This window comes from Hyphomonas chukchiensis (assembly GCF_000682695.1).
In the GTDB taxonomy this organism is placed as follows: Bacteria; Pseudomonadota; Alphaproteobacteria; order Caulobacterales; family Hyphomonadaceae; genus Hyphomonas; species Hyphomonas chukchiensis.
Genome location: NZ_AWFG01000063.1, coordinates 1 through 224,056, shown reverse-complemented (window position 1 = coordinate 224,056; position 224,056 = coordinate 1). Strand labels below are relative to the sequence as shown.

Here is a 224,056-nt window from a genome sequence, read left to right as displayed (position 1 = left end):
CTTGAAGCCTCGTGTCTTCGCGGCTGTTTTCATGGCTTCAAAGTCCAGGCCGGCAGACGCAAAAAGCTTCTCGGCCATTGCGCGGGTGACCCAGCCTTCCAAGTCTGCACGGTCAGCGCCGCCATCTTCGCGAACCAGATCCGACTGGGCGCCGGACCATGAGTTCTTCACGACATCCCAGCCATAGGAGGCTGGCTCAGTTTCGTGAACAATGATCGCCGCGGTCGCGCCTTTACGGGCGGCTTCTTCATATTTGTAGGTCCAGCGGCCGTAATAGGTCATGGACTTGCCCTTGAAGAGCTCGGGATCGCCAGTGGCAAAACCTGGGTCGTTGACGAGGATCACGACTGTCTTGCCCGTGTAATCCTGGTCTCCATAGTCATCCCAGCCATATTCCGGCGCGTCGACGCCGTAGCCGACGAAGACCACGTCAGAAGGTGCGAACGAAATTGTCGTGGAGTCCTGATGCTTGGTCCAGATAACGGAATCCTGCTTCAGCACTGTCGGCATCTCGGTGCCGTCCGGCGCCGTGAAGGTCAGAAAGGACTGTTCTGGTTCGATGGTCTGGTTGACCATGGCCACCTTCTGGAAATACGTGCCGTCGTCGCCGCCCGGTTTCAGACCGATCCGGGCCATTTCAGCGCCAATCCATGTGGCGGCTTCTTCACCGATCGGGGTACCTGGGCCGCGGCCTTCGAAGGTGTCATCCGCCAGCGTCTTGATGCGCTCGGCGAGATCGCCCGCTGTGATGGCTGCCGTAGTGTCTGTGGGCAATGGCATCAGCAATGTCTGGGCGGGCGGCGTCTCGGCAACGGGCGCCTCGGCGGGAGCGGACTCCGGTTTCGGGCTGCCACATGCAGCGAGCGCCAGCAGTGACGCGGCGAGTACATAATGTTTCATCTTTGAGTGCCCCTCCAATGGGCATTTCGGCTTGCTTGGGACAGGGTCTGGCATGGGCCGCGTCAGGCTTCAAGGCACGGCTGTTGCAGTACGCATAGCAAAAAGGCGGACTCCATTGCTGGAACCCGCCTCTCAAAGGTCAATTCGACCCTGGACTATTCCTTGGCAGCTTCGGCTGCGACCTCGGCTTCTTCGGCGGCTTCTTCAGCTGCATCCGCAGCGTCTTCAGCAGCAACAGCTGTCGCGACGGCAGCCGCATCAGCGGCATCGTCAGCGGCTTCTTCCGCCATGTCGGCAGCGGCGGCAGCAACTTCCGGGTCGCTGGTCGCGTCAGCGGTTTCAGCTGCGACGGCGGCTTCAACAGCGGCGCCCTGAGCGGCTTCGGCAGCCGGGGCCGCTTCTTCCGACACATCGACAGCCTCTGCTGCTGCGTCGGCCGACACTTCAGCTGAAGCGGCGTCCAGGCTTGCGGCAGCCGATGATTCGGCTGTGGTTGGCGTGGCACAGGCGGCAAGCATGGCCATGGATGCGGCAGCACCGGCTATCAGTTTGATGTTCATTTATTCACCCTCACTTTGACTTTATTGTCTTGTATTCGGCGACCCCGGTTCCCGAAATTCGCCTGTAGCGGGCGTCTCAACCAAATGTGGCGATTTCAGGGCAGGGGTATCCATTCCACCTCGTCACCCGGCACGAGCGGGAAACGATCGGTACCATGAAGTTTTGTGGATTGTTCCCAGTCCTGCTTGGCTTTTTCGATCTTGTCCGTGTCTGACGCGACGAAGTTCCATTCGATCTTGCGGGGCCCATCCATTGTTGCGCCACCGCAGATGACGGCCTTGGTGCCAGGCAGGAATTCAACGGCAACGTCTTCGCCGGGCGCGATGACAAGCATGTGGCCTTCCTCGGCTGTTTCGTCTTCTATGCGGGCGCCTCCAGAGACAATGTAGAGGGCCCGTTCCTCAGCAAGGCTTGCCGGCAGGATCATGCCGGTACCGTCAGGGGATTCAATCGCGACATAGAGAATATCCCATGGGAACGCGACCGGTGAGGCATGGCCCCAGGCTTCACCGGCGAGCACACGGATGCTGGCGCCGTTTTTCTGGAACGATGGCAGGGAGTCTGCGGGATGATGCGTGAAGGCTGGGGCGCAGTCCTCTTCCGGCAGCGGCAGGGCCACCCATGTCTGCAGGCCGTGCATGCGTTGGCCGGCTGCGCGCTCCGGCGCCGGCGTGCGCTCGGAGTGGACGATGCCGTGCCCGGCGGTCATCCAGTTGACCGCACCCGGGCGGATGACAAGATCCGTGCCGAGGCTGTCCTGATGGCGAATGGCGCCTTCAAACAGGTAGGTGACTGTGGAGAGGCCGATATGTGGATGGGGGCGAACATCAAACCCCTCACCCGGCGCATAGTCGACGGGTCCGAAATGGTCGAAGAAGATGAAGGGGCCGACCATTTTCTGCGCATGGAAGGGCAGCACCCGGCGGACGCGGAAGCCGCCGCCCAGATCCTTGGCGCGCGGATCGATTGTTCTGACAATTGCATTCGTCATGTGCGTTGGGCCTTTTCTGCGAAATGAGAGACTTCACATATGACATCATGAGTGACGATCTCCAGCCATATCTAGATCAAATCCGCGCGTGCCAATTGTGCGCCAGTGATATGAGCCGGGCGCCACACCCGGTGCTGCAAGCCAGCGCAAGTGCCCGCATCCTTGTTGCGGGACAGGCGCCCGGAAACCTGGCCGATGTGACAGGAATTCCCTTCAATGATCCCTCGGGCAAGCGTTTACGCGAGTGGATGGGCGTGACGGATGAGGAATTCTACGACGCATCGCGCGTTGCCGTGGTTCCGATGGGCTTTTGTTTTCCCGGGTATGACTCCAGAGGGGCAGACAGGCCGCCAATGGTGAGGTGCGCCGAGACATGGCGAGCCGGGCTGTTAGAGCGTCTGCCTGACATCAGGGTGACAGTGCTTGTTGGGGCGATTGCCCAGAAATGGCATCTTGGGCCGCGTGTCGGAAAGACATTGACTGAGACGGTCGGCAAGTGGCAGGACTACACGAGTGATCAAGTGTTCACAACTCCTCACCCTAGTTGGAGAAATACGGCATGGCTGAAACGCAATCCCTGGTTCGAGGCAGAGGTGCTTCCCGAGCTGCGGCACGCCGTGCGGGCGGCCTTGGCATTGTGACACTGCTGCTTGCGGGCCTGATGGTCTCAAGCTGCGTCCATCCGGTTACGCAGGGAAAGTTGTCGATGTCGGAAGCGGTCGGACCCCATTTCGAAATAGAAAATCAGGTGTTTGTAGCGGCTGACGGCGCGCGACTGGGGCTGACCGTTTGGCCGGCTTTTGATGTGGAAGAGCCAGAATATGTTGTCGTCGGCGTTCATGGCATGAACGATTATGCCAATGCCTTCCACATGGCGGCGCCTTATTGGGCTGCCCATGGCGTGATGACCTATGCCTATGACCAGCGCGGCTTCGGCCGTTCACCAGGCCGGGGCATCTGGCCGGAAGAAGAGCTGATGCGCGAGGACTTGCGCACGGCGGTCGATGTGGCGCGAGCCAGACACCCCAAGGCCGTCATCACCGTCGTCGGCATCTCCATGGGCGGTTCAGTTGCTCTCAGCGCGTTTGGATCGGACCGGCCACCGGCGGCCGACCGTCTTATCGCCTCAGGCCCCGGACTGCGCGGCTGGGGTGCCATCAACCCGCTCTACAAGGCAAGCCTATGGTCCTCGACCCACATGCGGCCCGGCTGGATCGTGCGACCACCACGTGGTCTCGTGAAGATCGAGCCCTCGGACAATATCGAGATGTTGCGTCGAACATGGGCTGATCCGCTGATGATGCCCGAGAACCGGATAGATCAGGTCTATGGCGTCGTCAGCCTCATGGAGACGGCCCACCAGCGGGTGGCGAACTTGACCGACAAGGTGCCGACCTTGATATCCTATGGCGCCAATGACCTGGTGATCACGCCGCCGGGTGTGAAACGAACAGCCAAAAAACTCCCCACCAGTATTCACACTGTATATTATCCGAAAGGATACCATATGCTGATGCGTGACCTGCAGGCCGAAACGGTCCATGCCGATTACCTTGCCTTCATGCAGGATCCGGCTGCACCCCGGCCCAGCGGGTCGCCGGATTGGCCATGGCGCTGAAGCGGGCATTCCACAGCCCAAAGCCCCTTGCGGTCAGTCACGCGTGGACAAATATAAGGTGTTCTGCCAGTTCTGGCAGAATAGAGATTCCAGATAGCCAGCCCCGAGGCGATATTTCATGACGAGTTCTTACCAGACTGCCCTCAACCTTGTTCCCATGGTAGTGGAGCAGACAAGCCGCGGGGAGCGGGCATTTGATATCTTCTCGCGCCTGCTGAAGGAGCGAATCATCTTCGTGACGGGCGGCATCGACGATGGAATGGCGGCGCTGATTACCTCGCAGCTGCTGTTTCTTGAGTCGGAAAACCCTAAAAAAGACGTCGCGATGTATATTAACAGCCCGGGCGGCTACGTTACGTCGGGCCTCGCGATCTACGACACGATGCAATATATCCGCTGCCCGATTTCGACCGTTTGCTTCGGCCAGGCGGCCAGCATGGGTTCGCTGCTGCTTGCGGCCGGCGAGCACGGCATGCGCACATGCCTGCCAAACGCACGTGTCATGCTCCACCAGCCATCGGGCGGATACTCAGGCGTTGCTACAGATATCGAGCGCCACGCGCAGGATATTATCGATCTCAAGAAGCGGCTCAACAATATCTATGTGAAGCATACCGGCCAGGATTATGACGTGATCGAGCGCAAGCTGGACCGGGACACGTTCCTTACGGCCGAAGAGGCCGTCGAATTCGGTATCGTGGACAAGGTGTTTGAGCCTCGCGACCGCGAGGATGAAAAATAGGCGGCGACGCCCCCCATCAATTACGGCCCGCCTCTTGCAGGGAGGGCCATGACCCTTATTGTCATATTAAGAAACCGGGTGAGGGCGCTTAAAGGCCCCGTTAAACCTTACCCGGCATTGAGGACGGCATGACCAAGCAAAACGGCTCAGGCGATTCAAAGAATACGCTCTACTGTTCTTTCTGTGGAAAGAGCCAGCATGAAGTTAAGAAACTTATTGCCGGCCCCACGGTGTTCATCTGCGACGAGTGCGTCGAACTGTGCATGGACATCATCCGCGAGGAAAACAAGACGGCGATGGTGCGCTCCCGTGAGGGTGTGCCAACGCCACAGGAAATCTGCGACGTGCTGGATGATTATGTCATCGGGCAGCGCCACGCCAAGCGCATCCTGTCGGTGGCCGTGCACAATCACTACAAGCGTCTCTCGCACGCAGGCAAGGCAGACGGCGTAGAGCTGTCGAAATCCAACATCCTGCTCGTCGGCCCGACCGGTTGCGGCAAGACGCTGCTGGCTCAGACGCTGGCGCGGATCCTGGATGTGCCATTCACCATGGCTGATGCCACCACGCTGACAGAAGCCGGCTATGTCGGCGAGGATGTCGAGAATATCGTGCTGAAGCTGCTTCAGTCGGCCGACTACAATGTCGAACGCGCCCAGCGCGGCATCGTTTACATCGATGAAATCGACAAGATTTCGCGCAAGTCCGATAATCCGTCCATCACACGCGATGTGTCGGGTGAGGGAGTGCAGCAGGCGCTTCTGAAGATCATGGAAGGCACGGTTGCTGCTGTGCCGCCACAGGGCGGGCGCAAGCATCCGCAGCAGGAGTTCCTGCAGGTCGACACAACGAACATCCTGTTCATCGTTGGTGGCGCGTTTGCGGGCCTCGACAAGATCATCTCGTCGCGCGGCGACAATGCCTCGATCGGCTTTGGCGCGTCGCTGAAGGATCCAGAAGCACGCGGCGTGGGCGAAATCCTCCGCAGCACCGAGCCGGAAGATCTCCAGCGCTTCGGTCTTATCCCGGAATTCATCGGGCGCCTTCCTGTCATTGCGACCCTGGAAGACCTTGATGAGAAAGCCCTGATCGAGATCCTGACCCAGCCGAAGAATGCTCTGCTCAAGCAGTATCAGAAATTGTTCGACATGGAGAACGTGGCGCTGACCTTCACGCCGGAAGCCCTGACGAGCGTTGCGCGTCGCGCCATCGGCCGGAAAACAGGTGCACGCGGCCTGCGCTCGATCATGGAATCGATCCTGCTGGATACGATGTTCGAGCTGCCGAACCTTCGCGGTGTTGAAGAGGTCGTCATCAATGGTGAAGTGGTCGAAGGCAATGCCGAGCCGCTTTATGTCCACTCCAAGAAGAGCCAGCCTGAAGCCGGCTGACCATTGATCGAATACGAATTTATCAAAGCCCGGACCGATGGTCCGGGCTTTTCTATTTCACCGAATTTTCCGTCAGGACATAAAGAAAGGCCGGCATCCTGAGATCGATAACAAATTTGGCAGAGGCGCCCCGTCGGCTTTTGCAAGCACGAGTGATGTTTGTACGGTTGAGCTGATTTCGCGCTTGCATTACCAATGCGTCTCGTTCTGATCAGTTTCGGGTAGGTTGGGGATGAGGTACGCATACGGCGCGGCGCGCGCCATGTTGATAGCCATTATCGGTGTATTTTTTGTCGCTGAGGCTGGCGCTCAGGTTGCGTCTCATGGCGAAGGAAGATCGTGGCTTCGAGATTCTCAAATCGTATTGAAGGGCTACTTGGGATACATGGAGCCCCTCGATAGGGCTTCCCTTGCTGCCACCCGTTACCTGAATGGCGAAATCGACGAAAATGATGCTCGATATTATCTGACTATCGCTCGTGAAGAAGTGGATATGATCGACCACAATCTGAAGTGGCAGATCGATATGATGCGGCCCGTGCCCGCTCAGCCTGAGAAGACCTCCAGGCAGCTGGTTCATTTTTTGTCCAACCTGCCTGAACGGGCACAAGCTATGCGTAACGCAAGCATGCAGGTCATAGACCTTTATGAGACCTTTGTGGATGGAAGTGTGCTTGGCTACGAGGCTGGCACGCGTCAATACTTGCTCGCACTGGACGAGGTCGAATCTCTCGCCAAACCCTATTACGATATTTCTCTATTGGACTATGAGAAGGATGATGAACTGAATCGATCGTCCATCGAAATACAGAAAGCCGATGACGTCTGCTATTTTGCAGTAATGCGCCTCTATTATTCCTTACTCCTCTTTGACCGCGCCGATAGTGCTGACGCTATGAGCGCTGTCGCCGACGCAGTTTCCGATATGGAGATGGAGATCGAAGCTGGAATGAAAAGCGCGCAAGAATTTAAGGCTTTCCTTGAGTCTCCCGATGGAAAACGTCGGTATGATCGAGAAATGCAATTGAAAATGACTAATGATCAGCTTGCCTCCTACGAAAAGGAAAGCAGGGTGGCAAAGGCCTATCATAAAGTCTTAGTCGCCGCTGATGTTGCCGATACCGACCCGGGTTTGGTCGCTTCCGCAAGTTCGGAATTGTTCAATGCCAAGCAGGCAACGCTGCCTGACTGGGAGCGCGCCCGGAAGCAGCTAAGGGCCAGAGGGGGGGAGGCCGAGGCGAAAGCGCCCTCACAAAGTCTCCATGGAGATCCCGTTCAAAGCCTGCCTTCAGAGGAACATGGGTCAACAGAGCTGTAGTTCCTGATCTCAGGGAAATCCCTCTGCTGTCACTCGTCTATCGTCGCGGCATAAAAGAAAGGCCGGCATCCTAAGATGCCGGCCCGGGTCGTTAAGAGGGATCAAGCTCTTAAACTTTGTAGTACATCTCGAATTCAACCGGGTGTGGGTGAAGTTCGTAGCGCATGTTCTCTTCCATCTTCAGTTCGATATAGGCATCGATCTGATCGTCGTCGAACACGCCACCCTTGGTCAGGAACTTGCGGTCTGCATCAAGCGCCGCAAGGGCTTCGCGCAGTGAGCCGCAGACCTGAGGGATCGCATTGGCTTCTGCTGGTGGCAGATCGTAGAGGTCCTTGTCCATGGCATCGCCTGGGTGGATCTTGTTCTCGATGCCGTCGAGGCCAGCCATGAGCAGGGCTGCGAAGGCGAGATACGGGTTGGCCGCAGGATCCGGGAAACGCGTTTCGATACGCTTCGCTTTCGGGTTGGAGCCGAACGGAATACGGATCGACGCCGAACGGTTACGGGCCGAATAGGCCAGCATGACAGGTGCTTCATAGCCCGGGACAAGGCGCTTGTAGCTGTTTGTTGACGGGTTGGTGATCGCGTTGAGGGCCTTGGCGTGCTTGATGATGCCGCCGATATAGTAGAGGCACATTTCGGACAGGCCTGCATAGCCGTCGCCAGCGAAGAGTGGCTTGCCGCCGCCCCAGATCGACTGGTGGACGTGCATGCCGGAACCGTTGTCCTTGAACATTGGCTTCGGCATGAAGGTCGCCGTCTTGCCATAGGACGCCGCCACATTGTGGATGACGTACTTGTAGAGCTGGAGGCGGTCAGCCATCACGGTCAGGGTCGAGAATTTCAGACCCAGTTCGTGTTGGGCTGGCGCCACTTCGTGGTGGTGCTTTTCCGGGTCAAGACCGATGTCGAACATGACGGAAAGCATCTCGCCGCGCATGTCCTGTTCGGAATCGATTGGCGGAACAGGGAAGTAGCCGCCTTTGGGGCCAGGGCGGTGGCCCATGTTGCCCATTGGGTATTCCTTGCCGGTATTGATCGGCAGTTCCGTCGAATCGAAGCTGTAGCCCGTGTTGTGAGGCTCGATCGACCAACGCACGTCGTCGAACACGAAGAATTCGGCTTCAGGACCGAAAAACACGGTGTCGCCGACGCCGGCGGCTTTGACATAGGCTTCCGCCTTTTTGGCCGTCGTGCGCGGGTCGCGGTTGTAGGGCTGGCCAGAGATCGGGTCGAGCACATCACACATGACTGCCAGCGTCGTTTGCTGGAAGAATGGGTCGATTATGGCGCTGTCCTGATCAGGCATGAGAAGCATGTCAGACTCGTTGATCGCCTTCCAGCCAGCAACGGACGAGCCGTCAAACATCTGGCCCTCGGAGAAGAAATCATCCTCGACCATGTTCTTGTGAAACGTCACGTGCTGCATCTTGCCGCGCGGGTCGGTGAAGCGAAGGTCGACGTACTGAACGTCTTCGTCCTTCATCATTTTGATTAGTTTGTCAGCCATTGGATTTGCCCTCCAGGTTAGTGGTCTGAATGTGTCTTCGATCGGTTATGGCAGGATTAGAGCGCGGCGTCGCCCGTTTCGCCGGTCCGGATGCGAACGGCTTCCAGTACGGCGGAAACGAAGATTTTGCCATCACCAATCTTGTCTGTGTGGGCGGCCTTCTTGATTGCTTCCACGGCGCCTTCAACGGCGCTATCTGCAAGAACGATTTCGATTTTCAACTTGGGCAGGAAGTCCACGACATACTCTGCGCCGCGGTAAAGCTCGGTGTGGCCACGCTGGCGGCCAAATCCCTTGGCCTCGATCACGGTCATCCCCTGCAGACCGATTTCCTGTAGCGCTTCTTTCACGTCGTCCAATTTGAACGGCTTGATGATTGCTTCGATTTTTTTCATGGCCCATGTTCTCCCAGCCGCTGAATTGGTATTCATTTTTGGGTAGGCTCACTCGCGCTGCTAGGCGAGTACAAGATACGGAAAGGGCGGGGGGATCAAAGCTGGTGGTCGAAAAGTGGACATCGCTGCCTGCAAATTGGTCACTGGCGGGCCTAGCGCCAACGCAAAAAAGTGACGCTGGCGTCACTTTTAATATTCAGGCCACTGTGCTAGTTTGCAGGCCAACGTTGAGTGAGCGCATGAATTCATGACCCAGATTTTTGTCCATCCTGATCGTCGACCTGCGAAGTTTCGTCCTTTGAAAGCCTGGAAACACATGCAGCGGCTGATTGCCGACAAAGAGGATACCGAACAGGTATTTCACATCATCGAGGCGTTGAACGGGCGCTCGTTCGAAAAGAACTTCTATGCATTTGTCGAAAGTCCTGAAGGCCAGGCCCTCCTCGAAAAGCGGGAATATCTTCCGCCGCTCCTCGACGACCACGACTGGATTCGTGAATTGCCGGAGGGAACGGTAGGGCGCGCCTATATCGACTTCATGGAACGTGAAGGTCTCACGGCCCAAGGCCTGGTCGAGGAGAGCGAAAAATTCCGCGGCGCTGTCCGCGACTACAACGATGACATGCTCTGGTACGGTAATCGCCTTCGCGACACACACGACTTATTCCATGTGCTGTCAGGTTATGGGCGGGATGCGCTGGGGGAGGCGAGCCTGCTGGCCTTCACCTATAGCCAGACGCCCGGACTGGGTGTGATCTTCATTTCGTTTGTCGGAACGCGCCAGATCATGAAATCCGTACCGAAGGAAGCGCGGGTCATGGATTGCTTCCGGGAAGGCAAGCGCAACGGTGCTGCCGCCTCCAAGATCATCCGCGAGGACATTCGCGCCCTGATGCACGAACCCCTCAACGCCGCGCGCAAGCGCCTCAATATTGCGAGGCCGGACGCCTACCTGCACGCCCTGGATGTGTGCGCGAATCGCGGACTGGTGATTGATCAGATCGGTCTGGCACCAAACGAATTTCAGGCCGCTGCGTGATCTATCTTGTGCGTCATGGAGAGGCTGCGGCCAGCTGGGGCGATCATCCCGATCCCGGCCTGAGCGAGCTGGGGCAGAAACAGGCCGAGGCGGTCGCTGACATTCTTATTCAAGCAGGTGCCAGCGCGGCGGTTTGCAGCCCCATGTTGCGATGTCGCGAAACAGCCTTGCCATTCGAGCGTCGCATGGGCCTCGTTGCGCAGGTCGCGCCGGAAGTGTCCGAGATAGATACACCCGAGGATGTCGATGATCGTGTCACGTGGCTGCGCACACTGATGTCCGGTGATTGGGACGGCGGATCACACGATTTTACCGCGTGGCGCACGGCCATGCTGGACTTCGTGTCAGGCCTCCCGGACGAGACAGTCGTCTTTTCCCATTTCGTGGCGATCAACGCTTTGGTCGGCTTGATCGACAGGGATCCACGCGTTGTCGTCTTTCGTCCCGCGCACTGTTCGGTAACGCGGTTCGAGCGCAAAAATGGCCTGCTGTCTGTTGCTGAATATGGAAGCGAATCCGCAACACGCGTGTTATGAGGTCGCCCCATGGGCAGACCGATTATTACTCCGCAGGAAATGGTGGCCGCCGAACAGGCGGTCTTCAAGGCAGGCACCAACAGCTTTGATGTAATGACGCGGGCCGGGACGGCCGTTGCGGAATTCCTTCATGCGCGCTGGCCAGAGGGCAAGGTGCAGGTTCTCTGTGGCCCCGGCGGCAATGGCGGGGACGGATTCATTGCCGCTGCGCGTCTCGCAAAGCTGTGGCGCGATGTCGAAGTATTCTGCCTCGTGGAAAAGAGCGCGCTGACGGGCGATGCGGCTAAAGCGGCGGCGCTCTGGGAAGGGGAGGTGCAGCCATTGGAGCAGGCGCTGGAGGCCCCGCACGCCATTGTTCTGGACGCCCTGTTTGGAGGCGGCCTTTCGCGGCCGCTTGAAGGCATTGCGGCAGCGCTTGCGGAGCGCGGGGGCAGGGTTGTCTCTGTTGACGTGCCTTCGGGCATTGATGGCCTGACCGCCAAGCCGCTTGGTCCCTGCTTCCGGGCCGAAGGCACGATCACCTTTGCCGGCTTGCGCCCGGCCCATCTGCTTCAGCCGGGAGCGTCTTATTGTGGCCTCGTGGCAGCCGCTGACATTGGCATTCCCGTTCAGAGCCAGGCCTTCGAGAACAGCCCCATGCTTTGGGCAGGCGTCATGCCGCGTCCAGGAGAAGACGGTTACAAGCACCAGCGTGGCCACCTCAAAGTGGTCAGCGGTCCCGCCTCTGCGACGGGGGCTGCGCGGCTCTCCGCCACGGCGGGCCTTCGTGCGGGCGCTGGGCTGGTGACAGTCATGTCTCCGCCTGGGGCAATGACCGTGAATGCCAGCCATCTCACAGCGGTCATGCTTCAGGTCTTTGACGGGGCAGGCGATCTTGAGACGGCCGCGAAGCAGGCGCAGGTCATGGTGATCGGGCCTGCAGCGGGGATCACGCCAGCCACACGTGCCAATGTCGAGGCGCTCCTCAAATCGAATGCGCGCATACTGCTGGATGCGGATGCGCTCACCGTTTTTGACAGCGCCCCGGCCTCGCTCTTCAAGCGCCTGCGCCCGCACGACATCATGACCCCTCACATGGGCGAGTTCAAACGGCTGTTCGGCGACCTGGCTGACACGGCTGTCAACAAGATTGAGGTGGCCCGCAAGGCGGCCCAAACTGCCGGCTGTGTCGTGTTGCTGAAGGGGGCGGACACGGTCATTGCCGCGCCAGACGGACGCGCCATCGTGAACACGCACGCGACGCCTTGGCTCGCGACAGCGGGTGCGGGCGATGTGCTGGCCGGGCTCATTGCCGGCTTCATGGCGCAGGGCATGCCGACGCTGGAAGCGGCTGCGATGGGGGCCTGGGTACACGGGGAGGCCGGCAGGCGCGTTGGAGCCGGCCTGATTTCAGAAGACCTGGAGCGTCATGTGCCGGACATCCTAAGCGCCCTTCATGGCGAGATCGCTTGAAAATACATCTGCGTGGTCTTTACGGTTGATAGAGCGGCCTGCCTCGCGTAGGAAGCGCGCTGCGCGGATATGGCGGAATTGGTAGACGCACTGGATTTAGGTTCCAGCGCCGCAAGGCGTGGAGGTTCGAGTCCTCTTATCCGCACCACTCCCGACTCACTGAGCCAAACATCGGTCCTTCCTGTCGTCGGGAAGGCGCCGGCTTGAGTGCTTGGAATGGGGCTCAATTCGTATTGGTATCTTCCACGGCGAAGGGATCGTTCGAAGGATCGTCATTCCAGATATACTCTGCCGTCTTGGCGACATGGTCGGCCTTCTCGCGACCATCAATCTTGGCAACTAGCCCGAGCGCCATGTCCGTGCCGGCCGAGATGCCGGACGAGGTCATATACTTGCCGTCCTCCACCCAGCGCGCGTGGCCCTGCCAGAGCACATCCTCATCCTGGCTAGTGGCGAATTTCCATGCCATCTTGTTCGAGGTCGCCTTGTGGCCGTCCAGCAGTCCGGCCTTGGCCAGAACGGCGGATCCCGTGCATACCGATGTAGTGAACTCGGTGCCTTTATCCTGGCTGCGCAGGAAATCCAGCATGGCCGGGTTATTGACCTCGGTGCGGGTGCCCATGCCGCCAGGTATCATGATAATCTCGAACTGTGGCGCGTCCTCAAAGGAATAATTGGTAACAGTTTGAATGCCCTGAGCCGATGTAACAGACCCGCCATGTTCGGAGACCGTAACGACTTCATAGTCGTCCAGACGGCTCCACATCTCCACGGGCCCGAAAACATCAAGGGTCTCGTAGCGGGGGAACAGCACGATCGCGAGTTTCTTGGTCTTCGGTGCCTTTGCGGGCGTCGATACATTGGTGGTCGCGGTCTCCGTGGTCTGCGCGAACGCCTGCGGCGCGCCAGCGAAAAGAAGTGTCGTAGCGACCTGAACCGCAGCGAATAGGGTGACGTGTCTCATTGGGGATCTCCACTTGCCAAAAAGACCCTGCGTCCATGGCGCTCAAAACCAAAGGGCCAGGGGCCAGCGAAAGCGCCAGCAGAAGGAGTTGACCGTAATTGCGGCATAATCAGCGGCAACTGCACAGGCCCGTCATTTTCGAAATTGGTTCACATAGATAATGGGCGAGTGACATATCATCCGCCCCGTTGCCCAGCCCATGCAGGCGATCCAGCAGAGTCTGCGTGGACAGGGGCTTTCGCGTATGACATAAGCCGCGCCTTCAGACAGGTTTCTCACAGCTTTCAGCGTGCTTTTTGCCTCGCGACGCCAATAAAAACGGATGAATAAACCCATGCAAGTTACCCAGACCAAGGCAGAAGGTCTTAGCCGCACATTCGAAGTGAAGGTTCCGGCGAGCGAACTCAAGACAAAGCTTGATGAGCGGATTGAGGAAATCCGTCCAAGCATGCGCCTCAAGGGCTTCCGTCCCGGCAAGGTGCCTGCGGCCCATGTGCGCAAGATGTTCGGTCGCGACCTGATGGGCGAACTGATCAACAAACTGGTCGAAGACACCAACCAGAAGGCGCTCGAAGAGAACGAACTGCGCCCAGCCGGCCAGCCTGACGTGCATCTCGATGGCGACATGGAAGCCATCGTGAAGGGCGAAGCTGATCTTGCCTACCACATGCATATCGATGTCATGCCTGAGTTCACGCCAGCCGATATTGCCGGCCTGACGATCACGCGCCCCGTCGCGGAAGTGTCTGACGAGCAGATCGACGAGGCCCTTGGCCGTATTGCCGAGCAAAACACCCAGTTTGAACCACGCGCCAAGACTGCCAAGGCGAAAGACGGCGACGCTGTCGTCATCGACTTCGTCGGCAAAATTGACGGTGTTGCCTTTGAAGGCGGCGCAGCAGAGCAGCAATCAGTCGTTCTGGGCGCCAACCGCTTCATCCCGGGCTTCGAAGAACAGCTGCTCGGCGTGAAGACGGGCGAAGAAAAAGAACTGAACGTCACTTTCCCGGAAGACTATCCTTCAGCTGACCTGGCCGGCAAAGCCGCTGTCTTCGAAGTGACCGTGCATGAAGTGCGTGCGCCGAAGACGCCAGAACTCGACGACGACTTCGCCAAGGGCCTCGGTCTCGAAGACCTTGCCCAGCTCAAGGGCCTCGTGAAGGACCAGATCAAGGCCGAGCATGATGGCGCCTCGCGCGCCAAGGCGAAGCGTGACCTGCTCGACAAGCTCGACGAAGCCCATGATTTCGACCTGCCGCCAAACATGGTCGAGCAGGAGTTCAACCAGATCTGGCAGCAGCTGCAGACCGAAATGGACGCCGGTCGCGTGTCCGACGAGGACAAGGCCAAGTCGGAAGATGAGCTCAAGGACGAGTACCGCAAGATTTCCGAGCGCCGCGTGCGCCTCGGCCTCGTGCTTGCCGAGATCGGCCGTCTGGCCGATGTCCGCATCACCGAGCAGGAGGTTCAGCAGGCCCTGATCACCGAAGCCCGCCAATACCCTGGCCAGGAGCGTCAGGTGGTCGAGTTCTTCCAGAAGAACCCGAACGCAATGGCCCAGCTGCGCGCGCCGATCTATGAGGACAAGGTTGTCGACCACATCCTGGCCACGGCCACGGTGAATGACGAAACCGTTTCCCGCGAAGATCTCTTCAAGGAAGACGAGGACTAGCCTCCCTAAAATTCCTGCAGAAATCAAAGGCGCCGGGCTTCATTTCAGAAGTCCGGCGTTTTGCGTTCAGTGCCGCCCCTGACACGATAGTAAACGTCGTGTTAACCGCCTTCAGCGAAGTTCAAAGACATCGATTCTGAAGGAATAGGGGCCCATGAGCGTTCAGAGCATCCGACCGCAACTGACCGAGCAGGATATCGAGCGCCTGATGCGGGGCGAAACGCCCGAGCAGCGCGCCTCGGTTGCGCATAGAGTATGCCGCCGGATTGCGCTTGATGTGCTGAGCGATCGTGAAAAGGCCTTTGCCGAAGAAATCATGGCGATCCTGGCGGATGATGCCGCCGATCTGGTGCGCCGCACACTCGCCGTCACATTGCGTAATTCACCCATTCTCCCGCGCGAAATCGCGCTGAAGCTCGCGCGCGATATCGAGGCCGTCGCCATTCCTGTCCTGCAGGATTCGCCCGTCTTTACGGATGAGGACCTGATCGAACTGGTTCTGGCTGTCACGGCCGCCAAGCAGGCAGCAATCGCCAATCGCGATTCATTGTCCATCACGCTGACGGAAGTGATTTCCGAGCATGGCGCGGTCGAAGCCGTTCGGGTCATGTCGCGCAATGAAGGCGCCGAATACAGTGACAAGGCCTATGACGACACGCTCCGCCGCTTCGGGCAGGACGAAGTGGTTCAGGCCGGTCTCATAAAGCGCGATTTCATCCCGACCCATATCGCCGAGAAAATGGTCTCGCTGGTGTCGGGTCAGATGTTCGACATGCTGGTCAACAAGCATGAACTGCCGGCCCAGATGGCAATCGACCTAGCTGGCAGCGCGCGTGAGCGCGCCACGATCGATCTGGTCGAGCAGGCGGGCCGCACGCAAGACCTTGCGCGCTTCGTTTCTCAGCTGAACCTGAATGGCCGCCTGGGGCATTCCCTGATCATGCGGGCGCTCTGCTGCGGCCAGATGCCGTTCGTTGAGCATGCGCTGGCAGAGCTCTCAGGTGTCGGCCACCAGCGCGTCTGGCTGATGATTCATGATGCCGGGCCTTTGGGACTGCAGGCTGTGTTCGACCGGGCGGGTCTGCCGCGCAAGATGCTGCCGGCGTTCCGGGCTGCCGTGAACGTGTTCCATGAGACATCCCATGATGGTGGCCCGAACGATAGGGCACGCTTCAGGGCGCGCATGATCGAACGGGTTCTGACCCAGTTCCAGGCCATCCCGAAAGACGATCTGGAATACCTCCTCGACAAGCTCGACTATTATTCGGCCATGGCCGATAGCGATAAAGAAGAGAGCGAATTCGACGCGGCCTAGGCGTCGGCTTTCGGGTGGGTCGCAGCGTGTATGCCGAGGCTGGCGAAATAATCACCGTCACGCCAATGGGCATTCTCGGCAACAATGAGCACACCGGACGCATCCGCCACCTCAACGATGTCCAGAAGGTCAGGATTGGCGTCCAGCGTGCGGGCGTCGACACGGATTGTATCTATGAGCAGCCTCAGCGAATCGTTGAGCGGCGTTTGCCATGATTTGCGCATGTCGATGGCGACCCGGAAACCGTGACGACGGAGCAGGCTGACGCGGCCGACATAATCAGCGACACCGCCGGCAAACGCCGCATCGGCAAACTCAAGACATATTTCCTGTGGGCAGAGCGATGTCCGCCGGATGGCTGCGTCGCATGCGACGGCCGTGTTCGCGTGGGAGAGCGAGGCGAGGGGGGCGGGCACGAGGATCGGGCGCAGCGCCTCGGGCTGGCCATGAGTGGCCGTCGCGATACGAATCAGCTGTTCCGACAGCCACTTTGCCGGATTCGCGACTTCGTTCGGCATGGTGCGCGGGCCAAAAGCCACGCGCTCTTCGAACGCCATCGGGGATTCACAAACCTGCCCTAGCGGGTCGCCGCTCAGCAGGTGGACGACCGAGTGAAACCGGAGTGTTGGGGGAGGGGAAAGGCGGCTCTGACGGTCCAGCGGGGATTGAATGGCGCGCATGCCGGTTTCCTTTCCTGTTCTTGTCTCTTGCCTTCCCTAAGGGCCAGAGTTGAACATCACGCGCAGATAATCGTCCGCATTTTCCGGAAATTTGACCAATCGAGGTTACCTCAATGTCCCAGACCCCTGCAGAACCCCGTCTTTCGGCTACCGTCCTGATCATTCGCGATGGTAAAGCGGCGCCACAGGTCCTCATGGTAAAGCGACATTACCAGATCGATTTTGCAGCTGGCGCCCTCGTCTTTCCGGGTGGCAAAGCGAATGAAGAGGATTCCGATCCTGCCTGGGACGCCTTCACGGATGGTGATTTTGGGCCCGTTCAGCAAGATGCGCGGATCGCGGCCGTCCGCGAGGCTTTCGAGGAATCCGGTCTTTTGCTGGCGCGTCCAGCAAGCCAACGTGGGCCCGGCGCTACTCTTGTTGGCCCGGACGTGTCCGAACGCCTTGCCCCGCATCGCGGACCGGTGGACAGGCGCGAAGAGAGCTTTCTCGAATTGATCCGTGCCAACGACCTCGTGCTGGCGCTCGATAGCCTTATCCACTTTGGACACTGGATCACGCCGGACATGATGCCCAAGCGCTTCGATACCCATTTCTACATCGCGCCTGCGCCTGCCGACCAGATCGCTGCACATGACGGTCGCGAGACGACCGATGCTGTCTGGCTGGGCGCGCAGGAGGCGCTCGACATGGAGCTGGCTGGGGAGGCCACCATAATTTTCCCGACACGGATGAACCTGGTGAAGCTGGCGCGCACAACATCGGTCGCAGATGCGGCGACACGCTTTGGTTCAGAAGAAGTCGTGTCCGTCTTGCCAAAGGCTGGCAAGGACGAGTCCGGGCAGCCCTGCCTGTTCATACCGGAAGAGGCCGGCTACGGGCAGACGGTCGAACTGTTGTCCCGCGTGAATGTCTGACTATTTGTGAGCGGCCTTGGCGGCCACGCTTTGCTCCAGGGCATCGCACACGGCATCTGCCATCGACTGCGATGTGTCGCCTTTGCCCGCGCCGATGAAAGCTGCCCGGCAGGCCTCTATGTGCAGGTTTATCAGGGCAGCATTCTCGCCAGGATGGGTCTCGCTCAACAGCGTGCAGAGCGATCCGCATAGCCTGGAGATCGCAGGGTAGCCGTATGATCCGGCCGCGCCGCGGATGTTGTGGGCACACATGAAGACGGTGCGGTAGGCTTCAGGCGTGGCGCCGGGCTGCTTTGCCTCCTGCCAGGCGTCCATGAGGCGATGGAGGTCAGCCTCCATCCAGGCGTCGAACTGGGATGCCATGGCGTCCACGGCGGCTTCGGCGCGATCCGCAAGCTCGTTCGGGTCCGCTGTCTCAGGCGCAAGCTCCGGTTCGGGGGCAGGTGCCGGAATTTCCGCAGCAGTTACTGGCGGTGCGGCAGGCATCTTTATCACCCGCGAAATATCAGGCGTCGCCATCTGCTTGGTTTCCACGGACTTACCGCTCTTTGCGCCAAGCAACTTGCCAATCAGCTTTTTCATTGTCGCATCGTCCTGATCTTTGGAGCGATGCTAGGCGCCAACCCTTAAAAAACCGCTGACAAACAGGGATGTCTGACTCAGAAGGCAAATTGCTCACGCAGGATGCGCTCATCCAGCGCGTGGCCCGGATCAAACAGCATGGTGAGGCGCGTTTCCCGGCTTTCCCTGACCAGGACATGCTTGATATCGCGCACTTCCTGATTGTCGGCAGCCGCTGCAACGGGGCGGCGATCCGGAGCGATCACGTCGATATTAACCGTGGCGTCATGGCGCAAAAGGGCGCCTTTCCACCGGCGCGGGCGAAACGCGCTTACGGGCGTCAGGGCCAGAAGATTCGCCCCAATGGGCAGGATCGGGCCATGGGCAGACAGGTTGTAGGCGGTAGAGCCCGCGGGCGTCGCCACCATCACGCCGTCACAGGTCAGTTCTTCCATGCGCATGCGGTCATCGACCGTGATTTTCAGCCGTGCCGACTGGGCGGTCTGGCGCAACAGGGAGACCTCATTGATCGCAAGCGCGCTATGCTCTTCGCCGTGAATGTCCGTTGCAATCATGCGCAGGGGCACGAGGCTTGCCCGTTCTGCCGCGTTAATGCGCTCGACCAGCCCGTCGAGGCTGTAGTCATTCATCAGGAACCCCACCGTGCCACGGTGCATGCCATAGACGGGCTTGTTGTCCTGGAATCGCCGGCGCAGGGTATCCAGCATGGCGCCGTCCCCGCCAACCGCAACGATAACGTCGGCTTCGGCTTCCGGGACCTGACCGTAGCGGCGGACAAGTTCAGGAAGCGCGTCCTGTGCTTCGGGACGTTTGGAGGCGAAAAAAGAAAGGCGTAGCTGGTTCATGCCGGTCACATGTCGGCGGCGTTGGCTGCATCGTCAAGGATTTCGACGAAATGCATGTCTGATTGGCGGGGTGTTTGGGCGCGCTCAGGTGACGCCTGTGTCAGGTTTAACTGGCGTTCGCCGGGAATTTCCGATAGTTTCGCTCCAAAATATGGAGGAATGTGACATGGCCGATGGCGCCCAAGGTATCAATCTACGCGGTTCTGTGAGTGCAGAAGAGTGGAAAGCGCGGGTCGATCTCGCCGCGATGTACCGTCTTGTTGCCCTGCACGGCTGGGACGACATGATCTTCACCCACATTTCCCACCGCGTGCCCGGCCCCGATCATCATTTCCTGATCAACCCCTATGGCATGCTGTTCGAGGAAATCACCGCCTCGTCGCTCGTGAAGATCGATCTCGACGGCAACGTCATCCAGGAAACCGAATATTTCATCAATCCGGCTGGCTTCACCATCCACTCGGCAGTCCATGCCGCACGCGATGACGCGCATGTCGTCATGCACCTCCATACTGATGATGGCGTGGCTGTCTCATGCCAGAAGGACGGCCTGATGCCGCTCAGCCAGACATCCATGCTCGTGCGCCACGATCTGGCCTATCACGACTATGAAGGCGTCGCGCTGGACCTTGGCGAGCGCGAACGACTCGTTGCCGACCTTGGCACCAAGAACACGATGCTTCTGTACAACCACGGCACCATGGCCGTGGGCGGTACAGCCGCCGAAACATTCCTGCGCATGTTCTTCCTCGAGCGCGCCTGCACGATGCAGGTTCGCGCGCTGTCGGTCGGCCGTGATGGCGTCATCATGGCGTCTGAAGACGTGCAAAACGTGGTGAAAGGGCAGAGCAACCCGGAAGGCACAAAAGTGCTCGCCAATCGGCTCGCATGGCCCGCTCTGCTGCGTAAACTGGACCGCCAGTCGCCCGGATATGATTCCTAGGGGATTTCCCGTATGCGACAAATACAGCGTTTGTCGTAGTTGAGGATTATCAAACGGCGGTTGCCGGATTATCTAAACGCCAGTTCTTGTCCAAAGGCGGCCTATTGCCATGAAACACCTCAAAGCATTTGAAGACGCCCTTGGCGAAATTCATGGTGAAGGCCGTTACCGCGTTTTCATCGACCTGCAGCGGCAACGCGGCAAGTTTCCAAAAGCCATTGCGCGCTTTGAGGATGGCGAGCGTGAAGTGACCATCTGGTGCTCCAACGACTATCTGGGCATGGGGCAGGACGAAGACGTCATCAACGCGATGCACACGGCAATCGACAGCTTCGGCGCCGGTTCGGGCGGTACGCGCAATATTTCAGGTACGACTCGCTACCACGTCGACCTGGAACGGGAACTGGCTGACCTGCACCAGAAGGAAGCCGCCCTGCTGTTCACCTCTGGCTATGTGTCCAATGAGGCGACCCTGTCGACGCTCGGCAAGATCCTGCCCAACCTGATCATTTATTCGGACTCGCTCAATCATGCCTCCATGATCGAGGGCATTCGCCGGTCCGGCGCGGATCGGCGCATCTTCCGTCACAACGATGTCGACCACCTGCGTGCCTTGCTCGAACTCGATGATCCCGAGCGTCCAAAACTGATCGCATTCGAGAGCGTCTACTCGATGGATGGCGATTTCGGTCGCATGCAAGAGATCTGCGACCTGGCCGACGAATTCAACGCGCTGACCTATCTCGACGAAGTCCACGCTATGGGGCTCTACGGCGAGAACGGGGCAGGGGTAGCCGAGATGCTGAACCTTGCTGACCGGATCGACATTATCGAAGGCACGCTTGCTAAGGGCTATGGTGTCATGGGTGGCTATATTGCCGGTCATGAGACAGTGATCGATTCCATCCGCTCGATGGCGTCCGGCTTTATCTTCACGACGTCGACCTGTCCGGTCATGGCGGCTGGCGCGCTTGCCAGCGTGTCCAAACTGCGGACGGACGAAGGCCGCAGGCTGCGCAGCCTCCATCAGGAAAATGCGGCGCTTCTGAAGAAGAAGTTTGCGGATGCGGGCCTGCCTGTGATGGATTCGCCGTCCCATATCGTGCCTTTGATGGTCGGCGACCCTGAACGTTGCAAGGCGCTGTCAGACACATTGCTCTTCGATTTCGGGATCTATGTGCAGCCCATCAATTATCCCACAGTCCCGCGTGGCACGGAGCGCCTGCGCTTCACACCAAGCCCTGTGCATGATGGCGCCATGATGGACGAGCTGGTTGCGGCAATTCTTGCCGTATGGAAACAGCTGGGACTTGATAAGGCGGCGTAGGCTGCGAGTTTACTTAGACTATATTATATAATTTAAGTATTGGCCTATTTTTTCTTGCCCAGGCCGATATCCTTGGCATGTTTAGACCTTAGCTTCGCATAGTTGGGCGCCACCATCGGATAGTCGGCGGGGAGGTTCCAGCGCGATCGGTACTCTTCAGGTGTCATGTCGTAACGCGAGCGTAGGTACCGCTTAAGCATCTTCAGCTTACGACCATCTTCCAGGCAAATCAGGTATTCTGGGGTCACTGATTTCGCAATGGATACAGCAGGTTCGAGGATATCTGCAGTCTGTGCGCCGCCCGTGGAGAGATCGAGGATCGTCCCGTGAACGGTTTTGATGAGGGCGGGGAGTTCGGACGCGGCAATGGAATTATTGGCCACAAATGACGTCACGATACTCGCCGTCATGTCCAGCACATCCGTGTCGTCTATGTTGGTCATACTTGCGCCTTGCCTTATCCTGCTAAAACTCTGTTCTTAGTTGCTAAGAATATGGGTCTAGGCAAGCTGTAGTATCATATAGACTAAAGTAAACTGGCACAATATTCGTCGATTCCTTAGAGCAATCGCCATGTGAAACTGGCGTGTTCGCATCAGTTTGCCACGGTTGCAGCTGGGAGGCAGGCGGCGTAAAGACGTCCAGACCCCTGAAACAGGAGATTCTCATGGCGGATACGGCGGCTCCGGCCCAGACGGTTAAGAGCGGATTTTTTACAACGTCCCTCCCGGAAGCGGACCCTGAACTGTTTGCAGCGATCGCCGACGAGCGGTCGCGCCAGCAACATCAGATCGAGTTGATCGCGTCTGAAAATATCGTTTCTAAAGCGGTGCTTGAAGCGCAAGGTTCAATCCTCACCAACAAGTACGCCGAAGGTTATCCGGGCAAGCGCTACTATGGCGGTTGCGAATTTGTCGACGTCGCCGAGAACCTTGCAATTGATCGCGCCAAGGCGCTGTTCGGATGTGAATTTGCCAACGTCCAGCCAAATTCAGGCAGCCAGGCGAACCAGGGCGTCTTCAACGCTGTCCTCAAACCAGGCGACACCATTCTCGGCATGAGCCTGGACGCCGGTGGCCACCTCACGCATGGCGCCAAGCCAAACCAGTCGGGCAAATGGTTCAACGCCGTTCAATATGGCGTGCGCCGTGAAGACGACCGCATCGATTTCGTCGAAGTCGAACGCCTCGCCAAGGCTCACCGTCCGCAAATGATCATCGCTGGCGGTTCCGCCTATCCGCGCGAGATCGATTTCAAGCGTTTCCGCGAGATTGCCGATGAAGTCGGCGCGCTGTTCCTTGTCGACATGGCCCACTTCGCAGGACTCGTGGCGGGCGGCGTGCATCCGAACCCGCTCGACCACGCCCATATTGCGACGACGACCACGCACAAGACCCTGCGCGGCCCGCGCGGCGGCATGATCCTCACCAATGATGAGGCGCTCGCCAAGAAGATCAATTCCGCGATCTTCCCCGGCATTCAGGGCGGCCCACTGATGCACGTGATTGCTGCCAAGGCCGTTGCGTTCGGCGAGGCGCTGACGCCTGAGTTCAAGGCTTACGCCAAACAGGTCGTGGCCAACGCCCGCGCGATGGCAGCAGCTTGCAAGGCCAGCGGCCTCGATGTCGTCTCCGGTGGCACCGATACGCACCTTGCCCTGATCGACCTGCGCCCCAAAAACGTGACCGGCCGCGACGCCGAACAGGCGCTCGAGCGCTCCTTCATCACCTGCAACAAGAATGGCGTGCCGTTTGATCCCGCCAAGCCGACGGTTACCAGCGGTATCCGGGTCGGCTCGCCCGCAGGCACAACGCGCGGCTTCGGCGAAGACGAGTTCACCCAGATCGGCAACTGGATCGGTGAAGTCGTTGATGCCGTTGCAGCTGGCGACAGTTCCGCAACCGAGGACAAGGTCCGCGCCGAAGTAAAGGCGCTGACCGCGCAGTTCCCGATCTATAACGGTTTGGGAGCCTGATCCGCCTTGCGCTGTCCTTTCTGTGGTTCCGAAAATACAGCCGTAAAGGACAGCCGCTCGGCTGAAGACGACACCGCCGTGCGCCGTCGCCGTGTTTGCGAAAGCTGCGGCGCGCGCTTCACGACATTCGAGCGTGTGCAACTGCGTGAGATCGTTGTCGTCAAGCGTGACGGCAAGCGATCCCTGTTCGAGCGGGACAAGCTCTCGCGCTCCATTTCCGTCGCCGTGCGCAAACGCCCCGTCGATCGCGACCGGATCGACCAGATGGTCTCCGGCATCGTCCGCAAACTCGAAAGCGGCGGCGAATCCGAAGTCCCATCCTCCCAGCTCGGCGAGCTGGTCATGGAATCGCTGAAGCGCGTCGATCCCGTCGGCTATGTCCGCTACGCCAGCGTGTACCGCGACTTCAAGGATCCAAGCGATTTCGCCCAGTTCATCGAGAAAACGGCGCTCGAAGAAGAAGATCTCGACGAGTCATGAGCGGCGTGAGGGTCACCCTCAAGATCGCGACGTCCCTCGACGCTCGCATCGCGCTTGCCGACGGCACCAGCCAGTGGATCACGTCCAGCGACTCCCGCGCCAGGGCCCACCAGCTGCGGGCCGAGCATGACGCCGTGCTAGTCGGCATCGGCACCGTCCTCGCCGACGACCCGATGCTGACCGCCCGCACCGTGCCCATGCCGAAGAAACAGCCCGTCCGGATCGTCGCCGATTCCAGCGGCCGCACGCCCAGACACTCCCGTCTGGTCCAGTCCATTTCCAGCGGTCCTGTCGTCGTCGCAACAGCGGGCCAGCCTCAGGACATCCTCGCCGCCAGCGGCGTCGACATATGGCGCTGCGGCAACGGCACGCGCGTTGACGTCACATCGCTCGTTCGCCGCGCAGAGGCCGAGGGCATCATGTCCATACTGCTCGAAGGCGGCGGCACACTTGCGGCTTCCTTCATCCGCGCTGGCCTTATCGATGAAATTGCCTGGTTTCGCGCGCCCATCCTGATCGGCGGGGATGGCCTGCCGGCATTGGGAAGTCTCGGCCTCGACGACCTCGCCTCTGCGGCACGATGGCGACCTGTCGCGACGGAACGGATTGGAGATGACGTTCTCGATACTTATGTTCGAATTCAGCATAAGTCCCCCTAAGGATCGCACCCGCCATGTTTACAGGTCTCGTCACTGACGTCGGAACGGTCCGCAAGGCCGAGCCGCGCAACGGTCTCATCCGGTTTGAGGTCGAAAGCGGCTATCTGCTTGAAGACATCGCCATGGGCGCATCCGTTATGCATTCCGGCGTTTGCCTCACCGTTGTGGACATGGGCCAGGCCGAGCGCGGCGCCTGGTTCGCCGTCGAGGCCGTGCCTGAAACCCTTTCCAAGACGGTTCTTGGCGAATGGAAACCCGGCTCCCGCGTCAATCTCGAGCAAAGCCTCAAGCTCGGCGACGAGCTGGGCGGACATTTCGTCTTCGGCCATGTCGACGGCGTCGGCGAGGTCGTTTCCATCGAGCCCGAAGGCCAGAGCTGGCGCCTGACGATCCGTCCGCCTGCCGAAATTGCCCGTTACTTCGCCACCAAGGGCTCGGCCGCCATTAATGGTGTCTCCCTCACCGTCGCTGCGGCCTTGCCGAATGGCGACTTCCAGATCGCGATCATTCCGCACACATGGGAGGTGACGACCCTGTCGGACCTCACGCCCGGCGCACATGTGAACCTTGAGATCGACATGCTCGCGCGCTACGTGGCGCGCATGATTGGCGCCGATGCGCCGGAAGGACCCTCTACTCATGTCTGAAAGTTTCCACGACGCCATTTCCTCGATTGACGAGATCATCGAGGACGCCCGCAATGGGCGCATGTATATCCTGGTCGATGCCGAGGATCGCGAGAATGAGGGTGACCTGATCATCCCCGCAACCTTCGCGACCCCGGAGCAGGTCAATTTCATGGCCCGTCATGGCCGTGGCCTGATCTGCCTCGCCATGACGCAGGAGCGTGCCCACACGCTGCGCCTCGACATGATGACCCGCAACAACCGCGAAAGCATGCAGACCGCCTTCACGGTATCCATTGAGGCCAAGGAAGGCGTCACCACCGGCATTTCCGCACATGACCGTGCCCGCACGATTGCCGTCGCCATCGATCCGACGACAGATGACGATGATATTGTCTCGCCCGGCCACGTTTTCCCGCTGGTCGCCAAGGACGGCGGCACACTGGTCCGCGCAGGGCATACAGAGGCCGCAGTCGACATTTCGCGCATGGCTGGTCTTTATCCCGCCGGCGTGATCTGCGAGATCATGAACGAAGACGGCTCTATGGCCCGCCTGCCGGACCTTGTCGCCTTCGCCCAGCTCCACAATCTCAAGATCGGCACAATTGCTGATCTCATCGCCTGGCGGCGTCAGAATGATCGTTTCCTTGAGCGCCGCGTCGAAGCCGTATTGAACTCGACTTACGGAGACGGCTTCAAGACGGTCTGCTTCCGCAACACGCTCGACAATTCCGAACACATCGCCATCGTCCATGGCGACATCAAGCCGGACTCGACCACACTCGTCCGCGTTCACCGCACGGACGTGCTTGCTGACATTCTTGGCGAAACCGGCCCGCGTCAGGGCCTTGTCGGGAAAGCGATGCGCATCATTGCCGAAGCTGAAGAGCCCGGCGTCGTCGTTTTCGTCAATTCCATGCATCCGAACGTCATTGCAGAGCGCCTCGGCCTGAAGAGCAGCACGCCGCGCGACCCGTCGGCTCCCTTGCGGGAATATGGCGTCGGGGCCCAGATTCTGCGGGAATTGGGCGTTCGTCGCATGACTTTCCTGTCCGATACGCAGCCAACCCGCGTTGCAGGGCTTGACGGATACGGCTTGACCATAGAGGGCTGGCGCCGCTTGAACGAGGAGACGAAATAATGGCGGACCGCGTCCTTATTGCCATTTCACGCTATTACAAACACATCAGCGACGAGCTGGAGCTTGGCGCGATGGAAGTACTTGAAGCTGCCGGTGCAAAAGTCACCGTCATGGAAGTGCCAGGCGCTTTCGAGCTGCCAGGCCTCATCGCCATGGCAGCTGACAGCGGCCGCTTTGATGGCGCTGTCGCATTGGGCTGCGTCATTCGCGGCGAAACCTCGCATTATGACTATGTCTGCGGTGAAAGCGCCCGTGGCCTTATGGACCTCATCGTCCAGCGCCGTCAGGCCATCGGTTACGGCATCCTGACCGTCGAGAATGGCGATCAGGCCTGGGTCCGCGCCGACCGCAAGCAGAAGAACAAGGGTAAGGACGCCGCAGAAGCCTGCCTGTCCATGATCAAGTTCCGCAAGGAACTCATTCGTTGAGCCAGCAGAAAGTCCCTTTCGAGGTCATCCGCGCGCGCCGTGCTGGCGCCCGGTTGGCGGCTGTCCAGGCCCTCTATGAAATGGAGCAGACGGAAAAGTCAGCCAAGGCCACGATCCGCGCCTTCATGGAAGATCGTCTCGGCATCGGCCCGGACGAGCGACCGGTCGAGGAAGCAGACCCTGACCTTTTCAAGTCCATACTGAATGCTGTGGTCGCCCATCAGGTCGCCATTGATACGGCCATTCTCGCCCGCCTCGCGGATGGGTGGAAACTGACCCGTCTCGACTCCACCACACGTGCCATCCTGCGTGCAGGCGCCGCTGAGTTCATCGCGCATCAGGAATTGTCCAGCGCGGTCATCCTGGATGAGTATGTCTCGCTGGCCTATGACTTCTTCGACGAGACCGAAGCGAAGTTCGTCAATGCAGTGCTTCAGAATGTCGGTCAGGACCTTCGGGCAGGCTCAGCCGCCTAGTCCGCGCTCTTCGCCCAGGCCCGCACTTCCTCCACGAACAGGTCAGGTGCTTCCATGGCCGCAAAGTGCCCGCCATGGCTCATCTCGTTCCAATGGGTGATGTTGTAGGCCCGCTCTGCCCAGCTGCGCGGCGGCGCCGAGTAGATTGTCTCGCCGGGGAAATTGGCAAAGCCGGTCGGCGTCTCACAGCGCTTGCTATCCGGCAGGCCAACGCCGCCTTCCTGGAAGAGGGCGTTGTAATACCAGATGCTCGTCGCAATGGCGTCGTTCACGAGGTAGATCATCACATTCGTCAGCAACTGGTCCTTGGAATAGACACTGAACAGGTCGCCATCCTTCAGGTCTGACCAGCCATGGAACTTCTCGAGGATCCACGCGGCCGTGCCCATGGGAGAATCCATCAGCGCCATGGCCAGCGTCTGCGGCTTGGTCGCCTGTTCCATCAAATAGGCCCCCTCGCGCTGCATCGCGGCCTGCGACGCATTCAGCCAGTCGGTCTCTTCCTGCGATTGCGGCGTGGCCGGGTTTGGCCGGAACCCCATCATGTTCAGGTGGATCGCCTTGCAGCCGCCCTTCTTGTCGTGCGCGCCATGATCATAACCGAGCCACGACGTCACAAGCCCGCCCCAGTCGCCGCCCTGCGCCAGATAGGTCTCATAGCCGAGCACATCCTGCATCAGCGTGTTCCATAGCTTCGCGGTCGCGCGCTGGCCGAGGGGCGATTTGGGTTTCTCGGAAAAGCCGTAGCCGGGCAGGGACGGGATCACGATGTCGAAGGCGTCCTCGGCCTTGCCGCCATGCTTCGACGGATAGGCGAGGGGGCCGATGGCCTCCCAGAACTCGAAAAACGAGCCCGGCCAGCCATGCGTCAGCAGCAATGGTCGAGCCCCGCCCCCTTCGCCGATAACGTGCACGAAGTGAATGTCCAGGCCGTCGACATCGGCCATGTAGCTTGGATAGCGGTTCAGGTCCGTCTCCGCCGCGCGCCAGTCATAGCCGGCCAGCCAGTAGCGCTGCAGGTCCTTCATCACGGGGGTCGACATGCCATAGGCAAAGCCCTGCTCGTTCGCGGGGGCAGGGAACCAATGGTAGTTCTTCACCCGCTCCATGATCGCCTCGATCTTCTTGTCGGGCACATCAATCCGGAATGGCTTTGGTCTGGTCATGCTGTCGTCCTCCTGAACAGGAGCATACGCGCAATGACATGTCCGTGCGAGCCGGACGCAGGGTCAGGTCAGATCGAGAAACTGGTCCCGCAACCGCAGGCCGCTGTCGCATTCGGGTTCTTGATCTTGAAAGCCGCGCCGATCAGTTCGGTCGAGAAGTCGATCTCGGCGCCGTGCAGGAATTCGAGGCTCATTTCGTCGATCAGTACATGCGCGCCATCGCGCTCGACCACCAGGTCGTCGGCATTGGCCGCATCGGCAAAGTCGAACTTGTAGGAAAAGCCCGAACATCCGCCGCCTTCGACAGACACGCGCAGGAAGGCTGCGCCGTCCTGTTTGGCCAGAATCGCATTAATCCGCTTGGCAGCGGAGGCGGACAGGGTCACATCAGGGGCTGTTACGGTGCTCATCCACACAAGATAGGGACGAATTGGCCAATGGAAAAGAGAGCAGTGTTTGCGACACGTCACGAAGACAGCCGCGGGCGCTATCATGAGGAGGCCCCGTCAGCGACCCGAACGCCGTTCCAGCGTGACCGCGACAGGATCGTCCACTCCACCGCTTTCCGCCGCCTGAAGCAGAAAACACAGGTTTTCGTGGCCCATGAGGGCGACCATTACCGCACGCGCCTCACGCATTCCCTCGAAGTCGCCCAGATCGCCCGCAGCATCGCCCGCACGCTTGGCCTTGATGAAGACCTCGCCGAGGCCCTCTCGCTCGCCCATGATCTCGGCCATCCACCCTTCGGTCATGCCGGCGAGGACCAGCTCGACGCGTGCATGACGGACTATGAGGGCTTCGATCACAACGCCCAGACCCTGCGCATTGTCACCAAGCTGGAGGTCCGCTACCCCAATTTCGACGGCCTGAACCTCAGTTGGGAAATGCTGGAAGGCCTCGTCAAGCACAATGGCCCCGTCACCGGCCCCGATACGCCGATCAGCAGCCTGCCCGCCGCCTTCCGCAACTTCCACCAGCTTGCCGACCTCGAGCCCGACCAGTTCGCCGGCCCGGAAGCCCAGGTCGCTGCCCTGTCCGACGACATCGCCTACAATAATCACGACATCGACGACGGCATCGCCTCCGGCCTGTTCACCATCGACGACCTGAAGGATATCCCAGTCGTCGGCGATGCCTTCCGGGGCGTGCGTATCGAATACCCCCACCTCAGCGACCGCATGGTCACCTACGAGGCCGTCCGGCGCCTCATCGGCATCTGGATCAATGACGTGACCGACGAAACCCGCCGCCGCATCGCCCTCCACCAGCCCCAAAGCGCCGCTGCCGTCCGCGCCATGGATGTGCCCCTCGTCGCTTTCTCCGATGCGCTAGCCGAGCGCCAGCGTCCCCTGCGGGCTTTTCTCTACGAGCGCATGTACAAGCATTACAAGGTCAACCGCATGCGCAGCCAGGCCAAGCGCCTCCTGGCCGACCTGTTCGACATCTTCCTCGCCGAGCCCGAAACCCTGCCGCCGCCCTGGCGCCATGATGCGGCCCAGGTCACCGAAGGCCGCCGTGCCCGCATTGTCTGCGACTATATCGCCGGCATGACCGATACCTTCGCCATGGAAGAGCACCGCCGCCTGTTTGACCCCAGCGGCATGCGCTGATTTGCGAATGAATACAGCGCGCCCGGGGCAAATCCCATGAATGTTCAAGCGTCATTAACGAAACGGCCCCTAATATTAACCTCAGCAAATTGTTCTGAAGGAAGTATTCCATGGGCAGATCACGCAACGGGGGCGATTATTCGCCCTTCGAGGATGACTACCGGGGATTCGAAATCCGCGATGATGAGACCGCCCGTGGGCCGCTGATACTGGCGCTCGCCATCGGCGTCCTGCTCGTTTTCGGCGCCGTCGTCTGGAACACCTACCGGCAGGGCGTCCGTGCCAATGGCGCCGGGATCCCAAGTGTTATCGCCGATTCCCAGCCCTACAAGCGCACCCCGGAAGACCGCGGCGGCGTTGCCGTGCCCGACACCGACAAGCGTTTCTACGACCAGATGGACGCCTCTGACCGCCCCGCCGCGCAGGATGCCGAACTGGCCGATGAAGAGCGCAGCACTGAATTCCTGCAGGGTGGTCCCCCGATAGAGCTCCGGCCGGGAATCGAATCAGCCAGCGCTGACGAGACAGACCCCGAAAACGGCATGCCAAATGCCGTTGCGGATCAGGTGAAGGCGCTCGCCGACCTTGATTCCCGCCCTGCCGAATCGGACGAAGACCTTGAAGTCGCTGCCGTGAACCCGGTTCCGATGCCGATGGCGGCCCAGCCCATGCCCCGGCAACAGGCCATGTCCGAGTTCGAATTCGCGGCCGATGGCGCCTTTATGGTCCAAGTCGCCGCTTTCCGCTCCGAAGAGGCCGCCGAAGCCGCCTGGCGCAAGGCGTCCAGCTCCCGCCCGGATATCTATCAGGGCGCCTCAAAGCAGATCCAGCGCGCCGATCTCGGCGCCAAGGGTGTGTTTTACCGCTTGCGCGTCGGCACCTTTGCCGAAAGATCGGAAGCGGCTGCCTTCTGCGATGCGCTGAAGGCAGCTGGCGAAAACTGCATTGTGGTGACTGGATAGTGAATAAGGCTTGCATCCTCAGCGTCTCTGGCGCGCAACTGACTTCGGGGGAAAAGACCCTCTTCGCCACGCAAAATCCGTGGGGCGTCATCCTGATGGGCCGCTCCTGCGTGTCGAAAACGCAGATCCGCCAGCTGGTCAGCGACATCTGGGATGCCACGGGCCGCGAGACCCTCATCTTCATCGATCAGGAAGGGGGCCGCGTCGCCCGCCTCAAGGCGCCGGAATGGCCGCTTTTCCCGCGCGGTGAAGACTATGCGCTGCTCTACAAGACAGACCCTGAACGTGGCCGTGAAGCCGCATGGCTGGGCCACCGCCTCATCGCCGCCGAACTCGCCTCCATGTCCATCCATGCCGACTGTGCGCCCGTGGTAGATCTGCCGGTGCCCGGCGCGCATGACGTGATCGGCGACCGGGCCTTCGGCACAGAGCCGGAACAGGTGGCAGACCTTGCCCGCGCCGCGCTCAAAGGCCTTGCCGATGGTGGCGTCGCGGGCGTGGTGAAACATATCCCCGGCCATGGCCGGTCGATGTCGGACAGCCACCTCGAACTGCCCCGCGTCACAGCCAGTGAGCAGGAACTGGCCAAGGATTTCGACGCCTTTGCACGACTCGCCGACGCGCCAATGGCAATGACGGCCCATATTGCCTATGACGCCATCGATCCAGGCGTTGCGGCCACCCTGTCGCAAAAGCTGATTCAAGGCATCATTCGCGAGCGAATCGGGTTTGATGGCCTGCTGATGAGCGATGATCTGGGGATGAGGGCGCTGGGCGGCAGCCTGACGACGCGTGCAGACGGGGCAATTGCCGCCGGCTGTGACATGCTGCTGCACTGTTCCGGCTTCCTGAAGGACGACGAAGCGATCCTCGCCGAGATGACCGAAGTGGCCGAAGCCTCGCCGCTTCTGGCCGGTAAGGCGCTCCAGCGCGCTGACCGTGCCGAAGCCATGGCAGCGAATGAACAACCTTTTGACGGTCAGGCCGGATGGGCCCGTTTCCACGAACTCTTTCCTGAATTCAAGGCGATGGCATGAGCGTTGACGCCATCTCCATCGATGCGCTGTCGGCAGACGCGCAGGACGCCGAAGCGGGGGATGTCTTCCGCGTCGATGTCGATGGCTATGAAGGCCCGCTCCACCTCCTGCTGGAACTGGCCCGCCGCCAGAAGGTAGACCTGCTCCACCTGTCCATCCTCGACCTGGCCGTCCAGTATCTCGGCTTCATTGAAGACGCGAAGTCGAAGCGTATGGATCTCGCAGCAGACTATCTGCTGATGGCCTCATGGCTTGCCTATATGAAGTCGCGTCTCCTTCTGCCCAAGCCCGAAAAGCTGGATGAGGACGAGCCGAGCGGCGAGGAAATGGCCGAACGGCTGGCCTTCCGGCTGAAACGTCTCGATGCCATGCGCACCGCCGTTGAAGAACTGGAAGCAGGGCCTGTCCTCAACAATGTCATCTTCCTGCGCGGCCGGCCCGAGCAGCCAGTCGTCGTCAAGCATACCGAGTTCAAGGCGTCGCTCTACGAGCTGACGCAAGCCTTTGGCGCCATTCGTGAGCGCAAGGAAAAGGAAGCGCCTCACAAGATTGAGCAGCAATTCGTCTTGCCGCTGGAACTGGCGCGCACCACACTGCGCGCACTACGCAGCCAGCTCACCCAGTGGTCAACGCTCGACGAGATCCGGACAACGATGACGGATGTCGACCCGGATCTGCCGCCAAGGTCCGTTACCGCCAGCGTCTTTTCGGCGGCGCTCGAACTCGCCCGTGACGGGGAAGTCGACGTGCGCCAGGACGCCCACTTTGCGCCACTATACCTGCGTAATGCAACAACCAACCCCGGGGAGGGCAGGGATGCAACCGCTTGAGAAGTTTGAAATGATGGATGATTCACAGGAAGAGACGCGGGATCCCATGGCCCAGCTGTCCTTCGCCTACAAGCGCTCCGAAGCGGCGCTGGAAGGCGGAATGCAGGAGGCCTTGTCGGAAGGAATCCGTCGCGCGGAGGCCATCCTGTTTGCCGCTGGCGAGCCTCTCTCGGCTGACCAGATTGCCGAAATCCTGCCGCATGGCGTCGAGTCGGCCGAGGTGCTGATGTCGCTGCGCGCGATGTATGCCAATCGCGGCGTGAACCTCGTTGAGGTCGCCGGTAAATGGCGCTTCCAGACCGCTCAGGACCTTTCCTACCTTTTTGTCGAAGAGCGTCAGGTCCAGAAGAAGCTGGGTCAGGCTGCGCTTGAGACGCTCGCGATCATCGCCTATGGCCAGCCTGTCACGCGCGCCGAAATCGAGGCCGTGCGCGGCGTCGCCGTCGCCAAGACGACCATCGACTCGCTGATGGAAGCCGGCTGGGTCAAGATCAAGGGGCGCCGCAAGACGCCCGGCCAGCCGATGACCTATGGCACCACCGATGCCTTCCTTGAGCATTTCGGCCTTGAAAGCCTCGACACCTTGCCGGGCAAGGCAGATCTCGAAGCTGAAGGCCTCTTGTCCGATGTTATCCCATCCGGCTTCCAGATGCCGGACGAGGAAGCCCTCAACGAAGAAGACGTCCTGATCGAAGATCGCCACGAGGCCGAAACCGTCGACGCCTTCGTCACCGATTACATGGATATCGAGGATGCGGACGAGCCCGCCGAGAACGCTGAAGCGGGCGTATCCGACGAGACACAAACAGACGATACCGAATTGGAACTGACTGAAGATGCCATGGCTGGCGAGGCAGAAGACGATGAATCTGACGACAGCTCTGTCAGCGTTTTCACCTACCTGAAGCCGCGCCCGACCACGCCTGAGGAAGACGAGGATTTCGACCGTGCAGCGGTCAAGGCCGCCGTCATTCAGCTCGCCTCCAATCCGCGTGAGCCGGAACGCCCGATGAGCGACTGGGACGACGAGGAATAGGTCACACGCCCGGCGGTTCGAACCGGAACCGCCTTTCCTCATCGAACAGGCCGAGGATGTCGTCCTCAGCCGTGCCTGCGCCGATATTGTGAAGCACATAATGATGCCCCATGGCTGTCACCCGGTCTGAGACGATCCCGATGTGCGGCAGGTTGCCATTCAGGCGCATCGTGTAGAGGTCGCCGGGTTGCCAGTCCGTCAGTGAGGCGGGAGTGGGCAAGGCCTCTCCATGCCGCCGGAAATAGGTCTCAAGGTTCGGCACCCGGCGATGGTCGATATTCCGATCCGTCCGCGTCAGGCCCCAGGTCTTCGGATAGACACTGAACGCCGCCTTCATGTCCTCATGCACGGCTGATTGCAGGTCGAAGTCGAACGCGTCCCGATAGGCCCGGATCACGACATCCGTACACACGCCCTGTTCTCGTGGAACATCGCCGTTCGGATAGTCCAGGCTGACATAGGCCGGGTCATAGCTCACCGTGACGCCGATCTGGCGACGCGCGGCGAGGATAAGCCGCGTCTCCCAGGGCACCAGCCGCTCACCCGTGACGCTCGGGATGAGAGGGAGGGCCACAAGGCCGGACAGGGCAGCACGACGCGTGATCATGGCCCTAGAAAGCACTGCCATGGGGCAGGATTAGGTCGCAAATGGGCCGGGAATGGTCCGGGAATGGACTCGGAAGTCCCCGTTAAGACCCGGGAACGGACTCCTAAAACCCCTTGAGCTCCGCAATTTCGTCCAGATCGGCCCGTTCAGCGCGCAGCGAATTGACCTTGTGATCGGGATCCGGAACGCCAACAGCCATCGCGCACCAGACCATTTCGGTCTCGCCAAGCCCGAAGTGTTCCTTCAGCATCGGCCGCAAAATGCCCCAGCATTCCTGCATGCATGTCCCCCATCCGCGCTCCTCTGCGAGCAGGGCCAAAGTCTGCATGTACATGCCGGTATGGCCCCACTGGCCGTGGCCCATGCGCTCGTCAATCACAATGAATACTGCAGCAGGCGCGCCGAAGAAGCGGTAATTGTTGGCAAACCAGGCGAGCTTCGCGGCACGGTCGCTGCGCGGGATTTCCAGCGCTTCGTACATCATCTCTCCCACACGCCGGCGGCGCGCTTCGTGGGGTTCCCACAGGTCCTTGGGATAGATCGCCCGGTCCGTCGGCTGGCCCGCCGGACTGTCCTTCAGCACCTCAGCCGCCTTGGCGATCACCGCATCCTTCGCATCCCCCGAAACCACAATCACCCGCCAAGGCTGCACATTCCCCCCCGAAGGCGCCCGCTGCGCAGCGGTCAGCCATTCACGTACATCGGCTTCGGAAAGCGCGTCAGGCTTGAAGGCGCGCGTTGAAATGCGCTGGGCGACAGCGGTGGATACGTCCATGAAAAAACCTCCCATCAGGATCTGATGGGAGGCTTATCAGGCTTTGCGCGGCGTCAGCCAACACGCTTATTTCGGATGGCAGATCACCGGCATCCAGGTGTAGCCCTTCACGAAGGCGCCGGACGTCAGCGATGGCTCGTCCAGCACTTCGATATGGCTGAAGCGTTCCATGATCTCCTGCCACAGGATCTGCAGCTGCAGCTCCGCAAGGCGGTTGCCGACGCAGCGGTGGATGCCGAAGCCGAACGAGATGTGGCGGCGGGCATTCGGGCGGTCGATGATATAATCGTTCGGGCGGTCCCAGAAGCGTTCGTCGCGGTTGCCGGAGACATACCACATGGCGACCTGGTCGCCTTTGTGGATGGTTTTACCGCCCATCTCGACATCTTCCAGCGCTGTACGGCGCATGAAGGCCAGTGGCGTTTGCCAGCGGATCGTCTCGGATACCATGTTCGGGATCAGCGAATGATCAGCTTTCAGCTTCTCGTATTCAGACGGGAACTTGTTCAGGGCGTAGACCGAACCCGTCATCGAGTTGCGGGTCGTGTCATTGCCGCCCACGATGAGCAGGATGACGTTACCCAGCAGCTCCATCGGCGTCATGTTGCGGGTCTTTTCGCCATGCGCCAGCAGGCTGATGAGATCGTTCTTCTCATCCATGGCGCCGCGTTCCTGGAACAGGCCCATGAACGTCGTGAGGCAGGTCATCATCTCCTGTTTCCACTGTTCTTCCCCACCGGGGCAGATGTCAGGATTGTTCATGTTGGTCGCGACGTCCGACCAGCGGGTCAGGTCGCGCCGGCGCTCAAACGGATAGTCGAAGAGCGTCGCCAGCATCATGGTGGTCAGTTCGACCGAGACGGTATCGACCCAGTCAAAAGGTTCTCCGACCGGCAGGCTGTCGAGAAGGCCCTGCGTCCGCGAACGGATAAGGGATTCATACTCCTTGAGCATGTTCGGCGCGACGGCCGGCTGGACTGTCTTGCGCTGCTCGGAGTGGCGGGGCTCATCCATCGCGATGAACATCGGCATTTCGAAATCTTCAAGCGGCTCGCCCAACGTGATGCCACCATGCTCCCAGCTTGAGGAGAAGCGCTTGTGGTCCGTATCGATGGCCATGATGTCTTCATAGCGCGTGATGGACCAGTAGGGGCCGACAAAGCTGTCAGGCGTGAAATGGATGGGGTCTTCGTTGCGCAGGCGCTCGAGCAGCTCCCAATATTTTCCCTGACGCCAGATTTCCGGATCAACAATGTCGACGGTCTTGATGTCGACGCTGGAGGCCGGTGGCACTTCCTCGCCAACGCGCAGGTAGCCGGGATGCAAGGGTTCACGGTCCGAAACCTTGGGACGCTTCAGTGCGGGATGTTCAATGCTCTGTGCAGTATCTGCAGCCATTTCTTTTCCTCCGGAGCATCCTTCAACCGGATGCCAGTTTTGATGTCTGGAAGAATTTAACATACCCCGGATAAAAAAACCATGACGCAGGCGTCATTTATTTTTGGTAACCCGAATTCAGGCCAGATACCGTTCACTACGGGCGCGGATAAGCGCTGCCCGGACAGCGAGCAATAGCGATTTGCGCTCCGGCAGCGTCAGGAAGCGACCGATCACATAGGCTGTCCGCCCGTGCTCGATTCGCAGCCAGCTGGTCGATTCGACCGGCTCATCCAACTCAACCCTGGCAAAGGCTGAAGGCAGCTCAACGTGTCTCTCGGAGCCGTCGGCCTTGCGATGAAACAGACGCACCGACTTCGCGGTAATCGTTATGCGGGTCTCTTCACGCTGACGCCGGAAGGACCATCGAAAGGCCAGATAGATCGCCAGGGCATCCAGCCCGAAGAATCCAACGACGGGGAAGGCGCCCATCGAGAGAAAAGCCATGCCGCTGATGAAACTCGCCACGCCGACGACACTCATGATGATGGCAAAGCCGCGCGGGCTGAGTGACCGGTTCGGGGTCAGGACCGCATCCAGATAAACGACTTCTTCGATCTCGCTCATGCAGGAATATCTAGCACGGCCTTGCATGCTGCAAAGTGCGACTTAGACAGTCCTGCATGCCAAATGACGCACCCTCAAAGCCCAAGCCCCGGAAAAAGCGGGCTCCCCGTACGTTCGGACGGGAAAAGGCGCATGCACTGTATGCGGCGCTCGCTGAAGACCGGCCGGAACCGCGCACGGAACTGAACTTCACAAGCCCCTATACACTGGTTGTCGCCGTCGCTCTGTCTGCACAGGCGACCGATGTCGGCGTAAACAAGGCCACAGCCAAGCTTTTCGCTGTGGCCGATACGCCCGAAAAGATGCTGGCTCTGGGCGAAGAGGGTGTGGCGGAATATATTCGTACCATCGGGCTTTGGCGCAACAAAGCCAAGAATGTCATCGCGCTGAGCCAGATGCTGCTGGATGGATATGGCGGTGTAGTGCCCGATACGCGCGATGAGCTGGAGCGCTTGCCGGGGGTGGGGCGCAAGACGGCCAATGTGGTCTTGAACGAGGCCTTTGGCGTGCCGACGATTGCCGTGGATACGCATGTCTTTCGTGTGGCCAACAGAACGGGTCTCGCGCCCGGCAAGACGCCTGAGCAGGTGGAGGCCGGCCTGGAACGCGCCACACCGGATGAGTACAAGCACGGAGCCCATCACTGGCTCATTCTGCACGGGCGATATGTCTGCAAGGCGCAAACGCCAGAATGCTGGCACTGCGCGATTGCGGATCTGTGTCGGCACAAGCCCAAAACGCCCGACCCTGCGACTGTCTCCCGCCTTGGTCCGCGTCGTTAAATGCCGCCTGTTTAGGCAGGGTTGTCGCAGATTATTCTGAAGGTATACGCGCCATGAAGTGGCCATTGTTCCGTGAGTCGATGGTCTGAATTTGCCGCCAGAACTGATCCGATCAATCCAGGAGTCCTCGCAATGCGTCCACTGAAACAGTCCTCATTCATCCTTGCTTCTGTCGGCGCTGCCCTCGTGGCCGTTGCGCCGGCTCACGCACAGGAAAAAGATGGCTGGAGTGGGGAGGGTGCCTTCAATGCGGGCTATACGACCGGCAATACGGAAACGACCGACCTGGGCCTGGGTATTGATGTCGCGCGCAAGGCAGGTTTGTGGAAGGTCGAACTGGTCGCGGACGGTGAATATGGCGAGCAGGATGGCGTCGAAAGCCGCAATCGTTACTTCTTCTCAGGCGATGTCGATCGTCTGCTTAACGAAAAACTGTTCAGCTTCGGTCGCGCCTCTTATGAAGTCGATCAGTTCACCGGCTTCGATAGCCGCACCTTCGTTGGTGGCGGTCTTGGCTACCACATTCTGGACGGTGAGAAGAGAAGCTGGACCGTGCGCGGGGGTCCGGGTGTCAAGATTGACGAGATCAAGCGCACTGTTGTGACGGACTCAACCGGGGCGATCAGCGTTACGCCAGCAGAAACCGTTACGTCCGTGGGCGCTGTGGCGCGCTCCGAATTCGGCTACCAGTTCAACGAAAATGTGAAACTCGCAGACGAGACTGACATCTTGTACGGCGAGACCTCTACCCAGATCGAGAACAGCATTGCACTGACGGCTTCGGTTTCCAAATCCTTCTCCGCGCGCATGTCCTTCAATGTGCGTTACGACACGAATCCGGCTGATGGATTTGAGGATACCGACACGGCCTTGAAAGTGGCGCTCGTCTACGGCTTCGGGAAGTAGGGGCCTGTATTAGAAGTCCGGGCGCCAGCGTAACGACACGAAGAAATTGTAGCTCCGATTGATTCCGTCGATGTCGCCAATATTGGATTCCACGGCCTGGTCGGTAAACGAAAAATACTCGAAACCGCCTCCGAACCGCAGTTGTGAATTGATGTGGTAGGTCGAGCCTAGGAAGACGTTGCCGTAGGTGCTGATGTTCGTGTCGTTTCCGACGACGATGAAGTCGGGATTGATATCGGCAGGACCTTTGAAGTCGAAGTCGAGAATACCGCCACCAACCCCGACGCCGACAAAGGGCCTGAGCTTCTTGCCAGGCCGAAAGTCACGAAACAGATGCAGGCCGAGCGTGTGGGCATCAAAGTCTCCCCGGACCGTTTTGGCCCCGTTCAGGCCCTGTATCTTGGCCCATCGGCGCGAGTATTCAGTCTCCACACGCCAGACGTCGGAAAACCGGTATCCGACCGAGGCACCAAATTCGCGACTGGCGGCGAAGATGAGATTGTTCTGATCGCTGATTGCGCCATAGCCGCGAAATCCCAGATAGAGGCCGTCCTCACTTTCGATCTGAGCTGAACATGTGCCGGCGAGAAGCGATGCGGCTGTTGCTGACAAGGCAAATCTGATCATGGCTCATTGTGTCCCCGGCGCAAAATTGCACGCTGCGCGGCGTGCCCTTATCATCGGGCACAGCACATCACTTGGATCTTATGAGGCGATTTGCAGTTGCCGTGCAACCGCCGCCGCCATTCGCTTGCCGAGTTCAGGGCCTTCAATGGGGTAGAGATAGGGCTCGATCAGTTCCAGCTCCATGAGAAGCAGTTGGCCATCTTCCGCGCGCAGCATATCGACACGGCCGTAGAGGGGCGCCTGGTCAAGCGTGCCCATTATGGCCTGTGCGGCCGCCAGGTCCTGCAGGGATGGGACAATCGGTTCTTCCCGGCCGCCGTATTCGGATTGGATCCTGTAGTCACCATTGGCCGCACGCTTGATGAGTGCATGACTGAAATCACCGTCGATGAAGATGAAGCTGATCTCGCCTTCGACCTGGATCATGTTCAGGAAAGGCTGGACCATCATCGGGTGTGAAACCGCCGGAATTGCCTCGCCGCGCTTCAGCCGGAACTGGTCCCGGGCCCCGGCGCCGATCTGGCGCTTGAAGACGAGGTCGTCACTGCCAAGCGCGTCAAACGCACTGGACGCAGCTTCAGGCGTTACCCTCTCCATCCAGAGGGTGGGGATAAGGCGCGCGCCTTTCGATTCGAGGTCCTTCAGATAGGTCTTGCGGCTGTTCCAGCGCACCATGTCTGCCGAGTTGAACAGGCGTGTGCGCTTTCCAATGGCCTCGAGGGTGTCGAGGAACGCATCGATCCGGTCCCAATAGTCCCACGTCGTGCCGATGATGGCAGCGCCGAAAGACCCCCAGTCGGCTTCCGGATCGTCCCAGGCGACATCGACAACGGACATGCCCTTTTCGGCGAAAGCCGGCACGAGCGAACGCATCATGTAGTCATGCTCGAACGCATCAGTACGACGAACGGGCGAGTCTGGAAGGGTGACCTGCGAGGCAATGTAAGCGATTTTCATGGCGAGCGGTTTAGCATGGCGCGCAGTTGCGTCCAGCGCGCATGTCTGGCAATCGGCGGACTGGTTTTCAAGGCTATGTACATATGACTTCCACCCGTTTTGATGTTGTCGGTCTCGGCAATGCGATCGTTGATGTCCTTTCCAGCGCAGATGACGCGTTCTTGGAATCCTGGGGCATCCAGAAAGATGCCATGACGCTGATCGAGGAGCCTCGCGCAGAGGAACTTACGGTACAAGCGAGGAACCCGATCATCACGTCAGGTGGTAGCGGCGCGAACACGATAGCGGGCGTATCAAGCTTCGGCGGCAGCGCTGCCTATATCGGCAAGACAGCCAATGATGATCTGGGCCGGCAGTTCCGCGAAGAAATGACCCGGACGGGCGTGCCTTTTGCCACACATCCCCTCGAGAGCGGCCCGGCAACGGCTCGGTGTATCATCTTCGTCACCGAAGACGGCGCGCGCAGCATGAACACATTCCTTGGCGCTTCGGTTCTCTTCTCCAAAGAGGATGTCGATGAAGAGGTTGTTCGCCAGGGCCGCATTCTCTATCTCGAAGGCTATCTGTTCGATAAGGACGATGCCAAGGCGGCCTTCATCCATGCGTCCGAAATCGCCAAGTCCGCGGGCCGCCTCGTCGCCCTGACGCTTTCAGACAGCTTTTGCGTTGACCGCCATCGCGAAAGCTTCCTGCATCTGGTCCAGGGACATGTCGACATCCTCTTCGCCAATGAGGAAGAGCTTCTGTCGCTTTACCAGACGCGCGACTTCGATGAGGCGATTGCGCGACTTCAAGCGGATACGGCGATCGCCGCCGTGACGCGCAGCGAAAAAGGCTCCGTTGTGATCGGTGAAGGCGAGCCGCTCGCGGTTGCAGCTGAACCTGTCGCGAAAGTGGTCGATACAACAGGGGCCGGTGACCAGTACGCGGCGGGGTTCCTGTTCGGCTATGCCCGAGGCCTGCCCTTGGCGACGTGCGCAAGGCTTGGCCACATAGCTGCCGCTGAAGTCATCAGCCACTTCGGCCCGCGCCCGGAAGTTCCGCTTGCGGGTCTCGCTGAAGCAGCAGGTATCAAGCTTTAGGTCGAAACGAGAGCCCGTTACATCCCGAAGCCCAGCCATAACGAATCAGCTTATAGTGCTGTTTCGGAACTTGCTAGGAAACGGCACGGGGTATCCCGCATGAAATGGTCTGAGCTCTCTGATAACTGGTGCCCGGTCGCACGGACTCTATCGGTGCTGGGCGACCGTTGGACGCTTCTCATTTTGAGGGACTGCCTCCTTGGCCTCTCGCGGTTCGAACAGTTTGCGGAATCAAGCGGGATGACCCGGCATATATTGGCCGACCGGCTGAAGCGCCTTGTGGAAGCGGGCATTCTTGTTCGCAATCCGTATTCAGAGGCGCCCAAGCGTTACGACTATATTCTCACCGAGAAGGGGCAGGAGCTTGCCCCGGCGCTGATGACATTGCGCGACTGGGGCAAGAAGCATTTGCCTGTGCGGCGGGCCAGCACGAGCTGATCGCCTCTTTTACAGAATGAACTTGGAGAGGTCAGCATTGCCTGCGAGGCTGGCGACGCGTTCGTTCACATAGTCCGCCGTGATCGTGATGGTTTCGCCGGACTTGTCAGGTGCGTCGAAACTGATCTCATCAAGAAGCCGCTCCAGCACTGTCTGCAGGCGTCGGGCACCGATATTCTCAACCGTGCTGTTCACGGCCTCCGCCAGATCCGCAAGACGGTCAATCGCGGCGTCCTCAAAAACAAGAGTCACATTCTCCGCTGCCATGAGCGCTTCATACTGGCGCACAAGGCTCGCCTCGGGCTCGACCAGGATGCGCCGCAGGTCGTTGCGGGAGAGCGGTTCCAGTTCCACGCGAATGGGCAGACGGCCCTGCAATTCCGGCAGCAGGTCTGATGGCTTGGAGACATGGAAAGCCCCCGACGCAATGAAAAGGATATGGTCTGTCTTCACTGCGCCACGCTTGGTGGAGACGGTCGTGCCTTCGATCAGCGGAAGGAGGTCGCGTTGGACGCCTTCACGGCTAACGTCGGCGCCGCCCCGGTCCTTGCGGGCAGCCACCTTGTCAATTTCATCGAGGAAAACGATGCCATCTTCTTCAACGGCTTTCACAGCCTCGCGGATGATGGCGTCTTCGTCGAGCAAACGGTCGGCTTCTTCCTCCAGAAGGGGCTGGTGGGCCTCCTTCACGGTCGTGCGAACGCGCTTGGTCCGGCCGCCACCCATGGCCTTGCCCAGCATGTCCGACAGGTTGATCATGCCCATGGAGCCGCCTTGCCCCGGAATATCCAGCATCTGCATGGCGTTGCCGGAATCGGTGAAGTCGATGTCCACTGGCTTGTCGTCGAGTTCACCAGCCCGCAGCTTGCGACGGAAGGCTTCGCGCGTGGACGCCTGGGATTCGGCGCCCACAAGGGCGTCCAGAAGCCGTTCCTCCGCGGCATCTTTGGCCTGTTGCGCAACGCCAGCCCGTTTCTGTTCGCGAATCATGCCGATGGAGGCCTCGACTAGGTCGCGTATGATCTGTTCGACATCCCGCCCGACATAACCGACTTCGGTGAACTTGGTCGCTTCGACCTTCAGGAATGGGGCATTGGCCAGCTTGGCCAGGCGACGTGAGACTTCAGTCTTGCCCACGCCGGTGGGACCAATCATCAGGATATTCTTGGGTGTGATCTCGTTTCGCAGCGCTTCAGGCGCCTGCTTGCGGCGCCAGCGGTTGCGCAGGGCAATCGCCACGGCGCGTTTGGCGCCAGTCTGGCCAACAATGTGCCGGTCAAGCTCGGCAACGATTTCACGAGGTGTCAGGTTTTGCATTTGGAGATTCCGGAACTGCTTTGCCATCAGGCCTGCATCAGACGAGAAGGGAAGGCGATTAAAGGTCGAGCGTTTCGAGCGTGAAATTGGCGTTTGTGTAGACGCAAATATCAGCGGCGATCTGCATGGCCTTGCGACCGATGACTTCGGCATCCTCTTCATAATCATACAGGCCGCGCGCGGCGGCCAATGCATAATTCCCCCCGGACCCGACGGCGACGACATTATGCTCGGGCTCGAGCACATCGCCAGCTCCGGTGATCACGAGCGTGACCTCCTTGTCGGCCACGATCAGCAGGGCTTCAAGTTTTTGTAGGTATTTTTCGGTTCGCCAGTCCTTCGCAAGTTCGACGGCCGCCCTTTGGAGTTGGCCAGGGTGGCGTTCCAGCTTCGCCTCAAGCCTTTCGAAAAGCGTGAAGGCATCTGCCGTGGCGCCCGCAAAGCCGGCGAGAATGTCGCCGCCTGCGATGCGTCTCACTTTACGTGCATTTCCCTTCATAATGGTTTGACCCATTGAGACTTGTCCGTCGCTCAGCATGGCGAGCTTGCCGGATTTTCGAACGGCGAGGATCGTTGTCCCATGCCATATCGCTTCAGATTCAGTGCGCTGTTTCATGGTCCCAGATGTGGCCGATCAGGCCGGTAGGTGCAAGAGATGTGCGGTCATCTGTCATGCCTGTCACAATTGTCACATAACTGTCGCGGAGCAGCATTAAGGGAAGCCATATCAACGGGGAATCCGGACTCGATGGTTCAACAGCTCGGTCACTTGCCAATGGGTTGGCTTTTGCTTGCACTGCTTGCAATGCTGGCATCGGGCGGCTTTTTCGTCGGCCGTGTTCAGGCAGAAAGATTCAATGGCGCTGCGGGCTCTGTCCGCGTTCATTCCCGGCCCAATTATCACGGTTATTATGTGGCGATGTGGACCTTCGTCCCGGCGCTGGTCGTTGCGCTGGCCTATGCCATGCTGGGCGACGGGATAGTCCGGTCTTTGCTTGCGGGTGAGCTGCCAGCCAATTTCCAGAACATGCCATCTGTCGAGTTGGACGTTTATCTCGACTCAATCGCGCGCGCGGCATTCGACCACGGCTATGGCGGCGCAGACCGCGTGTTTTCGGCCATCGCCAACCGATTCCTTGAATTGCAGGGCATGGTGAAGGCTTCAGCCATCGCCCTGGCGCTTGCCAGCGCAGCGTGCGGCTTTTTTCTGGCGCGCCGAAAGGTGGCCCCCGGCTTCCGCGCACGCAATCGGGTGGAAGGCGGTATAGAACTCTTTCTGTTCCTGTGTGCCGCCATCGCTATCGCCACAACTGTCGGCATTGTGGCCTCGCTGCTTTACGAAAGCTTGCGCTTCTTCTCGGAGATCCCGTTCTGGGACTTCCTTTTTGGCACGCGCTGGAACGCGCAGACAAGTGCAGAGTTTGGCGCCCTGCCGCTGTTCTACGGCACGTTCATGATCGCCTTGATCGCCATGCTCATCGCGGCGCCTGTCGGCCTGTTCGCGGCGATCTACCTTTCAGAATATGCCGGGCCAACCGTTCGGGCCTGGGTGAAGCCTGTCCTTGAGGTGCTCGCCGGTATCCCGACGGTTGTATACGGGTTCTTCGCTCTGCTTGTGGTCGCGCCAGCGATCCGGGCGGTCGCTGTCTGGATCAACATGACACTGATGTCTGCCGGCATTACGGCAGAGCCGCTTCTGGCGGCACAGCCTACCAGTGCGCTGGCGGCGGGGCTCGTCATGGGCATCATGGTCATCCCCTTTGTTTCATCGCTCTCTGACGATGTGATCAATGCTGTTCCGCAGACGCTGCGCGATGCTGCGTACGCCATGGGCGCCACGAAATCAGAGACGGTAAAGCATGTCGTCCTGCCGGCGGCTTTGCCGGGCATTATTGCGTCCCTTCTGCTGGCTGTCTCGCGTGCAATCGGTGAGACCATGATTGTGGTGATGGCGGCGGGACAGCGGGCGCGCATCTCGCCCGACCCGACCGCTGACCTGACGACGATTACAGTCCAGATCGTCTCACTGCTGACCGGCGAGACAGAGTTTGACAGCCCGAAGACGCTGTCCGCCTTTGCCCTTGGGCTCGTCCTGTTCGTGATTACCCTCTTCTTCAACCTTATCGCCCTTCGGGTCGTTCAGAAGTATCGTGAAAAATATGACTGACGCCGCCCCAGCCCCCTTCCGGAATGAAAAGGCGTTGAAGCGCCTGAAGAAGCGTCGGGCAGCCGATACGCGTTTCAGATTCTATGGCATGTCTGCGATTGCCTTCGCTTTGGCCGCTCTTTCGCTGCTTATCGTTTCGATCCTGTCGCAGGCGATATCTGCGGCGACCTATCATGTCGTGCGCTATGACGTTGTCCTTGACCCAGCCGTGATCGCGCCTGCCGGCAAGGACAAGCCAGCGGATGTGGCGCGCAATATCGACGGTTTCTACAACCTGCTGCGGTCCAACCTGTTGCAAACGTTTCCGGATGTGCAGGGCAACCGGCTTGAAACGCGTGAGCTCGGCGATCTTCTGACACGGCTGGCGGTGCTGCCTGTGGCGAAATCCGTCGCGGCAAATCCGACACAAATCGGTCAGGAGATGACCATCAAGGTGCCGCTCAATGACGATCTGGACCTGTATCTCAAAGGTGCAGTGTCGCCCGAAGCACGGCTCAAGCTGGGCACTGTCGAGCAGGGGACCGAGACGGCACCGGGACGGGTAACGCTTTCAGGGCCAAATGCTTTCAAAGGCCTGCAATCGCTTATCTCTGCCCAGCGCGCAGAAGTGGGCGATGCGGTAGATGCCCGCTCCATTCTTGTCACGTCAGGTCCCGCGACCGGCCGCGTTGTGAGCATGAGCGCCAACAGCTTGGAAATGGATCTGCTCACCGGAAGCGCCGCGGATTACCAAGGCGCCCGTCCCTTGGCGCGTGTCATCGCCTTGCCGGAAGCGCAGCGCAATGTCTCAGACGACCAGATAGCCTGGACGCTGGCTCTGAAGGACATGGGGCGTATTTCACGCGTTCCTCACTTCAGCCTCCTTACCCATACGGACAGCACCTACCCGGAACTTGCAGGGGCACTGGCGGCCATTGTGGGGTCACTCCTGACCATGCTCGTCACGGCATTCATCGCCATTCCCGTGGGCATTTTCGCATCGGTCTACTTGGAAGAATTTGCGCCGCGAAACCGGCTCACCGAAATCATTGAGGTCAACATCAACAATCTGGCCGCCGTGCCATCTATTGTCTTCGGCCTGTTGGGCGCCGCCGTGTTCCTGGGCTTTTTCGGATTGCCCCGCTCAGCGCCGCTTGTTGGCGGTCTCGTGCTGGCGCTGCTGACCCTGCCAACGATCATCATCGCATCGCGCGCCGCGCTCAAATCGGTGCCGCCGTCCATTCGGGCGGCTGCTCTGGGGGTAGGGGCCTCCAAGATGCAATCGGTTTTCCACCATGTGCTGCCTGTCGCCGGGCCTGGTATTTTTACGGGCGCCATTCTCGGCATGGCGCGGGCGCTGGGCGAGACCGCGCCCTTGCTGCTCATCGGCATGGTGGCGTTCGTGGCGGATGTGCCCGGCGGCCCAACCGATGAATCGACGGCCCTACCGGTTTTGGTATATAGCTGGGCGACGCATGCAGAGCGCGCCTGGGAGCCCATGACGGCAGCGGTGATCGTCATCCTCCTCATGTTCCTAATCACGATGAATGGTATTGTCGTATTCCTGCGACGCCGGTTCGAGCGGAGATGGTAATGGAAACCACAATCACTGAAAGCCGCGAAACACTGACGGCAGGGACAAGCATGGACGAGACACAGGGCCTCACTTATCCGCGGATCGAGTGCAAGAACATCAATGTCTCCTACGGCGACAAGCAGGCCATCTTCGATATTTCCCTGCCCATTCCAGACCGTTCGGTGACCGCTTTGATCGGCCCGTCTGGCTGTGGCAAGTCCACCTTCCTGCGATGCCTGAACCGCATGAATGACACGATCGAGTCCTGCAAGGTGACGGGCGAGATCATCATGGACGGCGAGAACATCAACGACCCGGATATCGACCCTGTGCTTCTGCGTTCCCGCGTCGGCATGGTGTTCCAGAAGCCCAATCCGTTTCCGAAGTCGATCTTCGACAATATCGCTTACGGTCCGCGCATTCACGGCCTCGCCGAAACGCGGGAAGACCTGGATGAAATGGTCGAGAAAAGCCTTCGGCGCGCCGGCCTCTGGGAAGAAGTCAAAGACCGGCTCTCTTCGCCTGGCAACAGTCTCTCCGGCGGACAGCAGCAGCGCCTGTGTATCGCCCGCGCGATTGCCGTTCGCCCTGAAGTCATCCTGATGGACGAGCCCTGTTCCGCTCTGGATCCGGTCGCCACGGCACGTATCGAGGAACTGATCGACGAGCTGCGCAAGCGCTACTGCATCGTCATCGTCACGCACTCCATGCAGCAGGCAGCGCGCGTCTCCCAACGTACCGCTTTCTTCCATCTCGGTGAACTCGTCGAAATGGGTGAGACTGACCAGATTTTCACCAATCCTCGCGAGCGTCGCACCGAGGACTATATCACCGGCAGGTTCGGTTAGGATTTGAATCATGTCTGATCATATTGTTTCCGCCTTCACGGACGAACTCGACAAGCTTGCTGCAGACATCCTGCGCATGGGCGGCATCGTCGAGACAATGATCCTCGATGCGTGTTCAGCCGTGAACAAGAATGACGTCGAACTTGCCCGTGAAGTTGTCGCGCGCGACCCGCAGGTCGACAAGCTGGAAGCGGATGTCGAGCGTCAGATCGTCAGTCTTATCGCCCGTCGCCAGCCCATGGCGCACGACCTGAGGGCCGTCTTCTCGGCGCTCAAGGTGGTTGGCGAACTGGAACGCGTGGGCGACCTGTCCAAGAACATCGCCAAGCGCGCCCAGCGGCTTGATGAGAACGTTGGCCCGTCCATGCGCAAGGGCATCTACCGGATGGCGAGCCCCGTATCGCGCCAGCTGAACATGGTGCTGGACGCCTATGCGACCGGCAATGCCTCAGCCGCCAAGGCGGTCTGGGAAGGCGATGACGATATCGACCAGCACTATAATTCCCTGTTCCGGGAAATGCTGACTTACATGATTGAAGACCCACGCACGATCGGGGCAGGGGCGCACATGTTGTTCATGGCAAAGAACCTTGAGCGCATCGGCGACCACTGCACCAATATTGCCGAGTTTGTATATTTCCAGGCGACGGGAGAATACCTTCTGTCAACGGACAGACCCAAAACACCCCAGATAGACGGCTGATGCCGCTAACGAGGACGACAACATGAAACCCTTTGTGCTCATCGCAGAAGACGAGAGCGCCGTCTCTGAACTGCTGCTCTATAACCTCAAGAAAGAGGATTATGATGTCGCCGTCGCCGCCGACGGGGAAGAGGCGCTGATGATGATCGACGAGCGCGCGCCGGACCTGATCCTGCTTGACTGGATGCTGCCCAAGGTCAGTGGCATTGAAGTGTGCCGCCGCATCCGCAATGGCGGCGCAAATCCGAATATGCCCATCATCATGCTGACGGCGCGCGGTGAAGAGAGCGACCGAATTCGCGGTCTCGATACGGGTGCGGATGATTACGTCACCAAGCCCTTCTCGACGACCGAGCTGATGGCGCGCGTGCGGGCGGTCCTGCGCCGCATCCGTCCGGGTCTCAAGGAAGACAAGATCACCGTCGGCGACATCATCATTGATCGCGTCGCTCACCGCGTCATGCGCAATGAAGGCGAAATCCATCTCGGCCCAACGGAATTCCGCCTGCTTGATTATTTCATGCAGCATCCCGGACGCGTCTTCTCACGCGAACAGCTGCTCGATACGGTCTGGGGCTCTGACGTCTATGTTGAAGCGCGCACGGTCGACGTTCACGTCGGCCGCCTGCGCAAGGCGCTCCGCCAGGGCGGCGGCGAGGATCCTATCCGCACCGTCCGCTCTGCCGGCTATGCCCTCCGCGGCGACTAGAAGAGTTCAGCCAGAAAATCCTCAAGATGCTCAAAGCTGCGCCGGTCGGCGTCGGCATTGTAGACCGTGCCCATGTCGGGATTGTTCGCGCCCTGTGTGGTAAAGGCATGCATGGAGTTCCCGTGCGCGTGCAGCTGCCAGTCAGCGCCCGCTTCGGTCATCTCCTTGGCGATGGCGAGCACATCATCCGGCTTTGCCATCGGGTCCTGCCAGCCATGCTCGATCAGCACCTTGGCCGAGATCTTCGGCGAAGAGATGTTGTCCGGTGCGCCCAGCAGGCCGTGGAAGGAACACACGCCAAGGACGTCCATGCCGGCCCGCGCCATGTCCAGCACGGAGAGGCCGCCAAAACAGTAACCGATGGCGGCTGCCTTGCTGGCATCGACGCCTTCCTGCTGCTTCGCAGCGGCCAATCCACCCGCGAGCCGCTTTTGAAGCTCGGCGCGATTACCGGCTAGCGGGTTCATAAGCGCCTGGTTTTCCTCAATCGTCGTGCCGCGCTTCCCCTTGCCGTAGACATCCATGGCAAAGGCGGCATAGCCGAGCTTGTCGACAACGAGCTGCGCCTTCTGGCGCTCGTTTTCCGCGAGGCCCGCCCAGGCGTGCGCGATGACAACGACCGGGACATTCGACTTGCCTGCTGGTTTCAGAAAGAAGCCCTCATAGGGTTTGCCATCAATGCTGTAATCAACTGCGCTCATATCCATGTTCCTCTCGTGGTTTCTACGGGCAGATACACGCTATTCACCGACGGGTTTCAACCCCGGCAGCGATTAGTATGCGCTTTCTAGACTTCTTCCCTATTTCTGGTCCCATCAGATAACCCGAAGGAGCCAAACCATGGCAAAGTCGAAATCCAAAGAGAAATCCAAGTCTCGCACAAAAGCCGAAAAGATCGGCAAGAACATCGAAGCGAACTCCGTCGACATGGCGCACAAGATATGGCTTGCGGGCGTTGGCGCCTATGGCAAAGCCTATGACAGCGCGCTGGCTGGTGCGAATGTCCTGAACACGCAATCGGCTGAGGTTTTCGAAGACCTCGTCAAGCGCGGCACGGAAATCGAAAGCGATGTGCGTGCCCGCCTCAGCGGTGACGAGCGTGTGCTCAAGGCCGGCCAGCAAATGGCCAAGGCTGCGGCAACGGCCCGTGAATTCCAGGTGCAGGCGCGCGACCAGTTCGAAGCCCGCATGGACCGCATGCGCGATCTGCTCGGCGTCAAGGGCCTCGGCACGAAGGGCGAGAAGATCCACAAGAAGCTGGACAAGCTTGAGGACGAAGTTTCCGACCTGACCTCCAAAGCGAAGTCGGCTGCGAGCGATGCAAACCTCAAGGCCCGCCTTGCCCGCCTGACCGCAGAGATCGAGGCTGTTGCCGGCGAAACCGGTGCCGAAGTCGCAAAGACAGCAAAGAAAGCGGCCAAAAAGACCACTGCGGCCGTGAAGGAAGCGATGTCGACGAAAGAGGCTGCACCTAAAGCCGCCAAACCAAAGGCCGAAGCCAAACCAATCGGTTCCGATGACCTGTCGAAAATCACGGGTGTCGGTCCGGCTCTTTTGAAGAAGCTGGCAAAGGAAGGGATCACGTCCTTCGCCCAGATTGCTGCGCTTACGAAAGCTGAAGTCCCCGCGCTCGATGAAAAGATCGGTGCGCGTGGCCGCATTACCCGTGACAACTGGGTGAAGCAGGCAAAGGCCCTGAAGAAGTAGGGCTGACGATACGGAGGGCGATCTCAGAAGGAGGTCGCTCTTCAATCAGTCGATCACTGCCTCATAATGGTCTATCATGCGCGTCAGCGCGCTGAAGCCTGCCTCTCCCATATAGGGCACGATAAGGCACATGACCTGGAACACGGTTTTGTGGATCAGCGCGGGGCCATCATGGTGCGTGTTGCCAATGCTGTCATTTGCCAGCCAGAACGTCACCGTCATCATGATCTGGTCTGTCAGTGCGGTCTTGAGGCGTGGATCCAGCCGAAGAATATCACCCTCTGCCAAGGCTTCCAGCACATGGGTGATGGTCTGACGCTTCTCACTGACAAGCGCCCTGAAACGTACCGCAAGATCCGGGTAGCGTTCCAGAAGCAGGCCAAGGTCGCGATAAAAGAAGCGGAAATCGTAGATCTCTTCGAGGATGATGTAGAGATAGACCCAATTGTCCTCAATCGAGTTTACGCCGCCTTTTGAGCCGCGCAGGATGACCCGCATCTCGTCCTCAAAGGCACCGAACAGGGCACGGATAATCGCGTCCTTGCCCTTGAAATGATAGTAAAGATTGCCTGGACTAATATCGAGTGCATTTGAAATATCGACGGCCGTTTGCGGCGCTTCTCCTTCCTCGTTGAAGAGGAGGAGGCTCACTTGAAGGATACGATCGCGTGTTTTCATGGTCCAACTTGGAGTTTGACACGCAATTATCACTATGGAACGAATTTTCTTTCAAACTTTACAAGTCTATCTTTGCACAATCGCAAGAGAAACAAATTAAGCTGGCGCCGTAGATCCTCGTGTCTGCGGAAGACCGGCACATACGGGGAGACAAGCAATGCCGACACCACAGGAAGAAATTGCCCGGAATGCCGCCGAGAGCACGACGGCGCTTAATCCGCTGACTGGCGGCTTCAACCGGCAGGAACTGCTGGGCGCTGTTGCCATGATGCTGCGCTCCACGATGACCAATCCCGTCACAACGGCCAAGACCGCCGGCAAGATCACCGCCGAGAACGCCAAGATTCTCATGGGCAAGTCGGAGCGCAAATCCGACCGCAAGGATCGCCGCTTCCAGGATCCGGCTTGGGAGCACAACCCGTTCTACAAGCGGGGCATGCAGGCCTATCTCGCGACCCAGGAACATCTCAATGACTGGGTCGGCGAACTCAAGATGACCGAACTTGAGCATGCGCGCGCCAAGTTCGTCATGGGAATGATCACGGATGCACTCGCGCCGACCAATACGCTGCTGGGCAATCCGGCGGCTACGAAGCGTGTCGTCGATTCCGGTGGCCTTTCCCTGCTCAAGGGTATGCAGCACCTCTACACGGACCTGACGAAGAATGGAGGCATGCCGTCCCAGGTGGACAAGCGCCCCTTCAAGGTCGGCGAGAATCTTGCAACGTCGAAAGGGTCGATTGTCTGGAAGAACGAGATGCTGGAGCTGATCCAGTACGCTCCGACTACAGAGAAGGTTCACAAGACCCCAATCCTCATCATTCCGCCGCAGATCAACAAGTTCTACGCCAATGACCTGACCCCGATGACTTCCATCGTACAGTTCCTGCTGGCGATGGAGCTGCAACCCTTTATCGTGTCATGGCGCAATCCGACCAAGAAGCACGCCCACTGGGGCTTGTCGGACTATGTCGACAGTCTCGTTCAGGCAAGCGAAGTCATCCGGAAGATCACGAAGTCGCCCAAGATCAATGTCGGGGGTGCCTGTTCCGGCGGAATCACGACGGCGACCTTCGCCAGTCTGCTGGCCGCGGCCGATGACAAGCGCATAAACGCACTGACCTTCATGGTCTGTGTGCTGAACCCCCAGAGGGATGACAGCGACCTTGGCCAGATCGTCTCGGATGGCAGTCTCGAGATCGCGCGCAAATACTCCAAACGCAAGGGCATCCTGAAGGGTGAAGACCTTGCCCGCATGTTCGCGTGGATGCGTCCGAATGACCTGATCTGGAATTATGTCGTCAATAATTACCTCATGGGCGAGGATCCACCGCCCTATAACGTGCTCTTCTGGAACAATGACACAACCAACCTGCCGGCCCAGCTCCATTCGGACTATCTGGACCTCGGCCTGACCCAGCCCTTCGACCATCCGGGCGAAATCGATGTTGCCGGCCACAAGGCAGACCTATCCAAGGTCAAATGCGATGCTTTCGTCGTGGCTGGCCTCACCGACCATATTACGCCCTGGAAAGCCTGCTACCGCACGCCCGCCTTGCTGGGCTCGGAAAATGTCGAGTTCGTGCTTTCCTCCAGCGGTCACCTTCAGTCCCTGATCAACCCGCCGGGAAATCCCAAAGCCAAGTATTTCCGCAATGCCGAGATCAAGCCAACCGCCGACGAGTGGGCCGCGACCGCTGAGGAGCATGCTGGCTCATGGTGGCCGCTATGGGGCACATGGTTGAAAGAGCGCTCCGGCGCTCTCAAGACTGCGCCAAAAGCTTGCGGCAACGAAGCCTTCCCACCACTTTATGCGGCACCGGGCAAATACGTCTTTGACGAATAAGACGCGCCTATCGCTAGACGACCAAGGAAAACACCCATGCCCGCAACGGAACCACGTCCGAGAATAACCATGCAGGACGTCGATGGCGTGATCCTGCGCACGGCGTTCTGGGCCGCAAAAAACGATGTTGGCAACCGCCCGCTTCTGTTTTTCAACGGCATCGGTGCCAACCTTGAGCTGACTCACGCCCTTGGCGACATGTTCCCGGATCGGGATATCATTACGTTTGACGTCCCGGGCGTCGGCAAAAGCCCGGTTACGCAATGGCCCTATCGTCCCTGGATGCTGGCCCGCTGGGCCCGCAAGCTGCTGGACCAGTTCCATATTGATGAAGTCGACGTCATGGGCGTCTCATGGGGTGGCGCGCTCGCCCAGCAGTTTGCCTTCCAGTATCGCAACCGCGTCGGCAAGCTCATCCTGTGCGCCACAACCGCCGGCATGACGATGATCCCGGGCAAACCAGCCTCGCTGTCCAAGATGGTGGACGCCCGCCGCTATACGGACCCGAACTATATGCGGGACAATTTCGCGACGCTGTATGGCGACGTGGCCGATGGTGCCGCCGATGGCCACATCCACAACCTCATGCCGCCCGAGCCAAAGGGGTATATCTACCAGCTGCTCGCCTTCATCGGCTGGTCGAGCCTGCCCTTCATCCGCTTCCTGCGGATGCCGACACTGGTCATGATGGGTGACAAGGACTCAATCGTACCACTCGCGAACGGGCATATCCTGAAGGTGGCGCTGCCAAATTCCCGGCTTCATGTTGTCGAAGGCGGCGGTCACCTTTTCCTCGTTACGCGGGCCAAAGAGACAGCGGACGTGATCCAGGCGTTCCTTGCCGAGCCGGAAGAGATCGAAAGCCGCGCAGCCGCCTGAGGCCTAGATGGCCATCAGGTCGTCAGCCTGCTTCTGTACGGCGGCATAATCGATCTTGCCCGTTCCCAGGACGGCTATGTCCTTCACATGGAATACACGCCGCGGCACCGCGAAATCCGGTACGCCGTGGTTCTTCGCCCAGGCCATGATGTCTTCGCGGTTGCAGGCTTCGGCATCGCTGAGCAGGATGATCTGTTCGCCCTTCCGCGGATCCGGCATCGTCACCGCCGCATGCAGATTGTCAGGCCATACGGCGCTGGCACAGTTCTCGACCACCGCAAGCGAAACCATCTCGCCGCCGATCTTCGCGAAACGTTTCACGCGCCCCATGATGCGAATGAAGCCTTCCTCATCGATCGAGACGACGTCGCCCGTATCGTGCCAGCCTCCATCGGGGCGCTCCAGCACACCGGGGCGAGACGGCCGCAAATAGCCCAGCATGATATTCGGTCCACGGATCTGCAGCCGGCCGCCATCGGCAATGCCGTCCACAGGCACCAGCTTTGACTCCATGTTGGCCATAAGCTGTCCGACGGTGCCGGGCTTGTTGTTTTCCCACTGGTTGGCCGCAACGACGGGCGACGCCTCGGTTGCGCCATAGCCTTCCAGGATTTCAATCTCGAACTTCCGGCGCACGAGCGCGCGTGTCTCGTCCTTCACGCGCTCAGCGCCGCAGACAGCGAGGCGCACCGAGTCCATGTCGCCCTCAGCGCCAATGCGCGCGTATTGAGAAATGAATGTATCCGTCGCCAGCAGGATGGTGGAGCCGTTGCTACGGATGCGCTTGACGATCTCGCGCGGCTGCAGCGGGGAAGGGTGGAACATGACCTGTATGCCCGCCACGATCGGCAGGATTGCCCCGACTGTCAGACCGAAACAGTGAAAGGTCGGCAGGGGATTGAAGAGTTTGTCCGTATCGGGACTGAGGCCAATATGCGCGCGCACCTGCTCGACATTCGCCATCACATTTTCATGGCTGAGGACAACGCCCTTCGGTTCGCCTTCAGTGCCGGACGTGAAAAGGATAACGCCCGGCGATTTGTAGGCTGCCTTTGACCGGAACAGGGCAGGGACAATCGGACCGACAGCGGCGGCGATCTTGTCGGCCAGCGAGAGCGATTCCCGCACATCTTCCAGGTAGACAATCTCGACAACCTTGCCGAGTTCGGCGATCAGCGCTTCCAGCCCGCCCAGCTCGACAAATTTATGCGCCGTGACGATCCGTTTGACTCCTGCGGCCTTCATGGCCGCTTTGAGGTTGGCCGACCCCGCTGTGAAGTTCAGCATGGCCGGCGTGCGGCCATAGGCGGTCAGGGCGTAGAAGGCGACAACGGCGCCTGCGCCTGTCGGCAGCATGACGCCAACAGCTTCGCCTCGCGACGTGCCCTTCTTGAGGGCAGCGCCGAGGCCGAAGGCACCCCGAACGATCTCTTTATAGGTCAATTCCCGGTCGTCGCCGTCGACCACGATGACCTTGTCAGCGCCAAATTCGCTTTTGGCGCGCAGCAATGCCGAGAAAAGGTCGATTCGTGTACGGGATGGCCGATAGCTGATTGGCGAAGGTATCGTCACGCTATTCATACAAGGGCCCTTTGACTTCGTGAGTTGCACTCACTTTTGTAACATTTTGTCACGTAAGGGCCTCGACGCAACCGATAATGCAAGTTTGCATATGCAGCCTGCGCTGCATTTCCCTTGATGAATCGGGTCGCCGCGTCCATCTTCCGCCCATGGCAACACTTATTGATCTCACCCCATCCGGTCGCAAGCATCGGCATCCGGAAAAGCAGGCGCGCCCTGACACACCTATCCTGCGCAAACCGGACTGGATTCGCGTAAAGGCGCCGACATCGGCCGGCTATGCCGAAACGCGTGAAATCGTGAAGTCCAAAGGCCTTATTACGGTTTGTGAGGAAGCCGGCTGTCCGAATATCGGCGAATGCTGGGAGAAGAAGCACGCCACCATGATGATCATGGGCGATGTTTGCACCCGTGCCTGCTCCTTCTGCAACGTGTCTACCGGCAAACCGCCTGCGGGCCTCGATGCAGATGAGCCGCGCCGCGTAGGGGAAGCGGTCGCCGAAATGGGCCTTGAGCACGTCGTTATCACGTCAGTGGACCGGGATGACCTTGAAGATGGCGGCGCGATGCACTTCGTCCACGTCATCAACGCGATTCGGGCCGCCTCTCCGGGCACGACGATCGAGATCCTGACGCCGGACTTCCTGCGCAAGGATGGCTGGGAGAACCGGGTCATTGACGCGCGGCCTGACGTGTTCAATCACAATCTCGAAACCGTCCCGCGCCTTTACCTCTCGATCCGGCCCGGCGCGCGATACTACCATTCGCTTCGGCTGCTTCAGAAAGTCAAAGACCGCGACCCGTCGCAATTCACCAAGTCGGGCCTCATGGTCGGTCTCGGCGAGACGAAGGAAGAGGTCATGCAGGTCATGGATGACATGCGCTCTGCGGGTGTCGACTTCCTCACCATCGGCCAATACCTCCAGCCGACCCGTAAGCATGCCGCCATTGACCGGTTTGTGACGCCGGAAGAGTTCAAGGCGCTCGAAGAGATCGCCCGCGCCAAAGGCTTCCTGATGGTGTCGGCCACCCCGCTGACGCGGTCGAGCTATCATGCCGGTGAAGACTTCGCCCGCATGCGCGCCGCGCGCGAAGCCAAGCTCGCAGTCCAAACGGCATAAGATGCCCCGTTTCTCCAAATCGGTCCGCGTGCCCTATACGCCGGCACAGGCGTTCGATCTCGTATCGGATATTGGCCGGTATCCCGACTTCATCAAATGGATCACGGCCATGCGTGTTTCCAATGTCAGGCTTGATGAAACCGGCGCCACGCATTGCCAGGGCGATGCAGTGGTTGGCTTCAAGGGATTTGTTGAGCGCTTTTCGACTGGCGTGGTTGCAGACCCGGCCGCCGGCACAGTCGTTGCCAGCCTTATCAAAGGCCCCTTTCGGGCCTTGAGAGCGCAGTGGACGATTACGCCCGTGGAGCGGGGTGGCTCCGACATTGCTCTCGAAATCAAATACGAGTTTCGCAATGTGCTCATTGCCATGCTGGCGGCTGCCAATCACGACATAGCTGTGGACCGCATCATGAGCGCATTCCTCGCCGAAGCGCAGAAGCGTTTTGGTGCAGCGCCTAGCGCATCTGTACCTGTATGAGGTTCAGCGCCGTCTCCACGGCGGCCATTCTGATATCCTGCCGACTGATCTCGCCGACCTGGATCATCTCGTGAACCACGGCGCGGTTCTCGCGGGCACAGGCAATATGAACCGTGCCCACCGGCTTCATCCGCGTGCCGCCGCCCGGGCCGGCGACGCCGGTGATGGCAACGGCAATATTGGCGCGGCTGGCTTCCAGCGCGCCTTCCGCCATCATCCGGGCTACGGGCTCTGACACGGCGCCATAATCGGCCAGCACATCACCCGCAATGCCCAGCATTTCTTCCTTCGCGCGGTTCGAATACGTCACGAACCCGCGCTCGAAGACGCTGGACGAGCCGGGAATGTCGGTGAACAGGGCAGCGAGCAGGCCGCCCGTGCAGCTTTCGGCCGTGCAGATCTTGAGCCGTGCCTGTTCGGCATCATCAAGGATCAGCATGGCGAGATTTCGGAGACGATCTGGAAACATGGCCGGAGATTAGCGCGGCTGGTTCGATGGCACCAGCACCGCGATGGCCTCTGCCGCTATTCCCTCGCGTCGCCCGGTAAAGCCCAATCCCTCCGTCGTCGTCGCCTTCACGCTGACGGCCGAAAGCGGCAGTCCCATCAGTTCGGCTGTACGGCTGCGCATTGCCTCCCGGTGCGGCTTCACCTTCGGCGCTTCGCAGATCACGGTGATGTCACAGCTCGAAACCGCATAACCTTCAGCGCCAGCCAGCCGGATCGCCTCCTGCAGGAAGATGGCGCTATCGGCATTCTTCCACCGCTCATCTGAAGGCGGGAAATGGTCACCGATATCTCCCAGCGCAACAGCGCCCAGAATGGCGTCCGTCAGGGCGTGCCAGGCGGCATCCGCATCTGAGTGGCCCTTGAGCTTGGCACTATGCGGGATGGCGACACCGCACAGCGTGACATGATCTCCCGGCTCGAACGCATGAACATCGAATCCCTTGCCCACGCGTGGTGCAGCAGCGGCTGGGCTCATCAGTTTTGCCACCAAGTCGAAATCCTCCGGATAGGTGATCTTGTGCAGGCGCTCGTCGCCAGGGATCAGTTCAACCTTCGCGCCCGTGGCTTCCATGGCTGCAAGGTCATCGACCAGATCGCCATTGGATGCATCGAGCGCCGCGCGGATGGCGCCCAGCCGGAAGGCCTGAGGGGTCTGGACGCGAAACAGGCCCTCGCGGGGCACGGTTTCAAGTTTACCATTCCGCTCGGTTTTGAGGGCATCCGGAACGGGGAGGGCGGGGGCAACGGCATCTGCCGTTTCGAGTGCCGCGATGAGGGCGCTGATCATGCTCTGGCTAAGGCCGGGGCGGGCGGCATCATGGATAAGGACGGGAGTTTCCGGCGGCAAGTCGAGCGCTGCAAGGCCGTTGCGGACCGATTGGGTCCGGGAATCCCCACCAGACACCCATGAAGTGCCCGGGAACGGTCCGAACTTACCCTGACCGGTCCCGGAAACGACCACCAAATGGTCCACATCGGGATGTTGAAGGAAGGCTTCAATCGACCATTCGAGCACTTTTCGCCCGAGAAGGGATTCATATTGCTTCGGCCCTGCGCGACCCGCGCGGATGCCCTTTCCACCGGCAACGATGATCGCGGCTACCTGTGACATAAACGGGTTTCCCGGGGAGGTTGCCAAAACGTATTAAAGGCCTTTCCGAACATGAATTTTTGTACAGATGCGCGTCTTTTGTGCACTTGCGAAGAAATGAAAAGTCGGAACAATAGCCTTATGACTGTTTTTAAGGCACCCCAAGTCTGGCTCGCGCCCATGTCCGGCGCAACGGACGCGCCGATGCGGCGCCAGGCTGTGCGGTTCGGTGCGCCAGCTGTTGTGTCTGAAATGGTGGCCAGCGAGACGCTGGCCTCTGCCCGCCCGGATATGGTTCGTCGCACCTGCCGCCACGATGGGGCAGGCAAGTGGATCGTGCAGCTCGCAGCGCGCCGTCCTGTAGATATGCTTGCAGGTTCCGCTTTGATGCGTGAGGCTGGTGTTGATGTCATTGATATCAATATGGGTTGCCCATCCAAACAAGTGACTGGAGGCCAGTCCGGGTCTGCTCTTATGCAGGATATCCCGCTTGCGACAAGTATCATCGAATCGGCGCTTGAGGGAGCGAACGGAACGCCCGTAACCCTCAAGATGCGCCTTGGGTGGGATGATGACAGCCTGAATGCCCCGGAACTGGCCCGTATTGCTGAGGATCTGGGCGTTCGAATGATAGCGGTACATGGCCGTACCCGCTGCCAGTTCTATACAGGCGCAGCTAACTGGGCCGCCGTGAGACCAACTGTCGAGGCAGTCTCCGTCCCCGTCATTGTGAATGGCGATATCAGTTCACTCGAAGATGCCCGCAATGCGCTTGCGCAATCGGGTGCCCACGGCGTCATGATTGGGCGTGCAGCAATGGGGAAGCCATGGCTTCCCGCTGAAATAGCGGCCGGCCTTGATGCAAAACCCTACAAGCGCCCGGATCTTGCCGAGCAGTTCGATAGCCTCGCCGAGCAGGTGAGAGACTCAGTTGACCTCTACGGCGGGTCCCTGGTCGTCCGAACTGTTCGAAAGCACGTGTCGGCTGCAATAGACGCTCTTGAACTGCCCTTGCCGGACGACCGCCGCAGGGCCCTTCGGTCCGCTCTTTGCCAGATAGCCGATCCGGCTGAGCTGATTAAATCGCTGAAGACACTTTATCTGAAACCCCAACTGCTTGAGGCCGCTTAACGATGGCATCACTTGCAACCCTGAGACCGCCAATGCTGGGTGAACTCTCTCCCGTCGCTCTCGTCCTGATCGATGCGCGCCGCCGCATTCTTGAGGCCAACCCGGCGGCTGAGTCACTCCTAAAAATGTCCCGCCGGGCGCTGGCCGGACGGCCACTGAGCGAAGTCATCTACCATGACTCTCCGCTCTTCGAGCTGATTGATCGCGCGCAGCGACAAGCTGGCGACATCATGGCACCCGGCACACCGATTTCGGGCCCAGGCATGCATTCGCGTATCATCTGCGACATTCGGGTTCGCAGTGCAGACCGCGGCGCCTTTGTTCTGGCGCTCGCGGAAACACCTTCACGCGAAAGCAGTGACTCTGTGGCTGGCGCAGCCGGGTTTGGCCGGATCCTCGGGCATGAGGTCAAGAACCCACTGGCGGGTATCATTGGCGCTGCTCAGTTGCTCGAGCGCCAGGGCCAGGCTGACCAAAGTGAACTGCTGGATATCATCAAGGACGAAGCCCGCAGGATCGAGCGACTGGTCAATCGCCTCTCCGCGTTCGAGCTGTTTTCGGCGCCGCGGTTGCAGCCTTTCAATATCCATGCGCTGCTCGACAAGATTATCGCCGCAGAACGGGCAGCGAATGGTCCGAAGGTCACATTCCAGCGGGTGTTCGATCCTTCTTTGCCGGACGTTGTTGGGGATTCAGATCACCTGCAACAGGCCTTCCACAATATCATGCGGAACGCTGTTGAAGCGGCTGTCGAGAATGGCGGAACTGGCAATGTAACAATACGCACCGCCTACGCAGCAGGGCTTGCCATGAAGCAAGCGCGCCTTGGCGCCGGCCTGCGCCGGGCAATGCTGATAACAATCGAGGACGATGGAAAGGGCATCCCGCGTGAGCGGCAAGCGACGATCTTTGATGTCTTCCAGAGTTCCAAATCAGGTGCGCGAGGCCTTGGGCTCTCGATAGTGAGTGAAGTCGTGACAGCGCACGGCGGACAAATACGGGTAGATAGCGAACCGGGGTCCACCCGGTTCACAGTGCTGCTGCCGCTTGGAGATGGAACAGAGCATGGCTGACAAGACAGTACTTCTTGCTGAAGACGATGCGAGCATTCGACTGGTTGTAAACCAGACGCTGGTGGCGGCCGGATATGATGTCCGCGCGACGAGTTCGACGGACGCTCTTGAGCGCTGGGTGCGCAACGGGGAAGGCGATGTCGTTGTAACGGACGTCTACCTTGGTGAGACGTCGATCTTCGATCTTCTGCCATCCCTCAAACTGGCCCGGCCCGAACTGCCGTTCATTGTCATGAGTGGTCAAAACACAATCCTGACGGCGGCTTCCGCTGCGGAGCATGGGGCGTTTGACTATCTGCCAAAGCCTTTTGATATCGACATGCTGTCCAGCCTTGTGCAGCGCGCCCTGAAATCTGCGCCGAAGTCTTCAAACCGGGCCATCAATCCGGAAGCGCAAAAGGCTATCAGTGACGCGGGCCTGCCTCTCATCGGCCGGTCTGACGCCATGCAGGAGGTCTATCGGATCATCGCCAAAGTGATGAATACCGAGCTGACGGTGCTGATTGAAGGCGAAAGCGGCACAGGTAAGGAACTCGCGGCCCGCGCGATCCACCAACTGGGCGCTGCGAAAGCGGGAAAGTTCGTTGCGCTTGATCTGGCGGCCCTGCCGGCCGCCGAAATCAACAAGGAACTCTTTGGCACAGGCGGGGAGGGCGGCGCGGTCCACCTGAAAGGCGGCACGCTCTATCTGGACGAGATCGGCGATCTGCCTGCGGAAGCTCAGACACAGCTGGTCAAACTGCTGCGCGATTCCAGCGGCGCGCGTTTGATTGCGTCTACGCGGCGGAATCTTGGCCGTCTCGTGGAAGAGGGCCGCTTCCGTGAAGACCTCTACTATCGTCTCAATGTCGTGCGTCTTACCATGCCGCCCCTGCGGCTGCGCAAGGAAGACATTCCGGAACTTGCCCGGGCGTTTCTCATTCGGGCCCAGCGCCAGGGGCTTTCCGCGAAGATCCTGGACAAGTCCGCCATTGATTTACTGACTGCCTATGACTGGCCCGGAAATGTGCGGGAACTCGAGAACCTGATTCTCCGCCTCGCCGTTCTAAGCCCTGACGAAGCGATTACGTTGCGCGATGTGGAACGTGAACTTCGTGCCGGCGCCTCTGAGCAAAAGGGTGTCAGCGCAGGCCTCGAGAAGGATGTTGAAACCTTGCTCCACCGTTACGTGATGGGCGACCTGATTGCGGGTGGCGATTCCGAGGATTCGGCTGTGTATTCACGCGTTATCGATCAGGTCGAGAGACCGCTTATCAAGCTCGCTCTATCGGTTACTGCGGGCAATAAAGTGAAGGCAGCCCAGCTCCTCGGCATGAACCGGAACACGTTGCGTGCGAAGATCAACGCCCTTGGAATTGCAGAAGACTGATTGACGCCGCGAGAAACTGTGGTTTTAGTGCACCACTGTTGCGGATGTGACACTTAAGCGTGTCGTAAATGCAACGGGGCCGGGGTGGCCACGGTAGAGCACGTCGATTTGTCAAATACACTTAGCCAACAGGCGACGAAGGCGAGCTGGGCCCTTTTTGAGGGGCTCTTCATCATAGCGGCGCTCGTTGCCGTTTTCGCAACCTTCATCGCCATTTCAGGCGCGGATCCTGACAATCCCACGGCCGGCGCAACGCCCTGGCTGCTTGGGCTAAACTTCATCGTGATTATCGTGCTCGCGATCATTGTGGCGCGCGAATACTTTTCGATCCAGCGCAGCGGTCGTGGTGAAGGAAAGGGACTTCTAGCCAAGCGCTTTGTGCTGCTGTTCGGCTTCTCCGCTCTGATACCAGCCATGATCGTCGCTATATTTATCGGGGCGTTCATAACGCGGGGGCTGGATAACTGGCTCGGTGAACGTGTCGACACGATCATGGAAAAGAACGCGCAGATCTTCCAAGACTATGTCGACAATTTCGAGAACACGCTCGATGTGGACGTGCGACTTGCTGCGCTCGATATCGAGAACTTCGCGCGGGACGTGAAAACGTCACTCGCAGCGAGCGGCGAGAATGACGAAATCAATGCCGACAGCCTCGCCAAGGATGCTTCCAAAGCCTTCATTGACGGCTTGAGGTCGGAGCTCGGTTTTCGAGAGTTTCTCACGATTGCCGTCCTCGGTCCGGATGGCGTCGAGCTGATTGCGGAACAGAGTGTCCAGCAACCGATCCTCGTTCCGCCCCCTCAATCGGCATTTGAGGAGGCCAATAGCGGCAATATCGCCACCACGCTCTATGAAAACCGGGGTGTCGCAACGGCGCTTATCCGGATCGAGGAGCCCCTGGACGGCTATATCTATGCGGTCAAGAACTTCGACAAGAATGCCGCCGTCCAATTGCGCGAGGCTGAAGCAGCGCTGGCGCAATACAACAACGCCAAGCGGCGCAGCGGTCGCCTTCAGTACATATTCGCCATCGGGTATGCGCAAATCGCGGCGCTCATCCTCCTGCTGGCAGGCAGGCTGGGGCTTGAAGCAGCTGGCCGCATTACCGGCCCTATCGGCCGCCTCGCGGTCGCTGCGCATACTGTCAGGGACGGTGATCTCTCCGTCAGGGTTCCGGTGTCCGGGCCGCAGGACGAGGTCTACGCACTGACGAACTCGTTTAATGCCATGACCGAGCAACTCGCCGAGCAACGCAACGCGTTGATCCGCGCCCGAGAGGATGAGGAGGACCGGCGTAAATTCGTCGAGACCTTGCTAGCAGAAGTCAGCGCCGGCGTGATCCGTATGGATGGCGACATGGTCGTGACTCTGGCCAACAGATCAGCCGGCGAAGTGCTTGGAATTGGTGAAGTTCTGCCCGGCCAGACTTTGGGAGACGTGGCGCCGCTGTTCGAACGTTATGCGCGTGATACGCTTGAGCGGGTGGCCCCGGTTGATGCATCGATCGATCTCAATATCAATGGCGAAGTGCGCCATATTCGCCTCAAGACAGCGCCTGATCCGGCGGGTGGCTGTGTGCTGACTTTCGACGACACAACGCGTCTGGTAAATGCGCAGCGACAGCTCGCCTGGCGCGATGTTGCCCGCCGTATCGCACATGAGATCCGCAATCCGCTGACCCCCATCATGCTATCCACGGAGCGCATCAAGCGTCGTTACGCCGACAAGATTGATGATAGCGATGGCGTTTTTGATCGCTGCATCGAGACCATCCTGCGACAGGTGGGTGATATCGGGCGGATGGTGGAGGAGTTTTCGTCCTTTGCGCGCATGCCCAAGCCGAATGTTGCTCCATTCAATATGCGTTCGCTACTGCAGGGCACCGGCTTCTCCCAAAGCATGGTGTCACCTGATGTAGAAATAGAGTTTGAGACAAATGCGGACGATGCGGTCTACCGCGGAGACGAACGGCTTCTGGGGCAGGCCTTCGGGAATCTCCTCAAAAATGCGGCAGAGGCGATTGAAGGACTTCCAGAGGATTCCGATATCAATGGTCACATCCGGGTCGTGCTGTCTGTCAACGCGGGCGGCGTGGAGGTTACGATCGAGGACAATGGTCCAGGCTTTCCGCAGGATGTGCGCGACCGGCTGCTGGAACCTTATGTGACGACGCGGGAAAAGGGCACCGGTCTTGGTCTCGCGATCGTCAATCGCATTATCGCTGACCACGGCGGCTCCATTTCGCTGCAAAACCGACTGGATGGTTTGCGCGGCGCGCGTGTGCGCGTCTGGCTGCCCGCCAGCGGTCCTGCTGCCGTAGGTGAAGATTCCGAGATGGGCAGCACGCCGACTGCCGATACCCCCATATTTGAAAATGTAGAGGAGCCAGCGCCATGGCGTTAGACATTCTGGTTGTTGATGACGAACCCGATATTCGTGAGCTGGTAGCGGGTGTGTTGAGCGATGAGGGCTATTCTGTTCGTACCGCAGAAACAGCTGAACGAGCGCTTGAGGAGGTCCGGACACGAACGCCGCGCTTGGTGGTGCTGGATGTCTGGCTTCAGGGGAGCCAGATGGATGGCCTGTCCTTGCTCAAGTATCTCAAATCCATCGATCCGTTTTTGCCTGTCATAGTCATTAGCGGTCACGGCAATATCGAGACGGCAGTGGCTGCAATCCGGCGGGGCGCTTATGATTTCATCGAGAAGCCATTCAAGACTGACCGGCTTCTGCATCTTATCGAACGAGCCATCGAATCGGCGGCGCTGAAATACGAGAACGCGGCCTTGCGAAACCGCGCCGGTGAAGATGAGCATTGGATCGGCAACAGTCAGGCTGCCGCGAATCTGCGGGCGGCCATCGAGAAGGTGGCGCCGACGAATTCGCGCGTGATGATCAATGGCCCTGCCGGTGTCGGCAAGGAGCTTGCCGCGCGCCTGATTCATCGGAACTCTCTGCGGGCAGGCGGTCCGTTCGTCGTAGTGAACGCTGCCAGTATTGCGCCTGACCAGATGGAAAGTGCACTTTTCGGGGAAGAGGACCCGCAAGGGCGCACCGTCCGCGTCGGTCTGTTCGAAAAAGCCCACAACGGCACATTGCTGCTGGACGAAGTGGCGGACATGCCGCTTGGAACGCAGAACAAGATTTTGCGTGTGTTGACCGAGCAGCGTTTCCAGCGAGTCGGCGGTCGCTCTGACGTGAGTGTGGACGTTCGCGTGATGTCGGCAACAACGAAGGATCTCAAAGAAGAGATCGAGCAGGGCAACTTCCGGGAAGATCTGTTCTACCGGCTGAGCGTCGTTCCGCTCAGGGTCCCGTCCTTGGCTGAGCGCAGGGACGATATCGGAGACCTCGTGAGTTATTTCATCGAGCGCATATCAGATTCATCCGGCCTGACGCCCCGCGACTTTTCGGAAGAGGCTATGGCCGTTCTGCAGTCCATGGACTGGCCGGGCAATATTCGCCAGCTGCGCAATGTGGTGGAGCGGATTTTGATTCTGTCGCCGTCTGATTCAAGCCGCCCGGTAAGCGTCGACGAGTTGCCGCGTGATACGGGCTCTGGCGCCATGCAGAATTCCAAAGGGGGATCGGCGGAGCTTGTCGGCCTGTCGCTTCGGGATGCGCGCGAACAGTTCGAGCGTGAATATCTTGCGCTCCAGATAACAAGGTTTAACGGAAACATTTCGAGAACCGCGGAATTCATCGGAATGGAACGCTCTGCACTGCACAGAAAATTAAAGGCTTTGGGCGTAGGTTCAGGGCTGACTCGGCAGGACGGCTGAATGACCGTCGGAAGGCAGTAAGAGATGCGCGTTCTTATATGCGGCGCAGGCCGCGTCGGGCACGGCATTGCCCGTCGCCTTGCGCGTGAAAAGCACGATATTACCATTATCGACGAAAATCCGGACCTTGTGGACCAGGTTTCGACCGATCTGGATGTTCGGGGGATCACCGGACATGCCGCTCATCCAGACGTACTGAAGCGTGCGGGGGCGGTCGATTGCGAGATGATTATTGCCGTCACGCACTTTGACGAGATCAATATGGTGATCTGCCAGATCGCCCACACATTGTTCTCGGTACCCTACAAGATCGCGCGTGTGCGCGACCAGTCTTACATCGACCCGGCCTGGAAGAACATTTTCTCCCGGGAAGGCCTCCCGATCGACATGGTCATCTCGCCTGAAGTGGAAGTGGGAGAAGCGATTCTTCAACGTCTTCGCACACCTGGCGCGGTGATGAGCGCGACGTTTGGCAAGGAAAAGGTCAAGCTGCTCGGTCTTGAGATTGATGCCAAGAGCCCGCTTCTCGACACACCGGTTGACCAGATAAGGGGACTGTTCCCGGATCTGTCAGCCAGGATTGTAGGCATAGGCCGCAAGGATGCTGTGCGGGCGCCTCGCTCGACCGACGTGCTTAAGCCGGAAGACCGCGCCTATGTCGCCGTGCTCGATAGCCATGCCGACCGGCTTACAAGCATTTTCAACAGGGATAATGAGCGCCTCGACCATGTCGTCATCATCGGTGGCGGTAATGTTGGTCTTTACGTTGCCAAGACGCTGGAACGCGAAAGCACGATGCGTATCCGTCTTATTGAGAACAGCGTTGCGCGGGCGGATGCCGCTGTCGCCGAGTTGAAGCGCACGATCGTTATCCAGGGAGATGGGCTCAGCCCGGATATCCTGGCCGAGGCCGGCGCACCGAAGGCCGATTTTGTCATCGCCATCACAAATGACGACAAGACGAACCTGCTCATTTGCAATCTCGCAAAGCGTGCCGGCGCCAAGCGCGCCATGGCTCTGGTAAATGCCTCTGAGCTAGCGGGACTTGCGCGGGACATGCGCGTCGATGCCGTGCTGGATCCGCGCGCCCTGACCGTGTCGCAGATCCTCCTGCGCATGCGTCGCGGCCGGATCCTCGGTTTGCAGTCGATCGAAGACGGTCTTGCGGAAGTTGCTGAAGGCATCACGCTGGAATCCTCATCACTGATTGGCAAGACGCTTGGTTATGACGACTTGCCTGACGGCGTGGCGGCAGCGGCGGTCATCCGCGATGGCAATGTGATCATTGCCGGGCCTGACGTAACCGTGCGTGCTGAAGACCATCTGATTGTCTTCTATGAAGAGAGCATGGTCCGGAAGGTGGAGAAATACTTCCGCGTCAGTCCGGACTTCTTCTGACGTCATGAACTATGCCTCGATCGTTCGGGTACTCGCTTTCATCATGCTCATCCTTGCGGGCAGCGCGGCGCTGCCTGTGTTTGTGGCGGTTGTCGCCGGCGAAACCGATCAGGTTATCGCGCTGTCTGTCACCGCAATCAGTATTGCGGTCCTGGCGAGCAGTGTCCTGTTGCTGACACCAAAGCCCAAGCGGAAGGCCCGACCTTCCGATGCCTTGGCGGTGGTAATTCTCTGGTGGTTTCTTGCCCCCTTGGCGGCCGCGTTGCCTTTTGTCGTGGGCGTTGCTGATGTGTCGCTCCTGCACGCAATTCATGAAGCTGCGGCCTGCCTGACCACAAGCGGCCAGTCGGTTATCCGGCTTGAAGGAAACGCTTGGCCTGTCAGCCTGATCGTATGGCGAGGCGTTCTGCATATCCTGGGCTGCCTCGCGTCCATCACCATGGCCGCCAGTGTTTTGGCTGCTCTCAATCTTGGTGGACCCGGCATTCATCGCACAGTTTTGTTCACCTTGCCCGAGACTAGCTTTTTCGATGCCGTCCCACGCGTTGCGAAATCAGTACTCTACATGATGACGGTCTGCCTCATCGTCCTCGTTGGATTGCTGATACTCGCCGGTGTTCCCTTTCCACGGGCTGTAGGGGATGCTGTCAGCGCGATCACGACCGGGGTGGTCGATCCTTTGGCCATGAAGCGCGGCATCCTGCCGCCATTCCCGGGGATCATTCTGGCGGTGGGTATGGTGGTTGGGGCCCTGGGGCTGGCGGTCTGGCTTCCCCTCAAGGACCGAAAACCCCGTACAGCGCTCTTTGATCCCGAAACAATGACGTTCCTTGTCCTCATTCTCGTCTTCGCCGTCATGGTTTTGCCGACAGGCGTTCTATTTGGCGATGGCATTGCCTGGTCTGTCTCGGCAATGTCGACATCCGGACTGGCCCTTTCCAATCCTTCGGTTCGGGACTCCATTCCCTTGCCGATCCTGGTGCTGCCTGCGCTGATCGGCGGTTCGGCTCTGTCGGCAGCAGGGGGCGTGAAGATCGCCAGGTTGATCGTGCTCGCAAGACGGGCCGGCCAGGAATTCCGTCAGCTGGGCTATAGACGATCGGTCCTCGGTTTCCGGTTCAGGGACAGGGAACTCGACGAGCGCAGCGTCATTGGTGTCTGGGTCTACCTTGTCGCCTATATCGTGGCAGTGTTCATGGTCATGATCGGGTTCAGCTTCATGAATCTACCTTTTGACGAGACAATCCGGCTTTCTATCGGCGGGCTAACGAACTCGGGAGGCCTTCTGCTCGGGCACACGGACGGCCTGGATGGCGGGGCTACGGCTCTGCTGATACTCTCCATGGTTTTGGGAAGATTGGAGATTTTAGCAGTAATTCCGGCGCTTTCTCCCAGTTTTTGGCGGGGATAAGCAGCGTTCGCACTTGCACAATCGGCCCAATCCATTTAGCTCGCGACACATAACAAGAACAATTGCAGGAATGGCCATCTCCCATGTCTTCCGAGAAAAAACAAAACTTGCAGGATACTTTCCTGAACGCCGTAAGGAAATCGCGTACACCGCTTACGGTTTTTTTGGTGAATGGTGTTAAGCTTCAGGGCGTAGTGACCTGGTTTGACAACTTCTGTGTGTTGCTCCGCGGCGACGGACGTCCGCCACAGCTTGTCTACAAGCATGCGATTTCGACCATTGCACCCAGCGCGCCAGTTCAACTGTTCGATGAAGAGTTGGAGGGCCAGTAGGTCCCTTTGACTGACAAGCTTATAGATCGCTTGCCAGAGCCCGAAATTGCGGGCGCGGTCATCCCTTGGTTCACGCCAGCCAATCGCCCGTCGGAAGATCGGCTCCAGGAAACAGCAGGTCTTATTGAAGCGCTTGGCTGCGAACTCGCATTTTTGCGGGGGGATCATGTTCGGGCGGTGAATTCATCCGTGCTTTTTTCCGGCGGTTTGCTGGATCGCTTTGCCGAGGATCTGGAGGCGCATAATTGCACCGTTGCGGTTGTCGATGGCGCGCTGACGCCTGTGCAGCAGCGGAATCTGGAAACACGCCTTGGCGTCAAGGTGATTGATAGAACCGGCCTTATCCTCGAGATCTTTGGCCTGAGAGCGCGCACGAAAGAAGGCCGGTTACAGGTCGAACTTGCACGAATACTGTACGAACGATCCCGGCTGGTGCGGACCTGGACCCACCTTGAGCGCCAGCGCGGCGGTGGCGGGTTCCTGTCGGGGCCAGGCGAAAGCCAGCTTGAAGCCGACAGGCGCATGCTTGACGACAGGATCGTTCGTTTGCGCCGGGACCTGGAAGACGTTCGGCGCACGCGGGCCGTGCAGAGAGCGGGCCGCAAGCGCGGTGGCAAGCCGGTGATTGCGCTCGTCGGCTATACTAACTCCGGCAAGTCGACGCTCTTCAACCGGTTGTCAGGCGCAAAAGTGTTTGCCAAGGACATGCCCTTTGCCACGCTCGACCCGACGATTCGGCGCATCGATTTGCCGACACTGGGCGAGGCAGCCCTGATCGATACAGTGGGTTTCATCACGGACCTGCCGACCCACCTGATCGACAGCTTCAAGGCAACGCTGGAAGAGGCGATGCAGGCCGATCTGCTTGTGCATGTTCGCGATCGCTCAAGTGCTTCCGACAGGGAGCAGGCTCACGACGTGAGCGTCGTTCTGGAGCGGCTCGAGAAAGAAACGGGGCTTCCACTCCCGCCCATGATTGAAGCCTGGAACAAGGCCGACTTGTTGCCGCCCGACCGAGCCGAGGCGCTTGCCTATTCAGCCCAAAGTGCCGGTGACATTCCTGCCGTTTTGGTATCTGCTTTGCGCGGCGAGGGCATGGATGCGCTGCTGGATCAAATTGAGCATGCGTTGTTGCGTGGCGCAGTTGACGTTGCCGTGACGCTTGATCCTCAGCAGGGGCGGGCGCGTGCCTGGCTTCACCAGAATGGCGAAGTAAATTCGGAGACGAGCTTGAAAGACGGCAGGCTGGCGATCAGCGTGCGTCTACCGGTAGAACGCGTCGGGCAATTCCAGGCAGAGTTTCCGGACATTGAATTCGAAGCCTAGGCGGAATTCTTTTCCGCTCGTTTGACCCGTTGCCAGTATGATTCCTGTGCTTCTAGATCGAGGCTTCCAAAATCCTTTCCATCATTTGTAGCGGCCGCTTCCATGGCCCGGAAACGACGCTCGAACTTTGCATTCGCGCGGCGCAGGGCGTGTTCAGGGTCGATGCCGAGACGTCTGGCGAGATTAGCCCCGACAAAGAGGAGGTCGCCGATCTCGTCTTCGATTTCGTCCTGGACACCCGTTGCGATCGCTTCACGGACTTCCGCCGTTTCTTCGATCAGCTTGTCGAATATGGGCTCCGCTTCGGTCCAGTCAAAACCGACACGGGCGGCGCGCTTCTGCAGTTTTTCGGCTCGTAAAAGGGCGGGAAGGGACAGGGCCACGCCATCCAGTGCACTTGGCGCAGCGTCATTTGTCGTCTTGGCCGCGCGTTCCTGCGCCTTGATGACTTCCCATGCCTGGGTCTGTTCATCGGCTGAGCGTGCATCCGGCGAGTCGAATACATGCGGATGACGCCGAACCATCTTTTCAGCGATGCCTTGTGTGACATCAGCGATATCGAAGACGCCATCCTCAGAGGCCATCTGGCTATGAAACACGACCTGGAAGAGGAGGTCGCCCAACTCTTCCTTCAGATCAGCCATGTTCCCCCTCTGGATCGCATCGGCGACTTCGTAGGCCTCCTCGATCGTGTAGGGCGCTATCGTGGAGAAGTCCTGCTCAAGATCCCACGGGCAGCCGCCTATGGGATTGCGTAACCGCGCCATGACCTCAATCAGTTTGAGGAAAGCGAGTGCGGAGGAATCGTTTTGAGTGGTTTCAGCCATGGCTTGTCCTAAACCAGCGGCTCAATGCCGAAAAGGGCAGGGTGCGTATCGCGGTCGATCCTCAGCAGAACAGATTGACATTCCCCTCAACGCAAGAGACCTGAGCGGCATGCAATCTTCATATCCGTTTACTCGCGGCCCGCACACGATCCTGACTTTCTCCTGCAGGGCCGAACTGGGGGCATCGCTTTGAACGCTCCTGTTTCCCTCATCGGTGTGTCCTGGAGAGCCGGACGGTTCGAGGCCTGGTCATTCGACGAAGAAGGCGAAGTGATTGCGTCCCTCGTCCGCGAGGGCGCTGCGGATCATGGCGTTGCCATACAAGACATGACGCGTGCCCTGGTGACCGAGTGGCTGGGCGCAGATGTAAAGGCGCCGGTTATTGTTTGCGGCGAGACGCCGGGAAGCAGTGGCAAGCTGCTTCAGGTGCCTGCATTGCTCAGCGACCTTTATGATGCGCTGACGGATTTCGACGGAATTCATGTCGTTCCTGGGCTTCGGCAGCTTGCGCCGCCAGATATACTGCTGGGGCAGGAAGTGCAGCTTTTAGGACTGGGGCAGTTGTCCGGGGCTGTCTGTTTGCCTGGCAGGCATACCAAGCACGTCGCGCTTGAGCAGGGGCGCGTGCTTGATTTCTCAACCGAGATGACCGGCGAAATTCAGGAACTGCTTCTGTCTCAGGGATCGCTGCGAGTACCAGTTGGCATTAAGCCACGTTTTGACGCCGGCATCTTTCGGGACTGGGTGGAACGATCGCTGGATACTGACGACGCGGCATCGCCTTTCGCGGTGAGTGCGGCGCGTCTGATTGGCGTGTTGCGGCCTGAGCATCAGGTGACGGCGCTGTCGGGCCTCCTGATCGGGGCTGATGTTGCCGCGCACTATGATCCCGGTGATGATGTGATCCTTGTCGCTGACGGCGAACTGGCGAAAGCTTATGGCATGGCCCTTGATGCATTAGGCGCGAGCGTGGAAGAGTATTCGGCAGAAGAGGCGATGCAGGACGGCCTGTTCGAAATCGCCGAAGAAGCAGGGTTGCTGGACGCATGACGATTGAAGCGCTGTTCCTGAGCTTAATACAGGTGGCCGTATGATCGTGACGCCGGAATGTGTTGCGCCGACAGGCTGCGCCCTGGGGGAGGGGCCTGTCTGGAGCCCGACAGAGGGTTTTCTCTGGTGGGTCGACATCAAGCGGGCCAAATTGCACCGTTATAACCCCAAGACCGGTAATACGCGCCGCTACGACCTGCCGATTCGGGCAAGTGCGCTGGCCTTGCATGATGGCTGCCTGTTGATGGCGGGCGATCAGGAAATCGGCTTGTACGATCCTGCGACCGAGGCCTATGAGCGCTGGTGTACGCTCAGCGACGAGCCTGAAACAAATCGAACAAATGACGGCGGGATTGCCCCAGACGGATCGTTCTGGTTCGGGACGATGGATGACCGGGAGAAGGACGCGCAGGGCGGGTATTTTCGCCTGGGGCCTGACCGAAAGCTGACCCAATTGCGTCTGCCGTCCGTAATGGTCACGAACACAATGCAGTTTTCGCCTGATGGGCGCACATTCTACACATGTGACAGCGCCGAACAGGAAATCCTGGCATTCGACCATGACCTGGAAACGGGCACCCTGACGGGGCGCCGCCTTTTCGCGTCGACATATGAATTTGGCGGCTATCCGGATGGCTCGGCTATGGATTCGGAAGGGTGTTTGTGGACATGCCTTTGGGATGCTTCGCGTGTCGTGCGCTATCGCCCGGATGGAAGCGTTGATCAGGTCATCACGCTTGCGGCGCCTCGACCGACATCCTGCACGTTCGGTGGCGCGGACCTGAAAACGCTATTCATTACAACGGCGCGCGTGGGGATGAGTTTTCCGGCCCTTGATTCACGCCCTCTCTCGGGAAGCCTTTTTGCCATCCATGTCGATGTCCCGGGCCTACCGGCGCGAGGTTTCGGCGTCGGCGGGTGATTCGCGCCGTCTGCAGACAGGGTTCACGGCTCAAAAGGGGCTTGCGAATTGCACTTTTCGCTCTCACATGCCTTCACAAGTGAGCGTATGCACTTTAACCGTGGACGCGGCGGATCAAAACCGCTAACCCCCCGCCTTTCAAGAAAGTGTCGAAATGGCCGACAAGGACAAGAAAAAACGCGTTGGACCCGTAACCTTCTTCCGCCAAGTGCGCGCAGAGGGAAACAAGGTGACATGGACCACTCGTGCTGAAACGATTCAGGCGACGATTTTTGTGGTGATCATGTCTGTTCTGATCGCGCTGTTCCTGTTCCTGGCCGACACGGCGATCAACTGGGTCGTCAGACTGATTACCGGCCTGTAAAATGCAGGCCGAACAACACGTATTCAAGGAGCGCGTAGGCCCCATGGCTGAAGCCAAATGGTATATCGTCCACGCTTATTCGAACTTCGAAAAGAAGGTCGCGGCCTCTATTCTGGAGCAGGCTGAGCGTAAGGGGCTGCTGGAGCTCATCGAGGACATCCAGGTCCCGACCGAAGAAGTTGTCGAAGTTGCCCGCGGGAAGAAAAAGACCGTCGAGCGCCGCTACTTCCCCGGTTATGTCCTGATGAAGGCCCAGATGACCGATGATGTCTATCACCTGGTGAAAGACACGCCGAAAGTGTCTGGTTTCCTCGGATCGGATGGCGGCAAGAAGCCTCTGCCTGTGCGCCAGCGCGAAGTGGATCGTATTCTTGGTACGTCAACCGATTCGGCCGAGGAGCGTCCGCGTCCTAAGGTTTCCTTCGAAATCGGCGAGCAGGTCCAGGTCAATGATGGGCCGTTCCAGGGATTCGAGGGGGCTGTCGAAGAAATCGACGAGGCCAATGGCCGTTTGAAAGTCACCGTTTCCATTTTTGGCCGCGGTACGCCGGTCGATCTGGAATTCGACCAGGTCGCAAAGATCTGATTCGGAGACGCAGTTTCTCCCGTTCCTGCGCTTGAATCGTCAGGGATTGGGCTGTATCTCCACGAAATAGGCCGCCTTAGCTCAGTTGGTTAGAGCGCTGGTTTGTGGAACCAGAGGTCCTCCGTTCAAACCGGAGAGGCGGTACCATTCCCCGGTAGACTGGGCGATTTATGACAACTTCGCCATCATTTTGCCATACCGCTACGATCTGTTGCAAATGGGTCGCGTTACCAAAAAATACCTTGAAATTAGGTATTTGAGTGTTTGAAAGCACTCGCCGCATCCGGGAAAAAAGTTTATCAGGAACCATGCGCAAACAAGCGCGTATGAACCTGCGGTCGAGGACAATCCCGTCCATCGGCACAAGAAGGGGATCAAGTATGAAGAAAACTCTTATGTGCGCGACAGCCGCGGCCGCATTTGCGTCTGCCGGTATGGTCGCTCAAGCCGAAGAGGGCTGGTACGGCCGCGCTGATGCGACGTACGCCTTTGACGGCACGCTGGACCACGATCCAGTCGTCAGTGATGTCAACGGCTCAATGGGCAGCAGGTCGGACATCGAAGAAGCATGGGGCGGCGACCTCGGTCTCGGCTACGGCCTGGCCAATGGCGTGCGTCTTGAAGGCGTTCTGGGCTACAGCAGTGGCGACCTTGGCGTCCCAACGAACTTCAACGGTGTTGCTCCAGGCACAGTGTCGCTTCCAAGCGGCTACCTGCAGTCGACTGACCTGATGTTCAACGGAATCTATGATTTCAACCGTACAGGCGCTTTCCAGCCCTACATCGGTGTTGGTGTCGGTGCTATCCGCGCGAAAGTTAAAGGCAGCAACCTGGTTAATGCTGTCGGCACGGATCTTTCCGCTGCCAATGGCTTCTCCGGTTCGGATACGGCTTTTGCTTACCAGGGCCTTCTGGGCTTTGGCTACAAGCTGAGCGAAAAACTCACCATGGATGTCGGCTACAAGTACTTCTCTGCTGAGAAGCTTGACCTTGACGGCAATCACGGCGGCATTGCTTACGATGGCGACCTGACGAAGCATGTTGCGACGGTTGGTCTGCGTTATGCGTTTGGTGCGACACCACCGCCACCACCGCCTCCGCCACCACCGCCTCCGCCACCACCACCGCCACCTCCGCCACCACCTCCGCCGCCACCTCCGCCAACAACGGAAACGGTTGCTCCGGAAGTCGTGTGCTCGGGTCTGAACCAGAACTTTGTTGTTTACTTCGAGTGGGACAAAGCTGACCTGACAAGCCAGGCTGCTGCGGTTATCGACCAGGCTGTTGCCAACATCACCGCTGGTGACGGTTGTGCACCTAGCGCCGTTTCGATCGCTGGACACACCGATACGTCGGGTACCAGCGCCTATAACGAAAAGCTGTCCCAGCGCCGTGCTGACATCGTGGCTTCGGCCCTCCAGTCCCGTGGCGTGCCAGCAGCGATCATCACCGAAGTTGCAAAAGGCGAGACCGATCTTGCCAAAGCGACACGCGATGGTGTTCGCGAGCCTCTGAACCGTCGTTCGGAAGTCGTTATCAGCGTTCAATAAGATCGACTGATCTACAGTTTAAGGCGGCCCGGCTCTCAAGCCGGGCCGTTTTTGTTTGGACTGCCAGCGCGCGGCAGGCTTGCCCAGTAACGTAACATATGAAACCAAGCTCACATGACCGAACTTTCCCATATGACACGTGAAGACGAGGCGGCGCGCGAGCGCCTGCAAGCCGCCACGGCTGCGATGCAGGCCCGTACCTGCGCGTGGTCTGACGTAAATACAGGCAGCTGGAATACGGATGGCTTGAAGGCCTTTTCAGGCGATCTTGCTAACGCATTCTCGGAACTCAAAGGGGATGTCCGGCTTCAGGAAGCTCCGGGCTTTGAGACGATTGATTCGTCGGGAAAGTCCGAGACAATTTATACTGGCCCAATTGTTCGCGTTTCGGCCCGCCCTTCGGCGCCTGTCCAGGTCGTAATGACGGGTCACTACGATACTGTATTCCCAAAGGGCACATTTGAGGGCGTGAGGGACATTGGCAACGGAATGCTCAATGGCCCGGGACTGGCTGACATGAAAGGCGGTCTCTGCGTCATGCTCGAGGCGCTCAAGGCGTTTGAATCTGGTCCCCTGATTGATCGTTTGGGCTATCAGATCGTCATCACGCCCGATGAAGAGATCGGAAACCATGCAAGTTCTGACGCGCTGACTGAAGCAGCGCGTTCAGGCGCCCATATTGGAATGACCTATGAACCCGCCATGGAGACGGGCGCCATGTCAGGCGGCCGCAAAGGGTCTGCCGTTTTCGATATCGTGCTGCATGGCAAGGCGGCGCATGCCGGCCGGGCGAAAGAAGAGGGGCGCAGCGCGATAGAGGCGGCAGCAGAACTCGTCGTGGGCCTTGAAGGCCTGAACGGTAAACGGGAAGGCGTAACAGTGAATGTCGGCGCGATCGAGGGCGGCAGCGCCGTCAATATCGTGCCCGATCTTGCTGTGGTCCGGTTCGGAGCGCGCGCGCCCGATGCAGAGGCGGCGGGCTGGACGACCGAGCAAGTTGAGCGCCTGTTTGCGCGAGCAATTGGCCGCGCCGGTATTTCGGGACATTTACATGGAGGTTTCTACCGTCCTCCAAAGCCACGCAACACGGCCCAGCAAGCCATATTCGATGCCGTCCGCGCAACTGGCCAGGCAATCGGGCTTGATCTGGAATTCGTGGACACGGGCGGCGTGTGCGAGGGTAACAATATCTTTGCGGCCGGCGTACCAAACGTCGACACTCTGGGGGTACGTGGCGGGCGCATCCATTCAAATGAGGAATTCGTCGTAATCGACAGTTTTGCCGAACGGGCAACACTGTCGGCCCTCATACTGAATCGTCTGGCTGATGGACGGATGGATGGTCCTGGCATCAAGGCATTGATGGAGCGCTGACATGCCGCCAACCTACGTCATGCGACCTTCACGGCTGGACGATCTTGGCGCGCTTATGGATCTTGCGCGGCAATCAGGTCCCGGATTTACAAGTCTTCCCGTCGATGAGGCCATTCTCCATGAGCGTCTCGAGAAATCGGAGCGCGCTTTCCATAGTCGTCAGAAGCGGATCGAATACGGCAAGTACCTCCTGATGATGGAAGACACAGGAACCGGAGAAGTGGTCGGTTGTTCTGCTGTCAAAGCCGGAACCGGCATTGACCAGCCTTTCTTCAACTATCGCGTCATTACCCTCGCGCAAGCCAGCCATGCGGCTGGTGATATGCGCTTCGATATGGATGCGCTTATCCTGACGAATGAATATGTGGGCTATACGGAAGTCGGCACACTGTTCCTGCAATCTGGGCATCGTGGCGGCGGGGCAGGGCGCCTCGCAGCGCAATCACGTTACCTGTTGATGGCGGCCGCGCCGGATCGTTTCAGTGAGCATGTTCTGGCTGAATTGCGCGGCGTTGTGGACGAAACAGGCAAGTCACCCTTCTGGGAATGCCTCGGGCGTCATTTCTTCCGCATGGACTTTACCGAGGCCGATCGGTTGTCGGCGACAACTGACAATCAGTTCATCCTCGACTTAATGCCGAAATATCCCATCTATGTTGACCTGCTGCCACCCGAGGCACGGGAAGTTATCGGGCGTTGCCATTCCGATGGTGTGGGCGCCTACAAGCTGCTTCAATGGGAAGGATTCCAGTTCGACAGGACTGTAGACATTTTTGATGGCGGCCCGCTCGTAGCGGCGCAAAAGCGCCACATCCGCACAATTCAGGAAAGCCGTGTTGTCACGTTGCGTGCAGGAGATGTTTCCGGGCGAACAGATGCTTTGCAAGGACTTGTGTCGAGCGATGCACTACCAAATTTCCGGGTTTCACTGGCAGACGTGGTTGTCGAGGAAGACGATGTGGCGATCATATCGCCCGCAATTATTGAAGCCCTTCAATTGGATCCCGGCGCGAAGGCGCGGATCTGGCTACGGAGCAAGTAATGGCACTGGGTGTTTATATAGACGGAAAATGGTCTGAAGGCAGCGGACCACGTTTTGCGAATGCCTGCCCGGCAAGCGCAGAAATAGTCTGGGAGGGCAATGCGGCCGGCCCGGAAGATGTCGCAGCTGCGATCGCCTCCGCGCGAAAGGCCTTCGGGCACTGGTCAAGGCTGCCTCAGAGCGACCGTACGCCTGTGCTTGAGCGCTATGCAGAAGAAATCGCGAAGCGAACCGACGCGATTGCCGAAACGATCAGCCGAGATATGGGCAAGGTTCTGTGGGAGACGCGGGCCGAAGCCGCGACCATGAAAGCAAAGGTTGCCGTTTCGATTGCTGCGCAGAATGAACGTGCGGGCTCCAAATTCGAGACGGCTCCTTTTGGCTCATCACACCTGACCCATCGGGCGCATGGCGTGATGGCCGTGTTTGGGCCATTCAATTTCCCCGGGCACCTTCCTAACGGCCATATTGTTCCAGCTCTGCTTGGAGGTAACACCTGCGTGTTCAAGCCATCAGAACTTGCGCCTGGTGTGGCAGCATTGATGGCGGAGGCTTTTGAGGCCGCAGGACTGCCCGAGGGGTGTCTCAATATTGTTCACGGCACACGCGAGACGGGCGGGGCGCTACTTAATGCCGAAATTGACGGGCTCTTGTTCACCGGTTCTGCCAAGACTGGCGTGTTTTTTCACAAACATTTTGCGGGCCGACCGGAGGTCATTCTTGCGCTTGAAATGGGGGGCAACAATCCGCTCATTATCTGGGATCCTGCGGATGTCGAAGCTGCAGCGGATATCGCCGCGCAATCGGCTTTTCTGACGACGGGTCAGCGCTGCTCCTGTGCGCGGCGCATCATCCTGCCTGAGGGAAAATTTGGTGATGCCGTGGTCGATGCGATGGTTGCGCGCGCCAAGGGGTTGAAGATCGGCGCTTGGGATGAAGAGGGCGTCTTCATGGGGCCGCTTGTTTCTGAAAACGCTGCCCATGCTGCAACTGACTTCCAGATGATGTTGTCTAAGGCAGGCGGCAAACCGCTGCGCCGTTTGAAACGCATGGATCGCGGTGGCGGTTTTGTCACGGCAGGCGTCATTGATATTACAGAGGCCCACCACATTCCCGACGAAGAATTGTTTGGTCCGCTGATGCAGGTGATCCGGGTCAAGACTTTTGATGAGGCGATCCAGCGCGCCAACGCGACGCGCTATGGCTTGTCCGGCGGTCTCGTGAGTGACGATGATGCGCTCTGGGTTCAGGCCCACCGCGAGATGCGGGCCGGCATCCTGAATCGCAATCGCCCGACGGCAGGTGCAAGCGGGTCCATGCCTTTTGGCGGTCCGGGCCTTTCCGGCAACTTCCGCCCCGGCGCCTATTATGCGGCTGATTATTGCGCCTGGCCGCAGGCAAGCCAGGTGTCAGACAAGGCTGAACGCCTTGGTGCACAGGGCTTCCCGCAATGAGCGCCTATGAGGTCAATTTTGACGGCCTGATTGGCCCGTCCCACAATTATGGCGGCCTGTCTGACGGCAATCTGGCGAGTGCGACACATGCTGGTGCGGTCTCGAACCCGCGTGAAGCTGCGCTGCAAGGGCTGGAGAAGATGCGAACCTTGCTCCAGCAGGGGCTCATACAGGGCGTGTTGCCGCCCTTGCCACGGCCGAACTTCGATTTTCTCGTATCCGCGGGATTCCACGGCACAGACGCGCAAATCATCGAATCGGCTGCGCGGGTCGCCCCGCATCTTCTCAAGGCGGCCTATTCAGCGAGCAATATGTGGACCGCGAATGCGGCAACGGTTTCGCCGTCTGCCGACACAGCTGATGGTCGTCTCCACCTGACGACGGCCAATCTGTCCACGATGCTCCACAGGAGTATCGAACATCCGGATACGACGGCCACCCTGATCACTTTGTTCGACAATGAGGAGTGTTTTGCGGTTCACTCGGCGCTGCCGATGCATAGTGATTTTGCTGATGAAGGCGCGGCAAATCATGTCCGCCTTTGTGCGGAGCACGGCGCTATGGGCGTTGAACTGTTCGTATATGGGCGCCAGGCAGGTGAGAGCACGGTTGGCTTTCCAGCGCGGCAAAGCCTGCTGGCCAGTGAGGCCATTGCGCGGTCGCATGGGCTGGATGGCACCAGAGCGGTCATGGCGCGACAGTCTGCCGCTGCGATCAATGCGGGTGCTTTCCACAATGATGTCGTTTGTGTCGGCGCGCTGGATACGCTCTTCTTCCATGAGCTGGCGTTTGAAGACACAAGCGGTACGCTTGAGGCCATTCGCCGTGCTGCGGACGGATTGTTCGAGCTCAAACCTGTCATGGTTTCGAATGCCGACGTGCCGATTGAAGATGCGATCAAGTCTTACCTTTTCAACTCGCAACTTTTGCAAATACCTGGTCAGGACCGGCTCGTGCTGGTTGCGCCAGTTGAAGCGCAAGAGATGGATTCCACACGTGCGTTTTGTGAGCGCATGGTGGATGGCAATGGTCCGATCGGACATGTCGAGTTTGTGGACGTGCGTCAGTCCATGCGGAATGGCGGTGGCCCCGCGTGCCTTCGCCTGCGTGTCGTCATGACCGAAACGGAAATTGATGCCTGCCATCAGGGCGTGCTGCTTGATGACCAAGCCATTGATGAGCTTCAGGATGTGGTCCGCGCGACGTATCGTGATCGTCTGGCGCCTGCGGATCTGGCTGATCCAGCTTTCGCCGATGAATGCCGCACGGCACGCGAGCAGCTGCTCGCCGTTCTTGACCTTGAGTCGCTTGCCTGACCCCCTGGAGTGATCGAATGCTGAAACTGTATGACTATTGGCGGTCTTCGGCGGCCTATCGCGTGCGCATCGCGTTGAACCTCAAGAATGCGAGCTATGATAGCATTCCGGTCAACATAGCGCCCGGCAAGGACGAGCAGTTTGCCGATAAGTACAAGCACCTGAACCCGCAGATGCGCGTACCCACAATCGAACAGGATGGGCGCATTTCGGGCCAATCGCTCGCCATAATCGAATGGCTGAGTGAGTCATTGCCGGGACCCTCCCTGTTGCCGGAGGACGCGTGGACACGTCTTCAGGCTCGTGCTTTCGCAAATACGATTGCCTGCGATATTCACCCGCTGAACAACCTGTCGGTTCTGGCCACGTTGCGGAAGGATTTCGGCGCTGACGAAGCGGCCGTGACGCGTTGGTATCATGACTGGATCCGACGCGGGTTCGAGGCGCTTGAGCGTATCGCGCAGGATCTGCCACCGGCCGCACTGCTCTTCAGCGATGCGCCAACCATTGCGGAAATCTGCCTTGTGCCTCAGGTGGCCAATGCCCGTCGTTTCGATATGGACCTGTCAGATTTTCCGCGCCTGCGGGAGGTTGATGCAGCGTGCAAGGTGATCGATGCCTTTGCTCGCGCCGCGCCGGAAGCCCAGCAGAAACCCTAGCCTAGTTTTCACTTGCCTCAGGCTTTGGGTCAGTTTCACCAGGCCGGCGAATATCGATGATTTCGACCTCTTCCAGCGCGCCGAGGGGCTCCGCTGTCTTGGCGACATTGGCTTCCAGCCATTCCTTGTAGCCGGTGAGGTTGTCGCCAGCGATTGGTTCGTCCTGCGAGACGATCATCATGCCGTCCTGTCGTCCAATTTCGACAACCGGCTGGCACGTTTCAGCTTCTGCGTATTGTGGCGGGCAATAGGCCAGGAAGTTGCTGGCTGTATTCTCCGGACCGGCGATGGACGAGAATAGGGCGTCATCGCCACGGGCACGTGTCAGGCGAAGGAAACCTCCAAACCTTTCTCTCAGACTTTCGTCGTCAAGGATGGGAGCGAGCATTTCCGGGGGCAGGGGGTGATCGGTTGCGATCACGAAGGCGCGGCCACGATTGTGATCGTCGAGATAGGACTTCAAGGCTGCAGAGAGGTCTGTTGCGGCGTTAGCTTCGCGATAGAGCGGGGCGTAGACCGGGCCAATAACCGATAGCGATTCGGAGAGCCGCTTGGATTGCTCCACAGCTCTGTCAGTTTGTGAGGAAATCTGGGTTTGTGACCGAGGCGCGAGTCCATCATCGGGCCCGACCAGAATCACGTCCACGGCCCAGCCCTCCGCCCAAACAGCGGGGGGCATTTCCGGCGGCAGTGCAGCCCAGCTGTCATTGGTTCTATAGTCGAAGGCTGGCAAGGCGATCAGATCACCTTGATCGCGGAAGGTTCTATAAGCCCATGGCCCTAGTCCGACACCAACTACAACAATGATTCCGACGATAAGAAGCGTGCGTTTCATGTTGGTTCCCTGCCTGTCGCGAGACGGTCAGCGGGGTTCGGAAAGCGCCGCCTTGAGTCCGGAATAGTTTGGTTGATCTATAGCCAACTGGGAGATTGTGGTTGTTTTTAGATGCTTGAACAACCCTGGCGTCGCAGCATCGAATTGCCCATCCCTTATGCGGGTGCAAAGCTCCCTGTTCATCGCAGCGAGATCAGCATTTTCCGGAGCGTCCAGCAGGCTCCGGAGGCGCTCGGCTTCAGACGCTTCAGCTGCGGGCCTCTGTTCGAGCTCTCTTAGAAGCGTTGCAAGTACGTTGGAGGCGACCCTTGCATGAAAGGCCGCGTGACCTGTCAATTGGGGGGCGGCCGCATCGTCGATAAATGACTTTACGGCGGCGACCAATTCGCTGGGGGAGGGCGCATCATGCATCTCAAACAGCTCCTTCAAGAAGGTTTAAGAGGTCAATCTCAGTTTCCGAGACTCGCCGTCCAATAGCGGCGCGTTCCACGCTCGGGTCACCCCCTGAGCGGTAGGCCTCGTACATGATCATGCACATGATACCCCATTTGAGGCTGCCCAGCATTTCCCACCAGTCAATGTCATGCGGCTCGAACCGGGTGCCGCCGGCTTTCGCGTACGCCTCAAGCAATACGTCCAGCTGGCCGAAGCCACCCACGCGGTTTTCGATCTGGCCGAAGCGCCATGAATTCACGCATATCCAGGCAATGTCCTCTCGAGGATCCCCTATGTGCGCCAGTTCCCAGTCAAGCACGGAGGCAAGCCCTTGCTCATCGACAATCAGGTTCCCCAGCCGGAAATCGCCGTGGACCAGCACTGCTGGTTGGGGCGATGGCTGGTGTTCCTTGAGCCAAGCGAAAGCCAGCTCGAACACGGGCCTTGGCAGGTCAAAGTTTCGATAGATCGTCTCATATTTGCGGATCTGATCCATGCCATCGCTACGCGGCAGGTCTGGCAGTTTCTCCATGTCGATTGCATGAATGCCGGCAAGCGCTGCGCCGCATTGTTCAGAGAGGCGTGTCCGGGCGGTTTCATAGGCTGCGTCGCGTAGAAGCTTTCGGCCGATGGTTTCACCATCGATGCGGCGCATGATGAATGATTCGCCCAGATCACTGCCTGGCTCAAAGACGCCAAGGACACCGGGCACGGGTACGCCAGCGGCGTCTGCGCACGCCAGCAGCATGGATTCCATGCGCAAGGTTATGGCCTCAGAAGACCGGGCTACGGCTTCGCCGCCGGGTGCCCTGCGTAAAATCAGGCGTCTGGTTTTGCCAGCCACGACCACTTCAAAAGCCCAAGTCTCCTGACTTGCGCCGCCGGACAAGCGCTTCAAGTCAGCTATATGGGCCGCGTCACCAAAATCGCGGCGGGCCCAGCTTTCCAAAGCTCTTTCAATCTGTTCATTACTTCCCATCTTGGCCACAATTACGCGGAACAAGTGAATCGCCAAGGTCTGACCCAGAGTAACCTTGAGAATTGCCTATCGGAGATGCCTCATGGCTCGAAGGAACGACCCCGAGGGTGGCTTGCCGCCGCCCGACAAGGCCCCCACGCAAAGTCTCTTTGCGTGGCTCAGGGGGCGCTTTTTCGCGGGCATGGTGATCGCTGCGCCGATCGCCGTGACCTTCCTGATTCTCCAGTTCCTCATCGGCGAGATCGATAAGCGCGTCGTGCCGCTGATTCCGGCTGCGCTGAACCCGGAGACCTATCTTAAATACGCGGTTCCAGGGTTCGGATTGATCGTGCTGGTCGTTTTCCTGACCATTCTCGGTGGTATCGCAACGAACCTGATCGGCCGGTCCGTCATAGGTGTGGGTGACCGTATTCTCAGCCAGGTGCCGATCGTCCGTTCGCTCTACTCCGCTTTCAAGCAGCTGGTTGAGGTATTCGCGAAAGACAATACAGACCAGTTCAGCGAAGTGGTGCTGATCGAGTATCCGAAGACAGGAACCTGGTGCCTCGGCTTCGTTTCCTCACCCGCCAAGGGCGAAATCGGCGCGACGCTTGGCGGGGAGTATTTGGGCGTTTTCGTGCCGACGACGCCGAACCCGACTTCGGGCTTCCTGATGTATGTCGATGCGAAGGAAGTCATCCGGCTGAAAATGACCGTAGAGGAGGGCGCAAAGATGATCCTGTCCGCAGGACTTGTTGTTCCCGAATTTCCACCCGCCCCCAAAGCGGACTCGAAAGCCCCCAAGAAGATCCTTCCATAGGGTTGGAACGGGGACTAGCTGCCGCTGCCCGTTTCGATCTTGGGGGTCAGAAGTTCCCGCACGAGCCTCAGGGATTGCCCCCGGGGTCCGGCAAGGTCTGGGTCAGACTCAACGACAGCCGTTGCGTCTTTCTTGGCAATGGCGAGCAGATCTGCGTGGCGTGACAGGTCAATCACGCGGTAGTCAGTTGCGCCTGCCTGGCGCAGGCCCAGCATGTCGCCGGGGCCACGCAGCTTGAAATCGGCCTCCGCGATTTCGAAGCCGTCTTCTGTACGACGCAGGGTTTCCAGTCGCTCGCGCGCTGTTTCGCCCAGCGGAGGCCGATAGAGTAGCAGGCAGAAGGAAGGCTTGTCGCCGCGCCCGACACGACCGCGCAGCTGGTGCAATTGGGCCAGGCCAAATCCCTCGGCGCGCTCGATGACCATGATCGTGGCTTCGGGCACATCGACGCCGACTTCAATCACGGTGGTGGCAACCAGGATACGGGTGCGGCCCGTCCGGAAATCTTCAAGCGCAGCGTCCTTTTCGGTCGGTTTCAACCGCCCATGAACCAGCCCAACCGGCACGCCCAGCTGGTCCTTCAGCGCGGCATGTCGCCCCACGGCGGTCGAATCATCGTCATCGACATCCACCTTTGGGCAGACCCAAAATGCCCGCTCGCCGCGCCGGATGGCGCGTCCGACAGCGTCGATAACCTCGTCCATTCGTGTGTCAGGTATGGCACGCGTTTCAACCGGTTTACGGCCTGCCGGCTTCTCATCGAGGATGGTTACGTCAAGGTCGCCATGAACGGCTTGGGCCATGGTGCGTGGGATGGGTGTGGCGCTCATGACAAGCATGTGCGGAGATATGCCCTTGCTGACGAGGCGCATGCGATCCTGCACACCGAACCTGTGCTGCTCATCGACGATGATCAGCCCCAGATTGCGAAATGATACTGACTCTTGAAACAGGGCATGGGTACCGGTGACAATCTGGATTGAGCCGTCCGCGATGCCCATGAGCGTGCCCTCACGCGCGGCTCCCTTGTCGCGACCGGTGAGCGAGGCGACGGAATAGCCGAGTGGCGCGAGAAGCCCATCCAGCGTCTCGTATTGCTGGCGAGCGAGCACTTCGGTTGGCGCCATGAAAGCAGACTGGAAGCCTCCGGAGACGGCCTGGACCGCCGCCATTGCTCCCACGAGAGTCTTGCCAGCGCCCACATCGCCTTGAAGCATGCGTCGCATGGGCGACTGGCTCGACATGTCCTCACTGATCTCTGCCACAGCGCGCACCTGCGCGCCTGTCTGCTGATAGGGCAGGGACCGCGCCAGCCGCGACTGTTCCACGGGAGCTTTAGGTATCGGCGGCGCTTTCCGGCGCTTTCGGCTGGCGCGTGCCAGTGCAAAGGCGGATTCCCGTGCAATGGCTTCATCATAGGCGAGCCGGGTCCGCGCTGCTTCAAATGCGGCTTCGTCGTAGCGCACGGGGGCATGCAGCCCGCTCAGAGCGCTGCGAAAGCTCGGCCAGCCTTTTTGTGCCACGAGGTGCGGGTCACCCCATTCAGGCAAGTCATCCGGAATGCTTTCCAGTGCCTGTACGGCGAGCGTATGCACACGCTTGTTGGTGAGTCCGGCCGTCAGCCCATAGATCGGTTCGACCTCCGGTGGCGGATCGCCCCGCTTAGGGTCCACGATATAGTCGGGATGGGTCATCTGGCGTTCGCCATTGAAGTCATCGACACGGCCAGAAACTATACGCGTCGAGCCGATCGGGAACTGCCCCTGAAGCCATCTTCCATCGGCACGGAAGAAGGCCAGCGTCAGGAAGCCTGTTCCGTCGAACAGCTGTATCCTGTGAGGCGCCTTGTCAGAATAGGGTGCCTGATAGGCGTGGACCTCGCCGCTTACCGTCGCGACCTCACCAAAGACGACCTGATCAAAGCCCTCGCGGACGCGCCGGTCGACCCAGCGCTCGGGTAAATGCAGCAACAGATCCCAGAGTGTGTCGCCATCCACCAGTCGCTCCAGCAGCGGCTTCAGCTTCGGACCCACTCCGGACAGCGTTTCCAGCCCTGCAAACATAGGAAAAAGTCGCTCGTCTCGCATCCCAAAACTCTAGGCGCGCCCGCCCGCGCACACAATGCGTGGTTTACCTGTCCCGCGCGCAGCCTATATCCTGCAGAGCAGACAGGTCTGGAGCTATTCATGGAAACAAGACGCCGAAAACTCACGTTCCGAGCCTGGCGGCGCGGTTTCCGCGAGATGGATCTCTATATGGGATCCTTCGCGGATAAATTCCTTCCGGATTTCAATGAGGCCGAGCTGGACGAGTTTGCGCGTCTGCTGGATGTGCCCGATTGGGAAGTCTATGCGTGGCTCATTGGCCAACAGGAAGTGCCTGACAATCACAAGGGGCCGGTGCTGGACCAGCTCATCGCTTTCCGCTACGCCCCGCAGGCTGGCTGAGCGAGTCAGTCCAGGCGCTTCAATCAAATTCTCTGCAAAAGATCAGGATGACACCCGCCGACCTTCTAAAGTCCTTGAGCGGCCCCGCCAGCTTTGCAGGCGCACCCTTCGGTGCGGACCTGATCGCATTCTGTAATGCCCTTGTCGCACGAGGCGGAGTTGGCCTTTACGTTACACGCGACGACAAGAGTGCCAATACGGCCCGGCGCCTCGCGCAGTTTATCACGCCACGCCTCGACAGTATCGACATACCTGGGTGGGACACACTTCCCTATGACCGGATCAGCCCCTCTCCGAGCGTCGCAGCCCGCCGTTGTGCAGGGCTTGCCCGGGTGGCCCGCCATGACGCCTCGCAAGGCCCCCTCCTGGTTGTCACGACGGCCACATCGCTCGTCCAGCGTGTGCCCCCTGTCGCGACCCTTCGGCGCGCGTCCTTCTCCGTTTCAATCGGCCAATCAGTCGCTCAGAAGGACCTGACAGACTATCTCGCGGTAAATGGCTATGTTCGCGCCAGTACAGTGCGCGAACAGGGTGAATTCGCGATCCGGGGCGGTATTATCGATATCTTCCCGCCGACGGCTGGCGAGCCTTACCGCCTCGACTTCTTCGGCGACACGCTGGAGACGCTGCGCACGTTCGATACCGAGACGCAGCGCTCGACTGGCGATGCGCGGTCGGTCGCTTTCGCGCCGGTCAGCGAAGTCCTGTTCGATGACACGATCCTTAGCGGTTTCCGGGAGCGCTATCTGGCCACGTTTGGACCGCCCTCCGGTGACCAGATGTACGAATCGGCCCGCGCCTCCATCCGGCGACAAGGTGTTGAGGCCTGGCTTCCGCTCTTTCATGACCATCTGGAAACACTGTTCGACTATGTCGGCGATAAAGCGCTCATCGGCCTCGGACACCTTGCGCCTGAATCGGCTTTCGAGCGCCTTACACAAGCGCTTGATTATTATAACGCCCGGCTCGACGCTGCTGGTGGCGATGCCCACTCGGCGCGCGTACTCGCCCCACCGACCCTCTATGTCGAGCCAGACGAAATTGACCAACTGCTCGCAACGCATGCTGTCGTGAAATTCAGCCCGGCTGAAGCGTCAGGCGGTGCCTATGACATGGGCGCCCGCATTGGTCGGGACTTTGCCCCCGAACGTCTCCGGTCCGACGAGAACATCTTTGAGGCCGCCATTGCACATGCGCGTGCACTCTATGCGTCTGGCAAGCCCGTCGCCTTCGCAGCCTGGTCAGCTGGCTCTGCAGATCGACTCATCAATGTCATGGCAGATCATGGCCTGCCTGATCTGGCGCAGGTCCATTCACTTGAGGCGGCGCGCAAGACGGACTTCACTGTTGTCGAGATACCGCTCGAGTCGGGCTTCGTTACGCCCGACATTGCCGTCATCTCCGAGGCGGACATTCTTGGTGACCGCCTCGCAGCACCGCGCCGCCGCCGCAAGACGGCCAGCTTCATCACCGATGCGACGGCGCTTTCTCCAGATGATCTTGTTGTCCATGTTGATCATGGTGTTGGGCGCTATGTCGGCCTGAAGACGCTGGAACTGACAGGCGCGCCGCACGATTGCCTTCAGCTGGAATATGCTGGCGGCGACATGATCTTCCTGCCGGTCGAGAACATCGACCTGATCAGCCGCTATGGCTCAGAAGAGTCTGAAAGCCAGCTGGACCGTCTCGGTGGAGCTGGCTGGCAGACGCGCAAGGCCAAGGCCAAGAAACGCATCCTTGAGATGGCGGCTGAACTCATGGCTGTGGCTGCCGAGCGGGCTCTGAAACGCGCAGAAGCGCTGTCGGCAGGGCAAGGCATGTATGAAGAATTCGCGGCGCGCTTCCCCTACGAGGAAACGGATGACCAGCTGAATGCTATCGAGGACGTTCTGGGCGATCTCGCCTCGGGCCGTCCGATGGATCGACTCATCTGTGGCGATGTCGGTTTTGGCAAGACAGAGGTCGCCCTGCGGGCCGCCTTCATGGCTGCGATGAGCGGCAAGCAGGTCGCGGTCATCGCGCCAACTACATTGCTCGCCCGTCAGCACTTCAAGACATTCTCGGAACGTTTCGCTGGCTGGCCGCTCAAGGTTCGTCATCTTTCGCGGCTGGTTGGTCAGCGGGAATCCGTGGAGACGCGCGACGGCCTTGCCGATGGCAGCGTTGACGTGGTTGTCGGCACGCACGCGCTGCTCGCCAAAGGTATGGATTTCAAACGTCTTGGCCTCCTCATCGTCGATGAGGAGCAGCGCTTCGGTGTGAAGCACAAGGAACGCCTGAAAGAGCTGAAGGCGGACGTGCACGTACTGACGCTGTCGGCGACGCCCATTCCGCGGACTCTTCAGATGGCGCTCACGGGGATTCGCGATCTCTCCATCATCGCCACACCGCCCGTGGACCGTCTTTCTGTTCGGACCTACATCACGGAAGAGGACACGGTCACGTTGCGCGAGGCGCTCCTGCGCGAGAAGTATCGCGGCGGCCAGGCTTTCTTCGTCGCACCGCGTATCCAGGACCTCGACAAGCTCGAGCAGTTCCTCTCGACGCAGGTTCCTGAAGTATCCTTCGTTGTGGCGCACGGCCAGATGGCAGCTGGCGAACTCGAAGACATCATGAATGCCTTTTATGAGGGCAAGTATGATGTCCTTCTGTCGACCACGATTGTCGAAAGTGGCCTGGACATACCTCGCGCCAACACACTTATTATCCACCGCGCCGATATGTTCGGTCTGGCCCAACTTTACCAGCTACGCGGCCGTGTCGGGCGATCGAAGCTGCGCGCCTATGCCTATTTTACGACGCCGCGCGATCGTGTCGTCACCGAGATGGCCGAGAAGCGTTTGAGGATTCTCCAATCGCTGGATAGTCTGGGCGCTGGCTTCCAGCTTGCCAGCCACGATCTTGACATGCGGGGCTCTGGCAACCTGCTGGGTGACCAGCAATCTGGTCAGGTCCGCGAAGTGGGCGTGGAGCTCTATCAGTCCATGCTTGAGGATGCTGTGAAGGCACTTCAGGCGGGTGCACGCGGCGAAGACGACGTTGTGGATGACTGGTCTCCCCAGATTAATCTCGGCGTCGCCGTACTTATTCCTGAAGACTATGTCGAGGACCTGACGATCCGCTTGTCGCTTTACCGGCGTCTCGCAGATATCAGTACGGCTGAAGAGCGGGAGTCCTTTGCTGCGGAGCTTATCGACCGTTTCGGTCCACTGCCTGAGCCGACACGTCAGTTGCTTGAGGTCACCGCCATCAAGGTCCAATGCAAGGCGCTCGGTATTTCGAAGCTGGATTCGGGCATAAAAGGGGGTGTATTCGCTTTCCGTCCAGATACAATCATGGATCCTGCGCGCCTGATGGAACTCGTCCGGACACGTCCGAATGTCCTCAAGCTGCGGCCTGATTCCAAACTGGTCCATTCCGGTCTTGGGGGAGAGCCTGAGCGTCGTCTCGTGGCCGTAAAGGCCTTCTTGAAAGAGCTGGAAGCCGTGGTGGGCCGCGTGTCAGCCTAGGCGGCTTCTAAGCGCATGAACGGTCCCGAGAGACCAGCGTCGAGGAACGTCTTGGCGGAATGATAGGCGCGTTTTTCAACCACGCGCCAGCTAAGCACCACATCCGACAATGAAGGCTGTTCCGAGAGATGGGTTGCAATGCGCGTCGCCAACCTCGCCCCGCCCCGATAAGGCGTTGCTGGCAGGGAAATGCCGAAAATGCCCGCCGACAGTGCGGCCGCACAGTCGGTTTCCCGTAAGAGTGGCTGAAGACATGCAGCAAACGCTTTTAGTATCTGGCGCTCTGTTCGCCTCTCGCCGGTCAGTTTGAGCGTAACAAGGCTTAGAGGTTCAGCGCGTCGGTCGGCCGCACGTAACTGGCGCTCGACATGGGATTCGAGAAAACGCCGGGAGAAAAGCCCTGTCGCCAGGTCCCGTGCAGTTGAGGCGAGAGCTGTCGTCGGGCTCACTGGACGCATTGAATAATATTTCCAGGCCAGCGTTTCGATGCGGTTTGCGACGTCTGCAGCCGGGTCTTGGCATTCAATGACTTCGTCTGCATGCGCCTGGATCGATTGCATTGCTTCGGATGCCTGACTGTTCCCGTTTACCAGCGCAAAGACCGGAACGCTGCTGAGCATGTCGCCATCCGGCGCTCCGCCCGCATACGCCGCCTCGAGTGCCTCTTCTGAGGTCAAGTCATACAAGGCTGCCGCGAAACGACGGCTGGAAAGGTAGTCGCGTACCGTGCTTTGGGAAATCGCGGCCGTCAGAGACACCCCTCGTGATTTGAGCGCTCCCTGCAACGACAGGAATAGGGGGGATCCCTCGCCGACATAGATAAGTTCAGGGGGAGAGTCAGAAGAAGAGACCAACGGAGTCATTCCGAATTCGCGCGCTGTTTCTGCCCGGATGGCGACTTCCGTGTTACGCGCTTCGCGTCGAGCCAGCGCTGCGAGACGGCCTTTGAGCATGGCAAGGTCGCGGTCGCGCCGCAGCGTGATCACGTCAGAAAGATTGAGGCCGGCATCCGCCACGTCGAGAATGACTATCGGGCGCGACAGGCCCATCATACCGGCCCGAGCGCATTGCTCCAAGGTTGTGCGCGAAACGCTGGCGATATCAACGAGCAGGGGATCTGTGGAATTGAAGTCCAGGGGTTCGCTTGCCGCATACGGCCTCATACCACTCGAACGCATCCGCGAGACGATTGATTCGAGGCGAGGGCTGGTCGCAGCGATTTCGATAGGCGGGTCCAGATAGGACATATCAGACATGAAACACTCAAAACGCTTCGAAGGGCGACGCTAGGACACCCCTTTCTTTTGCGCGTTCGACACTTAATGTTCCGCTAATCAGGCCTAAAGGGCCCTAATTGAACGGGAGAGAATGATGGCAAGCGGGCCACTGGACGGTGTCAGGATTGTTGAGTTTGCAGGGATTGGCCCCGGGCCGTTCTGCGGCATGTTGCTGTCGGATATGGGCGCAGACGTTATCAGGATCGACCGGCCAGGCGATGGTAAGCCGGGACGCGCTGCCGATGTGATGAGCCGTGGCCGTCGCTCCATCAGCCTGAATCTCAAGGATCCGGCCGATGTCGAGACGGCCCTGAAACTGATGGAGAAGGCTGATGGCTTGATCGAGGGCTTCCGCCCCGGCGTCATGGAGCGCAATGGCCTTGGCCCCGATGTCGTGCTCGGGCGCAATCCGAAGCTTGTCTACGGTCGCATGACCGGGTGGGGCCAGTACGGTTCGCTTTCGCAGGCGGCAGGGCACGATCTCAACTATATCTCACTCACGGGCGCCCTCTATGCGATGGGCCGCAAGGGCGAGCGTCCAAGCCCGCCCCTGAACCTGGTCGGGGACTATGGTGGCGGCGCACTCTATCTCGCCATGGGTCTTCTTGCCGGCATCGTGAACGTCAAGAATGGCGGCAAGGGACAAGTTATCGATGTCGCCATGACGGATGGCGCGGCCTCTCTTGCGACCATGTTCTTCGGTATGAAAGCCATGGGCGTTTGGACCGATGACCGCGAATCGAACCTGCTCGATGGCGGCGCCCACTTCTACGACACATATGAATGCAGCGACGGCCAATGGGTTTCGATCGGCTCCATCGAACCGCAATTCTATGCGCTTCTGCTGGAAAAGGCCGAGATCACCGATCCGGAATTCAAGTCGCAGATGGACCGCTCCAAATGGGGCGACCTGAAAGCCAAGCTGACGGCGATGTTCAAAACGAAGACACGCGATCAATGGTGCGAAATTATGGAAGGCACCGATATCTGTTTTGCGCCGGTCCTTTCGATGGCGGAAGCGCCGAACCACCCACACAATGCCGAACGCAAGACGTTTGTCGAAGTTGAGGGCGTGATGCAGCCTGCGCCTGCCCCCCGCTTCTCCGGCACGCCTGCGGAGATTCAGCGGCGCCCGGCGGGGCTAGGCGAGCATACCGAGGAAATCCTGCGCGACTGGCAGGTCAGCCGTTAAGTGAACTGCGGTACTATTCGCGTCTCAGGTGAACGGAACATAACAGCTGGTCACCGCGCCGTTCAGGTTGCACGCGCTATAACCATAAATGTCGGTGCCGCGTTTTTAGGCTATTTGCCCGAACAAAGCCCGACGTCCTTCTTGCTTTACCTCGGCCGTCCTTCGGGGCGGCCATTTTCTTGCGCTGTTGCAGTTTAGCGATATGGTCGCCCTCATTCAAACGAGTATGAGGGCTGAAAATTGAAAATTGCGATGACGAGCATACTGGCGTTTGCCCTGGTGGCCTGTTCCCAGCAGAAGGCCCCTGCGCCAGCCGAGCCGGAAACCGCTGAGACACCTAAAACGGCAGTAGAGATCCACGATGAGATGCTGGTACTCGATACGCACCTCGATACGCCTGCCAACTTCTCAAAGGCCGATTTCGACATCATGGCCGATAATCCGAGCGTCCTCGGCAGTGTTCAGGTCGATTTGCCGAAGATGACCCGGGGCGGGCTCGACGGCGGCTTCTGGGTAACATTCACCCCGCAAGGTCCAATGGACCCGGCATCCTATGAGGCTGCGAAACAGGCGGCCCTGACACGCAATCAGGAAATCCATGATATGGTCGCGGCTCATCCTGAATCATTCGAGCTCGCTTATACATCCGACGATGCTGCCCGAATCGCTGCCTCCGGCAAAAAGGTCGTCTATATGTCGATCGAGAACAGCTATCCGCTCGGCACGGATATCGGGATGGTTGAGGAATTCTACAATCGCGGCGTCCGGATGATCGGTCCGGTCCACTTCCGCGACAACCAGTTCGCTGACAGCTCAACGGATCTCGGTGCCAATGACTATGGTGGCCTGAGCCCGCTCGGTGAGGAACTGGTCAAGGAAGCCAACCGACTCGGCATGATCCTCGACGGCTCGCACGCATCTGATTCGACGGTAGATGACATGATCGAATTGTCGACGACGCCGATCATCCTGTCTCACACAGGCGTGAAAGCGGTTTACGACCATCCGCGCAACATTGACGATGATCTGATGCGGAAGGTCGCCGATGACGGCGGCGTTATCCAGATCAACGCCTATGGCAGCTATCTGGAGCAACTCACTCCAACTCCGGAGCGCCAGGCTGCGCTCGACGAGATGCAGAAGGAATTCGAGGGCATTTCGCCAGCGACTGCCGATACTGAGACCCGCGACCGCTACATCGCCAAAATGGAAGAAATTGAGGCCAAATTCCCGGCGCCCCGGTCGACTTTCGAGAAATTCCTCGAGCACATGAATCATGCGCTTGAGGTTGTCGGGCCAGACCATGTCGGTATGGGCGCTGACTGGGATGGTGGCGGCGGCGTTACCGGCATGGAAGACGTGTCTTTCCTGCCAAAAGTGACGGAAGCCCTGCTGGCGGAAGGCTATTCCGAGGAAGACATCCAGAAAATCTGGAGTGGCAACATGCTGAAGCTGATGAAGCAGGTGGAGGATGCAGCAGCGCCGAAATCAGAATAGGGAAGGGGAATGCAGAATTCGCGGGTTTGGTGATGTTCAGACCTTGCAAAGCCCGTTGGGCGTCTGTATGAGGCCCGTTCCAATTCAATCGCTGAAAATGCGCAACAAACCGGATACCTGTCATGGCAGTTCCAAAGAGCAAGATCTCCAAGTCCCGCCGCGGCATGCGCCGTTCGCATGATCGGCTTGATATGAACACCTATATCGAGGACGCCCAGTCGGGCGAGCTTCGCCGTCCGCACCATATCGACCTGAAAACCGGCGTTTATCGCGGTCGTCAGGTTCTTGAGCCGAAGGACGACATCTAGTCAGGTTGCGCATTTGCGCGCACAAGACTAAGGCTTCCAGCGCCTCCCGCCGTCCGGCAGGGGGCGCTTTTTACATCTGACATAATGCCTAAGAGGGAAACCAGACTGCCATGAGCGAGATCATCGACATTCACGCCCGCGAAATTCTCGACAGCCGGGGCAACCCGACCGTGGAAGTTGACGTTACGTTGGAAGATGGCTCGACAGGCCGCGCAGCGGTTCCTTCGGGCGCCTCCACGGGGGCCTACGAGGCCCACGAACAGCGCGATGGCGACAAGTCCCGCTACGGCGGTAAGGGCGTCCTTGGGGCAGTTGATGCCGTAAACGGCGAGATCTCGAATGAACTCGAAGGGATGGATGCCACTGACCAGCGCCTGATCGACATGATGATGATCGATCTGGATGGCACTGAGAATAAGTCCCGCCTGGGCGCCAACGCGATTCTGGGCGTGTCGCTCGCTGTGGCGAAAGCTGCCGCTGAAAGTGCTGCCATGCCGCTTTACCGCTATATTGGCGGCGCCAATGCCCGTGTCCTGCCAACGCCGATGATGAACATCATCAATGGCGGCGCACACGCGGACAATCCGATCGATATCCAGGAATTCATGATCATGCCGGTCAGTGCCGAGAGCATGGCGGACGCTGTGCGCATGGGCGCCGAAGTTTTCCATTCGCTGAAGAAAACGCTGCATGATGCAGGTCATAATACCAATGTCGGCGATGAAGGTGGCTTCGCGCCCAATATCGGCTCTACGGATGAGGCCATCGGCTTCATCATGAAAGCCATCGAAAAGGCCGGGTATGCGCCCGGCGAAGACATTGCGCTGGCACTCGATGCGGCTTCGACCGAATTCTACAAGGATGGCAACTATAACCTCGCCGGCGAGAGCAAGATTCTGGGTTCAGAAGAATTCGCGAAATATCTCGCCGATCTTTGCGGTCGTTATCCGATTGTCTCAATCGAAGACGGCATGGCTGAGGATGACTGGGATGGCTGGGTCGCATTGACCGAGATGATTGGTGATCGTGTTCAGCTCGTCGGCGATGATCTCTTCGTCACCAACCCCGAGCGCCTGTCTATCGGCCTCCAGAAGGGCGCTGCGAACTCGATCCTGATCAAGGTCAACCAGATCGGAACGCTTTCCGAGACGTTGGATGCTGTCGAACTGGCGCACCTCCACGCCTATACGGCCGTCATGTCTCATCGCTCGGGCGAAACCGAAGATTCGACAATTGCAGACCTCGCTGTCGCCACCAATTGCGGGCAGATCAAGACGGGATCCCTGTCGCGTTCGGACCGAATCGCTAAGTACAACCAGCTCATCCGTATCGAAGAAGAACTGGGACCGATCGGTATTTATGCCGGTCGCTCGCGCATCAACGCCGCATAGCGCAAACGCACGGTTAACCAATTGTCGTTACAGCTGGGCCTCATGGTATCACGCCTTGAGGCCCTCGGGCTAAGCCTTCTCGTGCTCTACTTTGCCTACCACGCCTTCGCGGGGGAGAAGGGTCTTGGCCGTTGGTCAGATGCCCAGCTGGAGCTTGAAGATCGCAAGGTCGAGCTCGCCAAGATCGAGACGGATATATCGCGCCTGCGCACCGATATCCGCAGACTTACACCAGGCTCTGTGGATCCGGACTTTGTAGAAGCGCTCGCACGCGATAAGCTGGCATTCGTATATCCAAACGAAATCGTCTTGATGACGTCAGAACGTAGCGTTGCAAATTGACATAGATGTTCTGACTTGTCTCTGCGGAAATGCGCAGACATAAGACTCGCAGGGATGGAGCACTATATGGCAACGAAACCGAAAGGTGCCAAAAAGGCACCTTCAAAAGCAAGCAAGGCAGAGCTGCTCGAATTCTATCGGGCCATGCTGTTGATCCGAAGATTCGAAGAGAAAGCCGGCCAGCTTTATGGCATGGGCAAGATCGCGGGCTTCTGTCATCTTTATATTGGTCAGGAAGCGGTCGTGACCGGTATGCAGGCCTGTCTAAAGGATGGCGATCAGGTCATTACCGGTTACCGCGATCATGGTCACATGCTCGCATGCGGACTGGACCCAAAAGGCGTTATGGCCGAACTGACCGGACGCAGCGGCGGCCTGTCCAAAGGCAAGGGCGGTTCGATGCACATGTTCAGCCGCGAGAAGAATTTCTTCGGGGGTCACGGGATTGTCGGCGCCCAGGTGCCGCTGGGTACCGGCCTGGCCTTCGCAAATAAATACAAAGGTGGCGACAATGTCAGCCTGGCCTATTTCGGCGATGGCGCTGCCAACCAGGGGCAGGTTTACGAATCCTTCAACATGGCTTCACTTTGGGACCTGCCGGTCGTCTACGTGATCGAAAACAATCAGTATGCGATGGGTACGAGTGTCGCGCGCGCCTCGGCCGAGGTCGAGCTATACAAGCGCGGTATCAGCTTTGAGATTGAAGGCGAAGCCGTCGATGGCATGGACGTGCTTGCGGTAAAGGAAGCCGGCGAAAAGGCCGTCAAATACGCGCGCTCCGGCAAGGGCCCCTATATCCTTGAGATGAAAACCTATCGCTATCGCGGCCATTCCATGTCCGACCCGGCAAAATACCGCAAGCGGGAAGAGGTCGACGACATCCGAACGCATCATGATCCGATTGAGGGTCTCAAGGGCCAGATTATCGAGGCGGGCCATGCAACCGAAGACGAGCTCAAGAATATCGACAAGGAGATCAAGGGCATCGTGAAAGACGCTGCGGACTTTTCACTCGAGAGCCCGGAACCGGATGCCTCCGAACTCTGGACGGATGTCCTGCGCGAAGTGGAGGGTGTGTAAATGTCAGTCGATATTCTTATGCCCGCCCTCTCGCCGACCATGGAAGAGGGAACACTCTCCAAATGGCTAAAGAAGGAAGGCGACAAGATTGCCTCCGGTGACATCATTGCCGAAATCGAAACCGACAAGGCGACGATGGAAGTCGAGGCCGTCGATGAAGGCGTGCTCGCCAAGATCCTCGTTGCTGAAGGCACTGAAGGCGTGAAGGTCAACGCTGTGATCGCGGTGCTCGCTGAAGACGGCGAAGATGCAGGCGACGTGAAGCCTAAATCCAATGGCGCTGCCGCCCCCGCCAAAAGCGATGCTGAGCCAGTCGCGAAAGAAGAAAAACCGGAACCAAAGGCGGATGCGGAAGCTGCACCAGCTGCACCTGTCCTTTCCGATCCTTCCATCCCCGAAGGCACAAGCTTCACGGATACCACAGTGCGTGACGCCCTTCGTGACGCGATGGCCGAAGAGATGCGCCGCGACGAAACAGTGTTCGTCATGGGCGAAGAGGTCGCTGAATATCAGGGCGCCTACAAGGTCACCCGTGAACTGCTACAGGAATTCGGCGCGCGCCGCGTCGTCGATACGCCAATCACGGAACATGGTTTTGCAGGCCTTGGTGTTGGCGCCGCCTTCGGTGGCCTCAAGCCCATCGTCGAGTTCATGACGTTCAACTTCGCCATGCAGGCCATCGACCAGATCATCAACTCGGCGGCCAAGACGCTCTACATGTCGGGTGGCCAGATGGGTTGTTCCATTGTGTTCCGCGGTCCGAACGGTGCTGCGTCCCGCGTCGGCGCGCAGCATAGCCAGGACTACGCTTCCTGGTACGGCCATGTGCCCGGCCTGAAGGTGATCGCGCCTTATGACGCGGCCGATGCAAAAGGCCTGCTCAAGGCGGCCATCCGCGATCCGAACCCGGTCGTCTTCCTTGAGCACGAGCTGCTCTACGGCACGAGTTTCCCTGTGCCGGACCTCGACGATCACATCCTTCCTATCGGCAAGGCGGCTGTGAAGCGCACCGGCACGGATGTGACGCTGGTGGGTTACTCTCGCATGGTCGGCTTTGCGCTGCAGGCTGCCGACGAATTGGCTGAGCAGGGGATCAGCGCCGAGGTCATCGACTTGCGCTCCATCCGCCCACTCGACACCGCCACCGTCATCGAAAGCGTGAAGAAGACCAACCGTCTCGTTACGTGCGAGGAAGGCTGGCGTTTCATGGGCATCGGCGCCGAAATTTGCGCCTCTGTCGTTTCCGACGCTTTCGACTATCTCGATGCCCCGCCGGCCCGCGTTCACCAGAAAGACGTGCCGCTGCCTTACGCTGCCAATCTCGAAGCCATGAGCTTGCCCGGTGTCGCTGACATCGTCGCAGCGGCCCGCAAGGTATGCTACGTGGATCAGGAGTAGCGCCATGAGTATCAACATCACCATGCCCGCGCTCTCTCCCACAATGGAAGAAGGCACGCTCTCCAAATGGCTCGTCAAGGAAGGCGACACCGTCTCCTCGGGTGACATCATTGCCGAAATCGAAACCGATAAGGCGACGATGGAAGTCGAAGCTGTCGATGAAGGCACTGTCGCCAGGATCCTCGTCGCTGAGGGTACCGAAGGCGTGAAGGTCAATGCCGTCATCGCCGTGCTCGCCGAAGAGGGCGAGGATGCATCTTCCGTGGAGGCGCCGAAGGCATCGCCGGCACCTGCTAAGGCGGAGGAATCGGGCAAGGACGAGAGAAAACCGGACGACAAGCCTGAACCCAAAGCAGCCAAGGCAGAAGCTCCTGCCAGGTCTGAACCGGCGCCTAAAACTGAAAAACTGGCTTCGACGCCGCTCCCCAGCGCTAATACGGCCGACGGTCGCATCAAGGCCAGCCCGCTCGCCCGCCGTATCGCGGACATGAAGGGCATCGAGCTCAAGGCCCTGAAAGGCACCGGTCCCCGTGGCCGCATAATCAAGCGCGATGTCGAAGGTGCCGGGGCGGGCGTCGCCGCACCGGCACAAGCTGGCTCACGCCCGGCTGGCTCGCCTGATGGTCTCATCCTGCCACAGGTCCTCGATGACCGCGTCTACGCGCCTGACAGCTATGAGCTGAAGCCGCTTGATGGCGTCCGCAAGGTCGTCGCCAAGCGCCTGACGACCAGCTTTATGCAGGTGCCGCACTTCCCGCTGACCATTGACCTCGAGCTTGATCACTTGCTTGCGAGCCGCACGGCCATCAACGCGGCCGCGCCCAACGGCATCAAGGTCTCGGTGAACGACCTGCTTATCAAGGCCTCCGCCATGGCCCTGATGGATGAGCCTGATTGCAACGCATCGTACACGGATAAGGGCATTGCCTATCACAAGCACGCCCACGTCTCGGTCGCTGTGGCGATCGATGGTGGCCTGATCACTCCGGTTATCTTCAATGCCGAGGACAAGGGCCTCGGTGAGATATCCGAAGAGATGAAAGACCTCGCAGGACGCGCCCGCGAGCGAAAGCTGAAACCACAGGAATACAGCGGCGGCACATTCTCGATCTCTAATCTCGGCATGTTCGGCATAAAGAACTTCGCCTCGATCATAAACCAGCCCGAAGGAATGATCCTGTCGGTTGGGGCAGGTGAGAAGCGACCGGTCGTCAATGCCAAGGGTGAACTCGCTGTCGCCACCGTCATGAGCGTCACACTCACCTGCGACCACCGTGTCATCGGCGGCGCCGAAGGTGCCAAATGGCTGCAGGCCTTCAAGCGCTACGTCGAAACGCCCGAAGCGATGCTGCTTTAAATGTGGAATGTTCTCAGCACAATAGGTCAAGAGGCCTCGAACTCTCCTGTTAGTTTCTCAGCGGCCGTCGTGGCTTTGGTTTCGCTTATCATCCGGCTCAGTACCGGAACTCGCCCCCGACAAATTCAAGACAATGAACAGCGAGCCGCATTTCGCCGTGAGCCGCGTAAAATACTGCTGGGACTGTTCTGGTCCGGCGCGCTAGCATCATTGTGGGCGGTTGTGGCAGCGTGGAGTATAGCGCTGGCAGTTGCGATGTATTTTGGCTTCTTTTTCTTGATTGTGTACGTGCTATGGATTTCAGGCGTCTTTGATGAATTTGAGCATGAGCACGTTCAACTAGACGCTCTGGTCACGGCCGTTTTGTCGTCACTCCTCTACTTTGGTGTAGTTATTGACGTGGTAAGTAGGAGTTCAAGTAAAATTGAATACTCTCTCGGCGGTGTAATATTGGTTTCCATGGTGTCCTTGATACTTACCGGATTGTTGGTGGCTGCAGTATTTGATTCAGCTGAGAGCGCTGACAGTAGATCCAAAGAGGACTAGTGAACATGAGCACCCAATACGATCTTATTGTCATCGGCTCCGGCCCCGGCGGCTATGTCTCTGCGATCCGCGCCAGCCAGCTCGGCATGAAGACGGCTATCATTGAGCGCGAAGCCCTCGGTGGCATCTGCCTCAATTGGGGCTGTATCCCGACCAAGGCACTGCTTCGTTCGGCCGAGGTCATGCACCTTGCCAAGCATGCCAAGGATTTCGGTCTGAAGATCGACAAGGTCGAGGTCGATCTTGAGGCCGTCGTCAAACGCTCGCGCGGTGTTGCGGGTCAGCTGTCGAATGGCGTGAAGTTCCTGATGAAGAAGAACAAGATTGATGTCATCGAAGGCACCGCGCGCCTCGAGAAGGGTACAACTGCACCCAAGGTCATCGTCAAGGGCAAGGACGGCAAGGATACGACGCTTGAAGCCAGGCACGTCATGCTCGCAACTGGCGCCCGCGCGCGCGATATACCGCAGGCTGGCCTCGTCGCCGACGGCAAGCTGATCTGGACTTATCGCGAAGCCATGACGCCCGACGTCATGCCCAAACGCCTCCTCGTCATCGGCTCCGGCGCCATCGGCATCGAGTTTGCCAGCTTCTATAATGAACTCGGCTGCGAGGTGACTGTCGCTGAAGTTCTGCCGCGCATTCTCCCCGTGGAAGATGCCGAGATCTCCGCCATGGCCGAGAAGGACTTCAAGAAGCAGGGGCTCAACATCATCACGGGCGCCAAGGTCGAAAACCTCAAAGCCAGCAAGAATACGGTCACCGCCGACATCACCAACAAGGACGGCAAGAAGGAATCGAAGGAATTCGACCGTGCTATCCTCGCCGTCGGCATCGTCGGCAATGTCGAAAATCTCGGCCTCGAGGCGCTCGGCGCGAAGGTCGAGAAAACTCACGTCAAAGTCGACGGTTTCGGCAAGACCGGGGTTCCCGGTCTCTACGCCATTGGCGACCTTACCGGCCCGCCATGGCTAGCCCACAAGGCCAGCCACGAAGGCGTCATCTGCGTTGAAGCGATTGCAGGCAAAGGCAAGGGCCACCCAGAACCGTTCGATGCCTCAAACGTCCCCGGCTGCACCTATTCCCACCCACAGGTCGCCAGTGTCGGCTTTACGGAAGCCGCCGCGAAGGAAAAGGGCTACGATATCAAGGTCGGACGGTTCCCCTTCATTGGCAATGGCAAGGCCATCGCCATGGGTGAAACCAATGGCATGGTAAAAACCGTGTTCGACAAGAAGACCGGCGAGCTGCTCGGTGCCCACATGATAGGCGCGGAAGTGACCGAGCTGATCCAGGGCTACGTTATCGCCCGTCAGGGCGAACTCACCGATATTGACCTCGCTCATACGATTTTCGCGCATCCGACCATTTCGGAAACAATGCACGAATCCGTCCTCGATGCCGACGGCAAGGCGCTTCATATCTAGGGCAGGGGCCTTGCCCACGGGCACCGCGCCTTATACGCAGGAGCCAGCCTCAATCGCTGGAGATCCTCGCGTGACACGTCACCTATTCATTGGCCTGACTGCCCTCCTGCTTGTCGCCTGTGCGCCAAAGCGCCCACCTGCAGAGGAGACGCCCGTGCCAGCAACCGAGATTGTCCTCCCGGACTCCCGCGAAGGCGTGGTGACAGACCGGTTTGCCCGCATGGCGCTGCAGTGCGTCCATAAGGAATACCCCAACAAGATCAGCCACGTCATGAATAGCGATGCTGACGCGCAGACGCCGCGCCAGCTTCACCCTGCCTTCTATGGCTGCTTCGACTGGCACTCCTCGGTACATGGCCACTGGTTACTTGTGCGCATCCTCAACACCGATCCGTCGACGCCCTACAAGGATGCGATTGTCACCGCTCTGGGGCAGAGCTTCACACCTGAAAACATCCAGGGCGAACTCGCTTATTTCAAAGCGGAAGACCGCGCGAGCTTTGAGCGCCCCTATGGCACCGCCTGGTTCCTGCAGCTGATGACGGAGCTGCGAGAGTCCGATCTTCCAGAAGCGACGACATGGGTGACCACGCTTGAGCCACTGGAAGAGTTTATCACCGATGAGACATCCACGTGGCTCACCAAGCTTGCTTACCCGATCCGCATTGGCACGCACAATCAGACAGCATTCGCCTTCGGTCTCATGCTCGATTGGGCCAAGGCGTCCAATGCCGGCGCTTTCAATGCCCAGCTGACGCAGAAGATTCTGGAATTCCACGCAAACGACAAGAACTGCCCGCTAGCCTATGAACCCTCTGGAGAAGACTTCCTCTCTCCATGCCTTATGGAAGCCGATCTCATGCGCCGCGTCATGACATCGGATGATTTTGCCAGATGGCTCTCGACCTTTCTGCCGCAGATTCCGACCGATTTCAGCGCCAACTGGCTGCTGCCCGGTGTCGTGCTTGACCCGACCGACGGCAAGCTTGTCCATCTCGACGGCGTCAACCTATCGCGCGCTTGGGCGCTCGACGGAATAGCAAGTGCGCTGCCCGAGGGTGACGGTCGCATCCCGGCGCTGCGTGCCGCAGAAGAAGTCCACAAGCAGACCGGCATCGCCGCCGTTAGCGACGAGCACTACTCCGGCAGTCACTGGCTCGCGAGCTTTGCGACCTATCTGGAAACCAGGCGTGGGATAAACGCCCAATGAAGCTACCAATTGGCCCCGGTGCACTCGTCGCTGCGGCCTTTATTGGGCCGGGAACGGTCACGACCTGCACACTGGCGGGCGCCAATTTCGGCTTCGCTCTCATTTGGGCGCTCGTCTTCGCGACGCTGGCCACAATGATCCTGCAGGATATGGCGGCCCGTCTGGGTGTTATGGGGCGTGTGGGCCTTGGAGAGGCCCTGGTTGGCGGGGCAGGGAACCCGATGCTTAAATGGGCCGCAGCGGGCCTCGTGCTTGCCGCACTCGCGCTCGGTAATGCCGCCTATGAGGCGGGTAATCTCGCTGGCGGAACGCTTGGCCTTCAGGCCCTGATCGGAGAAGGCGATGATTATCGCACGCCCCTCATCCTTCTCCTGTCCCTCATCGCGGCACTCGTCTTGCTCATTGGCCGGTACAAGCTGATTGAGCGGATCCTGGTCGCACTTGTCATGATCATGAGTCTTGCTTTCGCTGGCAGCGCCATCCTTGTGCAGCCTGACTTCGGCGCCATGCTCGGCGGTCTGGTCCCACGCATGCCCGAAGGAGGGCTGTTGACCGCGATAGCGCTCATTGGCACCACGATCGTGCCCTACAACCTCTTCCTCCACGCGGCCTCAGCGCGCGAACACTGGCCAGAAGCGACACCCGAGGCGCTCGCCGAGGTCCAGACGGATACCCGTGTATCGGTAGGGCTTGGCGGCCTTATCTCTATCCTGATCCTCGCTACTGCCGCCGCCAGTCTCTTTGGCAGTGGCCAGCAAATATCCAGTGCGGTCGCGATGGCTGGCGCGATCGCACCGACCTATGGTGAGGCGGCGCGTTATCTCATCGGCATCGGCCTGTTTGCCGCTGGCCTTACCTCGTCCATCACAGCGCCCCTCGCCACGGCCTATGCCCTCAGCGAGATCGCCCGCAAGCCACGCGGCGGCCCATTGTTCAAAGCTGTCGCTCTTGCCATCCTTGTTATTGGGACTCTTGTGGCGCTGGCTGGCTATAAGCCTGTCAGCCTCATCCTTGTCGCGCAGGTCGCCAATGGTATCCTTCTGCCCATCGTTGCAATCTTCCTGCTTGTCGCAATGAACCGTCGGTCATTGCTTGGCGACAGGGTGAATGGCCCGTTCGCGAATTTCCTAGGCGGTCTTGTCATCTTGATCACGCTTGGCCTCGGTCTGCGCCTTGTTCTCCGCGCACTGGGAGTCTGGCCATGAAGAAAACCATATGCCTGAATGCCGATATCGGCGAACTGCCCGGCGCGAACGGCCGGGCGCTCGATCGTGCCATGCTCGATATAGTCAGTCGTTGCAGCATCGCCAGTGGCGGTCATGCCGGCGACCAGGCCAGCATGGTCGCCACGGTCAAGGCCGCAGACGCGCGCGGAGTCCTGATCGGTGCTCATCCCTCCTATCCTGATCGCGAGGGCTTCGGTCGAAAACCCATGATTATGTCGCGCGAAGACCTTGCTGCCAGTCTGTCGCAACAGGTGCGCGCGCTGGCCGCAATCACTCGCGAGCGCGGGACCAGTCTCAGCCATCTTAAGCCCCATGGTGCCCTCTACAACACGGCTGCGCACGATGAGGGCGTTGCCCGCACAATTGTCGATGTCACCATCCAGTCCCGTATCGCACTCCTGATTGGTCCACCTAATTCCTGTCTCGAGGTCGCCGCTGCAGAAGAAGGGGTCGATTTTCTGGGCGAAGGCTTTGCGGATCGCGCCTATGAAGTATCTGGCGCTCTCACTCCTCGCTCAATGACTGGCGCGGTCCTCGAAACGGACGCTGAGCGAATCCGCCAAGCCGTGCAAATCGCGGCAGCTGGTCAGGTCAGCACGCGCACGGGCGAAACCATTGACCTGCCGGCCCGCACGATTTGCCTCCATGGCGATACGCCCGGGGCGCTTGCGAGTGCGCTCGCCATTCGCGATGCTCTGAACGCTGTCGGTATACAGATTGCGGCTGTCGATCCATGAGCAATGCAGCGATCACGTCATGCGGTGATGATGCCCTGCGCTTTGACATGCCTGAACGGGCCATCCGACTCGCTCGCGCGCGCCAGCTGCAAGCCTCAGGGGACTGGATCGAAGTCGTACCCGGTCGGCGAGATATTACCGTTCAGTTTAATCCTCACATTGATACACCGCAATCCGCTCGCGCCCGCCTGTCGAATACCATGTCGAAGGCTTTGCCGTCCGAGGCGCGTTCAATGCAACATGTCAGACTGCCGGTGCATTTTGGAGGAGATAATGGACCTGATCTTGCGGGCATCGCACACAGTCTGGATCTGTCCCAAAGCGATCTCATTGCGCAACTAACCGCACAGCCGCTGGATGTTGATATGCTCGGTTTCACCCCTGGGTTTGCGTATATGTCAGGCTTGAGCGAGAGATTGGAAATCCCGCGACTTTCACAGCCGCGCCAGCAGGTGCCTCCCGGCTCTGTAGGGCTTATAACCGGACAGTGTGGACTTTACGCGCTTGCCGGTCCCGGAGGCTGGCCTCTCATCGGTCGGACGGATGTCTCCCTGTTTGACGCGTCCGCCGATGATCCTTTCAAGTTGCAGCCGGGCATGCAGGTCCAGCTCGTTGATGCGGATGAGTCATGAGCATCTCTGTACTGCAATCAGGCGTCCAGATGACGCTTCAGGGTGCACAACGTATCGGCACCCGCCATCTTGGCGTCCCTGCCAGCGGCCCCGCTGATCCGCTCTCCATGGCGCTGGCCAATCGCCTTGTCGGCAATGCTGCTGACGCTACTGCCTTCGAGATTACCTTTGGTGGGGCAGGGGTTCGCTTCAATACTCCGGTCAGTTTCGCACTTACCGGTGCACCATCCGACCTGACACTCAATGGCAAACCCATAAGATTGCATACGACGTATACAGCCCATGAAGGGGATGAGTTGCAGATCGCCCCTGCCGTGCAGGGTTGCCGCATATATCTTGCCGTTGCGGCGGTGCTGGAAGCAAAGCGCTTCTTGAGGTCTACTTCGACTTATATTCCTGCAGTATTGGGTGGGCATGAGGGCAGGGCGCTCAAGCGCAACGAACTTATATCGATGGCATCCGTCCGCCTTGTTCCCACACAAACCACACCTGAAAGCCTGCAACCTGTTTGCAGCAACAGCTACACGTTGCGAGCTGTCGAGGGACCGGATTATATGGAGAGATCTTCGTCCATCTGGGAAGAAATCTATACGGTCACTCAGCGGGCCAGCCGGATGGGCATTGAATTGAGCGGGGCTTTTCCTGATGCAGGGCAGGGGCCGAGCCGTGCCAGCTCCGCCATATGGCCCGGCGCGCTGCAACTGCCGCCGGGTGGGCGCGGCTTCCTGCTTCTCGCAGACGCCCAGACCACCGGTGGCTATCCTCACATACTTCAGGTCACCCGCGCCGACCGGCACTTGCTTGGTCAGATACGGCCGGGCGACAGGGTGCGTTTTCTGCACAGGACGAATGAGCAGGCGCGGGAAGCCCTTCGCGCAAAGCAAGCTCTTATCTCAAACTGGTTGCCGGATTTCGCGCTCTAGATTCGCGAAACCGAACGGCCTCAGACATAATGCATAAAAGCGTTACGTCTCAGAATCCGGCTCTACAGTCGCAGGCAGGGGCCGGTCCTCATCTACGAGTATGCGATTGGCGGCGCCATCCGGATCGTCGAACTGTCCTGAACGGGCCGCCCATAGGAATGCGAAAAGCCCCATCAGGCCCATTCCCAAGGCAATTGGTATAAGGAATATCAAGCCGGCCATCAGAGGCTCTCCCGCATGGCATTTAGGCGAAGGGCATTGAGCGAGACAAGGATGGACGAGGTTGACATGGCAACGGCTGCAACCAACGGTGTGGCATGCCCTGTAATGGCGACAGGCACGGCAACTAGATTGTAAGCTGCCGCGAAGGCGAAGTTCTCGATCATGACCGAGCGCGCCTGTTTAGCCACGCTTATGAGACGGGGAAGGGCGGCGAGGCCTCCAGAGTAAATGGCGTCACTGGCAGACTGGCTGACATCCATTGCACCGCCGGGTGCCAGAGAAGCATGTGCAAGCGCGAGCGCGCCCGCATCATTCAAGCCATCGCCCACCATGAGGACTTTATGGCCCTGTGCCTGAAGCGCTTCCAGGCGGTTGACCTTGTCACGTGGCGAAGATGCGGCCGACCAGCTATCGATACCCAGTGTCCGCGCGACGATTTCGACCGTCTCAGACCGATCACCTGACACGATTTCGATTCCGTAACCGGCTCTCTGAAGGCGCTCGATCGTTTCGGCTGCCTCGTCCAGAAGGTGATCCCCAAATTGAAAATGCACAGGCTCTTTGCCCGCCTGCGAGAACCAGAGAGAGCTGCGATCCCCTCGTCCTGAATCCACACCGACCCAATCAGCCGAACCGAGCCGGGCAGGTGCGCCCCGAACAATTCCTTCTAGTCCCAGCCCTGCAAACTCGCGGACATTCAGGGCAATAGGGCCAGCCCCTGCGGCATCCACTATAGCGCGCGAAAGAGGATGCCGGCTGGCGCGAGCCAGCTCGGCAGCGACTTGCAGGTTCTCGGAGGAAATCTCGCCAGTCAATTTCGGCGTCCCAAGGGTGAGCGTGCCGGTCTTGTCGAAGATGATGTAGTCGCATTGGGCAAGCCTCTCCAGCGCATCGCCGGATTTAAGGAAAGTGCCCGAGCGGAAAAGTCGGCCCGCAGCAACAACCTGCGTCACCGGGGCAGCAAGTGCCAGTGCACATGGGCATGTGATGATGAGCGTGGAAACGCCTATGAGCAGTGCTTCATTCACACCCGCGCCCGCAAGCAACCAGCCAATGAACGCGAGCAGGGCCGACGTGTGAACAAAAGGCACGTAGAGCGATACGGCACGATCTGCGATACGCCGGTACGTCGACCGGCGTTGTTCGCCCGCTTCAAGCATGCGCGCCATATCAGCGAGGAGGGAATCGCTGGCCGCTGCCAGGGCTGTGCCGGTCAAAGGCTGGGACAAGTTCACTGTGCCCGCAAGGAGGTGCATTCCCGGTGTCGCGCTACGCGCAAGGCTTTCGCCTGTTGCAAGACTTTCGTCGACATCGGATGCGCCCTGATCAATTTTCATATCGACGACAGCGCGTTCCCCGGGGGCCAGCAATATCTGGTCTCCGGGGTTGATCTCACTCGCGCGCACGGAACGTGCGCTCCCGCGGGCGTCCAGTCGCATTACCGTACGATGCGCCATGGCCGCTAGATCGCGGGCGGACGCATGAGCCTTGCGACGCACTCGTGCATCAAGGAACCTACCAATCAGCAGAAAGAACAGTAGCATGACTGATGCGTCAAAATAGGCGTCTGCTCCGCCGCGTAGGGTCTCGGACACGCTCACGCAGAATGCGATGATCAGCGCGAGAGAGATGGGAACATCCATATTGGCGTGACCGCGTTTCAGCACATTCCAAGCTGAAACGAAAAACACACGTCCTGAAAAAATGATCGCCGGAAGGGCGATCACACCCGATATGCCGTGAAGCATTGTCCGTGTCGTTTGACCCATCTCTCCGGCACCCGCCCAGATGGAGACTGACAGGAGCATGATGTTGGCCATCGCAAAGCCTGCAACACCGAGCGCAATCAGCAGGCTTCGCTCTTCTCGCTGTTCGTCGGAAGCGCCTTGGTCCTGATCGCGCGGGGAAACGCCGTAGCCGAGGGCGGTGACAGCAGCGACAATTTTCGGCGCCTTAAGATTGCCGCGCCATCCGACTTCCAGATCTCCAGTTGAGAGGTTTAGGCGCGCGCGCTCAATGCCCGGCAAGGCTTTGACAGCGCTTTCTATACGGTTGATGCAGGCCCCGCATTTCGCGCCACGAACCGTGAGGCTCAATCGGTTCTGTCCTTCCACACGGCGGACAAACGCCGAAGGATCCGAAAGGCTTGGAGATTCAGATGGCGCCAGTCCGCTAGGACAACCTATGCCAGCATTGGGATCCAAAAGGGTCATTGGAGAATGATCTTCTTGACTGCCTGGAAAGGCACTTCCGTATCGCCATCACGAATGTCCGTGTCGATGATCACATGCCATGCGCCTTCTGCAAGCAATGGAAGTGAAGCCCGGTATTCGCCGCCCCCTACAGGTGCCAATGTCAGCACGATGTCACTGTTCTGGGTCGCTGCGCGCCTGATTTCAGCGGTTACAGGACCGGTAGGCAGCGGGTTGCCGTCGGGCCCCAGGATTCGGCAGACCAGTACATCGCTATCATCACTGGTCAAAAGCCCCACCTCACTACGCCAGCCCATTTTTTCCTGATGAGCTTGCGCAGACAGTTTGTCATTGAAGTGGATGCCTTGCAGGTAGGAGTGATGAACGTCCTCTCCGGGAAATGAGGTGATGGCTGCCCACAGGAAAACGCCATTCACTACAAGCATCAGGCCAAAGAATCCCATCATCCAGAACAGGACATGGTGACCTTTCATGACCTTGGAGGGATGCTTCAATGGGCGTGTGAGGGAGGCCATTATTTCGCTCCTGCAGTGACAAAGGCAGCTGTACTTGTATGGGTTTCGCCCGTTTCCGGATCCCGGATCGTAATGACCAGCGACGTGCGATGGGGGCGCTCAGCGGGTGGAGCGGTGACCAGCATGCGGAACCGGTCCACGCCGTATTGCTCCAGAGGCAACTGAACTTCCGAGCCGGTTTCGGGCTTTGACAGACCGATGATCTGGAGCTGCGCGCCTTCCAGCCCGGATATGGAAATCTCGGCATTGCGTGCGGTCGTTGCCTTGTTCACGAGCTTCAGCGTGTAGCCATTGCGCACACTGCCGTCTGCCAATTGCACAAAAGGTGGCGAGCGGTCCTTCAGCACACTCACCTGGAAGGTAGGCTTTTCGGCCAGTCCAACAAGGATCAGTCCGCTAATCGCAATCATCAGCACTGCGTAGAGCATGGTGCGTGCCCGAAGCAGCTTGTAGGTGGGCTTGCCACCAGCCGCACGCGTCGCGACCGCCAGATCGGTATCGTAGGCGATCAGCCCGGTCGGGCGGTCGACCCGTTTCATCATGTCGTCGCATGCATCAATGCACAGGGCGCAATGGATGCACTCAAGCTGCGCACCGTCCCGAATGTCGATACCCATTGGGCAGACCTGTACGCATTGCTTGCAATCGATACAGTCACCGCGATCCTCAAAGCCCTGACCCTTGTGCAGAGCGCCGCGCGGTTCACCACGATCATAGCGATAGGTCACATTCAAGGCGTAATCATCGGTCAGCGCGCCCTGAATGCGCGGCCACGGGCACATGTAGGTGCAGACCTGCTCCCGCATCCAGCCAGCCAGGAAATAGGTTGTGAATGTCAGTATGCCGGCAAAGAAATAGGCAGTAAGCGGCGCCTCACCCTTGAAGAAGGTTCGCGCGATCGTCGGCGCATCATGCCAGTACAGGATCAAAGCACCGCCTGTCAGGAAAGCGATCAGAAGCCAGACCAGATGCTTGCCGATCTTCCGGGCCGCCTTGTTCAGAGACCAGGGAGCCTTGTCGAGCCGCATGCGCGCAGCCCGGTCACCCTCAAATGCGCGTTCCACCCAGATATAGAGATCGGTCCATACGGTCTGTGGGCATGTGTATCCGCACCAAGCCCGCCCAATCAGCGAAGTAACAAGGAAAAGACCAAGCGCCGCAAGGATAAGCAGACCAGCGAGATAGTAGATCTCCTGCGGCCATATTTCGATGAAGAAGAAATAGAACTTCTCACCCGCAAAATCCGCCAGGACCGCCTGATCCGGAATGCCCTCGCCGCGCGGCCAACGTATCCATGGCAGGGCATAATATACGCCAAGCGTACAAGCCATGACGATCCACTTCACCATCCGGAACTTGCCATGAGCAAGTTTCGGATAGATCTGCTTGCGGCCTTCATAGAGCGAAGGCGGCTTATTGCCATCGTTCACAGATTTTGCCGTATTCGAGATCAGGTTCATGATAAAACCTATTCACCCCCGCCGAGCGAGTGGACATAGACCGCTAGTGCCTTGATCGTGGGGTCATCCAGTCGCCCCTGCCACGCGGGCATATGTGCGTTCCGGGCATTTGTGATCGTTGCGCGGATATCTGCAGGCTCACCGCCGAACAGCCAGTCCGCATCGGTCAGGTTGGGCGCCCCGACCGCTCGGTTGCCTTTGGCGTCTGCGCCGTGGCACGACACGCATTGCGATGCAAAGAGCACTGATCCACGTGCAGCGGCGTCGGTATCTGTCTGCCGCCCCGAGAAGCTGAGCACATGTTGCACGAGGTCATCGATCTCGCCTGACGACAACAAGTTATCACGCCCGAAAGCTGGCATGGCAGACATACGCGTCAGCTCATCTGAATCGTGCCGGATGCCGTGGCGGATAGTTTGCTCGATCCCGTCGAGTGTCCCATCCCACAGCCACACGTCGTCCGCGAGCATGGGGTAGCCTTTTGCGCCTCGACCGCCGGAGCCATGGCATGTCGCGCAATTGTCGCCAAAGGCGCTCTCACCCATTGCCATCGCGAACTGCTGGAGATTCAGGTCATTCTGAATCTCCACCAGTGAGGCGCTCATCAGCTTCTGAGACGCCACTCCACGCTCTGAGCGCATCGTCGACACTTCTTGGGCCACTTCAGCACGGTCTGACTTTCCGAGCAGGCCAGGCGTGTTCGTCCCGCCAAGACCCGGCAGCGAAGGCCATGCAGGCATCAGGATCGTGTAGACAATGGCCCAGAAGATGGTCGCGTACCATACAATCAGCCACCAGCGGGGGAGCGGATTGTTTAGCTCCTTGATGCCGTCCCAGGAATGGCCCGTAGTCTCGACGCCGCTGTGCGGATCATATTCTGTCTTTTCGTCACTCATCACCGGGTTCCTTGTCTTCGAGCGGCAGGTAGGCTGCTTCACGGAATTTCGATTTGTTGGTTGGCCAGAGCGCATAGACGAGCGCGACGGCGAACATCGCGACAAACAGGGCAAGCCCCCAGGTTTGGGCGAAATGGGAAAGTGTCTCGTACATTTTTTGCTCCTAGCGCCGGTTGCTCAGGTCGTCGGCTTCATAGGTCGAGAAGTCGACAAGCGTGCCAGTCATCTGAAGGTAGGCAATCACGGCATCCATCTCGGTGACCCGAGTGCGATCACCGTCGAAGTCGCCGATCGTGATCGTGCCCTTGCGGCCGGATGCTTCTTCATACCGGGCCACAAGTGCATCCTGACTGTCATAGTCAGCGTCAGGGTCGACCTGCGCGACGAGGTCTGCTTTTGCATTCTCGATCATATCGTCGGTATACGGCACGCCTTCGAAACGGAGTGTTTTCAAGTGATCCGCGATATCATCAAAATGAAGCGTATTGTCTGAAAGGAAGGCGTATGGCGGCATGATTGACTCAGGCACCACAGACCGCGGGTTGGTCATGTGGTCGAGGTGCCATTCGTTCGAATATTTACGTCCTACACGGGCAAGGTCCGGTCCGGTCCGCTTTGAACCCCATTGGAAGGGGTGATCGTACATGCTTTCGGCAGCCAGTGAGTAGTGGCCGTACCGCTCCACTTCGTCGCGCAGCGGCCGCACCATCTGGGAGTGGCACGTATAGCAGCCCTCCCGGATATAGATGTTGCGACCCGCCAGTTCGAGCGGCGTGTACGGGCGCATTCCTTGCACTTTCTCGATCGTGTTCTCGAGATAGAACAAGGGGGCGATCTCGACGAGGCCACCGATTGCGACCACGACGAGGATACCGACGGTCAGGAGCAGAGAGTGGCGCTCAAGAGCCTGGTGTTTCTGGAAAAGTCCCATGGGTCCGGCTCCTATTCGGCTGGCTGAAGGGCTGGCGTGCGGTTGGGCTCGGTAATGGCGACATCTGCCGCCTCACCGTGTCCCAGCGCCGTACGCACGAGATTGTAGGCCATGATGAGAGCACCCGTCAGGTACAGGCCTCCACCCACGGCACGGATCATGTAGTTGATGTGCTTGGCATCAACGGTTTCGATGAAGCTGTATTCAAGGAAGCCGTACTCGTTATAGGCGCGCCACATCAGGCCTTCGATGATGCCCGCGAAATAGAGGGCAACGATGTAGAAGACGATACCGATCGTTGCGAGCCAGAAGTGCCACTCAACCAGCGACTTCGAGTACAGGGCAGGGCGCTTCCACAGCCATTGCGTGAGGCAGTAGAGAGCACCAAAGGAGATGAACCCGACCCAGCCCAGTGATCCGGAGTGGACGTGGGCAATGCCCCATTCGGTATAGTGCGACAGCGCATTCACGGCCCGAACACTCATTAGCGGACCTTCAAAGGTCGACATGCCGTAGAAAGCCAGAGACACGACCATCATGCGGACAACCGGGTCCGTACGGAGTTTATCCCAGGCACCCGACAGCGTCATGACGCCGTTGATCATGCCGCCCCAGCTTGGCATCCACAGCATTATGGAAAAGGTCATGCCCAGCGTCTGCGCCCATTGTGGCAGAGCCGTATAGTGCAGGTGGTGAGGACCGGCCCAGATATAGATGAAGATCAGTGACCAGAAGTGAACAATCGACAGACGGTAGGAATAGACCGGTCGCTGCGCGCGTTTGGGAATGAAGTAATACATGATGGCGAGGAAGCCAGTGGTCAGGAAGAACCCCACCGCGTTGTGGCCATACCACCACTGCGTCAGGGCATCCTGAACGCCAGAGAACAGCTGGTAGCTCTTGGAGCCGGACAGGTTCACGGGCATCGACAAGTTGTTGACGATGTGAAGCATCGCGATGGTGACGATGAAGGACAGGTAGAACCAGTTGGCCACATAGATATGCGGCTCCTTGCGCTTCCACAGCGTACCCAGGAAGACGAGCAGGTACGCCACCCACACGATGGTCAGCCAGAGATCGGCATACCATTCAGGCTCCGCATATTCCTTGGACTGGGTTACGCCCATTAGGTAGCCGGTACCGGCGATAACGATGAACAGGTTATAGCCCCAGAAAACGAACCAGGGCCAAAGGCCGCCCGCGATACGCGTGCGGCTCGTGCGCTGGACGACATAAAAGCTCGTCGCGATCAGCACGTTGCCGCCAAAGGCGAAGATCACGGCCGAGGTGTGCAGCGGACGCAGCCGTCCGAAATTGGTCCAGCCAAGGTCCGGAAAGTAGAATATGTTCGGCCACGTCAGCTGAAGGGCAATAATTACGCCGACGAGGAACCCGGCAATGCCCCAGAACATCGCCGCCGCGACGCCAAACTTGACGATCGTGTCCTCGTAGAAAGACTCATCGAACGGATTTCTGCCCGTAAGTCCGCCTGCCCAAATGCCGATAGCCACCAAGGCAAAGGCGGTCAGGAAGAAGAATATCCAGGCATGCGCTTCCATCATTGGATCGACCGCATTCGCGGCGATCAGCAGTGACCCCAGGCATGCGATGCCAACGAAAGTCGCCACGCCGGCAATACTGCCCGCAATTGACGACCGCGGCTTTGTGATTGTGCTCACCGAGTTTGCCCCTTTTTGTAGACCTGTTTCGAACTGGTCGCAAAATGCGGGGAGCCGCGCTCAGGTTGTATACGGGTTGTTACCTATGGGCCGGGCTGTCGCACCTTCCTAGAAAACAGCTTAGAAGAAGGAGGACTCCATGTTCCGGATCGCGCACTTTTTGCCTGGAACCATCTTGTTGCTGGTGGGGCTCACAAAACTTTGGACACATACTCGATCACTGGAAGCTTTCCTCGCTGTGCGCTGCGGCCCTGATGGTATCTCTGCGGCTGGCCACAGCTCAATTTCCCTTTGGTCGACAATGCTCCGCGGTCATTGCTGGGGATGCCCCGTCGCTTTGACGGGGGCTGCTTTGCTTTTTGCTGCCGCAATGGTCTGGGCAATGCCGCCAGCCATGCTTAAGTCGCGTATTCGCTAGGCAGCACGCTGTGCGGGCCTTACCTACATCGCAGCGCTCTGCACAAATAGAAAAGGGAATCTGATGAGCACCGAATCACCTGAAGGTGCCAAGGCTATGCCGTTAAATTCTCCTGATCTCGCGACATTACAATCTCACTTGGCCTCGATCCTGGATTCGGTCCCGGACGGCATGATCGTTATCGATGAGACCGGCAAGATCGTCGCCTTCAGCCGCGCGGCTGAAGCGCTTTTTGGCTATACAGCGGCTGAAATAATAGGTCGGAATGTGCGTGAATTGATGGCCGGACGTGATGAGAGCAATCACGACCAATATATCCAGAACTACCTCCAAACTGGCGAGCGGCGCATTATTGGCATCGGGCGCGTAGTCACCGCCAGGAAGGCAGATGGCACGCTCTTCACGATGGACCTCAAGATTGGCGAAGCGAAAATCGGGGAGCACTGGCTTTTCACCGCATTCGTTCGAGACCTGACCGAACAGCGCAAGGCTGAGATGCGCATGCGCGAGATGCAGTCGGAACTCGTCCATTTTTCGCGCCTTAGCGCCGTTGGCACAATGGCATCAGCGCTTGCCCACGAGTTGAACCAGCCCTTGACCGCTGTCGCCAACTATCTTGAGGCTGGCCGCGATCTCCTCGATCGGCCCGGCGATGCTTCGCGTGAAATCCTGCGCGAAGCCATGGACGAGGGTGCCAAGCAGGCTGTGCGCGCTGGCGACATCGTGAGAAAACTGCGCGGCTATGTGTCCCGTGGCGAGATTGACGGTCGGCCGGTGGACCTTGAGCCTTTGCTCAATGATGCCGCAGCGCTCGCCAGATTGTCCACAAACTCATCTGATGTGCCAATTCTTCTGCGCGTGGCGCCGGGGCTCGAAACTGTCATTGCGGATCCGATTCAGGTCCAGCAGGTTGTCATCAATCTTGTCCGGAATGCGCAAGATGCGCTCGCCGAGACAGCCAGCCCTCAGATATCCATTGAGGCCGCTGCTGGGCCACAGGGATATGTTACTGTCTCGGTTACGGATAACGGACCGGGGCTTAATAAAGAGGTTCAGGCGACGCTGTTCAAACCATTCACAACATCAAAGTCTGGGGGCATGGGTCTGGGGCTGTCCATCTGCCAGACGATTGTTGAGGCGCATGGCGGCGCCATAAGCGCCGAGAATGTTCCGGGCGGTGGGACGTGTTTCCGGTTCACACTGCGCACCGATCCGGCTATTCATGCGTCATGAGCGACCAACGACTGATACACCTTGTCGACGATGACGAAGCCGTACGCCATTCGGCCAGCTTCATGCTGCGCCATGCTGGTTTCGCGGTAAAAACCTATCAGGACGGCGTAACATTTCTGGAGTCGGCCACTGAGGCTCTCCCGGGCTGCATTCTGCTCGACGTTCAGATGCCGCACATGGATGGTCTTGAGGTTCAGGAGCGCCTCAACAAACTTGGGGTCGCGCTTCCTGTGATTGTGCTGACCGGCCATGGCGATGTCGCCGTCGCTGTACGGGCCATGAAGGCCGGCGCAGTTGATTTCGTTGAAAAACCATATGAAAAACAATCTCTTGTGGGCGCTCTCGAGCGCGCATTTGAGCGCCTTGAAGCGCGCAATCATCAGGACGTGCTCATGGATGAAGCGAAGGGCCGTGTCGAGCGCCTTACGCCGCGCGAGCGGGATGTGCTCGTCGGGCTTGTTGATGGCCTCACCAACAAGATGATCGCTGAAGCGCTGGATATCTCGCCCCGCACAGTCGAGATACATCGCGCCAATCTTATGGAGAAGCTCGAAGCCACAAGTCTATCGGCTGTGCTGCGCATTGCCTTCGCTGCAGGCATCGGTCTGGATACGGCGGACGAAACGTAGGGGCTTTTACTTAAAGACGACGCCATGATGCTGAGCCATCCTTGAGGGTAGAGCCGCCCTTAAAGGAAAAGCATGTCGCAATCCGCACAGACAGAGACGCAGTTCTGGATTGCCGTTGTCGATGACAATGAGCCGGTGTGCCGCTCGCTTTCACTCCTGTTGCGATCAAAAGGTTATGGCGTTGCGACATTTCCCAGCGGACTGGACTTTCTCAGCCGGGAAAAGGGGCAGGACTTCAATTGTATCCTGATCGACTTCAAGATGTCGCCTCATGACGGTTTCGCGCTACTGCAAGAATTGCGCGCCGGCGGCAATGACACCCCAGCGATCATGATAACGGGCTGGCAATCACCCGATCTGCTACGTCAAGCTCTGCAGGCCGGCTTTGAGGATCTCATCTACAAGCCGATGCTGGATGACACGCTGCTCGCCGCGATTGATCGTGTGCTGCTTGTTTGAGTCTCTCAGAGATGTTTAGCAGATAGGGGGGAAGGGGGGCTCTGCGGACGAGTCTTAACAACTTCCTAATCCGCGTGTCTGATCGTGTTGGCGTGCCGGCAGGCAAACTTTGGACTGCGTATTATGCACATGTTCGCGAGTTCAAAAATCGGCTTGAATCGCAAACCGTTTGGCCATGGACAATCTCAATCTCTGAGTCGCATAATCATCATTATGGGAAATAATGATGTGCGCGATATCAGGCGCTGAACGGGATTTCCATACCATCATAACCTGGCTCCACGCCTTCAGGCAGCTCCCCCTTCAGCGTCCTGTAGTCCAGATCCACGTGCATATTGGTCAGTACCGCCCGTGCGGGTTTCAGTTCGGCAATCCATCCGAGCGCCTTTTCCAGGTTGGCGTGTGATGGATGTGGCGTGTAGCGCAGCGCGTCGACGACCAGCACATCCAGTCTCCTTAAATGCTCCAGGCTCGTTTCAGGCAGCTCGTTCACGTCGTTGCAGTATGCGAGCCCGCCGATACGGAAACCACAGCAGCGAATGCGCCCGTGCTCCATATCGACTGGCATCAGAGTCACGTCTCCGCCGGCGCCGCGCACTGTAAATGGCTGGTAAGGAATTATGTCCGGCATTGTCTGCAGGATGGGCGGATATCCTCCCATGCCCTCAAAGCAATACCGGAACCGCGCAGACAACGACTGGCGCGTCACTTCATCCATATGTGTCGGTATCGGCTTGCGCATCACGTTCACGAGCGCTCTGACATCGTCAATACCATGGGTCTGGTCTGCATGGTCATGCGTGTAAACAAGTGCATCGAGCGCGCGCACATTGGCGGCGAGCAGCTGTTCGCGCATGTCAGGTGACGTATCAATGAGTATCCGTGTCATCGCGCCATCAGGCCCTGTTCTGTCCACCAAGGCCGAACACCGCGTGCGCCGATTACGGGGCTCATTTGGGTCGCAAACGCCCCAGTCGCCACCTACACGCGGCACACCGCCGGACGAGCCCGTGCCAAGCAAGGTTAGGCGATGGTCCAATCCGCTCATGCGTCCACTCTCGCAAACAAACGCCGCGCATTGTCCTCAGTGATGGATTTCACTGCATCCACCTTCAGGCCTTTGAGCTTAGCGAGCGCCTCCGCCACATACTGCAGATAGGCAGGCTCGTTGCGGCGCCCGCGCATCGGCATCGGTGCGAGATAAGGACAGTCTGTCTCCAGGATCAGGCGGTCCATAGGCACGTCGGCAATCACGTCTCGCACCTCGCTCGCACTCTTGAACGACAGGATGCCTGAAACGGACACAAATGCCCCCAGCGCCAGTGCGCGCTGCGCAAGCCGTGCGCCGCCCGTGTAGCAGTGCAGCAGCGGCACAAATGGCGACACCGCGTATTCCTCTTCGAGTATGTCGCCCATCAGCTCGTCGGCTTCCCGCGTGTGCAGGATGAGCGGCAGGCCCGATTGCCGCGCCGCCTCAATATGTTTGCGCAGGCTGGCGATCTGCGCATCTTCAGCGCTGTAGCCGTAATGGAAATCCAGCCCTGTCTCACCAATCGCCACGACACCCGAACGGGAAGTGGCCTCGACCAGTTGGTCGACTGTCAGATCGGGAAAGTCCTTGGAGTGATGTGGGTGGACACCCACCGAGCACCAGATGTCGTCATTCGCCGTTGCAATTGCGTGGACCGCTTCGAAATTGTCCAACCGGTCACAGATGGCCAGGAACCGGCTCACGCCTGCTGCGCGAGCGCGCGCTAGGACTTCATCGAGGTCCTCGGCGAATACATCGCCGTGCAGGTTCACATGTGTATCGAACATGTGAGATGCCTTAGCCTTGGCCAACCACAGAATAAAGGCCCGCGATCACCTTGGCGGCAGTCTGTGAGGCTTCCATGTTGAGTTCATCCGCTTCACCCAGTAGCCGCGATGCTCTGAGCCACGCATCAGCTGCCACCGGATTGTTGTCGGCCTTGTCCGCCAGCCATCCCAGGACTTCGGCGCTGAACGCCTCCATGGCTACTGCGTCGGCATTCGCTGTCTGGAGCGCAGCCGTCAGCAACGCGTCATTCGGTTTCGGCATGCCGCGCAGCATTGCCCGCGCGGCATTGGCCGCCTGCAGGCCCGCCGGGCTGGATAAGCGAATGCCCAAACCCGGACGGCCGCGCGCGAGGCCAAGGGACTCCTTCGGCGCATCTACGGACTTCAGCACGGCCGCTGTGTCCTCGTCGGACAACCGCTTGAGGCGCAATATGCGGCAGCGCGAGCGAATGGTGGGCAGGATGGGTTTTGAACCGTGATTGATCAGGAACATGATGCTTGAGGCTGGCGGCTCTTCCAGCGTCTTCAGTAGGGCGTTGGCGCCATTCCGGTTCAACTCGTCCAGCGCATCAATGATACCGACGCGCCACCCACCCATGGCAGGTCGCAGCGTGAAGAAGTGGTTCAAATCGCGGATCTGGTCGACAGTGATATCCTGCCGGGGCTTGCCCTTGTCATTGAGTTCGATCTGGACTGTACGCTGGTCCGGATGGCCGCCGGCAAGATAGGACTGCATCACCGGATCGTCCTGTGCCGCGTCCATAGGACTATCGCCGGGCCCGCGTGCGCCAAGCATGTATGCGGCCAGTCGCATCGCGAGCCGCGCCTTGCCAATCCCGGCCGGTCCTTCGATCAGCCAGGCATGGTGCAGCTTGCCGCTTTCATTCGCTGAGATAAACGCGACTTCGGCGTCCCTGTGTCCAATAAGAGGCAAGGCCGCACTCATGGCGCGCTCGCACGCTGCGCTGACAACAAGGGTTCAATTTCCCGCCATGCGGCCTCTGCAACCTGTTCGGCGGTCTCTCCGGCATCGATCAGGTGGCAGCGGCCAGGATCCGTCTGCGCCAGCGCCTGGAAAGCGCTACGGACGGCCTCATGAAATGCATCTGGCCGCGATTCAAATGCATCCGTCGCCGCGCCACGGCCCGTTCGTCGCGCATCGGTCGCAGCTTTTGGCGCATCAAGGACGAGCGTAAGGTCTGGCCGCGTCTCAGCGATCACGGACGCCTCGATTTGCAACAGGATTTCCTGGGATACGCCGCCTTTGACGCTCTGGTACACACGCGTGGAATCCGAGAACCGATCCGAAATCACCCATTGCCCTTTCGCCAATGCAGGGCGGATCAGCTTGTCGAGATGGTCGCTTCGCGCAGCATTCATCAGCAAAGCTTCCGCCATGGGCGTCCAAGCATCATCCTCAGGCGGACGCAGCGCAAGTTCGCGAATGCGTTCAGCCAGCGGCGTGCCACCAGGCTCACGTGTCGTAACGACTTCAATGCCCATGTCACGCAAACGGGTCGCGAGCGCCATCTGCAACGTGGATTTGCCAACGCCTTCGCCGCCCTCAAGGGTGATAAAGCGCCCGCGCAACGTGTCAGCTACCATTTCCTGAGATCAGCGCGCTCAAGCCAGCGATGGCTTTCCCGAAGAAGCCGATCTTCTTGACATCAGCCTCGGCGATTATGGGGGCCTCCACCGGTGGGCGGCCTTCCAGGGTGACAACCAGCCGGCCCACGCGGTCGCCTTTTTTCACGGGTGCCTCAAGAGCCTTGTCGAGAACGATCTCGGTCTTGGCATTTTCAAAAGCGGCTTTGTGCCCAGCAATCAGCATGGGCTCTGCCAGAGAAACCGGCACCGTACCCTGCTGGCCAAGCCAGACCTTTTGTTCCGGAAGCGATACGCTTTCGGGCGCGATCGTCTTCAATTCGAAGCTCTGGAAAGCCAGGCGCAACATGCGCTCGCCCTCTGATGCCCGCGCAGCCATGGACTCCATCCCGTTGATGACGATCGTGCGCCGCACGCCGTCACGTTCGGCAGACCCGGTCAGGCCATATCCGGATGCCTCGAGATGGCCGGTCTTGACGCCGTCCGCTCCTTCAATGCCCAGCAAGGGATTGCGGTTCGGCTGGGTGTACTCGCGCCAGCTATATGAGGGCAGGCTGTACCATTTATAATATTCGGGAAAATCATCGACCGTCATCTTGGCGAGACGCGCCAGGTCTTCCGCCGATATGACGTGTCCGACAGCTTCAAGACCGGTCGAGTTGAGGAAGTTTGCCGACTTCAGACCTTTTTCGTGGGCCAGATCGGTCATGCGGCGCGCGAAAGCTTCTTCTGATCCGGAAATGCCTTCGGCCAGCACGATGCATGCATCGTTGCCGGACATGATCATCACTCCATGAAGCAATTCCTCGATGGTGGGCGTGTCCTTCGGAACCAGCCCCATGGTGGATGTACCGGAAGGGAAGCCTCCGCGACGCCAGGCATCCGCGCTGACGGTCAGGCGATCAGTCATCTTCAATTCGCCACGCTTGACCATGTCGAAAACCAGATAGGCGGTCATCATTTTGGTCATTGAGGCGGGGATCATCGGTTCCGCGCCATCCTTGGAGAAGAGAACTTCACCGGTGGCATTGTCCAGAATGACGGCATGCGTCGCCGGTGTATCGATGATCTGCGCGTTCGCCGGAGCAACCAGAAGGGCGAGGGCGCACATCGCGGCAAGAATAGGTGATCGGCGCTTCATTGGGCGAGGGCCTCCATTGCAAAATCAGGGGCCAAACGACATTCGGCCCTTTTTCCCGTGTAATCGGGAAAAAGGGCCGGTTTGTGGTCAGCGTCAATGGGGCGTTCTGTAGCCGGGCCTAATTGCCTTCGACAATTCGGCCATTGGCGACGCCGCTGTCGGCCAATTCATCGCGCGCTTGGGCGGCCGTTTCGCGGGTAACAAACGGACCCACACGCACGCGAAAGAAGTCTGCACCGTTGACCCGTGCGGGCACGATCACGACTGGTAGCGTGCCGCCGAGACTTGCCTCGAAGTCCTGGGCATTCCCGATGTCCGAAAACGCCCCCACTTGCACAAAATAGCCACCCTGCTCTACCGGAGCGGTCACGGAACGGGCAGGTTGCGGCGCCGAAGCGTACATCACTGGCACGCTGGCTGACTGTGTCGGCTGATAGCTTGCAAGCACAAGATTATCCGGTTTCGTCTCCTGTTGTGTGGCCATCACGGCATCAGATACCGGAGCGGGGCCGAGGTAACGCACACGCAGGTTTGCACGCTCATCTGATCCGAATGCCAGTGCATGCGCGGCCTGTTTGGACAGCTGAAGCATGGCGCCGTCTTCAAATGGCCCGCGATCGTTCACGCGAACGACAACCGCCTTCTGCGTGTCGACATTGATCACCTGCACTAGGCTCGGCAGTGGCAGCGTCGGATGTGCTGCCGTCATGCCTTCTTGCGCAAAGACTTCACCATTGGCGGTCGGCAAGCCGACGAACTCATCCCCATAGACTACACCAACACCCGTTTCATCGAACACGGGTGTGGATGCCGGCGTGGCAGAATAGACGGCGGCGGGGGTCAAATTCATGGGGGCGGGAGTCAAACTCCCCTGCCCTGCAGGAGCAGCCGAAAAAGGCTCGAGCGATTGCAGTGGTTCGGATGCAACAACAGCCACCTGCCGTGTCTCTGCGATCCGGTCAGCCGTAACCGCCGCATCAAACGCTTCTGGCGTGACGGCGGCTTCTGTCATTTCCTGCGCTTGGGACATTTGCGGCGCATCAAGGCTCGCATAGTTTCGTGCGGTCGGCGCTGGCGCAGCCGCGACCGACGATCCGGGATAACGGAAAGCGATACGCTTGCCTTCTTCTCCGGGTGCCGGCGCGGTAATACGTGCTTGGCGCGGTACGGGCATGCGGGCTTCCTGCCCGGTCTGCGGCGCTTGGCCCGCATATACGATTGGCGCAGGGCTGTTCCTGCCGGCGTAAGCCGGTGAAGCAACTGCGAGCGCAACAGCACTGGCGATCAGAGCGCTTGTGAGTTTTGTGGCGTGAACCTGTGTTTGGAAACGCATTGCGTTAAGTCTACCTCGTTCTGCGGTCACGAAATGGCATGGTCTGCCATTTCTAAGCGGCTGTTCTGCCGCGTTCAGGAATTATGGTTAGCAGATCGAGGTGGATGCCTGATGAACCGGGAATGTCGGTTTCGTCAGACTGGGCAATATATCGTTAAGAGGTTCGGTGGGCATCAACGCGCTCCGATGCGCATATCAGGACTTGCAAAGCCCCAGCCGATATTCCAAACACGCGTCGCCGGAGGAGTGGCAGAGTGGTTGAATGCGGCGGTCTTGAAAACCGTTGAGCCTTCGCGGGCTCCGGGGGTTCGAATCCCTCCTCCTCCGCCATTGCGCGTTGTTATTATTGGATAATATTTATTGTTATGAATTCTAGTGCACTTTCTAGTGCACAATCGCAAACGAAATGCAGAATATTTGTGTCCGAAGGCCAGTGCTTACCAAAATGACGGACATGATCGATCACGCTGATTCGCTGAATCTCCGGTGGATTTGGAGGTTGTGCCAATTGATAGGGCTAAACTACTGCCGTGCGTGCCGAACTGCGCATTCACGCAAATATGCAATCTAGTTCGGAGTCAATTTTGGCAGGCAATCCTTGCCGTGAGCTTCGATGTTACAAATGACTGTTACACGGAAACTCCCGTCCCTGCCCTGCTTGACGCTGAACGCGACCTTGTCGCCCTTGGCAAATCCCGCCAGATCAACTCTTGAGAGTGTCTCGAATCCCATTGTCATCGCGCCCATGCCAACACCTTCAATCGGACCATGATCAATTGTCAGGAAGTCACCATCCGGTCCAATCGATATAATCGTACCTTGACCCTCTCCCGATAGCGCTTGTTGCAATGCCGGGTTCTTAGGCTGGCCTGCTCTCGCAGTTTCAGGTCTCGCGGCTGTGGCGTATGGGTCCGGGGCTTGCCCGCAAGCGACGAGCGTCGATGCCAGCCCACCCAAGATGATGCCCGCCTTCATGCCTTTGATCGTTTTCATGCTATTTCTCCTTCAATCGTTTCGATAGGGTCGGCCGGAACCGTCGAATCCGATCCCGCCCGTGTGGCCAGTTTTCGTCCGACCCAGATGTAGTAAATCACGGGGACGACGATCAACGTGAGAACGGTTGTCGAAACCATGCCGCCGAGCATGGGCAGGGCAATGCGGCGCATCACGTCAGACCCTAACCCTTCCGTCAGGAAGATCGGCGTGAGACCGGCCATAACGACTGTCACCGTCATCAGTTTCGGCCGGACCCGCATGGCCGCGCCATGGCTCACGGCGGCGAACAATTGTGCGCGGCTTTCTGGTCGTTCGAGCCTGACCTGCTGGTCGATATAGAGCAGCATGACAACGGCGGTCTCAACGGCGATGCCACCGAGCGCAATAAAGCCCACGGCGACGGCAACTGACAAATTGTAGCCCGCAAGCCAGACCGCCCAAAGTCCACCAACCAGGCCGAAAGGCAGCGACATCATGATCATGGCGGTGCGATCAAATTTACCGAAATGCAGCATGAGCAAAAGAAAAATCAGACCAACAGCCGCCGGAATGGCAATCTTCAAACGGTCATTGGCAGCCTGCATCTGTTCGTATTGACCAGACCATTCCACGGCGTAGCCCGGAGGCAAATCGACGGAATCGGCCACGGCCTTTCTCGCATCCGAGACGTAACCGCCAAGATCGCGCCCAGCGATATCGACGAAGACCCATCCTGTCAGCCTTGCATTTTCCGACCGGATCATGGGTGGGCCTTCCGTATAGGCGACGCTGGCAATCTCGCCGAGCGGGATATGGGCACCTTCCGGAGTCGGCACGAGTATATTCTCAAGGTCCGTGCTGGTTTCCCGGAACGCACGATCATAGCGCAGGATAATATCGTAGCGTTCGCGTCCCTGAACGGACTCCGCCAGTTTCATGCCCCCGAGGGCCGTCTGGATGACTGACTGGAAGACACCCATATCGATGTTTCGGCGTGCGAGTTCGGCCCGGTCCGGTGTAATCTCCAGATATCGGCCGCCCAAGACCCGGTCAGCAAAGGCCGACCTTGTGCCGGGCACATTGGACACGGCCGTTTCGATCTCGCGCGTGACGCGGCTTATGTCCTGAAGGCTGTCACCGGTGACCTTCACACCGATCGGTGTGCGCACTCCGGTCGACACCATGTCCATACGGATCTTGATCGGATAGCCCCACGAGTTCACCAGGCCAGGCATCTGGAGCCGGCTGTTCAGCTCGTCGGTAATCCTGTCCGGTGTCATGCCCGGCCGCCATTCGGATTTCGGCTTCAGCTGGATCCATGTTTCGATCATGGTCAGGGGAGCCGGATCGGTTGCGGAATCAGCGCGGCCCGCTTTTCCAAAAACGCGTTCGACTTCCGGAACGGTCGAAATGAGCCGGTTTGTCTGACCGAGGATTTCACGCATCTTGGTTGAGGAGGCGCCGGGCAAGGCTATCGGCATGTAGAGAAGTTCGCCTTCATACAGCGCTGGCATGAATTCTGTACCGAGACGCTGGACCGGCAGAATGACGCTGGCCATGACCAGCAATGCCAGCCCGATCGTCAGCCATTTGAAGCGCAGCGCCGCATGCAGTATCGGTTTGTACAGCCAGATGAAGAACCGGTTGAGCGGGTTGGCGCTTTCCGGTTTCATGCGTCCGCGCAGGAGCCAGACCATCAGGACCGGCACGACGGTTACCGACAGAACTGCGCCGAATGCCATGGCATAGGTCTTCGTGAACGCAAGGGGCGAAAAGAGACGATAGCTTTCTCCCGTAAGCGCGAAGACTGGCAGGAAGGAAACCGCAATGATCAGCAAGGAGAAGAACAGCCCGGGTCCGACCTCCTGGGCCGCGTGGACCAGGGCTGCTCTTCGCACTTTTGGCGTAGCCGTGTCACCGAGTTCCGACATCTTCCGGCTGGCATTCTCGACCATGACGATTGAGGCATCGACCATGGCGCCGATCGCGATGGCGATCCCGCCAAGCGACATGATATTGGCCGTCACACCCTGCCCCGACATGATCAGGAAGGCCCCGAGCACACCGAGCGGTATCGTAATGATGGCGACGAACGCTGCACGGAAGTGAAGGAGGAATATGAAGACGACCAGCGCAACCACGATTCCCTCTTCCAGTAGTTTTCCCTTGAGATACTCAACGGCGCCTTCGATCAGCGGCGCCCTGTCATAGACGGTGACAATCTCCACCCCTTCTGGAAGGCCGCGCTGCAGCTCTGCCAGTTTGGCCTTCACGCGCCTGATGACATCGAGCGCATTCTCGCCATCGCGCATCACAATAATGCCGGCGACTGTCTCGCCTTCGCCATTCAGTTCGACCACACCGCGACGCAGGGCCGGTCCTTCAACAATCCGCGCAAGATCGCCCAGTGTCACCGGCGCGCCATCCTCGGCCTTGACCACGACCTGTTGCAGGTCCGCACTGCGCTCGACATAGCCGGAGGACCGGATAACGAATTCGGTTTCGCCTTGCTCGAGCACCCGCCCGCCAACCTCGCCGCTCGCAGACCTTACCGCTTCAGCCACGCGCCGGATCGGAACATTGAACGCGCGCAACCGGTTCGGGTCGACCAGAACCTGAAACTCCCGGACGAAGCCGCCGACGGAAGCGACTTCCGCAACGCCCTCGACGCCTGACAGTTCCAGTTTGAGGAACCAGTCCTGCAGGGAGCGCAATTCGGCAAGGTCGGTCCCCCCCGTCTTGTCGACCAGTGCGTATTGGTAGATCCAGCCGACTCCTGTCGCGTCTGGTCCGATCTGCGGCGTCGCGCCTGCAGGCAGTTCCGACCCGAGCCTCGAGAGGGCCTCAACCACGCGCGACCTTGCCCAATAGAGGTCCACATCGTCTTCGAAGATGACATAGATGAAGCTGGTTCCGAACATCGACGCCCCGCGCACATCCTTCGTCCTGGGCAGGCCAAGCAGGCTGGTTGACAGGGGATAGGTCACCAGGTCTTCGACAATTTGCGGCGACTGGCCCGGAAAGTCCGTCCGGATAATGACCTGCGTATCCGTCAGGTCCGGAATGGCATCAAGCGGGGTGTTCTGGATCGCGAGCCAGCCAGCAACCGCAAGCGCAACCGCAAGCGTCATCACAATCAGCTGGTTGGCAACAGACCAGGAAATAAGTCTCGCGATAGAAGACTGCGACGGGTCGCGGCCAGCAAGGTCTTGATCGGAAGACGCGCTCATTGTGGCACCTCCGACATGTCGCTCATATTCATGTTCATGGGATCAGGCCACGCGATCTTCTCTGCCTGGGCTGTCCCATACGGATTGGTCGGCTCGCTCCCTTGCTGCAGCCAGGCGCGCCCGGTTTCTGTCTCACGATAGAATGCAAGACCTGCGTCTCGGTAATGGGCGGGCGCGCCTTCCATGAGCCAGGGGTCAAGCGCAGTCATCAGGGCTGCCAGGGCATTGCGTGTTGTCACCTCATCCGTGGCGTCGGTGGTCGACATCAGCGCAGTTACGGCGCCCTCGAGGACAGGCGCCAGCCTCGTGCCGCTGAAACGTACGCCAAGCGCGTCGCCGGTCTGAATCGCCGGCGCGAGAAAAGTCGGATCGATCTGGTACCCTTCTGTCAGCGCCTCGTAAAAATACAGGGCCATGTCCGTCAGATGGTCGATCTCGGCCAGTGTTCCGGAATCGGTGACGAGTTCGTCAAGTGGCGTGTCCGGATTCCCTCCGGCGGTTGGTCCGCTAAGTTTTGCCAGCCCTTCGCGGAGGCTGACTTCGGAATCGAGCAGGAACTGGCCGCTGGCAACCACCTCTTCATCGGCCCTGACGCCTTGCAGGATTTCCGTCAGCCCCTGGGCGGACACACCGGTTTGAACAGCCCTCGCGTCGAATTTGCCATCGCCCAGCGCGACAACAACATGCGCGCCGGAACTGTCACGCAGCACCGCTTCGCTCGGAACCGAGAGGCGCGCTTCGCCGCCAAGGTCGAACGATATATCGGCATAGGCGCCCGGCCGGAGCGCACCGGATGCGTTGTCGACGAGAATACGCACCTGCGCCGTACGCGTCTTCGGATCGATTGTCGGATAGATATAGTCGACTTGACCCTTCCCTGCCGCCTCCGGTGCACTTGGGATGGAGAGAGATACCGGCAGCCCCGTGTCGATGAAGGGCAGATCCTTCTCTGCGACGGAAGCAATGACCCAGACATCGCTGTATGACTGGAGGCGCAGGACCGGTGTGCCCGGTTTGACATAATCGCCTTCGCGAATGTCGAGAGATTTCACGATCCCACCTGTTTCGGCATAGACCGGGACGCGTTCAATGAGCTGACCGGTGCTGGCCAGCTGGGCGATTGTGGCGGGTTGCATGCCAAGTGAACGAAGGCGCTGGCGAACGGAAGCGATCCGGGCGTCATTGCCAATCTTGACCGATGCCAGGTAGTCCTTTTGTGCGGCAATCAGGTCGGGACTGTAGATACGGTACAGCAAGGCACCGGGACGAACCGCATCGCCTTCCGCCCGCACAGTGAGGCTTTCGATCCAGCCTTCAAGCCGAGAGGTCGACGCAGATTCCGTTCGCTCGTTCGATTGTACGTTTCCATATGCGCGTACCGTCCGACCAAATGACGCATACTGGGCGCGCGCCGTTCGAACACCCATTGTCTGCAACATTTCGGACGGCACGGTGATACCGCTGCCAGCGGCTGGTTCGTCATAGACTGGGATATAGTCCATCCCCATCGAATCCTTCTTGGGAACCGGTGACGTGTCAGCCAGGCCCATCGGATTCTTGTAGTAAAGGACGTCCCCCTTGCCCTTGCCTGCTGTGGGCGTTGCCTTGGCAGGTATGAGATCCATGCCGCAGATCGGACAGGTCCCGTCAGCGTCGGTCGATATATAGTGCGGATGCATTGGGCAGGTGTAGGACTGCACCTCCCCGCCGGAATCGGCTGACACATCCGCCCCACGCATCGTTGCCGCATTGGGGTCAGCGCCGCCACAAGCGGCCAGCAAAAGAGTCAAGGCGAGCAAACTTGTTACAATTGTATTTTTCATGATGTCACCAGAAGGGCATTGAGGCGCTCGGTCGCGCCGTCGCGGCGCGCCGCTTCGGCAGCGGTTTGCGACTGAAGGAGCAGGATAGCGAGTTCGCCATCGATGATCGGGGAATAGTCTCCGGCGCCGGACTCATACACAGTGAGCAAGGCGTCTCGCTGGTCCTCAAGAGAATGGATCTTCTGCTTGAGCACCGCCAGCGATTCGACGGCTGCACGCCGTGTCGCCAGGTAACCCGCATAGTCGGATGCCGCGCGCCTCGCGGCCGCCATGGACAGGGCACGTGCCGCGCTACGGTCGGCTTTGGCCGCGCGCAGCCGGGGCGCCTGGCTCTTCTCAGCCCAGATGGGAACAGTGAATGTCACCATGCCCGAGACCCAGTCATCGCCAGCAAAGGTGGATCCCATGCCTCCGCGCCCGTTTTCACGTTGCTGATAGGTTAGCTGCACGCCCCATTCTGGTTTATATGCGGCGGCCGCCTGATCGACGCCGGCGTCGGCAACGCCGACAGACGCCTGCGCGATACGAACAGCGTGAAAGGCGCCGGCCTCCCCCGTCCATTCAGCGACGACCGGCATAGGCGCATCTGTATCAGGTACCGCGCCGATTAGGTCGACTAGCCTGGCATCGATATCTGCGTTCTCGGCGTCGAGCTCTGCGAGCGCGCGATCAATATCAGCCCGCTCAACATCGACTTGTGCCAGCCGGAACAGAGCCGGGCGGCCCGCATCGATCTCGTTCTGTATGACGTCCGTCAATTCGGCATATTTTTCGCGCCGGGCCAGCGCGAGGCGGCGTTGTTCCCGGATACGCGCGCGTTCGATCAGCGAAATGCGCAGCTCCGCGCGCAACTGGGCATATTGCCAATCGCGCGCCGCATCGGTCTGGGCGGCGCGATTATTCGCTCCCGATGACTGGGCGTTTCGCAAGGCAGCAGACGGAAACTGCTGGCGTACCCCTACAGCCTTGTTGGTTGGCAGGAACCTGTCGAATACCGGATCGAAAACGGGCAAATTGTTGATGCCGAGCGATATGACCGGATCGGGTAGCGCGTGAGCAGCCGTGGCGCGTTCGCGGTCTGCGTCCGAACGGTATTGCAGGGCGTCCAGCGCGGGATGGCGCGCGAGCTCTGCCTCCAGCTGATCGAGACTTTGGGCGCGAGCACCCGAGAAAGTTGAAGATGCGAATCCGGCGACCGCTGCGAGCAGCCAGACGCGTGATGGGTGAGTGAACATGGGTCTTTCCTGGATTTGAATCAGAAGAACAAGGCAACCGCCCGCGAGCCTTCAGGCGCGCGGCAGAGCGATTGTTGTGCTGATCAGATCAGGAAACGTTGTTTCAGGACGAGAGGTGTCTGCGGGCGGGGTTTGTATGTTCCTGCCGGCGGACCGGTTGAGAACCCCTTGATAAGGACTTCTTCCACCGAAAATTGCACCGCCGGAATCGCGATCAAATTCGCTTCATCGGGCAGCGGAGAGACGGTGGGCGCGGGTGAAACCTGATTGATTGCGATAATGCTGCAATCATTTCGTTTAGGGCACGACTCTTCCATCGAATCGGGTCCGGAAGCATCGCGATGAACATCTTCAATGCCAGGGGCTGCCTGAACACTCTTCGACACAAGCATCGCCTCGATGCCGTCGCCACGATTCTGGACATCCAAGGCCATCACCGGGCAGGCGACCAGTGCAGCCGCGACAAGCGCGAGGAAGAGGCGACAGATGCCGATCATTCGATCCCTATGCACACATCAAAATTAATATTCCAATAGTCCGACATGGTAAATCAAGGAGTTGTGATCGCGCTGCCGTAAGACTCGCGATATATTTACGGGCGACCGGATAGCGCTAAATGCCTGCCGGACTAGTAAGCCACCACCAGCCCTGTTGCGTAAAAGTCCTCAAGAGCGTGACATTTCTTAGTGATTTTTGAAGAATTGACTGTTATGGCGCATCACATGCGTTTGTTCGGCGTCATCTTCAATATCAGACTTTGGCTCGCGACTTGTCTGGTCGCGACCATGTTGATTGGCCCTGCGTCGGCGGATGTACATGCGATTGATCCTGAGACGATAGTCTGTCAGGCTTTGGATGACCAGGGCGTCGAAACGAGCACAGAACGCACGAAAGACGGACAGTCGAGCCCGGATCATGATCATCATGTAGATGCATGCGGGAGTTGTCATTTCCATCTGGCCGGGTCCTTTCATACCAGCTCCGTATCTCGCATAATTCCTGACGCTTCCGTGTGGCCAGGCATAAACGCGACCGCGCCTCGCGCCGGTCCCTTCGGCCTCTACCGCCCTCCCCGTGTCTGATCTGACGCCATAGCCACGGCTCTGCCGTCGGCATATTTCAGGTCATCACGAGGAAATTAACTCAATGAATACATTGAAGCAGGGTGCATGTTGTGCCCTGATCGCAGCTGTCCTTGCGGGCACTGCGGTCGCGGCTCCGTGCAGCCGACCAATGGTCGCTGTCTCCGCAATCGAGGCAGGTGCCCCCTTAACATTGGACGCCGTACTGGCAGAAGTCCGCAATGCTTCCCCGGAAGTGCGCAAGGCCGCACTGGAAACACGCGCTCGCCAGGCGGACGCAGATCAGGCCGGTCGCTGGCTCAATCCGTCGATTGGATTGGAACTAGAAAACTTCTCGGGCTCCGGGCCACTCGCTGGCTTTGATCAAACCGAGACAACGTTTTCGATCGCCCAGACATTCCAGCTGGGCGGCAAGCGATCAAAACGGCAGCGCGCTGCCCGTGCCAGTGCCGCACTCGCAACGGCAGAATGTAACGCCATCCTGCGCGAAACAGAATTGGAGGCGGTGACGCTCTTCTATGAACTGGACGCGGCCGCCCAGCTCGTCCGTCTCGCCGATCAATCGGCCGAACTGGCGGACACGCTCAGCGAAACCGTTGGCAAGCGAGTGGATGCAGGCGCGGCCGCGCCACCGGAACTTTCCCGGGCGAAAGCCGATGCTGCAGCCTTGCGCGCAGTGGCCGCACAGACACGCGGTGACATGGAATCCCTTCGCTACGATCTCAGCGCATTGTGGGGAAGCGCCGACCCGGTCTTCGAGGCACCCGTCCAGCCAATGACGGCGCCCGCCGACCCCGGTCCTGCCAACCTGGGCCAACACCCCGCCATCAAAGTAGCCGAAGCGGGCATCGTCGCCCGGCAGGCAGAGCAGGATCTGGCGCGCGCGCAAGGGATTCCTGATCTTACGCTAAGTGCCGGCATGCGGCAGTTTGAACAAACGGGCGATACCGCCTTCCTTCTGGGCGTCAGCGTTCCTGTCCCATTGTTTGACCGCAACCGGGACGCAACCCGCGCCGCGGGTTACAGAACCGATGCCGGTCGCGCCGACCGGGCGGCTGTGGAGGCAAGATTGCTTGCCAGCCAACGTGCGTCAGTCGCTCAGGTCCGCGCGGCCCAGGAACGCCTGGCCCTCCTTGAAAACGATGCCCTGCCCTCTGCCAGGGCGGCCTATGAAGCATCCGTCCAGGGCTATGCCGCAGGCAAGTTCGATCTCACTTCGACCCTCGATGCCCGTAAGGGCCTGATCGAATCCGGCGTGGCCGTGATCGATGCCGCCCGCGCCCTGAATACCGAAAACATGCGCCTGCGAAGCCTGATTGGCGCCCCCCCCTTTAATGGAGACATCCAATGAAACAGTCCCTGATCCTGACAACAGCCCTACTGAGTTTGACAGCCCTGCTGTCGGCCTGTGGCGAGACTTCAGCGGCAGACGGCAAAACCAGCGCCGTCGCTTCGGCCGTAAATGACACGCACGGGAACACCCCGTATGAGGCATTCTCAGCTGCCGACAAGGAGAAGGACTCCGAAGGAAACGATACTCACGACGAACACGGCGAAGACGAAGGCGATGTCGTCAATCTGACCGAAGCAGAAGCACGCGAAGCGGGCATTGAACTCAGTGAGGCGAAAATGGCCGAAATGGGCCAGTCACTCAGCCTTCCAGCAGAAATAATGTTCGACGCAGACAGGGTCGCGAATGTCTCACCAAAGGTCAGCGGCGTTGTCGCAAAGCTCTACGCCAGCGAAGGCGATAGCGTGAAGCGAGGCGAGACTCTGGCGCTGATCTCCAGCCGCGATCTCGCCGGCCTGAAAGCGACCTGGCAGAAGGGTGAAACCAGAAAAGCCCTTGCCGCTCAGGCCCTCGCGCGCGAGGAACAGCTCTGGGCCGACAAGGTCACCTCTGAAGCCGACGTTCAGACCGCACGTGCGGAATTTGAAGCCGCAAAAGCCGTAAGTGATGCAGCCGAAAATGAGCTACACGCAGCAGGTGTCAGTCATGAAGCGCTGGAAAACGTCGCGACAGCAAGAGATGGCGACAATGCCAATTCCTACCTGACTGCGCCGATCGCTGGAACGATTGTGCGGCGCGCAGTGACTCTTGGCGAGACTGTTGCCGCGGGAGACGCCGGCGCCGACACGCTCTTCACGATCGCGGATGACAGCGTGGTCTGGGCAGACATCGCCGTCTACAAACAGGACATTGGTCGTATACGTATTGGCGCACCTGTCGCGCTCAAGACCGACGCTGGAGATGTCCTGGCGCTATCGACTGTCGCTTTCGTGCTTCCCGTCATCAATGAAACCTCTCGCACCGCGACGGCACGAGTGATTGTGGACAATGCAGATGGCCGTCTGACGCCTGGCCAGTTTGTCACGGCTGATCTCAGTGTCGGCAACGCAAGCCCCGTGGTGCGGGTCCCGCAAACAGCTGTCCAGATTGTCGAAGACAAACCGTCAATATTCGTTCCCGTTGAAGGCGGTTTCGCACCCAGGCCAGTGATGATCGGTGCAACGGCCGGCGGCTTTGTCGAAATTCGTTCGGGCCTGGCGGTCGGCGAGACCTTTGTCTCGCAAGGGGGTTTCACCCTCAAGGCCCAGCTTGAAAAAGACGCCTTTGGCGATGGACACGGACACTAGGACCAACAGACATGATCAATTTTATGCACCGTATCGCCGGGGGCCGTCTCCTGGCAGCCATCGCGGCACTCGCCATGACGCTTGGCGGCCTGTTCGCCTTCCGGGCCCTGCCCGTGGATGCCTTTCCGGACGTCACCCCCTCCCTGGTTCAGGTCTTTACCGAAACCGAAGGCCTCGCCCCGGAAGAGGTCGAACGCTATGTCACCTATCCGATTGAAACGGCCATGTCCGGCCTCCCGAAACTCAAGAGCATGCGCTCAGTCTCGAATTTCGGCCTGTCCGTGGTCAACATCTATTTCGAAGACGGGACGGACGTCTATTTTGCGCGCCAGGTCGTTGGCGAACGTCTCGCAGAGGCGCGCGGCAACATTCCGGACGGATTTGGCGACCCGCAAATGGGCCCCATCTCGACGGGCCTGGGCATCATTCTCTATTTCAGACTTGATGATTCCAGCGGGACGCGGGACCTTGTCGAAATGCGCGAGATCCAGGACTGGATCATCAAGTACCAACTGCAAACCGTACCGGGCGTCACCGAAGTGCTCTCGCTTGGCGGCTTCGAGAAGCAATACCAGGTCCGTCTCGATCCGGATGCTTTGCTCGCCTATGATATCCAGATTGGCGACGTGATTGGCGCGCTGGAGCGTGGCAACAAGACCGAGGGCGCGCAATTCCTCGAAATTGGCGCGGAGCAGTACACCGTGCGCGGCGTTGGACTGGCCCGGTCGGTCGATGACCTTGCCGAAATCGTTGTCAATGTTGATGACGGACGCCCCGTCCGCGTCCGCGACCTGGGCGAAATCGTCATCGGCGGCGGCGTCCGACAAGGACTTGCCACGGCAAATGGCCAAGGCGAAGTCGTCGCCGGCCTCGTGCTGAAACTCTATGGCACCAACACGTCTGACGTGATCGCCCGTGTGCAGCAGCGCTTTGAGGAAATCAACGCAAGCCTGCCCGAAGGCGTGACGGCCATCCCCTACTATGATCAGGGCACGCTCGTGAACAAGGCTGCCGCAACGGTGACGACCGCGCTCTGGCAGGGCGGTCTTCTTGTGGCGCTTGTTGTCTTCGTCTTTTTGGGCGGTTGGCGGCCAAGCCTCGTCGTCGTTCTCTCTATTCCCTTCTCTGTCGGCTTTGCATTCATCGCGATGAACGTGCTCGGCATCAGTGCCAATCTGATGTCGCTGGGCGGTGTCGCCATTGCCATCGGGATGATGGTCGATGGCGCGATCGTCATCGCGGAAAATGTCGATCGGAGTCTCCGGGAAAGCGCAGGCACGGAAGATCAGCGCAGCGTCGTTGCACGCTCGACTGCCGAGGTCATTGCGCCCCTGGTTGCCGCTGTCGCAGTGGTCATCGTTGTCTTCCTGCCGCTGTTTTCGCTGCAAGGCGTTGAGGGCAAGACGTTCCGTCCACTCGCCGCATCTGCTGCGCTTGCGATGACCGGTTCGCTTTTTTACGCCGCGCTGATTGCGCCGTCCCTTGCAAATGGCCTGATGCGACGCGGAAAGGCAAAGAACGAAGAGAAGCCTGACCTTATCGCCCGCTATGTCAGCTCACTTGCAGGCTTTTTTGTAAGGCAACGCATGGCAGCCATAGCGATGGCTGCGGTGCTTCTTTTGGCAGGTGGGCTCGCGGGCTCGCAGCTTGGGTCGGAATTTACACCCTCGCTCGAAGAAGGTGACATTCTGTTGCGGGTCACGATGGCCCCATCGATCTCGTTGACAGAAGCCACCGCAACGACAACGCGGGTCGAAAAACGGCTGCTGGATGCGTTTCCCGAGATCAAGTCGATCGTCACCCGTATCGGGCGCGGCGAAGTCGGTGCGCATGCGGACCCGACCAATAGCGCGGAAGCCTTCGTCGAACTGCAACCGCGCGATCAGTGGCGCGAAGGGATGTCTCCCGAGGACTTGCGTACGGCCATCTCGGAAAACCTGGAATCGGTGCCAGGTATCGTTGCAAGCATCGGGCAGCCGATTGCCATGGCCGTGGATGAGCTCATCACCGGAACACGTGCTGAGCTGGCGGTAAAGATCTTCGGGCCAGACTCGGAAATCCTTCTCGACAGGTCGCAGGTGCTACAGACACTCCTGCAGCAAGTTGACGGCGCTGCTGAAGTCCAGGCCGACCAGATCACCGGCGCACCGCAACTCGTGGTGACGGTGGATCGGGCCGCCCTTGGCCGTTACGGTCTCGACGTTGAAGACGCACTGGATGCGCTTCGCGCCTCCGTCGGCGGCGCCGAAGCCGGTGCCTTGTTCGAAGGTGTTCGCCAGTTCCCAATCGTCGTGCGCCTGCATGAAGAAAACCGGGATACGCCCGAAGCAATCAGCCGTATCGTGCTGGAATCACCATCGGGCGCACGCGTACCTCTCGAAACTGTCGCCAGAATCGAGACGATCATCGGACCGCGCCAGATCACACGCGAGAATGGAGAACGCTTTATCACGGTCCAGTCGAACGTGAGGGGGCGTGATATTGGTTCCTTTGTCGAGGAAGCGCAGGCGCTGACGGATGCCCAATTGGAGTTGCCTCCCGGTTACCGGCTTGTCTGGGGCGGCCAGTTCGAACTTCAGCAACAGGCGAACGCCCGTTTTGCCGTGGTCATTCCGATCACGCTCGGTATCGTGCTCCTGATCCTGTTGATAACGTTCGGCCGGTTGAAGTCGTCGGTCCTCATCTTGCTGAATATCCCGCTGGCCCTGACGGGGGGCGCACTGGCGCTCTGGATAACCGGGCTTCCGGTTTCGGTTCCCGCCACAGTCGGGTTCATCGCCCTGTTCGGGATCGCCCTCGGAAACGGCATGGTGCTCGTCAGTTTCATGGATGACTTTGCGCGGGCTGGCCGAAACCTCGACGATCTCGCCATCGAGGCGGCGGGGCTTCGGGCGCGACCTGTCCTGATGACGGCGATGACGACAGCGCTCGGACTTGCCCCCCTGCTCTTCGCGACAGGCGTCGGCGCAGAAGTGCAGAGACCGCTCGCCACCGTGGTAACGGGTGGGTTGGTCTCGTCGACCTTGCTCACCCTGCTGGTGATGCCTGCGCTGCATCGCTGGTTTGCTCCGAAACCGGAAAGCCATCACTCGCTTCTGGAGTCCGAACACCTCCATCCTGCTGTAGCGGAATGAGCCTACGGGCCGCGGGCGGTTTTTCCGCCTGCGGCTCAAGGCCAGATAGGAGACCAGATTGACCTCGCCGAACAAAAATGATCACGACCGCAAGGAAACCAGCCATGTCCACGCGCATGATGGCTGGCTGAACCGACTGCTCGGAGACCGGGCAGAACTGGTCTTTGCTCTCATGTCCGGCACGTGTCTGCTTGTGGGCTGGCTTGGGCCGAAACTCGGTTTGATGCCGGAGAACGCTGGCTTTCTACTTTTGCTCGCCGCCTATGGCTTTGGAGGCTATTTTGCTCTGCGCGAAGCGTTCGGCAGCATTCTCAAGGGCAAGTTTGAGATTGATTTTCTGATGCTGGTCGCAGCCACGGGTGCGGCCATACTGGGCGAATGGGCCGAAGGCGCATTTCTGCTCTTTCTGTTTGCAATCGGCCATGCGCTTGAAAGTTACGCGATGGCGAGGGCACGCAATGCGATTTCAGCACTGGCAGACCTGACACCAGAAACAGCTCTCGTTCGAAGGGGCGCGCAAACCGAAACCGTGTCCATTGACGACCTGGTCGTCGGTGACATTGTTGTCGTGCGCTCCAATGAACGCGTGCCAGCCGATGGTTTTGTGACTGCCGGTACCAGCACCGTCAATCAGGCACCGATCACAGGTGAAAGCGCACCTGTAGACAAGCAGCCTGTCGATGACACCGAGACGGCTGCAGCAAATACGGACAATATAAAATCGGAGAATCGCGTTTTTGCCGGGTCGATCAATGGATCAGGCAGCCTGGATATCCAGGTCACAAGATTGTCGGGGGAAACGACGCTTGCCCGTGTTGTCGCAATGGTCAGTGAGGCGGAAACCCGGCAGTCTCCAACGCAAAACTTTACGAAACAATTCGAGCGGATCTTCGTACCATTGGTCATCCTGCTGGCCCTTGTCACATCTCTCGGCTTCCTGGTTCTGGATGAGGCACCGTCGGACAGCTTTTATCGCGCAATGGCCGTTCTGGTAGCGGCCAGTCCGTGCGCGCTGGCGATCGCGACCCCAAGCGCTATCCTGTCTGGAGTCGCCCGTGCGGCCCGCGGAGGCGTGCTCATCAAGGGCGGCGCGCCGCTCGAAGCCCTTGGACGCGTCGATGCCATTGCATTCGACAAGACCGGGACCCTCACCGAGGGCGAGCCCCGTCTTGTTGATATCGCACCCTACGGCGACGCGACCGAAGCGGAATTGCTGACGGTGAGCGCTGCGGTCGAAGCGCTCAGCGATCATCCCCTCGCCCAGGCCGTTGTGCGCGATGCCAGGACACGCCTGGACACCGTCATCGGCGCGGCGACTGATTTCTCCAGTGTCACCGGGCGCGGCGTTTCGGCAAAGTTTGAGGGCAAGACCGTTCATATCGGAAAGTCCGCTTTGTTTGATGAGGTTGATGGACCGTCGGTACCATCTGACCTGGCTTCCCGTGTCACCGAAATGGCGGCACAAGGCCGCACGACCATGATTGTAAGGCAGGGCGATCGTTATCTCGGCGCAATCGGCCTGATGGATACTCCGCGCGAGTCCGCCAAAACCGTGATCGCCAGACTGCGTAATATCGGCGTGACCCGCATGATGATGATTTCTGGCGACAATCAGAATGTCGCCGATGCCGTTGCAGGAAGTGTCGGCCTTGACGAGGCCTTTGGCGACCTCATGCCAGATGACAAAGTGACAAGGATCAAGGCCCTGAAAGCCGAAGGCGGTGTCGCCATGGTCGGGGACGGCGTGAACGATGCGCCCGCGATGGCCAATGCGACTGTCGGCATTGCAATGGGCGCTGCCGGATCGGATGTCGCGCTCGAAACGGCCGATATTGCCTTGATGGCTGATGATCTGGAAGCACTGCCGTTCGCGGTGGCCCTTAGCCGTGCAACGCGCCGGATCATCCGACAGAATCTCTGGGCTAGTCTCGGTATCGTGGCGTTTCTGGTGCCAGCGACATTGCTTGGTCTGGGCATCGGGCCGGCAGTTATTGCGCATGAAGGATCAACCCTGATCGTTGCACTCAATGCGCTTCGACTTCTTGGATTCAAAGAGCGAAAATAGCCAGAGGCATGATGAGAGCTCGCACAAAATCTTTACGTGGACTGGCAGCGGCCCCGTCAAAACCAACCACGGCAAAAATCCGAACCTCGCTCCTGATCTATTTCAAAGCGGCGTTGGAGCTCCGGACATGCTGCTAGGTTGAAGACTTCTGCGTTGAGGAGTCGTCAGGTGATCGCCTCGCGCCCATCTCTTTTGTGAGTGGTGTATTCGATTTGACAAGATGGATTTCAACATTCAGCTGATCGGACAGGGTGCGGATCTGAAGACGATGCCGCAAGGACGAATTTTTTTCAATTAGATCTTGACCCTCCACTGGCTATAGATTGCACAGTCCGAGTTTCGGTTCCTGGCCAAGACGTCGCGCCATGGCCAAACAGTGTTTGAACGCCGGCGGCGCAGAGGAGATAAATTGTGAACAATGACCATTTGATGATGCGGGACCAATGGATGACGATGGATCCAATCGGCGGTTTATTGATGTTTTTGCTTATCGCTTTTCTTGTTTTAGGCAGCGCGGCCTTCGTCAAATTTTTGTTCTTCAACAAGAAGTAAAACCTTGTCGATCGGGCCGAGCGAGGCATAGGGACAACAAACAGAGGAGACAATCCATGTTTACCCGGAGAACAACGTTGTTTGGCTTGGCCGGAACAGCGCTAGGCTTGGCGGGTTGCGGAGGCGAGGTGAATGGACAGATCTAGGCCACGCGCGTCTCTGATCGAAACCTGCTTCAGGTGCCCGTTCTCTATGCCGGGCAAAAGAATGGTGCGATTACAGAATATGATCTGACGCTACAAAGCGGGCGTACGGCATTTTTTGATAACCAATTCACGCCGACCATAGGTATCAACCAATCCTATCTTGGCCCGACATTGGATATGGTAAATGGTGCCGACGTGCGCATGAGTGTGACCAACACTTTGGAAGAGGATGCCACACTTCACTGGCACGGCTTCCACGTACCTGCGCGATATGACGGGACGCCACATCAACGCATCGCACCAGGCGAAACCTGGACGGCGCAATTTCAGGTGCGCCAGAAACCTTCCTTGTTCTGGTATCATTCTCACGCGCATCGGCGCGCGGGACCACAAGTGTATCATGGCTTGGCGGGACCGATAATCGTTCGTGATGATGAGGGTCGCACTGACTCCCTGCCCCATGAGTATGGCATCGATGATGTGCCGCTTATTGTGCAGGACCGGGCCTTCGGTTCAGACGGTCGGCTTATTTATGCACGCTCAATGCACGATATCATGATGGGTATGCGCGGTGACACGTTGCTTGTGAACGGCGTTATTGATCCTGCATTTGAATGCCAGACAGAGCTGCTTCGACTGCGTTTGCTTAACGGCTCAAACGCCCGGATTTATGATTTTGAGTTTGAAACCCAGCAAAGTTTTTTGATGACTGGCAGTGATGGCGGACATCTTGAGGCACCGGTCCGGATGTCGCGGATCAGACTGTCCCCCGGAGAACGCGCGGAAATAGTGGTCGATGCAAGTCATGGGGTACCTCTGCAACTGCTTGCCAGGTCACTGTCGGGTGAAATGGGAATGATGGATGGCGGGATGATGGGCGGCCGATGGGGGCGCGGCAACTCTCGACGCAGTTCAGAAGGATCGGTCTTCAAAGTCCTGCTTATCGTCCCGAACGAGCAACTTCGCCCTTCGACGGCTACCCCTGCGAAGCTGACAACCCTTCCGGCGATCGACCCAAGCAAAGCCGTCAAGACCCGTCGCTTCGTTTTGGAAATGGGAATGGGAATGGGCATGCGTGGCCGAGGGGGTTTCACCATCAATGGCAAGTCGATGGACATGGCGCGGATAGATGAGCGCGTGAAACTGGATACAACCGAAATATGGGAGGTCGAGAACGCGTCGATGATGGCTCACCCATTCCATGTTCATGACGTGCAGTTCCGAATTCTTGATCGGAACGGCCGCCCGCCACCTGAACATGAGATGGGTTTAAAAGACACTGTTCTCCTGTCGTCGCGCGAGCGCGTCCGGCTCCTGCTGTCATTCAAGGATTATGCCGATTCTGACACGCCCTACATGTACCATTGCCACATACTCGAACATGAAGACGCTGGTATGATGGGGCAGTTTGTGATTGAGGCCTAGAGCACTGTGAGCGCCGATGGGTGGGAAAGGTTGAGAATGGGAACCGAAGCTGATTAAGCCCACGCGCGCCATTTCATTGAGCATCTTCACTCACAGCGTTGCCGGCGGATCAGATCGATCAGCGATCGTATTGCGGAATCCATCAAAGATTATGATTGCGACACCAATGACGATCGCGACGTCCGCCAGATTGAATGTTGGCCAGTGATACCCGTTGATATGGATGTCGAGGAAATCGGTAACGGCACCATCCACCAGCCGGTCCACAGCATTTCCCAACGCTCCCCCAATGATAAGCCCGATCCAAATAGATTCAGTCTTGGTCGTGGCGCGCCACAGCCGCATCGACAGATAAACTGAAATGCCCAAAGCGACAGCGGCGAGCAGCCAGGGCGCCCAGTCGCTCTGCGAACTCAGAAGCCCAAAACTGACCCCGTGATTAAATCCGAGCCTGAAGTCGAAGAATGGCAAAAGGTTTATCAGACCACCTGCTTTTGTGAGCGCCGAAAACATCAACGCTTTGCTGGCCAAATCCAGAGCAAAAACAAAAAAGACAATCGAAAGACCCAGCATTCGCAGATATCTGCTCATTCTATTGCTGTCTTGATAGAAAGAGGATCTGCCAGGCTTGCATTAGCCGTGTGCAGATCGCGAATAGCATGTTGAATAATAGTCCAGGCCGAATGCAAAAAGAGTGCGGCAATCAGGAAGGCCACAATCAAGTCCGGCCACCGCGTTGAGGTCAGCGCCACGAGACCCGCCGCAACTATCACCGCAACATTGCCGATCGCATCGTTGCGGGAAAAAAGCCAAACAGCGCGCATATTGGCATCGCCGTCACGGTACGGCAGCAGCGGCAGGACGGCAACAACATTGATGACCAGCGCAACCACAGCAAATAGGCCCATCAAGCCCGCCTCGACGGGTGTGTCGTTCATGGCCTTCAGAATAGTGGACACAATAACCCAAAACCCCAGCAGACCGAGGAACACACCCTGAATAAGCGCAGACCTTGCCCGCCACACGAGCGACCAGCCTATCGCAAGCAGGCCCAGAAACGTAATTGATCCATCCCCGAGAAAATCCAGCGCATCCGCTTTCAGCGCCTGTGAATTGGCCAGAAATCCGCCGAACAGTTCGATGACGCCATATACAACATTGAGAATAACCACGATTAATAGGGCCCGTCGGTAGCCGGGAGACCGGATCAGGTTTTCATTGACGCCGCAGCACTCGTCCTCGTCAGCCACAAATCATCCTCATTTTGTCAGTCAGTACTGCAACATTCCAGCTAGTTCCGAAGATCGCGCCGCGCGAGTTCGCTGCTGATTATTCTCTCGAGCCTTTTATAAAGGCTCTAGTGACTAGAGGTTCAAGGAGAAAATGTATGGCAACTCAAAGACGCACGATAGGGCAGCTGTCAAAAGCGGCTGGCGTGAAGGTGACAACAATCCGCTACTACGAATCCATCGGTCTGTTGCCGGATCCTGGACGCACAACTGGGGGGCAACGCGTCTACGATACGGCTACCCAGCAACGCCTATCGTTCATCAGGCAATCCCGTGACCTGGGCTTTCCTGTTGAGGCGATCCGTGAACTAATCGCGTTGCAAATGACGCCTGACGAAGATTGCGCGAAGGTGGACAAGGTCGCGCGACACCATCTGGCGGAAGTAGATCGACGCCTCAAGCAATTGAGGGCTTTGAAACGGGAACTTCAGGGCATGATCACGTCTTGTGAAGGCGGCGAAGTGGCCTGTTGCGCAATCATGGAAAGCATCTCCAACGCGGCTTCATATCCCCTGTAGACCTACATCCACAGCAGGTCTGTCATCTTCAAAGAACGGCGAAATTGGCTTTTGACCCTCTATCGGCTGTAGAGAATAAAGAGGCGACAATTGAGAAGTGAACCGCGCTTGAACCCGGTTTTGCCAATCGGGTTTGAAGTGATCGTAGGACACTAAGTGTCGCTGTCTTGTGGGCTGAATCATTCAGCTTGTAGATAAGCACAAAATGCTGGGATCATTGGATGTTCAGGGTCTCGGGTCACTCAGCACCAGCTCATTTCGCTTACGCCAGGTTCCCGCAACAATTCACGGATGTTCACTTCGATGACGCGGTACCCCAGATTTCCATAGAGCTTCTGGCGACCCTGATTGAGCACAAAAGTCGGACTGCCCTCGATCTTGAGCTGATCTCGCTGAAGGTTATCGGCGGCCAGTGAAGCGAACGCCGCACCATTGTTGATCTCAGCCTCCACCGGGGCAATTGGAATGCCGATCTGTTCGGCAATCGCATGCTGAACCTTGCGCTGGGAGACGTCGCGGCACTCATGGAAAAATGCGCGACGCAACTGCCAGATCAATTGCGCTGAAAGAGGGCCACCAACACCGGAATTGCCTCCACCTTCAGATTTCAGCTCCACAATCTGGACAGCTTTGATGAACAGATGTGCACTGTCCGAACTCGCTGGCTTGGTTGTAAGCCAAATCTCGGGATGGACGTCGATGTGGCTGAATGTCTTCCCGACCTCTCGCAGATGCCGATTGAATCCCGCATAGGCTCCTTTGTCGGCCCATCGCCGCGAAATCTTGTCGGCGGAATTTCCAAAGACGGAGCAGAACCTATAATCAACTTGAACGTCCGCCCCGAAGTTTCTGGCAATCTCTTCAAGCCGGATTTGGGACGCATAGGCCCAAATACAAAGAACGTCCGAGAAATAAGTGACTGAAACAGGCATGATCGTTACCACTTCCATTATCCGAGGTTTGAGAAGGTGTGATCGAAACGCGGTCTTCCCGCTCGCAAATTAGCACGTTCGCAATGGCATCCAAATTCTCACCGCCAATTGCTATTGCAGTAGCGAAGAAACACAGCTCGGGGTCATTTTCCAAACGACATTTCATCTGATTCCGATCGACGGGGGAAAAACATGGTGGAATAATGTGGCTCATGGTTTGCGGGGACAGAACGCCAAAATGCCGATAGCGTCCAGCACCACGGCTAGTCTTGGAATGTCGATCCCCCGTAGCCGCCCATCATATTGCCACTCCGGCCAGGTGCCAGCCCCTGACTTCGTCCACCCATCTGCGCCTTCGTCGCGGTCGCGAGGGTGATGCCTTGCGCGTGTTCATCGCGAGCAGCCGCGCCGCTGGCCTACGGCAGGAAGACATGATGATTTTCCTGAAGAGATCGATGCGCGACCGGACTGCGCCAACAAAGAAGCGCACTGATCAAGCAGAACCATTTCCTTCTCTATATACACGCGCAAACCTTATGCATCAGTTTCAATTTTTCATCTCGAATTCGACTGAGTGCGCGCGTGTTCAAATGTCGAAATCGGCATAGAGGTAGCAGCAGCGCCTGAGTTGCGACACAGCCGTACCAGCGTTGGAGAGTCACAGTGAGCGGCGTCCACACGCACGCTGCATAATTTTCCGGCAGGTCGCAGATATGCAGCGACACCGTGACGGTGGTAATACCGGATTCCCAAACGCATGGCCTTTTCGAAGGTAAAAATGATCCATTCGTGTAGGATGGAAAGGGTCAGGCTCCGACAGACAGATGATGGCTGGAAAATTGCTCGCATCCATTGGTCGTCCGCGCTGATCATTGGTGAGTGCGAAGATTGACGACCAAGATCTGAAAAACGTGCGAGACTCAAAAAATTCTGTACAGGATCAGAATCCTGTCACCGTCCATTCGCTCCTCCAATCACAAATCCGAGAGCTCGACCTGCATCAGGGACGAAATACCCTTAGTGGGTATATTGCCTTGTGTATTGGTCTTATCGAACATAGGCTGACGCCAGGTGTACGGTAGCGCCAAATTTTACAATCAATACTGATCAGGCAAGCCTGCTTAATGCAGTCTCGAAACCAAATGGAGATGAATATGACGACCTCTTTGACAATTGGAAGACGTACGGCAGTTCTCGTGTCGGCAGGTATAGCTCTGGCCCTGACGGGCTGCGCCAACCTGAATGGTACGCCAGAAAATATCGACGCCAGCACATCGGAAACACAGTCAATGACATTGGCCGAAAAAGACGCCATGCGGGCAAAGTGCGAAACCATGCAGGCGACCATGATGACGAAGATGGCCGAAGGCGGAATGATGCAAGGCGATGGGATGATGCAGGGTGGCGGGATGGCTGCCGATGACATGATGAGTCCTGAAATGAAAGCGCAGCACAAGGCCTGTATGGAGACGTTTCCTGAAATGAAAGCCGAAATGCGCGCGAAATGCGAAGCGCATATGGCTGGTGGAATGGGACAGGGCATGATGGACCATGGCGCAATGAGTGGATCCTGCCCGATGATGAAATCAGACACCAACACTACTGGAGACGAGCAATGAAGATCGTTCCTTTAGGTCACGCGTTATCGCTGTTTCTCGCGATTACCTTCACGATATGCATGTTGTGGGGCCTGACCGTGCCAATGCACATGATGATGGGCAACACACAGGTCAACATGCACATGCATCAAGGCTGGGCCGCCTTCATGCCGGGGTTCCATTGGTCAATTGCCGGATACGTTGTCGGTCTTGCGTGGGCCTATGCGTATGGCTGGTACACGGCACTTCTATTCGTGCCGCTTTATAATTTCTTCAACAAGAAAAGCCCGGCCTGACCGCAGCGCGGCATTCCCAGCGTGGACATACAATTTGCTTATTTCCTACGGGAATGCTGCCCGCCCGGTGGCAATGTCCCCCCGTGCTGTAGTCGTCGCTTGGGGTGACTGTTGCCGCGACAAGCGTTGTGTCAGCTTAGGTGAGAAGGCTGACGACAGGGCCAGTCGCGGCAGGACAACCAGCCTTCATCCAGCACTTCTGGTGTTCGTCTGAAATCAGCATTACCGAACTTAATTGCGGCAACGTCACTATTTTCGGCGCCCGCCCAGGACTGCGACGAGCTCCTCGATCTTCTCCCGACGCACAGCAACATCTTCTCCTGACAGGGCCTGATGCACGCAGGTGTCCAGGTGATCATCCAGAATCAGCGCTTCCAGCCCACTGAGAGCCGCCTTGATTGCCTGAATCTGACGAACGACGTCAATGCAATAGCGGTCTTCGGAAATCATGCCGCCCACACCCCGCACCTGTCCTGCTATCCGGGCCAGTCGTTTGGTCGCCGCTTCGCGCGTCTTGTCCATCATGAAATATACCTCCGCAGGGTATATAGGACATAATAATTCCAAGACAATAGTCATAGCGGCAGAGCGAAGAAAGCAGCGTTTTGCAGATGCACCGGACACCGTTGAGAGCGGGAGGGTCTACTGATGGGGGCGCCCGGAAATACAATCGAGGCTGCGTTTCACGGAAGGCTGGCGTGTCGAAGCCCTGGAGCTGGAACTGACGCCTTGTCCACTGGCGTTTCATGCGCTCGGATTCCGTTTCGATTTTGGCAACCCTTAAGGGCCCATAATCTCTTTAGCTCGCCCCATCTATGGAGCTGATGACCCGCAAGCACTCATGCCGCAGGTAGAGACACGCCCCTCCCGGTGGAATTAGCAGATTGTCTTGAGGGGGACGGGATTCTCTTACGTAATAATGTGTATCGCCAGCTCTTCGGAACAGGAAACGCCCTTTGCTCCCGCACCATATACTCATATTGCCTTGCCGACCTATCTATCTATGCGAGGTACGTGGTGATGGAACTTTTGGCGACGGTTTTGACTTTCCTGAGTTCCTTGCCCCTCCCCTGCCCTCACCCTGGAGACATTGATGAACCGACCACTCAAATCGATCAGTTGCCTTGCAACGGCGCTCGCAATGTTCGCCGGGGCCGCATCGGCGCAGATGCCAGGCGACAAAATGGATCATGACAGGATGGATATGCCGGCAAGCGCAAGCATGCGCCCATCCCACATGTTTGAAGGTGTGGGAAAAGTCGTCGCAATTGATCTCGAAAACCGAAAGATCGGTCTGGATCACGGTCCCGTCCCTGCCCTTCACTGGCCTGCGATGAAGATGGCCTTCCACGTGCTCGACAGTGTCGACCTGTCCTCGGTCAACCCTGGTGATCGGGTTCAGTTTACGCTGCATAAAGTCGAGAACGGCCCCTATCCGATTGCTGAAATCTGCTTGACCAGCGACACGGAGATCAGTCCGGGCCTCTGTGCGGCAGGTTCCCGGGCCGGTCATGGGGCACACTAGACCGGCTGCGGCCATCACGGCGGCTCCGGAGATGCACACTATTGTCAGACAAATGAATTCAGGGCGTACAATATGATAAACAGACGGAATCTGCTTCAATCAGGTGTGGGCGCGGGACTGGCGCTCGGCGTATCCGGTATCCTGCCTGCCTGGGCTCGGAGCGCGAGCGAAGGCAATCTCGGAATTCCCGCACTTTCAGGCAAGGACTTCGATCTTTCAATATCTTCATTCCCTGTCCGGATTAATGGAAAAGCCGGCATGGCGACGGGCATCAACGGCTCAGTCCCGGGCCCGCTTGTCCGGTTCAGGGAGGGCGACGATATCAGCGTCAACGTCACGAACATGCTGACCGAGGATACGTCTATTCACTGGCACGGACTGCTTGTCCCATTCCAGATGGACGGTGTTCCCGGCATTGCCTTCCCCGGCATCAAGCCCGGAGAGACCTTTAACTATAAATGGAACCTCGCTCAAAACGGCACCTATTGGTATCATTCACACTCCGGACTTCAGGAACAGCTCGGTCATTACGGACCTTTGATCATCGATCCGAAGGATGCCGACCCAGTGGCCTGTGATCGCGAATACGTACTTGTCCTCTCCGACTGGAGTTTCGAAAGCCCGCACCGGATCTTCTCCAAACTGAAAAAAGCAGGACCGACCTACAACTTCCAGCAGCGAACGGTCGGCGATTTCTTCGAAGACGTTTCGGAAAAGGGATTTGGTCAGACCCTTCAGGATCGCGCCATGTGGAACCAGATGCGGATGTCACAGACCGACTGGGCAGACGTCACGGCGGCGACCTATACTTATCTGATCAATGGTCGCTCCACTCAGGACAACTGGGACGCCTTATTCGTGCCTGGCGAACGCGTGCGTTTGCGCATCATCAACGGATCGGCCATGTCGATTTTCAACTTCAGAATTCCCGGTTTGGCAATGACTGTCGTTGCGTCTGACGGTCTGAACGTGAAGCCGGTGGAGACGGACGAGTTCCAGATTGGCGTAGCTGAAACTTACGATGTGATCGTCGAACCGACAGAAGCGCGGGCCTTTGCAATGGTCGCGGAATCGATTGATCGGTCGGGCCAGGTCGTCGCGACGCTTGCGCCGCAACAGGGCATGCGCGCGGCCCCGCCGGAAATGCGTGAGCCCGTCTTGCTGACAATGAAGGACATGGGAATGGGCGGCATGGATCATGGTGCCATGCCAGACATGCAGAACATGGACCCTGCCCCCATGCCAGGAATGGAAGGCATGGACCACAGTATGATGCCGGGGATGGACCACAGCGCGATGCCCGGGATGGAAGGGATGGACCACAGCGCGATGCCGGGTATGGAACATGGCGGGATGTCCGGCATGGAACCCATGGGGTCCATGGACAACCTGGCATCCGGCGTGGAGCGCGGTCCGGGTGTGGTTGGAATTGCCATGAACCCGGTCAACCGCCTTGATGAGCCCGGACAGGGGCTCGGCAATGTCGACCATCGCGTTCTGCGGTATTCACAGCTTCGTAGCCTCGATCGCAATCCGGACCTTCGTGCGCCTGAACGCGAAATCGAACTGCATCTGACCAGCAACATGGAACGGTATATGTGGTCATTTGACGGGGTCAGATTTGCGCACATCAAGGAGCCGATCAAGTTCTACAAGGGTGAGCGGCTGCGGCTGACCATGATCAATGATACGATGATGCCCCATCCGATCCATCTGCACGGCATGTTCTTCGATGTCGTGAACGGGGGAAACGATCACAAGCCGCGTAAACACACGATCGTTGTCAAACCCGGTGAGAAACTCTCGGTCGACATCTCAGCCGAACATGTCGGCGACTGGGCGTTCCACTGCCACCTTCTCTACCACATGCACGCCGGCATGATGCAGGTCGTCTCGGTTCTGGACGAGCCAAATCCCTATGCGAGCTCAATGCCGGACATGATGAACATGGAGGGAATGCCGATGGAAGGCATGGACCATAGCAAGATGGATCACTCCGGAATGAGTGGCATGGACATGCCGAATGTGAACACCGGGGAGAACAAGTGATGCGCATCAAGATCGTTTCTACCATCGCTGCCGGTCTGGCTTTATCGAGTTTTACATTCGGAATGCCCGCATTCGCCCAGCAAGAAGGCAATCAACAAGGGACGCAGACCAGCGAAGAGCCGCTCTGGTCGCAGGCAGATGCCTATTATGACGCTGTGGAGATGGCTAAAGCCCGCGAAGAGGTTTTGTACGAGGGCGGCGCTCAGCCAACATACTACGTGCTGTTCAACCAGCTGGAAGCTCAGAGCGCTGACGGACGTGATGACCTCTATTGGAATGGGCAGGCCTGGTATGGCGGCGATATCAACAAGATCTGGCTCAAGACAGAAGGCAGGTCGTCGTTGAATAATGGCGATGTTGAGGATGCCGAGCTCCAGGCTCTCTACTCCCGGGCAATTGCGCCGTACTGGAACGTCCAGGCGGGCCTTCGGCACGACTTCAAGCCGGACGGCCTGGATTATGCTGTCATTGGCATGCAAGGCCTGGCTCCATACTTCTTCGAAATCGATGTGTCTGCGTTCCTGAGCACCGAGGGGGATGTCTCGGCCCGAGCCGAGATTGAGTATGACCTGCTTCTGACGCAGCGGCTCATCCTCCAGCCCCGTATTGAGGCCAATCTCTCTCTTCAAGACGTTCCCGAGAGAATGTTGGGAGCGGGCCTCAATAACATAGATGCTGGTCTGCGCCTTCGTTACGAGATCAAACGCGAATTCGCGCCTTATATCGGCGTCGAATGGCAAGGCAATTTCGGCGACACGAAAGATTTCATCCAGGCGACCGGAGGCGAGACGGATAAAACCGTCTTTGTCGCTGGCGTTCGAACCTGGTTTTAGGAGAACCAAAATGAACAGTCTCATCGAACCCAATATTCACCCCATTCTGGTTCACTTTGCATATGCCTTGTCGATTACGGCAGTCGCCGCCTACCTGCTCTCCAGGTTTCCCCCCGCTGCGAGGTGGCGCGATACGCTCGCGCCTGCTGCCGACTGGATGCTGGCCTTTGGCGCGCTTGCGATCATCGCAACGATCATTGCCGGGCTGCAGGCCTACTACACGGTGGACCATGACGCGCCATCGCATGCGGCAATGACGACCCATCGAAACTGGGCCGTCCCTTCAGGAAGCGCGATCATTCTTCTCGCGATATGGCGCTGGACCAACCGGGCAAAGGCTGCATCAGCTGTTTTCATTGCAGGGCTGACAGCAGCGGCGCTGGCTTTGACCGTAACGGCCTGGTGGGGCGGCACGATTGTCTACAGCTATGGTCTCGGCGTTAAAAGTCTACCGACAGTAACCGGTGACGGGCATGACCACGATCATGGTGGCGGCACGCCAACAATGCCCGAAGACCACGACATGAGTACGATGGACGCCATTGGACCAGAAGACGATGATCATGGCGCCGCTGGCGGAATGGCCGGGACGACGGGCCATGACAATTCTGACGGCCACCACGCGCCGGTTGCAGCCGCGCATGACGCTGGCGATGGCCATCATGACACGGAAAGTTCTGTTCCCGCCGACATCGCTCCGGAAACACCAGGCACACCGGGCGGTGTGGTTGACGCGTTCCACAGCGCGCTCAAAACCGGAGACAGCAAGACCATAAGCGGGTTGACAGACCCAGCTGTTATCATAGCGGAGGGGGGCAGTGTCGAGCGGTCCCTGGAAGAATATGCCGGTCACCATATGCCAGCCGACATGGCCTATAAGGCGGCTGTCTCGTTTGACCTGAAGGACCGCCAGGTGCTCCAGTCCGGCGACATGGCGACGGTGATTTCGCAGTCCGACGCCACCGGCACCTACGAAGGCAAGGCGATCCACATGCAAACGATGGAAACGATGGTCCTGAACCGCGAAGGCGGCACCTGGAAGATCACCCATATCCACTGGTCGTCTTCGCCGGTCACCGACGATCATTCACACTGATCGATGACGCAGGCAGATCCCAATTCCGTCTACAATCCGAATGCGGAACTTCACGGCCTGATAAGGGTCGGTTCGTGGTGCGCTGGCATTGTCGCCGCGAAACGCTTTTGGTTGCGGGCAAAGGGACGAGACGCCAACCGTCCGCCAGATCGGGCCAGGGGATGGATTACGATCAGCAGGTTCTTCGTTCTGGCCGCGCGGACAATGCCCTGGCCATTCGTTGGGCAATCAATACAGGGGCACACACTCCGAGGGCCCACGTCCCGACCGTGTTCGGATTCAGTCGGCGTCGTTCCATGACCGATCCGTGGATCGCGCTTCATGCAAGCCTTCTGGCAGCGCAATCGGTATTTCAAAGGGTTATGACGGCGCCTCGGAATTCGCCCCTGGATCGCAGGATCAGCGAAATGGGATTCATGTCGGCAGATATCGGCGTCCTTTTTGCGGAGACCCCGGGCCTATTTGCTGGCGCCGCCTCGGAGAATACCGCCACCCTGGCCGAGGCGATAGCTGGCGTGTTCGCCGCTTTGAAACAAGCCGCCCGACGAACGAGCGGATCTGATATGGAAGACATCGCGGCCGTATGCGACATGTGCGAGACCGCGATCAGCGAATTTCTGGCTGGGAACAGCAAGGTCACCCCGGCGCAATCCCCATGAGTGCGCGCGTATGGTCTGGCGCTTTGGTCATTGGGGTCGGCTGGGCGATGCTTGACGCACAGATCGGCGAAAATGACGGGCACGCGCATTTAGCCCATCAGATCATACTTGGTCTGGATGGCGCGGTCGTGATCACGGCCGCGGGCGAGATAACCGCGCCAAAAGACAGAGCTGTCCTGATCCCCGCAGGGCAGACACACGCGATCGGTCCAAAAGGACGCCAGACGCGCTCAGTCTATGTTGATCCGCGGTTCTCAGGGGTCAGAAACGATCGGAAAGACAGTCCGCTGGTCTTCCTTCATGATGAATTGTCTGCCGCTCTGAGAGATATTGGCAATGCAAACCAGGCGCGCCACTGGGCCAGAATGTTTGCAGGGCGCTTGCCCGGCTCTGCGATAGATGCGCGCCTGCAGACCGCGTTTGAAAATGCCGACGCGCTTACCAGCCCGGCGGCACTGGCGCGCGCCCTGTCGCTGTCACCAAGCCGGCTGCGTGACATCGTGGTGTCAGATTTCGGCGTGCCGCCAAGCAAGCTTCTGCAATGGCTGCAATTGCTTGGCGCCGCCAAGGCGCTTGAGGCGTCGGCCAGCCTGGCTGATGCCGCTGCTGCGGGCGGGTTCTCAGACCAAGCGCATTTCACGCGGCGACTACGCCAATGGTTCGGCGTGACACCGAAAGTCGGCCTGTCTGGTCTGGAGGTCTCCATTGATGACCCCATCTGAACCGTTGATCCATTCAAGACCCGGTTCGGCGTTCAGGCCATTGACGCTCTCCAAATCAAGGAGAGTCGCCATGTTATCCGTGTTCAAGCGTCTGTATGCCCCAACCTTCTTCCTCGGCTTTCTCGCCGCCGCTCTGACGCTGGTGGAAACGGGGGGATCGCGTCTCTGGCTGCCCGCGCTGGTGGTCGTGGCCATCTTCGCGTCTTACCTGGCCGAGAGGATCGCTCCGTACGAACCGGTCTGGAACAAGCCGGATAAAGACCGCGTCCGCGACATATGTCATGCGGTGGTCAATGAGGGCACGATTATTGTGTTGGTCGTTCTGCTTCCGGTCTTTGCGGCGATCATACCTTGGGCACCTCTCTGGCCTTCAAATCTCCCGCTATGGGCTGACGTCGCGCTGTCGATCATTATGCTTGATACCGGAATTACACTGGTCCATTTCGCCAGTCATCGGGTGAACTTGCTTTGGCGTTTCCATGCCGTTCATCACTCGGTCAAACGCATGTATGGTTTCAATGGCCTGCTCAAGCATCCGGTCCACCAAACTCTGGAAATCATGGGCGGCACCCTGCCCTGGCTATTACTCGGTATTCCGACCGAAGTCGCTGCGATAGCAACCTTTGCGGTCGCTGTGCAGCTGCTGTTGCAGCATTCCAATGTCGACATGAACATCGGTCCGCTCAAATATGTCTGGGCAGTCGCCCCGGTTCACCGTCACCACCATGTCGCGTCGGCGCAGGACGGCGACGTCAATTTCGGGCTTTCTCACACTCTGGGATTTCCTGCTTGGCACGGCGCGCTTCTCATCGAGCGACGGGGTACGTGCCGGTGCAATCGGGATCGATGGTCAGCCAGATTATCCAGCCGCCTATGCCGCTCAATTCATCGAACCATTTCACAAAGTACAAATACGGAGTTGAATATACCCCTATAGGGTATTATGTGTATATCTATGCCGATGCCAAGTCGCCCGCTCCATGCCTCAAGTGGAGCGTCCCAGGCAAAGAAGGAGTTCACAATGCGCCTCATCCCGACCGGACATGCCCTGTCAATTTTTCTCGCCCTGACTTTTACAATCTGTATCGCGTGGGGGCTCACCGCGCCGGCTGATCTGCATATGCACGCCGCATGGGAGCAGTTGCTGCCGGGATTCAAATTCATTTCGGTGTCGAGCTTCTTCCTCGGGCTTGTCGAGGCCTATCTCTATGGCTGGTATATCGCGCTCGTCTTCGTGCCACTCTACCGGCTGTTCAATCGCCAACGTGCCTAGCGCGCAATTTCAATGTTCTTCTCTTTGGATCAGCCCGCAGTATTCCGGCGCTGGATCAAGGAACGGGACGCACAGCGAAACACTTCAACCACACCCCGGAGGGGCGGACATGACAGATACTGATCACAAGAATCACGCGCATGGACATCATGAACATCAGCATCACGGCGCTGGTCATGATTGCTGTCATGCCGGGGGCGACACTGATGCGGGTGCCGACGGAAAATACGATCTTGTGCCGCCGGCGTATTCCGGCACAGTCTACACGTGCCCCATGCATCCCAACGTTCGCGATGTACGCAATTCCGGCTGTCCAATATGCGGCATGGCGCTCGAGCCCGAAGGCATCGTCGTCGGCGCGGAGGACACATCCGAACTCGACGATATGACACGTCGGTTCTGGATTAGCGCAATCTTCACCGTCCCGCTTGCCATTTACGCCATGGGCGACCTCATCCCGGGCAAACCGCTCGAAGGTCTGTTGCCAGCCGGCTGGGCCCAATGGGCTCAATTCGCACTGGCAGTTCCTGTCGTGCTCTGGGGCGGATGGCCCTTCTTCCAACGCGGCGCACGCTCCCTCCGGACGATGAACCTCAACATGTTCACACTCATCTCGCTCGGCGTTGGCGTTGCCTTCATATTTTCGCTCGTTGCCACGGCCCTTCCGGGCATCTTCCCGCATGCGTTCCGTAACGAAGCGGGCGAAGTTGCTGTCTATTTTGAAGCAGCGGCGGTCATCACGACGCTTGTTCTTCTCGGGCAGGTGCTTGAGCTGCGGGCCCGCAGTGCCACATCAGGCGCGATCCGTGCGCTTCTGGAACTCACGCCGCCAACGGCCAATCGGATCATGGCTGATGGCCAGGACGAGGAGGTCTCTGTCGATGACATTCAGGCCGGCGACCGTCTGCGCGTTCGCCCCGGCGAGAAAGTCCCGGTCGATGGCGAGGTTGTTGAAGGCCGGTCGAATGTCGACGAGTCCATGATCACGGGCGAACCCATTCCGGTCGAGAAAGCAGCAGGCGATCCGGTCACCGGCGGCACCGTGAATGGCACGGGCTCATTTATTATGGCGGCGACCCGCGTCGGCGAGGATACGATGCTCTCTCAGATTGTGCGCATGGTCGTCGAAGCGCAGCGATCACGTGCACCGATCCAGAAGCTCGCCGACACTGTGGCGGGCCTGTTTGTTCCGGTGGTTGTTCTGACCGCTATTGTCACTTTCATCATCTGGGCGGTTTTCGGGCCACATCCGGCCATGGCATTCGCGATCGTCAATGCGGTCGCTGTGCTCATCATCGCATGTCCCTGCGCGCTGGGTCTTGCGACGCCCATGTCAATCATGGTCGCGACCGGAAAGGGCGCTCAGTCTGGCATTCTGATCAAGAATGCTGAAGCGCTCGAGACGCTGGAAAAAGTCGATACAATTGTCGTCGACAAAACGGGCACGCTCACCGAGGGCAAGCCCAAACTCGTTACGGTCGAGCCAGCCGAAGGTCTCGCTGAAGCGGACTTCCTCTCTTATGCCGCCGCGATTGAACGCGGCAGCGAGCACCCGTTGGCCCAGGCCATCGTCAATGGCGCCGAAGAACGCGGGGCCGTACGCCTCGCCGCTTCAGACTTCGAATCCGTCACCGGCGAAGGCGCGCAAGGGCGCGTCGATGGCAAACGGCTTGCGATCGGCAATGCAAAAATGATGCGCCGGGTCGGCGCATTTGACGACGCGCTGAAAGCCCGCGCAGAATCCTATCGCCGCGAAGGCCAGACGGTGATGTTCGTCGCGCTGGATGGCAAACCGGCCGGGCTGATCGGTGTCGCCGATCCGATCAAGGCGACAACGCCTGATGCCATTGCAGCCTTGCACAAGGCTGGCATGAAAGTCGTCATGCTGACCGGCGACAGCCAGGCGACAGCCGAAGCGGTGGCGCGTCAGATTGGCATTGACGCGGTCCATGCGGATGTCTCACCAGAAGACAAGAACCGGATCATACGCGAACTCCAGTCCCAGGGCGCTGTTGTTGCCATGTGCGGCGACGGGATCAATGACGCCCCTGCCCTGGCACAGGCGGATGTCGGGATCGCGATGGGAACGGGTACGGATGTCGCGATGGAAAGCGCCAGTGTGACCCTGGTCAAAGGGGATCTTCGCGGCGTTGCGCGCGCACAGCGCCTCAGCCGCGCGACAATGGGCAATATTCGCCAGAATTTGTTCTTTGCTTTCGTGTATAACTCGCTTGGTGTGCCGGTTGCCGCGGGCGTTCTCTATCCCTTCTTCGGCCTGCTCCTCAGTCCGATCATTGCCGCCGCCGCAATGAGCCTGAGTTCGGTATCGGTCATCGCCAATGCGCTGCGGTTGCGATCCGTAAAACTGTAATTTGAAAGGAGACTCTCATGTCGAAATGGATTCTTGGATCCCTGGGGGCGGCAGTCTTCGCCATCGTGGCTGGATTTGCCGTTATGAGCGGAACTGCCGGCCCGGCGAATGCGCAGACCATTACCGTCTACAAGACGCCCTGGTGCGGGTGTTGCACAGCCTGGGTCAAACATCTTCAGCGCGACGGCCTGGACGTCCGCGTCATCGAACGCGAGGACCTGGCTCCCGTGCGGGCCTCGCTTGGCGTGCCCGACCAACTTGCATCCTGCCACACCGCCGAGATTGATGGGTATGCGATCGAAGGCCATGTCCCGGCCGCGGACATCCGAAGGCTGCTGAAAGAGCGTCCCGCCGGAGCGGGACTATCTGTGCCTGGCATGCCGATGGGCTCGCCGGGGATGGAAACACCAAATTCGCCTGACGCCTATGATGTGATCCTGTTCGATGGTGAGGCGCAAAGCGTATTTGCCAGCTATGTTGGCCGTTTCCCGGCCGAGCAGGCAGCGGACCAATGACGTCCGAAACCTATAAGAAAGGTTCGCTAAGCCTCGCTGGCACTGTCGCGATGGGCACAGGCGTGATGATTGGCGCTGGTATCTTTGCCCTCACCGGCCAGGTTGCGCAATTTTCCGGTCCCGGCTTCCCGCTTGCGTTTCTGATTGCAGCCTTGATCAGCGGGTTCAGCGCCTACACCTATATCAAGATGTCGAACAAATACCCGTCGGCAGGCGGCATCGCGATGATCCTGCAGAAGGCGTACGGGCCAACCACGATTGCCGCCGCCAGCGCGCTCCTGATGACCATGTCCATGATTATCAATGAAAGCCTCGTCGCGCGTACCTTTGGGGCCTACACTTTGCAGCTCTTCGATGTTGCGAAAGACAGCGTCCTGGTGCCGGTGCTCGCAGTCGGGTTAATCGTCTTTGCTTTTGTGATCAACATATCCGGCAACAAGATAATCGGCGGCGTGTCCAAAGTCGCGGCCGTGCTCAAAGTCGGCGGGATACTGGTCTTTGCTGGCGCAGCGCTCTGGGCGTCAGGCCTCTCCTTCGAAGCGGCATCCTCTGCGACCACTGAGCAGACCGGACCCGCCGGTTTCCTGGCCGGTGTCGCGCTTGCAATCCTGGCCTTTAAAGGCTTCACGACGATCACGAATAGCGGCGACGAGGTCCAGAACCCCAACAAGAATGTCGGCCGGGCGATCATCTGGTCGCTGGCCATCTGCCTCGTCGTTTATATGGCTGTGGCACTGGCCGTCGGCTCTTCGCTGACACTGGAAGAGATTGTTGCGGCCAAGGACTTTTCATTGGCCGAAGCCTCGCGCCCGGCCTTTGGCGATCGTGGCGTGGCGTTTACCGTGATCATCGCGATCATAGCCACAGCGTCCGGACTTCTGGCCAGCGTGTTCGCCGTCTCACGCATGCTCGCCATGCTGACGAATATGAACCTGATCCCGCACAAGCATTTTGGCATGCCCGGTGGCATCCAGACGCATACGCTCGTCTACACCGTCGTGCTCGCTGCCTTTCTGGCCGCCTTCTTCGATCTTGGCCGGATCGCCTCACTCGGCGCGATCTACTATCTGGTCATGGATATCATCATCCATTACGGCGTGCTGCGGTATTTGCGCGAGGATGTCGGCGCCCGCGCCTGGGTCCTGATCGCCGCCATTCTGTTCGACTTGATCGCGCTTGGCGCATTCCTCTTCATCAAGGCCAGTGCTGACCCGATGATCGTCGTGATCGCACTGGGCTCCATGGCGGCAATCTTTGCCTTCGAAGCCCTCTATCTGGGCCGGATCCGCGACAAGGAGGCGCCCGATCATGCGCACTCCCATTCGTGAATTTCCTGGGATACATATCTGATGCGCCTGGTCGATCGCCCCATAATCTGGATTGTGATCTTCGGCGTCCTCACAGCCTTTGCGTGGGAGGCTTTGCAGATGCCTTTCTATGCAATGGATCACCTTAGCCACCGGCAGATGACCATGCCCTGCGCCCTCGCGTCTATCGCGGACGCCGGTCTGATGGCGCTCGCTTACGGTCTTGCGCTGCGGTTTGGGTCGCCCGGCGTCTCGAATCCCATGCCGCTCCTGATCATGGCCAGCGCCGTCTCATTGCGCCTGCAGGCTGGAACGGGCGCCTCTGCGCACTTTCATGAGGGGCGACCGGCTTCGTTGCGTATTAGAACTCAAGAAGCTGTTCTCGCATGACTGATCGCGATCTGACCGAAAAAACGTCTCCGCATCGCGCGAACGCTTTGTAGACCGGCGTGACCGGTGAAATCGTCCCTGCCGATGCTGGATTCCAAATCGGCGACATGGTGCCGCATTGAATATTGGAGCGCGTCGATGACTGTCGAAGATCCCGTCTGCCGCAACATGATTGCGCTGGAAGAAGCGGCTGCGTCAGAGGCGTACGCAGGATGGACCTATTTTTTCTGTTCCAGCCGGTGCCATCAGGTCTTCAAGTCCAATCCGCGCCGCTATGGCGACCCCGGTCTGCCGCCACGGACCCGTCCTGTCGCCGCCTCCCCCGATCCTTCGTCTCACAAGACCTGACCAGTAGGAAAAGATCGCCGCCATGGACCATTCCGCCCACACCCATCAATCCGATCCTGCGGCGACGATTTCAGGGCCGCAAACCAAGCCCAGCGCGCATGGCGGTCATGACCATACCGACATGATCGCGGAATATCGCAAGCGCTTCTGGGTCGTCCTGGCTGCGACCGGGCCAATTCTTGCGCTCGCGCCAATGATACAGGGTTGGCTTGGGCTGACAGACGTCTTGCGTTTTCCGGGTGACCGATACGTGCTGGCGGCGCTCTCAAGCCTCGTGTTTTTCTATGGCGGCTGGCCGTTCCTGAAAGGCTTCTGGCGAGAGATTACCACCCGCGATATCGGCATGATGACGCTGATCTCTGTCGCGATCACCGCTGCCTATGCCTATTCGATGGGCATGGTTGCACTCGGAAGCGACGAGACTTTCTTCTGGGAACTGGCGACATTGATCGCAGTCATGCTGCTCGGGCACTGGATCGAAATGAAATCGGTCCTTGGCGCCGGCCGGGCGCTCGAGAAACTTGCAGCGCTGATGCCAGACGAAGCCCACCTTGTGGCAGAAGACGGCTCGGTAAGCGATGTGTCCGTCTCGACCCTCACCGGCGGCGAGCATTTGTTGATCAAGCCGGGCGAAAAAGTCCCCGCAGACGGGATCATCATCAAAGGCGAGTCTTCGCTCAACGAATCCATGTTGACCGGTGAGTCCAAGCCCATCTTCAAGGGGGCTGATGCAGAAGTCATTGGCGGTTCGATCAATGGAGAAGGTTCGCTCACCATCCGAGTCGACAAGACCGGCGACGAAACATTTCTGTCGAGTGTCATCAAACTGGTCCAGGAAGCCCAGGCCAGCAAGTCGAAGACACAGGATCTCGCAAATACAGCCGCAAAATGGCTGACCTTCATTGCGCTTGGTGGAGGCCTTTCGACCGTTCTGTTCTGGACCCTGTTCACGGGTCAGGGATTCTCGTTCGCAATGGCCCGCGCAGTGACGGTCATGGTCATTGCCTGCCCGCATGCGCTGGGACTTGCCGTGCCGCTGGTCGTGGCACGCTCAACCGCTATTGCAGCGACCAATGGCCTGCTCATCCGCGACCGGACCGCGTTTGAAGAGGCGCGCAAGATCAACGCGATCATCTTCGACAAGACCGGGACGCTGACCAAAGGCGAGTTCGGGATCACCGATACACTCGTGTTCGACACGGCGTTTACCGAAGACGAGGTCATCGCCTATGCCGCCTCGATCGAAGCCCATTCCGAACATCCGATAGCTCAAGGGATCGTCCGGGACGCGCCGGAGACCTGGCCGGTCGACAAGTTCAAGGCGATCCCCGGCAAGGGCGCTGAAGGCGTCGTCAAGGACCGGAATGTCAAGGTCGTGAGCCCGGGTTACCTGCGTGACCAGGGACTGGTCATGGACGATCCGCGATTTGAGACCCTGAGCGCACAAGGCAAGACCGTGGTCTTTGTGCTGATCGAAGAAAAGCTGATCGGCGCTATCGCTCTTGCAGATATAATCCGTGAAGAATCAGCAAGCGCCATCTCTCAACTCCAGGCAATGGGCATTCGGTGTATTATGCTCACAGGCGACAACAAGCAGGTCGCTGATTGGGTCGCCAAGGAAATCGGACTCGACGAAGTCATCGCCGAAGTCCTGCCTGAACAGAAAGCGGAAAAGGTTCGGGAAATCCAGTCACGCGGTCTGATCGTTGCGATGATCGGCGACGGGGTGAATGACGCCCCTGCCCTCGCCCAGGCCAATGTCGGGATCGCGATCGGCGCGGGTACGGATGTCGCTATCGAAACGGCCGATATCATCCTTGTCAGGTCGAGCCCATCCGATGTTGTGGCAATAATCGGACTTGCCCGCGCGACCTATAGCAAGATGATGCAGAACCTCGTCTGGGCGACCGGCTACAACGCGTTTGCTATCCCTGCGGCTGCGGGGGTCTTCTTCCCCTGGGGCCTGATCCTGATGCCGGCGGTTGGCGCGGTGTTGATGTCCGCCAGCACGGTGATTTGCGCGGTCAACGCCCAGCTCCTCAAACTGAACCGGAAGGACGTCTCGGCATGAATGGCGCCAAACCGGGTTTCTGGACTGTTATCGAGCTTTACACTCGCCCGTTTGGGATCGCAGCCATGCTGCTGCTCGCGATCGATCATTATCAGCATTTTCGCTGGGATGACTGGGTCTTTTCGGGCTTCGTTTTTACGAGCCTCATTCTCGGACTGGTCGTGACCTGCCGGCGAATTCTTCATGACGCAACCTCGCCCAGGTCAAGCCGCTAGCAACACACAACAAGAAGGTTTCGTGCAATGCACAATAACAACCATTCCAGTCACGACGAGCACCAGCCCAAAGGGCGCAGGTATTGGTGGCCGGTCATTGCCTTCGCCGCAGCCATTGGGTTCCTGCTTCTGTATGAGCACAGGGCTCACATCCCCGGCAATCTCGTCTTCGCTGCAGGGTTCCTGCTTTTGTGCGGTGGCATGCACCTGTTCATGCATGGCGGGCATGGAGCCCATGGCGGTCATGGCGCAAGCCGCGACGATGAAGATCAAGGAACACCCCAATGAAGGGCGAGATGGCTCATTCTGAATACGGTCTCTGGTTTCTGGTCATTCTGAACTCGGCAATTTTCATCATTTTCGCGTTCAGCTTTGCCAAACCATCCAAATCAAAGGACTGGACATCTTTCGGCGCGTTCAGTGCTTTCGTCATTGCCCTCTTTACAGAAATGTACGGCTTTCCCCTGTCGATATATTTCCTGTCGCCCTGGCTTGAATCCCAATTCCCGAACATCAATTGGTTTGCCCACGATTCAGGACACTTCTGGGAGATGATCTTTGGCTGGAAGGACAATCCTCATTTTGGCCCGTTTCACTTTATAAGCTTGGCCTTTATCTTCCTGGGCTTCAGCGTGTTATCGTCGGCTTGGCCGGTCCTTCATGGCGCGCTGCGCTCGGGCAAACTCGCGACGACCGGCATCTATGCACGGATGCGCCATCCGCAATATGCCGGTTTCGTGCTGATCATGTTCGGCTTTCTGGTGCAATGGCCGACCATTCTGACTCTGGTCATGTTCCCGGTCCTGGTCTTCATGTACGTGCGCCTCGCCCTTCGGGAGGAAAAGGACGCCGAAGCTCAATTTGGCGAGGAATACCGCGCCTATGCGGCTAATACCCCGCGCTTCTGGCCGCGCTGGCGCCGGCCATCCCATTCTGGAAATGCTTCTGGCCCAGGCCTCTAGTCGTATCGGTAGGACAGCGTCGCGCGTTGGCGGCACCTCACTGAAAGACAGCTAACGAATTTGTATCGGGGACATTCAACCCTTTGTTCGAAAGGAACTATCGTGCACCACAAACCCTTCGGACTCGTACTCGCTGGCGGCGGCGCGCGGGGCATGGCCCATGTCGGTGTGCTCAAGGCGCTCAATCATCTTGGTTATTATCCGGATACGATCGCAGGCGTCTCGATAGGCGCGCTGATTGCGGCAACCTACTCTTTGAACAGGGATTGGTACCGGGATCTGGTCGCAATGGACGTGTCGGGATTTCCTGCTGTACCTGATCTCAGGGCACGGCACATGCTGGACAGAATCAAGAACTTCGCGATCGCTGGACGCGAACTGCGCGCGCTTGCCTTTGGCTGGGGCGCCGGCGAGCATACCGTCGACTGGGGCCGCTCTGTCATCGAGGAGCTGACACTTGGCAAGGATCTCGGTTCCGGACGTGTTCGGACGTATATTACCGCTACCGACATTCTGACCGGCGAGCGGGTCGTCAAGACACGTGGCAATGCCGTCGATGCGGTCTATGCAAGTTCGGCCCTGGCCGGCATCCTGCCGCCCTTCAAAGATGGGCCTCACCTCCTGATCGATGGCGGGTACTCAGACAGTTCGCCAGTCGATCTGGTACGAGAGGCGGGCGTTGATTGCGTCATAACAATCGATCCGGGCCAACGACAGGTCGACCAGTCCCCTAAAAACGGTCTGGACGTGTTTTTCAGATCAATTGAAGTGACCCATAACGCATTTTCGAGATCGCGCGACAAGGAGGCAGACCTGGTTCTCAGGCCCGATTATGGCGTATCGGTCGGGGTGCTGGACTTTGCACACAAACGCCGCTGCATCGCTGCCGGTGTCGCCGCCGTCCGACGTGCTGCACCCCGACTGGAAACGCTTCTGACGCCCGTCTGCGAAAGCCTGCAAGTCGTGAGCGCGCAATGATCGGCTTATATTGTACCATACTGTTGGAGCAGTCCATTCCGCTTCACGACGACCGGCGAGGACCAATTCATGACTTATGCCTATAGGGCGCAGGACTCCGGCTCGCCAGAAGCCCCGGCTCGCAATTGGATAAGGATTTTGGCCGCCTATCGGCACCCCTCTACGATCCGTAGCCTGTTCGAATTGACGGTGACACTGGTTCCTGTGTTACTGTTATGGGGCGCTGCGGTTTGGTCGACCTCTGTCAGCTACTGGCTGACCCTCCCGATCAGCGTCATCGCATCAGGTTTTCTGGTGCGATTGTTCATGATCCAGCATGATTGCTCGCATGGAGCATTTTTCAAATCGCGCCGGGCAAATGACTGGACCGGCCGACTAATCGGCATTCTGACCCTGACACCCTATGATCTCTGGAAACGCTCACATCTTGTGCATCACAGCGCTCAGGGAAATCTCGATCAGCGCGGCGTCGGGGACATCCTGACTTTGACCGTGGATGAGTACAATGCCCGCACATTCGCAGGACGCCTTGCCTATCGGCTCTATCGCAATCCCTTCGTTCTCTTTGGGGTCGGTCCGATCTTCATTTTCCTGATCCACCATCGCCTGCCGGTTGGATTCCTGCGCGCCGGTTTCAAGTATTGGGTGAGCGCCATGGGTACGAACATCGCTATCGCCATACTCCTGATTGCGGGGATCGTTGCATTGGGCTGGCTGCCGTTTCTGGTTACCTATCTGTTCATCACCTCATTGGCTGCGATTATCGGCGTTTGGCTGTTTTATGTGCAGCACCAGTTTGAAGACACTGTGTGGGACACAAGCGACAACTGGCAGCTTCACGAGGCCGCGCTTTATGGCAGCTCATATTATGACCTGCCGCCGCCATTGCGCTGGATGACTGCCAATATCGGCATCCATCATGTCCATCACCTCTATAGCCGCATTCCCTTCTACCGGTTGCCTGACGTATTGCGGGATCATCCCCGCCTGGCAGGCACAGGGCGCATGACGCTCGGCGAGAGCTTCAAGACAACCCGGTTGAAATTATGGGATACGCTCGGTCGGCGCCTTGTAACATTTGAAGCCGCGCGGGCCCTGCGGAGAAACGCGGCGCCCCGATCAGTCAAGCCTTGAGGACGGCGATATGGCGAACCACAAGGGCATCACCATTGTTGGCGCCGGACCGGCTGGCCTGACGTGCGCAATTGTGCTCGCGCAGGCTGGAAAAAAGGTAATGGTGCGCGAGTGGCACGCCGATATCGGCCACCGGTTTCATGATGACTTTCAGGGTCTGGAGAACTGGACTAACCCTATGGATGCCCTCGACGAACTGGCTTCAAGCGGCATTTCAACCGGGTTCGCCTATCACGGAATGAACGAAGGCGTCGTTTTTGACAGTCAGGCCAAACCTCATCGTGTCCACGGCGAGCGACCCTTGTTCTACCTGTTGCGACGTGGCGCTGGCGATGGCACGCTGGATCGTGCCTTGCTCGACCAGGCAATTGGTGCGGGTGTCGAGGTTCGCTTTAATGACCGTGTGACGTCGACGTCCAGCGAAATGGTTCTTGCTGGTGGACCGCGCCGCGCCGACATCATTGCAGTGGGGAAAATCTTCGATACCGACATGGAGGACGGCGCCTGGCTTGCCTTCGGGTCTGAACTGGCGCCGAAAGGATACGCCTATCTTCTGGTTCATGAAGGTCGCGGTACGGTGGCGAGCTGCATGTTCTCTGGCTTCCGCGACCAGGCGGAACACCTCGCGGCCACCTTGGCTTTTTTCGAACGTCATGCCGGATTGCGCATGCAAAACCCAAGGCCATTCGGCGGCTTCGGCAATATCCGCCTGCCACGCACGGCCGTGCAAGGCGGCTATCCTGTGATCGGCGAGCATGCGGGGTTTCAGGATGCACTCGCCGGGTTTGGTTTGCGCTATGCCATTCGGTCCGGACGACTGGCTGCCGAAAGCCTGATCAATGGGACGAGCTATGCCGATGCCTGGCAGCAAGCGCTTCGACCCGGCCTTCGTACCGGCGTGGTCAACCGCTTCCTGTTCAATGTCGCAGGTCGGCGCGGCATTGACTTTCTGATCAGGCAGCTGGGACGCTCAGAGACTGGCGGCATGCTTGCCCGTGCATACAGTTCTTCAGTGCCAAAGCGACTTCTGTTTCCGCTGGCGCGTCATCGTTATCGGGGACAGCTGAACGATCCAAGCTGCAATCATCAAAATTGCGATTGTGTCTGGTGCCAACACGGCGAACACGAGACCAGCACCATGGTGGCGCAATGGTGATGCGGACGCCGTCTTCGAGTTGCGTTTCGACCGCAGCAGGCGTCGCGTTCGAGAGTGAGGGTCGACGTGTCTGGCTCCGATCACGGGTACACGTGAAACGTAGCTCGCCAGACAAACGCCTCGATTTTCTTGAAACGGAAAGACGAAGATGGAATGGAAAGTCCGCTGATGACAAGCCCGTCAGGACCAGGCCTCAAATGACTCGGTCCGGTCGATCACACTGGGCAGATGTGCGTCGACAACGGCGCTGGCATGCCGCACGCACTTTCCGGGCCACCTTAAACGTAACGCCCCAAGCGCCGACACGTTTCACCCGCACAATTCTTGACCAGCGCGCCTGTATTTTGACCTGCACGCTCGAAAGATAACGAATAGTTTAAGAACGGGGTTGACCCACACCGGACAGGTTGTCTAGACAGGTACATACTAAACCTAAGAAACCATCTAAACCCAGACAATCAGACATGGCGGGAGTCGGACTATGAAATCTCTTAAGAACAGTATCCTGATGAGTGCAGCGCTTGTTCCTCTCGCGTTTTGTTTGACCTCATTGCCGGCGGCGTCCCAGGAAGCGCCCGCAGATGATGCGGCCAAAGTCGAGGATACGATCACGGTTACCGGTAGCCGGATCAAGCGCAAGGATCTCACCAGCGTTGGCCCCGTAACTGTCCTTGACAGCGTACAGATCGAACAGACCGGGATAACAAATCTCGAAACGCTTCTGCAGCGCCTCCCGTCATCGGCAGGCTTCGGCGGCAACTCGAGCAGTGCGTATTGGGTGTCCAATGGTTGGGGTACGCCGCAAATCAACTTGCGCGGTCTTGGTGTCAACAGAACCCTGGTCCTTCTGAACGGCCGCAGGATTGTCTATGGCGGCACCGGCGCGAATAGCGCTGTCGATCTGTCCATGATCCCGATGTCTCTGGTGTCGCGCGTCGAAGTCCTCAAGGATGGTGCGTCTGCAACCTATGGCGCCGATGCAGTTGCTGGCGTGATCAACCTGATCACCAAGGAAGGCTATGACGGGTTCGAGGCATCTGCCAAATATGGCATGACGGATGAAGGTGACGGCGAGGAGTTGCTTCTGGATTTGAGCTGGGGAGTGACGAGCTCCAAGGGCGATGTCATGTTCAATATGAGCTATCAGGACTCGGGCGCAGCGCCTCTCTGGGACGAGAGCCGTGCACCTTGCCCAGGCACGCCGGGCCCCAATGGATTTGTGTGTGACGGTTTGAGCTCATCGACCATTGGCGGAAGAGGCACATTGCCAGCCGGCTATGTCATGCCCGATGGAACAGTCCTGACCGGACCGACCCGAGTGAACTTCAATCAAACCCTCGGCGGCGACGGCGATTCCTTCCAGATATACGACGGCAATCGCGATGGCTTCAACTACAACCGGTATTTCAACGCATCCAACCCCCTTGAGCGTCTCAGCTTCGCGACTTTTGGCACCTATCACCTGACCGATAGCGCCGACCTGTTTGCCGAACTCCTGTACACAAAGCGCTGGTCGACGCAGCCGGCCTCTCCGGCCACGCTGGTCAATATTGGGTTTGATGCATCGCACCCAACCAACCCAACAGGCGTCGATTTCGTCCTGGAGCGTCGCAGACTGCTCGAAAATGGTGCGCGCACATTCGAACAGGAGACAGACACTTTCCGGATTGTGACCGGGCTCAAGGGAACGCTCGGAGACATTTGGAGCTACGAGGCTTCCCTGAACTGGGGACGTAACACCGGCTCCGATTCCATCCTGAACAACATCAATACCGGACGCCTGGCGCAAGCCCTCGATCCGGCCTTGTGCGGCACGGGCGGCATCCCGTGTGCTGACCTGTTTGGATACGGGGACGTCACACAAGAGGTACTCGACTATATCGTGTTCACGGAGACGGGCCTTGGCGGCAATGAACAAAAAGCGATCAGCGCCAGCATGAGTGGTGAAGTGTATCAGCTTCCCGCCGGAATGCTTGGTGTCGCGTTCGGCGCAGAATGGCGCGAAGACAAGGGCTGGCGCAATCCGGATTCCCTGTCGGTCGCAGGTCTCGCGCTCGGAAACCAGCAGGATCCGATTTCTGGAGCAACCAAAGCGAAAGAAGTCTTTGCCGAAGTCAGCGTCCCTCTTGTCAAGGACATGCCTCTTGTCCAGTCACTGGATTTCGATGGCGCTATTCGCTATTCCGACTACGATCTGTTCGGAAGCGACACCAACTACAAGGCCGGACTGAACTGGCGCATCAATGACGGGGTCAAGCTCCGGGGTACCTTTACGACAGCTTTCCGTATCCCGAACATTCCGGAATTGTTTGGCGGCGTGTCGGAGGGCAATCTGACGACGGTCGACCCATGCTCTGGATGGGCATCCCTTTCGCCGACAAGCAACATCTACCTGAACTGCCAGGCGGCCGGCGTGCCGACCAATTATATCCAGCTTGGCAATACAGTCCTGACAGATGCGGGTGGCAATCCGAACCTTGAGCCGGAATCGTCGGAATCATTCACCATCGGCACAGTGCTTCAACCCATCGAGGGACTGTCTGTTACGCTCGACTACTTCGACATAAAGATTGACAATGCCATACGGACGACCCCGGGATCGACCAAACTGTCACTCTGCTATGAATCGTCAAACCTGTCCCACCAGTTCTGTGCTCCCGAGCATCATACCCGGAACCCATTGAATGGTGATGTCAACTATCTGTCGACGCAGAATGCGAACACTGGCAGCGAGACAATGAAAGGCCTCGATATCGGCGTGGTTTACGGTTTTGAGAAATTCGGTCTCGACCATTCGATTGATTTCAACGCCACTTATCTGTCCGAGTATGAAACTGTCGCTTTTGAGGGCGATAACCCCACAATGATCGCAGGCTATATCGGCGGCGGTAATGGGGGGTACCCGGAGTGGCGCGCAATAAGCTCCTGGACAACAACATCGAGCAAGTGGTCGGGAACCTATTCTGTCCAGATGATCGGCGAAGGCGACGATTTCTATGCGACATCAGGACCGGGCTCTCATATTCCGGCGCAATTCTATCACAATGCGCAGTTTTCCTACGATGTAACTGAAGCCTTCCGGGTAACCGCCGGAGTGGACAACATCTTCCAGAATGACCCACCTTTCGTCGCCAGCTGGACAGATGGAAACACGGACACGATGACCTATGACCTGCTTGGCCGTCGCGGTTACATAAGACTGAGCTACAGGAAATAGGCCGAGGGCGTATTCTGCGGACAGGCCTCTCGCCTGTCCGCAGCGACGCTCCCTGGAATCGAACTTTTTCGGTTTTCAATCCTCCGGGCAAACGAGGAGGGCGAGACCAGAAACGATGCTACGCAGACGCGCCAGGTCACCGCGTTCGGGGGCGGGTCTGCCTCGCTGGCCAATAGCAAGAACCTGGTCCAAGCATCACCTTCGTCCGAAACGGACCAATTCAGCTGGGAGATATTTATGCATACGAAGCATCTGCTTTTGACTCTATCCGTGTTGGCGCTGGCGGCCTGCGCAACCCATCCTGAGCGCAATGACGACCATGGTCATTCGCATGGGTCCGAGGCGATGCCTGATGCCGATGGGCATTCTGGCTCGAAAGTGCAGGACGCGCGGCTTGTGGATGCCACACATGACGCGCCGGCCTATATTCAACTGGCCAATAATGTCGAGATCATCGAGGACGTTGCCGAGGCGATGCAGAACGCCAGCAGCACGTTCACCCATGAAGGATTTTTTGGCCCACTGCTCTTCGGAGAAGAATTGCGCGCATATACTTTGCGGCTTGAACCCGGAATGTTCCTTTCCGAGCATCCCCACCCTACCGAGAGCATTGTCTATACGATGGCAGGGCGATGGGTCCTCAGCAGCGAAGGCAAGCGGCAAGTCATGCAGGCCGGCTCGATTTTTCACTTCGGTTCCAACATGCCGACAGGATGGGAAGCCGCGTTTCCAGAGGGCGCAGAGATATTGATTTTCAAAAAGAAGCGGGAAGGTGAAAATTATCGATCCTTCACCGATGGCATGCACGCGCTGGCGGCGGATCTGGATAGACAGTACAATGAGGGTGAGACTTTCTATTATCACCAGCTCGACGCCGATCACCCTGCCATAGCATTTGCCAGGCAGCACAATCCTGAATTCGATCAACTGGTTGAAGCATCCAGGACAGTCTCTGTCGAATGACAGGACCGCTCTTGATACGCACAATTCGTGACTTTGATTAGGAAGTCCCCATGATCAATAAATTGATATGCGCTGTGATGCTGATCGGGGTTTCGTCGGGATGTACGTCACCATCTGTGTCCCCGCCTCCAACGGACGTTATAGCTGAACCCCGGACGATTATCTGGACAACCATTAAAGCGGCAGAGGTCGCCGCCCTGAACGCTGACTTGCAGGCCGGGAAACCGACAGTGGATGTCGGACTATACTACCCGTCCAATCTTCATGAGGATGCTAGAGCCATATTGCCTCTGGAAGGGCTCCTGGAGGAATTTGCGAACGCGAAGCGGGTCTTCGAGCCGACGGGAATCCAACTTAATCTCCTGTGGCTAAAGACCGGCACAGTCGATCCGGGCTTTCTCGCTATCAACTCAACGAGCGACCGTTCGCAAATGCCTTCAGGCGGCTATGGCAACTTGTATGTCCAACGCAGCCAAACGCCCTCGGAATTGTCGGACGGCGCGCTTGCGGCTTTCGAAGGCATTATCGAACCAGCCGACAACAATAGCAGGACGGTTTACCTCCTTGCATTGCAGAACGTTTACATGACCTTTTTCGAGAATCTGGATGATACCGGACGCAATTGGGCGCCCAAGGTTGTCAATACGTCCGGACTTTCATTTCCGTCCTACATGTACGGGGACACCATCCCGGATCGCATCCGTGGAGTCATAACGCTCACAAAGCATGACTCAAAGAACAAGCTTACGATCGCCCATGAGCTTGGACACAAGCTGATCAATGTAAGTCATGAATACAAGGCGATTGGTCCGCAGCACGAGATACGTTCCGATGAAGGCTTGATGCTTTACGGTTCTGGATCCCAGATCCCGTCGGGAAAGGAGGGACGCTGGCATCAGGAACGTCTGTTGCTTTCCCCTTATCTCTATCGCCTCGACAAGACCGGCAAGCAGATATGGAATGCCGATTATGAAGCGGGAGGATTTTACTACGACCCGCTTTACGGAGACTACACGATTGCCTTCGAATGATAATTTGTGAGGCGCTCGTGGACCTGCTTCCTGGCTCTGCGGCCTTCGGCCATGAGAGCCACCATTACAGAGAGTGACAGATGACCAGAATGATCGCGTTCAGAGTTCGGCAGTGGCATAAATGGGTGTCCTTGATTATTGGCGCGCAGGCAATGATCTGGTTAGCAAGCGGCCTCTATATGGTCGTCATGAACCTCGACTTCATACATGGCGACCATCTGGTTCGGAACATGTCAGACACAATTTCCAGTGGCTATGAGCCCAGAATTACATTTTCGGATGTCCTTGCTGGGCATCCGGACGCCAATGAGATCGTTTTGACGAATTGGATTGGGAAACCCTTCTACAGGATATATTCGCCTGCGGGCGCGCATCTCGTCAACGCAGAGACTGGGAACGAACAGTCCCCTCTCGGAGAAGCTGATGCGATCTCCGTAGCGCGCTATCATTATGCGCGGTCTGGTGAGGTCAGTGCAGCAACACTGCTGGAAAATGACGCCGAGGCTCCGAGTGAAATTCAATCCCGGAAACTGCCTTTGTGGAGGATCGATTTTTCTGACGCTGGTTCGACGTCTTTTTATGTGTCTCCAGACGACGGCTCCCTGATCACGCGGCGGCATACCTATTGGCGAGTATTCGATTTTGCCTGGATGTTGCACATCATGGACTACAAGGAGCGCGCCGATGTGAACAACAATCTCCTGCGAATTGCAGCGGGACTAGGCCTGTCCCTGTCAATTCTGGGATTGTGGTTGCTCTGGTTCAGCTTCAAGCGCCGCCAGGGAGACCGATAGATGATGGGGATCGTTCGACAGGCGCACAAGTGGATTGGCCTCGTTCTGGGCTTCCAGCTCGCTCTCTGGATGCTCAGCGGGCTTGGTATGGCAATTCTGCCCCATGACAAGGTCTCCGGGGAGCACCGCAAGGCAGAACATGCCGAAACAGCCTCGCTTGAATCAACAAGGGATCAGGTCAGGTTCCTGCCAGAAGTAGATGACCGCGCTGTCCGTCAGATTCGGCTCCGGACTTTCAATGGTCGGCCTGTGTACGAGATCGTCGCCACTGACGGCAACTCGCTGTTGGATGCTGAGACCGGACGACCCATCGTCATAGACGAAGCGCTTGCAATCGAAATTGCGCGTAGCGATTATTCCGGACCGGGACGAATTTCGAAAGCCATATATGTAGCAACTCCCACGCTGGCAATCCGAAATCACGCCGCCCCTGCCTGGCGGATCAACTTCAATGATCCTGAGCGTACAAGCATCTATGTTTCCGCCGCCACCGGGCAGGTCTTGGAGAGGCGCAACCACTATTGGCGAACATTCGACACCTTGTGGATGCTCCATATCATGGACTACCAGAACCGGTCCAATTTCAACAACCCGCTTGTCGTGATATCAGCGCTTGTTGTGTTCTGGTTGGGATTGAGCGGGATAGTCCTGTGGTGGGACAGTTTCCGGCGCCACGACTTCAATCTGGTTGCAAAATGGCGCAACCGCAAGAAACGTCTCACTCTGTCGCTTACCGACAGTGAAGGCGGAGCGGTCAGGGCGTTCGATGCAAAGCCGCAGCAATCCTTGTATGCCGCTATGGAAGAACAAGGCTATCCCCTCCCCTCCTCATGCGGAGGCGGCGGCACGTGCGGCCTTTGCAGGGTGAGGATCAGTCCTGAAACGCCCATCACGCCTGCTGATCGCAGACAGATCCCGGAATCGGAGCTTGATTCGGGATACCGTCTGGCTTGCCAGCACCGGGTCGACACAGCCCTTTCAGTCATACTTCCTCACGGTCTGCTCGACGCGAAAACCTTTACTGGGACAATTGTGTCATCTGAGTTTATCGCTCCTGACATGTACGAACTTCGAATTGCGCTACCGGAGCCTCTCGCATTCAGGGCGGGGAGCTATGTTCAGGTGGAAATTCCGCCTTTCAGATCGCATCTGGACCAGCTGGACCTGCCTGACACAGTCAGGCGTCAGTGGCAGGCGTCAGGGACGGCAAAAGCGTTCGGAACCGATACACCACTCCATCGAACATATTCACTTGCCAACTCTCCCGGCGAACTCGGGAGCGATATTTTGTTGAACATCCGTCTCGCGCTTGCGAAGCCCGACACGTCGGGCGTTCCTGTCGGCATTGGCTCTGCCTACCTGTCCACGCTTCGTCAGGGCGATACAGTCCGGTTAAGAGGGCCGTTTGGAGACTTTCATGTTTACGACGATGGCGCTGAGATCGTGTTTATCGGGGGCGGCGCCGGCATCGCGCCCATACGATCCATGATCCACGACCAATTGGTATCGCGAAGCAGGACGTCGAAAGTGTCGTTCTGGTATGGCGCCAGGACACAAGAGGATATTGTGTACAAGGAAGAATTCGAGCACATCGTAGACAATTGCCCGAATTTTTCCTGGCATGTCGCGCTTTCGCACTTGAACGAAACCGATGCCTGGACCGGAAAGCGCGGGTGGATTCACGAAATTGTGCGTGACCAGTATCTCGCATCCCATCCCGATATCGCTCAGTGCCGCTTCTATGTGTGCGGTCCACCACCGATGCTTGAAGCGGTCCTGATGCTGCTGAATTCGCTTGGCGTTTCTGAAGAAAGGATTGCATTCGACGACTTTGGCAATTGACATGACAGATCGGTGGAGCTGCTGAAGTTGTCTTGAAATTGCCCCACCATGCGAGATATCGACATTTCAGCTTTGATCCGTTCGCCCGGAAAGGAACAAAATTCGGTGCGCCGCGACTCAATCTTCCGATAAATGGACCAGACGTTCCTTCTGGCCGATTCAATCCGCCATAGCATTAGATCATTGCGACCTTATTTATTTCGACACGATACAACTGTTTAAGACATTCATTGAGGATAGATCACGCGTGCCAGCCCCTCTTTACGAACAAATCAAGCGTCATATTACGGGCCTCATCGAAACTGGTGAGTTGAAGCCGAATGATCGCGTTCCGTCGGAAACAGATTTGGCTGCCGAATTCAAGGTAGCCCGAATGACCGTACACCGCGCTATCAAGGAGCTGAAGGATTCCGGCGTAGTATTGCGGATAGCAGGGGTCGGAACATTTGTCGCCGAGGCGCAGTCACGCGGCCAGCTTATCACCGTCAATAATATCGCCGACGAAATACGCGGTCGGAATAGTTCGTATTCTGCAATCATGGTTCAAAATTCTCTTGAGCATGCATCTCGCATCGTTGCACAGCAGCTCGAAATCGAACCGGGTTCCGAAGTATTCCATTCGATCGTCATACATGAGGAGAATGGCTTGCCCTTGCAGCTCGAGGAACGCTTCGTGCCCCAGGCCATATTGCCTGGCTACGGAGAACTGGATTTCAGCAAGGGGACACCGAACGAGTATCTGATGAAGAACGCGCCGCTTCAGAAATTTGAGCATAGGGTCAGATCCATCATTCCTGATGCAGAGTCGCGCAAGCTATTAAAGATAAACAAAACCGAGCCCTGCCTTTTGCTGCTTCGCCGAACCTGGAGCTGTCGCCGAATCGTTTCGTTCGCCCGCATGATTTATCCAGGATCTCGATATGAGTTCCTGGACCGTCTGGCGACGTCCTGACAGGCCGAGCGCTGCAAACCTGTCATTCCGACCATTCGAATCTCAGGCCATCGTCCGACCGGATGGTGCCACCGTGGGCCTGGATCACAGGCAGATCCTGAGCAACTATTGCCGATCGCCTTCACAATATTGCCGGAAGATTCAGACCGTGTTCACGAGCACAATCAATGGCAGTTTCATATCCGGCATCAGCGTGGCGCATCACACCGCTCGCCGGGTCATTCCAAAGGACGCGAGCGATCCGGCGGTCTGCGTCCGCTGTTCCGTCGCAACAGATCACCATGCCGGAATGCTGAGAAAATCCCATACCCACACCGCCGCCATGATGGATTGAAACCCAGGTTGCCCCCGACGCGGTATTGAGCAAAGCATTGAGGAGTGGCCAATCTGATACGGCATCAGAGCCGTCCTTCATGGATTCCGTCTCCCGATTGGGGGATGCAACCGAGCCGGAATCGAGATGGTCGCGCCCGATAACAATAGGTGCGGACAATTCGCCCGTCCTCACCATCTCGTTGAAAGCCAGGCCGAGCTTGTGGCGCACACCAAGGCCGACCCAGCAGATACGTGCGGGCAGTCCCTGGAAGGCAATGCGCTCGCGCGCCATGTCCAGCCACTTGTGAAGGTGCGGATCGTCGACCAGTTCGCGGACTTTCGCATCGGTCTTGTAGATGTCTTCAGGATCTCCCGACAGCGCACACCAGCGGAACGGACCGATGCCGCGACAAAATAATGGGCGGATATAGGCTGGCACGAATCCGGGAAAAGCGAAGGCATCTTCAAGTCCTTCTTCCTTGGCGACCTGCCTGATATTGTTGCCATAATCGAGGGTCGGCACGCCTGCGTTCCAGAAATCCACCATGGCCTTGACGTGCACTTTCATGCTGGCACGCGCCGCCAGCTCCACTACCTTTGGTTCGGATTCCTGCTTCTCGCGCCATTCGGCCAGACTCCAGCCTTGCGGCAGGTAGCCATGCAACGGATCATGCGCGCTGGTCTGGTCGGTTACGATATCCGGGCGGACACCGCGCCTGTAAATATCGGGAAAAACATCAGCCGCATTGCCGATAAGCGCAACCGATTTCGCTTCACCTGCCGCGGTCCAGTCTGCAATAATTTCCAGCGCCTCGTCGAGGGAATCCGTTTTGGCATCGACATAGCCCGTGCGTATCCGAAAATCGACACGGGTCTCATCGCACTCCACAGCCAGGCAGCAGGCCCCCGCCATCACGGCCGCGAGCGGCTGCGCTGCTCCCATGCCGCCGAGGCCGCCCGTCAATATCCAACGTCCCGAGAGATTTCCCTTATAGTGCTGGCGCCCGGCCTCAACGAAGGTTTCGTACGTTCCCTGAATGATCCCCTGGGAGCCGATATAAATCCACGACCCTGCGGTCATCTGGCCGTACATGGCCAGACCTTTGCGATCCAGCTCATTGAAATGGTCCCATGTTGCCCAATGGGGCACAAGATTGGAATTTGCGATCAGGACACGGGGCGCATCGGCATGTGTGCGAAACACGCCGACCGGCTTGCCGGACTGGACAAGCAGCGTTTCATCCAGCTCCAGATCCTTGAGACTTGCAACAATCTTGTCGAAATCGGCCCATGTCCGTGCCGCACGGCCAATGCCACCATAGACAACCAGTTCATGCGGATTCTCGGCCACGTCCGGATGCAGGTTATTCATCAGCATACGCATCGGCGCTTCGGTGAGCCAGCTCTTCGCGGTAATCTCTGAACCCGTCGCGGGATAGATGTCTCTGAGGTTGTGTCGGTTGTTTATCATTACCTGCTTTCCAGTTTGATCGTCATGAATTCTATTGCCCGGAGAACCGCGCCGATATGCTCACGCAAATTGTCGGCCTTTCGGGCATCATATTGGAAGGGAGCCGTCTCGCTTTCGAGATAAGTCGATTGCGCCAACTCCATCTGAATCGCGTGCACGCCTTGCGCAGGCCGCCCATAATGACGCGTCGTCCAGCCGCCGCGAAAGCGGCCATCGCGCACCATTGTATAGCCCGGCGCCCGACGACAGACATCCTCCACGCCATCGGCGAGACGCGGATCGCACGCCCGGCCGGAATTCGTCCCGATATTGAAATCCGGAAGGCGACCCTCGAACAGAAACGGCACTCTGGAACGAATTGAGTGACAATCGTAGAGCACGGCCACGCCATGCATCCCCAGGACACGCTCGAGTTCGCCTGCCAGCGCAGCGTGATACGGCGCGTGCCAACGCACCCGGCGCGCTTCGATCTCCTCGGTGCCGGGCGCGTTCGTCCAGATGGGCTCACCTTCGAAGCTTGTCACAGGCACCAGGCCTGTCGTGTTCTGACCAGGATAAAGGCTCGCGCCGGACGGATCGCGGTTCGCATCAATCACGTAGCGATGAAAGTTTGCCCGCACAGATGTGGCTCCTGGCAGGATATCCGAATAAAGCCGGTCCACGTGCCAGTCGGTGTCGGCGAGCGACTGGCCGATCGGCGTGAGCCGCGCGAACACATCCGGCGGAATAAATGTACCGCTATGGGGAATTCCAAGGACGATCGGTCCCTGCCCCCGTTTGACATCAACGGGGTTCACAGTGTCACCGCATCGACACTGTCTGGCAGTCCTGCGGCCCGGGAAAGTACGGCGCCCTTTACCAGGGCACATGCGCGCTCAAGATCAGGCGCCATGAAGCGGTCAATATCCAGAGGCATGATCGATTGACGAATTGCTCTGACGACATTCTGCAAGGCCGGGCTGGTCTTCAGCGGCGCACGAAACTCGACGCCTTGTGCGCCGCAAAGAAACTCCACAGCCAGGATCATGCTGAGATTCTGGTTCATCCGGACCAGCCGCCTCGCACCGTGCGCCGCCATGGAAACGTGGTCTTCCTGGTTCGCAGATGTCGGCGTGGAATCGGTGGAACAGGGATTGGCCAGGTGCTTGTTTTCGCTCATCAGGGCGGCGGTCGTCACTTCGGCAATCATCATGCCCGAATTGAGACCCGGAGCCGAGGTCAGGAAGGGCGGCAGGTCAAAGGACAAGGTCGGATCCACCATCACCGCTACGCGCCGTTGCGCGATGGCGCCGATTTCCGCGATGGCCAGAGCAATCAGGTCCGCCGCGAAGGCAACCGGCTCGGCATGAAAATTCCCGCCGGACACAATCTCGCCCCGCTCCACGAGCACGAGCGGGTTGTCCGATACGGCGTTCGCCTCAATCTCCAGGGTTCGCCCCGCGCTGTCCAGCAGGTCAAGAGCTGCCCCCGTCACCTGTGGCTGGCACCTTATGCAGTAAGGATCCTGAACGCGTGCATCACCGACCTTGTGGCTTTCGCGTATTTGCGAGCCTTCGATTATCTGTCGCATTGCGCCTGCAACCCGTATCTGCCCGCGATGTCCGCGCAGTTCGTGAATTTCAGCGAGCAGGGGCGCCGTGGATCCCATAATGGCGTCCGTCGAGAGGGTGGCCGAGACGAGGCTTTGCAGAACGCTGGTCTTGGCTTCGAAAAGTCCGACGAGTGCGCAGGCTGTCGAAAACTGCGTTCCGTTGATCAGGCCCAGCCCCTCCTTGGGACCGAGCGCGATCGCCGACAGCCCCGCAGCAGCCAAGCCCTGGCTTGCGGGCATGCGTTCGCCCCCGAAGAAGACTTCCCCCTGTCCGATCAGGGCCGCAGCCATATGGGCCAGCGGCGCAAGGTCGCCCGACGCTCCAACGGAGCCCTGGACGGGAATGACCGGCGTCACATCCATTTCCAGCATGGCTTCGATCTGAGCAATGACGGGCCATGAAACACCTGACGCACCCCGACCGATTGATAACAGTTTCAGGACCATCATGAGCCGTGATGTTGCGATATCCAGCGGCTCGCCGACCCCGCAACAATGCGACAGGACGAGGTTGCGCTGGAGTGTCGCAGTGTCGGCCGGGTCGATCTTGATGCTCGCCAGTTTGCCGAACCCGGTATTGACCCCGTAGACGGCGGCGCTCCCGGCCGCAATCCTTGCGACAAGCTCTGCGGCGCGGTCCACAGGCCCGCGCGCCGTCTCAGCCAGCCGGGCCGGCCTGCCCTGTCGCCATATCTCTTCCAGGAGCGCCAATGATGCTGTTCCAGGTTGCAGAACAATCATGTGATCTCTCCCTCAAACATGCGCAGGTGCAAGGGATTGAAACCGATGCGGTATGACAGTTCTGCCGGGTGCGCGACATCCCACACGGCCAGATCTGCCTTTTGGCCGGATTTGATTTGTCCGACATCGGCAAGCCCCAGTGCGCGCGCGCCATGTATCGTTACACCGGCAAGGGCTTCCTGCGGTGTCATCCTGAACAGAGTGCAGGCCATGTTCATGCTCAGCAATAACGACGTCAGGGGTGACGATCCTGGGTTACAGTCGGTGGCAAGCGCCATGGCTACACCGTTCGCGCGTAAGGCGTCCAGGGGAGGCAATTTGGTTTCACGCAGGAAATAAAAGGCGCCGGGCAACAGCACGGCGACCGAGCCCGAGCGTGCCATTGCGATGGCATCAGCCGGTGTCGCGTATTCCAGATGATCGCATGACAGGGCATCGAAGCTGGCGGCAAGCGCGGCGCCTCCCAGCCAGGACAATTGTTCCGCGTGCAATTTTACCCGCACCCCAAGCAAACAGGCTTTTTCGAAAACCCTTTGAATCTGCTCAGTCGAAAAAGCTATGCCCTCGCAAAACCCATCGACCGCATCCACAAGTCCTTCATCATAGGCGGCGTCCAAGGCAGGCAGGCAAACCTCATCCAGATACGCGTCGCTGCGACCGACATATTCCTCCGGAACCGAATGTGCGCCGAGAAAGCTCGTGCGCACGCGTAAGGGGCGAAGCGTCGCGATCCTTCGGGCCACGCGCAACATTTTCAGCTCGGTCTCGACATCCAGTCCATAGCCGGACTTAATCTCAATCGTTGTCATTCCTTCAGCGATGAGCGCGTCTACCCGCCTCAGAGCTGATTCCAGCAAGCTCGTTTCGCTTGCCGTGCGTGTCGCAGCAACGGTCGCAACAATACCTCCGCCAGCCTGCGCAATTTCTTCATAGCTCGCGCCTTGCAGACGCATATCGAATTCGCTGGCACGATTACCGCCATGCACAATATGCGTGTGGCAATCGACGAGACCCGGCGTGAGCAGACGGCCTTCCATATCTAAAGCGTCAACCTCGCGTGCATCTTCGGGAATGTCCGCCATCCGACCGACCCAAGCCAATCGGTCCCCCCTTGTCCAGACCGCCCCGTCAGGGACAAGACCGTAAGGCGCGTCTCCATCAAGAGTCGCAAGCGTAGCATGGGTCAGTAACATGATTTTTGTTGCCTGTTGTCGTCAGCCATTTTATATGTGCGTACATAAAAATGAGTCAAGGAAGAACATAATGGCCGTAATCTGGGCTCGGACAGCGCTTCTCTCAGACGGCTGGGCCAATGCGGTTCGTATCGAAACCAGCCTCGATGGAATAATCCGTTCTGTCACCGCAGATACGTCTCCCCAGGGACAGATAGTCGGCATACTGCTTCCGTCGCCAGCCAACATTCATTCGCACGCGTTCCAGCGTTCCATGGCAGGGTTGACCGAAAGGCGGGGCCCCGATCCGCGGGACACTTTCTGGACCTGGCGGCAACTGATGTTTCGCTTTCTCGATCGACTGAATCCGGACCATGTCGAGGGCATCGCTGCCTTTGTCCAAATGGAAATGCTTGAGGCAGGTTATTCGGCCAATGTCGAGTTTCACTATCTGCATCATCAGCCAGGCGGTGCTCCCTATGACAGACTTGCAGAAATGTCGGACCGCATTATTGCGGCCGCATCGACAACCGGAATCGGATTGACCCTCCTGCCCGTTCACTATCAATATGGCGGCTGCGACAAGCGCCCACTTGGGCCCGGCCAGGTCCGCTTCGGAAACGACTTCGACCGATATGCACGTCTTGTAGAAGATGTTGCAAAATCCGTTTCCAGCTTGCCAGCCGACTGTCGAACCGGCGTAGCGCCCCACAGCCTGCGAGCCGTGGCCGCCGAGGACATTCAGTCGGTCGAGCGACTGGCGGGCGATGGGCCCATCCACATGCATCTGTCGGAACAACAGGCCGAAGTCGATGAAGTGATCGCCCGCTACGGCGCACGCCCCGTAACCTGGTTCCTGGATAATTGTAATGCAGGACCCAGATGGTGCCTCATCCACTGCATCCAGATGCAAGCCGAAGAAACAGAAAGGCTCGCCCGGACCGGCGCCGTGGCTGGTATCTGCCCGGTGACTGAGGCCAGTCTGGGAGATGGTATCTTCAATGCAACCGGTTGGCTCGGCGCCGGCGGCGCGCTGGCGATTGGTTCGGATTCGAATATCCGCATATCGCTTACCGAAGAACTGCGCGCGCTGGAGTATTCCCAGCGTCTTCGGGATCACTCCCGTGCGGCGCTCGCAGCACCGCCTCAGTCAACCGGCCGCCATTTGTTCGAGCTTGTCAATCAGGGCGCGGCGATCGCCGCCGGCCGAAATAGCGGAGAGATCCGGGAAGGTGTCCTGGCTGACCTTGTCGCGCTCGATGATGAAAGTACCTGTCTGGACAGCCGATCGGGAGATGCGCTGCTCGACAGCTATATCTTTGCCGGTGATGATCGTCTCGTGACGGATGTCTGGTCTGCAGGTCGGCATCTGGTGCAGAACGGACGCCACCGGGATCATGACCAGATAACCGGGCGTTACCGCGAGATCATGCGCGAACTCGGAGACGCAATATGAAACGTGAGACGCTCAAAAACTGGCAATCGGTGCGCAAGGAAGTGCTCAACCGGATTCATTCGCGACAGTGGAAGCCCGGAGAACTCATACCCAATGAAGCCGACCTGGCACAGGAGTTCGGCTGCGCCCGGTCCACAGTGAACCGCGCGCTGCAAAACCTCGCAGACGACGGTTTGCTTGATCGCCGGCGCAAGGCCGGCACACGCGTCGCAATGCATCCGGTGCGCAAGGCGACAATGTCGATTCCCGTGATTCGCAATGAGATCATCGCGAGGGGAAGCGCTTATGGATACGACCTGATTTCTTCGGAGCGCAGTACGCCCCCCCCCCACGTTGCAGCTCTGATGGGATTGGCGCCACGCGCCGGCGTTATTCATATTGTCTGCGTTCATTCGGCAGATGACACACCCTATGTTATTGAGGATCGCTGGATCAGTTCTGATTGGGTTTCGCCCGACGATATGGTCAACTTTGCCAACCTTAGTCCCAATGAATGGCTCGTCACTCATGTCCCGTTCACTGCAGGCGACATTGCTTTTTCGGCCATATCTGCAGGCGCGTTTGAGGCAGCCCTGCTCGGGTGCGAATTGGGGGCGGCTTCGTTCGTCATTGACCGGACGACCCGTAACAACGAACGGACAATCACGACAGTTCGGCTCATCTTTGCCCCAGGGTACCGCATTGATACGGAAATCTGAATCAACTTTAGCTTCAGGTGGAATACTCTGCGCCTACCACCACTCGAGCACATATCCGGTCAAGAACCGACTGAAGGCGCCGGAATGGTCCTGAACAGATCCCAGGTGCATTCGTAATTGTCGGTCGTCAGCATCCCCCGGCCGGTTTGACGAAGGACAATTGGTCTTGTGACAGAGCGCCTCTAGAGCGAATCTGACGCTCAAATCGAAATCGTTACCAGGTCGTCGGTCACGTAGACGTAATCGGGAACAGGCAGGTTGAGCGGTGCCGGGCCCTCCCTGATTCTTCCGGAAATATCGTATTGCGAGCCATGACAGGGGCAATACCAGCCGCCATATGCGCCAACATTTCCCTGATTCGGACCAAGCGGTACGCAACCAAGATGGGTGCAGATACCAGACGTGATCAGAATATGGGGGTTTAGCGTCCCATCGGGTTTGGGACGCAGTCTGGCCTCGTCAGTTTCAGGATCGCGGAGGCGTTCAACGTTCACAGAGCGCGCTGCTGCAATCTCCGCGTCGGTCCTGCGACGGATGAACCAGGGCAAGCCACCGATCAGCACCCGGATTTCACTGCCTGCCTCCAATTTTGAAATATCCACGTCGAGCGAACTCGAAGCCCGTGTATCGCCGGCCGGGTTCATCTGGTCGACAAGGGGCCAGGCTGCCATGACAGCCCCTCCGAAAGCAAAGGCTCCCGTCGCAATGAAGATGAAGTTGCGGCGTTCGCTATCTGGAGAAGATAAATCTGTCATGGGACATTACCCTGTCTTTCATGGACGCTTGAGCTGACCCCGGAGGGCGTCTTCGGTTGCGTGCCGGACTAAGGCTCCGCAGCGCGTCGCCGATATTCGGGGGACGCGCGACAGCACTGCGGAGCCAGAGCGAGAAGGCGGGGGAACACATTCTCGCCCTGTCCGAATAGGCACTCATCGGTTTGGTTCTGGCTCGGGACCCTCATTGAGGGGGAAGGGAGGGCTACACAATGAAGGCCCCGAGCCAAGGGCGGCGACACCCGTAACGGATGCCGGGCATCCGCCCTATTCAGTTTGAGCGGTGTCCTTGCCATCAGGCATCATCGAACAATAGTCGTCGGGGTTGTGCCCCATGGCCTCATGCTTGGCCTGGCAGTCTTCGGCGTTCATCTTGTCATGATCCATCATGCTGCCATGGTCCATCATCTCACCCATCGTCGCATCGCCCATTTCGTGACCTGCGCCTTCACCGTGTTCCATCATGTGACCATCAGCCATTTTCTCCTTCATGCCTGCCATGCAATCGCTTGATCCGTCCTGTCCTGGCATGCAGGACTTCGCCGCGTCGGCCGGGGCTTCGACTGCAGGTTTATCACCATGGTCGTGTGAGGCGTGACCTTCCTGCGCGAGTGCTGCGGGCGACAAGGCGAATAGAGCGACGGCGGTAATCCAGATTGGTTTCATTGATGTCATCCTCTTTTTTCAGGTTGCCGCCCAAGGGGTATCGGGCGGTTGCTACGTATTACGCAGCTCGCGCGCAGCACCCTCAGGACCAGATGCAGCTCCCTGCACAATTCTTCAAAAGGCAAACCATGTTCGACCCCCGTTTGCTCGCCGCAATTGTCATGGTTCTGTGGGCGTCATGCTATCCACTGATCACGCTGGGACTTGATGACGCACCACATCTGACCTTCGCAGCCCTCAGGGCGATAATTGCCGGCACCGTACTGATCACTGTAGCCGGGCTCAAGCACGCGCCCCTGCCCCGTACGCCTGCCGCCTGGGGCTGGATTATCCTGGCGGGCCTTAGCATGACGACTTTTGGCTATTTCGGTATGTTTCATGCCGCCGACTTCCTGTCGCCAGGCCTCGCAACGGTGATTGAAAGCCTCCAGCCCCTGCTGGCTTCGCTGCTGGCGATCGTGTTCTTGCGCGAACGGCTCGGCCCGGCGGCGTGGTTTGGCCTTGTCCTTGGCATTATTGGTGTCGTACTTATCGCCGGCCCGCGCATTTTTGCGCCTGGTGGCGCCTCTACAGCACTTGGCATTGGCTTTGTCGTTCTCGCAACGAGCGGTGTCGCTATCGGCAATATTGCAATAAAGATGCTGTCGGTCGAAGTCGATGCCGCCATGGCCATGGGCCTTCAACTCCTTGTTGGGGCGCTTCCGATCACATTTCTGGCCCTGGTAACTGAAACACCCTCAGCAATAAACTGGTCGCCCGTTTTCATCATTTCGCTGCTTGGTCTCGCATTGCCCGGAACGGCTCTAGCCTATTGGCTTTGGCAAACCACTCTCAAGTCACTTGATGTTTCAAAGGCGGCCGCTTTCAGTTTCCTGGTCCCGATCATTGGCGTCAGCCTGGGTGCCGGCTTCTTCGGCGAGCCGTTAACCGCAAGCGTCATAAGTGGAGTGATCTTCGCCGCGATTGGCGTGTACCTCGCTTCGCGTCCGCGAAAATCGCGATCCCGCTCTGCTTTGACACCGCCTGCGTCTTAATTATCGGCATTGACCTGGCTCTGAAGACTCTTCCGGGCGCGATAAACGCGTGTCTCAACGGTCTTGACCGATACACCCAGGATGTCGGCGACTTCGCTCTGGGGCAAGTCCTGCAGAACTTGCAGTGTGAAAGCCTGTTTCAGCTTTCCCGGAAGCGCGTCAATCAGGGCACTTACCCTTGCCAGCTCGTCACGACGTTCATATTCCTCCGAAATATTTTGCGAAGGGTCGGCGATGTCGGGGCGATCAGGCCCATCAAGCGGCGCGGCGGTAAAGAAGAAGCTGCGCACAGCGCGTTTACGACCATGATCGCGCACCTTGTTGAGCGCGATATGGTAGAGCCATGTCGAGAATTTACGCGAAGGGTCGTAACGGGCCAGACCGCTCCAGGCAGCCGCGAATGCATCCTGCAGCACGTCATAAGCGTCGTCACTCCCCTGCATGCAACGATGTATGTAGCGATAGAGAGGTTCTTTATACCGGCGCATGAGTTCGGTGAAGGCGCGCTCGTCGCCCCCTGCTGCGGCTAGAGCAAGCTCCGCGTCGTTTCGCTCGGTTTCATGCACCTGGCTAAGCCTAGTCCCCCGTCAGTGCCCGAACGACTTCTGCATCGAAGACTGCCGCCTGCTCCTCTGTAAGCAGTTCTCGCATTTCAAATACATGTTCGATGGTCAATTTCTGCAATTCCCCCATTGCCTGATGAAACTCCTCAATTGCCGCCTGAACCCTCGGCGAGTTTGTCTTGTCTGCGCTGATCGCCTCTGCGAGCGCCCGATTTGCTCCCTTGAGCCGGGCTTCTAGCTCGGATTTGCGGATCGCAAACCTGTCTTCAATCACGTCCAGTTTCCCTGCCTGATCCTTGCTCAGGTTCAGGTCGTGATGGACCAGATCATGCAGTCCCGCCGCTGAGCTGGACGGACGGGCATTGTTCAGAGGTCCCGATAAAAATACTCCCGTCATGCCCGCGCATAGAGCGATGAAGGCGACGATAATCCAGTGTTCCAGCTTCATCCGCCTGTGATTATCCCAGGAGACCCGATGGCGCAAACGGTGCCTGCGTCGAAAATACTTCAAATCCAGAGGCTGGCGGGCCCGATGGGGCGGCCAATATACCGACAGAAAGTCCAATAGCGACCGCGAGGGTCATCGCGCCAATTCGGCTCATCAGGGGCGCGGCCATCAAACCGCCGCCGGCAGGAAAAGAAGCGGGCAGCTCTGCGAACACGCCTTTCTGGCGGGCATCTATCCGGTCCCAGACCTGAGGCTCAACATTGCGCAGGTCCCTGTCAACGGGACCTGATTTAAGCCGAGCGAGCAATTGGTCGAGATCTTTGGACATGTATTCACCTCATATCACAAACGTTAGGTATCATTGCGTATTGCGTGGTACGCCCGGCCTGCGCTTAGCCCTCAAAAAAGAGTCAGACTTGTCTAGGGCTCATCAAGACAAACTGCAATTGGCGCGCTGCTGGATACATCTGAACCGGTATGATCGTTCAACACGCTGGGATCAGTCCTCAATCTGCGATAGCCTGACCCCATGGCAATGAATTTTCGAGTTCCGGTCTCTCGATGGCGCACAGCGGGCGTTTACATGTTATTGATGGCCGGTTTCAATACCGTCTGGGAAATCGCGCAGTTTCCACTCTATCAGATTTGGCTCGAGGGCTCGTTTCGCGAGCAAACCTTCGCCATAGTCCACTGTACAATCGGCGACATCATGATCGCGGCCGCCTCACTTGCACTGGTATATGCGCTGATCGGGCGAGGAGAATGGCCGCATCGAAGATTTTGGGCGACGGCGCTGGCGACAACCGCGTTCGGGGTCGCCTATACGGTGTTCAGTGAATGGCAGAATGTATCGGTACGTGGCAGCTGGGCGTATCGCGATATCATGCCGCTCGTGCCGCCGTTTGGAACGGGCCTCGCCCCACTCCTGCAATGGACAATCCTGCCCTTGGCGGCGTTCGTCCTCACGCGCCGGGTTTCCCGGGCCTGAAACACCCGCGATTTTTTCTCTCGGGTGGCATCATGTGTGGACATTGGCTAATCACGGTTCGATGCGCTGGTCGGTCGCGTCGCAGTGCGCGCATCGCAGCCGCGCACGTCGAGCCGGCCAGCTTCCTACAGGGAAAATTGGACGCCAGATCATGAGGCGTGGGAATCGAGTGGATGACCGAATGGGCTGATCGCTACATGGCCACCGGAACGCATCGTCATGAGATATCGAATGCAATTGAAGGACAAGGTCGCAATCATCGCGGGTGCCATCAGCGGCATTGGCAAAGCTGCCGCACTCCTATTTGCCAGAGAAGGCGCGAAGATGGTGCTTGGTGCTCACCGCGGGAGCTTTTGGGCAGGATTGCTGATGAAATTCACGAGACCGGCGGCGAGGCCACCGCACTTGTCGGGAACGTGAAGGAAGCAGAGTATGCAAAGCGCCTTGTCGACCTGGCGGAGTGCGCATTCGGCGGACTCGATGTCGAATTCAACAATACCGGCATTATCGGCGACGTAGGACCGATAACCGACATGGCACCGGAGAATTGGCACGACGTCATCGCGGTATGGTCAAAGGAACGAAATCAAACTGCCTTTTACGGCTTCTGCACCCTGATTTCAGGCGAACTAGCACAATGCAACTACAGTGTGAAAGCGAGCGGCAGGAAACAACTGGCTCCCCCTTATGCCAATTCAGTTTCCGCTGACAATGCCAGCTGAAGAACGGAGTTGAAGATGCCGACGTTTATCTCGACTCCATAAATTCCTGGCAGACAGTAGGCGCACCAATTGTTCAGTCACATATTTTGAAACAATCGTGATCGGTATTCGAGCGAAAGTCATTCCACAATTTGCGACGCCGCCTTAATATTCATTGAAAGGCTGCCGTTACCGCGTTGCCTTTCCATGAATACTGCTGCCCGCGTTTGGTAAAGAGGATAGAGGCCCCATGACGATCAGACAGACCCTCAGAGCTTCACTGCTCGGCATTGCACTGATCATGTTCAGCGCGCCAGGCCCAGCGCTTGCGCAATCGTCGCAAAGCATCGCCGGAAATCTGTCAGAGGAGGATTTTGCCAAACTTCGTGCCGATATCGAGAATGACACACTCGCCCCCATGGCCAACGCGGATACCTACAACGTCACTGTTGTTGTCTTTTCCGACTATCAATGTCCATACTGCCGAAAGATTCATCCGGAAATACAGAGTTTGATTGACAGTGATTCTGCCGTGCGCGTTGTTTACCGGGACTGGCCCTTGTTCGGTGAAGGGTCTAGGGAAGCGGCGCGTCTTGCCATTGCTTCAACCTTCCAGGGCAAGCATGAGGAAATGAACAGAGCGCTTATGTCGATTCCCGGTAAACTAACGCCGGACAAAATCCAAAATGTAGCTGTCAAAGCAGGCGTGGACTGGTTTAGACTTCAGTCAGATGTGGAAGCACATGAACCAGAGATAAACGCGCTACTTGCGAAGAATAGCCTGCAAGCGGCTTTGCTCGGCTTGAACGGCACACCTGGCATTTTGATCGGCCCGTATCTTATCCCAGGAGCAGTTGATCGGGCAACGCTGCAAGCGGCCGTCAAATCGGTCCGTGAGTCGTCTGCTCAGTAGCGACAATAGTTGAGTTCCCTCAGTTTGCTCCTGTGAAGCCACCTGTGGCCGTCAAATATGCAATTACCCTAATGATGGCGGTTGCGCCTGCCGTAACCCAGTAATTACCGTGTGCGACGTAACCACCCGCCGCGCCGACCAGAGCGCACACGCTGCTTACCACAAGAAAACCGGGCAGGCTGAACACGCCAAGCCCCAGCCAGAAGAAGAGCGACAGCCCGAATGAAACCAGTATTGCAAGGACAAGTTGGCGTACAAAGATCATCTTGAGACTCCTCAATGCGTTCGTATCACGAAGTGTGGGTGCGTCGAAATTGCGACCTGCTTCCGAAAAACCGGACCACTTCAATGGGGCAGACTATTTTCTTGCAGACGCGATGGCATTGTCAAAAGAAACGACATTGCTAATGTGTCGTAGCCGATTGTTTCCTGCTGCTCGTTTCCGCGCTGTAGCTGCCGAAGCATTGTTCGCCTGAAATTAGGGCGACGGGGCCAGGAGAGACGATCCGAATTGGTTCCCTTGACAAGGCCTGCATCAGCACGGCGAGCTGCATGATTGCGGGCGACGTCTTGAAGTACCGGAACGAGTTTTTCGACATGAATTGAGGCTAAGCGCCCCTGCCCCGCGTCTCAAGGCGTTTGCCCTGACAATGCCCCCTTCAGGCGACCAGATCGAGGCTCAGCTTGTGACCAACAGCATCAGCCGCGCGCATCAGCGTCGCCAATTCAACATGGTCATTCTGAGGGTCAAGGATCCGGTCAAGCTGGCTGCGACTGGTGTTCATGCGCTTGGCCATTTCGACCTTGCTGATCGCCTTGGCTTTCATGGCCTCGCGGATTTTCCAGGCGAATACACGGAGAAGTGCGACCTCCTGCGCTTCCTCATAAATGCCCTCCTCTTTCAGGAAGTCATCGAAGCTGGAGCCGATACCGGCCTTGCCCTTTTGTGCACTCATGATTCAATCTCCTTTTTGCGAGTCTTAGCCAGATCCAAGTCTGCTTTCTGTGTCGCCCGGGTCTTTTTGATAAACCCGTGCAGCAACACCATTTGCCCGTTCTCCACACAGAACAGCACCCTTGCCATGCGGTTTCCGGGGAGATTGGACCGCACTTCATGTAGGCCGCTCCCCATCGGTCGGGACACCGGCATCCCGATGGGCCAACTATATTCAACAGTCTTGATATCGGCTCCGATGATCTTGCGCTCATCCTCACTGACATCTTCCTTCAACCAGTCCCGCACAGGCTCACTGCCTGCTGCGGATTGGTAGAACACGACCTCAATTTTCTTGTCTGTCTCAGGCAACCGGACCTGTCCTCTTCGTGGGATATGTACCGCACATGGTGCATTGTCAAGATTGGCGGAATCTTACTTTCTCGTGATTCGCCCGATTTTCTGCGCTGATGGTTGCGGTCAGATTGCTCTGCAACTTCATGCTCCCGGCATGCGATGAATCCTATCAGGCGCCTGCTCTGGCATATCCCCCTCCTGACATTGCCGATCTCGATCAGGGGGCGAGCCTGTTTGACGATCATATCGGCAGCTGGATTGCTGCCGGCTGGGCCTATTTCGTGTCCGGCGACTTAGACGCCAGCCGGGCCCGGTTTGAGCGGGCGCATGATATTGACCACAAATTTGCGGAATCGTTCGGCTCACTGGCCGTGCTCGATGCCGTGGAAGGCAACACGAAAGAGGCCCAGCGCAAAGCGCTGACGGCCGTGCGGCTGGATCGGGAATGCTTTTCCGCCACGCTGGCCCAGACACTTCTCCTGTCAGGTGCCGGGAATGAACACAGGGCAAAGGAATTGTTCGAACAGGCGCTGACCACGCCGATTGGCAAGGACGCGCGTGATCTTGCCCATAATTGGTGGACACTTAGCAACGGGAGTTTCGTCTCCCTTGGAGGTGTCAGATGACGAAACGCAAGCCGTACCGGCGTTACAGCGCTCAGTTCAAGAAAGAAGCGATCCGACGCGCGAATGATCAGAACTGATAGACTGGCGCAAATCCGCCGCCACTCGTCCGGAAATTTGTCGTCTGTCCCTGGTAAACGCGTGCGGCCAGCAGCAGAGTTTCCCCGGCATAGGTATATAGCCGAACATCATATTTGAGCGTTATGCGCTGGCCAGCCACAGTGACGGCTCGCATTGTCGGCGCGATCAGGGCCTGGGCAATATAGTTTCCAGCCAGAATATCCGCCCAGACCCGTTTCGTCAGCTTATCACCGCGATAAGTCGCCCGGCTGCCGAAGCCAGCAGCGGGTTTGAAGAAATATCCGCGTCGATCGGTCCAGAGTTCGTCGGCGACATCTTCTGTGACGCGCCGTGTACCAGGAATCTTCGAGAGCGCCGCGCGATGAGCCGCATCGGCGCTCCAGGACTCAAGCAGATCTGCATCGCTAAGCCAGATCAGGTTCTGCTTGTCGGCATAGAGCGCGTGATGGCGGGGCGCCGGACTGACAATCGCCGCGTCCTCCAGGAGTGCGGCGCGCAAGTGAGCGTTACCTGGCTCAGACAGATCAAAATCCGTGAGCCTGTTATAGACCATGTCGATCGTCTTGCCGCCGGAGGTCAGAACGCCATTCTCGAAAGTCAGCGCCTCGGGGCCAAGGATCAGGGTTTCGATACCATTGCGCGTCAATAAATCCCGGGCGAGCAACATGTCCGGATAGAGGTATTGCTCAGAGGCATCCTCATCGACAATTGCCACTGTGTTCGGACCGCCTTCTCGTCCCGCCGCCTGCCATTCTGCGATGAAGCTCTCCACCAGGAGTGTATCGATCGCGTCTGAACTTGTGAGGCGCGCATCCCCGCAAGCTACCGCAAGTTCTGCGACGGCACGCTGGAGCGCGTTGACCAGGAAAGCCCCACCCGCATTCGTGTTGACCTCGATGAGCTTCGGCCCGTCTTCAGAAATGTGAAAATCATACCCCATGAACAGACCGCGCGTGCCCGTCTGAACGCCGGTAATCCTGTCGCTTGACCGAGCCAGCGCCGCGTCCTGAAACGGCGCAAGTGCGGCAACCGCTTCAATTGCCGCCACCTGGGCCTGCATTGCGGCCAGGTCTGCAGGCGAGACGAACACAGCGGTAGCGGCGAACAGGTTTGGCCGCGCGGCCAGCAGCGCGCCGAGTTCATGATTGCCGGCATGCTCCAAAATAGCTGCATCAAGTTCCGCCCTGCCAAGCGTCATACAAAAGCAGGACTGGTTGAGGGCGATCAGGTCGGTGGCGCCGTCAAGTTCGCAGGTCTCATCGCACCTCATGGCGAATCCTTTCTGGGCGATGATCTGCGTCTGCAGATGCAACCCGTTTCCTGCTTATAGGCGCCGGTCCAGGCGCGGGGAAGACGGCTCATTTTGCGCCAGTCTGATCCTGAGGGTTTGACCGCCACGCGCCGTATCAAAACCGTTCACCTCATTTCTGACGCGTGAACTGGCAAGGGGATATCTGCGATCATGACAGCACACTGGCCCAGCGGATATGGCGTGATTGTCCATACCAGAGAGACGCAGCAACGGCTTCAGAGTATTTGCAGGCTGCCGAGCGCGGAGACCTGGCGCTGGCTCCCGCTGACGTGCCGGACATATTCTCCGCAACAGACAGGCTCGCGAATGCGGCAATGTGGCTCATCGCACACATGTCATATGCGCGCCGTTTTGACCTCACTGGCGCGGCGCTGGAGGCCAAGGATTTCAAGCAAACGCCTGAAGGGCATATGGGCGGATCGCTCAACATGGCGGTTGCGTTTGCAGGCTATCTCGCCGCCAATGCACTGAGTGGCCATACGCGCGCCTGGACCCTTGGGCAGGGTCACTGCGTTGCCGCCATCGAAGCCATCAACGCGCTGACAGGTGACGTGTCAGCGACGCAGCGTGGTCGCTATGATCGTAGCGAAGCCGGGCTGAACGCGCTCGCCCGCGACTTTTACAGTTATGCGATCACCCCTGATGGCCGCCCTGGTGTTCCGCTGGGTAGTCACGTCAACCCGAATACGGCCGGCGGGCTGTCAGAGGGCGGGTATCTTGGCTTTGCCAGTCTCCAGTATGTCCACATGCCTTTGCCGGGCGAGCGCCTTGTCGCCTTTCTGAGCGACGGGGCGTTTGAAGAGCAGCGCGGGTCCGACTGGGCGCCGCGCTGGTGGCGGGCCAGCGACAGCGGCTTCGCCATACCCGTCATGGTGCTGAACGGTCGCCGGATCGAACAGCGCACGGAGATCAGCCAGGAGGGCGGGCTTGATTGGCTGGTCAAACATCTTGAGCTGAGCGGGTTCGACCCAATCATCGTGGATGGCCATGATCCACTGTCTTACGCCTGGGGCATTTTGGAGGCTGAGGCGCGGCTCGCAAAACTGGTCGAAACCGACGGCCCCTACCCTGCGCGACTGCCCTATCTGATCGCGCCTTGCATCAAAGGATTTGGTTTTCCCGGGGCTGGCAGCAACAGGGCGCACAATCTTCCGCTCGACGGTCATCCACACGAGAACGCTTCGGCACGAGAGACTTTCAACGCAGGCGCGCGGACACTCTTCACCCTGCCGGAAGTCCTGGATGATGCTGTCCGGACCCTGAGTGTCCACACAGCGCAAAACCGTCCCCTTGAAAGCCACAACGCGCTTGCTGTTCGCAATGTAGCCAGCCCGGACCTGCCCGCGCCTGCAGCGGTTTCAGAGCGCAGCCCAGCCCCGAATTGCGCCATGGACGCAATCGACCGCTGTTTCACTGATATTGTCCGCGCCAATCCACGCTTGCGGGTCCGCGTTGCAAACCCGGATGAGCTGCGATCAAATCATATGCCGCTAACGCTTGAAATGCTGAAGCACAGGGTCAACGCGCCAGAGCCTGGCACGCCGGAGGCTGTCAATGGCAGTGTCATTACGGCCCTGAATGAAGAGGCGGTAATTGCAGCGGTCTTGGGAAACAAGGGCGGGCTCAATCTTGCCGTCAGCTATGAAGCCTTTGCGATGAAGATGCTGGGCGCGCTGCGCCAGGAGATCATCTTTGCCCGCCACCAGAAAGAGCTTGGTCAGTCTCCGGGCTGGATCAGCGTCCCGCTGATTGCAACCTCGCATACCTGGGAGAATGCCAAGAATGAGCAATCCCATCAGGATCCGACCCTGCCCGAAGCCTTGCTTGGTGAAATGTCGGAGACTGCCCGTGTGATCTTTCCGGTCGACGCAAGCAGCGCTGCGCAGGCCCTGCGCGTCGTCTATCGCGGACATGGCGAAATCGCCTGTCTCGTGACACCGAAACGAGATGTCCCGGATATCCTGTCTCAGGAAGAAGCTGCAGCTGCCCTGGATATCGGGGCAATTCACATTGCCGGAGATGTCACAGCGGCGCGTGTCCAGCTGGTCGCGATCGGCGCCTATCAGGCGCAGGAAGCCCTCGCCGCACATCGGCGCCTGACCGATCGCGGCCTGCCATGCTGCGTCACCCTTATCCTGGAGCCTGGCAAGTTTCGCGCCGGGCGCGACCCGCTGGAACGCGCTTTCACGGCAACGGACGAAACGCTTCACACCCTGTTTCCGGTCGGACTGCCGCGCGTGCTACTGACCCATACCAGGCCGGAGCCGATGACCGGCATCCTCCGGCGAATCGACGGCGGTCCGGATCAAATGCGCGCGCTGGGCTATATCTCGCGCGGCGGGACTCTGGATGTGCATGGCATGCTATTCGCCAATCACTGCACCTGGGCTCACGCCGTTGATGCTGCCATCACCGTTCTGAAAGAATTACCCTCAGACCTTCTGTCTGCAGATGAGCGCCGGGCCATTGAAGGCTCCGGCAACCCGTCTGTGCTGACACATGCAAAACCCATTCACCGCGAGGAGACCGCACTATGACCCTTACCCTGACCAGCCTTGGCGGCGCAGGAACCGTTACCGGTTCACGCCATCTCCTCGAATGCAACGGCCAGCGCCTTCTGATCGATTGCGGCCTTTTTCAGGGTTACAAGGCTTTGCGCGAACGCAACTGGGCGCCATTTCCAGTCGATCCGGCATCGATTGACGCGATCGTACTCACCCACGCTCATATTGATCATAGCGGATACCTGCCGAAACTGGTCCGGGAAGGTTATCGTGGACCGGTCTTCTGTTCGAGCGCGACCAAGGACCTTTGCGGAATCCTGCTACGTGATAGCGCCTATATTTCAGAGCGCGACGCCGAGCGCGCCAACCGTTACCGCTACACCCGGCACACGCCAGCCAAACCGCTATATACGATCGCCGACGCCGAGGCGGCCATAGAGCTGCTCACGCCGATAGAGTTTCATCAGGACATTCATCTCGCCATCGGTGCCGATATCCATTTGCGGCGGGCCGGCCATATTCTCGGTGCATCAACAGTCGAGGTGCGCTGGGGCGGCAAAACCATCGTCTTTTCCGGGGACCTCGGACGCTACGGCGATCCATTCATGTTCGATCCCGAGCCCGTGCGAAAAGCTGACTATGTCGTCGTGGAGTCAACCTATGGTGATCGCACCCACCCAAAGGTCGATCCCATGGAACAATTGGGCGAAGTGATCGATCGTACAGTCAGACGCGGTGGCACGATTATTATTCCGGCTTTCGCCGTCGGGCGCACCCAGCTTATCCTCTACCACATCTGGATGCTCAAAAAGGCGGGTCAGTTCCAGAATGTTGCAATCTATCTGGACAGTCCGATGGCGATCAACGCGACAGAACTGCTCTGCGCGCATCTCGAAGACCACAGATTTGCACCGCAGGTTTGCAAAGAAACCTGTTCGATCGCGACATATGCCCGAGATGTCGAAGCGTCCAAGGCGATCACCCAGGACCAGATGCCAAAAGTCGTGATCGCGGCAAGCGGGATGGTGACGGGAGGACGCGTGCTGCACCATATTCAGGCCTTCGGCGGAGACCGGAAGAACACGATCCTGTTTGCCGGATATCAGGCCGCCGGCACGCGCGGCGACAGGATTCTCAAAGGTGCGAACACGGTCAAAATGTTCGGCCACGATGTTCATATCGGCGCGGAGATCGCCAATCTGCCCGCCCTGTCAGCCCATGCTGACGCGGATGAACTGATGACCTGGCTTGATGGGTTTGAAACGCGCCCGACACGCGCCTTTGTTGTTCACGGCGAACCGGACGCGTCAGATGCGCTGAGCGCGCGCATGCAGGATGAGCTTGGTTGGCGCAGCGACGTCGTCGAGAGCGAGAAAACCTATGATCTGGGTGGAAACATGTGATGGGGCGCGACAACCGCTCACAACACCCCGGTCAACTGACCGCCCGGCGACTCAAATGGCATACCCAGGATGATGCGATTATCCTGATGCGGACCGACTGCCCGGTTTGCCGCTCAGAAGGCCTGACCTCGCGCTCGCGCGTGCTGGTTGGTTGTGGCGAGACGGAAGTGATCGCGACCTTGCACCAGATTGAAGATGAGTGGCTCGCCCTTACCGAAGCGGGACTCTCAGAAGCGGCCTGGAAACGGCTCGGCGCGGAGCCGGGCTCGGCCCTCAAAGTCAGCCATGCCCCGACGCTACCCTCGCTCTCCGATGTCCGCCAGCGCATGACGGGCAAGCGCCTTCCAGGCGATGCCTTTGACCGCATCATCACTGATGTCGCAGCAGGATTGTATTCTGATGTGCATCTGGCCGCCTTTGTCTCGACCTGCTCGACCCTGCCTCTCGATATTCACGAGATGACATCCCTGACCGGAGCCATGGTCAAGGTGGGCGAGCAGCTCGACTGGGACCGGGAGATGGTCCTGGACAAGCATTGCATTGGCGGCCTGCCTGGCAACCGCACAACGCCCATCATTGTCGCTATCCTGGCCAGCCTTGGCCTGATCATTCCGAAGACGTCTTCGCGTGCAATCACGTCGCCTGCCGGGACGGCGGACACGATGGAAACGCTCACACCCGTCGACCTCTCGCTGTCTGAGATCAGGCGGGTGGTCGATGCGGAGGGCGGATGCCTGGCCTGGGGCGGCGCCGTGCGGCTCAGCCCGGCCGATGACATTCTGATCCGCATCGAACGCGCCCTCAACATTGACGCGGAAGGCCAGCTCATCGCATCAGTCCTGTCAAAGAAGATCGCCGCCGGTGCAACCCATGTGGTTCTGGATCTTCCCGTCGGGCCGACAGCAAAGCTGCGCAGTCAGTCTGATGCCCGGGCGCTTGCCCAGCACATGACGATCGTTGCAGGCGAATTTGGCCTGAAGACCAGGTGTGTATTCAGCGATGGACTCCAACCGGTTGGCCGGGGCATCGGACCTGCGCTCGAAGCCCGGGACGTGCTGCATGTCCTGCAAAGGAGCCAGAATGCACCGCCCGATCTTCGCGAACGCGCAATATCACTCGCCGGCACAGCCCTGGAACTCGCTGGCACGGCTGTACCAGGAACAGGCGTTGCGCTCGCCCGCGAGGCACTGGACAGCGGCTCTGCCTGGACGAAATTTCAGGCAATCTGCGCTGCTCAGGGCGGCATGCGCGAACCGCCCAGAGCACAACAAACAGTACCCGTCACGGCAATCCGAGCCGGCAGATTGTCGGCGATTGACAATCGCAAACTGTCTCGGCTCGCCAAACTTGCCGGAGCTCCGGCACGGCCAGCGGCAGGGCTGATACTCCACAAACGCCTTGGCGACGAGGTTGCATTCGGCGAGCCGGTTGTGACGATCCATGCAGAGGCGCCAGGAGAGATCGCTTATGCGATGGCCTATGCCATCTCCAACGCCGACATGTTCACCATCGAGAACTGATCCATGACGATTTACATTCCGCTTCCCGGAAACGAGGCGATGGCTGCGCAACTCGCCGAGATCACGAACAGCGCGCTCGGTGCGCTGGAATTGCGCCGGTTTCCAGATCAGGAGACCTATGTCCGCATTGCCTCGGAAATGGCGGGTAAATCCGTAGAACTGGTCTGCACACTGGCCCACCCCGATCCACAATTGCCGGGACTCCTGTTCGCGGCCTATACAGCACGCGAACTTGGCGCAACGTCAGTCGGGCTGATTGCGCCCTATCTCGCCTACATGCGCCAGGACAAGCGATTCTCTGATGGTGAATCGGTTTCCTCGCGGCACTTTGCAAGACTGCTGTCCGGGGCGTTCGACCGCGTTGTGACAGTCGACCCGCATTTGCACCGCATTCATGATCTGGACGAGGTTTTTTCGATCAAGACGAAAGTCGTGCACGCCGCTCCAGCGCTCGCCGACTGGATCACGACACATGTCGAAAACCCACTCATCATCGGGCCTGACTCTGAAAGCGCGCAATGGGTCTCCGATGTTGCCGGACGGATTGGCGCGCCTCACCTTGTGCTTTCGAAAATCCGCCACGGTGACCGAAATGTCGAAGTCACGGCACCGGGTCTCGAGAACCGGACCGGCTACCAACCTGTTCTGGTCGACGACATCGCTTCGTCGGGCCGCACCATGATTGAAGCAGCACGCCATTTCGAAACGACAGGCTTTCCCAAACCCGTCTGCGTCGTGGTCCATGCACTGTTTGCCGGTGATGCGTATGAAGCCCTCAAGGCGGTATCGTCACGAGTCGTATCGACAAATACTGTGCCGCATGTATCCGCCGATATCTCGATCACCTCGTTGATTGTCAGCTAGGCTGCCGGTGGAAGAGGCCCTCCCGGTCCCATAGTCGGTCGAAGCAACGAACACTCAAGACCGTCTGACCTTCAAGTGATTCAATCTCTGCCCCGGTCACGTCCAAGCCAAAGGCCTGGCAGAACTGAAGGCAAGGTGTCCTGCTCACCTGTGTCGGGAACCGCAGGGAACCCCCAGAGCGCACAGGCGTTTGGCCAGCATGGCCCCACACGTAAACTCCGGGAGAAGAAAAGCGAATGAATAATTACACAAAATTCGGCGCCATGATCGCAACATCAACAGTCGTGATGCTGGGCCTCATGTATCTCAATACATACGAATGGGGACACGTTTTCTGGAGCGAGACCCGTTTTTACATGGCCTTCCTCATGGGCGCGGCAATGGCGGCTATCATGCTCGCCTTCATGCTTGGGATGTACAAGAACCGGCGTGCGAATATCGGCATCTTCGCCACAAGCGCGGCGGTGTTCATCCTCGCATTGTTCCTGGTCCGGAGCCAGGCGACCATTGGGGACGAATCCTGGATGAGCGCCATGATCCCCCACCACTCGATCGCGATCCTCACCAGTGAGCGCGCCAATATCGACGATAGGCGTGTTCGCGAACTGGCCGATAGCATCATCGAAGCCCAGCGTCGTGAGATCAGGGAAATGAAATGGCTGCTGGACGACATCCGCGCAAATGGTGAAGCGACGACACCTGCTGAGGCGGATGCACGACCGGTGCCCGGGTTTGGCGAACAAGATTAGGCCCGGCCAGGTGTCGAACTTTGGACTGGGATACCCGTACTTCGCAGAACCCTCGAGCGTTGGACATTATTCAGCACATCAGCGGCACGCGCCCGGCTGAAACCATCTATTTCGAGATCGCGCCTCATCATTTCAGGGGCTGTCGCGAATGACTTTGAGAATCCGGGCCATCAGTTCGAGTTTTGCCGGGGACTCTGTCTGGTTCACAATGGCCTGGCACATCCGCCGGGATGTGTCGGCCGCAGAGCGGGAGCGATCCTGTTTGGTGACACCCGTCTCGAACAGCTCGGTCAGGGAAACATCCAGCAATTTCGACACATCCATAAGGATGCCGGCACTCAGACGGTTCATGCCCGTCTCGTACTTCTGGAGTTGCTGATGACTGATGCCGAGCCCGAGACTGAGCTCGGCGAGCGTCATTCCCCGGGCATTCCTGAACCGGCGCACATTCTCGCCCACAAGGCGGTCGACATCGGTCACGACCCGGGCTGCTCTTCCTGTTGGCTTGGGCGTCTTCAAATGCTTTCCCCGGACCTTCTGGACGCAGACCAGATGTCATTCAGACCAGGCCTGAATGCTGCCTCCAGTCGCAGAATACACGTCCTTCCGGGTACGGCGAGACAAAAAAGCTGCTCCCGAGCGGGCAGGAACAGGCGCACCTTCTGCCTGAGCTGATCGCTGGTCCGGAGACTTGTCCAGGAGGCACCCTGCCCCTCACGCCTTGCCGGTCCGGTCGCCGTCCAGGACGTCAAACGCCTCGGCGAGACAGAATCCGGGCCAGGGTTTGGGCCAGACAATGGGATAGTCAGCCGAAAAGAGCCGGTCGCCATCGCTGAGATCATGCGTGACCCCGACCTGGGCGATCGCGCCTTTCCGGTCCAGGTACCGGACCTGGTCTCCGCAATAGCGAAACGATACCGCACGGCGCCAGGTATCGGACCTGTTGCCGCCGGCGCCGTGGACCGTCATCACATGATGGATGATGACATCCCCGGGCTCCACCGCGACGGAGACGATGTCATAGTCCTCCGGCGCTAATTCTATGTCGGGACAGCGACCTTCAGGAGATGATTGGAAAGGTGTCTGGGACACGAACACGTTCGGTGCGAAGACCTGGCCCCACTTGTGCGAGCCTCTGACATATTGGGTGACGCCATTGTCCAGGCTTGCAGCGTCAAGCGGGATCCAGACGATCACGCATTGGTCGCCCTCGATCTGGAAATAGGCGAGATCCTGGTGAAAGGCTGTCTTCTGGCGCGTATGGGGCGCCTTCACAAATGTCGTGTCTTCCCAGAAATTCAGGTAGCGCGCATCGAGCAGGCTGGCGGCAATTTGCGGGAGGGCCGAGTCGAAGGCGACCTTCCGGACCCCGCGATCATGCCTCCAGGCTGCAACATCATAGAAGAAGAGGCCGGTCTCGGCTGACGGGTCCGCCTCCAGCAGTGGTCGGGCCGCGGCGTCGGACCTGATGAGCGCCTTCATGGCCTGCATGTCGAAACGGTCCGCCTCGCCGGTATCGACGCTCCGGCCCTGGTCCCAGACCTGGCCTGCAAGCGCTTCGAAATCATAGCCTGTCGGCGAGTGGCCGAGCCGGCTCATCTGTCCTGCAACGGCGTGTCGCAGGTGATCCACCTCGTCCATGGTCAGGACATTCCTCAGGCAAATGACACCATCCCGGTCGAAAGCCGACTGCTCGGCGTCGCTTATCCTGTCGCGCACGCTGCGGCTCATGCGACCTTGCCCCGCCGGGCCTCTGACCGTGCCGCACCATTTGCCGCGACGATCGCTTCGGCATTGCGATAGCGGTCAAGCTGGCGGTCGAACGTCGCCTCGTCGATGGTCGACACGGCAGGTATCCAGGCCCAATTGTCACCGTCCCGCTTTGGAAGACCGAGGGGCTCGGTTTGCCAGACCCGCTGGACCAGGTTGAAGAATTTCTGGTGCGTCAGCCAGCTGAGCCGGGATATGTGATTGTCGAGGCAGTAGGCTGTGAGGCCAAGACCGACCCGGCACCGGACGCGGAAAGCGTCGACCGGATCAGTTGCCAGGGACCGGTCCGTCACGAACCGGGAACACTCCCAGACATCGCGGCCGACCGGATAGGGCTGGAGATCGCAATAGTCGGCAAAGAGTTCGCTCAGCATATGCGGCCCGACGGTCGGGTTGAGACGCGACGTGCCGACAAGCTCGCCTGCGGCGGTCAACGCGATGACATAGACCGTGTCGGCGGTATCGAACTGGTCCTTGTCATAGCCCGGTTCGATGCCCGGTATGTCCCACCCCCATTCGCCGACCACGATGCGGTAGCGCATCTTGTGCATCTCATCGATGAGGTCTGAATGCTGATGGCAGTTGTCCGGTGTGATGATCTTGAACATGCGCTCTACTCCTCCTTGGGCATGAGGAGCATGTCGCGGATGCGCGTGCGGGTAATGTCCCCTTTAGGGGACTGGTCAGGGCAGAATCTGGTGGCGGGCGATGGCGCTTGCGACCAGATGCGCCCGGTTCACGGCATCAAGCTTGTCCCTTGCCCGGCGCAATGTCTTTTTGACCGTGTCCTCCTGGATGCCCAGGATATGGGCAATCTCCCAATTGGACTTGCCGGCGGCGGCGAACTGGACGCATTCGGTCTCGCGAGGCGTGAGTTCGGCAACCTTCTGATAGGGAAACGGTCCCAGCATCGTTTCGAGATGATAGTAGGCGACCTGGCAGACGATTTCGAGTTCCGCGATCTCGGTCGGTGACAGGTCAGGCTTGACGCCGCCGCCCAGCGAGACACCACCCGATACGCTCTCGAGGGCATGCATGGGAAACATCATGCCATGGGTGATGCCGAAATCATGCACCATGTCGACGGTGCGCCGGCCAGCCCGCGTGGCATGGGCGCGCGCTTCGGCCCAGCTGAAAGGCCGTTTCGATCTCACGGCGCAGAAGGCAATCGGATCGTGAAGGATGGCAGCCCTGGTACGCCTGGCCGCCTTGAGTTCCTCAGGCCAGTTGGAGAGGTAAAGTATGTCCTTCAGCGGAACATTCACCGGATTGACGAGCTGGCCGAGGAATATTTTCTCGAAGCCATAGGCTTCAATGAAGACGGCAAGGGCTTCGATCGTCTCGGCACTCGTCGCGGTCGCCGAAATCAGGCGGATGGCATGGAGCACGGCAGACCCGTTATAATCATGCATGGACATCTTTCCTGTTCGGGAAACCGCTTCTGACTGACCCTTCCGGCACGTCCCGGGCCATGGGTATGGCTTGCCCGCACTGCCTTCAGAATCCTCTTTAATGTTGCATTTTATTCCTACTTATGGTTTAACGTGTGTGTATTCAAAAGTACATGTTTTTTGCGCGTCCACGGGAATGGACGCGGGGTGACGCGAGAGCCTGAACGCAGGATTCCCGGAGCTCGGCGCTTGGTCCGATCGCGTCACGCCTCCGCATCCGAATACGATTGCGCCCCCATTCGGCACGAGAGGACAGAGTGTTCCCTGCAAGACTCCATGATCCGGAATTGTCCCGTGAATGCTGGCGGTACGAGGTGCGACGCGAGGCAGCTGAATCGGCATTCCCATGCCGCAGGATGCGCGCCTCCCATTCATGGCTTGGCCCGGAAGACCTCCCATGAAGTCCGGCATCTCCCAATCCTTGCCGGCCGATCAATACCCGCCCGGGTCCTGGCAGTATTACCTGCGGGCGGGTCAGAAATGCCTTGCGGCCGGGCGATCTGAGGCCGCCCTGCCCCCTTTACTGGCGGCGAACCGCCTTCGCCCCGGGCACGCCCCTGTCCAGCAATCGCTCGGCGCGGCCTTCCTGCGCACCGGCGCGCCAGACCTGGCTTTGGCGTGGTTCGATCAGCTTCTTTCCCTCAATCCGGTCGATGGGCGCGCCCTCCACGGACGCGGTCTGGCCCTGCATGCCCTCATGGACCGGCCAGCGGCCCTCGCCGCCTTTCGCCAGAGCGTCGACTGCCATCCCGATGCCTGGCAGTCATGGGGATCCCTTGCCGACATCACACCGGATGAGGATGAGCGGATTGGCGCAATCCAGTGCGCGGCTGATGCGCGCCTGCGCCTATGCGGCAGCGGGCAAAACCGTCCGCGTAATTTTGCAGACTGCGCAAAGGCCCTGCTCGACGCCCGGCGCGGCCACGAAGCGGTCGCTTTCATTCGCCGCAATGCCGCGAAGTTCGAGGACGCGTGGGCAGCTCATGACCAGCTGGCCCGTGCCTTCTACGAGACCGGTAACTATCACGCGGCGCTCAAGCACAAGCGGTCTGCACTGTCTCTCGGGCAGCATGACTTTTCCGGCAGCCCATTGCCGCCGCCGTTCAGCCCCGACGCGGCGGCGCGCGCCCTTTGCGGGATCGCGGAGATTCTAGACGCCGCAGGCCTCCGATATTTTCTGGCGGCCGGAACATTGCTGGGAGTCCACCGCAGCGGCGCGCCGCTGGTCCACGACAGGGATATCGATGTCGGCGTCCTTGCCGACGAGAGTGGCGGGCCGGACCTCGCCCGCGTCATCCGCGAACACTCAGGCCTCCTGCTTGATCGACGGGCCCGTCCGGGCGACCGCTATTTCGCCCTGACGTTCCAGGCCATTGCCGTCGACATATTCCTCTATGAGCCGTGCGATGGCGGCCTTCAGTGCGGGCTCGGCCGGCTTGCCGGAGACGTGGCCTGGCGGTTCACATCCTTCAATGTCAGGGCCGCTGATTTTCAGGGACGGCAATGGCCCATCCCGGACGATCCGGAGCGCTACCTCACCGAGACATATGGACCCCGCTGGCGGACACCGGATACGGGGTTTGCCTCGGTTCTCAGTTCGCCGGCGCTCTTCGAGGTCGATCCTTATGTACGGGCCTATTATGCGCTGTCACGCGCACACACATGCAGGCTGACGGGTGACCCGGCAAAGGCCCGCGCCCTCTTGCGACAATCACCTGTCCACCTTGACCTTCCCGGCCAGTACGAGGCTTTCCCTTCCACGGACAATGACGCGGAGGACGCATGATCTGAGCGCGCCAGACTGCCTGTGAGAGAGGGATTCTAAGTCACGCCGCGCAAAGCGCGATCGGCGGAAGCGGCGCTTTGCTATCTATCTGTTTTATATATATTTTTTAACATTATCGCCGTTGACTCTACTTTAGATAGGATGCATTTTCTACGTGTCGTCCGGCCAGCGACACACCCTCAAACCAAAAGGAGTCAATGCCATGAATACGCAGACAGACGACCATCTTGACGATGATGCATTCGAGCCGATCGAATTGGGATCGGTGTCGGAAGAGACCCGGGGCGGTTTCAACCAGGGCGCCGAATTCGCCGTGGGGCCGAACTCGCGGCTCATCCCGATCGGCTGACAGGAAGGGGGACTTCGGTCCCCCTTTTTCGGCGCGGCGCAAAATCGGACGCCTCGCCGGGCAGCAGGAACCCTCTGGTGGAGACCCGCCCATGCAGGACGACTATCTGTTTCGCAACGGCATTCACGCCTGCGCTGTCGGCGGCGACTATGTCCTCCTCGATACCGCGCTTGATCGCTATCTTTACCTCTCAGGCTCACAAGCCGCGTGGTTTTCGGATATCGCCGCGGCGCCAAAGGCGGGAATGTCCGGCCTCGCCGGCCAGTTTGCCGAGCGGCTCTGTGACAAACATGTCCTCACCCGGAGCAAGGATCTGGGACAGCCCATCCATCTGACCCCACCCTGTGGCGTGCACGCCTCTATCTACGATCTTGACATCGGCCAGGGCCATGCCCCTTCCCTCAGGCATCTCGCGACCCTCGTGGCGCTTCGGGCAGCCTGGGGTCTTGCGCGACGGGTCCGTGGCGGGCGCCTCGCGGCCACGCTGACAGCAGCCCAACAGTGGAAACAGACGGCTCGCGCGAAAGCGTCCGGCTCTGACGCGCGCGCAATCGATCTCGCCCGCAGCTTTCATGCCCTCACACCCTATTGCGTCAGCATACACGATGCCTGCTTCCTTCGGAGCATGCTCCTCCTGCAGTTCCTGGCGCATTACGGGGTCGATGCCGACTGGATTTTCGGCGTTCGCCTGTCACCCTTCGCGGCCCATTGCTGGGTGTCGCGCAATGGTATCGTCCTCAACGAGGAGCGGGATACCTGCGCCGACTATCAGACGCTCATGGTGATCTGAGAGGTTTGCAAGCCCTTGCCGTCCTGTCTTGCCCTCATCTGGGATCCAGCCGATCCGGACGCAGCCGCCGCCGCCAGCGACATTGACCGTTGCGTTCGTCGCGGCGCGCCGGAAGCCGCCCGCCACGCTGTCAGCGCCGGATGCGTGCTCCACGATCTTACCTCGGGTACAACCGGGCGTCATGTCCTGTCCATTCCAGCCGGCGAGGTCTCTGGCGCCGTGTTCGGAAGACTGTTTCGCCGCGCCTGCGCGCGCATCCCCGTCCCGCCCCTGGCCATCCTTGACCAGGAGGCAGGCAGGCGGATTGCCAGCTCCCGCGGCGCGAGCCTGATGACGGACTATTGGGGCGCATACCTGGCCTTCCTGGCCTGCAGTGACGGCACGGTCGTGCTGACCGAGCCGACCTCTTCCATTCCGTGTTTCTACTGCCAGACACGCGGCGTCACCCTCGTCTTCTCCCATCTCGAAGTCTGCCCGCTGCCTGACTGGATCCGCTTCGACCCGGACCTGGATTTCATCGCGAACCTTCTGGCCTATGACAAGATCCAGCCGGGCCAATCCGGCCTCAGGGGTGTCCGTGAGCTGGCCGGCGGATGCCGGTTACATGTATCTGGCGGCCGGGTGCGGAAAGAAGCGCTCTGGGATCCGAGACAGGTCGCACGGAACGCACTGGAGCCCGCGCCGGAGGAGGCCGCAGCATGCCTGCGCGAGACGACGTCCTGTGTCGTTCGGACCTGGGGCCAGGCGTGTCCGCATCTCGCGCTAAACCTGTCGGGCGGTCTCGACTCCGCAATCGTCGCCGCCTGCCTGATGCAGGAACCTGGCGCGCTGGACATGCGCGCCGTGCATTTCATCCTGCGAGGCGGCGATCCACCGGAAGCCGCACAGGCACGAGCGGTCGCCCGCGATCTCGGGATTGAGCTCGCGGAATGCCTGATTGATCCTGCCGACCCGCTACCGCCCCCCGACTGTCACCCGCTCTCAGCTAGGCCCTTCCGGGAATTCCTCGGGCGACGCGCGGATGCCGAACGTCGACAGGCCCTTGGCCTGGCAGGCCGCACTGTCTTCACGGGACAAGGGGGCGACCACCTGTTTCTCGAAACCCGCGACCCGCTCATCTTCGCCGACTATCTGCGCCGCCACGGGCCTGGCCGGCGGGCGGCGCATGAACTCCTCGCCGCAGCCCGCCTGTCTGGCGAATCGGTCTGGCACGTGCTCGCAGAAAGCCTTTCACACCTGGTTGCAGGACCGCGTGAGACCGCCGCGATCCGCAGCATCAGGGAGCGCCAGACAGGGCTCAACCGGCTGACCCACGAGCGGCTCGATGCTTCCGATCTCCTGCCTGTCTGGGCATGCGTTCCTGAAGGCTTGCCCCCGGCCAAGTTCGCCCAGGTCTCCGGCCTCGCGCACATGATCCAGATACGCGAGAGCCTCGCCCTGCCCGGCACGGACGAGACCGTCCACCCCCTGATATCCCAGCCGCTGGTCGAACTCTGCCTGCAACTGCCCGCCTATCTCCTCTGCCATGGAGGTCGCGGGCGGGGTCTGGTCCGGCAGGCCTTTGCCGGACGCCTTCCTGACCAGATACGCCTGCGCCGATCGAAGGGCGATGCCTCCCGCTTCTATACTGAACAGTTGAAGGCGAACCGGGATTTGCTCGCAGACACGCTGATGAATGGCGCCCTTGTCGCGAACGGACTGATTGACCGCGCTGACGTGGAGGCGGCCTTGCGGCCGGGTTCCTATGGGGTCGACACATTCGGCCGCATGATCCTCGTTTGCTATGTCATTGAGGCATGGCTCGGCCGCAGGACGCGCCGGAACGCCGCTCCGTGAAGTCCCTGTCGCCAGGCCTGAGGCGGGTCAGCGCGACCGGTCCGGTTCCGCCTGCGAGACGGCCACGCCACTTTCGGCGAGGAACGCATCGATCCGCATCCACAGGTCCCTGATATTGGCCGGCGAGGAAGGCCCGTGGCCCTCGCCCCAGTAGCGTACGTAGCGTGCGTCCTTGCCCGCCCGATAGAGCGCGCCAAACATTTCATCATACTGGGCCATGCCGAAATAATCGAAATCCGAATGGACGAGTAGAACAGGGGCAGTGATGCTGTCGGCTTTTGCGACGGGACTCGTGCGCGCATAGCGCTCCGGATCGGCGAGTGCCGCGACCCCGAATCCGAACGGACAATCATGACTGGGCCCCTCGCGGGCACATTCGTAGCGCCAGCGGTTGTCGCCCCCATTCTGATCCAGGTGAAAATAGCGCATCAATCCCCGCGCCCCGAAATAGTGGCTGAAATAGTCTGCCCAGCCATTGATCGATATGACGGCTGCAAACCGGTCCGACTGGGTGGCGCCAACCAGCGACGCGATGCCGCCCTGACTCATGCCGAAAAGGACGATCCGGTCCGGATCGGCAGGACCCGTATCTGCAAGCGCGTCTACGGTCTGGCCAAGCAGGTCGCCCAGCCCGCCGAGCGGATCGTCCGGTGTCCTTGCAAGATCGAGGGGAATTGCGGGCAGGACATAGATGAACCCGCGCGAGGTCCAGAGCTCCGGAACGACGGCGCCCGGTGCTGGATAATCCGTGAACGTGCGACAGTTCCCGCCAATCCCGATCGGATAGACTTCCATCAGGACAGGATAGCGTTTGGCGGGATCATAACCGGGCGGCAGGAGCAGGCAGGCTGTCACGGGCCGGGGCGGCGCCGCGCCCTGGGGATCGTGAAGCGCGTAGGAAATTGTCCGCGTCCCCGGCGAATGCACCGCATTCAGGTGTGCGTTGATCCGGGCCAGTTCGGTGGAGACTGAGTCTTTGCCGATCAGCAGGAGACGCGTCGCGCGCCCCTCCTTTACCGTGATGACGGCCGCTTGCGCCCGCCCGGACGCTGCGAGGACATGAGCGGCTGGCATGTTCAGGGCAAAGTGGCGCCAGGAGGCCGAGCCAGGCCGGACATCGCCAAACCAGATTCCGGTATCTCCGGTGCGAGATTCGCTTTGCGCCAGTATCAGGTCCTCGCTGTTGTCCTCACCGATCCGCGGCGCTGTGGGCGTGAAATCCACGAACCGGGCATCGGCCGGATTGGCCGCATCGGCAACCGGACCCGAAAACCGGGTCCCCTCCGGCGTCAGACGCGCAGGATCACCATCGGCGGTCAGCCGGTACATTGCGCCGTCCGCCATGAGCGTGATGCCGCTGCGGTCGACAGTGAGAAGATCACCGGACGGCTCATCCAGCCCAGCCGACAGGTTGAGCGGTGCGGCACCGCCCCGCAACAGGTACCAGTCCTGCCGCACGTCCCCGACCGGCCTGGCAAGAACAGCGAGGCCCGATTCCAGGAGGGCGGCACGGGCCGGACCCGGCCACCATTTGAAATCCGGATCCTGCCTTCTGTTGGTAAGGGCCAGACCGGCATGGCTGAGCGGGTGCGCATTGAGTGTTGCGGTATCGACAATGTAAAACCGCCCGTCCTCCGGCTTTTCGTCCTGGTCCCAGCCAAAAACGGCAAAGCGTTCCGGCGTTTCCAACCAGGTCAGGGAGCCCGGATCCACGTTGAATGGCTGCCCCGCCTGCCTTACCGCACCGCGCGTCCGGTCGATCAGGCTCAGCGCGTAGTGCCTGTCGAAAATCGGGTGGGTTTCGCTTGCAATCGGGCGCGCGTCCGCCGGGGGCCGCTCGCGCTCGGCGACGCGCGCCGCCAGCAGGAACCGGCCGTCCGACGAGGCCCGCACGCCTGTGTAGCGTCCCGCCGCGAGGATCGCCACCCGGCCGGTCCGTATGCTGAATTCGACCAGGTCGCCTGCGGCCCAGTCTGCCGAACGGTCGCGGCCCGTGCTGATAGCTTCGGACGCAGTCGCCCCCTGGCCCGACCATGCCCTGTTCCACGCCTGCCAGAGAAAGGTACCGGTTGCGGCACGATTTCGCATTTCCGAACCCGGAAGCACGTCATCGCGAACCGGCATCACGAACGTGTCCTCCGATGTCCAGACCAGATGCGCATTCCAGTCCTCTGCCCTGACATACCGGTCCCGGATGTCCGGCATGGGATCGAACCGGACGCAGCTGGCCTCGCCGGTGCGGCACGCCACCAGCCGGAAGCGGCCGCTTTTGTGCTCAAGGACGACAACATGCGTGCTGCCGGGCGAGAAGCCCATCAGGAAACTGGTGGCGCCCGGATCGAGACCTAGCTGCAGGGAGGGCGCGGCGCCATTGTCCATCGCCTTGACCCAGAGCTGGTGTCCGCTGAGGCCATAGGCCCGCATCCAGTAGGAATAATCCGAAAGCCGGGCGTAAGGCGGCACCAGGTTATAGGCCAGCCAGCGCCCATCCGGGGAAAATTGCGCTGCGCCGATACCTTCCGTAGCGAGGACATCCTCCAGCCTGAGATTGTGGCGCTGGACAGGCGCGGGATCTGCGCGCAAAGCCCCTGCCCCTCCGATCAGGCTCACGGCGATCGCGGCGATGAGAACACTCCAGGGCCGGAGCCGGCCGCCGCGTTGCTGCCGAATTCTGGGGCGCGGCGGCCGGTGATATCGCGACAGGACCGGGACGCGCATCTAGAAGGTCTTGCGCAGTTCGAGCGCGACAAACCGCCCGAGCGGCGAGGCATTGGCGGGGTCGAACCCGGTAATGGTAAAGCCTGTCAGGGGCGGCGTCCGGGGCGGCATCTTGTCGAACAGGTTCGTGACCGACAGGCTGAGCGCGCTGCCGCTGAGCCAGCCCGGCGTTGACGGTTCGAAGGCCCATGACAATGACAGGTCGACAGTCGTCCAGGAATCGATCCGGCTCGCCGCAGCGGTCTTGTCGGTCGCATAGCTGTCGACATGGTTGAGGAAGAGCGAACTGGTGAGATTGCCGCGCGCAAGGGCCACCTGTCCCCGCATCTGAAGGTCGACCGGATAATAGAGCGTGTTGAGGGTTTCCACAGCAGGCGTCGTATCGGACGCGCGCTGCACGAAATCGAGGATATAGTTGCCATTGAGCGAGGCAGACAGGTGGCCGGCATCCGTGTCCGTCTCGTAAGACACTTGCAGGTCGAGTCCGCTTGTCTCTGTCGAGGCCAGATTACGGGTCAGGGATACATTGTTGATGAAGCCGATATTTTCCAACGCCGTCGCACCGCCCGCGAAGATTACCGGACGGCTGAGGGAGTCAATCACGGCCGCAATTTGAGCCTCGCTCGGGAAGAAGATAACCGTTCCTTCGGGGAACAGACCTGGATCGGCGAAGGCGAATCCCGGCGCATAATTCGCGTTGAGATTTCCCGGGACAGGCGTCACACCGAGCCGGTCTTCAAAACGGATGTCATAATAACTGCCACTCAGCGTCAGCGACTGGCGACCGCGCATCAGCTCATAGTCAAATCCGGCCGTATAGGTCGTTGACGTTTCCGGCTCCAGATCAGGCGCCGTGCCGATCGTGATCATGTAGTTGACGCCCGCCAGTGACGGATCGGGGAGCGGAATGGCGAGTATGTTGCGGATAAAGTCATAGGGCAGAACCCCCACGGCCCGGTCGTTCGCACCTGATTGCCCGAGTGTCGGAGGCGCAAAGGACGTACTGTAGGACCCTCGGAGCTTGAGCCTGTCGACGGGGACCCAGAGAAGGCCCGCCTTCGGGTTGGCCGTCGATCCGAAGTCGGAATAATCATCTATCCGGCCAGACAGGTTCAGCTCCAGCCGGTCAATTCCGGGAATCCGGTTCTCCGTCCCGACAAGCGGGATGAGCAGTTCGGCAAACACGGCCGAGATGTCGCGCGTGCCATCGCGCAGGGGCGACATGCCGACCTGGCGAAGCGCGAAGTCCTCCCGGCGGAATTGTCCGCCCAGTGCGGCATGAATGGTTCCGCCAGGCAGTGCGAACAGGTCGCCCCTCGCGAGAAGGCCAACCGACCAGAGGGAAGACTCCGTCTTTGCCTCGGAGGGCGTAGCAACGGCGGGAAGAATGATCTGCTGGACATTGTCATTCCGGATCCGGCTATATGTCCCGTCCAGTGTCAGGCTCCAGTCAGGCCGGAGCATATAGTCGGCAGAAAACGTCGCCGAGAGGCTTTCCGATTCAATCCAGCTTTTCGCAACAGAGGTCGTATTGGCAATACCGACTGAGGAACTTTCGACCTTGCGGTCGGAATAGAGCGCCGTCGATGCGATCTCCAGTCGGTCGCCCAGGGCCTGACGTCCTGACAGGACCAGGCTGTGGCGGGTCTGCTGGGGAAGGAGGTCGAAGGCATCAATGACATTGATGGGACCGCCGTTCAGCAATGTCGGCGCGGCAATATCCGGACGGTCCGACAGACCGAGGGCGTCACGGTCCATATATTCGTAGGTCCCGATTATGTTGCCACCCGCCCAGTTCTTGCCAAGCGTCTGGCTGAACCGGACCTCCTCCATGTCGCCATCCGTCACCGCACCATATCGCAGTCCTGTCTCCGCTCCGTCGAAATCGTCGCGCAAGACGAGGTTGATGACACCGGCGACAGCGTCCCCACCGTAGATCGATGATGCGCCGTCGCTGAGGACATCGATCCGTTCGAGCGCCGACACGGGGATCATCGACAGGTCGACGAAATCGCCGATGGTGGAGGTCGGTGCGACCCGGTTGCCATTCAGCAGGGTCAGGGTCGCGCCTGAGCCAAGTCCCCGAAGGTTGGCGCCGGAGCCATAGGTAGAATTGCGCTGGGAATTGCCGTCCGTCGGCAGGCCCTGCGAGGTGAATTCGGTCGACCCACCGCCGAAATTCTGCGGCAGGGTGCGGATGAATTGCTCTGTTGTCGTCACGCCCGACCCGAGAATATCCTCCCGGCTGTAGATCTGCAGCGGCGAGCTTTCCGGCGCAATGCCCCTCAGGCTGGTGCCCGTCACAGTGACTGTATCGATCCTCAGTGTGCCGGGGTCAGCCTTGGCGCGGGATGAATCAGGCAGGGTCTCGGCGGGCGCTTCCTCCCGCGGCGGACGTGCAGGCGGAACGACCGGCTCAGGCGCGTCTGTTCGTTTCCGGATGATAACCGCCTGGCCCTGCCCTTTCACGGCTTCGAGCCCACTCCCCTGAAGGAGGCGGTCCAGCGCGTCGGCCGGCGCGAAGGTCCCGTTCAGTCCCGGCGCCGCGCGCCCGACCACAAGCGATTCGGAAAACAGGATGGGCGTGCCCGACTGGGCGCCGAACGCGCGCAGCGCGTCGCCGAGCATGGGTGCATCGATGTTGAACGCGACCTCACCGCCCGGCGCTGGCGTTTCGGCATTAACACCGCCCATGCCGGCTGACAGGATGATGGTTGAAGCTGCAGCGCTGAACAGCCGCGTTTTGAATAGTGACGGATTGAACATGGACCCCTCCGGATTGCCTGACCCGCGTCAGGGATCGCCCCGGACGCTTCAGCCTGTTCAACGAGTGGGGGAGCGGAAGTGGCAGTCCAGTTTTTACCTGTCCGGGGAAGTCCGCAATCAGATCACGTTGCGCCGGGCATCTGTTTAGGATGCAATTGATACTCTCCGTTGGATGGGACGCTTGAAAAGGAACATGCCGGGCTCGAGTCTCAGCGTTTAGCTACGCAACTCTCCTTCAAACAGAAGGGGGCTGACCTCGCCTTCGAGTAAAGGCACTGCTCGAACCCTGTACCGCCACGACAACGTGTTCGAGGATGCCGGTATTGTTGGTCAACTCAATCTATTCAGACGAATCCGGTGCAGCGGCAAAACTGCCGCCAGGAGTATCTGACCCCCGTCGATCGCATGGATTGCCCCTGCTTGCCGGCCCGATTCTTGGCGCTGACTGCCCGGAAACTGTAGCCCACCTTATCGAGTATGTTCTGTGGAACGACCCGGCATCTGGCGTGATAGGCCCCGCCGACGCAGGATATGACGACGTACCGGATTGTGCCTGTGGAAAAACGAGATTCGCTCCCAAGATATCATGGATCCTATGACTGTTTCCTATGAATAAGTCTGAAAAGAACACGTTCAATGCTCTAGTTGCATACGACCGGACGGGAAATAGATCTGCTTGTTTACACATCATCGCAATTCACCTACATGGCCCTATGCGTCAGGTATGGGTACTTGTCTTTTGCATAATGTTTTCCGTCTCGGGTGCTCTTCTTCCAGTCGAGCACGCCGCCGCGCACACACGCGCAGCTGACTCCCTGGAACAGGCAAACCACGATGATCACGGCAGTGATCACGTCTTCATGCCTGTTGACGCCCAAGCAGGGGCCAGTCCGGCCCATCAAGACCATATGACTGGAGACAGCGAAGATCATGCCGCTGATCTGCACTTTGTTGGCGTGACGCTACCTTCGCCAGCTACAGCCCGTCAGTTTCCGGCATCGCAGCTGGGGTCTCGTCTGGCGATTCTGGACTATCCGGCGCCACTATTGCCTCCAGATCCGGACCCCGACCGCATCTGACATGGAACGTCGCTGGCTGCTTCCGAGCAGGCCGGCTTGTTGTTCTTTGTCAGGAGCTTGTACTTATATGTCACTCAAATATGCCGGCCTCGCGTTAGCGATGGCCTGGTCTGCGCCCCACGCGCAGGCTCAATCCAATCCGTGCGGCGCAGCAACGTCTGATCGTCAGACGCTGACACTGCCCGAAGCCACCCAACTGGCCTTGGCGGTTGACCTCAGGTCCGATGCCGCTAAATCCGAAATCGCCACCGCGCATACTGCAACAGCGATTGCTGCGCTGCGTCCGGCGGACACAGTCGCGCTCGATATTGAGGACTTTCCCGGGATCGGAATAGCGGGAGACATTGACAGCCTTCAGGTGACGGGACGGTTTTCCCGCGTCTGGGAACGCGGCGGCAAGCGCGAAGCGCGCCAAATGCTCGCCAAGCGCGGCGTGGGCGTTGCCAAAGCGTCTCTCGCGGCAGCCCGATACAGCGTCGCTGAAGAAGTTCAGATACTCTATGTGGAAGCAGCGGTCGCCCAGCAGCGGGTTGCGCTCGCCTGCGAGCGTGTGAAAATCTCGCTCGATCGCGAAGTCGCCGTCAAGAAGCGGGTTGATGCCGCCAGGGACCCGCTCCTCTCCGGTGCGCGCGCTGCGTCTGACAGAATGCAGGCGGAAGCGGATGCGAGACGCTACGCAATACAGGCGGACAATTTCCTTGCGGCGCTCGGGGCCTATTGGGGAGCGCAAGGTGAATTTCTGACTGACCCCGACTTTCTGGAAGCCCGCACATCCCTCCGCAGTGTAGATCCAGGGTCCTTGCAGTCACCGGAAATCATTCGCCTTGAAGCCAGGCGTATGGAGGCAATCTCCCGAATTGAACTTGAGCGCACCCAGGCCAAATCGGATGTGACCTGGAGCGTGGGCGTGAGGAAATACGGTATCGAGGATGACATCGCGGTTATCGGCGGCGCCTCGATACCCCTCGGCGCACATGTACGGAGTGCTGCAAGCGTCGCCCAGGCCCGCGCCGAGCAGCGTCGGATCGACATAGAAAGCCAAGCCCTTCGACAACAATTGTTACGTCGAGCCGTGCAGTACCAGCGCTCTGCTGCCAGCGCGCTCACTGAAATTGATACGATCGACGCGATGCTTCTGCCTGGTGCCAGGCGCGCGCTGGATCTTGCGACCGAAGGATATGCGCGCGGCGCGCTGTCCTATCTCGACATCATCGATGCGCAACGCACACTGACGGCGCTGCGCGAGGAACGCCTCTCTCACCTGCGAACCTATATTTTGAGCGAAACAGCATTGGCCCGTCTGACGTCAGTCAACGACACACCTGGCGTCCGCGAGGAGATACAAGAATGAAATATCAATTGCAATTTGTCTACGTCGGCATAGCGGCAGCCACCCTGGTCGCCTGCGGTGACCCCTCAAACGTGAACGCACCATTGTCCAGCCATGGAAACAATGCCGAAGCCGCCGAAGATGGTTACACCCGCGGCCCGCATGGCGGACGACTGCTTGAGGATGGTCAATACGGACTCGAAGTAACGATTTTTGAAACAGGTGTCCCTCCACAGTATCGCATCTACCCGTTCCTGGACGGCCAGCCGCTCGATCCTTCAAAGGTGGATTTGACGATTCGCCTCCACCGCCTGGGCGGGATGACAGACACGTTCAGCTTCACGCCACGTCAGGACTATCTGATGGGCGACGGCGTCGTAACCGAGCCGCATTCCTTCGACGTAGAGGTGGAAGCGCGAATTGCGAACGCAACGCATAGCTGGCGTTTTGAATCCTTCGAGGGTCGCACCAGGATTGCCGACACTGTCTCGATCGAGGCGGGCGTGGAAGTTGCGGCGGCTGGACCTGCGACCATCCGAGACGCCCTGACATTGTCCGGAGAGGTGACGCTTGCGCCGTCGGCGACCTCCGAAGTCAGGGCGACATATCCGGGTCCCGTGCGGGCCGTCAGCGCGAATGTCGGAGATACCGTCCAGCGCGGACAGACGATTGCGCGGATTGAATCCTCGAGCAGTCTGCAAGAATATACCGTCACCGCGCCACGTTCTGGCACAATTCTCGAACGCCACACCAATCTCGGTGATGTTGCTGGCACTGAAGCATTGTTCGTGATTGCAGACTTCAGCCAAATGGAGGCCTATCTGCACGTCTTTCCCCGAGACGTTTCACGCGTGAAGACCGGACAGGATGTCCGTCTCGGCGTTGCTGGCGGCGAGTTGAACGTCGACACGACGATCTCACGCTTCCTTCCAATGGCCGGGGTGAATTCGCAAACGCGTGTCGCTGTTGCGAAAATTCCCGCCGGATCCGGCCTTCAACCCGGGATGCGTCTCATGGCGGAGGTCATAACGGCCGAAACCGACGTCCCGCTCGCTGTGAGAGAAACCGGCCTGCAAAGTTTCCGGGACTTTACGGTTGTCTACGCCAAGGTCGACGAAACGTACGAGGTCAGAATGCTCGAGCTGGGGCGGCGGGATGGCGAATACGTTGAGGTGCTCGGCGGCCTTCGGTCCGGCGAGGTCTATGTCACGGAAAATTCCTTCCTCATCAAGGCGGACATCGACAAGTCTGCCGCCAGCCACGATCACTAGGGGGGCTTAAACATGCTTGCTCACATTATCGAATTCTCGATCCGCCAGCGCTGGTTGGTGATGGCTGTTGTTCTGGGTCTTGCGGGTCTCGGAATCTGGAACTTCAATCGATTGCCGATCGATGCTGTGCCGGACATCACCAATGTCCAGGTCCAGATCAATACCGAGGCGCCCGGTTACTCACCCCTCGAAATGGAACAGCGCATCACGTTCCCGATAGAAACCGCGATCTCCGGCCTGCCGGGTCTCGATTATACGCGATCCGTGTCGCGCTACGGCCTCAGCCAGGTAACCGTGGTTTTTGACGATGGATCCGACATCTACCGCGCCCGCCAACTTGTCACGGAGCGCATTCAGTCGGTCCAGGGCGTGCTGCCCGCCGGGGTCACGCCCGAGCCTGGCCCGATTTCCACGGGTCTCGGCGAGATTTATATGTACATTCTGTCCGCAGAACCCGGAGCCCTGAAGGAGGACGGCACGCCGTGGAACGCAATGGACCTGCGCACGCTCAATGATTGGGTGGTCCTTCCTCAGTTGCGCAGGGTGGAGGGCGTCACCGAAGTCAATACGATTGGCGGCTTCAAAAAAGAAATTCACATTCTGCCTGACCCGGCTGCAATGGCAGGTTTCGGCATCTCCCTCGACGACATTTTGCAATCCGTTGAGCGCAATAATGCCAATTCTGGCGCAGGTTACATTGAGAAGAGCGGAGAACAGAACCTCATCCGCGTTCCAGGCCAGGCGACGAGCCTTGATGACCTGCGTGTGATTACGATCAAGGATACCGGAATCGTCAGTGTCCGGCTTGGTGATGTCGCGGAAATTCGTGAGGGCGAAGAACTGCGCACGGGCGCCGCAACCCAGAACGGCGAAGAAATTGTGCTTGGCACAGCCTTCATGTTGATCGGTGAAAACAGCCGGACTGTGTCGGTCGCCGTCGATGCCAAGGTGGATGCGGTCCGGCCCGGATTGCCCAATGGCGTTACGATCACACCGGTCTATAACCGAACGAACCTGGTGGACGCGACGATCAAGACTGTCGAGAAGAACCTGGCCGAAGGAGCGCTTCTCGTAATCGTCGTTCTCTTCCTCCTGTTGGGAAACATTCGCGCCGCGCTGCTCACGGCCGCCGTGATTCCCCTCGCGATGCTCATGACCGTTACCGGGATGGTGGAGAACAAGGTTTCAGGTAACCTGATGAGCCTGGGTGCACTTGATTTCGGTCTCATCGTCGATGGCGCTGTGATTATCGTCGAAAACTGCCTGCGCCGGTTCAGCGAGGCTCAGCATCAGCTTGGCCGTCTTTTGACTCGCGATGAGCGCTTTTCGCTTGCCGCATCTGCATCAAGCGAAGTTATCAAGCCGTCGATCTTCGGAATTATCATCATCACTGTTGTGTACCTGCCAATCTTTGCGCTGACCGGAATCGAAGGGAAGATGTTTCATCCCATGGCGTTCACCGTGGTCATTGCCCTGACTTCGGCATTGCTGCTCTCTCTGACCTTCGTGCCCGCGGCCGTAGCCTTGCTGGTCCGTGGCAAGATCAGCGAAAAGGAAAGCTGGCTCATGCGCGGGGCCACATCGCTATATCGTCCGGCATTGAGTTTCGCATTGCGGGCACGCTACGCCATCGTGATTGCGGCATTCGTGCTGGTCGGTTTCGCTGGCTGGGGCGCCACGAAACTTGGCTCGGAGTTTATTCCGAACCTGGATGAAGGCGATATCGCGCTCCATGCACTCCGGATACCCGGTACCAGTCTCACCCAGGCAATCGACATGCAGGAAATGCTGGAACGACGGATAACAGAGCTTCCTGAAGTCGAGCGCGTTTTTGCCAAGATCGGCACCCCGGAAATCGCGACAGATCCTGTGCCGCCCAGTGTGGCAGATACATTCATTATTCTGAAAGCCCGCAAGGACTGGCCTGAACCTCGCAAACCCAAGCCACAGCTGATTGCGGAATTGCAGGCGGCCGTCGAGGAAGTCCCGGGAAGCAAATATGAGATCACACAGCCGATCGAGATGCGCTTCAACGAGCTGATCTCCGGCGTCCGTGCTGATGTTGCCGTCAAGATCTATGGAGACGATCTGGATACGCTCGCGGACCTCGCCAAATCCATTGAAGGTGTCGTGGCCAGCATACCCGGCTCGGCGGATGCCCAATCCGAGCAGGTGACCGGATTACCCATACTGTCCATCCATCCCGACCGTGACGCGCTGGCACGCTACGGGCTTGATATCGCGGACGTACAACGCGTGGCCGGAATCGCGCTCGGCGGAGAGGTCGCCGGTCAATTCTTTGAAGGGGACCGCCGGTTCGACATTGTTGTCCGGTTTCCGGAATACTTGCGGACCGATGTCCGCGCGATCGAACGCCTGCCTGTTCCCCTTCCGGAAAGCCGCAGTGGCGGGAATGGACTGATGTTCGTTCCATTGTCGGAAGTGGCACGTATCGAAATTGCTCCGGGACCCAACCAGATCAGCCGCGAAAATGGCAAACGCAAACTGACCGTAACGTCGAATGTCCGCGACCGCGATCTCGGCTCGTTCATTACAGATCTGCAGACGGAAATGGACGCCCGAACCGATCTTCCATCTGGCTACTGGATCGAATATGGCGGCACGTGGGAACAGCTTGTTTCGGCGAGCAGGCGTCTCATGATCGTTGTGCCCATCGCGCTCCTGACGATCTTCGGTCTGCTCCTGCTACTGTTTGGCACATTCAAGGATGCCGGAATCGTCTTTACCGGCGTCCCTCTGGCCTTGACCGGAGGCGTTGCGGCCCTCGCGCTGCGCGGACTACCCCTATCGATCTCGGCAGGCGTCGGATTCATCGCCCTGTCCGGAATCGCGGTGCTGAATGGCGTTGTCATGCTCAGCTTCATCAAGCAGCGTCGTGAGGCGGGTGAAGCACTGGAGCCCGCGATCTTCGACGGTGCCCTGCAACGCCTGCGACCGGTCCTCATGACTGCGCTGGTGGCCAGCCTGGGCTTTGTCCCCATGGCCCTGAATATCGGTCTTGGAAGCGAAGTCCAGCGCCCGCTTGCCACCGTTGTAATCGGCGGAATCGTGTCAGCCACCTTGCTGACGCTACTCGTCCTGCCTGCGCTTTACCGGATTGTGCATGATGGCAGACTGGTCCGAAATTCCGCATCCGCCAACAACCGGCCGGCGACAGTCGTATAAGGGCATTTCATGGAATCGTCGGATAAAACTGCATGCTGAGCATCCTTGCCAACCGAACCTATCGCCACCTCTTTGCCGCTCAGGTCATCGCCCTGATCGGAACCGGGCTTGCGACGGTTGCGCTCGGTTTGCTGGCCTTCGATCTTGCCGGGGCAAATGCAGGGGCTGTGTTGGCCACAGCCCTTGCCATCAAGATGGTCGCCTATATTGGAATTGCCCCTGTGGTCGGCGCGTTTGCAAACCATTTGCCTCGCAGGGCATTCCTCATCTCCATGGATATCCTGAGGGCGGGTGTTGCCCTCTGCCTGCCGTTCGTTGACCAGATCTGGCAGGTCTATGTCCTGATATTCGTCCTGCAATCAGCATCGGCGGCGTTCACGCCGACCTTCCAGGCAACGATCCCGGACGTCCTGCCAGACGAGAAGGACTATACACGCGCCTTGTCGCTTTCACGACTTGCCTACGATATGGAGAACCTGACCAGCCCCCTTCTGGCAGCGCTGCTTCTGACAGTCGTGAGTTTCCACGCCCTGTTCAGCGGGACAGCGATTGGATTTATGGCCTCCGCGTTCCTGGTCTTCACGACGTCTCTGCCGGCACATGGGTCTGTGTCAGCTCAGGAAAGAGTTCTGTCCCGCATGACGCGCGGCATACGAAACTATCTCGGCACCCCGCGTCTGCGCGGCATGTTGGCCGTCACGCTGTCGGCGGCCGCCGCCAGCGCCATGGTAATCGTCAATACCGTTGTCATCGTCCAGGACGGGTTGGGGCTCGACCAACAAGTCTACGCCATCACACTCGGCGCCTATGGTGCCGGATCGATGCTTGTCGCGTTGCTGCTTCCAACGCTCCTGGATCGGGTCAGCGATCGAACGGTCATGTTAATGGCGTCCGCCCTGCTTTCCGGAACCCTTTCAGTTCTGACTTTCGCCGCATTTGCATTGCCCGGCGGCCTGAGCTGGCCAACCGTACTGGGTGGTTGGCTAGTACTTGGCGCAGCCTATTCTTTGGCGATAACACCGGGCGGGCGCCTGCTGCGCCGGTCGTCGGTACCCGACAATCGCCCTGCCCTGTTCGCCGCGCACTTTGCCCTCAGCCACGCTTGCTGGCTGATTACCTACCCAGTCGCAGGGTGGGTTGGCAGCCGGTTCGGTCAACCCTTCGCGCTCGCAGCGTCCGCAGGTCTTGCCGGCGCCGGTCTGTTACTCGCTCTTCGATACTGGCCGTCGGTCGCCGATGATAGGGTTGCCCACGCGCATTCTGACTTGCCGGCGGATCACCCTCACTTGAGCGAAGGACACAAGTTGGGAGAACCGGTGCATGAATTTGTGCTGGATGATCTCCATCGACGCTGGCCCTAACCGAAACTGTGATGAAGTAAAATGTTGAAAGGAACGAACATGATAAACATCTCCGCAAAGCCAGATGGCCGCGCCGACGGTAAATACCCGGTGCCATGTACCCCGGGAATGCTTGCCCTGCTCGGTGCGCTGGTTAGTTTTGGTGGCTGCACATCTGCCAACAACATTCTCAAGCCGGCGAATGCCGAGCGAACCGCAATCATAGAACAGGCTTGCGGGCCCTATCCGGTCTCCGGCCTCAAGAGCGGCGAGTCTCCGCGAAAGATCCGGTACCGGATCTGCAGGCGCTCGACCATTCAGACAATCGACGCAAAGCCAGAAACCGCAAATGACTCGTAACCTCCAAGTCATCAATCCAGGCCGCTTTTCAAGAACATCCCTCTTTCGGGTCGCTGCGGTTATGCTGGTCTCGTCGCTCCTCATTGGTGACGCATTCGCGCATGCGGTCGCAGAGGGTGACAAGGGATACATACAAGAGATCACAGGTGTGAATCTGGTCGCGTTTCTCTATCTAGGCGCCAAGCACATGATGACAGGTTATGACCACATCCTCTTTCTCCTCGGTGTCATCTTCTTTCTCTACAGGATGAAGGATATTGGCATTTATGTCAGCCTGTTCGCCGTTGGCCACTCAACGACAATGCTGGCAGGTGTGTACTTCAATATCGGCATCAACAGCTACCTCATCGACGCCATCATTGGATTGTCGATTGTGTACAAGGCGCTCGACAATATGGGTGCCTATCAGCGCTGGTTCGGAATTCAGCCAAACACCAAGGCGGCAACTCTGATATTCGGCTTTTGCCACGGACTCGGACTATCGTCCAAGATACTTGATTACCGGATTTCTCCTGATGGTCTTTTGCCCAACCTGCTGGCCTTCAATGTCGGGGTTGAACTGGGGCAGCTCCTGGCGCTCGGCGCGATCCTGATCGTGATGGGATTTTGGCGGCGCACACCCAGTTTTCTCAAACACGCCTATACCGCGAACATGGTGGTGATGGCCGCTGGCTTCCTGCTTATCGGCTACCAACTCACCGGCTACTTCGTCTCATAAGAGGATCCAGGTATGTACAACACAGATATGCCCACGCGTGCCGAACTTCCCAGTAGTGCCCGGCTTTTGCGCTCTACCCTGATCGCTGTGACCACCGCTGTCGCTCTGCTCGCTACCGTCATCCTTCCCGCAGAATATGCCGTTGACCCTACCGGGATAGGGGGGATATTGGGTCTTACGCAGATGGGAGAAATCAAACAGCAGCTCGCCGACGAGGCAACAGCGGATTTGGTTGTCGAAGCACCCGAACAGGAGCTTGCGGCGCAGCTGGGCGAGATCGTTCCGGACAGTGCGACCCAGGTCACAAGTCCCGACTGTGCGGATTCCGCACTCGCTTCGGTGACCGACGCTGAAAATACAGCCTGGCGTGACGAAGTCAGTCTTACGCTCGGGCCAGGGGAATCGGCAGAAATCAAACTGGTGATGAAAAAGGACGATACAGCCAGTTACGAATGGACCGTCGATCAGGGAAACCTGAACTCAGACCTCCATACCGATGGTACAGACGGCAATACAGTCAGCTATCGACAGGGGCGCGCTGAAACCAGCGACACAGGCGAGCTGACCGCTGTCTTCGATGGGGCGCATGGTTGGTACTGGCGCAACCGGAGTGATCTGTCTGTAACCGTAACGCTGCGGGCCCGGGGTGCATACAGCGAATTGAAGAGGATGCTTTGAGAGCAAGTTCGTTCCAGGTGCCAACCGATACCAATCGATTGTCAATCCATGGCCCCTCCCCCAAGCAACCAATCGCGTAGCAGAACATGCTATACAGTCCTCTGTGAGCCTTGTCCCTAATAGCCAGAATGGCCTGCCCTTCGAGGTGGTCCACGCGCCGTCCGGCGCGAAGGTTTCGTTCAGGCCCGGCGCGGCGCGCCCGGCAACCAGCGCCTCCGAACACAGGATGGACGTGCTTGACGGAGCGCCGAACCCGCTGCGCGCCGCCTGACATGCCTGCACCATTGATGAACGCACCCTCCGGCGTTTCGCCCTGGACACTGCGCATCCTGAAACGCCAGGATGATGGATGCTGGCGCCGCGCTGAACAGCCGCGTTTTGAATAATTTATTGTTGAACATGGCCCCTTCCGGATTGCCTGACCCGCGTCAGGGGTTCGCCCCGGACGCTCAGACTGTTCATCGAGTGGGTGAGAGGATGTGGCAGTGCTTTGTTTGCTCGTTCCGGCCCACCCTGGCCATGCCGGCCTGTCCAGCGCGTTTGGCAGGGGAAGCGAGGGCCAGAGGCATCGCTGCGAGACGGAATGTCTGCGCTTGTGATCCGGACACGTATTAGCGTCTTGACGCCGATCTCGCGACTCGCGCACGCCGCGGACACTGAACGCTCAAATTGCACCCAAATGCTTAACAAGGCGGACACCCTGACTGCCTATGCATGTCGGGGCGGAATCCAAACCATAAACGAAACACTTTCTGAAATGCACACACGTTTTCGAGACACTTTGCGGACAAAATCCCTGCGATTTTGGGTGACCCTGGGGATGCTTTTCGCCCTCGCACCGATCGCGCT

General features: G+C 58.9%; 210 protein-coding genes, 3 tRNA genes and 2 pseudogenes. 141 read left to right on the top strand and 74 right to left on the bottom strand.

All coding sequences use genetic code 11. The features are described 5' to 3' along the window. The 3 genes and pseudogenes from HY30_RS16485 to HY30_RS16475 all read right to left on the bottom strand — a co-directional run. Positions 1-900: pseudogene (locus HY30_RS16485) on the bottom strand (peptidase M28); the annotation flags it as partial. Between the two features lie 155 nt (positions 901-1,055). After that, positions 1,056-1,460, bottom strand: coding sequence for a hypothetical protein (locus HY30_RS16480; RefSeq protein ID WP_034743244.1), 405 nt, complete (start codon positions 1,458-1,460; stop codon positions 1,056-1,058). Positions 1,461-1,555: 95 nt separating this feature from the next. Then, positions 1,556-2,452 (bottom strand): pirin family protein, encoded by an 897-nt coding sequence (locus tag HY30_RS16475; protein ID WP_034743241.1) that lies wholly within the window; start codon positions 2,450-2,452, stop codon positions 1,556-1,558. Between the two features lie 47 nt (positions 2,453-2,499). On the opposite strand from HY30_RS16475, the gene HY30_RS16470 reads away from it, so the two are divergent. The 5 genes from HY30_RS16470 (at position 2,500) to HY30_RS16450 (ending at position 7,521) form a co-directional block, all read left to right on the top strand. Next, positions 2,500-3,093, top strand: a complete 594-nt coding sequence (locus HY30_RS16470; RefSeq protein WP_034743364.1) for a uracil-DNA glycosylase family protein — start codon at positions 2,500-2,502, stop codon at positions 3,091-3,093. A 65-nt stretch (positions 3,094-3,158) separates the two neighbouring features. Then, positions 3,159-4,070 (top strand): alpha/beta fold hydrolase, encoded by a 912-nt coding sequence (locus tag HY30_RS16465; protein ID WP_241765763.1) that lies wholly within the window; start codon positions 3,159-3,161, stop codon positions 4,068-4,070. A 118-nt stretch (positions 4,071-4,188) separates the two neighbouring features. Next, the gene (locus HY30_RS16460; RefSeq protein WP_034743237.1) at positions 4,189-4,812 is read left to right on the top strand and encodes an ATP-dependent Clp protease proteolytic subunit; all 624 of its coding nucleotides are present in this window, start codon (positions 4,189-4,191) and stop codon (positions 4,810-4,812) included. A gap of 128 nt (positions 4,813-4,940) precedes the next feature. Next, complete coding sequence (gene clpX, locus HY30_RS16455; protein WP_034743233.1) at positions 4,941-6,203, top strand: ATP-dependent Clp protease ATP-binding subunit ClpX; 1,263 nt, start codon at positions 4,941-4,943, stop codon at positions 6,201-6,203. A 262-nt stretch (positions 6,204-6,465) separates the two neighbouring features. Beyond that, complete coding sequence (locus HY30_RS16450) at positions 6,466-7,521, top strand: hypothetical protein (protein ID WP_034743231.1); 1,056 nt, start codon at positions 6,466-6,468, stop codon at positions 7,519-7,521. Positions 7,522-7,630: 109 nt separating this feature from the next. Here HY30_RS16450 and glnA read toward each other — a convergent pair whose 3' ends face one another. Both glnA and HY30_RS16440 read right to left on the bottom strand, forming a co-directional pair. Continuing rightward, positions 7,631-9,034, bottom strand: a complete 1,404-nt coding sequence (glnA, locus tag HY30_RS16445; RefSeq protein ID WP_034743227.1) for a type I glutamate--ammonia ligase — start codon at positions 9,032-9,034, stop codon at positions 7,631-7,633. A 56-nt stretch (positions 9,035-9,090) separates the two neighbouring features. Next, positions 9,091-9,429 carry a P-II family nitrogen regulator gene (locus HY30_RS16440; RefSeq protein ID WP_034743224.1) on the bottom strand — a complete coding sequence of 113 codons (339 nt, stop codon included), beginning with the start codon at positions 9,427-9,429 and terminating at the stop codon, positions 9,091-9,093. Between the two features lie 247 nt (positions 9,430-9,676). On the opposite strand from HY30_RS16440, the gene HY30_RS16435 reads away from it, so the two are divergent. The 4 genes from HY30_RS16435 (at position 9,677) to HY30_RS16420 (ending at position 12,604) form a co-directional block, all read left to right on the top strand. Continuing rightward, on the top strand, positions 9,677-10,468 hold the full coding sequence (locus HY30_RS16435; RefSeq protein ID WP_034743221.1) for a Coq4 family protein: 792 nt from the start codon (positions 9,677-9,679) through the stop codon (positions 10,466-10,468). Further along, positions 10,465-11,004, top strand: a complete 540-nt coding sequence (locus tag HY30_RS16430; protein WP_034743218.1) for a histidine phosphatase family protein — start codon at positions 10,465-10,467, stop codon at positions 11,002-11,004. Before HY30_RS16435 ends, HY30_RS16430 begins: the two co-directional genes overlap by 4 nt. A gap of 9 nt (positions 11,005-11,013) precedes the next feature. Next, complete coding sequence (locus tag HY30_RS16425) at positions 11,014-12,456, top strand: bifunctional ADP-dependent NAD(P)H-hydrate dehydratase/NAD(P)H-hydrate epimerase (protein WP_034743214.1); 1,443 nt, start codon at positions 11,014-11,016, stop codon at positions 12,454-12,456. A gap of 63 nt (positions 12,457-12,519) precedes the next feature. Continuing rightward, a tRNA-Leu gene (locus HY30_RS16420) sits at positions 12,520-12,604 on the top strand. 75 nt (positions 12,605-12,679) lie between these two features. On the opposite strand, the gene HY30_RS16415 is transcribed toward HY30_RS16420, so the two are convergent. Next, positions 12,680-13,420 carry a DJ-1/PfpI family protein gene (locus HY30_RS16415; RefSeq protein ID WP_051615594.1) on the bottom strand — a complete coding sequence of 247 codons (741 nt, stop codon included), beginning with the start codon at positions 13,418-13,420 and terminating at the stop codon, positions 12,680-12,682. A gap of 334 nt (positions 13,421-13,754) precedes the next feature. On the opposite strand from HY30_RS16415, the gene tig reads away from it, so the two are divergent. Further along, the gene (gene tig, locus HY30_RS16410; RefSeq protein ID WP_034743211.1) at positions 13,755-15,092 is read left to right on the top strand and encodes a trigger factor; all 1,338 of its coding nucleotides are present in this window, start codon (positions 13,755-13,757) and stop codon (positions 15,090-15,092) included. 154 nt (positions 15,093-15,246) lie between these two features. Then, positions 15,247-16,407, top strand: coding sequence for a SpbR family protein (spbR, locus tag HY30_RS16405; protein ID WP_034743209.1), 1,161 nt, complete (start codon positions 15,247-15,249; stop codon positions 16,405-16,407). On the opposite strand, the gene HY30_RS16400 is transcribed toward spbR, so the two are convergent. Continuing rightward, on the bottom strand, positions 16,404-17,087 hold the full coding sequence (locus HY30_RS16400) for an EAL domain-containing protein (protein WP_081812322.1): 684 nt from the start codon (positions 17,085-17,087) through the stop codon (positions 16,404-16,406). The two genes, spbR and HY30_RS16400, sit on opposite strands and share 4 nt — an antisense overlap. Positions 17,088-17,200: 113 nt before the next feature. Here HY30_RS16400 and HY30_RS16395 point away from each other — a divergent pair, with 113 nt between their 5' ends. Continuing rightward, positions 17,201-18,004, top strand: a complete 804-nt coding sequence (locus HY30_RS16395; protein WP_034743202.1) for an NUDIX hydrolase — start codon at positions 17,201-17,203, stop codon at positions 18,002-18,004. On the opposite strand, the gene HY30_RS16390 is transcribed toward HY30_RS16395, so the two are convergent. Together HY30_RS16390 and HY30_RS16385 are read right to left on the bottom strand one after the other, a co-directional pair. Beyond that, positions 18,005-18,586, bottom strand: a complete 582-nt coding sequence (locus HY30_RS16390) for an Hpt domain-containing protein (RefSeq protein ID WP_034743199.1) — start codon at positions 18,584-18,586, stop codon at positions 18,005-18,007. A 77-nt stretch (positions 18,587-18,663) separates the two neighbouring features. Continuing rightward, on the bottom strand, positions 18,664-19,431 hold the full coding sequence (locus HY30_RS16385; protein ID WP_034743196.1) for an NAD kinase: 768 nt from the start codon (positions 19,429-19,431) through the stop codon (positions 18,664-18,666). 166 nt (positions 19,432-19,597) lie between these two features. On the opposite strand from HY30_RS16385, the gene HY30_RS16380 reads away from it, so the two are divergent. Further along, complete coding sequence (locus HY30_RS16380) at positions 19,598-20,374, top strand: class II aldolase/adducin family protein (RefSeq protein ID WP_034743193.1); 777 nt, start codon at positions 19,598-19,600, stop codon at positions 20,372-20,374. Between the two features lie 109 nt (positions 20,375-20,483). Then, positions 20,484-21,701: a 5-aminolevulinate synthase gene (gene hemA, locus HY30_RS16375; protein WP_034743190.1), complete on the top strand. Its 1,218-nt coding sequence runs from the start codon at positions 20,484-20,486 to the stop codon at positions 21,699-21,701. Between the two features lie 44 nt (positions 21,702-21,745). Here hemA and HY30_RS16370 read toward each other — a convergent pair whose 3' ends face one another. Continuing rightward, the gene (locus HY30_RS16370) at positions 21,746-22,144 is read right to left on the bottom strand and encodes a Ros/MucR family transcriptional regulator (protein WP_034743187.1); all 399 of its coding nucleotides are present in this window, start codon (positions 22,142-22,144) and stop codon (positions 21,746-21,748) included. Between the two features lie 224 nt (positions 22,145-22,368). Here HY30_RS16370 and glyA point away from each other — a divergent pair, with 224 nt between their 5' ends. Genes glyA through nusB form a run of 7 tightly spaced genes read left to right on the top strand, consistent with a single transcriptional unit; the run spans position 22,369 to position 27,486 of the window. Next, positions 22,369-23,676, top strand: a complete 1,308-nt coding sequence (glyA, locus tag HY30_RS16365; protein ID WP_034743184.1) for a serine hydroxymethyltransferase — start codon at positions 22,369-22,371, stop codon at positions 23,674-23,676. Positions 23,677-23,682: 6 nt separating this feature from the next. After that, positions 23,683-24,156: a transcriptional regulator NrdR gene (gene nrdR / locus HY30_RS16360; protein WP_034743181.1), complete on the top strand. Its 474-nt coding sequence runs from the start codon at positions 23,683-23,685 to the stop codon at positions 24,154-24,156. Continuing rightward, positions 24,153-24,815: a RibD family protein gene (locus tag HY30_RS16355; RefSeq protein ID WP_034743177.1), complete on the top strand. Its 663-nt coding sequence runs from the start codon at positions 24,153-24,155 to the stop codon at positions 24,813-24,815. The genes nrdR and HY30_RS16355 overlap by 4 nt, the downstream gene beginning before the upstream one ends. Positions 24,816-24,829: 14 nt before the next feature. Then, positions 24,830-25,462 carry a riboflavin synthase gene (locus HY30_RS16350; RefSeq protein WP_034743174.1) on the top strand — a complete coding sequence of 211 codons (633 nt, stop codon included), beginning with the start codon at positions 24,830-24,832 and terminating at the stop codon, positions 25,460-25,462. Beyond that, the gene (ribB, locus tag HY30_RS16345) at positions 25,455-26,582 is read left to right on the top strand and encodes a 3,4-dihydroxy-2-butanone-4-phosphate synthase (protein ID WP_034743170.1); all 1,128 of its coding nucleotides are present in this window, start codon (positions 25,455-25,457) and stop codon (positions 26,580-26,582) included. The genes HY30_RS16350 and ribB overlap by 8 nt, the downstream gene beginning before the upstream one ends. Further along, entirely contained in the window at positions 26,582-27,010 is a 429-nt protein-coding gene (ribH, locus tag HY30_RS16340; protein ID WP_034743166.1) for a 6,7-dimethyl-8-ribityllumazine synthase, read from the top strand. The genes ribB and ribH overlap by 1 nt, the downstream gene beginning before the upstream one ends. Continuing rightward, positions 27,007-27,486, top strand: a complete 480-nt coding sequence (gene nusB / locus HY30_RS16335) for a transcription antitermination factor NusB (protein WP_034743162.1) — start codon at positions 27,007-27,009, stop codon at positions 27,484-27,486. Before ribH ends, nusB begins: the two co-directional genes overlap by 4 nt. Here the strand turns inward: nusB and HY30_RS16330 are convergent. Both HY30_RS16330 and erpA read right to left on the bottom strand, forming a co-directional pair. Beyond that, positions 27,483-28,652: an epoxide hydrolase family protein gene (locus HY30_RS16330; protein ID WP_034743159.1), complete on the bottom strand. Its 1,170-nt coding sequence runs from the start codon at positions 28,650-28,652 to the stop codon at positions 27,483-27,485. The two genes, nusB and HY30_RS16330, sit on opposite strands and share 4 nt — an antisense overlap. A 68-nt stretch (positions 28,653-28,720) precedes the next feature. Further along, complete coding sequence (gene erpA, locus HY30_RS16325; RefSeq protein WP_034743157.1) at positions 28,721-29,062, bottom strand: iron-sulfur cluster insertion protein ErpA; 342 nt, start codon at positions 29,060-29,062, stop codon at positions 28,721-28,723. 27 nt (positions 29,063-29,089) lie between these two features. Between erpA and HY30_RS16320 the strand changes: the two genes are divergently transcribed. The 5 genes from HY30_RS16320 to scpB all read left to right on the top strand — a co-directional run bounded on the left by HY30_RS16320 (position 29,090) and on the right by scpB (position 34,127). Beyond that, complete coding sequence (locus HY30_RS16320) at positions 29,090-30,262, top strand: deoxyguanosinetriphosphate triphosphohydrolase (RefSeq protein ID WP_034743155.1); 1,173 nt, start codon at positions 29,090-29,092, stop codon at positions 30,260-30,262. Between the two features lie 110 nt (positions 30,263-30,372). Next, the gene (locus HY30_RS16315) at positions 30,373-31,224 is read left to right on the top strand and encodes an SPOR domain-containing protein (protein ID WP_034743152.1); all 852 of its coding nucleotides are present in this window, start codon (positions 30,373-30,375) and stop codon (positions 31,222-31,224) included. After that, positions 31,221-32,261: a beta-N-acetylhexosaminidase gene (gene nagZ / locus HY30_RS16310; RefSeq protein ID WP_034743149.1), complete on the top strand. Its 1,041-nt coding sequence runs from the start codon at positions 31,221-31,223 to the stop codon at positions 32,259-32,261. Before HY30_RS16315 ends, nagZ begins: the two co-directional genes overlap by 4 nt. Next, entirely contained in the window at positions 32,258-33,091 is an 834-nt protein-coding gene (locus HY30_RS16305) for a segregation and condensation protein A (protein WP_034743145.1), read from the top strand. Before nagZ ends, HY30_RS16305 begins: the two co-directional genes overlap by 4 nt. Then, entirely contained in the window at positions 33,078-34,127 is a 1,050-nt protein-coding gene (gene scpB / locus HY30_RS16300) for an SMC-Scp complex subunit ScpB (protein ID WP_081812321.1), read from the top strand. Before HY30_RS16305 ends, scpB begins: the two co-directional genes overlap by 14 nt. Position 34,128: 1 nt before the next feature. Here scpB and HY30_RS16295 read toward each other — a convergent pair whose 3' ends face one another. From HY30_RS16295 to HY30_RS16280, 4 genes are all read right to left on the bottom strand, one after another. After that, positions 34,129-34,734 carry a DUF1287 domain-containing protein gene (locus tag HY30_RS16295; RefSeq protein WP_034743142.1) on the bottom strand — a complete coding sequence of 202 codons (606 nt, stop codon included), beginning with the start codon at positions 34,732-34,734 and terminating at the stop codon, positions 34,129-34,131. 103 nt (positions 34,735-34,837) lie between these two features. Next, complete coding sequence (locus HY30_RS16290; RefSeq protein WP_034743139.1) at positions 34,838-35,509, bottom strand: nitroreductase; 672 nt, start codon at positions 35,507-35,509, stop codon at positions 34,838-34,840. A 66-nt stretch (positions 35,510-35,575) separates the two neighbouring features. Next, on the bottom strand, positions 35,576-36,907 hold the full coding sequence (locus HY30_RS16285) for a cytochrome P450 (RefSeq protein ID WP_081812320.1): 1,332 nt from the start codon (positions 36,905-36,907) through the stop codon (positions 35,576-35,578). A gap of 117 nt (positions 36,908-37,024) precedes the next feature. Beyond that, complete coding sequence (locus tag HY30_RS16280; protein ID WP_051615593.1) at positions 37,025-37,513, bottom strand: DUF2244 domain-containing protein; 489 nt, start codon at positions 37,511-37,513, stop codon at positions 37,025-37,027. Between the two features lie 56 nt (positions 37,514-37,569). Here HY30_RS16280 and nth point away from each other — a divergent pair, with 56 nt between their 5' ends. Both nth and HY30_RS16270 read left to right on the top strand, forming a co-directional pair. Next, the gene (gene nth, locus HY30_RS16275; protein WP_081812318.1) at positions 37,570-38,295 is read left to right on the top strand and encodes an endonuclease III; all 726 of its coding nucleotides are present in this window, start codon (positions 37,570-37,572) and stop codon (positions 38,293-38,295) included. 132 nt (positions 38,296-38,427) lie between these two features. Continuing rightward, complete coding sequence (locus HY30_RS16270; protein WP_034743136.1) at positions 38,428-39,201, top strand: DUF481 domain-containing protein; 774 nt, start codon at positions 38,428-38,430, stop codon at positions 39,199-39,201. A gap of 9 nt (positions 39,202-39,210) precedes the next feature. Here HY30_RS16270 and HY30_RS16265 read toward each other — a convergent pair whose 3' ends face one another. Both HY30_RS16265 and HY30_RS16260 read right to left on the bottom strand, forming a co-directional pair. Then, on the bottom strand, positions 39,211-39,828 hold the full coding sequence (locus HY30_RS16265) for an outer membrane beta-barrel protein (protein ID WP_034743133.1): 618 nt from the start codon (positions 39,826-39,828) through the stop codon (positions 39,211-39,213). A 78-nt stretch (positions 39,829-39,906) separates the two neighbouring features. Beyond that, complete coding sequence (locus HY30_RS16260; protein ID WP_034743130.1) at positions 39,907-40,785, bottom strand: ATP-grasp domain-containing protein; 879 nt, start codon at positions 40,783-40,785, stop codon at positions 39,907-39,909. An 83-nt stretch (positions 40,786-40,868) separates the two neighbouring features. Here HY30_RS16260 and HY30_RS16255 point away from each other — a divergent pair, with 83 nt between their 5' ends. Beyond that, positions 40,869-41,867, top strand: a complete 999-nt coding sequence (locus HY30_RS16255) for an adenosine kinase (RefSeq protein ID WP_034743127.1) — start codon at positions 40,869-40,871, stop codon at positions 41,865-41,867. Positions 41,868-41,966: 99 nt separating this feature from the next. Beyond that, positions 41,967-42,305 (top strand): winged helix-turn-helix transcriptional regulator, encoded by a 339-nt coding sequence (locus tag HY30_RS16250; RefSeq protein WP_034743125.1) that lies wholly within the window; start codon positions 41,967-41,969, stop codon positions 42,303-42,305. 9 nt (positions 42,306-42,314) lie between these two features. Here the strand turns inward: HY30_RS16250 and hslU are convergent, their stop codons facing one another. Both hslU and hslV read right to left on the bottom strand, forming a co-directional pair. Beyond that, positions 42,315-43,622 (bottom strand): ATP-dependent protease ATPase subunit HslU, encoded by a 1,308-nt coding sequence (gene hslU / locus HY30_RS16245; RefSeq protein WP_034743349.1) that lies wholly within the window; start codon positions 43,620-43,622, stop codon positions 42,315-42,317. 58 nt (positions 43,623-43,680) lie between these two features. Further along, positions 43,681-44,238, bottom strand: coding sequence for an ATP-dependent protease subunit HslV (gene hslV / locus HY30_RS16240; protein WP_034743122.1), 558 nt, complete (start codon positions 44,236-44,238; stop codon positions 43,681-43,683). Between the two features lie 159 nt (positions 44,239-44,397). Between hslV and pstC the strand changes: the two genes are divergently transcribed. From pstC to phoB, 5 genes are read left to right on the top strand one after another with little or no spacing between them, the layout of a single operon-like run. Continuing rightward, complete coding sequence (gene pstC, locus HY30_RS16235) at positions 44,398-45,789, top strand: phosphate ABC transporter permease subunit PstC (protein WP_034743118.1); 1,392 nt, start codon at positions 44,398-44,400, stop codon at positions 45,787-45,789. After that, positions 45,782-47,362, top strand: a complete 1,581-nt coding sequence (gene pstA, locus HY30_RS16230) for a phosphate ABC transporter permease PstA (protein ID WP_034743115.1) — start codon at positions 45,782-45,784, stop codon at positions 47,360-47,362. Before pstC ends, pstA begins: the two co-directional genes overlap by 8 nt. A 50-nt stretch (positions 47,363-47,412) precedes the next feature. Next, positions 47,413-48,192 carry a phosphate ABC transporter ATP-binding protein PstB gene (gene pstB / locus HY30_RS16225; protein ID WP_034743346.1) on the top strand — a complete coding sequence of 260 codons (780 nt, stop codon included), beginning with the start codon at positions 47,413-47,415 and terminating at the stop codon, positions 48,190-48,192. 10 nt (positions 48,193-48,202) lie between these two features. Next, on the top strand, positions 48,203-48,895 hold the full coding sequence (phoU, locus tag HY30_RS16220; protein ID WP_034743112.1) for a phosphate signaling complex protein PhoU: 693 nt from the start codon (positions 48,203-48,205) through the stop codon (positions 48,893-48,895). 22 nt (positions 48,896-48,917) lie between these two features. After that, positions 48,918-49,604 (top strand): phosphate regulon transcriptional regulator PhoB, encoded by a 687-nt coding sequence (phoB, locus tag HY30_RS16215; protein WP_034743109.1) that lies wholly within the window; start codon positions 48,918-48,920, stop codon positions 49,602-49,604. Here phoB and HY30_RS16210 read toward each other — a convergent pair. Further along, entirely contained in the window at positions 49,601-50,305 is a 705-nt protein-coding gene (locus tag HY30_RS16210; protein ID WP_034743106.1) for a dienelactone hydrolase family protein, read from the bottom strand. The two genes, phoB and HY30_RS16210, sit on opposite strands and share 4 nt — an antisense overlap. A 139-nt stretch (positions 50,306-50,444) precedes the next feature. Between HY30_RS16210 and HY30_RS20385 the strand changes: the two genes are divergently transcribed. Next, positions 50,445-51,311: a phasin family protein gene (locus tag HY30_RS20385; RefSeq protein ID WP_051615592.1), complete on the top strand. Its 867-nt coding sequence runs from the start codon at positions 50,445-50,447 to the stop codon at positions 51,309-51,311. Between the two features lie 45 nt (positions 51,312-51,356). On the opposite strand, the gene HY30_RS16200 is transcribed toward HY30_RS20385, so the two are convergent. Beyond that, complete coding sequence (locus tag HY30_RS16200) at positions 51,357-51,989, bottom strand: TetR/AcrR family transcriptional regulator (protein ID WP_081812315.1); 633 nt, start codon at positions 51,987-51,989, stop codon at positions 51,357-51,359. Between the two features lie 157 nt (positions 51,990-52,146). Here HY30_RS16200 and HY30_RS16195 point away from each other — a divergent pair, with 157 nt between their 5' ends. Together HY30_RS16195 and HY30_RS16190 are read left to right on the top strand one after the other, a co-directional pair. Further along, positions 52,147-53,835 (top strand): alpha/beta fold hydrolase, encoded by a 1,689-nt coding sequence (locus HY30_RS16195; RefSeq protein ID WP_034743103.1) that lies wholly within the window; start codon positions 52,147-52,149, stop codon positions 53,833-53,835. A gap of 36 nt (positions 53,836-53,871) precedes the next feature. Beyond that, positions 53,872-54,714 (top strand): alpha/beta fold hydrolase, encoded by an 843-nt coding sequence (locus tag HY30_RS16190; RefSeq protein WP_034743099.1) that lies wholly within the window; start codon positions 53,872-53,874, stop codon positions 54,712-54,714. 3 nt (positions 54,715-54,717) lie between these two features. On the opposite strand, the gene HY30_RS16185 is transcribed toward HY30_RS16190, so the two are convergent. Then, a complete protein-coding gene (locus tag HY30_RS16185) occupies positions 54,718-56,295 on the bottom strand; it encodes an AMP-binding protein (protein WP_081812314.1) in 1,578 nt (525 codons plus the stop codon). Positions 56,296-56,444: 149 nt separating this feature from the next. Between HY30_RS16185 and lipA the strand changes: the two genes are divergently transcribed. Further along, the gene (lipA, locus tag HY30_RS16180) at positions 56,445-57,416 is read left to right on the top strand and encodes a lipoyl synthase (RefSeq protein ID WP_034743096.1); all 972 of its coding nucleotides are present in this window, start codon (positions 56,445-56,447) and stop codon (positions 57,414-57,416) included. 1 nt (position 57,417) lies between these two features. Then, on the top strand, positions 57,418-57,894 hold the full coding sequence (locus HY30_RS16175; protein WP_034743093.1) for a type II toxin-antitoxin system RatA family toxin: 477 nt from the start codon (positions 57,418-57,420) through the stop codon (positions 57,892-57,894). On the opposite strand, the gene HY30_RS16170 is transcribed toward HY30_RS16175, so the two are convergent. Both HY30_RS16170 and HY30_RS16165 read right to left on the bottom strand, forming a co-directional pair. Then, entirely contained in the window at positions 57,872-58,363 is a 492-nt protein-coding gene (locus tag HY30_RS16170) for a CinA family protein (protein WP_034743090.1), read from the bottom strand. The two genes, HY30_RS16175 and HY30_RS16170, sit on opposite strands and share 23 nt — an antisense overlap. 9 nt (positions 58,364-58,372) lie before the next feature. Then, a complete protein-coding gene (locus HY30_RS16165; protein WP_034743087.1) occupies positions 58,373-59,515 on the bottom strand; it encodes a bifunctional 2-C-methyl-D-erythritol 4-phosphate cytidylyltransferase/2-C-methyl-D-erythritol 2,4-cyclodiphosphate synthase in 1,143 nt (380 codons plus the stop codon). 120 nt (positions 59,516-59,635) lie between these two features. Here HY30_RS16165 and HY30_RS16160 point away from each other — a divergent pair, with 120 nt between their 5' ends. The 9 genes from HY30_RS16160 (at position 59,636) to hflX (ending at position 71,319) form a co-directional block, all read left to right on the top strand. Next, positions 59,636-60,625 (top strand): tRNA dihydrouridine synthase, encoded by a 990-nt coding sequence (locus HY30_RS16160; RefSeq protein WP_034743085.1) that lies wholly within the window; start codon positions 59,636-59,638, stop codon positions 60,623-60,625. A gap of 2 nt (positions 60,626-60,627) precedes the next feature. After that, positions 60,628-61,698 (top strand): two-component system sensor histidine kinase NtrB, encoded by a 1,071-nt coding sequence (locus HY30_RS16155; protein WP_034743082.1) that lies wholly within the window; start codon positions 60,628-60,630, stop codon positions 61,696-61,698. Continuing rightward, positions 61,691-63,067 carry a sigma-54-dependent Fis family transcriptional regulator gene (locus HY30_RS16150; RefSeq protein WP_051615588.1) on the top strand — a complete coding sequence of 459 codons (1,377 nt, stop codon included), beginning with the start codon at positions 61,691-61,693 and terminating at the stop codon, positions 63,065-63,067. Before HY30_RS16155 ends, HY30_RS16150 begins: the two co-directional genes overlap by 8 nt. Positions 63,068-63,175: 108 nt before the next feature. Continuing rightward, positions 63,176-65,473: a sensor histidine kinase gene (locus HY30_RS16145; protein WP_155839382.1), complete on the top strand. Its 2,298-nt coding sequence runs from the start codon at positions 63,176-63,178 to the stop codon at positions 65,471-65,473. Further along, positions 65,464-66,852, top strand: coding sequence for a nitrogen assimilation response regulator NtrX (ntrX, locus tag HY30_RS16140; RefSeq protein ID WP_034743078.1), 1,389 nt, complete (start codon positions 65,464-65,466; stop codon positions 66,850-66,852). The genes HY30_RS16145 and ntrX overlap by 10 nt, the downstream gene beginning before the upstream one ends. A gap of 24 nt (positions 66,853-66,876) precedes the next feature. After that, entirely contained in the window at positions 66,877-68,250 is a 1,374-nt protein-coding gene (gene trkA / locus HY30_RS16135) for a Trk system potassium transporter TrkA (RefSeq protein WP_034743075.1), read from the top strand. Positions 68,251-68,254: 4 nt separating this feature from the next. Further along, positions 68,255-69,661: a TrkH family potassium uptake protein gene (locus HY30_RS16130; RefSeq protein WP_034743073.1), complete on the top strand. Its 1,407-nt coding sequence runs from the start codon at positions 68,255-68,257 to the stop codon at positions 69,659-69,661. An 83-nt stretch (positions 69,662-69,744) separates the two neighbouring features. Beyond that, positions 69,745-69,993, top strand: coding sequence for an RNA chaperone Hfq (gene hfq, locus HY30_RS16125; protein ID WP_034743071.1), 249 nt, complete (start codon positions 69,745-69,747; stop codon positions 69,991-69,993). A gap of 6 nt (positions 69,994-69,999) precedes the next feature. Next, on the top strand, positions 70,000-71,319 hold the full coding sequence (gene hflX, locus HY30_RS16120; RefSeq protein ID WP_034743068.1) for a GTPase HflX: 1,320 nt from the start codon (positions 70,000-70,002) through the stop codon (positions 71,317-71,319). Here hflX and mazG read toward each other — a convergent pair. Continuing rightward, positions 71,316-72,146, bottom strand: coding sequence for a nucleoside triphosphate pyrophosphohydrolase (gene mazG / locus HY30_RS16115; protein ID WP_051615586.1), 831 nt, complete (start codon positions 72,144-72,146; stop codon positions 71,316-71,318). The genes hflX and mazG overlap by 4 nt on opposite strands. 216 nt (positions 72,147-72,362) lie before the next feature. Here mazG and HY30_RS16110 point away from each other — a divergent pair, with 216 nt between their 5' ends. From HY30_RS16110 to maiA, 11 genes are all read left to right on the top strand, one after another. After that, positions 72,363-73,196, top strand: a complete 834-nt coding sequence (locus HY30_RS16110; protein WP_051615585.1) for a 2-dehydro-3-deoxygalactonokinase — start codon at positions 72,363-72,365, stop codon at positions 73,194-73,196. A gap of 40 nt (positions 73,197-73,236) precedes the next feature. After that, entirely contained in the window at positions 73,237-74,118 is an 882-nt protein-coding gene (locus HY30_RS16105) for an SMP-30/gluconolactonase/LRE family protein (RefSeq protein WP_051615584.1), read from the top strand. Between the two features lie 154 nt (positions 74,119-74,272). Further along, positions 74,273-74,482 carry a preprotein translocase subunit SecE gene (secE, locus tag HY30_RS16100; protein WP_034743066.1) on the top strand — a complete coding sequence of 70 codons (210 nt, stop codon included), beginning with the start codon at positions 74,273-74,275 and terminating at the stop codon, positions 74,480-74,482. Between the two features lie 43 nt (positions 74,483-74,525). Beyond that, entirely contained in the window at positions 74,526-75,068 is a 543-nt protein-coding gene (gene nusG / locus HY30_RS16095) for a transcription termination/antitermination protein NusG (protein WP_034743065.1), read from the top strand. Between the two features lie 70 nt (positions 75,069-75,138). Then, positions 75,139-75,215, top strand: a tRNA-His gene (locus HY30_RS16090). A gap of 233 nt (positions 75,216-75,448) precedes the next feature. Further along, complete coding sequence (locus HY30_RS16085; RefSeq protein WP_034743062.1) at positions 75,449-76,618, top strand: OmpA family protein; 1,170 nt, start codon at positions 75,449-75,451, stop codon at positions 76,616-76,618. Positions 76,619-76,732: 114 nt separating this feature from the next. Next, positions 76,733-77,992, top strand: coding sequence for a hydrolase (locus HY30_RS16080; protein WP_034743059.1), 1,260 nt, complete (start codon positions 76,733-76,735; stop codon positions 77,990-77,992). A gap of 1 nt (position 77,993) precedes the next feature. Continuing rightward, positions 77,994-79,034, top strand: a complete 1,041-nt coding sequence (locus HY30_RS16075; RefSeq protein WP_034743058.1) for an arginine N-succinyltransferase — start codon at positions 77,994-77,996, stop codon at positions 79,032-79,034. Further along, positions 79,034-80,488, top strand: a complete 1,455-nt coding sequence (gene astD / locus HY30_RS16070) for a succinylglutamate-semialdehyde dehydrogenase (protein WP_034743057.1) — start codon at positions 79,034-79,036, stop codon at positions 80,486-80,488. Before HY30_RS16075 ends, astD begins: the two co-directional genes overlap by 1 nt. Next, entirely contained in the window at positions 80,485-81,804 is a 1,320-nt protein-coding gene (locus tag HY30_RS16065; protein ID WP_034743056.1) for an N-succinylarginine dihydrolase, read from the top strand. The genes astD and HY30_RS16065 overlap by 4 nt, the downstream gene beginning before the upstream one ends. Before the next feature lie 17 nt (positions 81,805-81,821). Continuing rightward, positions 81,822-82,463 (top strand): maleylacetoacetate isomerase, encoded by a 642-nt coding sequence (maiA, locus tag HY30_RS16060; RefSeq protein WP_034743054.1) that lies wholly within the window; start codon positions 81,822-81,824, stop codon positions 82,461-82,463. A 1-nt stretch (position 82,464) separates the two neighbouring features. On the opposite strand, the gene HY30_RS16055 is transcribed toward maiA, so the two are convergent. The 3 genes from HY30_RS16055 to HY30_RS16045 are packed head-to-tail and all read right to left on the bottom strand — an operon-like array spanning position 82,465 to position 84,622. Beyond that, complete coding sequence (locus tag HY30_RS16055; RefSeq protein ID WP_034743052.1) at positions 82,465-83,298, bottom strand: hypothetical protein; 834 nt, start codon at positions 83,296-83,298, stop codon at positions 82,465-82,467. A gap of 27 nt (positions 83,299-83,325) precedes the next feature. Continuing rightward, complete coding sequence (locus tag HY30_RS16050) at positions 83,326-83,709, bottom strand: DUF6285 domain-containing protein (RefSeq protein ID WP_034743050.1); 384 nt, start codon at positions 83,707-83,709, stop codon at positions 83,326-83,328. A 1-nt stretch (position 83,710) separates the two neighbouring features. After that, complete coding sequence (locus HY30_RS16045; RefSeq protein WP_422120001.1) at positions 83,711-84,622, bottom strand: phosphotransferase family protein; 912 nt, start codon at positions 84,620-84,622, stop codon at positions 83,711-83,713. Between the two features lie 172 nt (positions 84,623-84,794). On the opposite strand from HY30_RS16045, the gene HY30_RS16040 reads away from it, so the two are divergent. Further along, positions 84,795-85,511, top strand: coding sequence for a DUF502 domain-containing protein (locus HY30_RS16040; protein ID WP_034743048.1), 717 nt, complete (start codon positions 84,795-84,797; stop codon positions 85,509-85,511). Positions 85,512-85,525: 14 nt separating this feature from the next. Here the strand turns inward: HY30_RS16040 and recG are convergent, their stop codons facing one another. Next, a complete protein-coding gene (gene recG / locus HY30_RS16035; protein WP_034743045.1) occupies positions 85,526-87,598 on the bottom strand; it encodes an ATP-dependent DNA helicase RecG in 2,073 nt (690 codons plus the stop codon). 99 nt (positions 87,599-87,697) lie between these two features. Here recG and HY30_RS16030 point away from each other — a divergent pair, with 99 nt between their 5' ends. Continuing rightward, a complete protein-coding gene (locus tag HY30_RS16030) occupies positions 87,698-87,958 on the top strand; it encodes an FAD assembly factor SdhE (RefSeq protein WP_034743032.1) in 261 nt (86 codons plus the stop codon). Positions 87,959-88,005: 47 nt separating this feature from the next. Then, entirely contained in the window at positions 88,006-91,467 is a 3,462-nt protein-coding gene (mfd, locus tag HY30_RS16025) for a transcription-repair coupling factor (RefSeq protein WP_034743029.1), read from the top strand. On the opposite strand, the gene HY30_RS16020 is transcribed toward mfd, so the two are convergent. After that, positions 91,464-92,723 carry a nucleotidyl cyclase domain-containing protein gene (locus HY30_RS16020; protein WP_034743021.1) on the bottom strand — a complete coding sequence of 420 codons (1,260 nt, stop codon included), beginning with the start codon at positions 92,721-92,723 and terminating at the stop codon, positions 91,464-91,466. The genes mfd and HY30_RS16020 overlap by 4 nt on opposite strands. A 115-nt stretch (positions 92,724-92,838) precedes the next feature. Here HY30_RS16020 and HY30_RS16015 point away from each other — a divergent pair, with 115 nt between their 5' ends. The 15 genes from HY30_RS16015 to HY30_RS15945 all read left to right on the top strand — a co-directional run bounded on the left by HY30_RS16015 (position 92,839) and on the right by HY30_RS15945 (position 108,010). Then, on the top strand, positions 92,839-93,936 hold the full coding sequence (locus HY30_RS16015; RefSeq protein WP_034742999.1) for a CaiB/BaiF CoA transferase family protein: 1,098 nt from the start codon (positions 92,839-92,841) through the stop codon (positions 93,934-93,936). A 252-nt stretch (positions 93,937-94,188) separates the two neighbouring features. Beyond that, positions 94,189-95,433, top strand: a complete 1,245-nt coding sequence (locus tag HY30_RS16010) for a dipeptidase (protein ID WP_051615583.1) — start codon at positions 94,189-94,191, stop codon at positions 95,431-95,433. Between the two features lie 122 nt (positions 95,434-95,555). Beyond that, the gene (rpmF, locus tag HY30_RS16005) at positions 95,556-95,741 is read left to right on the top strand and encodes a 50S ribosomal protein L32 (protein WP_034742997.1); all 186 of its coding nucleotides are present in this window, start codon (positions 95,556-95,558) and stop codon (positions 95,739-95,741) included. Between the two features lie 110 nt (positions 95,742-95,851). After that, positions 95,852-97,132, top strand: a complete 1,281-nt coding sequence (gene eno, locus HY30_RS16000; RefSeq protein WP_034742995.1) for a phosphopyruvate hydratase — start codon at positions 95,852-95,854, stop codon at positions 97,130-97,132. Positions 97,133-97,174: 42 nt separating this feature from the next. Further along, positions 97,175-97,474, top strand: coding sequence for an FtsB family cell division protein (locus tag HY30_RS15995; RefSeq protein ID WP_081812311.1), 300 nt, complete (start codon positions 97,175-97,177; stop codon positions 97,472-97,474). Between the two features lie 66 nt (positions 97,475-97,540). Then, a complete protein-coding gene (gene pdhA, locus HY30_RS15990; RefSeq protein WP_034743317.1) occupies positions 97,541-98,554 on the top strand; it encodes a pyruvate dehydrogenase (acetyl-transferring) E1 component subunit alpha in 1,014 nt (337 codons plus the stop codon). Next, on the top strand, positions 98,555-99,952 hold the full coding sequence (locus HY30_RS15985; protein WP_034742991.1) for a pyruvate dehydrogenase complex E1 component subunit beta: 1,398 nt from the start codon (positions 98,555-98,557) through the stop codon (positions 99,950-99,952). A 4-nt stretch (positions 99,953-99,956) separates the two neighbouring features. Continuing rightward, on the top strand, positions 99,957-101,309 hold the full coding sequence (locus tag HY30_RS15980; protein WP_034742990.1) for a pyruvate dehydrogenase complex dihydrolipoamide acetyltransferase: 1,353 nt from the start codon (positions 99,957-99,959) through the stop codon (positions 101,307-101,309). Continuing rightward, positions 101,310-101,855, top strand: coding sequence for a hypothetical protein (locus HY30_RS15975; protein ID WP_034742983.1), 546 nt, complete (start codon positions 101,310-101,312; stop codon positions 101,853-101,855). It abuts the gene before it with no gap. A gap of 5 nt (positions 101,856-101,860) precedes the next feature. Continuing rightward, entirely contained in the window at positions 101,861-103,282 is a 1,422-nt protein-coding gene (gene lpdA, locus HY30_RS15970; protein ID WP_034743314.1) for a dihydrolipoyl dehydrogenase, read from the top strand. Positions 103,283-103,352: 70 nt separating this feature from the next. Then, complete coding sequence (locus HY30_RS15965) at positions 103,353-104,492, top strand: DUF2891 domain-containing protein (RefSeq protein ID WP_034742980.1); 1,140 nt, start codon at positions 103,353-103,355, stop codon at positions 104,490-104,492. Continuing rightward, positions 104,489-105,697, top strand: coding sequence for an Nramp family divalent metal transporter (locus HY30_RS15960; protein ID WP_034742979.1), 1,209 nt, complete (start codon positions 104,489-104,491; stop codon positions 105,695-105,697). The genes HY30_RS15965 and HY30_RS15960 overlap by 4 nt, the downstream gene beginning before the upstream one ends. Beyond that, a complete protein-coding gene (gene pxpA / locus HY30_RS15955) occupies positions 105,694-106,455 on the top strand; it encodes a 5-oxoprolinase subunit PxpA (RefSeq protein ID WP_034742977.1) in 762 nt (253 codons plus the stop codon). The genes HY30_RS15960 and pxpA overlap by 4 nt, the downstream gene beginning before the upstream one ends. Then, the gene (pxpB, locus tag HY30_RS15950) at positions 106,452-107,087 is read left to right on the top strand and encodes a 5-oxoprolinase subunit PxpB (protein ID WP_051615582.1); all 636 of its coding nucleotides are present in this window, start codon (positions 106,452-106,454) and stop codon (positions 107,085-107,087) included. The genes pxpA and pxpB overlap by 4 nt, the downstream gene beginning before the upstream one ends. Next, positions 107,084-108,010 (top strand): 5-oxoprolinase subunit C family protein, encoded by a 927-nt coding sequence (locus HY30_RS15945; RefSeq protein ID WP_034742975.1) that lies wholly within the window; start codon positions 107,084-107,086, stop codon positions 108,008-108,010. The genes pxpB and HY30_RS15945 overlap by 4 nt, the downstream gene beginning before the upstream one ends. Before the next feature lie 42 nt (positions 108,011-108,052). Here the strand turns inward: HY30_RS15945 and ccoS are convergent, their stop codons facing one another. The 8 genes from ccoS to ccoN form a co-directional block, all read right to left on the bottom strand. After that, positions 108,053-108,232: a cbb3-type cytochrome oxidase assembly protein CcoS gene (gene ccoS / locus HY30_RS15940; RefSeq protein ID WP_034742973.1), complete on the bottom strand. Its 180-nt coding sequence runs from the start codon at positions 108,230-108,232 to the stop codon at positions 108,053-108,055. Continuing rightward, positions 108,232-110,328, bottom strand: a complete 2,097-nt coding sequence (locus tag HY30_RS15935) for a heavy metal translocating P-type ATPase (protein WP_241765759.1) — start codon at positions 110,326-110,328, stop codon at positions 108,232-108,234. Before HY30_RS15935 ends, ccoS begins: the two co-directional genes overlap by 1 nt. 113 nt (positions 110,329-110,441) lie before the next feature. Beyond that, positions 110,442-110,960: a FixH family protein gene (locus HY30_RS15930; RefSeq protein WP_034742970.1), complete on the bottom strand. Its 519-nt coding sequence runs from the start codon at positions 110,958-110,960 to the stop codon at positions 110,442-110,444. Further along, complete coding sequence (ccoG, locus tag HY30_RS15925) at positions 110,960-112,420, bottom strand: cytochrome c oxidase accessory protein CcoG (protein WP_034742968.1); 1,461 nt, start codon at positions 112,418-112,420, stop codon at positions 110,960-110,962. Before ccoG ends, HY30_RS15930 begins: the two co-directional genes overlap by 1 nt. 8 nt (positions 112,421-112,428) lie before the next feature. Beyond that, positions 112,429-113,316: a cytochrome-c oxidase, cbb3-type subunit III gene (gene ccoP, locus HY30_RS15920; protein ID WP_034742966.1), complete on the bottom strand. Its 888-nt coding sequence runs from the start codon at positions 113,314-113,316 to the stop codon at positions 112,429-112,431. Beyond that, positions 113,309-113,470, bottom strand: a complete 162-nt coding sequence (locus HY30_RS15915) for a cbb3-type cytochrome c oxidase subunit 3 (protein ID WP_034742964.1) — start codon at positions 113,468-113,470, stop codon at positions 113,309-113,311. Before HY30_RS15915 ends, ccoP begins: the two co-directional genes overlap by 8 nt. A gap of 9 nt (positions 113,471-113,479) precedes the next feature. Next, complete coding sequence (gene ccoO, locus HY30_RS15910) at positions 113,480-114,247, bottom strand: cytochrome-c oxidase, cbb3-type subunit II (RefSeq protein WP_034742962.1); 768 nt, start codon at positions 114,245-114,247, stop codon at positions 113,480-113,482. An 11-nt stretch (positions 114,248-114,258) separates the two neighbouring features. Then, positions 114,259-115,806, bottom strand: a complete 1,548-nt coding sequence (gene ccoN / locus HY30_RS15905) for a cytochrome-c oxidase, cbb3-type subunit I (RefSeq protein ID WP_206741498.1) — start codon at positions 115,804-115,806, stop codon at positions 114,259-114,261. Between the two features lie 601 nt (positions 115,807-116,407). Here ccoN and HY30_RS15900 point away from each other — a divergent pair. From HY30_RS15900 to HY30_RS15890, 3 genes are all read left to right on the top strand, one after another. Next, entirely contained in the window at positions 116,408-117,577 is a 1,170-nt protein-coding gene (locus HY30_RS15900; protein WP_034742960.1) for a sensor histidine kinase, read from the top strand. Then, a complete protein-coding gene (locus HY30_RS15895; protein WP_034742958.1) occupies positions 117,574-118,206 on the top strand; it encodes a response regulator transcription factor in 633 nt (210 codons plus the stop codon). Before HY30_RS15900 ends, HY30_RS15895 begins: the two co-directional genes overlap by 4 nt. Positions 118,207-118,278: 72 nt before the next feature. Next, positions 118,279-118,665: a response regulator transcription factor gene (locus tag HY30_RS15890; protein WP_051615580.1), complete on the top strand. Its 387-nt coding sequence runs from the start codon at positions 118,279-118,281 to the stop codon at positions 118,663-118,665. A gap of 238 nt (positions 118,666-118,903) precedes the next feature. On the opposite strand, the gene HY30_RS15885 is transcribed toward HY30_RS15890, so the two are convergent. From HY30_RS15885 to HY30_RS15860, 6 genes are all read right to left on the bottom strand, one after another. Beyond that, positions 118,904-119,554 (bottom strand): MBL fold metallo-hydrolase, encoded by a 651-nt coding sequence (locus HY30_RS15885; protein ID WP_241765756.1) that lies wholly within the window; start codon positions 119,552-119,554, stop codon positions 118,904-118,906. 155 nt (positions 119,555-119,709) lie between these two features. Next, positions 119,710-120,483 carry a TatD family hydrolase gene (locus HY30_RS15880; RefSeq protein ID WP_034742953.1) on the bottom strand — a complete coding sequence of 258 codons (774 nt, stop codon included), beginning with the start codon at positions 120,481-120,483 and terminating at the stop codon, positions 119,710-119,712. Between the two features lie 10 nt (positions 120,484-120,493). Next, positions 120,494-121,429, bottom strand: a complete 936-nt coding sequence (locus HY30_RS15875) for a hypothetical protein (protein WP_051615579.1) — start codon at positions 121,427-121,429, stop codon at positions 120,494-120,496. Beyond that, a complete protein-coding gene (tmk, locus tag HY30_RS15870) occupies positions 121,426-122,088 on the bottom strand; it encodes a dTMP kinase (RefSeq protein ID WP_034742951.1) in 663 nt (220 codons plus the stop codon). The genes HY30_RS15875 and tmk overlap by 4 nt, the downstream gene beginning before the upstream one ends. Then, positions 122,078-123,229 (bottom strand): D-alanyl-D-alanine carboxypeptidase family protein, encoded by a 1,152-nt coding sequence (locus HY30_RS15865; RefSeq protein WP_034742949.1) that lies wholly within the window; start codon positions 123,227-123,229, stop codon positions 122,078-122,080. The genes tmk and HY30_RS15865 overlap by 11 nt, the downstream gene beginning before the upstream one ends. Before the next feature lie 118 nt (positions 123,230-123,347). Further along, the gene (locus tag HY30_RS15860) at positions 123,348-124,403 is read right to left on the bottom strand and encodes a septal ring lytic transglycosylase RlpA family protein (protein ID WP_051615578.1); all 1,056 of its coding nucleotides are present in this window, start codon (positions 124,401-124,403) and stop codon (positions 123,348-123,350) included. Positions 124,404-124,802: 399 nt separating this feature from the next. On the opposite strand from HY30_RS15860, the gene HY30_RS15855 reads away from it, so the two are divergent. Then, positions 124,803-124,892 (top strand) — tRNA-Ser (locus HY30_RS15855). A 237-nt stretch (positions 124,893-125,129) separates the two neighbouring features. Here HY30_RS15855 and HY30_RS15850 read toward each other — a convergent pair. The 6 genes from HY30_RS15850 to HY30_RS20540 all read right to left on the bottom strand — a co-directional run bounded on the left by HY30_RS15850 (position 125,130) and on the right by HY30_RS20540 (position 132,781). Beyond that, positions 125,130-125,555: a copper-binding protein gene (locus HY30_RS15850; protein ID WP_051615577.1), complete on the bottom strand. Its 426-nt coding sequence runs from the start codon at positions 125,553-125,555 to the stop codon at positions 125,130-125,132. Further along, entirely contained in the window at positions 125,552-128,767 is a 3,216-nt protein-coding gene (locus HY30_RS15845; protein WP_051615576.1) for an efflux RND transporter permease subunit, read from the bottom strand. Before HY30_RS15845 ends, HY30_RS15850 begins: the two co-directional genes overlap by 4 nt. Next, positions 128,764-130,590 carry an efflux RND transporter periplasmic adaptor subunit gene (locus tag HY30_RS15840; protein WP_034742946.1) on the bottom strand — a complete coding sequence of 609 codons (1,827 nt, stop codon included), beginning with the start codon at positions 130,588-130,590 and terminating at the stop codon, positions 128,764-128,766. Before HY30_RS15840 ends, HY30_RS15845 begins: the two co-directional genes overlap by 4 nt. Beyond that, positions 130,587-131,825: a TolC family protein gene (locus HY30_RS15835; protein ID WP_034742943.1), complete on the bottom strand. Its 1,239-nt coding sequence runs from the start codon at positions 131,823-131,825 to the stop codon at positions 130,587-130,589. The genes HY30_RS15840 and HY30_RS15835 overlap by 4 nt, the downstream gene beginning before the upstream one ends. A gap of 83 nt (positions 131,826-131,908) precedes the next feature. Beyond that, positions 131,909-132,322 carry a hypothetical protein gene (locus tag HY30_RS15830; RefSeq protein ID WP_034742939.1) on the bottom strand — a complete coding sequence of 138 codons (414 nt, stop codon included), beginning with the start codon at positions 132,320-132,322 and terminating at the stop codon, positions 131,909-131,911. Positions 132,323-132,508: 186 nt separating this feature from the next. Then, the gene (locus tag HY30_RS20540) at positions 132,509-132,781 is read right to left on the bottom strand and encodes a hypothetical protein (RefSeq protein ID WP_034742936.1); all 273 of its coding nucleotides are present in this window, start codon (positions 132,779-132,781) and stop codon (positions 132,509-132,511) included. A gap of 190 nt (positions 132,782-132,971) precedes the next feature. On the opposite strand from HY30_RS20540, the gene HY30_RS15820 reads away from it, so the two are divergent. From HY30_RS15820 to HY30_RS15800, 5 genes are all read left to right on the top strand, one after another. Beyond that, entirely contained in the window at positions 132,972-134,258 is a 1,287-nt protein-coding gene (locus HY30_RS15820; RefSeq protein WP_034742933.1) for a TolC family protein, read from the top strand. Continuing rightward, positions 134,255-135,544 carry an efflux RND transporter periplasmic adaptor subunit gene (locus HY30_RS15815; protein ID WP_034742930.1) on the top strand — a complete coding sequence of 430 codons (1,290 nt, stop codon included), beginning with the start codon at positions 134,255-134,257 and terminating at the stop codon, positions 135,542-135,544. The genes HY30_RS15820 and HY30_RS15815 overlap by 4 nt, the downstream gene beginning before the upstream one ends. A gap of 11 nt (positions 135,545-135,555) precedes the next feature. Next, positions 135,556-138,678 (top strand): efflux RND transporter permease subunit, encoded by a 3,123-nt coding sequence (locus HY30_RS15810; protein WP_034742927.1) that lies wholly within the window; start codon positions 135,556-135,558, stop codon positions 138,676-138,678. Between the two features lie 58 nt (positions 138,679-138,736). Next, positions 138,737-140,743 carry a heavy metal translocating P-type ATPase gene (locus HY30_RS15805; protein WP_034742925.1) on the top strand — a complete coding sequence of 669 codons (2,007 nt, stop codon included), beginning with the start codon at positions 138,737-138,739 and terminating at the stop codon, positions 140,741-140,743. A gap of 731 nt (positions 140,744-141,474) precedes the next feature. Continuing rightward, a complete protein-coding gene (locus HY30_RS15800) occupies positions 141,475-142,866 on the top strand; it encodes a multicopper oxidase family protein (protein WP_155839379.1) in 1,392 nt (463 codons plus the stop codon). 90 nt (positions 142,867-142,956) lie between these two features. On the opposite strand, the gene lspA is transcribed toward HY30_RS15800, so the two are convergent. Both lspA and HY30_RS15790 read right to left on the bottom strand, forming a co-directional pair. Further along, positions 142,957-143,457: a signal peptidase II gene (lspA, locus tag HY30_RS15795; RefSeq protein ID WP_034742923.1), complete on the bottom strand. Its 501-nt coding sequence runs from the start codon at positions 143,455-143,457 to the stop codon at positions 142,957-142,959. Beyond that, on the bottom strand, positions 143,454-144,116 hold the full coding sequence (locus HY30_RS15790; RefSeq protein ID WP_051615575.1) for a cation diffusion facilitator family transporter: 663 nt from the start codon (positions 144,114-144,116) through the stop codon (positions 143,454-143,456). The genes lspA and HY30_RS15790 overlap by 4 nt, the downstream gene beginning before the upstream one ends. Positions 144,117-144,253: 137 nt before the next feature. On the opposite strand from HY30_RS15790, the gene HY30_RS15785 reads away from it, so the two are divergent. Then, positions 144,254-144,673: a MerR family transcriptional regulator gene (locus HY30_RS15785; RefSeq protein ID WP_034742921.1), complete on the top strand. Its 420-nt coding sequence runs from the start codon at positions 144,254-144,256 to the stop codon at positions 144,671-144,673. A 242-nt stretch (positions 144,674-144,915) separates the two neighbouring features. Here the strand turns inward: HY30_RS15785 and HY30_RS15780 are convergent, their stop codons facing one another. Next, positions 144,916-145,623 (bottom strand): DsbA family oxidoreductase, encoded by a 708-nt coding sequence (locus tag HY30_RS15780; protein WP_051615574.1) that lies wholly within the window; start codon positions 145,621-145,623, stop codon positions 144,916-144,918. 1,136 nt (positions 145,624-146,759) lie between these two features. Here HY30_RS15780 and HY30_RS15775 point away from each other — a divergent pair. Further along, positions 146,760-147,224, top strand: coding sequence for a hypothetical protein (locus HY30_RS15775; protein ID WP_155839378.1), 465 nt, complete (start codon positions 146,760-146,762; stop codon positions 147,222-147,224). Beyond that, positions 147,221-147,499, top strand: a complete 279-nt coding sequence (locus HY30_RS15770) for a hypothetical protein (RefSeq protein ID WP_034742917.1) — start codon at positions 147,221-147,223, stop codon at positions 147,497-147,499. Before HY30_RS15775 ends, HY30_RS15770 begins: the two co-directional genes overlap by 4 nt. A gap of 249 nt (positions 147,500-147,748) precedes the next feature. Here the strand turns inward: HY30_RS15770 and HY30_RS15765 are convergent, their stop codons facing one another. Then, positions 147,749-148,024, bottom strand: coding sequence for a metal-sensitive transcriptional regulator (locus tag HY30_RS15765; RefSeq protein ID WP_034742915.1), 276 nt, complete (start codon positions 148,022-148,024; stop codon positions 147,749-147,751). Between the two features lie 568 nt (positions 148,025-148,592). Here HY30_RS15765 and HY30_RS15760 point away from each other — a divergent pair. From HY30_RS15760 to hutC, 26 genes are all read left to right on the top strand, one after another. Next, positions 148,593-149,024, top strand: coding sequence for a copper-binding protein (locus HY30_RS15760; protein ID WP_051615573.1), 432 nt, complete (start codon positions 148,593-148,595; stop codon positions 149,022-149,024). 72 nt (positions 149,025-149,096) lie between these two features. After that, the gene (locus HY30_RS15755) at positions 149,097-151,073 is read left to right on the top strand and encodes a copper resistance system multicopper oxidase (RefSeq protein WP_034742913.1); all 1,977 of its coding nucleotides are present in this window, start codon (positions 149,097-149,099) and stop codon (positions 151,071-151,073) included. Then, positions 151,073-151,906: a copper resistance protein B gene (locus HY30_RS15750; protein ID WP_034742911.1), complete on the top strand. Its 834-nt coding sequence runs from the start codon at positions 151,073-151,075 to the stop codon at positions 151,904-151,906. The genes HY30_RS15755 and HY30_RS15750 overlap by 1 nt, the downstream gene beginning before the upstream one ends. Positions 151,907-151,916: 10 nt before the next feature. After that, positions 151,917-153,002 carry a DUF2231 domain-containing protein gene (locus HY30_RS15745; RefSeq protein ID WP_034742910.1) on the top strand — a complete coding sequence of 362 codons (1,086 nt, stop codon included), beginning with the start codon at positions 151,917-151,919 and terminating at the stop codon, positions 153,000-153,002. Positions 153,003-153,298: 296 nt separating this feature from the next. Continuing rightward, positions 153,299-153,661: a hypothetical protein gene (locus HY30_RS20115; RefSeq protein WP_155839377.1), complete on the top strand. Its 363-nt coding sequence runs from the start codon at positions 153,299-153,301 to the stop codon at positions 153,659-153,661. Beyond that, positions 153,658-154,383 (top strand): helix-turn-helix domain-containing protein, encoded by a 726-nt coding sequence (locus tag HY30_RS15735; protein WP_034742906.1) that lies wholly within the window; start codon positions 153,658-153,660, stop codon positions 154,381-154,383. The genes HY30_RS20115 and HY30_RS15735 overlap by 4 nt, the downstream gene beginning before the upstream one ends. A gap of 70 nt (positions 154,384-154,453) precedes the next feature. Then, positions 154,454-155,320 (top strand): sterol desaturase family protein, encoded by an 867-nt coding sequence (locus HY30_RS15730; RefSeq protein ID WP_206741495.1) that lies wholly within the window; start codon positions 154,454-154,456, stop codon positions 155,318-155,320. Between the two features lie 84 nt (positions 155,321-155,404). Further along, positions 155,405-155,656, top strand: a complete 252-nt coding sequence (locus HY30_RS15725; protein WP_034742904.1) for a DUF5676 family membrane protein — start codon at positions 155,405-155,407, stop codon at positions 155,654-155,656. Between the two features lie 109 nt (positions 155,657-155,765). Continuing rightward, positions 155,766-158,027 (top strand): copper-transporting P-type ATPase, encoded by a 2,262-nt coding sequence (locus tag HY30_RS15720; protein WP_034742901.1) that lies wholly within the window; start codon positions 155,766-155,768, stop codon positions 158,025-158,027. A 17-nt stretch (positions 158,028-158,044) separates the two neighbouring features. Beyond that, positions 158,045-158,542, top strand: a complete 498-nt coding sequence (locus HY30_RS15715; protein ID WP_034742898.1) for a DUF411 domain-containing protein — start codon at positions 158,045-158,047, stop codon at positions 158,540-158,542. After that, the gene (locus HY30_RS15710; RefSeq protein ID WP_034742895.1) at positions 158,539-159,870 is read left to right on the top strand and encodes an APC family permease; all 1,332 of its coding nucleotides are present in this window, start codon (positions 158,539-158,541) and stop codon (positions 159,868-159,870) included. The genes HY30_RS15715 and HY30_RS15710 overlap by 4 nt, the downstream gene beginning before the upstream one ends. A gap of 21 nt (positions 159,871-159,891) precedes the next feature. Continuing rightward, the gene (locus HY30_RS19500) at positions 159,892-160,239 is read left to right on the top strand and encodes a hypothetical protein (protein ID WP_051615572.1); all 348 of its coding nucleotides are present in this window, start codon (positions 159,892-159,894) and stop codon (positions 160,237-160,239) included. Between the two features lie 138 nt (positions 160,240-160,377). Further along, entirely contained in the window at positions 160,378-160,587 is a 210-nt protein-coding gene (locus HY30_RS15700; RefSeq protein WP_081812324.1) for a YHS domain-containing protein, read from the top strand. Between the two features lie 22 nt (positions 160,588-160,609). Next, the gene (locus HY30_RS15695; protein ID WP_081812307.1) at positions 160,610-162,658 is read left to right on the top strand and encodes a copper-translocating P-type ATPase; all 2,049 of its coding nucleotides are present in this window, start codon (positions 160,610-160,612) and stop codon (positions 162,656-162,658) included. Continuing rightward, positions 162,655-162,873, top strand: coding sequence for a hypothetical protein (locus HY30_RS15690; protein ID WP_034742886.1), 219 nt, complete (start codon positions 162,655-162,657; stop codon positions 162,871-162,873). The genes HY30_RS15695 and HY30_RS15690 overlap by 4 nt, the downstream gene beginning before the upstream one ends. Before the next feature lie 27 nt (positions 162,874-162,900). Then, entirely contained in the window at positions 162,901-163,161 is a 261-nt protein-coding gene (locus HY30_RS19845) for a DUF2933 domain-containing protein (protein WP_081812306.1), read from the top strand. Then, on the top strand, positions 163,158-163,835 hold the full coding sequence (locus HY30_RS15680) for a methyltransferase family protein (RefSeq protein WP_155839376.1): 678 nt from the start codon (positions 163,158-163,160) through the stop codon (positions 163,833-163,835). Before HY30_RS19845 ends, HY30_RS15680 begins: the two co-directional genes overlap by 4 nt. A 102-nt stretch (positions 163,836-163,937) precedes the next feature. Further along, on the top strand, positions 163,938-164,813 hold the full coding sequence (locus tag HY30_RS15675) for a patatin-like phospholipase family protein (protein ID WP_034742882.1): 876 nt from the start codon (positions 163,938-163,940) through the stop codon (positions 164,811-164,813). Between the two features lie 69 nt (positions 164,814-164,882). Further along, complete coding sequence (locus HY30_RS15670) at positions 164,883-165,947, top strand: fatty acid desaturase (protein ID WP_034742880.1); 1,065 nt, start codon at positions 164,883-164,885, stop codon at positions 165,945-165,947. Between the two features lie 10 nt (positions 165,948-165,957). Further along, positions 165,958-167,103, top strand: coding sequence for an NAD(P)/FAD-dependent oxidoreductase (locus tag HY30_RS15665; RefSeq protein ID WP_081812305.1), 1,146 nt, complete (start codon positions 165,958-165,960; stop codon positions 167,101-167,103). A gap of 481 nt (positions 167,104-167,584) precedes the next feature. After that, a complete protein-coding gene (locus HY30_RS15660) occupies positions 167,585-170,320 on the top strand; it encodes a TonB-dependent receptor (protein WP_034742876.1) in 2,736 nt (911 codons plus the stop codon). 237 nt (positions 170,321-170,557) lie between these two features. Then, on the top strand, positions 170,558-171,283 hold the full coding sequence (locus HY30_RS15655) for a cupin domain-containing protein (protein ID WP_034742874.1): 726 nt from the start codon (positions 170,558-170,560) through the stop codon (positions 171,281-171,283). Positions 171,284-171,333: 50 nt separating this feature from the next. Beyond that, positions 171,334-172,314: a hypothetical protein gene (locus tag HY30_RS15650; protein ID WP_155839375.1), complete on the top strand. Its 981-nt coding sequence runs from the start codon at positions 171,334-171,336 to the stop codon at positions 172,312-172,314. Between the two features lie 80 nt (positions 172,315-172,394). Beyond that, complete coding sequence (locus tag HY30_RS15645) at positions 172,395-173,108, top strand: hypothetical protein (protein WP_034742869.1); 714 nt, start codon at positions 172,395-172,397, stop codon at positions 173,106-173,108. Further along, positions 173,109-174,950: an NADH:ubiquinone reductase (Na(+)-transporting) subunit F gene (gene nqrF, locus HY30_RS19495; protein ID WP_051615571.1), complete on the top strand. Its 1,842-nt coding sequence runs from the start codon at positions 173,109-173,111 to the stop codon at positions 174,948-174,950. It abuts the gene before it with no gap. Between the two features lie 247 nt (positions 174,951-175,197). Beyond that, entirely contained in the window at positions 175,198-175,902 is a 705-nt protein-coding gene (gene hutC, locus HY30_RS15630; protein WP_051615570.1) for a histidine utilization repressor, read from the top strand. A 121-nt stretch (positions 175,903-176,023) separates the two neighbouring features. Here hutC and hutU read toward each other — a convergent pair whose 3' ends face one another. From hutU to hutI, 4 genes are read right to left on the bottom strand one after another with little or no spacing between them, the layout of a single operon-like run. Then, positions 176,024-177,688, bottom strand: a complete 1,665-nt coding sequence (hutU, locus tag HY30_RS15625) for a urocanate hydratase (protein WP_034742866.1) — start codon at positions 177,686-177,688, stop codon at positions 176,024-176,026. Continuing rightward, positions 177,688-178,485, bottom strand: a complete 798-nt coding sequence (gene hutG, locus HY30_RS15620) for an N-formylglutamate deformylase (RefSeq protein ID WP_034742863.1) — start codon at positions 178,483-178,485, stop codon at positions 177,688-177,690. The genes hutU and hutG overlap by 1 nt, the downstream gene beginning before the upstream one ends. Continuing rightward, positions 178,482-180,020 (bottom strand): histidine ammonia-lyase, encoded by a 1,539-nt coding sequence (gene hutH, locus HY30_RS15615; RefSeq protein WP_034742861.1) that lies wholly within the window; start codon positions 180,018-180,020, stop codon positions 178,482-178,484. The genes hutG and hutH overlap by 4 nt, the downstream gene beginning before the upstream one ends. Further along, complete coding sequence (hutI, locus tag HY30_RS15610; RefSeq protein ID WP_034742859.1) at positions 180,017-181,213, bottom strand: imidazolonepropionase; 1,197 nt, start codon at positions 181,211-181,213, stop codon at positions 180,017-180,019. Before hutI ends, hutH begins: the two co-directional genes overlap by 4 nt. Positions 181,214-181,283: 70 nt before the next feature. Here hutI and HY30_RS15605 point away from each other — a divergent pair, with 70 nt between their 5' ends. Both HY30_RS15605 and HY30_RS15600 read left to right on the top strand, forming a co-directional pair. Continuing rightward, positions 181,284-182,648 carry a formimidoylglutamate deiminase gene (locus tag HY30_RS15605; protein WP_034742857.1) on the top strand — a complete coding sequence of 455 codons (1,365 nt, stop codon included), beginning with the start codon at positions 181,284-181,286 and terminating at the stop codon, positions 182,646-182,648. Next, a complete protein-coding gene (locus HY30_RS15600; protein WP_034742855.1) occupies positions 182,645-183,346 on the top strand; it encodes a GntR family transcriptional regulator in 702 nt (233 codons plus the stop codon). Before HY30_RS15605 ends, HY30_RS15600 begins: the two co-directional genes overlap by 4 nt. Positions 183,347-183,546: 200 nt before the next feature. Here HY30_RS15600 and petA read toward each other — a convergent pair whose 3' ends face one another. Continuing rightward, positions 183,547-184,101 carry a ubiquinol-cytochrome c reductase iron-sulfur subunit gene (gene petA, locus HY30_RS15595; protein ID WP_034742853.1) on the bottom strand — a complete coding sequence of 185 codons (555 nt, stop codon included), beginning with the start codon at positions 184,099-184,101 and terminating at the stop codon, positions 183,547-183,549. Positions 184,102-184,386: 285 nt separating this feature from the next. Then, complete coding sequence (locus HY30_RS15590) at positions 184,387-184,785, bottom strand: hypothetical protein (RefSeq protein ID WP_155839374.1); 399 nt, start codon at positions 184,783-184,785, stop codon at positions 184,387-184,389. Here HY30_RS15590 and HY30_RS15585 point away from each other — a divergent pair. After that, positions 184,776-185,819, top strand: coding sequence for a DMT family transporter (locus HY30_RS15585; RefSeq protein WP_241765754.1), 1,044 nt, complete (start codon positions 184,776-184,778; stop codon positions 185,817-185,819). The genes HY30_RS15590 and HY30_RS15585 overlap by 10 nt on opposite strands. On the opposite strand, the gene HY30_RS15580 is transcribed toward HY30_RS15585, so the two are convergent. From HY30_RS15580 to HY30_RS20245, 3 genes are read right to left on the bottom strand one after another with little or no spacing between them, the layout of a single operon-like run. After that, positions 185,816-186,385, bottom strand: a complete 570-nt coding sequence (locus tag HY30_RS15580) for an RNA polymerase sigma factor (RefSeq protein WP_034742845.1) — start codon at positions 186,383-186,385, stop codon at positions 185,816-185,818. The genes HY30_RS15585 and HY30_RS15580 overlap by 4 nt on opposite strands. 10 nt (positions 186,386-186,395) lie before the next feature. After that, a complete protein-coding gene (locus tag HY30_RS15575) occupies positions 186,396-186,830 on the bottom strand; it encodes a Spy/CpxP family protein refolding chaperone (protein ID WP_034742843.1) in 435 nt (144 codons plus the stop codon). Between the two features lie 10 nt (positions 186,831-186,840). Next, positions 186,841-187,158 (bottom strand): hypothetical protein, encoded by a 318-nt coding sequence (locus tag HY30_RS20245; RefSeq protein ID WP_034742841.1) that lies wholly within the window; start codon positions 187,156-187,158, stop codon positions 186,841-186,843. 255 nt (positions 187,159-187,413) lie between these two features. Here HY30_RS20245 and HY30_RS15565 point away from each other — a divergent pair, with 255 nt between their 5' ends. From HY30_RS15565 to HY30_RS15555, 3 genes are all read left to right on the top strand, one after another. Beyond that, a complete protein-coding gene (locus tag HY30_RS15565; protein WP_162176961.1) occupies positions 187,414-187,818 on the top strand; it encodes a hypothetical protein in 405 nt (134 codons plus the stop codon). Between the two features lie 173 nt (positions 187,819-187,991). Next, the gene (locus HY30_RS19840) at positions 187,992-188,540 is read left to right on the top strand and encodes an SDR family NAD(P)-dependent oxidoreductase (RefSeq protein ID WP_081812303.1); all 549 of its coding nucleotides are present in this window, start codon (positions 187,992-187,994) and stop codon (positions 188,538-188,540) included. A gap of 229 nt (positions 188,541-188,769) precedes the next feature. Beyond that, positions 188,770-189,432, top strand: a complete 663-nt coding sequence (locus tag HY30_RS15555; protein WP_034742837.1) for a DsbA family protein — start codon at positions 188,770-188,772, stop codon at positions 189,430-189,432. 19 nt (positions 189,433-189,451) lie between these two features. Here the strand turns inward: HY30_RS15555 and HY30_RS15550 are convergent, their stop codons facing one another. The 3 genes from HY30_RS15550 to HY30_RS15535 form a co-directional block, all read right to left on the bottom strand. Beyond that, positions 189,452-189,697, bottom strand: a complete 246-nt coding sequence (locus HY30_RS15550) for a hypothetical protein (protein WP_034742835.1) — start codon at positions 189,695-189,697, stop codon at positions 189,452-189,454. Positions 189,698-190,091: 394 nt separating this feature from the next. Continuing rightward, positions 190,092-190,388 carry a helix-turn-helix domain-containing protein gene (locus HY30_RS15540; RefSeq protein ID WP_034742829.1) on the bottom strand — a complete coding sequence of 99 codons (297 nt, stop codon included), beginning with the start codon at positions 190,386-190,388 and terminating at the stop codon, positions 190,092-190,094. Beyond that, complete coding sequence (locus tag HY30_RS15535; protein WP_034742826.1) at positions 190,385-190,738, bottom strand: type II toxin-antitoxin system RelE/ParE family toxin; 354 nt, start codon at positions 190,736-190,738, stop codon at positions 190,385-190,387. The genes HY30_RS15540 and HY30_RS15535 overlap by 4 nt, the downstream gene beginning before the upstream one ends. A 128-nt stretch (positions 190,739-190,866) precedes the next feature. Between HY30_RS15535 and HY30_RS15530 the strand changes: the two genes are divergently transcribed. Continuing rightward, positions 190,867-191,349: a tetratricopeptide repeat protein gene (locus HY30_RS15530; protein ID WP_034742823.1), complete on the top strand. Its 483-nt coding sequence runs from the start codon at positions 190,867-190,869 to the stop codon at positions 191,347-191,349. 67 nt (positions 191,350-191,416) lie between these two features. On the opposite strand, the gene HY30_RS15525 is transcribed toward HY30_RS15530, so the two are convergent. After that, complete coding sequence (locus tag HY30_RS15525) at positions 191,417-192,697, bottom strand: hypothetical protein (RefSeq protein ID WP_034743258.1); 1,281 nt, start codon at positions 192,695-192,697, stop codon at positions 191,417-191,419. 192 nt (positions 192,698-192,889) lie between these two features. Between HY30_RS15525 and HY30_RS15520 the strand changes: the two are divergent. The 5 genes and pseudogenes from HY30_RS15520 (at position 192,890) to HY30_RS15500 (ending at position 199,779) form a co-directional block, all read left to right on the top strand. Beyond that, positions 192,890-195,276 (top strand): annotated as a pseudogene (locus HY30_RS15520) (phosphoketolase family protein). Next, positions 195,273-196,646: an MBL fold metallo-hydrolase RNA specificity domain-containing protein gene (locus tag HY30_RS15515; RefSeq protein WP_034742820.1), complete on the top strand. Its 1,374-nt coding sequence runs from the start codon at positions 195,273-195,275 to the stop codon at positions 196,644-196,646. The pseudogene HY30_RS15520 and the gene HY30_RS15515 overlap by 4 nt, the downstream one beginning before the upstream one ends. Beyond that, positions 196,646-198,166, top strand: a complete 1,521-nt coding sequence (locus HY30_RS15510) for a thymidine phosphorylase family protein (protein WP_034742817.1) — start codon at positions 196,646-196,648, stop codon at positions 198,164-198,166. The genes HY30_RS15515 and HY30_RS15510 overlap by 1 nt, the downstream gene beginning before the upstream one ends. Before the next feature lie 3 nt (positions 198,167-198,169). Then, positions 198,170-199,030: a ribose-phosphate pyrophosphokinase gene (locus tag HY30_RS15505; protein ID WP_034742814.1), complete on the top strand. Its 861-nt coding sequence runs from the start codon at positions 198,170-198,172 to the stop codon at positions 199,028-199,030. Between the two features lie 236 nt (positions 199,031-199,266). Beyond that, positions 199,267-199,779, top strand: coding sequence for a DUF305 domain-containing protein (locus tag HY30_RS15500; RefSeq protein WP_034742811.1), 513 nt, complete (start codon positions 199,267-199,269; stop codon positions 199,777-199,779). 132 nt (positions 199,780-199,911) lie between these two features. Here the strand turns inward: HY30_RS15500 and HY30_RS19480 are convergent, their stop codons facing one another. From HY30_RS19480 to HY30_RS20380, 4 genes are all read right to left on the bottom strand, one after another. Then, complete coding sequence (locus HY30_RS19480) at positions 199,912-200,259, bottom strand: helix-turn-helix domain-containing protein (protein WP_051615566.1); 348 nt, start codon at positions 200,257-200,259, stop codon at positions 199,912-199,914. Between the two features lie 234 nt (positions 200,260-200,493). After that, positions 200,494-201,510 carry a phytanoyl-CoA dioxygenase family protein gene (locus tag HY30_RS15490; RefSeq protein WP_034742809.1) on the bottom strand — a complete coding sequence of 339 codons (1,017 nt, stop codon included), beginning with the start codon at positions 201,508-201,510 and terminating at the stop codon, positions 200,494-200,496. Next, positions 201,507-202,157 carry an acyl-homoserine-lactone synthase gene (locus HY30_RS19475; protein ID WP_051615565.1) on the bottom strand — a complete coding sequence of 217 codons (651 nt, stop codon included), beginning with the start codon at positions 202,155-202,157 and terminating at the stop codon, positions 201,507-201,509. The genes HY30_RS15490 and HY30_RS19475 overlap by 4 nt, the downstream gene beginning before the upstream one ends. A gap of 75 nt (positions 202,158-202,232) precedes the next feature. Beyond that, positions 202,233-202,961, bottom strand: coding sequence for a helix-turn-helix transcriptional regulator (locus HY30_RS20380; protein ID WP_051615564.1), 729 nt, complete (start codon positions 202,959-202,961; stop codon positions 202,233-202,235). Positions 202,962-203,397: 436 nt separating this feature from the next. Between HY30_RS20380 and HY30_RS15475 the strand changes: the two genes are divergently transcribed. The 4 genes from HY30_RS15475 (at position 203,398) to HY30_RS15465 (ending at position 207,761) form a co-directional block, all read left to right on the top strand. Beyond that, positions 203,398-204,786: a tetratricopeptide repeat protein gene (locus HY30_RS15475; RefSeq protein WP_034742808.1), complete on the top strand. Its 1,389-nt coding sequence runs from the start codon at positions 203,398-203,400 to the stop codon at positions 204,784-204,786. 202 nt (positions 204,787-204,988) lie between these two features. Next, on the top strand, positions 204,989-205,135 hold the full coding sequence (locus tag HY30_RS20235) for a hypothetical protein (protein ID WP_162174905.1): 147 nt from the start codon (positions 204,989-204,991) through the stop codon (positions 205,133-205,135). Positions 205,136-205,226: 91 nt separating this feature from the next. Beyond that, the gene (locus tag HY30_RS15470) at positions 205,227-205,925 is read left to right on the top strand and encodes a lasso peptide biosynthesis B2 protein (RefSeq protein WP_034742806.1); all 699 of its coding nucleotides are present in this window, start codon (positions 205,227-205,229) and stop codon (positions 205,923-205,925) included. 15 nt (positions 205,926-205,940) lie between these two features. Next, positions 205,941-207,761 (top strand): asparagine synthase-related protein, encoded by a 1,821-nt coding sequence (locus tag HY30_RS15465; RefSeq protein WP_034742804.1) that lies wholly within the window; start codon positions 205,941-205,943, stop codon positions 207,759-207,761. Positions 207,762-207,788: 27 nt separating this feature from the next. Here the strand turns inward: HY30_RS15465 and HY30_RS15460 are convergent, their stop codons facing one another. Both HY30_RS15460 and HY30_RS15455 read right to left on the bottom strand, forming a co-directional pair. Beyond that, entirely contained in the window at positions 207,789-210,344 is a 2,556-nt protein-coding gene (locus tag HY30_RS15460) for an alpha/beta hydrolase family protein (protein ID WP_034742802.1), read from the bottom strand. 135 nt (positions 210,345-210,479) lie between these two features. Continuing rightward, positions 210,480-213,245, bottom strand: a complete 2,766-nt coding sequence (locus HY30_RS15455) for a TonB-dependent receptor (RefSeq protein WP_034742801.1) — start codon at positions 213,243-213,245, stop codon at positions 210,480-210,482. Between the two features lie 608 nt (positions 213,246-213,853). On the opposite strand from HY30_RS15455, the gene HY30_RS20110 reads away from it, so the two are divergent. The 9 genes from HY30_RS20110 to HY30_RS20105 all read left to right on the top strand — a co-directional run bounded on the left by HY30_RS20110 (position 213,854) and on the right by HY30_RS20105 (position 223,478). Next, positions 213,854-214,324, top strand: coding sequence for a hypothetical protein (locus HY30_RS20110; RefSeq protein WP_155839373.1), 471 nt, complete (start codon positions 213,854-213,856; stop codon positions 214,322-214,324). 67 nt (positions 214,325-214,391) lie between these two features. Beyond that, a complete protein-coding gene (locus tag HY30_RS15445) occupies positions 214,392-215,675 on the top strand; it encodes a TolC family protein (RefSeq protein ID WP_034742796.1) in 1,284 nt (427 codons plus the stop codon). Then, positions 215,672-216,925, top strand: a complete 1,254-nt coding sequence (locus HY30_RS15440; protein WP_034742794.1) for an efflux RND transporter periplasmic adaptor subunit — start codon at positions 215,672-215,674, stop codon at positions 216,923-216,925. The genes HY30_RS15445 and HY30_RS15440 overlap by 4 nt, the downstream gene beginning before the upstream one ends. A 12-nt stretch (positions 216,926-216,937) precedes the next feature. Then, the gene (locus HY30_RS15435; RefSeq protein WP_034742789.1) at positions 216,938-220,111 is read left to right on the top strand and encodes an efflux RND transporter permease subunit; all 3,174 of its coding nucleotides are present in this window, start codon (positions 216,938-216,940) and stop codon (positions 220,109-220,111) included. Between the two features lie 32 nt (positions 220,112-220,143). After that, positions 220,144-221,472, top strand: coding sequence for an MFS transporter (locus tag HY30_RS15430; RefSeq protein ID WP_034742787.1), 1,329 nt, complete (start codon positions 220,144-220,146; stop codon positions 221,470-221,472). 39 nt (positions 221,473-221,511) lie between these two features. Next, entirely contained in the window at positions 221,512-221,811 is a 300-nt protein-coding gene (locus tag HY30_RS20230; RefSeq protein ID WP_035541531.1) for a hypothetical protein, read from the top strand. Between the two features lie 61 nt (positions 221,812-221,872). Further along, entirely contained in the window at positions 221,873-222,529 is a 657-nt protein-coding gene (locus HY30_RS15420; protein ID WP_335594544.1) for a HupE/UreJ family protein, read from the top strand. Between the two features lie 12 nt (positions 222,530-222,541). Continuing rightward, entirely contained in the window at positions 222,542-223,207 is a 666-nt protein-coding gene (locus HY30_RS15415; RefSeq protein WP_034742776.1) for a hypothetical protein, read from the top strand. A gap of 103 nt (positions 223,208-223,310) precedes the next feature. Continuing rightward, positions 223,311-223,478 (top strand): hypothetical protein, encoded by a 168-nt coding sequence (locus HY30_RS20105; RefSeq protein ID WP_155839372.1) that lies wholly within the window; start codon positions 223,311-223,313, stop codon positions 223,476-223,478. Positions 223,479-224,056 lie beyond the last annotated feature (578 nt).

What these genes read in the sequence shown, in the direction of transcription:
- HY30_RS16480 (WP_034743244.1), bottom strand. Translation starts at nt 1,460, where the DNA reads ATGAACATCAAACTGATAGCCGGTGCTGCCGCATCCATGGCCATGCTT.
- HY30_RS16475 (WP_034743241.1), bottom strand. Translation starts at nt 2,452, where the DNA reads ATGACGAATGCAATTGTCAGAACAATCGATCCGCGCGCCAAGGATCTG.
- HY30_RS16470 (WP_034743364.1), top strand. Translation starts at nt 2,500, where the DNA reads ATGAGTGACGATCTCCAGCCATATCTAGATCAAATCCGCGCGTGCCAA.
- HY30_RS16465 (WP_241765763.1), top strand. Translation starts at nt 3,159, where the DNA reads ATGTCGGAAGCGGTCGGACCCCATTTCGAAATAGAAAATCAGGTGTTT.
- HY30_RS16460 (WP_034743237.1), top strand. Translation starts at nt 4,189, where the DNA reads ATGACGAGTTCTTACCAGACTGCCCTCAACCTTGTTCCCATGGTAGTG.
- clpX (WP_034743233.1), top strand. Translation starts at nt 4,941, where the DNA reads ATGACCAAGCAAAACGGCTCAGGCGATTCAAAGAATACGCTCTACTGT.
- HY30_RS16450 (WP_034743231.1), top strand. Translation starts at nt 6,466, where the DNA reads ATGTTGATAGCCATTATCGGTGTATTTTTTGTCGCTGAGGCTGGCGCT.
- glnA (WP_034743227.1), bottom strand. Translation starts at nt 9,034, where the DNA reads ATGGCTGACAAACTAATCAAAATGATGAAGGACGAAGACGTTCAGTAC.
- HY30_RS16440 (WP_034743224.1), bottom strand. Translation starts at nt 9,429, where the DNA reads ATGAAAAAAATCGAAGCAATCATCAAGCCGTTCAAATTGGACGACGTG.
- HY30_RS16435 (WP_034743221.1), top strand. Translation starts at nt 9,677, where the DNA reads ATGACCCAGATTTTTGTCCATCCTGATCGTCGACCTGCGAAGTTTCGT.
- HY30_RS16425 (WP_034743214.1), top strand. Translation starts at nt 11,014, where the DNA reads ATGGGCAGACCGATTATTACTCCGCAGGAAATGGTGGCCGCCGAACAG.
- HY30_RS16415 (WP_051615594.1), bottom strand. Translation starts at nt 13,420, where the DNA reads ATGAGACACGTCACCCTATTCGCTGCGGTTCAGGTCGCTACGACACTT.
- tig (WP_034743211.1), top strand. Translation starts at nt 13,755, where the DNA reads ATGCAAGTTACCCAGACCAAGGCAGAAGGTCTTAGCCGCACATTCGAA.
- spbR (WP_034743209.1), top strand. Translation starts at nt 15,247, where the DNA reads ATGAGCGTTCAGAGCATCCGACCGCAACTGACCGAGCAGGATATCGAG.
- HY30_RS16400 (WP_081812322.1), bottom strand. Translation starts at nt 17,087, where the DNA reads ATGCGCGCCATTCAATCCCCGCTGGACCGTCAGAGCCGCCTTTCCCCT.
- HY30_RS16395 (WP_034743202.1), top strand. Translation starts at nt 17,201, where the DNA reads ATGTCCCAGACCCCTGCAGAACCCCGTCTTTCGGCTACCGTCCTGATC.
- HY30_RS16390 (WP_034743199.1), bottom strand. Translation starts at nt 18,586, where the DNA reads ATGAAAAAGCTGATTGGCAAGTTGCTTGGCGCAAAGAGCGGTAAGTCC.
- HY30_RS16385 (WP_034743196.1), bottom strand. Translation starts at nt 19,431, where the DNA reads ATGAACCAGCTACGCCTTTCTTTTTTCGCCTCCAAACGTCCCGAAGCA.
- HY30_RS16380 (WP_034743193.1), top strand. Translation starts at nt 19,598, where the DNA reads ATGGCCGATGGCGCCCAAGGTATCAATCTACGCGGTTCTGTGAGTGCA.
- hemA (WP_034743190.1), top strand. Translation starts at nt 20,484, where the DNA reads ATGAAACACCTCAAAGCATTTGAAGACGCCCTTGGCGAAATTCATGGT.
- HY30_RS16370 (WP_034743187.1), bottom strand. Translation starts at nt 22,144, where the DNA reads ATGACCAACATAGACGACACGGATGTGCTGGACATGACGGCGAGTATC.
- glyA (WP_034743184.1), top strand. Translation starts at nt 22,369, where the DNA reads ATGGCGGATACGGCGGCTCCGGCCCAGACGGTTAAGAGCGGATTTTTT.
- HY30_RS16355 (WP_034743177.1), top strand. Translation starts at nt 24,153, where the DNA reads ATGAGCGGCGTGAGGGTCACCCTCAAGATCGCGACGTCCCTCGACGCT.
- HY30_RS16350 (WP_034743174.1), top strand. Translation starts at nt 24,830, where the DNA reads ATGTTTACAGGTCTCGTCACTGACGTCGGAACGGTCCGCAAGGCCGAG.
- ribB (WP_034743170.1), top strand. Translation starts at nt 25,455, where the DNA reads ATGTCTGAAAGTTTCCACGACGCCATTTCCTCGATTGACGAGATCATC.
- ribH (WP_034743166.1), top strand. Translation starts at nt 26,582, where the DNA reads ATGGCGGACCGCGTCCTTATTGCCATTTCACGCTATTACAAACACATC.
- HY30_RS16330 (WP_034743159.1), bottom strand. Translation starts at nt 28,652, where the DNA reads ATGACCAGACCAAAGCCATTCCGGATTGATGTGCCCGACAAGAAGATC.
- erpA (WP_034743157.1), bottom strand. Translation starts at nt 29,062, where the DNA reads ATGAGCACCGTAACAGCCCCTGATGTGACCCTGTCCGCCTCCGCTGCC.
- HY30_RS16320 (WP_034743155.1), top strand. Translation starts at nt 29,090, where the DNA reads ATGGAAAAGAGAGCAGTGTTTGCGACACGTCACGAAGACAGCCGCGGG.
- HY30_RS16315 (WP_034743152.1), top strand. Translation starts at nt 30,373, where the DNA reads ATGGGCAGATCACGCAACGGGGGCGATTATTCGCCCTTCGAGGATGAC.
- HY30_RS16305 (WP_034743145.1), top strand. Translation starts at nt 32,258, where the DNA reads ATGAGCGTTGACGCCATCTCCATCGATGCGCTGTCGGCAGACGCGCAG.
- scpB (WP_081812321.1), top strand. Translation starts at nt 33,078, where the DNA reads ATGCAACCGCTTGAGAAGTTTGAAATGATGGATGATTCACAGGAAGAG.
- HY30_RS16295 (WP_034743142.1), bottom strand. Translation starts at nt 34,734, where the DNA reads ATGATCACGCGTCGTGCTGCCCTGTCCGGCCTTGTGGCCCTCCCTCTC.
- HY30_RS16290 (WP_034743139.1), bottom strand. Translation starts at nt 35,509, where the DNA reads ATGGACGTATCCACCGCTGTCGCCCAGCGCATTTCAACGCGCGCCTTC.
- HY30_RS16285 (WP_081812320.1), bottom strand. Translation starts at nt 36,907, where the DNA reads ATGGCTGCAGATACTGCACAGAGCATTGAACATCCCGCACTGAAGCGT.
- HY30_RS16280 (WP_051615593.1), bottom strand. Translation starts at nt 37,513, where the DNA reads ATGAGCGAGATCGAAGAAGTCGTTTATCTGGATGCGGTCCTGACCCCG.
- nth (WP_081812318.1), top strand. Translation starts at nt 37,570, where the DNA reads ATGCCAAATGACGCACCCTCAAAGCCCAAGCCCCGGAAAAAGCGGGCT.
- HY30_RS16270 (WP_034743136.1), top strand. Translation starts at nt 38,428, where the DNA reads ATGCGTCCACTGAAACAGTCCTCATTCATCCTTGCTTCTGTCGGCGCT.
- HY30_RS16265 (WP_034743133.1), bottom strand. Translation starts at nt 39,828, where the DNA reads ATGATCAGATTTGCCTTGTCAGCAACAGCCGCATCGCTTCTCGCCGGC.
- HY30_RS16260 (WP_034743130.1), bottom strand. Translation starts at nt 40,785, where the DNA reads ATGAAAATCGCTTACATTGCCTCGCAGGTCACCCTTCCAGACTCGCCC.
- HY30_RS16255 (WP_034743127.1), top strand. Translation starts at nt 40,869, where the DNA reads ATGACTTCCACCCGTTTTGATGTTGTCGGTCTCGGCAATGCGATCGTT.
- HY30_RS16250 (WP_034743125.1), top strand. Translation starts at nt 41,967, where the DNA reads ATGAAATGGTCTGAGCTCTCTGATAACTGGTGCCCGGTCGCACGGACT.
- hslU (WP_034743349.1), bottom strand. Translation starts at nt 43,622, where the DNA reads ATGCAAAACCTGACACCTCGTGAAATCGTTGCCGAGCTTGACCGGCAC.
- hslV (WP_034743122.1), bottom strand. Translation starts at nt 44,238, where the DNA reads ATGAAACAGCGCACTGAATCTGAAGCGATATGGCATGGGACAACGATC.
- pstC (WP_034743118.1), top strand. Translation starts at nt 44,398, where the DNA reads ATGGGTTGGCTTTTGCTTGCACTGCTTGCAATGCTGGCATCGGGCGGC.
- pstA (WP_034743115.1), top strand. Translation starts at nt 45,782, where the DNA reads ATGACTGACGCCGCCCCAGCCCCCTTCCGGAATGAAAAGGCGTTGAAG.
- pstB (WP_034743346.1), top strand. Translation starts at nt 47,413, where the DNA reads ATGGACGAGACACAGGGCCTCACTTATCCGCGGATCGAGTGCAAGAAC.
- phoU (WP_034743112.1), top strand. Translation starts at nt 48,203, where the DNA reads ATGTCTGATCATATTGTTTCCGCCTTCACGGACGAACTCGACAAGCTT.
- phoB (WP_034743109.1), top strand. Translation starts at nt 48,918, where the DNA reads ATGAAACCCTTTGTGCTCATCGCAGAAGACGAGAGCGCCGTCTCTGAA.
- HY30_RS16210 (WP_034743106.1), bottom strand. Translation starts at nt 50,305, where the DNA reads ATGAGCGCAGTTGATTACAGCATTGATGGCAAACCCTATGAGGGCTTC.
- HY30_RS20385 (WP_051615592.1), top strand. Translation starts at nt 50,445, where the DNA reads ATGGCAAAGTCGAAATCCAAAGAGAAATCCAAGTCTCGCACAAAAGCC.
- HY30_RS16200 (WP_081812315.1), bottom strand. Translation starts at nt 51,989, where the DNA reads ATGAAAACACGCGATCGTATCCTTCAAGTGAGCCTCCTCCTCTTCAAC.
- HY30_RS16195 (WP_034743103.1), top strand. Translation starts at nt 52,147, where the DNA reads ATGCCGACACCACAGGAAGAAATTGCCCGGAATGCCGCCGAGAGCACG.
- HY30_RS16190 (WP_034743099.1), top strand. Translation starts at nt 53,872, where the DNA reads ATGCCCGCAACGGAACCACGTCCGAGAATAACCATGCAGGACGTCGAT.
- HY30_RS16185 (WP_081812314.1), bottom strand. Translation starts at nt 56,295, where the DNA reads ATGAATAGCGTGACGATACCTTCGCCAATCAGCTATCGGCCATCCCGT.
- lipA (WP_034743096.1), top strand. Translation starts at nt 56,445, where the DNA reads ATGGCAACACTTATTGATCTCACCCCATCCGGTCGCAAGCATCGGCAT.
- HY30_RS16175 (WP_034743093.1), top strand. Translation starts at nt 57,418, where the DNA reads ATGCCCCGTTTCTCCAAATCGGTCCGCGTGCCCTATACGCCGGCACAG.
- HY30_RS16170 (WP_034743090.1), bottom strand. Translation starts at nt 58,363, where the DNA reads ATGTTTCCAGATCGTCTCCGAAATCTCGCCATGCTGATCCTTGATGAT.
- HY30_RS16165 (WP_034743087.1), bottom strand. Translation starts at nt 59,515, where the DNA reads ATGTCACAGGTAGCCGCGATCATCGTTGCCGGTGGAAAGGGCATCCGC.
- HY30_RS16160 (WP_034743085.1), top strand. Translation starts at nt 59,636, where the DNA reads ATGACTGTTTTTAAGGCACCCCAAGTCTGGCTCGCGCCCATGTCCGGC.
- HY30_RS16155 (WP_034743082.1), top strand. Translation starts at nt 60,628, where the DNA reads ATGGCATCACTTGCAACCCTGAGACCGCCAATGCTGGGTGAACTCTCT.
- HY30_RS16150 (WP_051615588.1), top strand. Translation starts at nt 61,691, where the DNA reads ATGGCTGACAAGACAGTACTTCTTGCTGAAGACGATGCGAGCATTCGA.
- ntrX (WP_034743078.1), top strand. Translation starts at nt 65,464, where the DNA reads ATGGCGTTAGACATTCTGGTTGTTGATGACGAACCCGATATTCGTGAG.
- trkA (WP_034743075.1), top strand. Translation starts at nt 66,877, where the DNA reads ATGCGCGTTCTTATATGCGGCGCAGGCCGCGTCGGGCACGGCATTGCC.
- HY30_RS16130 (WP_034743073.1), top strand. Translation starts at nt 68,255, where the DNA reads ATGAACTATGCCTCGATCGTTCGGGTACTCGCTTTCATCATGCTCATC.
- hfq (WP_034743071.1), top strand. Translation starts at nt 69,745, where the DNA reads ATGTCTTCCGAGAAAAAACAAAACTTGCAGGATACTTTCCTGAACGCC.
- mazG (WP_051615586.1), bottom strand. Translation starts at nt 72,146, where the DNA reads ATGGCTGAAACCACTCAAAACGATTCCTCCGCACTCGCTTTCCTCAAA.
- HY30_RS16105 (WP_051615584.1), top strand. Translation starts at nt 73,237, where the DNA reads ATGATCGTGACGCCGGAATGTGTTGCGCCGACAGGCTGCGCCCTGGGG.
- secE (WP_034743066.1), top strand. Translation starts at nt 74,273, where the DNA reads ATGGCCGACAAGGACAAGAAAAAACGCGTTGGACCCGTAACCTTCTTC.
- nusG (WP_034743065.1), top strand. Translation starts at nt 74,526, where the DNA reads ATGGCTGAAGCCAAATGGTATATCGTCCACGCTTATTCGAACTTCGAA.
- HY30_RS16085 (WP_034743062.1), top strand. Translation starts at nt 75,449, where the DNA reads ATGAAGAAAACTCTTATGTGCGCGACAGCCGCGGCCGCATTTGCGTCT.
- HY30_RS16080 (WP_034743059.1), top strand. Translation starts at nt 76,733, where the DNA reads ATGACCGAACTTTCCCATATGACACGTGAAGACGAGGCGGCGCGCGAG.
- HY30_RS16075 (WP_034743058.1), top strand. Translation starts at nt 77,994, where the DNA reads ATGCCGCCAACCTACGTCATGCGACCTTCACGGCTGGACGATCTTGGC.
- astD (WP_034743057.1), top strand. Translation starts at nt 79,034, where the DNA reads ATGGCACTGGGTGTTTATATAGACGGAAAATGGTCTGAAGGCAGCGGA.
- HY30_RS16065 (WP_034743056.1), top strand. Translation starts at nt 80,485, where the DNA reads ATGAGCGCCTATGAGGTCAATTTTGACGGCCTGATTGGCCCGTCCCAC.
- maiA (WP_034743054.1), top strand. Translation starts at nt 81,822, where the DNA reads ATGCTGAAACTGTATGACTATTGGCGGTCTTCGGCGGCCTATCGCGTG.
- HY30_RS16055 (WP_034743052.1), bottom strand. Translation starts at nt 83,298, where the DNA reads ATGAAACGCACGCTTCTTATCGTCGGAATCATTGTTGTAGTTGGTGTC.
- HY30_RS16050 (WP_034743050.1), bottom strand. Translation starts at nt 83,709, where the DNA reads ATGCATGATGCGCCCTCCCCCAGCGAATTGGTCGCCGCCGTAAAGTCA.
- HY30_RS16040 (WP_034743048.1), top strand. Translation starts at nt 84,795, where the DNA reads ATGGCTCGAAGGAACGACCCCGAGGGTGGCTTGCCGCCGCCCGACAAG.
- recG (WP_034743045.1), bottom strand. Translation starts at nt 87,598, where the DNA reads ATGCGAGACGAGCGACTTTTTCCTATGTTTGCAGGGCTGGAAACGCTG.
- HY30_RS16030 (WP_034743032.1), top strand. Translation starts at nt 87,698, where the DNA reads ATGGAAACAAGACGCCGAAAACTCACGTTCCGAGCCTGGCGGCGCGGT.
- mfd (WP_034743029.1), top strand. Translation starts at nt 88,006, where the DNA reads ATGACACCCGCCGACCTTCTAAAGTCCTTGAGCGGCCCCGCCAGCTTT.
- HY30_RS16020 (WP_034743021.1), bottom strand. Translation starts at nt 92,723, where the DNA reads ATGTCTGATATGTCCTATCTGGACCCGCCTATCGAAATCGCTGCGACC.
- HY30_RS16015 (WP_034742999.1), top strand. Translation starts at nt 92,839, where the DNA reads ATGGCAAGCGGGCCACTGGACGGTGTCAGGATTGTTGAGTTTGCAGGG.
- HY30_RS16010 (WP_051615583.1), top strand. Translation starts at nt 94,189, where the DNA reads ATGACGAGCATACTGGCGTTTGCCCTGGTGGCCTGTTCCCAGCAGAAG.
- rpmF (WP_034742997.1), top strand. Translation starts at nt 95,556, where the DNA reads ATGGCAGTTCCAAAGAGCAAGATCTCCAAGTCCCGCCGCGGCATGCGC.
- eno (WP_034742995.1), top strand. Translation starts at nt 95,852, where the DNA reads ATGAGCGAGATCATCGACATTCACGCCCGCGAAATTCTCGACAGCCGG.
- HY30_RS15995 (WP_081812311.1), top strand. Translation starts at nt 97,175, where the DNA reads ATGGTATCACGCCTTGAGGCCCTCGGGCTAAGCCTTCTCGTGCTCTAC.
- pdhA (WP_034743317.1), top strand. Translation starts at nt 97,541, where the DNA reads ATGGCAACGAAACCGAAAGGTGCCAAAAAGGCACCTTCAAAAGCAAGC.
- HY30_RS15985 (WP_034742991.1), top strand. Translation starts at nt 98,555, where the DNA reads ATGTCAGTCGATATTCTTATGCCCGCCCTCTCGCCGACCATGGAAGAG.
- HY30_RS15980 (WP_034742990.1), top strand. Translation starts at nt 99,957, where the DNA reads ATGAGTATCAACATCACCATGCCCGCGCTCTCTCCCACAATGGAAGAA.
- HY30_RS15975 (WP_034742983.1), top strand. Translation starts at nt 101,310, where the DNA reads ATGTGGAATGTTCTCAGCACAATAGGTCAAGAGGCCTCGAACTCTCCT.
- lpdA (WP_034743314.1), top strand. Translation starts at nt 101,861, where the DNA reads ATGAGCACCCAATACGATCTTATTGTCATCGGCTCCGGCCCCGGCGGC.
- HY30_RS15960 (WP_034742979.1), top strand. Translation starts at nt 104,489, where the DNA reads ATGAAGCTACCAATTGGCCCCGGTGCACTCGTCGCTGCGGCCTTTATT.
- pxpA (WP_034742977.1), top strand. Translation starts at nt 105,694, where the DNA reads ATGAAGAAAACCATATGCCTGAATGCCGATATCGGCGAACTGCCCGGC.
- pxpB (WP_051615582.1), top strand. Translation starts at nt 106,452, where the DNA reads ATGAGCAATGCAGCGATCACGTCATGCGGTGATGATGCCCTGCGCTTT.
- HY30_RS15945 (WP_034742975.1), top strand. Translation starts at nt 107,084, where the DNA reads ATGAGCATCTCTGTACTGCAATCAGGCGTCCAGATGACGCTTCAGGGT.
- ccoS (WP_034742973.1), bottom strand. Translation starts at nt 108,232, where the DNA reads ATGGCCGGCTTGATATTCCTTATACCAATTGCCTTGGGAATGGGCCTG.
- HY30_RS15930 (WP_034742970.1), bottom strand. Translation starts at nt 110,960, where the DNA reads ATGGCCTCCCTCACACGCCCATTGAAGCATCCCTCCAAGGTCATGAAA.
- ccoG (WP_034742968.1), bottom strand. Translation starts at nt 112,420, where the DNA reads ATGAACCTGATCTCGAATACGGCAAAATCTGTGAACGATGGCAATAAG.
- ccoP (WP_034742966.1), bottom strand. Translation starts at nt 113,316, where the DNA reads ATGAGTGACGAAAAGACAGAATATGATCCGCACAGCGGCGTCGAGACT.
- HY30_RS15915 (WP_034742964.1), bottom strand. Translation starts at nt 113,470, where the DNA reads ATGTACGAGACACTTTCCCATTTCGCCCAAACCTGGGGGCTTGCCCTG.
- ccoO (WP_034742962.1), bottom strand. Translation starts at nt 114,247, where the DNA reads ATGGGACTTTTCCAGAAACACCAGGCTCTTGAGCGCCACTCTCTGCTC.
- ccoN (WP_206741498.1), bottom strand. Translation starts at nt 115,806, where the DNA reads ATGGAAGCGCATGCCTGGATATTCTTCTTCCTGACCGCCTTTGCCTTG.
- HY30_RS15900 (WP_034742960.1), top strand. Translation starts at nt 116,408, where the DNA reads ATGAGCACCGAATCACCTGAAGGTGCCAAGGCTATGCCGTTAAATTCT.
- HY30_RS15895 (WP_034742958.1), top strand. Translation starts at nt 117,574, where the DNA reads ATGAGCGACCAACGACTGATACACCTTGTCGACGATGACGAAGCCGTA.
- HY30_RS15890 (WP_051615580.1), top strand. Translation starts at nt 118,279, where the DNA reads ATGTCGCAATCCGCACAGACAGAGACGCAGTTCTGGATTGCCGTTGTC.
- HY30_RS15885 (WP_241765756.1), bottom strand. Translation starts at nt 119,554, where the DNA reads ATGACACGGATACTCATTGATACGTCACCTGACATGCGCGAACAGCTG.
- HY30_RS15880 (WP_034742953.1), bottom strand. Translation starts at nt 120,483, where the DNA reads ATGTTCGATACACATGTGAACCTGCACGGCGATGTATTCGCCGAGGAC.
- HY30_RS15875 (WP_051615579.1), bottom strand. Translation starts at nt 121,429, where the DNA reads ATGAGTGCGGCCTTGCCTCTTATTGGACACAGGGACGCCGAAGTCGCG.
- tmk (WP_034742951.1), bottom strand. Translation starts at nt 122,088, where the DNA reads ATGGTAGCTGACACGTTGCGCGGGCGCTTTATCACCCTTGAGGGCGGC.
- HY30_RS15865 (WP_034742949.1), bottom strand. Translation starts at nt 123,229, where the DNA reads ATGAAGCGCCGATCACCTATTCTTGCCGCGATGTGCGCCCTCGCCCTT.
- HY30_RS15860 (WP_051615578.1), bottom strand. Translation starts at nt 124,403, where the DNA reads ATGCCCGTACCGCGCCAAGCACGTATTACCGCGCCGGCACCCGGAGAA.
- HY30_RS15850 (WP_051615577.1), bottom strand. Translation starts at nt 125,555, where the DNA reads ATGAAAACGATCAAAGGCATGAAGGCGGGCATCATCTTGGGTGGGCTG.
- HY30_RS15845 (WP_051615576.1), bottom strand. Translation starts at nt 128,767, where the DNA reads ATGAGCGCGTCTTCCGATCAAGACCTTGCTGGCCGCGACCCGTCGCAG.
- HY30_RS15840 (WP_034742946.1), bottom strand. Translation starts at nt 130,590, where the DNA reads ATGAAAAATACAATTGTAACAAGTTTGCTCGCCTTGACTCTTTTGCTG.
- HY30_RS15835 (WP_034742943.1), bottom strand. Translation starts at nt 131,825, where the DNA reads ATGTTCACTCACCCATCACGCGTCTGGCTGCTCGCAGCGGTCGCCGGA.
- HY30_RS15830 (WP_034742939.1), bottom strand. Translation starts at nt 132,322, where the DNA reads ATGATCGGCATCTGTCGCCTCTTCCTCGCGCTTGTCGCGGCTGCACTG.
- HY30_RS20540 (WP_034742936.1), bottom strand. Translation starts at nt 132,781, where the DNA reads ATGGAAATGACAACTCCCGCATGCATCTACATGATGATCATGATCCGG.
- HY30_RS15820 (WP_034742933.1), top strand. Translation starts at nt 132,972, where the DNA reads ATGAATACATTGAAGCAGGGTGCATGTTGTGCCCTGATCGCAGCTGTC.
- HY30_RS15815 (WP_034742930.1), top strand. Translation starts at nt 134,255, where the DNA reads ATGAAACAGTCCCTGATCCTGACAACAGCCCTACTGAGTTTGACAGCC.
- HY30_RS15810 (WP_034742927.1), top strand. Translation starts at nt 135,556, where the DNA reads ATGATCAATTTTATGCACCGTATCGCCGGGGGCCGTCTCCTGGCAGCC.
- lspA (WP_034742923.1), bottom strand. Translation starts at nt 143,457, where the DNA reads ATGAGCAGATATCTGCGAATGCTGGGTCTTTCGATTGTCTTTTTTGTT.
- HY30_RS15785 (WP_034742921.1), top strand. Translation starts at nt 144,254, where the DNA reads ATGGCAACTCAAAGACGCACGATAGGGCAGCTGTCAAAAGCGGCTGGC.
- HY30_RS15780 (WP_051615574.1), bottom strand. Translation starts at nt 145,623, where the DNA reads ATGGAAGTGGTAACGATCATGCCTGTTTCAGTCACTTATTTCTCGGAC.
- HY30_RS15775 (WP_155839378.1), top strand. Translation starts at nt 146,760, where the DNA reads ATGACGACCTCTTTGACAATTGGAAGACGTACGGCAGTTCTCGTGTCG.
- HY30_RS15770 (WP_034742917.1), top strand. Translation starts at nt 147,221, where the DNA reads ATGAAGATCGTTCCTTTAGGTCACGCGTTATCGCTGTTTCTCGCGATT.
- HY30_RS15765 (WP_034742915.1), bottom strand. Translation starts at nt 148,024, where the DNA reads ATGATGGACAAGACGCGCGAAGCGGCGACCAAACGACTGGCCCGGATA.
- HY30_RS15760 (WP_051615573.1), top strand. Translation starts at nt 148,593, where the DNA reads ATGAACCGACCACTCAAATCGATCAGTTGCCTTGCAACGGCGCTCGCA.
- HY30_RS15755 (WP_034742913.1), top strand. Translation starts at nt 149,097, where the DNA reads ATGATAAACAGACGGAATCTGCTTCAATCAGGTGTGGGCGCGGGACTG.
- HY30_RS15750 (WP_034742911.1), top strand. Translation starts at nt 151,073, where the DNA reads ATGCGCATCAAGATCGTTTCTACCATCGCTGCCGGTCTGGCTTTATCG.
- HY30_RS15745 (WP_034742910.1), top strand. Translation starts at nt 151,917, where the DNA reads ATGAACAGTCTCATCGAACCCAATATTCACCCCATTCTGGTTCACTTT.
- HY30_RS20115 (WP_155839377.1), top strand. Translation starts at nt 153,299, where the DNA reads ATGACCGATCCGTGGATCGCGCTTCATGCAAGCCTTCTGGCAGCGCAA.
- HY30_RS15735 (WP_034742906.1), top strand. Translation starts at nt 153,658, where the DNA reads ATGAGTGCGCGCGTATGGTCTGGCGCTTTGGTCATTGGGGTCGGCTGG.
- HY30_RS15730 (WP_206741495.1), top strand. Translation starts at nt 154,454, where the DNA reads ATGTTATCCGTGTTCAAGCGTCTGTATGCCCCAACCTTCTTCCTCGGC.
- HY30_RS15725 (WP_034742904.1), top strand. Translation starts at nt 155,405, where the DNA reads ATGCGCCTCATCCCGACCGGACATGCCCTGTCAATTTTTCTCGCCCTG.
- HY30_RS15720 (WP_034742901.1), top strand. Translation starts at nt 155,766, where the DNA reads ATGACAGATACTGATCACAAGAATCACGCGCATGGACATCATGAACAT.
- HY30_RS15715 (WP_034742898.1), top strand. Translation starts at nt 158,045, where the DNA reads ATGTCGAAATGGATTCTTGGATCCCTGGGGGCGGCAGTCTTCGCCATC.
- HY30_RS15710 (WP_034742895.1), top strand. Translation starts at nt 158,539, where the DNA reads ATGACGTCCGAAACCTATAAGAAAGGTTCGCTAAGCCTCGCTGGCACT.
- HY30_RS19500 (WP_051615572.1), top strand. Translation starts at nt 159,892, where the DNA reads ATGCGCCTGGTCGATCGCCCCATAATCTGGATTGTGATCTTCGGCGTC.
- HY30_RS15700 (WP_081812324.1), top strand. Translation starts at nt 160,378, where the DNA reads ATGACTGTCGAAGATCCCGTCTGCCGCAACATGATTGCGCTGGAAGAA.
- HY30_RS15695 (WP_081812307.1), top strand. Translation starts at nt 160,610, where the DNA reads ATGGACCATTCCGCCCACACCCATCAATCCGATCCTGCGGCGACGATT.
- HY30_RS15690 (WP_034742886.1), top strand. Translation starts at nt 162,655, where the DNA reads ATGAATGGCGCCAAACCGGGTTTCTGGACTGTTATCGAGCTTTACACT.
- HY30_RS19845 (WP_081812306.1), top strand. Translation starts at nt 162,901, where the DNA reads ATGCACAATAACAACCATTCCAGTCACGACGAGCACCAGCCCAAAGGG.
- HY30_RS15680 (WP_155839376.1), top strand. Translation starts at nt 163,158, where the DNA reads ATGAAGGGCGAGATGGCTCATTCTGAATACGGTCTCTGGTTTCTGGTC.
- HY30_RS15670 (WP_034742880.1), top strand. Translation starts at nt 164,883, where the DNA reads ATGACTTATGCCTATAGGGCGCAGGACTCCGGCTCGCCAGAAGCCCCG.
- HY30_RS15665 (WP_081812305.1), top strand. Translation starts at nt 165,958, where the DNA reads ATGGCGAACCACAAGGGCATCACCATTGTTGGCGCCGGACCGGCTGGC.
- HY30_RS15660 (WP_034742876.1), top strand. Translation starts at nt 167,585, where the DNA reads ATGAAATCTCTTAAGAACAGTATCCTGATGAGTGCAGCGCTTGTTCCT.
- HY30_RS15655 (WP_034742874.1), top strand. Translation starts at nt 170,558, where the DNA reads ATGCATACGAAGCATCTGCTTTTGACTCTATCCGTGTTGGCGCTGGCG.
- HY30_RS15650 (WP_155839375.1), top strand. Translation starts at nt 171,334, where the DNA reads ATGATCAATAAATTGATATGCGCTGTGATGCTGATCGGGGTTTCGTCG.
- HY30_RS15645 (WP_034742869.1), top strand. Translation starts at nt 172,395, where the DNA reads ATGACCAGAATGATCGCGTTCAGAGTTCGGCAGTGGCATAAATGGGTG.
- nqrF (WP_051615571.1), top strand. Translation starts at nt 173,109, where the DNA reads ATGATGGGGATCGTTCGACAGGCGCACAAGTGGATTGGCCTCGTTCTG.
- hutU (WP_034742866.1), bottom strand. Translation starts at nt 177,688, where the DNA reads ATGATAAACAACCGACACAACCTCAGAGACATCTATCCCGCGACGGGT.
- hutH (WP_034742861.1), bottom strand. Translation starts at nt 180,020, where the DNA reads ATGATTGTTCTGCAACCTGGAACAGCATCATTGGCGCTCCTGGAAGAG.
- hutI (WP_034742859.1), bottom strand. Translation starts at nt 181,213, where the DNA reads ATGTTACTGACCCATGCTACGCTTGCGACTCTTGATGGAGACGCGCCT.
- HY30_RS15605 (WP_034742857.1), top strand. Translation starts at nt 181,284, where the DNA reads ATGGCCGTAATCTGGGCTCGGACAGCGCTTCTCTCAGACGGCTGGGCC.
- HY30_RS15600 (WP_034742855.1), top strand. Translation starts at nt 182,645, where the DNA reads ATGAAACGTGAGACGCTCAAAAACTGGCAATCGGTGCGCAAGGAAGTG.
- petA (WP_034742853.1), bottom strand. Translation starts at nt 184,101, where the DNA reads ATGACAGATTTATCTTCTCCAGATAGCGAACGCCGCAACTTCATCTTC.
- HY30_RS15590 (WP_155839374.1), bottom strand. Translation starts at nt 184,785, where the DNA reads ATGAAACCAATCTGGATTACCGCCGTCGCTCTATTCGCCTTGTCGCCC.
- HY30_RS15575 (WP_034742843.1), bottom strand. Translation starts at nt 186,830, where the DNA reads ATGAAGCTGGAACACTGGATTATCGTCGCCTTCATCGCTCTATGCGCG.
- HY30_RS20245 (WP_034742841.1), bottom strand. Translation starts at nt 187,158, where the DNA reads ATGTCCAAAGATCTCGACCAATTGCTCGCTCGGCTTAAATCAGGTCCC.
- HY30_RS15565 (WP_162176961.1), top strand. Translation starts at nt 187,414, where the DNA reads ATGTTATTGATGGCCGGTTTCAATACCGTCTGGGAAATCGCGCAGTTT.
- HY30_RS19840 (WP_081812303.1), top strand. Translation starts at nt 187,992, where the DNA reads ATGACCGAATGGGCTGATCGCTACATGGCCACCGGAACGCATCGTCAT.
- HY30_RS15555 (WP_034742837.1), top strand. Translation starts at nt 188,770, where the DNA reads ATGACGATCAGACAGACCCTCAGAGCTTCACTGCTCGGCATTGCACTG.
- HY30_RS15550 (WP_034742835.1), bottom strand. Translation starts at nt 189,697, where the DNA reads ATGATCTTTGTACGCCAACTTGTCCTTGCAATACTGGTTTCATTCGGG.
- HY30_RS15540 (WP_034742829.1), bottom strand. Translation starts at nt 190,388, where the DNA reads ATGAGTGCACAAAAGGGCAAGGCCGGTATCGGCTCCAGCTTCGATGAC.
- HY30_RS15530 (WP_034742823.1), top strand. Translation starts at nt 190,867, where the DNA reads ATGCTCCCGGCATGCGATGAATCCTATCAGGCGCCTGCTCTGGCATAT.
- HY30_RS15525 (WP_034743258.1), bottom strand. Translation starts at nt 192,697, where the DNA reads ATGAGGTGCGATGAGACCTGCGAACTTGACGGCGCCACCGACCTGATC.
- HY30_RS15515 (WP_034742820.1), top strand. Translation starts at nt 195,273, where the DNA reads ATGACCCTTACCCTGACCAGCCTTGGCGGCGCAGGAACCGTTACCGGT.
- HY30_RS15510 (WP_034742817.1), top strand. Translation starts at nt 196,646, where the DNA reads ATGGGGCGCGACAACCGCTCACAACACCCCGGTCAACTGACCGCCCGG.
- HY30_RS15505 (WP_034742814.1), top strand. Translation starts at nt 198,170, where the DNA reads ATGACGATTTACATTCCGCTTCCCGGAAACGAGGCGATGGCTGCGCAA.
- HY30_RS15500 (WP_034742811.1), top strand. Translation starts at nt 199,267, where the DNA reads ATGAATAATTACACAAAATTCGGCGCCATGATCGCAACATCAACAGTC.
- HY30_RS15490 (WP_034742809.1), bottom strand. Translation starts at nt 201,510, where the DNA reads ATGAGCCGCAGCGTGCGCGACAGGATAAGCGACGCCGAGCAGTCGGCT.
- HY30_RS19475 (WP_051615565.1), bottom strand. Translation starts at nt 202,157, where the DNA reads ATGTTCAAGATCATCACACCGGACAACTGCCATCAGCATTCAGACCTC.
- HY30_RS20380 (WP_051615564.1), bottom strand. Translation starts at nt 202,961, where the DNA reads ATGCATGATTATAACGGGTCTGCCGTGCTCCATGCCATCCGCCTGATT.
- HY30_RS15475 (WP_034742808.1), top strand. Translation starts at nt 203,398, where the DNA reads ATGAAGTCCGGCATCTCCCAATCCTTGCCGGCCGATCAATACCCGCCC.
- HY30_RS20235 (WP_162174905.1), top strand. Translation starts at nt 204,989, where the DNA reads ATGAATACGCAGACAGACGACCATCTTGACGATGATGCATTCGAGCCG.
- HY30_RS15470 (WP_034742806.1), top strand. Translation starts at nt 205,227, where the DNA reads ATGCAGGACGACTATCTGTTTCGCAACGGCATTCACGCCTGCGCTGTC.
- HY30_RS15455 (WP_034742801.1), bottom strand. Translation starts at nt 213,245, where the DNA reads ATGTTCAATCCGTCACTATTCAAAACGCGGCTGTTCAGCGCTGCAGCT.
- HY30_RS20110 (WP_155839373.1), top strand. Translation starts at nt 213,854, where the DNA reads ATGAATAAGTCTGAAAAGAACACGTTCAATGCTCTAGTTGCATACGAC.
- HY30_RS15445 (WP_034742796.1), top strand. Translation starts at nt 214,392, where the DNA reads ATGTCACTCAAATATGCCGGCCTCGCGTTAGCGATGGCCTGGTCTGCG.
- HY30_RS15440 (WP_034742794.1), top strand. Translation starts at nt 215,672, where the DNA reads ATGAAATATCAATTGCAATTTGTCTACGTCGGCATAGCGGCAGCCACC.
- HY30_RS15435 (WP_034742789.1), top strand. Translation starts at nt 216,938, where the DNA reads ATGCTTGCTCACATTATCGAATTCTCGATCCGCCAGCGCTGGTTGGTG.
- HY30_RS15430 (WP_034742787.1), top strand. Translation starts at nt 220,144, where the DNA reads ATGCTGAGCATCCTTGCCAACCGAACCTATCGCCACCTCTTTGCCGCT.
- HY30_RS20230 (WP_035541531.1), top strand. Translation starts at nt 221,512, where the DNA reads ATGATAAACATCTCCGCAAAGCCAGATGGCCGCGCCGACGGTAAATAC.
- HY30_RS15420 (WP_335594544.1), top strand. Translation starts at nt 221,873, where the DNA reads ATGCTGGTCTCGTCGCTCCTCATTGGTGACGCATTCGCGCATGCGGTC.
- HY30_RS15415 (WP_034742776.1), top strand. Translation starts at nt 222,542, where the DNA reads ATGTACAACACAGATATGCCCACGCGTGCCGAACTTCCCAGTAGTGCC.